This window comes from Pseudomonas tremae, assembly GCF_023278125.1.
In the GTDB taxonomy this organism is placed as follows: Bacteria; Pseudomonadota; Gammaproteobacteria; order Pseudomonadales; family Pseudomonadaceae; genus Aquipseudomonas; species Aquipseudomonas tremae.
Window position 1 is genome coordinate 1405256 of record NZ_CP066270.1, and the last position, 230686, is coordinate 1635941.

At 56.5% G+C, this 230686-nt stretch carries 218 protein-coding genes, 4 tRNA genes, 4 pseudogenes and 1 riboswitch (2 of these 227 cut by a window edge); of the genes and pseudogenes, 134 read left to right on the forward strand and 92 right to left on the reverse strand.

Translation table 11 applies throughout. The features are described from left to right. The 7 genes from I9H09_RS06430 to I9H09_RS06460 form a co-directional block, all read left to right on the forward strand. On the forward strand, nt 1-965 hold the 3' portion of the coding sequence (locus tag I9H09_RS06430; protein WP_024691332.1) for a response regulator. Its footprint begins 40 nt before the window's first position; only the last 965 of its 1005 coding nucleotides appear in the window; its start codon lies off the left edge, out of view; it ends in the stop codon at nt 963-965. Nucleotides 966-1081: 116 nt separating this feature from the next. Next, nucleotides 1082-2177, forward strand: a protein-coding gene (gene prfB / locus I9H09_RS06435; RefSeq protein ID WP_096059895.1) for a peptide chain release factor 2 whose coding sequence is annotated in 2 segments (ribosomal slippage) — nt 1082-1153 and nt 1155-2177 — 1095 coding nt in all. Because the reading frame shifts where the segments join, the coding sequence is not laid out codon by codon here. Between the two features lie 69 nt (nt 2178-2246). Beyond that, the gene (lysS, locus tag I9H09_RS06440; protein WP_005891735.1) at nt 2247-3749 is read left to right on the forward strand and encodes a lysine--tRNA ligase; all 1503 of its coding nucleotides are present in this window, start codon (nt 2247-2249) and stop codon (nt 3747-3749) included. Nucleotides 3750-3870: 121 nt separating this feature from the next. Further along, the gene (locus tag I9H09_RS06445; RefSeq protein ID WP_024671803.1) at nt 3871-4596 is read left to right on the forward strand and encodes a TetR/AcrR family transcriptional regulator; all 726 of its coding nucleotides are present in this window, start codon (nt 3871-3873) and stop codon (nt 4594-4596) included. 140 nt (nt 4597-4736) lie between these two features. Further along, nucleotides 4737-6014 (forward strand): flavohemoglobin expression-modulating QEGLA motif protein, encoded by a 1278-nt coding sequence (locus I9H09_RS06450; protein WP_024671804.1) that lies wholly within the window; start codon nt 4737-4739, stop codon nt 6012-6014. A 117-nt stretch (nt 6015-6131) separates the two neighbouring features. After that, nucleotides 6132-7028: an alpha/beta hydrolase gene (locus I9H09_RS06455; protein WP_005891740.1), complete on the forward strand. Its 897-nt coding sequence runs from the start codon at nt 6132-6134 to the stop codon at nt 7026-7028. Further along, nucleotides 7025-7345 carry a PA3694 family proteiin gene (locus tag I9H09_RS06460; RefSeq protein ID WP_055003370.1) on the forward strand — a complete coding sequence of 107 codons (321 nt, stop codon included), beginning with the start codon at nt 7025-7027 and terminating at the stop codon, nt 7343-7345. The genes I9H09_RS06455 and I9H09_RS06460 overlap by 4 nt, the downstream gene beginning before the upstream one ends. A 66-nt stretch (nt 7346-7411) precedes the next feature. On the opposite strand, the gene lptF is transcribed toward I9H09_RS06460, so the two are convergent. Both lptF and I9H09_RS06470 read right to left on the reverse strand, forming a co-directional pair. Beyond that, a complete protein-coding gene (lptF, locus tag I9H09_RS06465) occupies nt 7412-8194 on the reverse strand; it encodes a lipotoxin F family OmpA-related lipoprotein LptF (RefSeq protein WP_005891742.1) in 783 nt (260 codons plus the stop codon). 58 nt (nt 8195-8252) lie between these two features. Then, nucleotides 8253-8666, reverse strand: a complete 414-nt coding sequence (locus I9H09_RS06470; protein ID WP_005891743.1) for a DUF4398 domain-containing protein — start codon at nt 8664-8666, stop codon at nt 8253-8255. Nucleotides 8667-9047: 381 nt separating this feature from the next. On the opposite strand from I9H09_RS06470, the gene ppc reads away from it, so the two are divergent. The 6 genes from ppc (at nt 9048) to I9H09_RS06500 (ending at nt 15531) form a co-directional block, all read left to right on the forward strand. Next, nucleotides 9048-11684, forward strand: coding sequence for a phosphoenolpyruvate carboxylase (gene ppc, locus I9H09_RS06475; RefSeq protein WP_236502399.1), 2637 nt, complete (start codon nt 9048-9050; stop codon nt 11682-11684). 281 nt (nt 11685-11965) lie between these two features. Next, nucleotides 11966-12613, forward strand: coding sequence for an adenylate kinase (gene adk, locus I9H09_RS06480; RefSeq protein WP_122347814.1), 648 nt, complete (start codon nt 11966-11968; stop codon nt 12611-12613). Nucleotides 12614-12699: 86 nt separating this feature from the next. Further along, nucleotides 12700-13374, forward strand: coding sequence for a tRNA (adenosine(37)-N6)-threonylcarbamoyltransferase complex dimerization subunit type 1 TsaB (gene tsaB, locus I9H09_RS06485; protein WP_005891756.1), 675 nt, complete (start codon nt 12700-12702; stop codon nt 13372-13374). A 240-nt stretch (nt 13375-13614) separates the two neighbouring features. Continuing rightward, entirely contained in the window at nt 13615-13926 is a 312-nt protein-coding gene (locus I9H09_RS06490; protein ID WP_054989663.1) for a hypothetical protein, read from the forward strand. A 2-nt stretch (nt 13927-13928) separates the two neighbouring features. Next, nucleotides 13929-14792 carry a DUF72 domain-containing protein gene (locus tag I9H09_RS06495; RefSeq protein WP_183142505.1) on the forward strand — a complete coding sequence of 288 codons (864 nt, stop codon included), beginning with the start codon at nt 13929-13931 and terminating at the stop codon, nt 14790-14792. Between the two features lie 49 nt (nt 14793-14841). Continuing rightward, nucleotides 14842-15531 (forward strand): extensin-like domain-containing protein, encoded by a 690-nt coding sequence (locus I9H09_RS06500; RefSeq protein ID WP_122312470.1) that lies wholly within the window; start codon nt 14842-14844, stop codon nt 15529-15531. A 59-nt stretch (nt 15532-15590) separates the two neighbouring features. Here I9H09_RS06500 and I9H09_RS06505 read toward each other — a convergent pair whose 3' ends face one another. Then, nucleotides 15591-16214, reverse strand: a complete 624-nt coding sequence (locus I9H09_RS06505; protein WP_053480447.1) for a hypothetical protein — start codon at nt 16212-16214, stop codon at nt 15591-15593. Nucleotides 16215-16310: 96 nt separating this feature from the next. Between I9H09_RS06505 and I9H09_RS06510 the strand changes: the two genes are divergently transcribed. Further along, the gene (locus I9H09_RS06510) at nt 16311-17135 is read left to right on the forward strand and encodes a class I SAM-dependent methyltransferase (RefSeq protein ID WP_054989667.1); all 825 of its coding nucleotides are present in this window, start codon (nt 16311-16313) and stop codon (nt 17133-17135) included. On the opposite strand, the gene I9H09_RS06515 is transcribed toward I9H09_RS06510, so the two are convergent. The 7 genes from I9H09_RS06515 to I9H09_RS06545 form a co-directional block, all read right to left on the reverse strand. Beyond that, nucleotides 17136-17825, reverse strand: coding sequence for a DUF4197 domain-containing protein (locus tag I9H09_RS06515; protein WP_005891771.1), 690 nt, complete (start codon nt 17823-17825; stop codon nt 17136-17138). Nucleotides 17826-18022: 197 nt separating this feature from the next. Then, nucleotides 18023-18373 carry a YbaY family lipoprotein gene (locus I9H09_RS06520; protein ID WP_053480449.1) on the reverse strand — a complete coding sequence of 117 codons (351 nt, stop codon included), beginning with the start codon at nt 18371-18373 and terminating at the stop codon, nt 18023-18025. A 121-nt stretch (nt 18374-18494) separates the two neighbouring features. After that, a complete protein-coding gene (plsB, locus tag I9H09_RS06525; RefSeq protein ID WP_024691324.1) occupies nt 18495-20996 on the reverse strand; it encodes a glycerol-3-phosphate 1-O-acyltransferase PlsB in 2502 nt (833 codons plus the stop codon). A 193-nt stretch (nt 20997-21189) separates the two neighbouring features. Continuing rightward, the gene (locus tag I9H09_RS06530; RefSeq protein WP_053480450.1) at nt 21190-21567 is read right to left on the reverse strand and encodes a hypothetical protein; all 378 of its coding nucleotides are present in this window, start codon (nt 21565-21567) and stop codon (nt 21190-21192) included. 19 nt (nt 21568-21586) lie between these two features. After that, complete coding sequence (locus tag I9H09_RS06535; protein WP_005891782.1) at nt 21587-22396, reverse strand: putative RNA methyltransferase; 810 nt, start codon at nt 22394-22396, stop codon at nt 21587-21589. Then, on the reverse strand, nt 22396-23547 hold the full coding sequence (gene dapE, locus I9H09_RS06540) for a succinyl-diaminopimelate desuccinylase (protein WP_122312468.1): 1152 nt from the start codon (nt 23545-23547) through the stop codon (nt 22396-22398). Before dapE ends, I9H09_RS06535 begins: the two co-directional genes overlap by 1 nt. A gap of 98 nt (nt 23548-23645) precedes the next feature. Further along, nucleotides 23646-26141: a glycosyltransferase family 2 protein gene (locus I9H09_RS06545; protein WP_122347816.1), complete on the reverse strand. Its 2496-nt coding sequence runs from the start codon at nt 26139-26141 to the stop codon at nt 23646-23648. A 231-nt stretch (nt 26142-26372) separates the two neighbouring features. Here I9H09_RS06545 and tcdA point away from each other — a divergent pair, with 231 nt between their 5' ends. Continuing rightward, nucleotides 26373-27203 carry a tRNA cyclic N6-threonylcarbamoyladenosine(37) synthase TcdA gene (gene tcdA / locus I9H09_RS06550; protein ID WP_122312466.1) on the forward strand — a complete coding sequence of 277 codons (831 nt, stop codon included), beginning with the start codon at nt 26373-26375 and terminating at the stop codon, nt 27201-27203. Here tcdA and I9H09_RS06555 read toward each other — a convergent pair. Genes I9H09_RS06555 through I9H09_RS06570 form a run of 4 tightly spaced genes read right to left on the reverse strand, consistent with a single transcriptional unit; the run spans nt 27194 to nt 30293 of the window. Then, the gene (locus I9H09_RS06555; protein WP_122325206.1) at nt 27194-27601 is read right to left on the reverse strand and encodes a SufE family protein; all 408 of its coding nucleotides are present in this window, start codon (nt 27599-27601) and stop codon (nt 27194-27196) included. The genes tcdA and I9H09_RS06555 overlap by 10 nt on opposite strands. After that, nucleotides 27598-28803, reverse strand: coding sequence for an aminotransferase class V-fold PLP-dependent enzyme (locus I9H09_RS06560; RefSeq protein ID WP_024691321.1), 1206 nt, complete (start codon nt 28801-28803; stop codon nt 27598-27600). Before I9H09_RS06560 ends, I9H09_RS06555 begins: the two co-directional genes overlap by 4 nt. Nucleotides 28804-28863: 60 nt before the next feature. Further along, nucleotides 28864-29898 carry a 2,3,4,5-tetrahydropyridine-2,6-dicarboxylate N-succinyltransferase gene (gene dapD / locus I9H09_RS06565; protein WP_005891801.1) on the reverse strand — a complete coding sequence of 345 codons (1035 nt, stop codon included), beginning with the start codon at nt 29896-29898 and terminating at the stop codon, nt 28864-28866. 47 nt (nt 29899-29945) lie between these two features. Then, nucleotides 29946-30293, reverse strand: a complete 348-nt coding sequence (locus I9H09_RS06570; RefSeq protein WP_024691320.1) for an ArsC family reductase — start codon at nt 30291-30293, stop codon at nt 29946-29948. A gap of 232 nt (nt 30294-30525) precedes the next feature. Between I9H09_RS06570 and I9H09_RS06575 the strand changes: the two genes are divergently transcribed. Continuing rightward, nucleotides 30526-30756, forward strand: coding sequence for a hypothetical protein (locus I9H09_RS06575; protein ID WP_005891805.1), 231 nt, complete (start codon nt 30526-30528; stop codon nt 30754-30756). A 100-nt stretch (nt 30757-30856) separates the two neighbouring features. Here the strand turns inward: I9H09_RS06575 and I9H09_RS06580 are convergent, their stop codons facing one another. The 4 genes from I9H09_RS06580 to map form a co-directional block, all read right to left on the reverse strand. Next, complete coding sequence (locus tag I9H09_RS06580) at nt 30857-31699, reverse strand: matrixin family metalloprotease (RefSeq protein ID WP_122325205.1); 843 nt, start codon at nt 31697-31699, stop codon at nt 30857-30859. A 117-nt stretch (nt 31700-31816) separates the two neighbouring features. Next, entirely contained in the window at nt 31817-33010 is a 1194-nt protein-coding gene (dapC, locus tag I9H09_RS06585; protein ID WP_005891809.1) for a succinyldiaminopimelate transaminase, read from the reverse strand. A 51-nt stretch (nt 33011-33061) separates the two neighbouring features. Then, entirely contained in the window at nt 33062-35758 is a 2697-nt protein-coding gene (locus I9H09_RS06590) for a [protein-PII] uridylyltransferase (RefSeq protein WP_005891811.1), read from the reverse strand. A 57-nt stretch (nt 35759-35815) separates the two neighbouring features. Next, the gene (gene map, locus I9H09_RS06595) at nt 35816-36598 is read right to left on the reverse strand and encodes a type I methionyl aminopeptidase (RefSeq protein ID WP_005891813.1); all 783 of its coding nucleotides are present in this window, start codon (nt 36596-36598) and stop codon (nt 35816-35818) included. 313 nt (nt 36599-36911) lie between these two features. Between map and rpsB the strand changes: the two genes are divergently transcribed. The 23 genes from rpsB (at nt 36912) to ispD (ending at nt 63156) form a co-directional block, all read left to right on the forward strand. Continuing rightward, entirely contained in the window at nt 36912-37652 is a 741-nt protein-coding gene (gene rpsB / locus I9H09_RS06600) for a 30S ribosomal protein S2 (protein ID WP_005891816.1), read from the forward strand. 190 nt (nt 37653-37842) lie between these two features. Continuing rightward, nucleotides 37843-38706: a translation elongation factor Ts gene (gene tsf, locus I9H09_RS06605; RefSeq protein ID WP_024671815.1), complete on the forward strand. Its 864-nt coding sequence runs from the start codon at nt 37843-37845 to the stop codon at nt 38704-38706. 206 nt (nt 38707-38912) lie between these two features. Next, nucleotides 38913-39656, forward strand: a complete 744-nt coding sequence (gene pyrH, locus I9H09_RS06610) for a UMP kinase (protein ID WP_002554728.1) — start codon at nt 38913-38915, stop codon at nt 39654-39656. Next, complete coding sequence (frr, locus tag I9H09_RS06615) at nt 39653-40210, forward strand: ribosome recycling factor (RefSeq protein ID WP_005891818.1); 558 nt, start codon at nt 39653-39655, stop codon at nt 40208-40210. Before pyrH ends, frr begins: the two co-directional genes overlap by 4 nt. A 16-nt stretch (nt 40211-40226) precedes the next feature. Next, nucleotides 40227-40982, forward strand: coding sequence for a polyprenyl diphosphate synthase (gene uppS, locus I9H09_RS06620; protein WP_122347817.1), 756 nt, complete (start codon nt 40227-40229; stop codon nt 40980-40982). Further along, the gene (locus tag I9H09_RS06625) at nt 40982-41797 is read left to right on the forward strand and encodes a phosphatidate cytidylyltransferase (protein WP_054989677.1); all 816 of its coding nucleotides are present in this window, start codon (nt 40982-40984) and stop codon (nt 41795-41797) included. The genes uppS and I9H09_RS06625 overlap by 1 nt, the downstream gene beginning before the upstream one ends. Then, nucleotides 41794-42984, forward strand: coding sequence for a 1-deoxy-D-xylulose-5-phosphate reductoisomerase (gene ispC / locus I9H09_RS06630; RefSeq protein WP_122325202.1), 1191 nt, complete (start codon nt 41794-41796; stop codon nt 42982-42984). Before I9H09_RS06625 ends, ispC begins: the two co-directional genes overlap by 4 nt. Before the next feature lie 91 nt (nt 42985-43075). After that, nucleotides 43076-44428, forward strand: a complete 1353-nt coding sequence (gene rseP / locus I9H09_RS06635; RefSeq protein ID WP_122347818.1) for a sigma E protease regulator RseP — start codon at nt 43076-43078, stop codon at nt 44426-44428. A gap of 74 nt (nt 44429-44502) precedes the next feature. Next, nucleotides 44503-46890 carry an outer membrane protein assembly factor BamA gene (bamA, locus tag I9H09_RS06640; RefSeq protein WP_122312457.1) on the forward strand — a complete coding sequence of 796 codons (2388 nt, stop codon included), beginning with the start codon at nt 44503-44505 and terminating at the stop codon, nt 46888-46890. A gap of 45 nt (nt 46891-46935) precedes the next feature. Beyond that, nucleotides 46936-47439 carry an OmpH/Skp family outer membrane protein gene (locus tag I9H09_RS06645; RefSeq protein WP_003314303.1) on the forward strand — a complete coding sequence of 168 codons (504 nt, stop codon included), beginning with the start codon at nt 46936-46938 and terminating at the stop codon, nt 47437-47439. Between the two features lie 2 nt (nt 47440-47441). Beyond that, nucleotides 47442-48497 carry a UDP-3-O-(3-hydroxymyristoyl)glucosamine N-acyltransferase gene (gene lpxD, locus I9H09_RS06650; protein WP_024671820.1) on the forward strand — a complete coding sequence of 352 codons (1056 nt, stop codon included), beginning with the start codon at nt 47442-47444 and terminating at the stop codon, nt 48495-48497. A gap of 109 nt (nt 48498-48606) precedes the next feature. Next, nucleotides 48607-49047: a 3-hydroxyacyl-ACP dehydratase FabZ gene (gene fabZ / locus I9H09_RS06655; RefSeq protein WP_002554719.1), complete on the forward strand. Its 441-nt coding sequence runs from the start codon at nt 48607-48609 to the stop codon at nt 49045-49047. Then, nucleotides 49044-49820, forward strand: a complete 777-nt coding sequence (gene lpxA / locus I9H09_RS06660) for an acyl-ACP--UDP-N-acetylglucosamine O-acyltransferase (RefSeq protein WP_005891833.1) — start codon at nt 49044-49046, stop codon at nt 49818-49820. Before fabZ ends, lpxA begins: the two co-directional genes overlap by 4 nt. A 2-nt stretch (nt 49821-49822) precedes the next feature. Further along, on the forward strand, nt 49823-50965 hold the full coding sequence (lpxB, locus tag I9H09_RS06665) for a lipid-A-disaccharide synthase (RefSeq protein ID WP_122312455.1): 1143 nt from the start codon (nt 49823-49825) through the stop codon (nt 50963-50965). Between the two features lie 11 nt (nt 50966-50976). Then, entirely contained in the window at nt 50977-51630 is a 654-nt protein-coding gene (gene rnhB / locus I9H09_RS06670) for a ribonuclease HII (RefSeq protein WP_122325214.1), read from the forward strand. A 66-nt stretch (nt 51631-51696) separates the two neighbouring features. Further along, the gene (gene dnaE, locus I9H09_RS06675) at nt 51697-55218 is read left to right on the forward strand and encodes a DNA polymerase III subunit alpha (protein WP_024671822.1); all 3522 of its coding nucleotides are present in this window, start codon (nt 51697-51699) and stop codon (nt 55216-55218) included. Nucleotides 55219-55346: 128 nt separating this feature from the next. After that, nucleotides 55347-56294 carry an acetyl-CoA carboxylase carboxyl transferase subunit alpha gene (locus I9H09_RS06680; protein ID WP_024671823.1) on the forward strand — a complete coding sequence of 316 codons (948 nt, stop codon included), beginning with the start codon at nt 55347-55349 and terminating at the stop codon, nt 56292-56294. A 151-nt stretch (nt 56295-56445) separates the two neighbouring features. Further along, nucleotides 56446-57783 (forward strand): tRNA lysidine(34) synthetase TilS, encoded by a 1338-nt coding sequence (tilS, locus tag I9H09_RS06685; RefSeq protein WP_122347819.1) that lies wholly within the window; start codon nt 56446-56448, stop codon nt 57781-57783. Nucleotides 57784-58046: 263 nt separating this feature from the next. Further along, on the forward strand, nt 58047-59678 hold the full coding sequence (gene pyrG, locus I9H09_RS06690) for a CTP synthase (protein ID WP_005891854.1): 1632 nt from the start codon (nt 58047-58049) through the stop codon (nt 59676-59678). 14 nt (nt 59679-59692) lie between these two features. Continuing rightward, nucleotides 59693-60538 (forward strand): 3-deoxy-8-phosphooctulonate synthase, encoded by an 846-nt coding sequence (kdsA, locus tag I9H09_RS06695; RefSeq protein ID WP_003314314.1) that lies wholly within the window; start codon nt 59693-59695, stop codon nt 60536-60538. A gap of 139 nt (nt 60539-60677) precedes the next feature. Beyond that, the gene (gene eno / locus I9H09_RS06700; protein ID WP_005891857.1) at nt 60678-61964 is read left to right on the forward strand and encodes a phosphopyruvate hydratase; all 1287 of its coding nucleotides are present in this window, start codon (nt 60678-60680) and stop codon (nt 61962-61964) included. A 189-nt stretch (nt 61965-62153) separates the two neighbouring features. Further along, the gene (gene ftsB, locus I9H09_RS06705) at nt 62154-62432 is read left to right on the forward strand and encodes a cell division protein FtsB (protein ID WP_005891859.1); all 279 of its coding nucleotides are present in this window, start codon (nt 62154-62156) and stop codon (nt 62430-62432) included. 13 nt (nt 62433-62445) lie between these two features. Further along, nucleotides 62446-63156, forward strand: a complete 711-nt coding sequence (gene ispD / locus I9H09_RS06710) for a 2-C-methyl-D-erythritol 4-phosphate cytidylyltransferase (protein WP_122347820.1) — start codon at nt 62446-62448, stop codon at nt 63154-63156. A 6-nt stretch (nt 63157-63162) separates the two neighbouring features. Here the strand turns inward: ispD and I9H09_RS06715 are convergent, their stop codons facing one another. Continuing rightward, entirely contained in the window at nt 63163-64059 is an 897-nt protein-coding gene (locus I9H09_RS06715) for a LysR substrate-binding domain-containing protein (protein ID WP_005891865.1), read from the reverse strand. A gap of 104 nt (nt 64060-64163) precedes the next feature. Between I9H09_RS06715 and I9H09_RS06720 the strand changes: the two genes are divergently transcribed. From I9H09_RS06720 to rpoS, 8 genes are all read left to right on the forward strand, one after another. After that, nucleotides 64164-65276 carry an S-(hydroxymethyl)glutathione dehydrogenase/class III alcohol dehydrogenase gene (locus I9H09_RS06720; RefSeq protein ID WP_005766009.1) on the forward strand — a complete coding sequence of 371 codons (1113 nt, stop codon included), beginning with the start codon at nt 64164-64166 and terminating at the stop codon, nt 65274-65276. A 69-nt stretch (nt 65277-65345) separates the two neighbouring features. After that, on the forward strand, nt 65346-66191 hold the full coding sequence (fghA, locus tag I9H09_RS06725) for an S-formylglutathione hydrolase (RefSeq protein ID WP_053480462.1): 846 nt from the start codon (nt 65346-65348) through the stop codon (nt 66189-66191). Between the two features lie 52 nt (nt 66192-66243). Further along, nucleotides 66244-66717, forward strand: a complete 474-nt coding sequence (gene ispF, locus I9H09_RS06730) for a 2-C-methyl-D-erythritol 2,4-cyclodiphosphate synthase (protein ID WP_005891875.1) — start codon at nt 66244-66246, stop codon at nt 66715-66717. Beyond that, nucleotides 66714-67772: a tRNA pseudouridine(13) synthase TruD gene (gene truD, locus I9H09_RS06735; RefSeq protein WP_122347821.1), complete on the forward strand. Its 1059-nt coding sequence runs from the start codon at nt 66714-66716 to the stop codon at nt 67770-67772. The genes ispF and truD overlap by 4 nt, the downstream gene beginning before the upstream one ends. After that, nucleotides 67760-68509 carry a 5'/3'-nucleotidase SurE gene (gene surE / locus I9H09_RS06740; protein ID WP_024671828.1) on the forward strand — a complete coding sequence of 250 codons (750 nt, stop codon included), beginning with the start codon at nt 67760-67762 and terminating at the stop codon, nt 68507-68509. The genes truD and surE overlap by 13 nt, the downstream gene beginning before the upstream one ends. A 41-nt stretch (nt 68510-68550) precedes the next feature. Continuing rightward, the gene (locus I9H09_RS06745; protein WP_005891883.1) at nt 68551-69186 is read left to right on the forward strand and encodes a protein-L-isoaspartate(D-aspartate) O-methyltransferase; all 636 of its coding nucleotides are present in this window, start codon (nt 68551-68553) and stop codon (nt 69184-69186) included. Between the two features lie 207 nt (nt 69187-69393). Continuing rightward, on the forward strand, nt 69394-70260 hold the full coding sequence (locus tag I9H09_RS06750) for a peptidoglycan DD-metalloendopeptidase family protein (RefSeq protein ID WP_122347822.1): 867 nt from the start codon (nt 69394-69396) through the stop codon (nt 70258-70260). A 103-nt stretch (nt 70261-70363) separates the two neighbouring features. Then, nucleotides 70364-71371: an RNA polymerase sigma factor RpoS gene (gene rpoS / locus I9H09_RS06755; RefSeq protein WP_005891887.1), complete on the forward strand. Its 1008-nt coding sequence runs from the start codon at nt 70364-70366 to the stop codon at nt 71369-71371. Nucleotides 71372-71921: 550 nt separating this feature from the next. Here the strand turns inward: rpoS and fdxA are convergent. Further along, the gene (gene fdxA / locus I9H09_RS06760; RefSeq protein ID WP_005891889.1) at nt 71922-72245 is read right to left on the reverse strand and encodes a ferredoxin FdxA; all 324 of its coding nucleotides are present in this window, start codon (nt 72243-72245) and stop codon (nt 71922-71924) included. Nucleotides 72246-72491: 246 nt separating this feature from the next. Then, the gene (gene mutS, locus I9H09_RS06765; RefSeq protein WP_236502381.1) at nt 72492-75059 is read right to left on the reverse strand and encodes a DNA mismatch repair protein MutS; all 2568 of its coding nucleotides are present in this window, start codon (nt 75057-75059) and stop codon (nt 72492-72494) included. 60 nt (nt 75060-75119) lie between these two features. Between mutS and I9H09_RS06770 the strand changes: the two genes are divergently transcribed. From I9H09_RS06770 to recX, 4 genes are all read left to right on the forward strand, one after another. Then, complete coding sequence (locus I9H09_RS06770) at nt 75120-75458, forward strand: hypothetical protein (protein WP_005891894.1); 339 nt, start codon at nt 75120-75122, stop codon at nt 75456-75458. Between the two features lie 78 nt (nt 75459-75536). Next, complete coding sequence (locus I9H09_RS06775) at nt 75537-76037, forward strand: CinA family protein (protein WP_024691312.1); 501 nt, start codon at nt 75537-75539, stop codon at nt 76035-76037. Nucleotides 76038-76130: 93 nt separating this feature from the next. Continuing rightward, nucleotides 76131-77195 carry a recombinase RecA gene (recA, locus tag I9H09_RS06780; RefSeq protein ID WP_122347823.1) on the forward strand — a complete coding sequence of 355 codons (1065 nt, stop codon included), beginning with the start codon at nt 76131-76133 and terminating at the stop codon, nt 77193-77195. 5 nt (nt 77196-77200) lie between these two features. After that, on the forward strand, nt 77201-77668 hold the full coding sequence (gene recX / locus I9H09_RS06785; protein WP_024671766.1) for a recombination regulator RecX: 468 nt from the start codon (nt 77201-77203) through the stop codon (nt 77666-77668). Nucleotides 77669-77698: 30 nt separating this feature from the next. Here recX and I9H09_RS06790 read toward each other — a convergent pair whose 3' ends face one another. Beyond that, nucleotides 77699-78793 carry an LOG family protein gene (locus I9H09_RS06790; protein WP_055003381.1) on the reverse strand — a complete coding sequence of 365 codons (1095 nt, stop codon included), beginning with the start codon at nt 78791-78793 and terminating at the stop codon, nt 77699-77701. Nucleotides 78794-78993: 200 nt separating this feature from the next. Further along, nucleotides 78994-79410: a quorum-sensing-regulated virulence factor family protein gene (locus tag I9H09_RS06795; protein WP_024691310.1), complete on the reverse strand. Its 417-nt coding sequence runs from the start codon at nt 79408-79410 to the stop codon at nt 78994-78996. A gap of 230 nt (nt 79411-79640) precedes the next feature. Here I9H09_RS06795 and I9H09_RS06800 point away from each other — a divergent pair, with 230 nt between their 5' ends. From I9H09_RS06800 to I9H09_RS06810, 3 genes are all read left to right on the forward strand, one after another. Continuing rightward, entirely contained in the window at nt 79641-80351 is a 711-nt protein-coding gene (locus I9H09_RS06800; protein ID WP_122347826.1) for a tRNA-uridine aminocarboxypropyltransferase, read from the forward strand. Between the two features lie 216 nt (nt 80352-80567). After that, the gene (erdR, locus tag I9H09_RS06805) at nt 80568-81215 is read left to right on the forward strand and encodes a response regulator transcription factor ErdR (protein WP_024671764.1); all 648 of its coding nucleotides are present in this window, start codon (nt 80568-80570) and stop codon (nt 81213-81215) included. Between the two features lie 84 nt (nt 81216-81299). Then, a complete protein-coding gene (locus I9H09_RS06810; protein WP_005891927.1) occupies nt 81300-81665 on the forward strand; it encodes a diacylglycerol kinase in 366 nt (121 codons plus the stop codon). A 6-nt stretch (nt 81666-81671) separates the two neighbouring features. On the opposite strand, the gene I9H09_RS06815 is transcribed toward I9H09_RS06810, so the two are convergent. Beyond that, entirely contained in the window at nt 81672-82598 is a 927-nt protein-coding gene (locus tag I9H09_RS06815) for a LysR family transcriptional regulator (protein ID WP_122347827.1), read from the reverse strand. A gap of 123 nt (nt 82599-82721) precedes the next feature. On the opposite strand from I9H09_RS06815, the gene fpr reads away from it, so the two are divergent. Continuing rightward, the gene (gene fpr / locus I9H09_RS06820; protein ID WP_002554680.1) at nt 82722-83501 is read left to right on the forward strand and encodes a ferredoxin-NADP reductase; all 780 of its coding nucleotides are present in this window, start codon (nt 82722-82724) and stop codon (nt 83499-83501) included. 49 nt (nt 83502-83550) lie between these two features. On the opposite strand, the gene tsaA is transcribed toward fpr, so the two are convergent. The 5 genes from tsaA to rimO form a co-directional block, all read right to left on the reverse strand. Then, nucleotides 83551-84258 (reverse strand): tRNA (N6-threonylcarbamoyladenosine(37)-N6)-methyltransferase TrmO, encoded by a 708-nt coding sequence (gene tsaA, locus I9H09_RS06825; RefSeq protein ID WP_122312497.1) that lies wholly within the window; start codon nt 84256-84258, stop codon nt 83551-83553. A gap of 13 nt (nt 84259-84271) precedes the next feature. Then, nucleotides 84272-84733 (reverse strand): YehS family protein, encoded by a 462-nt coding sequence (locus tag I9H09_RS06830; protein WP_005891935.1) that lies wholly within the window; start codon nt 84731-84733, stop codon nt 84272-84274. Between the two features lie 75 nt (nt 84734-84808). Further along, nucleotides 84809-85519: an rRNA pseudouridine synthase gene (locus I9H09_RS06835; protein ID WP_005891938.1), complete on the reverse strand. Its 711-nt coding sequence runs from the start codon at nt 85517-85519 to the stop codon at nt 84809-84811. A gap of 93 nt (nt 85520-85612) precedes the next feature. Beyond that, nucleotides 85613-86053, reverse strand: coding sequence for a GNAT family N-acetyltransferase (locus tag I9H09_RS06840; protein ID WP_122347828.1), 441 nt, complete (start codon nt 86051-86053; stop codon nt 85613-85615). A 101-nt stretch (nt 86054-86154) separates the two neighbouring features. Beyond that, nucleotides 86155-87498, reverse strand: a complete 1344-nt coding sequence (gene rimO / locus I9H09_RS06845) for a 30S ribosomal protein S12 methylthiotransferase RimO (RefSeq protein WP_005891943.1) — start codon at nt 87496-87498, stop codon at nt 86155-86157. Nucleotides 87499-87758: 260 nt separating this feature from the next. On the opposite strand from rimO, the gene I9H09_RS06850 reads away from it, so the two are divergent. Further along, entirely contained in the window at nt 87759-89654 is a 1896-nt protein-coding gene (locus tag I9H09_RS06850) for a potassium transporter Kup (RefSeq protein ID WP_024670218.1), read from the forward strand. A gap of 95 nt (nt 89655-89749) precedes the next feature. Here the strand turns inward: I9H09_RS06850 and I9H09_RS06855 are convergent, their stop codons facing one another. From I9H09_RS06855 to I9H09_RS06870, 4 genes are all read right to left on the reverse strand, one after another. Beyond that, nucleotides 89750-91084, reverse strand: coding sequence for a virulence factor family protein (locus tag I9H09_RS06855; protein ID WP_122347829.1), 1335 nt, complete (start codon nt 91082-91084; stop codon nt 89750-89752). After that, the gene (mprF, locus tag I9H09_RS06860; protein WP_122347830.1) at nt 91084-93726 is read right to left on the reverse strand and encodes a bifunctional lysylphosphatidylglycerol flippase/synthetase MprF; all 2643 of its coding nucleotides are present in this window, start codon (nt 93724-93726) and stop codon (nt 91084-91086) included. The genes I9H09_RS06855 and mprF overlap by 1 nt, the downstream gene beginning before the upstream one ends. Before the next feature lie 349 nt (nt 93727-94075). Continuing rightward, a tRNA-Met gene (locus I9H09_RS06865) sits at nt 94076-94152 on the reverse strand. A 205-nt stretch (nt 94153-94357) separates the two neighbouring features. Continuing rightward, nucleotides 94358-94434, reverse strand: a tRNA-Met gene (locus I9H09_RS06870). Between the two features lie 260 nt (nt 94435-94694). On the opposite strand from I9H09_RS06870, the gene dinB reads away from it, so the two are divergent. Then, complete coding sequence (gene dinB, locus I9H09_RS06875) at nt 94695-95756, forward strand: DNA polymerase IV (RefSeq protein ID WP_122324350.1); 1062 nt, start codon at nt 94695-94697, stop codon at nt 95754-95756. 35 nt (nt 95757-95791) lie between these two features. Here the strand turns inward: dinB and I9H09_RS06880 are convergent, their stop codons facing one another. From I9H09_RS06880 to I9H09_RS06890, 3 genes are all read right to left on the reverse strand, one after another. Next, complete coding sequence (locus I9H09_RS06880; RefSeq protein ID WP_005891966.1) at nt 95792-96748, reverse strand: hypothetical protein; 957 nt, start codon at nt 96746-96748, stop codon at nt 95792-95794. Between the two features lie 70 nt (nt 96749-96818). Next, the gene (locus I9H09_RS06885; protein WP_005891967.1) at nt 96819-98534 is read right to left on the reverse strand and encodes a proline--tRNA ligase; all 1716 of its coding nucleotides are present in this window, start codon (nt 98532-98534) and stop codon (nt 96819-96821) included. A 171-nt stretch (nt 98535-98705) separates the two neighbouring features. Continuing rightward, entirely contained in the window at nt 98706-100028 is a 1323-nt protein-coding gene (locus I9H09_RS06890; RefSeq protein WP_005891968.1) for an OprD family porin, read from the reverse strand. Between the two features lie 793 nt (nt 100029-100821). Between I9H09_RS06890 and I9H09_RS06895 the strand changes: the two genes are divergently transcribed. Then, entirely contained in the window at nt 100822-101253 is a 432-nt protein-coding gene (locus tag I9H09_RS06895) for an HIT family protein (RefSeq protein ID WP_024670221.1), read from the forward strand. Further along, the gene (locus I9H09_RS06900; RefSeq protein WP_005891970.1) at nt 101250-101456 is read left to right on the forward strand and encodes a SlyX family protein; all 207 of its coding nucleotides are present in this window, start codon (nt 101250-101252) and stop codon (nt 101454-101456) included. Before I9H09_RS06895 ends, I9H09_RS06900 begins: the two co-directional genes overlap by 4 nt. 87 nt (nt 101457-101543) lie before the next feature. On the opposite strand, the gene I9H09_RS26885 is transcribed toward I9H09_RS06900, so the two are convergent. Further along, nucleotides 101544-102152, reverse strand: coding sequence for a cold-shock protein (locus I9H09_RS26885; RefSeq protein WP_005891971.1), 609 nt, complete (start codon nt 102150-102152; stop codon nt 101544-101546). A 468-nt stretch (nt 102153-102620) separates the two neighbouring features. Here I9H09_RS26885 and I9H09_RS06910 point away from each other — a divergent pair, with 468 nt between their 5' ends. The 19 genes from I9H09_RS06910 to I9H09_RS07000 all read left to right on the forward strand — a co-directional run bounded on the left by I9H09_RS06910 (nt 102621) and on the right by I9H09_RS07000 (nt 116474). Next, a complete protein-coding gene (locus tag I9H09_RS06910; RefSeq protein WP_003314356.1) occupies nt 102621-103094 on the forward strand; it encodes a Dps family protein in 474 nt (157 codons plus the stop codon). 18 nt (nt 103095-103112) lie between these two features. After that, nucleotides 103113-103442 (forward strand): hypothetical protein, encoded by a 330-nt coding sequence (locus I9H09_RS06915; RefSeq protein WP_147461796.1) that lies wholly within the window; start codon nt 103113-103115, stop codon nt 103440-103442. Between the two features lie 2 nt (nt 103443-103444). Further along, nucleotides 103445-103786, forward strand: coding sequence for a ribbon-helix-helix domain-containing protein (locus I9H09_RS06920; RefSeq protein WP_371906434.1), 342 nt, complete (start codon nt 103445-103447; stop codon nt 103784-103786). Nucleotides 103787-104070: 284 nt separating this feature from the next. Further along, complete coding sequence (gene aspS, locus I9H09_RS06925) at nt 104071-105846, forward strand: aspartate--tRNA ligase (protein ID WP_005891981.1); 1776 nt, start codon at nt 104071-104073, stop codon at nt 105844-105846. Nucleotides 105847-105962: 116 nt separating this feature from the next. Continuing rightward, the gene (locus I9H09_RS06930; protein ID WP_005891986.1) at nt 105963-106709 is read left to right on the forward strand and encodes a YebC/PmpR family DNA-binding transcriptional regulator; all 747 of its coding nucleotides are present in this window, start codon (nt 105963-105965) and stop codon (nt 106707-106709) included. Between the two features lie 131 nt (nt 106710-106840). Further along, nucleotides 106841-107365, forward strand: coding sequence for a crossover junction endodeoxyribonuclease RuvC (ruvC, locus tag I9H09_RS06935; protein ID WP_004657902.1), 525 nt, complete (start codon nt 106841-106843; stop codon nt 107363-107365). 83 nt (nt 107366-107448) lie between these two features. Next, on the forward strand, nt 107449-108057 hold the full coding sequence (ruvA, locus tag I9H09_RS06940) for a Holliday junction branch migration protein RuvA (RefSeq protein ID WP_005891987.1): 609 nt from the start codon (nt 107449-107451) through the stop codon (nt 108055-108057). Continuing rightward, nucleotides 108058-109119 (forward strand): Holliday junction branch migration DNA helicase RuvB, encoded by a 1062-nt coding sequence (gene ruvB / locus I9H09_RS06945; RefSeq protein ID WP_005891988.1) that lies wholly within the window; start codon nt 108058-108060, stop codon nt 109117-109119. Between the two features lie 133 nt (nt 109120-109252). Then, entirely contained in the window at nt 109253-109720 is a 468-nt protein-coding gene (gene ybgC / locus I9H09_RS06950; protein ID WP_005891989.1) for a tol-pal system-associated acyl-CoA thioesterase, read from the forward strand. Then, entirely contained in the window at nt 109710-110405 is a 696-nt protein-coding gene (gene tolQ / locus I9H09_RS06955; RefSeq protein ID WP_002554655.1) for a protein TolQ, read from the forward strand. The genes ybgC and tolQ overlap by 11 nt, the downstream gene beginning before the upstream one ends. Before the next feature lie 14 nt (nt 110406-110419). Continuing rightward, nucleotides 110420-110884: a protein TolR gene (gene tolR / locus I9H09_RS06960; protein ID WP_002554654.1), complete on the forward strand. Its 465-nt coding sequence runs from the start codon at nt 110420-110422 to the stop codon at nt 110882-110884. Continuing rightward, entirely contained in the window at nt 110884-111978 is a 1095-nt protein-coding gene (gene tolA / locus I9H09_RS06965) for a cell envelope integrity protein TolA (RefSeq protein ID WP_024670226.1), read from the forward strand. Before tolR ends, tolA begins: the two co-directional genes overlap by 1 nt. 47 nt (nt 111979-112025) lie before the next feature. Further along, nucleotides 112026-113276 carry a Tol-Pal system beta propeller repeat protein TolB gene (gene tolB / locus I9H09_RS06970; protein ID WP_371903820.1) on the forward strand — a complete coding sequence of 417 codons (1251 nt, stop codon included), beginning with the start codon at nt 112026-112028 and terminating at the stop codon, nt 113274-113276. 52 nt (nt 113277-113328) lie between these two features. After that, nucleotides 113329-113832 carry a peptidoglycan-associated lipoprotein Pal gene (gene pal / locus I9H09_RS06975; protein ID WP_005891998.1) on the forward strand — a complete coding sequence of 168 codons (504 nt, stop codon included), beginning with the start codon at nt 113329-113331 and terminating at the stop codon, nt 113830-113832. A gap of 6 nt (nt 113833-113838) precedes the next feature. Further along, nucleotides 113839-114654, forward strand: coding sequence for a tol-pal system protein YbgF (gene ybgF, locus I9H09_RS06980; protein ID WP_054991122.1), 816 nt, complete (start codon nt 113839-113841; stop codon nt 114652-114654). Nucleotides 114655-114825: 171 nt separating this feature from the next. Continuing rightward, a complete protein-coding gene (gene queE / locus I9H09_RS06985) occupies nt 114826-115473 on the forward strand; it encodes a 7-carboxy-7-deazaguanine synthase QueE (protein ID WP_005892003.1) in 648 nt (215 codons plus the stop codon). Nucleotide 115474: 1 nt separating this feature from the next. After that, nucleotides 115475-116164 carry a 7-cyano-7-deazaguanine synthase QueC gene (gene queC, locus I9H09_RS06990; RefSeq protein ID WP_005892007.1) on the forward strand — a complete coding sequence of 230 codons (690 nt, stop codon included), beginning with the start codon at nt 115475-115477 and terminating at the stop codon, nt 116162-116164. 62 nt (nt 116165-116226) lie between these two features. Further along, nucleotides 116227-116302: transfer RNA gene (locus tag I9H09_RS06995), tRNA-Lys, on the forward strand. A 95-nt stretch (nt 116303-116397) separates the two neighbouring features. Further along, a tRNA-Pro gene (locus tag I9H09_RS07000) sits at nt 116398-116474 on the forward strand. Between the two features lie 314 nt (nt 116475-116788). On the opposite strand, the gene I9H09_RS07005 is transcribed toward I9H09_RS07000, so the two are convergent. Both I9H09_RS07005 and mobH read right to left on the reverse strand, forming a co-directional pair. After that, nucleotides 116789-118246: a site-specific integrase gene (locus I9H09_RS07005; protein ID WP_005769281.1), complete on the reverse strand. Its 1458-nt coding sequence runs from the start codon at nt 118244-118246 to the stop codon at nt 116789-116791. Beyond that, nucleotides 118243-120171 carry a MobH family relaxase gene (gene mobH, locus I9H09_RS07010; protein ID WP_236502613.1) on the reverse strand — a complete coding sequence of 643 codons (1929 nt, stop codon included), beginning with the start codon at nt 120169-120171 and terminating at the stop codon, nt 118243-118245. Before mobH ends, I9H09_RS07005 begins: the two co-directional genes overlap by 4 nt. 627 nt (nt 120172-120798) lie before the next feature. On the opposite strand from mobH, the gene I9H09_RS07015 reads away from it, so the two are divergent. From I9H09_RS07015 to I9H09_RS07050, 8 genes and pseudogenes are all read left to right on the forward strand, one after another. Beyond that, nucleotides 120799-121821 carry a zinc-dependent alcohol dehydrogenase gene (locus tag I9H09_RS07015; protein ID WP_005769283.1) on the forward strand — a complete coding sequence of 341 codons (1023 nt, stop codon included), beginning with the start codon at nt 120799-120801 and terminating at the stop codon, nt 121819-121821. A 69-nt stretch (nt 121822-121890) separates the two neighbouring features. Beyond that, a complete protein-coding gene (locus I9H09_RS07020; RefSeq protein WP_005769284.1) occupies nt 121891-122565 on the forward strand; it encodes a dihydrofolate reductase family protein in 675 nt (224 codons plus the stop codon). Continuing rightward, nucleotides 122565-123218: an HAD family hydrolase gene (locus I9H09_RS07025; protein ID WP_122346835.1), complete on the forward strand. Its 654-nt coding sequence runs from the start codon at nt 122565-122567 to the stop codon at nt 123216-123218. Before I9H09_RS07020 ends, I9H09_RS07025 begins: the two co-directional genes overlap by 1 nt. A 1-nt stretch (nt 123219) precedes the next feature. Then, nucleotides 123220-123822: a DUF1349 domain-containing protein gene (locus tag I9H09_RS07030; RefSeq protein WP_122346834.1), complete on the forward strand. Its 603-nt coding sequence runs from the start codon at nt 123220-123222 to the stop codon at nt 123820-123822. A gap of 20 nt (nt 123823-123842) precedes the next feature. Beyond that, complete coding sequence (locus tag I9H09_RS07035; RefSeq protein ID WP_122346833.1) at nt 123843-125036, forward strand: MFS transporter; 1194 nt, start codon at nt 123843-123845, stop codon at nt 125034-125036. 69 nt (nt 125037-125105) lie between these two features. Next, nucleotides 125106-126011: pseudogene (locus I9H09_RS07040) on the forward strand (IS5 family transposase); the annotation flags it as partial. 70 nt (nt 126012-126081) lie between these two features. Beyond that, nucleotides 126082-127244 (forward strand): IS3 family transposase gene (locus I9H09_RS07045; RefSeq protein ID WP_122346372.1). Its coding sequence is split into 2 segments (ribosomal slippage): nt 126082-126337 and nt 126337-127244, totalling 1164 coding nucleotides; the frame shifts between segments, so codons are not numbered across the junction. 77 nt (nt 127245-127321) lie between these two features. Continuing rightward, entirely contained in the window at nt 127322-127738 is a 417-nt protein-coding gene (locus tag I9H09_RS07050; protein WP_122347445.1) for a DUF3742 family protein, read from the forward strand. Between the two features lie 41 nt (nt 127739-127779). Here the strand turns inward: I9H09_RS07050 and I9H09_RS07055 are convergent, their stop codons facing one another. From I9H09_RS07055 to I9H09_RS07085, 7 genes are all read right to left on the reverse strand, one after another. Continuing rightward, nucleotides 127780-129318: a conjugal transfer protein TraG N-terminal domain-containing protein gene (locus I9H09_RS07055; RefSeq protein ID WP_122379422.1), complete on the reverse strand. Its 1539-nt coding sequence runs from the start codon at nt 129316-129318 to the stop codon at nt 127780-127782. Further along, nucleotides 129315-129683: a hypothetical protein gene (locus I9H09_RS07060; protein ID WP_053486314.1), complete on the reverse strand. Its 369-nt coding sequence runs from the start codon at nt 129681-129683 to the stop codon at nt 129315-129317. The genes I9H09_RS07055 and I9H09_RS07060 overlap by 4 nt, the downstream gene beginning before the upstream one ends. Further along, nucleotides 129680-131077 carry an integrating conjugative element protein gene (locus I9H09_RS07065; RefSeq protein WP_053486315.1) on the reverse strand — a complete coding sequence of 466 codons (1398 nt, stop codon included), beginning with the start codon at nt 131075-131077 and terminating at the stop codon, nt 129680-129682. The genes I9H09_RS07060 and I9H09_RS07065 overlap by 4 nt, the downstream gene beginning before the upstream one ends. After that, a complete protein-coding gene (locus I9H09_RS07070) occupies nt 131074-132012 on the reverse strand; it encodes a TIGR03756 family integrating conjugative element protein (protein WP_122347974.1) in 939 nt (312 codons plus the stop codon). Before I9H09_RS07070 ends, I9H09_RS07065 begins: the two co-directional genes overlap by 4 nt. Next, on the reverse strand, nt 132012-132482 hold the full coding sequence (locus I9H09_RS07075; protein WP_053486316.1) for a TIGR03757 family integrating conjugative element protein: 471 nt from the start codon (nt 132480-132482) through the stop codon (nt 132012-132014). Before I9H09_RS07075 ends, I9H09_RS07070 begins: the two co-directional genes overlap by 1 nt. Nucleotides 132483-132990: 508 nt before the next feature. Continuing rightward, nucleotides 132991-133479: a YagU family protein gene (locus tag I9H09_RS07080; protein WP_053486317.1), complete on the reverse strand. Its 489-nt coding sequence runs from the start codon at nt 133477-133479 to the stop codon at nt 132991-132993. 256 nt (nt 133480-133735) lie between these two features. Beyond that, entirely contained in the window at nt 133736-134977 is a 1242-nt protein-coding gene (locus I9H09_RS07085; RefSeq protein ID WP_053481322.1) for a lytic murein transglycosylase, read from the reverse strand. Between the two features lie 1681 nt (nt 134978-136658). On the opposite strand from I9H09_RS07085, the gene I9H09_RS07095 reads away from it, so the two are divergent. The 6 genes from I9H09_RS07095 (at nt 136659) to I9H09_RS07115 (ending at nt 140467) form a co-directional block, all read left to right on the forward strand. Continuing rightward, the gene (locus I9H09_RS07095; RefSeq protein WP_053481320.1) at nt 136659-136883 is read left to right on the forward strand and encodes a carbon storage regulator; all 225 of its coding nucleotides are present in this window, start codon (nt 136659-136661) and stop codon (nt 136881-136883) included. A 35-nt stretch (nt 136884-136918) separates the two neighbouring features. Further along, nucleotides 136919-137335: a TraR/DksA family transcriptional regulator gene (locus I9H09_RS07100; protein WP_122347968.1), complete on the forward strand. Its 417-nt coding sequence runs from the start codon at nt 136919-136921 to the stop codon at nt 137333-137335. Nucleotides 137336-137369: 34 nt separating this feature from the next. Next, nucleotides 137370-137591 (forward strand): hypothetical protein, encoded by a 222-nt coding sequence (locus I9H09_RS07105; protein ID WP_122347969.1) that lies wholly within the window; start codon nt 137370-137372, stop codon nt 137589-137591. Between the two features lie 10 nt (nt 137592-137601). After that, nucleotides 137602-137898 carry a hypothetical protein gene (locus I9H09_RS26950; RefSeq protein ID WP_053481324.1) on the forward strand — a complete coding sequence of 99 codons (297 nt, stop codon included), beginning with the start codon at nt 137602-137604 and terminating at the stop codon, nt 137896-137898. A 130-nt stretch (nt 137899-138028) separates the two neighbouring features. Next, nucleotides 138029-139009, forward strand: a complete 981-nt coding sequence (locus I9H09_RS07110; protein WP_122311787.1) for an IS5 family transposase — start codon at nt 138029-138031, stop codon at nt 139007-139009. A gap of 477 nt (nt 139010-139486) precedes the next feature. Beyond that, nucleotides 139487-140467, forward strand: coding sequence for an IS5 family transposase (locus I9H09_RS07115; protein WP_105223850.1), 981 nt, complete (start codon nt 139487-139489; stop codon nt 140465-140467). A 428-nt stretch (nt 140468-140895) separates the two neighbouring features. On the opposite strand, the gene I9H09_RS27095 is transcribed toward I9H09_RS07115, so the two are convergent. From I9H09_RS27095 to I9H09_RS07125, 3 genes and pseudogenes are all read right to left on the reverse strand, one after another. Beyond that, complete coding sequence (locus I9H09_RS27095) at nt 140896-141759, reverse strand: methyl-accepting chemotaxis protein (RefSeq protein WP_413038122.1); 864 nt, start codon at nt 141757-141759, stop codon at nt 140896-140898. After that, nucleotides 141751-142521, reverse strand: a pseudogene (locus I9H09_RS27100) (MCP four helix bundle domain-containing protein); the annotation flags it as partial. The pseudogene I9H09_RS27100 and the gene I9H09_RS27095, both read right to left, overlap by 9 nt. A gap of 274 nt (nt 142522-142795) precedes the next feature. After that, on the reverse strand, nt 142796-144022 hold the full coding sequence (locus tag I9H09_RS07125) for a hypothetical protein (RefSeq protein WP_122311789.1): 1227 nt from the start codon (nt 144020-144022) through the stop codon (nt 142796-142798). A gap of 572 nt (nt 144023-144594) precedes the next feature. On the opposite strand from I9H09_RS07125, the gene I9H09_RS07130 reads away from it, so the two are divergent. Next, nucleotides 144595-145005: a hypothetical protein gene (locus tag I9H09_RS07130; protein WP_053486499.1), complete on the forward strand. Its 411-nt coding sequence runs from the start codon at nt 144595-144597 to the stop codon at nt 145003-145005. Nucleotides 145006-145088: 83 nt separating this feature from the next. Then, nucleotides 145089-145505 carry a hypothetical protein gene (locus I9H09_RS07135; protein WP_053486498.1) on the forward strand — a complete coding sequence of 139 codons (417 nt, stop codon included), beginning with the start codon at nt 145089-145091 and terminating at the stop codon, nt 145503-145505. 267 nt (nt 145506-145772) lie between these two features. Here the strand turns inward: I9H09_RS07135 and I9H09_RS07140 are convergent, their stop codons facing one another. The 12 genes from I9H09_RS07140 to I9H09_RS07195 form a co-directional block, all read right to left on the reverse strand. Beyond that, nucleotides 145773-146471, reverse strand: a complete 699-nt coding sequence (locus I9H09_RS07140) for a DsbA family protein (RefSeq protein ID WP_236502552.1) — start codon at nt 146469-146471, stop codon at nt 145773-145775. Then, on the reverse strand, nt 146468-146767 hold the full coding sequence (locus I9H09_RS07145; RefSeq protein WP_002552015.1) for a hypothetical protein: 300 nt from the start codon (nt 146765-146767) through the stop codon (nt 146468-146470). The genes I9H09_RS07140 and I9H09_RS07145 overlap by 4 nt, the downstream gene beginning before the upstream one ends. After that, entirely contained in the window at nt 146764-149721 is a 2958-nt protein-coding gene (locus tag I9H09_RS07150; protein ID WP_236502551.1) for a conjugative transfer ATPase, read from the reverse strand. The genes I9H09_RS07145 and I9H09_RS07150 overlap by 4 nt, the downstream gene beginning before the upstream one ends. After that, a complete protein-coding gene (locus I9H09_RS07155) occupies nt 149721-150182 on the reverse strand; it encodes a TIGR03751 family conjugal transfer lipoprotein (protein ID WP_083492159.1) in 462 nt (153 codons plus the stop codon). Before I9H09_RS07155 ends, I9H09_RS07150 begins: the two co-directional genes overlap by 1 nt. Continuing rightward, nucleotides 150160-151656: a TIGR03752 family integrating conjugative element protein gene (locus I9H09_RS07160; RefSeq protein ID WP_054997565.1), complete on the reverse strand. Its 1497-nt coding sequence runs from the start codon at nt 151654-151656 to the stop codon at nt 150160-150162. Before I9H09_RS07160 ends, I9H09_RS07155 begins: the two co-directional genes overlap by 23 nt. Then, a complete protein-coding gene (locus I9H09_RS07165) occupies nt 151646-152569 on the reverse strand; it encodes a TIGR03749 family integrating conjugative element protein (RefSeq protein WP_054997566.1) in 924 nt (307 codons plus the stop codon). The genes I9H09_RS07160 and I9H09_RS07165 overlap by 11 nt, the downstream gene beginning before the upstream one ends. Continuing rightward, nucleotides 152566-153234, reverse strand: a complete 669-nt coding sequence (locus I9H09_RS07170; protein ID WP_054997567.1) for a PFL_4703 family integrating conjugative element protein — start codon at nt 153232-153234, stop codon at nt 152566-152568. Before I9H09_RS07170 ends, I9H09_RS07165 begins: the two co-directional genes overlap by 4 nt. After that, complete coding sequence (locus tag I9H09_RS07175; protein WP_054997568.1) at nt 153231-153623, reverse strand: TIGR03750 family conjugal transfer protein; 393 nt, start codon at nt 153621-153623, stop codon at nt 153231-153233. Before I9H09_RS07175 ends, I9H09_RS07170 begins: the two co-directional genes overlap by 4 nt. 15 nt (nt 153624-153638) lie before the next feature. Continuing rightward, on the reverse strand, nt 153639-154007 hold the full coding sequence (locus tag I9H09_RS07180; protein WP_054997569.1) for a TIGR03745 family integrating conjugative element membrane protein: 369 nt from the start codon (nt 154005-154007) through the stop codon (nt 153639-153641). Nucleotides 154008-154026: 19 nt separating this feature from the next. Beyond that, nucleotides 154027-154266 carry a TIGR03758 family integrating conjugative element protein gene (locus tag I9H09_RS07185; RefSeq protein WP_044423286.1) on the reverse strand — a complete coding sequence of 80 codons (240 nt, stop codon included), beginning with the start codon at nt 154264-154266 and terminating at the stop codon, nt 154027-154029. Next, nucleotides 154263-154628, reverse strand: a complete 366-nt coding sequence (locus I9H09_RS07190) for an integrative conjugative element protein, RAQPRD family (RefSeq protein WP_081035257.1) — start codon at nt 154626-154628, stop codon at nt 154263-154265. The genes I9H09_RS07185 and I9H09_RS07190 overlap by 4 nt, the downstream gene beginning before the upstream one ends. 79 nt (nt 154629-154707) lie before the next feature. Beyond that, nucleotides 154708-155040 carry a DUF4177 domain-containing protein gene (locus I9H09_RS07195; protein ID WP_053486490.1) on the reverse strand — a complete coding sequence of 111 codons (333 nt, stop codon included), beginning with the start codon at nt 155038-155040 and terminating at the stop codon, nt 154708-154710. A 483-nt stretch (nt 155041-155523) separates the two neighbouring features. On the opposite strand from I9H09_RS07195, the gene istA reads away from it, so the two are divergent. The 7 genes and pseudogenes from istA to I9H09_RS07230 all read left to right on the forward strand — a co-directional run. After that, the gene (gene istA / locus I9H09_RS07200; RefSeq protein ID WP_102619021.1) at nt 155524-157023 is read left to right on the forward strand and encodes an IS21 family transposase; all 1500 of its coding nucleotides are present in this window, start codon (nt 155524-155526) and stop codon (nt 157021-157023) included. Beyond that, complete coding sequence (gene istB, locus I9H09_RS07205; RefSeq protein WP_029241171.1) at nt 157016-157819, forward strand: IS21-like element ISPsy20 family helper ATPase IstB; 804 nt, start codon at nt 157016-157018, stop codon at nt 157817-157819. The genes istA and istB overlap by 8 nt, the downstream gene beginning before the upstream one ends. 265 nt (nt 157820-158084) lie before the next feature. Beyond that, the gene (locus tag I9H09_RS07210; protein WP_183142468.1) at nt 158085-159392 is read left to right on the forward strand and encodes an MFS transporter; all 1308 of its coding nucleotides are present in this window, start codon (nt 158085-158087) and stop codon (nt 159390-159392) included. Nucleotides 159393-159897: 505 nt separating this feature from the next. Further along, nucleotides 159898-160997: pseudogene (locus tag I9H09_RS07215) on the forward strand (amidinotransferase). 86 nt (nt 160998-161083) lie between these two features. Then, nucleotides 161084-162337: an ATP-grasp domain-containing protein gene (locus tag I9H09_RS07220; RefSeq protein ID WP_053486488.1), complete on the forward strand. Its 1254-nt coding sequence runs from the start codon at nt 161084-161086 to the stop codon at nt 162335-162337. Nucleotides 162338-162674: 337 nt separating this feature from the next. Next, entirely contained in the window at nt 162675-163316 is a 642-nt protein-coding gene (locus tag I9H09_RS07225) for a hypothetical protein (protein WP_053486487.1), read from the forward strand. 55 nt (nt 163317-163371) lie between these two features. Then, nucleotides 163372-163517 (forward strand): annotated as a pseudogene (locus tag I9H09_RS07230) (IS5/IS1182 family transposase); the annotation flags it as partial. 418 nt (nt 163518-163935) lie between these two features. Here I9H09_RS07230 and I9H09_RS07235 read toward each other — a convergent pair. From I9H09_RS07235 to I9H09_RS07275, 9 genes are all read right to left on the reverse strand, one after another. Continuing rightward, nucleotides 163936-164589, reverse strand: a complete 654-nt coding sequence (locus tag I9H09_RS07235) for a type III effector HopAZ1 (protein ID WP_053486486.1) — start codon at nt 164587-164589, stop codon at nt 163936-163938. A gap of 356 nt (nt 164590-164945) precedes the next feature. After that, nucleotides 164946-165197: a DUF4177 domain-containing protein gene (locus I9H09_RS07240; protein ID WP_122311968.1), complete on the reverse strand. Its 252-nt coding sequence runs from the start codon at nt 165195-165197 to the stop codon at nt 164946-164948. A gap of 9 nt (nt 165198-165206) precedes the next feature. Beyond that, nucleotides 165207-166670 (reverse strand): UvrD-helicase domain-containing protein, encoded by a 1464-nt coding sequence (locus I9H09_RS07245; RefSeq protein ID WP_236502574.1) that lies wholly within the window; start codon nt 166668-166670, stop codon nt 165207-165209. Nucleotides 166671-166679: 9 nt separating this feature from the next. Further along, nucleotides 166680-167429: a TIGR03747 family integrating conjugative element membrane protein gene (locus I9H09_RS07250; protein ID WP_057414221.1), complete on the reverse strand. Its 750-nt coding sequence runs from the start codon at nt 167427-167429 to the stop codon at nt 166680-166682. Nucleotides 167430-167468: 39 nt separating this feature from the next. Further along, on the reverse strand, nt 167469-169628 hold the full coding sequence (gene traD, locus I9H09_RS07255; protein ID WP_024690746.1) for a type IV conjugative transfer system coupling protein TraD: 2160 nt from the start codon (nt 169626-169628) through the stop codon (nt 167469-167471). A gap of 11 nt (nt 169629-169639) precedes the next feature. After that, nucleotides 169640-170146: an integrating conjugative element protein gene (locus I9H09_RS07260; protein ID WP_236502573.1), complete on the reverse strand. Its 507-nt coding sequence runs from the start codon at nt 170144-170146 to the stop codon at nt 169640-169642. Continuing rightward, nucleotides 170143-170700, reverse strand: a complete 558-nt coding sequence (locus I9H09_RS07265) for a lysozyme family protein (protein WP_003425094.1) — start codon at nt 170698-170700, stop codon at nt 170143-170145. The genes I9H09_RS07260 and I9H09_RS07265 overlap by 4 nt, the downstream gene beginning before the upstream one ends. Beyond that, a complete protein-coding gene (locus I9H09_RS07270; RefSeq protein WP_003317507.1) occupies nt 170685-171431 on the reverse strand; it encodes a TIGR03759 family integrating conjugative element protein in 747 nt (248 codons plus the stop codon). The genes I9H09_RS07265 and I9H09_RS07270 overlap by 16 nt, the downstream gene beginning before the upstream one ends. Nucleotides 171432-171439: 8 nt before the next feature. After that, nucleotides 171440-172150 carry a hypothetical protein gene (locus I9H09_RS07275; RefSeq protein ID WP_236502572.1) on the reverse strand — a complete coding sequence of 237 codons (711 nt, stop codon included), beginning with the start codon at nt 172148-172150 and terminating at the stop codon, nt 171440-171442. A gap of 318 nt (nt 172151-172468) precedes the next feature. On the opposite strand from I9H09_RS07275, the gene I9H09_RS07280 reads away from it, so the two are divergent. Continuing rightward, a complete protein-coding gene (locus I9H09_RS07280; RefSeq protein ID WP_236502571.1) occupies nt 172469-173524 on the forward strand; it encodes a DNA cytosine methyltransferase in 1056 nt (351 codons plus the stop codon). On the opposite strand, the gene I9H09_RS07285 is transcribed toward I9H09_RS07280, so the two are convergent. The 3 genes from I9H09_RS07285 to I9H09_RS07295 form a co-directional block, all read right to left on the reverse strand. Further along, a complete protein-coding gene (locus I9H09_RS07285; RefSeq protein WP_413469786.1) occupies nt 173463-173810 on the reverse strand; it encodes a very short patch repair endonuclease in 348 nt (115 codons plus the stop codon). The two genes, I9H09_RS07280 and I9H09_RS07285, sit on opposite strands and share 62 nt — an antisense overlap. Nucleotides 173811-173831: 21 nt before the next feature. Beyond that, nucleotides 173832-174993 (reverse strand): IS3 family transposase gene (locus I9H09_RS07290; RefSeq protein WP_248943741.1). Its coding sequence is split into 2 segments (ribosomal slippage): nt 173832-174735 and nt 174734-174993, totalling 1164 coding nucleotides; the frame shifts between segments, so codons are not numbered across the junction. A 111-nt stretch (nt 174994-175104) separates the two neighbouring features. After that, the gene (locus I9H09_RS07295) at nt 175105-175524 is read right to left on the reverse strand and encodes a very short patch repair endonuclease (RefSeq protein WP_024669936.1); all 420 of its coding nucleotides are present in this window, start codon (nt 175522-175524) and stop codon (nt 175105-175107) included. Nucleotides 175525-175552: 28 nt separating this feature from the next. Here I9H09_RS07295 and I9H09_RS07300 point away from each other — a divergent pair, with 28 nt between their 5' ends. From I9H09_RS07300 to I9H09_RS07325, 6 genes are all read left to right on the forward strand, one after another. Continuing rightward, entirely contained in the window at nt 175553-177151 is a 1599-nt protein-coding gene (locus I9H09_RS07300) for a DNA cytosine methyltransferase (RefSeq protein WP_081002940.1), read from the forward strand. Between the two features lie 193 nt (nt 177152-177344). Next, nucleotides 177345-178247, forward strand: a complete 903-nt coding sequence (locus I9H09_RS07305) for an ATP-binding protein (RefSeq protein WP_248972599.1) — start codon at nt 177345-177347, stop codon at nt 178245-178247. 227 nt (nt 178248-178474) lie between these two features. Continuing rightward, nucleotides 178475-178810 (forward strand): hypothetical protein, encoded by a 336-nt coding sequence (locus tag I9H09_RS07310; protein WP_248972600.1) that lies wholly within the window; start codon nt 178475-178477, stop codon nt 178808-178810. Beyond that, a complete protein-coding gene (locus tag I9H09_RS07315) occupies nt 178807-181533 on the forward strand; it encodes a Z1 domain-containing protein (RefSeq protein WP_236502625.1) in 2727 nt (908 codons plus the stop codon). The genes I9H09_RS07310 and I9H09_RS07315 overlap by 4 nt, the downstream gene beginning before the upstream one ends. After that, nucleotides 181514-182473, forward strand: a complete 960-nt coding sequence (locus tag I9H09_RS07320) for a PD-(D/E)XK motif protein (RefSeq protein ID WP_158491079.1) — start codon at nt 181514-181516, stop codon at nt 182471-182473. Before I9H09_RS07315 ends, I9H09_RS07320 begins: the two co-directional genes overlap by 20 nt. Before the next feature lie 15 nt (nt 182474-182488). Beyond that, on the forward strand, nt 182489-184558 hold the full coding sequence (locus tag I9H09_RS07325; RefSeq protein WP_248972601.1) for an AIPR family protein: 2070 nt from the start codon (nt 182489-182491) through the stop codon (nt 184556-184558). Between the two features lie 165 nt (nt 184559-184723). Here I9H09_RS07325 and I9H09_RS07330 read toward each other — a convergent pair whose 3' ends face one another. Continuing rightward, a complete protein-coding gene (locus I9H09_RS07330; RefSeq protein WP_122346676.1) occupies nt 184724-185971 on the reverse strand; it encodes a ribonucleotide-diphosphate reductase subunit beta in 1248 nt (415 codons plus the stop codon). A 530-nt stretch (nt 185972-186501) separates the two neighbouring features. Here I9H09_RS07330 and I9H09_RS07335 point away from each other — a divergent pair. Further along, entirely contained in the window at nt 186502-186699 is a 198-nt protein-coding gene (locus I9H09_RS07335; RefSeq protein ID WP_147458928.1) for a hypothetical protein, read from the forward strand. A 215-nt stretch (nt 186700-186914) separates the two neighbouring features. Here I9H09_RS07335 and I9H09_RS07340 read toward each other — a convergent pair whose 3' ends face one another. Beyond that, the gene (locus I9H09_RS07340) at nt 186915-189827 is read right to left on the reverse strand and encodes a ribonucleoside-diphosphate reductase subunit alpha (RefSeq protein ID WP_122346715.1); all 2913 of its coding nucleotides are present in this window, start codon (nt 189825-189827) and stop codon (nt 186915-186917) included. A 693-nt stretch (nt 189828-190520) separates the two neighbouring features. Between I9H09_RS07340 and I9H09_RS07345 the strand changes: the two genes are divergently transcribed. From I9H09_RS07345 to fhuF, 3 genes are read left to right on the forward strand one after another with little or no spacing between them, the layout of a single operon-like run. Next, entirely contained in the window at nt 190521-191264 is a 744-nt protein-coding gene (locus I9H09_RS07345) for a response regulator (protein ID WP_122346719.1), read from the forward strand. Nucleotides 191265-191268: 4 nt separating this feature from the next. Next, nucleotides 191269-192879, forward strand: a complete 1611-nt coding sequence (locus I9H09_RS07350) for an ATP-binding protein (RefSeq protein WP_122366710.1) — start codon at nt 191269-191271, stop codon at nt 192877-192879. Beyond that, nucleotides 192837-193583 carry a siderophore-iron reductase FhuF gene (fhuF, locus tag I9H09_RS07355; RefSeq protein ID WP_122366711.1) on the forward strand — a complete coding sequence of 249 codons (747 nt, stop codon included), beginning with the start codon at nt 192837-192839 and terminating at the stop codon, nt 193581-193583. Before I9H09_RS07350 ends, fhuF begins: the two co-directional genes overlap by 43 nt. Here the strand turns inward: fhuF and I9H09_RS07360 are convergent, their stop codons facing one another. Together I9H09_RS07360 and I9H09_RS07365 are read right to left on the reverse strand one after the other, a co-directional pair. Then, nucleotides 193584-194309: a 4'-phosphopantetheinyl transferase family protein gene (locus I9H09_RS07360; RefSeq protein ID WP_202906971.1), complete on the reverse strand. Its 726-nt coding sequence runs from the start codon at nt 194307-194309 to the stop codon at nt 193584-193586. It abuts the gene before it with no gap. Nucleotides 194310-194497: 188 nt separating this feature from the next. Continuing rightward, a complete protein-coding gene (locus I9H09_RS07365; protein WP_122346583.1) occupies nt 194498-195286 on the reverse strand; it encodes a dienelactone hydrolase family protein in 789 nt (262 codons plus the stop codon). Between the two features lie 177 nt (nt 195287-195463). On the opposite strand from I9H09_RS07365, the gene I9H09_RS07370 reads away from it, so the two are divergent. Genes I9H09_RS07370 through I9H09_RS07380 form a run of 3 tightly spaced genes read left to right on the forward strand, consistent with a single transcriptional unit; the run spans nt 195464 to nt 197862 of the window. After that, entirely contained in the window at nt 195464-195814 is a 351-nt protein-coding gene (locus I9H09_RS07370) for a hypothetical protein (RefSeq protein WP_005889640.1), read from the forward strand. A gap of 27 nt (nt 195815-195841) precedes the next feature. After that, nucleotides 195842-196519, forward strand: coding sequence for a response regulator (locus I9H09_RS07375; RefSeq protein WP_005889641.1), 678 nt, complete (start codon nt 195842-195844; stop codon nt 196517-196519). Continuing rightward, nucleotides 196516-197862 (forward strand): ATP-binding protein, encoded by a 1347-nt coding sequence (locus I9H09_RS07380; protein ID WP_005889643.1) that lies wholly within the window; start codon nt 196516-196518, stop codon nt 197860-197862. The genes I9H09_RS07375 and I9H09_RS07380 overlap by 4 nt, the downstream gene beginning before the upstream one ends. A 94-nt stretch (nt 197863-197956) precedes the next feature. Here the strand turns inward: I9H09_RS07380 and I9H09_RS07385 are convergent, their stop codons facing one another. From I9H09_RS07385 to I9H09_RS07395, 3 genes are all read right to left on the reverse strand, one after another. After that, nucleotides 197957-198679, reverse strand: coding sequence for a hypothetical protein (locus I9H09_RS07385; protein WP_122346582.1), 723 nt, complete (start codon nt 198677-198679; stop codon nt 197957-197959). An 11-nt stretch (nt 198680-198690) separates the two neighbouring features. Next, complete coding sequence (locus I9H09_RS07390) at nt 198691-198918, reverse strand: hypothetical protein (RefSeq protein WP_122346581.1); 228 nt, start codon at nt 198916-198918, stop codon at nt 198691-198693. 334 nt (nt 198919-199252) lie between these two features. Beyond that, nucleotides 199253-199693, reverse strand: a complete 441-nt coding sequence (locus I9H09_RS07395; protein ID WP_122346580.1) for a hypothetical protein — start codon at nt 199691-199693, stop codon at nt 199253-199255. Nucleotides 199694-200370: 677 nt separating this feature from the next. On the opposite strand from I9H09_RS07395, the gene I9H09_RS07400 reads away from it, so the two are divergent. Then, a complete protein-coding gene (locus I9H09_RS07400; protein ID WP_236502264.1) occupies nt 200371-201723 on the forward strand; it encodes a dicarboxylate/amino acid:cation symporter in 1353 nt (450 codons plus the stop codon). Between the two features lie 64 nt (nt 201724-201787). Here I9H09_RS07400 and I9H09_RS07405 read toward each other — a convergent pair whose 3' ends face one another. Further along, on the reverse strand, nt 201788-202282 hold the full coding sequence (locus I9H09_RS07405) for a SprT family zinc-dependent metalloprotease (RefSeq protein WP_005889651.1): 495 nt from the start codon (nt 202280-202282) through the stop codon (nt 201788-201790). Nucleotides 202283-202477: 195 nt separating this feature from the next. Here I9H09_RS07405 and ttcA point away from each other — a divergent pair, with 195 nt between their 5' ends. Further along, complete coding sequence (gene ttcA / locus I9H09_RS07410; RefSeq protein WP_122346579.1) at nt 202478-203302, forward strand: tRNA 2-thiocytidine(32) synthetase TtcA; 825 nt, start codon at nt 202478-202480, stop codon at nt 203300-203302. 6 nt (nt 203303-203308) lie between these two features. On the opposite strand, the gene I9H09_RS07415 is transcribed toward ttcA, so the two are convergent. The 3 genes from I9H09_RS07415 to arsC all read right to left on the reverse strand — a co-directional run bounded on the left by I9H09_RS07415 (nt 203309) and on the right by arsC (nt 205037). Further along, entirely contained in the window at nt 203309-203980 is a 672-nt protein-coding gene (locus I9H09_RS07415) for a DNA-3-methyladenine glycosylase I (RefSeq protein WP_005889655.1), read from the reverse strand. Nucleotides 203981-204081: 101 nt separating this feature from the next. After that, nucleotides 204082-204687: an NAD(P)H:quinone oxidoreductase gene (wrbA, locus tag I9H09_RS07420; protein ID WP_005889657.1), complete on the reverse strand. Its 606-nt coding sequence runs from the start codon at nt 204685-204687 to the stop codon at nt 204082-204084. Then, nucleotides 204684-205037 carry an arsenate reductase (glutaredoxin) gene (gene arsC / locus I9H09_RS07425; protein ID WP_005889659.1) on the reverse strand — a complete coding sequence of 118 codons (354 nt, stop codon included), beginning with the start codon at nt 205035-205037 and terminating at the stop codon, nt 204684-204686. Before arsC ends, wrbA begins: the two co-directional genes overlap by 4 nt. A gap of 131 nt (nt 205038-205168) precedes the next feature. On the opposite strand from arsC, the gene I9H09_RS07430 reads away from it, so the two are divergent. Next, nucleotides 205169-205636, forward strand: a complete 468-nt coding sequence (locus tag I9H09_RS07430) for a TlpA disulfide reductase family protein (RefSeq protein WP_122311586.1) — start codon at nt 205169-205171, stop codon at nt 205634-205636. Nucleotides 205637-205875: 239 nt separating this feature from the next. Here I9H09_RS07430 and I9H09_RS07435 read toward each other — a convergent pair whose 3' ends face one another. The 3 genes from I9H09_RS07435 to I9H09_RS07445 form a co-directional block, all read right to left on the reverse strand. Further along, nucleotides 205876-206283, reverse strand: a complete 408-nt coding sequence (locus tag I9H09_RS07435; RefSeq protein ID WP_053480490.1) for an META domain-containing protein — start codon at nt 206281-206283, stop codon at nt 205876-205878. After that, entirely contained in the window at nt 206280-206723 is a 444-nt protein-coding gene (locus tag I9H09_RS07440; protein ID WP_005889662.1) for a hypothetical protein, read from the reverse strand. Before I9H09_RS07440 ends, I9H09_RS07435 begins: the two co-directional genes overlap by 4 nt. Before the next feature lie 148 nt (nt 206724-206871). Next, nucleotides 206872-209625, reverse strand: coding sequence for a response regulator (locus I9H09_RS07445; RefSeq protein ID WP_054988991.1), 2754 nt, complete (start codon nt 209623-209625; stop codon nt 206872-206874). Nucleotides 209626-209899: 274 nt separating this feature from the next. Between I9H09_RS07445 and cysM the strand changes: the two genes are divergently transcribed. The 5 genes from cysM (at nt 209900) to I9H09_RS07470 (ending at nt 215989) form a co-directional block, all read left to right on the forward strand. Further along, nucleotides 209900-210802, forward strand: a complete 903-nt coding sequence (gene cysM, locus I9H09_RS07450; RefSeq protein WP_005889664.1) for a cysteine synthase CysM — start codon at nt 209900-209902, stop codon at nt 210800-210802. Continuing rightward, a complete protein-coding gene (rlmD, locus tag I9H09_RS07455; RefSeq protein WP_122346578.1) occupies nt 210802-212157 on the forward strand; it encodes a 23S rRNA (uracil(1939)-C(5))-methyltransferase RlmD in 1356 nt (451 codons plus the stop codon). Before cysM ends, rlmD begins: the two co-directional genes overlap by 1 nt. A gap of 157 nt (nt 212158-212314) precedes the next feature. Continuing rightward, complete coding sequence (relA, locus tag I9H09_RS07460; protein ID WP_024669909.1) at nt 212315-214558, forward strand: GTP diphosphokinase; 2244 nt, start codon at nt 212315-212317, stop codon at nt 214556-214558. Nucleotides 214559-214585: 27 nt separating this feature from the next. Then, nucleotides 214586-215419 carry a nucleoside triphosphate pyrophosphohydrolase gene (mazG, locus tag I9H09_RS07465; RefSeq protein WP_005889670.1) on the forward strand — a complete coding sequence of 278 codons (834 nt, stop codon included), beginning with the start codon at nt 214586-214588 and terminating at the stop codon, nt 215417-215419. 30 nt (nt 215420-215449) lie between these two features. After that, complete coding sequence (locus I9H09_RS07470) at nt 215450-215989, forward strand: DUF2058 domain-containing protein (protein ID WP_005889672.1); 540 nt, start codon at nt 215450-215452, stop codon at nt 215987-215989. 77 nt (nt 215990-216066) lie between these two features. On the opposite strand, the gene I9H09_RS07475 is transcribed toward I9H09_RS07470, so the two are convergent. The 4 genes from I9H09_RS07475 to purM form a co-directional block, all read right to left on the reverse strand. Next, nucleotides 216067-216246, reverse strand: a complete 180-nt coding sequence (locus tag I9H09_RS07475; protein WP_002554613.1) for a hypothetical protein — start codon at nt 216244-216246, stop codon at nt 216067-216069. 477 nt (nt 216247-216723) lie between these two features. Beyond that, nucleotides 216724-217437 carry a DUF3108 domain-containing protein gene (locus I9H09_RS07480; RefSeq protein ID WP_005889674.1) on the reverse strand — a complete coding sequence of 238 codons (714 nt, stop codon included), beginning with the start codon at nt 217435-217437 and terminating at the stop codon, nt 216724-216726. A gap of 8 nt (nt 217438-217445) precedes the next feature. After that, nucleotides 217446-218096: a phosphoribosylglycinamide formyltransferase gene (gene purN, locus I9H09_RS07485; protein WP_053480494.1), complete on the reverse strand. Its 651-nt coding sequence runs from the start codon at nt 218094-218096 to the stop codon at nt 217446-217448. Next, the gene (gene purM, locus I9H09_RS07490) at nt 218096-219154 is read right to left on the reverse strand and encodes a phosphoribosylformylglycinamidine cyclo-ligase (RefSeq protein WP_005889678.1); all 1059 of its coding nucleotides are present in this window, start codon (nt 219152-219154) and stop codon (nt 218096-218098) included. Before purM ends, purN begins: the two co-directional genes overlap by 1 nt. 341 nt (nt 219155-219495) lie before the next feature. On the opposite strand from purM, the gene I9H09_RS07495 reads away from it, so the two are divergent. From I9H09_RS07495 to I9H09_RS07520, 6 genes are all read left to right on the forward strand, one after another. Continuing rightward, entirely contained in the window at nt 219496-220590 is a 1095-nt protein-coding gene (locus I9H09_RS07495; RefSeq protein WP_122346577.1) for a DUF2066 domain-containing protein, read from the forward strand. A gap of 39 nt (nt 220591-220629) precedes the next feature. Then, nucleotides 220630-221703: an AI-2E family transporter gene (locus I9H09_RS07500; RefSeq protein WP_024646798.1), complete on the forward strand. Its 1074-nt coding sequence runs from the start codon at nt 220630-220632 to the stop codon at nt 221701-221703. A 216-nt stretch (nt 221704-221919) separates the two neighbouring features. Beyond that, the gene (hda, locus tag I9H09_RS07505) at nt 221920-222624 is read left to right on the forward strand and encodes a DnaA regulatory inactivator Hda (RefSeq protein WP_005889683.1); all 705 of its coding nucleotides are present in this window, start codon (nt 221920-221922) and stop codon (nt 222622-222624) included. Beyond that, the gene (locus I9H09_RS07510) at nt 222618-223382 is read left to right on the forward strand and encodes an NAD-dependent deacylase (protein ID WP_053480496.1); all 765 of its coding nucleotides are present in this window, start codon (nt 222618-222620) and stop codon (nt 223380-223382) included. Before hda ends, I9H09_RS07510 begins: the two co-directional genes overlap by 7 nt. A 74-nt stretch (nt 223383-223456) precedes the next feature. Next, the gene (locus tag I9H09_RS07515) at nt 223457-224188 is read left to right on the forward strand and encodes a C40 family peptidase (RefSeq protein WP_024669904.1); all 732 of its coding nucleotides are present in this window, start codon (nt 223457-223459) and stop codon (nt 224186-224188) included. Nucleotides 224189-224273: 85 nt separating this feature from the next. Further along, nucleotides 224274-224819, forward strand: coding sequence for a C40 family peptidase (locus I9H09_RS07520; protein ID WP_005889687.1), 546 nt, complete (start codon nt 224274-224276; stop codon nt 224817-224819). Between the two features lie 186 nt (nt 224820-225005). On the opposite strand, the gene I9H09_RS07525 is transcribed toward I9H09_RS07520, so the two are convergent. Continuing rightward, the gene (locus I9H09_RS07525; protein ID WP_005889689.1) at nt 225006-226334 is read right to left on the reverse strand and encodes a PQQ-dependent sugar dehydrogenase; all 1329 of its coding nucleotides are present in this window, start codon (nt 226332-226334) and stop codon (nt 225006-225008) included. A gap of 130 nt (nt 226335-226464) precedes the next feature. Continuing rightward, a riboswitch (cobalamin riboswitch) is annotated at nt 226465-226678 on the forward strand. 91 nt (nt 226679-226769) lie between these two features. On the opposite strand from I9H09_RS07525, the gene cobO reads away from it, so the two are divergent. The 5 genes in view from cobO to cobD are tightly spaced (at most 38 nt apart) and all read left to right on the forward strand, a layout consistent with a single transcriptional unit that may run on beyond the window. Then, on the forward strand, nt 226770-227381 hold the full coding sequence (gene cobO / locus I9H09_RS07530; RefSeq protein ID WP_236502263.1) for a cob(I)yrinic acid a,c-diamide adenosyltransferase: 612 nt from the start codon (nt 226770-226772) through the stop codon (nt 227379-227381). A 38-nt stretch (nt 227382-227419) separates the two neighbouring features. Further along, nucleotides 227420-228715 carry a cobyrinic acid a,c-diamide synthase CobB gene (locus I9H09_RS07535; RefSeq protein ID WP_005889692.1) on the forward strand — a complete coding sequence of 432 codons (1296 nt, stop codon included), beginning with the start codon at nt 227420-227422 and terminating at the stop codon, nt 228713-228715. After that, the gene (bluB, locus tag I9H09_RS07540; protein WP_005889693.1) at nt 228712-229362 is read left to right on the forward strand and encodes a 5,6-dimethylbenzimidazole synthase; all 651 of its coding nucleotides are present in this window, start codon (nt 228712-228714) and stop codon (nt 229360-229362) included. Before I9H09_RS07535 ends, bluB begins: the two co-directional genes overlap by 4 nt. Next, entirely contained in the window at nt 229359-230267 is a 909-nt protein-coding gene (gene cbiB / locus I9H09_RS07545) for an adenosylcobinamide-phosphate synthase CbiB (RefSeq protein WP_122346586.1), read from the forward strand. The genes bluB and cbiB overlap by 4 nt, the downstream gene beginning before the upstream one ends. Beyond that, a protein-coding gene (gene cobD / locus I9H09_RS07550; protein WP_122346587.1) for a threonine-phosphate decarboxylase CobD crosses the window boundary here: on the forward strand, nt 230260-230686 show its beginning. Its footprint extends 587 nt past the window's final position; only the first 427 of its 1014 coding nucleotides appear in the window; it begins with the start codon at nt 230260-230262; its stop codon lies beyond the right edge, outside the window. The genes cbiB and cobD overlap by 8 nt, the downstream gene beginning before the upstream one ends.

The following is a 230686-nucleotide window of genomic DNA, read 5'->3' on the forward strand; positions in this document are numbered from 1 at the left end:
ACAACAGCGCGATGGTGCTGCTGGTTGATGATCAGGCGATGATCGGCGAAGCGGTCCGGCGCGGGCTGGCCGGTCACGAGTCGATCGATTTTCACTTCTGCGCCGATCCGCATCAGGCGATTGCCCAGGCGGTGCAGATCAAACCAACGGTCATCCTTCAGGACTTGGTGATGCCGGGGCTGGACGGTCTGACGCTGGTGCGTGAATACCGCAGCAACCCGCTTACCCGAGACATCCCGATCATCGTGCTTTCCACCAAGGAAGATCCGCTGATCAAGAGCGCAGCATTCACCGCAGGTGCCAACGATTACCTGGTCAAGTTGCCGGACAACATCGAGCTGGTTGCACGAATTCGCTATCACTCGCGCTCGTACATGACGCTGTTGCAGCGCGACGAAGCCTATCGCGCCTTGCGCGTCAGCCAGCAGCAGTTGCTCGACACCAATCTGGTGTTGCAGCGACTGATGAACTCCGACGGCCTCACCGGGCTGTCGAACCGTCGTCATTTCGACGAGTACCTGGAGCTTGAATGGCGAAGGGCAGTGCGTGACCAGTCGCAGTTGTCGCTGCTGATGATCGATGTCGACTATTTCAAGGCCTACAACGACAACTTCGGCCATCTTGAGGGTGATGAAGCGCTGCGTCAGGTGGCCAAGGCAATTCGCAACAGTTGCAGTCGCCCATCTGATCTGCCAGCGCGCTACGGCGGTGAGGAGTTCTCTATGGTCCTGCCCAACACGTCGCCAGGCGGCGCGCGGCTGCTGGCCGAAAAACTCCGGCAGAGCGTGGCGAGCATGAACATCCCGCATGTCGCCCCGGCGCCCGGTTCCAGTCTTACCGTCAGTATCGGCGTAGCAACCGTGACGCCGCAGCTGGAGATGTCCAGCCGTCAGTTGATTCTGGATGCCGACAAGGGGCTTTACGTGGCGAAGAACAACGGGCGCAATCAGGTTGCGGTGGGCTGACCGCAACAGCCCCGATAAAATAGACACCACAACGACCGTCCGACGGGCTGCATTCGCGGCTCGGCCTGGGGTATACTCGTCGGCTTTGAAAATTTCGCCTGCGAGTGCTGCCTACCATGGAAATCAACCCGATCCTAAACAGCATCAAGGATTTGTCCGAGCGCTCCGAAACCATTCGGGGGTATCTTTGACTACGATCACAAACATGATCGTCTGACCGAAGTCAACCGCGAGCTCGAAGATCCAAACGTCTGGAACAACCCGGCCTACGCCCAAGAGCTGGGGCGCGAGCGCTCTTTGCTGGCGCAGATCGTCGAAACCCTGGACGAAATGTCCTCCGGACTGGTCGATGCCAAAGACCTGCTGCTGATGTCCGCCGAAGAAGAAGACCAAGCCGCCGTCGATGATGTGGCTGCCGAAGTCGAGCGTTTGCGTGCGTCGCTGGAAAAGCTCGAATTCCGCCGCATGTTCAGTGGCGAAATGGACCCCAACAACGCCTATCTGGATATCCAGGCCGGTTCCGGTGGCACCGAAGCCCAGGACTGGGCCAACATCCTCTTGCGCATGTACCTGCGCTGGGCCGACAAACGCGGTTTCGACGCCACCATCATGGAGCTGTCTGCCGGTGAAGTTGCCGGCATCAAGGGCGCGACCGTGCATATCAAGGGCGAATACGCCTTTGGCTGGCTGCGTACGGAAATCGGCGTTCACCGTCTGGTGCGCAAGAGCCCGTTCGACTCCGGCAACCGCCGTCATACCTCGTTCTCGGCCGTGTTCGTGTCGCCGGAAATCGATGACAACATCGAAATCGACATCAACCCGTCGGACCTGCGCATTGACACCTACCGTTCCTCCGGTGCCGGTGGTCAGCACGTAAACACCACCGACTCGGCGGTGCGTATCACCCACGTTCCGACCAACACCGTGGTCAGCTGCCAGAACGAACGCTCCCAGCATGCAAACAAGGACACCGCCATGAAAATGCTGCGGGCCCGTTTGTACGAGCAGGAAGTGCAGAAGCGCAACGCAGCGTCCCAGGCCCTCGAAGACACCAAGTCCGACATTGGCTGGGGTCACCAGATTCGCTCTTATGTTCTGGACGCCTCGCGCATCAAGGACCTGCGGACCAACATCGAACGCAGCGACTGCGACAAGGTGCTTGATGGCGATATCGACGAATACCTGATCGCAAGCCTCAAGCAAGGGCTGTAAACCGTCAGCCGACCCCTCAAGCCCCTCGTCGCAAGGCGAGGGCGAACCCGTAATGGAATATCTAAAGACATGAGCGACCAACAACTCGACCCGCAAGCCCTGCAACAGGAAGAAAACACCCTGATCGCCCTGCGCAAGGAAAAGCTTGCTGCCGGGCGTGCCAAGGGTCAGGCCTTCCCCAACGACTTCCGCCGCGACAGCTACTGCAACGACTTGCAGAAACAGTACGTCGACAAGACCAAGGAAGAACTGGCAGAGGCAGCGATTCCGGTCAAGGTTGCCGGTCGCATCATGCTCAATCGTGGCTCGTTCATGGTGATTCAGGACATGACCGGACGCATCCAGGTCTATGTCAACCGCAAGACCTTGCCCGAAGAAACCCTGGCCGAGGTGAAAACCTGGGACCTGGGCGACATCATCGCTGCGGAAGGCACCCTGGCGCGTTCCGGCAAGGGCGACCTTTACGTCGAGATGACTAGCGTGCGCCTGCTGACCAAGTCGCTGCGCCCGCTGCCCGACAAGCACCACGGCCTGACGGACACCGAGCAGCGCTATCGTCAGCGTTACGTCGACCTGATCGTCAACGAAGATGTGCGTGAGACGTTCCGCGTGCGCTCGCAGGTAATCGCTCATATCCGTAGCTTCCTGATGAAGCGCGACTTCCTCGAAGTCGAAACGCCGATGCTGCAGACCATTCCCGGCGGTGCTGCTGCCAAGCCGTTCGAAACCCATCACAATGCACTCGACCTGGAAATGTTCCTGCGTATCGCGCCAGAGCTGTACCTCAAGCGTCTGGTGGTCGGCGGGTTCGAAAAAGTCTTTGAGATCAACCGCAACTTCCGCAACGAAGGCGTTTCGACCCGGCACAACCCCGAGTTCACCATGCTCGAGTTTTACCAGGCGTACGCTGACTACGAAGACAACATGGACCTCACCGAGGAACTGTTCCGTGAACTGGCGCAACTGGTTCTGGGCAGCACCGATGTGCCCTATGGCGACAAGGTGTTCCACTTCGGCGAGCCTTTCGTGCGCCTGTCGGTGTTCGATTCGATCCTCAAGTACAACCCTGATCTGACTGCGGCCGATCTGCAGGACGTCGACAAAGCGCGTGCCATCGCCAAGAAGGCCGGCGCCAAGGTGCTCGGCTTTGAAGGCCTGGGCAAGCTGCAGGTGATGATTTTCGAAGAGCTGGTCGAGCACAAGCTGGAGCAGCCGCACTTCATTACTCAATACCCGTTCGAAGTATCGCCGCTGGCCCGTCGTAACGACGACAACCCGAGCGTTACCGACCGCTTCGAACTGTTCATCGGCGGTCGTGAAATCGCCAACGCCTATTCCGAGCTTAATGACGCGGAAGATCAGGCCGAACGCTTCCAGGCTCAAGTGGCCGACAAGGATGCGGGTGACGATGAAGCCATGCATTACGACGCCGACTTCGTTCGCGCGCTGGAATACGGCATGCCGCCTACGGCGGGCGAAGGCATCGGTATCGATCGTCTGGTGATGCTGCTTACCGATTCTCCGTCGATTCGGGACGTGATCCTGTTCCCGCACATGCGCCCGCAAGCGTAGTCAGTTGAAAATCAGCCGCCTTTGATGGGCGGCTTTTTTTTAGGTGTTTTTTCAGAATGACTCATTTCAGAATCACTCATTCAGAGCGACTCATTTCAGAGCGACTTAAAAGGAAGCTGTCGTGACGATTGCCAGAGAAGGGGCCGCCGGAGTAGCGAGTGCGGTGGCTAAAAGTGTCAAGTATCAAGGCCGAAAGGCCACTCGCGAAGGCAGCGAGCAACGCAGGCAGGTCATTCTCGATGCCGCCATGCGCATCGTGGTGCGCGACGGCGTACGCGCTGTGCGCCATCGTGCAGTGGCTGCCGAAGCCAATGTGCCGTTGTCGGCCACGACCTATTATTTCAAGGACATCAATGATCTGTTGACCGATGCTTTCGCTCAATACGTTCAGCGCAGTGCCGATTACCTTGCCAGGCTATGGCAAAACACCGAGGTTGTTCTGCGCGAGATGATGGCCCGCAGTTCGGGAAGCCCGAGCGACCGCTTTCGGCTGGCCGACGACATTGCGCGCATGGTGACGGAGCATATCCGGCGCCAATTGCTGACCCGGCGTGACTACCTGATCGCCGAGCAGGCTTTTTATCATGAAGCGCTGATCAATCCGCGCTTGACCCCGCTGGTCATGGCCCATCAGGAAATTCTGCTGCAGGGTAGCTGCCAGTTTTTTCAAGTGATCGGCTCTGTGCACCCTTATCAGGATGCACAGGTGTTGACGGGACTCATACGTCGCATGGAGTATCAAGGCCTGCTTCATGGTCCACAGCGTCAGGCAGATGAAGAAATGCTCTGTATCCTGACGCGCCAGATGCGTCTGGTGCTGGGGACGCCGCAGCCCGTCAAGGCGTGACGATGCTTCTTGCCGGGTTCTCTGGTTCAGAAGCCCGCGCGGCTTGACGATTCTGCCTTTTCGGATATTTTTCTAGAGGTGACGCATGACCCGTGCGCCGCCAAGTAGTAGGGCGAAAGCCCGCCAGCCAAGGAGTCCCGGTGGACGAGTATCAACAGACTATTCGTGCTTTATCGGATCGGATCGTCGTTGCACAGACGCCCATCCGCATTCTGGATGCAGTGAAGTGGGACGAGACGGTTCGTAAGGAGTTTCTGGCTGCCAAGGGCAAGGCATTGCCTGCCGTGGACCGTGCCTATTATGAAAACCGCCCGCTGGGTTTCGATTCGGTTGCCTTGAAGCAAGAGTTTCAGAATATCGAGCGGGACGTCACGCGTCAGTTGGGGCAGTTCAACCCGGTCGGACAGATCATGCGGCGCATGTGCCGCGAGTACCGAATGGTGGTGCGCATGCTTGAAGCGCGTGGCACTCCTGACTTCGGGCTGATCTCGCAGGAACTGTACGGCGCGGCGTCCGATGCGTTCCATGCCGGTGACCCGACTCTCGCCGACCTGGGGTTGATGCTTTCTGATTACCTCAACAACATCGCCGGACGCGGTGACTTGAAAGACGAGCCCAAAATCCTGACGGCCAAAGACGCTGTCTCGCTGCTGCAATCGCGTCTGAACCGGGTGTTCGGCGAGGCCGAGGAAACCATTCGTGTGTTTGAGTCGGACGGTATCGTCGCCGATGCGGCTGCCGGTGCCGACTACATCAAGATCCGCAGTGATGCGATGTTCAACGAACGTGACGTGCGAGCGCTTGAGGTCCACGAAGGGCTGGTTCATGTCGGTACTACGCTGAACGGGCAAAATCAGCCGATCTGCACCTTCCTGTCCAAAGGCCCGCCTTCGTCGACGGTGACTCAGGAAGGGCTGGCGATTCTCATGGAAGTCATTGCCTTTGCCTCTTACCCCAGCCGTCTGCGCAAGCTGACCAACCGCACGCGTGCCATTCATATGGCGGAGCAGGGCGCTGATTTTCTGCAGGTGTTCGAGTTCTATCGCGAGCAGGGTTTCGGCATGTCGGAGAGTTACGGCAACGCCAGCCGGGTATTCCGCGGCTCGGTGCCGAACGGGTTGCCGTTCACCAAGGACCTCTCTTACCTGAAAGGCTTCATCATGGTCTACAACTACATTCAGTTGGCCGTGCGCAAGGGCAAGCTTGAACAGGTGCCGCTGCTGTTTTGTGGCAAGACCACGCTGGAAGACATGCGCAGCCTGCGGCAATTGGTGGACGAAGGCCTGGTTGTCGCCCCCAAATACCTGCCAGAACAATTTCGCGACATGAATGCGCTGTCGGCCTGGATGTGTTTCTCCAACTTCCTCAATCACCTCAGCCTGGACCGCATTGAAGCGGATTACTCGAATATCCTGTAGCCACGCGGTCGGTTTTTCGTCCTCTCGGCCTTTGGCCAGGATCAAAAACAGGCTTGCGCATGATGCGGAGCGTCGGCGCGAGAGCCCTATGGCAATGAGACTTTAAGGAACCTCTTTTTGAAACTGATCGGCATTTTCGCCCTGATCCTGAGTCTCACCGGCTGCAGCTCGATGCTGTTTTATCCCGAGCCGGGTGTGCCGTTCACGCCAGACAAGGCGCGGCTGCGCTATCAGGACGTCAACCTGACCGCTGCCGACGGTACGCGCCTGCACGGCTGGTGGCTGCCGGCCAAAGAAGGGGTGCCGGTCAAGGGCACGGTTCTGCACCTGCACGGCAACGGCGGCAACCTGTCGTGGCACCTGGGCGGAACCTGGTGGTTGCCGGAACAGGGTTATCAGGTGCTGATGCTCGACTACCGCGGTTATGGTCAGTCGCAGGGCAAGCCCAGCCTGCCATCTGTGTATGAGGACGTTCAGGCGGCTTTCGACTGGCTGAACGCCGCGCCGCAGGTACAAGGTAAACCGCTCGTGGTGCTGGGGCAGAGCATCGGCGGCGCGTTGGCAGTGCACTACCTGGCAGAGCATCCGCAGGAACGCTCCAGAGTAAAGGCACTGGTTCTCGACAGCGTGCCGGCCAGCTACCGCAGCGTCGCGCAAAACTCGCTGAGCAAATCCTGGCTGACCTGGCCTTTGAAAACGCCGTTGTCGTGGCTGATTCCGGACGCCGACAGTGCCGTCAACGGCCTGCCGCAACTGGCAGGCACGCCGATATTGATCTTCCATAGCATGGACGACACGCTGGTGCCTCTTGCCAATGGCATCGAGCTGTACAAGGCCGCGCCACCGCCACGGGTGTTCCAGCTGACCCGAGGCGAGCACGTGCAGACGTTTGCCGATCCGCTGTGGCGCCAGGTTATGCTGCGTTACCTTGAAGACCCGGCCCACTTCAACGGCCTGCGTCGTCTGGGCGAAGTGCCCGATTATCCCGCCCCTCCCGGACAGGCTGGGCAATGAATCGGGACCGCAACGTCAATGGCATGATCCTGAGCAGTGTCGGCGCAGTCATCGGTACTGTCGGTTGCTTGTGGTTTTACGGTTACCTGCACTTTGCAAAACCTGAAGACGCCTTGCTGCTCAGTGAATTCACCCTGCTCAAGACCGTGCCCGGCGAGGACTACAAAGTCGCTGCAACGCCCGCCGCAGAAGTCGCGCAATGCGTTGATGGCGTGCTGGTGCTGTTCGATACCTCGCGAAAGGGGTTGTCGGGCGTGCTGGTCGACGACCACAGGCAGGCGGTGCGTTGCATCGGCCAGCAGCCTCCCGGGCAATAAATAACCAGGCATTAAAAAGCCCCGCCTGTATGCGCAGGCGGGGCTTCGGTGCAACAGCTCGATCGCTTATTTCATCGAAGAGCGCGGTGCAACAGGCTGGTTGTCGTTGGAAATGGTCACTTCCACGCGACGGTTCATGGCGCGGCCCGAGTTGCTGGTGTTGTCGGCAACCGGGTATTCCTTGCCATAGCCCATGGTGACGACGCGCGCAGGGTCTACACCCATGCGAACCAGTGCCATGCGGACCGAGTTGGCGCGACGCTCTGACAGCGACTGGTTGTAGGAAGCCGAACCGGTGCTATCGGTGTAGCCTTCGACAATCACTTTACGGTCAGGGTTTTCCTGAAGGAAAGAGGCCAGCTTGCCAATGTCGCCCTGAGCGGTCGGCTTCAGGTCAGCCTTGTTGTAGTCGAACAGCACGTCGCCGAACGTTACCAGCGTACCGCGCTCGGTCTGCTTGGCGTTCAGGCTGTTTTTCAGTGCTGCGATCTGGGCATCACGTGCGTCCAGACGCGCTTTGGCACGGTCGGCAGAAGCGTTCTGCAGAGCGGCTTCAGAAGTGCGCAGGGCAATGGTCTGCTTGGCCAGCTCGACGCGCTGATTGGTCAGGTAAGCCAACTGATCGACTTTCTGAGCATCTTCGCTGTCGCGGAAAGCCTTGTCGGCCTTATCCAGCCACTCGCTGGCGTCTTTGGTCTCGAGCGCAGCAACCTTGGTTGCTTCCGGGTTGGTCTGCAGCGCGGTGAAGTTGCTACGAGCCTGTTCCAGGTTAGGGTTGGGCTTGGTTGCACAGGCTGCCAAAGCAACGCTCATGGCCAGCAGAGCAGGGATCATCAATTGTTTACGCATAATAGGGTCGTCCTTTAATCAGTTACGAATTCATGAAAACAGAAGGAGGGCGGGGCAATCACTGCACCTGGCGCATGCCTTCTTCACGGAGTTCGTTGACGCCCTGACGAGCATCCTGCACGGCCTTGGCAGCTTTGGCGGCCTGAGATTTGCGTTCTGCTACACGAGCGTCCCACTCGGCTTGTTCAGCCAGTTTGCGGGCTTCATCGTACTTGTGGTCCTGCATCGCCAGATCAGCTGCCTTGAGCTTGTCTTGAGCCGACTTCATTTCCACGGCTGCGAACTCGGTACCGCCAGCGCTGACAGCGCTGTTGACGGCTGACTGAGAAACCGCGTACTGCTCTGACGGCGGGTTGCCTGCGCAACCGGCGAGGATGAAGGTGCTACCGATTGCCAGCGCAGCAAGCTTCAGGCCGCGCAGGCCTTTGGATTTGTTTTTGGCAGTAGGGGTGTTCATGGTGATCAACTCCATTGTCTGACTCCGAACGTGGTTATCCATGACAGTTTTCTTATCAAGTCCGGGCATGAGGTTATACAACTGCCTGCTGCCTGACGGGCTTTTCTGTAATGGTTAATGGCTCCGACCCGCGCACTTTTTGAATAGTTCAGATAAATATTTCCTCATCGGCCAGGAAATTTCAATAGCGCCTGGCGTTGGTAGAGTATTCCGTTCGACAGGTAAACGAGGCTGAGCCCGCGTGATCATGGGGATGCAGGGCAGGCTTTTTATTACAAGGATTTGTCGTGGCAAGGGCTTTTGGTGCACTGTTGGCAAAGCGGATTTGAATTCACGTAGCTGTTCTTTTTGAACGGATACGCAACTGAGCCCAAATAAAAACCGGGAGAGGGAACGATGGCCGATATCGATGCACGTCTGCGCGAAGACGTTCACCTGCTGGGTGAGCTGTTGGGCAATACGATTCGTGAGCAACGCGGTGCCGAATTTCTCGACAAGATCGAACGTATTCGCAAGGGCGCCAAGGCTGGCAGGCGCGGCTCTGCAGAAGGGGCCGAACAGCTCAGTTCAAGCGTCGATGGGCTGGAAGATGACGAACTGCTGCCAGTGGCCAGGGCTTTCAACCAGTTTCTCAACCTGGCCAACATCGCCGAGCAGTATCAGCTCATGCACCGGCGTGACGACACTCAGCCTTTGCCGTTCGAGTCGCGGGTGCTGCCCGAGTTGCTTGATCGCCTGAAAACCGAGGGGCATGCGCCTGATGCCCTGGCGCGTCAGTTGAGCACGCTGCAAATCGAACTGGTGCTGACGGCTCATCCCACCGAGGTGGCCCGTCGCACGTTGATTCAGAAATACGACGCGATCGCTGCGCAACTGGCGGCGCTGGACCATCGAGACTTGAGCAGCGCCGAGCGTTCTCAGATCACTTCTCGCCTGCAGCGCCTGATTGCCGAGGCCTGGCACACCGAAGAGATCCGGCGGATTCGCCCCACCCCTGTTGATGAGGCAAAGTGGGGCTTTGCCGTCATCGAACATTCACTCTGGCACGCTATTCCGAATTACCTGCGCAAGGCCGATCACGCGTTGTTCTCGGCCACAGGCACGCACCTGCCACTTGACGCCGCTCCGATCCGCTTTGCGTCTTGGATGGGGGGCGACCGTGATGGCAATCCAAATGTAACTGCGGCCGTCACCCGTGAAGTACTGCTGCTGGCGCGCTGGATGGCGGCTGACCTGTACCTTCGTGACGTCGACAATCTGGCGGCGGAGCTGTCGATGCAACAGGCCAGCGCCGCACTGCGCGCCAGTGTCGGTGACAGTGCCGAGCCGTATCGCGCCGAACTAAAGCGCCTGCGCGAACGCCTGCGTGCCACTCGCAATTGGGCCAATGCGTCATTGACGGCCAGCCAGCCCGCTCCTGAAGCGGTGCTGCACGATAATCAGGACCTGCTGGCCCCGTTGCTGCTGTGCTTCCAGTCCCTGCATGAGTGCGGCATGGGCGTGATCGCCGACGGCCCGCTGCTGGATTGTCTGCGTCGTGCAGTCACCTTCGGCCTGTTTCTGGTGCGTCTGGACGTGCGTCAGGATTCCACCCGGCATTGCGCGGCGATGACTGAAATCACCGATTACCTCGGGCTGGGACGCTATGAAGACTGGGATGAACAGGCCCGGATCGACTTTCTGCTGCGCGAGCTGGATAACCGCAGACCGTTGTTGCCGAGCTACTTCAAGCCTGCGGCGGATACCGCAGAGGTTCTGGCGACCTGCAGAGAGGTGGCAGCGGCTCCGGCGGCGTCGCTGGGCTCCTATGTCATCTCGATGGCCGGTTCGGCTTCAGATGTTCTGGCCGTGCAGTTACTACTCAAGGAGTCTGGCCTGCAGCGCCCAATGCGTGTGGTGCCACTGTTCGAGACCCTTGCCGACCTTGACAACGCCGGGCCGGTAATCGAGACCTTGCTGGGTTTGCCCGGTTACCGCTCGCGTTTGCACGGCCCGCAGGAAGTCATGATCGGGTATTCCGATTCTGCCAAGGATGCTGGCACCACGGCAGCGGCCTGGGCGCAGTACCGGGCGCAGGAAAGGTTGGTCGAAATCTGCCGTGAGCAACAGGTCGAATTACTGCTGTTCCATGGTCGCGGTGGTACGGTTGGGCGGGGCGGCGGCCCGGCGCATGCGGCGATTTTGTCCCAGCCGCCTGGCTCGGTGGCTGGACGCTTCCGCACCACCGAACAGGGCGAAATGATTCGTTTCAAGTTTGGTCTACCGGACATCGCCGAGCAGAACCTGAACCTTTACCTGGCCGCCGTACTGGAAGCCACCTTGTTGCCGCCTCCGCCGCCACAGCCCGCCTGGCGCACGATGATGGACCAGATGGCCAGCGACGGCGTCAGCGCCTATCGCGCCGTGGTGCGCGAGAATCCCGAGTTCGTCGAGTACTTCCGCCAGGCGACACCCGAGCAGGAATTGGGCCGCTTGCCATTGGGCAGTCGCCCGGCCAAGCGTCGTGAAGGAGGTGTTGAAAGCCTGCGCGCGATTCCGTGGATCTTTGCCTGGACCCAGACTCGCTTGATGTTGCCCGCCTGGCTTGGCTGGGAAGCGGCGCTGAGCAAGGCGCTGGCACGCGGGGAGGGTGATGTGCTGGCGCAGATGCGCGAGCAGTGGCCGTTCTTCAGAACCCGTATCGACATGCTGGAAATGGTACTGGCCAAAGCCGACGCGGACATTGCCCGACTCTATGACGAACGTTTGGTCTCCGCCGAGCTGCAACATTTGGGCGCACATTTGCGCGACCTATTGTCGCAGGCCTGCAAAGTGGTGTTGGGCCTGACCGGTCAGGCGCGACTGCTGGCTCATAGCCCTGAAACGCTTGAGTTCATCAGTTTGCGCAACGCCTACCTGGACCCGCTGCATTTGCTTCAGGCCGAGCTTCTTTCCCGGTCGCGTAACCGTGAAGCTAATCTTGACAGCCCTCTGGAACTGGCGCTGCTGGTGTCTGTGGCGGGGATTGCTGCCGGTCTGCGCAACACTGGTTGAAGGCCTCGAGCGGCGCCGTTGCCAGGTCGTTTCGATCCGGCAACGGCAGCGCCTGGGTTTGCAGGCCGGCCCACCGAAAATATTGATGCAGATCACGCTGTACGACTATCAAGGCCCGCAAGCCTGCACGCCTGCGGTTGCTGCGACTTTCGGCGGCTTGTGCGGCCCCGGTCTGCTGTGTATCTTGATCAGCCTTTCGGCCTGTTGGCCTGATTATTTTTTAGATTGGCCCCCGAGGCGAATCCGTTGATTTCACTATAAAAAATTTGAGGAGCATGACGATGCGCGTGATTCTGCTGGGAGCTCCCGGGGCCGGTAAAGGTACTCAGGCAAAATTCATCACTGAAAAATTCGGCATCCCGCAAGTTTCGACAGGCGACATGCTGCGCGCTGCGGTCAAGGCTGGCACCGAATTGGGCCTGAAAGCCAAAAGCGTCATGGACGCGGGCAATCTGGTTTCCGATGACCTGATCATTGGTCTGATCAAGGACCGTCTGGCTGAGCCGGACTGCGCGAATGGCATATTGTTCGACGGCTTCCCTCGCACCATCCCTCAGGCTGAAGCGCTGTTGAAGGCTGGTCTGGAAATCGACCATGTGCTGGAAATCGCCGTTGATGACGAAGAAATCGTCAAGCGCATGTCGGGTCGCCGTGTGCACGAGGGTTCTGGCCGCATCTACCACACGATCTTCAATCCGCCGAAGGTCGAAGGCAAGGATGATCTGACTGGCGAACCGCTGGTACAGCGCAAGGATGACGTAGAAGAAACCGTGCGTCTGCGCCTGAAGGTCTACCATGACCAGACCAAACCGTTGGTCAAGTTCTACAGCGAGCTCGAAGCGAAAAACGGCAAGCCCAAGTGCAGCCATATTCCTGGCGTCGGTTCGGTTGAAGACATCACTGCCAAAGTGCTGGACGCTCTGAGCTAAGCCGCTGCACCTGCTTGATAAATGGCCCGCTTGCGGGCCATTTGTCATTTATACTGCGCCACTTTTTCACCAAGACGGAACCTCCGATGACCACCTTGCTGGCCCTGGACACTGCCACTGAAGCCTGCTCGGTCGCTTTGCTGCATGACGGCAAGGTACTGAGCCATTATGAGGTGATTCCACGCCTGCATGCCCAGCGCCTGTTGCCCATGATTAAAGACCTGCTGGCCGAGGCGGGTATCGCAATGTCGGCGCTGGACGCCATTGCCTTCGGGCGCGGTCCGGGGGCTTTTACCGGGGTTCGCATTGCAATCGGTGTGGTGCAAGGGCTGGCGTTCGCGCTGGAGCGTCCGGTGTTGCCCGTCTCGAACCTGGCTGTTCTGGCGCAACGTGCCTTTCGCGAGCACGGTGCTTCGCACGTCGCGTCGGCCATCGATGCGCGCATGGACGAGGTCTACTGGGGTTGCTACGCCGAGAAGGCCGGTGAGATGCGTCTGATCGGCGAGGAAGCGGTCATGGCGCCCGAGCTGGCAGCACTGCCGGCAGGTTCCGTCGAGCCGTGGTTCGGTTCCGGCACTGGCTGGGGCTACGCCGAACGTATTCCGGTAAGCCCGGCGGGTTACGATGCCAGCATGCTGCCCCACGCACAGGACCTGCTGACCTTGGCCACCTTCGCCTGGCATCGCGGCGAATCCTTGCCGGCAGATGATGCTCAGCCGGTGTACCTGCGTGACAAGGTCGCGACGCCTAAAGCGCGTTGATAGGCGCAGCGTGGAACAACGCACAGACCGCAAAGTGGCGAGCTGATTCGCTGCTCATGAAACTCCGTGTCAGGCCGATATAAATGTCAATAGGCCATCTACCGTTTATCGTCTGTATGCGTCTTAATCGCATATAGCGAAAACAATTTGCCAGATGTGTGGTCTAGTTATCGTTAGGCAATTTGCGAACTACAAGGCAGTAACGCTAAATTGCCACTATCGACGCCGAGTAAATAATCGATGCGCATAGACGGAACATCATCACGTTCATACCCGATCAAGCGAAAGCCGCAGAAAACGCCTGCTACTGTTGAAGGTTCTTTTGAGGAAGTCGTTACAGATGCCGAGTTGCCGCCACCTGCGGCGCAGGCTCGTCGGGAATCGGGCGACTCACCGGTTGGCAGCACGGGCAATGTCCCCGCGCGTCCGCAGGACATCATCTTTCCGCGCTCCATGAGTTCTCGCGTTGCCCATGCGTTGGCCAGCTATCTCACAACTGCCACCTTTGTTGATTGGGACCTTGAAGTATCCGGGCTCGATCTTCACGTCTGATTGTGTCTCGCCTCCCTTACTATCTCGGCTGCCCGTCATGGAGTGAAAACGCCTGGTGCGACTCCCTGTACCCTGAAGATGCGCGTCCCGCCGATTTTCTGAGCCTTTACACTCAGGTATTCAACGTTGTTGAAGGCAACACCACCTTCTATGCCCGTCCCGCCGCCACGACCGTGCAGCGTTGGGCTGAGACGATGCCTGAAGATTTCCGCTTCACCGCCAAATTCCACAAAGACATCAGCCACAGCGGCGACCTTCGCCAGCAAGTCGGTGCTGCCGAGGAATTCATTCGTCTGCTTGCGCCGCTGGGAGGCCGGATTGCGCCATTCTGGCTGCAATTGCCCGCGAGTTTCACCCCGCATAGGCTCGCTGAACTGGTCAGCTTTGTCGATGAGTTGAGCGTGCCTCTGGCGGTGGAAGTGCGCAATATGGCTTTCTTCCTGAAGGGCGATGAGGAGCGCATGCTCAATCGCCTGCTGCTGGACCGCGGCATCGAACGTATCTGCCTCGATTCGCGTGCATTGTTCAGTTGTGTCTCGACTGATCCCGCCGTGCTGCATGCGCAGTCCAAGAAGCCGAAAGTGCCACCGCGTCCTGCAGCACTGACCCTTTTCCCTCAAGTCCGCTTCATCGGCCGTCCGGAACTGGAAGCCAACGACCCGTTTCTGGTTCAGTGGGTAGAGAAAGTCGCGGCATGGATCGAAGAGGGGCGCACGCCCTACGTGTTTCTGCACACCCCCGACAACCTGAGGGCTCCTGAACTGGCCAGACGCTTTCATGAGCAACTGATGGCACGGCTGCCGGGCTTGCCATCTTTGCCTGAGCTGGAGCGCGGTCCGCAAGTGGAGCAGTTGGGCTTGCTCTGAAGCCACCAGGTGTGGGCTTATAGAGCTTTAACCGGTGCGAAGGCTGAACATGCGGGTATCGCTGTTTTTCTTGGTGGTCTTCACCGGCTGTGCGCTTGCGGTCTGGCGTGGCTGGGTCGAAGTGCCAGCGCGCTGGAACCCCTGGGCACCGCTGGACGTGCGAGCAGAGCCGAACATCCTGACCGCTTATAAATTGTCTCGATTGCAGAATGACCCCTCGCTGTGTGACCAGGTGTTGGGTACTTCCGGGCTGCGCTTCAGTCGCCAGGCTGATAGTGGTCCGGACGCCAAATGTCCGCTGGAAAATACCGTGCGTATTCAGGGTGGCGATGTGGCGCTGAGCAGCAGTTTTCTTGCCAGTTGCCCACTGGCTGTTGCCTATGCGCTGTTCGATATTCATACCTTGCAGCCAGCTGCTCAGGCGGTTTTCGGCCAGCGTGTGGTGCGGATCGATCACCTTGGCAGCTTTGCCTGCCGTAACATCTATAACCGCGCCAACAGCAGGCTCAGTCAGCATGCGACGGCCAACGCGCTGGACATCGCGGGCTTTCGCCTGGCAGATGGTCAGCGCATCAATCTTCTAAAGGACTGGGGCGATACCGGTGACAAAGGGCGTTTTCTCAGGCAGGTGCGCGACGGTGCCTGCAGAAATTTCAGCACGGTGCTGGGGCCGGAATACAACGCGGCGCATCGTGATCATTTTCATCTGGATATGGGAAGGTGGTCGGTGTGTCGGTAAGTCAGGGGCAAGCGATACATCACAGGCGCGCTAACAGACGCTTGTCGCTTGTTTGAGGCTTAGGCCGCCATCCGCAGGTTTTGCAGAATCAGTGGGCGCGCCCAACTGTTTTCGTAGTCGAACTGGCGCTGTTGAGCGGCAATGGTTTGCTGGTCAAGCGGCAGGGCAGGCTTGTCGGCCAGGTCCCATTCAAGCTCGGCAATCGGCAAATGCAAAGGTCGCGGCTGCGGGCCGGGGCCTGGCGTGCCTTTGTCATCGTAGGGGTTCAATACGGTTGGGCGTACCCAATTGCTGTCGAATTCCAGGTGGCGCTGCTGTTCGATCATCTCGACGATGCTGAAAGGTTCGGCAGGCGGTGGCAGCAGGTCGAGATCAAATTCGGCGATCGGCAGGAACAGAGGCTCAGGTGGCTTGACCTCGGTGTCAGTGACTGGGCAGGAGCGTTGCTCGACAATTTTGCTCAGGGTTTTCGCACCAGCGACCGGCTCGCCGGTTTCGACATCGACTTCAACCGCGGTCGGGTGTACTGCAACTGTATCGCTGTCACTGACCTGTTCTGCCATCGCCCGGGCAAATGCATCCGACCACAGCTGCGTCACACCACCCAGTGTGCGGCTGTTGCGAACGCTAAAGTCGCCTGAGTGCGACAAATAGCCGATGGATGATTGAACAATGTCTGACATAGCGATCAGTACTGGCCTTGGGTCTGGCAAAATGCCGGATACTTGGTTATCGGCAGATCTTGCCGATCATTAACAATTTTCGAGTGTATGAACGCAATGAGTGAGCAGCAAGCAGGCAGTCGTGTCCGGGTCGAGTCGCAGAGGGTCGACGGGCAGGCTGCCGCCGCCGATTGGGCGCAAAGACTAGGGCTGCCGTTGCAGGACGTTGAGGCGGATTTTGCTTTGCAGGTCACCGATGATGGCCTGCAATTGCAACAGTTGGGCGACGATGCGCCGGGCGCGGTAAGGGTCGATTTTGTCGAGGGTGCTGTTGCTCATCGCCGATTGTTTGGCGGTGGCACCGGGCAGATGATCGCCAAAGCCGTTGGCATTCAGCCAGGCATACGGCCCAGCGTGCTGGATGCCACCGCCGGGCTGGGCAAGGACGCATTCGTCCTGGCGAGCCTTGGCTGCGAGATGAGCCTGATCGAGCGCCAGCCAATTATCGCTGCTCTGCTTGAAGATGGCCTGCTGCGCGGACGCAGCGACCGCGATGTCGGTTCGATCATCGCGCAGATGCGCCTGCTGACCGGCAACGCCATCGAGATCATCCGTGACTGGACAGGCGAGCCGCCGCAGGTCATCTACCTAGACCCCATGTTCCCCCACCGAGAAAAAACCGCGCTGGTGAAAAAGGAGATGCGCCTGTTCCGGCCGCTGGTCGGCGATGACATGGACGCACCGGCATTGCTCGAGGCTGCCCTTGCGCTGGCCACCCATCGCGTGGTGGTCAAACGCCCGCGCAAGGCGCCTTGCATTGACGGTCCCAAGCCGGGTTACGCGCTGGATGGCAAGTCCAGCCGCTACGATGTCTACCCGAAGAAAGCCTTAAAACCCAAAGCAGTGGGAAAACAGCAGGACGCTCAGGGCAGCCCCCAATAACTAAAGTGCCCCGAACACCTTTTTCGCCAGCCCGGTCGCCGCTGCCTGTGGGTTGGCGCGAATGCTTTCTTCCTGTTTGGCAATCATCTCAAACAGGCCGTTGAGGGCCTGCTCGGTCACATAACTTTCGAGATTGGCACTTTTGCTGTCCAGCGCACCAAGAGCGGCGGCCTTGCCGGCAAAGGCATTGTATTTCTGCACCAGGCCTACCTGATCGGTAGATTTCTTGACGATAGGCAGGAATTTGGCACGAATCTGTTCGCGGCTGGTGCTACTGAGGTATTGGGTTGCCGAGTCTTTGCCGCCACTGAGAATGGCCTTGGCATCAGTCACGCTCATCTTTTTCACAGCATCTACCAGCAACGCCTGAGCCTGGGGTACGGCCGCTTCAGCAGCCTGGTTCATGCTGTTTTCCAGCTGATCTACCTGACTGCCCATGCCGAGCATTTTCATCTTTTTCGCGACCTGGCCCAGTTTGCCAGGCAGTTCGATGCGCACGTCCTGATTCTTGCTGAAGCCACCGGGTACGCCCAGTTGCTTGACCGCAACCTGAGCGCCTTGGGTCAGGGCGTCCTTGAGCCCGCCAGTGGCGTCCGACTGCGAAAGGTCGCTCAGCGACAAGGCAAAAACATTGGCAGACATCAGCAGGCCAGCACACAGACCGGCGAACGTAAACGAAAAACGAGGCATAAGGCGTCCTTGTAGAAATGAGTTCTGACCTGCGCCTGATTCAAAGTTGGCGCGTTACGCTGTCAAGCGTATCAGGAAGTCATGAGAAGGCATCCAAAACCTTGGTGTGCAGAATGTCGTTGGAGAAAACAGGCTGGGAGAATCGAAAGCGGCGCGCAGATAGCGCGCCGCTGAAGCGTGATTTGACTGCGGACCGATCAGTCAGAGACCTGAATAACCTTGATTTTCAGGCCGCTCTGGTTCTGGTCTGTCAGTTCAATCGAGTGGACGGTGTCGTTGATCCAGAGCAACTTGCCCTGGTGTTCGATGCGCGCCGACAAGGCATAGCTATGGCCTTGCACAGGATAACGGTTCCCGGCATAGCCCAGTTCGAACGGTAGCGGTGTCTGGTGGTCGATCTGTTTTTCGCACGTGGCGATGACATCTGCCGGGGCGTCAGCCAGGCTGATGTCACTCAGGGTGACGTTCAGGTTGCAGCCGTTCGGCAGCGCAATGCGTGGCAGGTAAAACACTTCGCCCTGAAGCCTTACTAGGGTTTCGCTGGTCATTTCAATTTCCTTATTGAGTGAGCACCCTTCATGGGTGTAACCCCACCTTAGCAGGCAGCAGAGCATACGAACTGCGAACCAACTGCCTGTCTGGAAAACCCTGCCAAGTTGCTGAAATACCCTACGCTGTCCCTGTTTCGCTTCTTACGTTTTGCTCTTCTTCGTTGCTGTGCAGCGCCACTTGCCGGATGGACAGGCGTATTTCAGCAGGCAAGACGCGTTTGGCTGCACCTTCTGCCAGTTCGCCCAGCATGGGGTGATAGCTCAGCTTGCCGGCGCTGTCCTTGCGCAGTACGCCGAGATCGAGCAGGGTCTGGATGAAGTGCCTGAACAGGCTCTTGTCGAAAAACTCAGGTGCATTCAGGCCATGCAGAATCGACAGGCGCTGGGCCATTACCGTGCACAGGTCTTCCAGTTCTTCGGCGCTAAGGGTGTTTTGTCCGCTGTTGAGCAGCAAGGCGATTGCCATGTAGAAACGCTGCAGCGTTTGCGCAATGGCCCGCGACAACAGCGTCAGCAACACGAACTCTCGAGAGCTGGGTTCCGGACGTACATAAACGTCTTTGCGAAAGCGCAGCAGGCCTTGTTCAACAAATGCATTCAGCCACTGGTCGACCACCGCATCCAGCTCGCTCAATGGCCAGCGAATGAATAGCTCCGATTGCAGGTACGGGTACAGCGCACGCGTGTAGCGCAGAATCTGTTCGCGGCTCATGCGCGACGAACTCTGGAAAAAGCTCGCCAGCAGGGAGGGCAGGGCGAAGATATGCAACACGTTGTTGCGGTAGTACGTCATCAAGACCGCATTCTGCTCGTTCAGGTACAGAATCTTGCCCAGCGCGTCTTTTTGCTCGGCAAGCAGGTCCATCCCTTTGACGTGCTCGATCAATGAGCGCCCATCGCCTTCCGGTAACGTGGTGTGCGGCGAATAAGGGACGCTGCGCAGCAGTGTCAGGTACAGGTCGAGCACGCGCTCCATGGCCTGGTCGTCGAGTGCCAGCTTTTGAGTCGATAGCAGCGCAATGGCGACGAGGTTCATCGGGTTTACGGCTGCCGCTTCGTTCAGATGCTGAGCGACGCGTTCGCCCAGTCGGTGAGTCGTTTCGCTCAGCCATTCAGGGCGAAATTCAGGCGTCAGCTCCTGCGCGCGCCAGTCTGGCTGTTCGCTGTCAAGAAATTCGGCCAGCTTGATAGGCTCGCCGAAATTCACCGACACCTGACCAAAGCGCTGCTTCAGCGCGCCGATGACTTTGAAGATGTCGAAAATCGATTCCTTCTTCTTGGTCGCGCCCCTCAGTTCGCCCAGATAGGTACGGCCTTCCAGCACTCGCTCATAACCGATGTACACCGGAATAAAGACAATCGGCATCCGCGAGTTGCGCAAGAAGCTGCGCAGTGTGATGGCGAGCATGCCGGTCTTTGGCTGCAACATGCGTCCGGTGCGCGAACGACCGCCCTCGACGAAGTATTCAACCGGGAAACCCTTGGTAAACAGGGTGTGCAGGTATTCGTTGAAGACCGCGGTGTACAAAGGGTTGCCCTTGAACGTACGTCGCATGAAAAACGCACCGCCACGCCTCAGAAGGCTGCCGACCACCGGCATGTTCAGATTTATGCCGGCAGCGATGTGCGGTGGCGTGAGGCCGTTGCGAAACAGCAGGTAAGACAGCAGCAGATAATCGATGTGGCTGCGATGGCAAGGAACGTAGATCACTTCATGACCGGGTGCGACCTCTTGCACGCCTTCAATGTGACTGACTTTGATGCCGTCATAGATCTTGTTCCAGAACCAGCTGAGCACCACTTCCAGAAAGCGGATCGCGGAATAGGTGTAGTCCGAGGCGATCTCGTTGCCGTAGCTCAGTGCACGTTCCCGGGCTTTCTCCAGCGTGATCTTTTCGCGCTCGGCCTCTTCGATGATGGCCTGCTTGACCAATGGCTCGGCGAGCAGGCCTTTGACCACATTGCGGCGGTGCGAAACGTCCGGGCCAATCACTGCGCTTTTCAGGTTGCGAAAATGCACGCGCAGCAGGCGCTGAGTCATGCGCAGGGTCAGTTCGTAGCCTTTGTTCTGGTCAACCAGCTCGCGCATGTGAATGGGCTCGGAGAACTGCACGCGTGTCTTGCGGCCCAGAATCAGAATGCTGACCAAGCGACGTAAGCGACCAGTCACCGCCCAGCTGTCAGCGAACAGCAGCTTCCAGGCGCTGGACTCTCTGTCCGGGGATTGCCCCCAGAATACGCTGACCGGAATGATCTGCGCATCTTCAGCGGGGTTCTGACTGACCCCCGCAACCAGACGCTCCAGGGTCGGCGGTGCGCCGCGCTTGTCTTGGCGACCGAGCCAGTCGGGCGATGGTGTTAGGTAAAAGAATGCTGCGGGTTCGATCAGGTTGCCAACCGCCACGGACAATACCGGTCTAGGCAGCCCTGCTTTGCGGCATTCGGTATCGATTACCGCCAGATCACTGAGCGACGGAGACTGCAGGGCATAGAAAACCGGCCGGCTGCGATCAAGGTTGAGCGTGAAAGACGATTGGTTGATTGTTTCCGAGCGAACCCAGAGATACAACAATCGGCGCAGAGTGCCGAACACGAGACGACGGAAGGGAGATCGGGTCATACGGCTTCTGCTGAGTCAGGAACGGGCGGCTGCCCGAGATGGGCGCCAGTGTGACGTATCCCGAGACGATCGGCAAAAACCGCTGCACGCCTGTTGTGGCCTCTGCGCTGGAGACGAACGCTTGAAAAGCGCGCTGGATCGAGCAGGCTTGCTTCATCGACGTCGGTCATCCATAGCGTCTAGGGGAAAAGCCTTACGTCGTGCGCCAGGTAATCTCTTCTTCGCCATCGGCACTGACGCGGATCCAGCGGTCGGCAGTTTCGTCGCTTTCTTCTTCGATCCAGGTGCCTGGTGCGCAGCGTACTTCAACGTTCAGCGCTGCGAAGGCCGCGCGGGCGCAAGCGATGTCGTCTTCCCAAGGGGTCTGGTCGCTGTCGAGGTGCAGGCTGTTCCATTTGCCGACGGCCTTTGGCAGCCAGGTCACGGCCACGTCGCCCGCCTTGCATTTCCAGGTCTGGCCGCGTTGCGTCCAGTCACTGCAAGTGCCCAGGGCATTGCTCAGCCATTCGGCGATTGCCTTGTGGTCGACGTCTGCATCTTTCAGGTAAATCTCGATATCGGGTTGGCGCATGGGTGCCTCTGTTGAATGCTTATTGCAGCACGAAATAATCGTAGCGCATGGAAACGGTGACCTTGAAAGGTCCTGGTTGCTCGATGACCGCAGTGCGGCGTTCGGCACTGGCACGCCAGCCGTGAGGTGTCATTGCCAGAAGATCGGCGCGTGACTGGCCGTCGATCAGCTTTAGCGTGTAGCTCAGGGTTTCGCTGTGCTGCAACTGCATGCCCGGCGGTACCAGCGCCAGGTGCTTGTCGTCGGCGTAATCGCGAACCTCGTCGTAGAGTTGCTGGCGCAGTTCCATCAGGTGTTCGCGCGTCGGGCCCACGCGCATCAGTCCGCCTCCGGGTGTCAGCAGACGTTTGGCTTCCTGCCAGTCCAGCGGGCTGAATACACTGGCCAGAAACTGACAGCTTGCATTTGGCAGCGGCACTCTGGCCATGCTGGCGACCATCCAGGTCACGCCAGGGCTGCGTCGGCAGGCGCGCTTGACCGCTTCGCGCGAGATATCCAGTGCAAAGCCGTCGGCATGGGGCAGCGCCTCGGCGATCTGCGCAGTGTAATAGCCTTCACCGCAGCCGATGTCCAGCCAGTGAGCTGGCGAGCGTTCAGCCGCAAGCGCTGCCAGGCGTTCGGCAACCGGGGCGTAGTGCCCAGCGTTGAGAAAGTCGCGCCGTGCTTCGACCATCGCCTGATTGTCGCCCGGGTCACGGCTGTTTTTGTGCTGCACCGGCAGCAGGTTCAGGTAACCCTGACGCGCGCGGTCGAAGCGATGGTTGGCCGGGCATACGACACCGTTGTCGGCTGCGCTTAGCGGTGCAGAACAGATCGGGCAGGTCAGCATCAGGCGAGCAACTTGACCAGTGTCTGGTAGTAGATCTCGGTCAGCACGTCGAGATCGCTGGCCAGGATGCGTTCGTTGACCTGGTGAATGGTCGCGTTGACCGGGCCAAGTTCGACCACTTGAGTGCCCAGGGTCGCGATGAAGCGGCCATCCGAGGTGCCTCCGCTGGTCGAGGCTTTGGTGTCGCGCCCGGTCACGTTCCTGATGCTGGACGACACGGCGTCCAGCAGTGCGCCAGGCTCGGTCAGGAACGGCAAGCCCGACAGCGCCCAGTCGATGTGCCAGTCGAGTTCATGTTCGTCGAGGATCGCAGTGACGCGCTGTTGCAGGCCTTCGACCGTCGACTCGGTCGAGAAGCGGAAGTTGAAGACGGCCACCAGTTCGCCCGGGATTACGTTGGTCGCTCCGGTACCTGCGTTCAGGTTGGAGATCTGGAAGCTGGTCGGCGGAAAGAAATCATTGCCATTGTCCCAATGCTCGGCGGCCAGTTCGGCCAGCGCTGGCGTTGCAAGGTGGATCGGGTTCTTCGCCAGATGCGGATAAGCCACATGGCCCTGCTTGCCGCGTACGATGAGCGTGGCGCCCAGCGAACCGCGCCTGCCGTTCTTGACCACATCGCCCACCAGCGTAGTGCTTGACGGCTCGCCGACTATGCACCAGTCCAGACGCTCCTTGCGTGCGGCCAGACGCTCGACCACGGCCTTGGTACCATGATGGGCCGGACCTTCTTCATCGCTTGTGATCAGAAACGCCACCGAACCCTTGTGGTCCGGATGGTCAGCGACGAAACGCTCGGCCGCGACCAGCATTGCCGCCAGACTGCCTTTCATGTCTGCGGCGCCACGTCCGCAGAGCATGCCATGCTCGTCTATCAGGGCATCGAACGGGTCGTTCTGCCAGTTTTGCACCGGGCCGGTCGGCACCACGTCGGTGTGGCCGGCGAAACACAGTACCGGGCCGTCGCCGGAACCATGAGTGGCCCAGAAATTGTCGACGTCTTCGATGCGCATCGGCTCCAGCTTGAACCCGGCATCGCCCAGGCGCTGCATCATCACCTTCTGGCAATCGGCATCGACCGGTGTAACCGAAGGTCGACGGATCAGGTCGCAGGCAAGTTGTAGGGTGGGCGAAAGGTTGGCTGGGGCCGTCATGTACAGAACTCCGGTAGCAAGACTTTGGGCGCGAAAAGGCGGATATCTTAAAGCAAAACGACGGCCTGAGCCGTCGTTTATCGTGCCCTGTGGATATGTCAGGTTGTGGGGCGGGAAGGGTGGTTTGCGCTGGCCGACAGGATGGCCATGACCACCGCCGCCAGATAAGGAAGTGATTGTGCGAACAGCATTGCCATCCAGAAACCTGAATCCATATTGATGACTGCTCGGTGCATGAGTAAAAGCACAATTGTCGTCCACGAGATAATCACGGTAGACAGTTCTTCTTTTACATCGAGAATGGTTTGCGCGATCAGATGTGCGGACGTGTGTTTGGGTGTTCTGAAGAACGGCATTCCTGATGTGATGCAACCCGCCAGCACGGCCTTGCCTATCGTCGGATAAAGCGCCATGCCAGCCAGTATCGCTGCAAGAGCCTCTCTGATATTTGTGCTGACCAACTGTCGGTAGAGCGCAATTACCTTGAGCGAGCGAAGCGCAAACATCAGTATCAATGGCGTGGAAAATACCCATGGCAGCGGCCCGAAAGTATCTGGCTCCAGAATCATCGCCAGCGACCAGGCGAGCGCGGCGAGCGTTAGCAGATAATTCATGCCTTCTGCCGCCCACGGCATCCATCCCGCGATGAAATGGTAGCGTTGCATCGCACTCAGTGATTCGCAGTTTCCTGCCATCAGGCTCCCGGCATGCCGCTTGACGATCTGGATAGCTCCATATGCCCAGCGGTAGCGTTGTTTTTTGAAATGAATGAACGTGTCCGGAGTCAGCCCTTTCCCATAGCTGGTAGCGGCGTAACCCGTGGAAAAACCGTTTTCCAGCATACGCAGGCCCAGTTCTGCATCTTCACATATGCACCATTGTGCCCACCCCAGCCGGTCCAGTGCTGACCGGCGGATCAGCGTCATGGTGCCGTGCTGGATAATGGCGTCATGGTTGTTGCGGATGACCATGCCGATGTTGAAAAAACCTCGATATTCGGCCTGGCAGCAGCGCTTGAACAGGCTTTCGTTACTGTCGCGGTAATCCTGCGGAGATTGAATGACTGCGATCTCCGGGTTCGTGAAGTGCGGCACCATGTGTTTGAGCCACTGTCGGTGGACGCAGTAATCAGCGTCGACGACTGCCACAATCTCTGCATCTTCAGCTGTATGTTTCAGCAGGTAGTTAAGTGCGCCCGCCTTGAACCCGGAAAGAGGATTGATGTGAAAAAACCGGAACGGCGGGCCGAGGCGCTGACAATAGTGTTCAATGGGCTGCCAGACCGCCGGGTCCTGAGTATTGTTGTCGATGACCAGAACCTCGTAATCCGGGTAATCCAGTGTTCGCAACGAGTCGAGAGTCAGTTTCACCATGTCCGGAGGTTCGTTGTAGCACGCGATATGCAGGGAAACCTTTGGTGTGGGACCCGCATGCCGATGTATCGGAGAGAACGATCGTGGGGCGTCCGGTCCCCAGCATGTTTCCAGGAGTTCGTGCGTTTCGATGCCCAGGTAGGCCAGCAAGCAGGTGGCCCAGATAAAAGCGAGAGGCAGCGCTAGCCAGATGCACAGTGAGTGCGCGTAGCTCATGCCCAGCCATACCAATATCCAATAAGCAAGAATGATTATAGAGACGCCTGCATGCCATGAGCCTGGCTTCAGGTGGCTGATAAGCCTAAGCATTTCCGAGGGCACGTTGACCGGCATTTTTACCGGACCGCTGGTTTGCAGTTTTAATCTGCGCTTGGCATCGAACAGACCCCAATTGGGGCCTGGCAGGCCTTCTTCAGTCTTCCAGTCCTGGTCAAAGGCTTCTATCACGAAGTAGTCATGGCCGTGCTGGTCCAGTAAAGGAATCTGGTTGCGCAGGTATATTGAGTACTCTGCGCCGGACGTTGTCATCCGCCTTTTGGCCGCGGTTTTGCTAGGCCAGCCAATCTCGGAAAGTATCAGGGGCTTATCGGGGAATCTCGCTCTCAGTTCATTCGCGTGTGCCAGAACTATCGCGCTCGCCTCCAGCGCTGAAGCACCTTCCCTGAAAGGCAATATATGAGCTGCAATGAAGTCGACCTGCCTGACGAGTTCCGGCGTCTCGTACCATTGCGTCCATATCTCGGAGGTCGAGACCGGCACGTTGACGGCACGCCGTGCGGTTTGCAAATACTCGATAAGCAGGCCGACGGGAATATCATCGCGAAGCAGGACTTCATTTCCCAGGATCAAGCGTTGCACGCTGGTGTAGCGGTTGGCGAGTTCGATCCCGGCATTCATTTCCTGGATGTTGTGCTCGTTATCTTCTGTTATCCACACACCGAGCGTGACATTCATGCCCAGTTCTTCGGTGAGCTCGGGTATATGACTCAATGTGCCCTCAACCGAATAAATCCTGATGTTTTTTGTGAGGCGCCTTAGCAGCAGCAGGTCATTCTTTATTTGGTCTCTGGTTGGGAAAATCTGTTTGTACGGGCTTTGTCCTGGATGAAAAGGTGCGTATGCCACGCCAGAGATCATTGCAGGCCAGTCGGGCGGATAGTTGAATCTGGTTTTGAACAGGTTTTTTGGCCAGGCTGCTGCCCTTCCTGAATGTTCGTCCATGTTTGAAATACGCTCCATGCGGTGTATCGACGCCGCGACTCCCTGTCGCGTCCATTAACCCTAGCAACGTTGAAGTGTCAGGGTTTTCCGGCGTTTAGAATCTTTTCTTCGTTGTCGTTGCACGCCAGATGTTTTTTGCACAGTCAGTACTGATCGCGTTTCGACAACAAGCCGAGTGTCTTAACTTCCGACTAACCCCTATAATGCGCGCCGGTTTTCGGGGTATTGATCATGAACACAGACGATCCACGTTTCGCAGGCATCGCCCGTTTGTACGGCATTGAGGGGCTGGCACGTCTGCGTGCGGCTCACGTGGCGGTGGTCGGTATCGGCGGCGTGGGCTCGTGGGCGGCGGAAGCGATGGCGCGCAGTGGCGTGGGCGAGATTTCGCTGTTTGACATGGACGATGTCTGTGTCAGCAACAGCAACCGTCAGTTGCATGCGCTGGACAGCACGGTCGGACGGCCGAAGGTCGAGGTAATGGCCGAGCGCATTCGGGGTATCAACCCTGATTGCGTCGTACACGCGGTAACGGATTTCGTGACCCGCGACACCATGGCCGAGTGCATCACTCAGGACATGGACTTTGTGATCGACTGCATCGACAGCGTCAACGCCAAGGCTGCGCTGATCTCCTGGTGCAAACGACGCAAGATTCAGATGGTCACCACCGGCGGGGCGGGTGGGCAGATTGATCCGACCCTGATCCAGATCGCCGACCTGAACCGTACGTTCAATGACCCGCTTGCCTCCAAGGTGCGCTCTACACTGCGTCGCGATTACGGCTTTTCGCGCACCCCAAACCGCCATTACAGCGTGCCTTGTGTGTTTTCCACCGAGCAACTGCGTTATCCGAAGCCGGATGGCAGCATCTGTCTGGAAAAGAAGTTTGTCGGTGATGGCGTCAAGCTGGACTGTGCAGGCGGTTTCGGCGCGGTAATGATGGTCACCGCGACGTTTGGCATGGTTGCCGCAACCCGCGCCGTGGACAAGCTGGTCGCAGGGACGCGACGACCGTCCGAGCGGGTCAAATCGCTAGCTGCAACAGACGTTCAGGCCTGAGTCAGCTCACGCATCTTTTGTAGCACAGCGTTCAAACCATTGCTGCGCGAGGGTGAAAGCTGGCGACTCAACCCCAGTTGGGTGAACCAGTCAGGCAGGTCCACGCTTTCCAGCTCCGAGGCAGACAGCCCGTTGACCCGTGCCAGCAAAAGCGCAACCAGTCCGCGAATCAGCCGTGCGTCGCTGCTGGCCTGAAACTGCCAGCCATAGGCACCGAGTTCGCCAGTCAGCCAGACCTTGCTTTCGCAGCCATGCACCAGATGGTCATCCGACTTTTCATGATCGTCCAGCGGTGGCAGACGATCACCCCACTGCATTAGAAGGCGTGCGCGCTGCTCCCAGCTCTGTGGTTGCGCGAAGGTCTCCAGGGCAATGAGTGCATTGGCCGGAATAGTCATCTGAGCAGCTCCAGAGCCTGATCCAGTGCGCTGAAAAACCGCAGCAAGTCGTCCGAGTCGTTGTACAGCGCAAGCGAAACCCGTATGGCGCCGGGCAGACCGAGTGTCTTGAACAGCGGCATGGCGCAGTGATGTCCCGCGCGTACCGCAATGCCTTGCTCGGTCAGCAGATGGGCAAGGTCGGCATTGTGTACACCGTGTGCCACGAAGCTGACCAGTGCCAGGTCAGGGTCGCCCAATACCTGAATGCCATCACGCTGTTGCAGACCTTCCAGCAAACGCCGATGCAGTCTTGATTCATGATCGGCGACCGCCTGATGGTCGAGGCTTTCCAGATAATCGAGCGTTGCTCCGAGGCCGATCACGCTGGCAATGGGCGGTGTGCCTGCTTCAAAACCCAGCGGTGCCGGACGAAATTTTGCGTGCTGATAGTCGGCAGTCAGCACCATCTCGCCGCCGAACTGCCAGTGCGTCAGGTTCGGCAGGGCATCGTTGCGCCCGTACAGAACACCGAGCCCTTCCGGGCCGTAGAGTTTGTGGCTGGAGAACACGTAGAAGTCGCAGCCCAGCGCCTGCACGTCGTGGCGACCATGCACAACGCCTTGCGAGCCATCCACGACGGTCAGTGCGCCGTGTGCCTTGGCAATCGCAACAAGGCGGGCCAGCGGCTGCCAGGTCCCGAGTACATTGGAAAACTGACTGACTGCCAGCAATCGCGTGCGTGGCCCGATCAGGCTGGCGGCTGCTTCGGAATCGATCACGCCGCGCTCATCAATGGGCAGAATCACCAGTTTCAGGCCCCGACGCTGCGCCAGTTGCTGCCAAGGCAACAAGTTAGCGTGATGCTCAAGCGCGCTGATGGCGATCTCGTCACCCGCCGAGAACTCATGTTCCAGCCCGTAGGCCAGCAGATTGAGTGCAGAGGTTGCGCCGTGGGTAAATATGATTTGCCCGCTGTCACCGGCATTCAGCCAGTGGGCTGCCTTGAGCCGGCTGGCTTCGAAGGCCTGAGTGGCATGTGCGCCGGGCAGATGTTGGGCACGATGCACATTGGCGGCACCGTTGCTGAAGTAGTGGGTCAGGGCATCGATCAGTGCCTGAGGTTTTTGCGTAGTAGCCGCGTTGTCCAGATAGGTCTGGCCTTGGCGTTGCAAGGCGGCGATCGCTGGAAAATCGGCACGCCAGGGGGAGAAGAGGGGCATTGTGGGTCCTGCGTGTGAAGGTGGGTTCAACGTCGGAGGACGTCGAACCCACACACAGCATCAGTTGTGAGCGTGCAGTGCTTCGTTCAGCTCGATGGCCGACTTGTGGGTTTTGCATTCCACTGCGCCAGTCTGCGAGTTGCGACGGAACAGCAAGTCGTTCTGGCCCGCCAGTTCGCGCGCCTTGACGATCTTCACCAGCTCGTTGTTTTCATCAAGCAACGCAACCTTGGTACCAGCGGTCACGTACAGGCCCGACTCCACAGTGTTGCGGTCGCCCAGCGGAATACCGATACCGGCATTGGCGCCGACCAGGCAGCCTTCGCCGACCTTGATGATGATGTTGCCGCCACCGGACAGCGTGCCCATGGTCGAGCAACCGCCACCCAGGTCCGAGCCCTTGCCGACGAATACACCCGCCGAAACACGGCCTTCGATCATGCCGGGACCTTCGGTGCCGCCATTGAAGTTGACGAAGCCTTCGTGCATCACGGTGGTGCCTTCGCCAATGTAGGCGCCCAGACGCACGCGAGCGCTGTCAGCGATACGCACGCCGCTCGGCACGACGTAGTCGGTCATTTTCGGGAACTTGTCGACCGAGAAGACTTCCAGCAGCTCGCCTTTAAGGCGCGCTTCGAGTTGGCGCTCTGCCAGCTCGGCCAGATCGATTGCGCCCTGGCTGGTCCATGCAACGTTTGGCAGCAACGGGAAGATGCCTGCCAGGTTCAGGCCGTGCGGCTTGACCAGACGATGTGACAGCAGGTGCAGCTTGAGGTAGGCCTCGGGGGTTGAGGTCAGTGTTGTGTCTTCGGCCAGCAGGGTCGCAACCAGAGGCTTCTGGCTTTCAGCCAGGCGGGTCAGGAGTGCGGCCTGAGTCGCGTCGACTGGTTTCATGGCTTCGGCCAGCTTGTAGGCCAGGTCGACATTGAAGGTAATCGCCTTGTTGCCGTCGGTGTAACCCAGGACTGGCGCGATTGCAGCCACCAGCGCTGCCGAAGGATTGATCAGGGGCTGGGCGTAGAACACTTCCAGCCATGCCCCTTGACGATTCTGGGTGCCGACGCCGAAGGCCAGGCTGAACAGAGTATTGGACATGTAAATACCTCTTAACTTTATCAAGGGGCTTTCAGTAGCGCTTGGGCTTACTGTAAAGCCGCTGCATACAGGTCAGGTTTGAAGCCGATCAGGGTTTTGTTGCCAAGATCGAGCACCGGGCGCTTGATCATTGAAGGCTGCGCGAGCATCAGTTCGATGGCTTTGGTCTGGTCGAGATCGGCTTTCTGTCCGTCATCGAGTTTGCGAAACGTAGTGCCTGCGCGATTCAGCACCACCTGCCATCCATGTTCATTGCACCACTGCGTCAGGTGCTCACGGTCGATGCCCTGTGTCTTGTAGTCATGAAATTCGTGGCTCACCGCATGCTCGTCGAGCCAGGTGCGGGCCTTCTTCATGGTGTCGCACGCTTTGATGCCATATAGAGTGTAAGTCATTGTTTTAGGTGGGGCGGCTGGTCTTGCTCGATACCCCCACATTTCTCCTCGGCTTGTCAGCCGCGCATTATGCCACGTCATCCCGTCCAATGTTGTGACAGCGTCAGTACGGTTACTGAACGAAAACTAGATAATAAGCCTAACCGTCATTAAGAAAACTTCACCCTGTTGTGCTTGAGTGGCAAGCCCTGCGCGAGCAATTATTACTCTCCACTTGAAGGCTGGGTGCGTTATGTCTGAGCAAGAAAAGAAGCGTCAGGAGGCGCTTGTCCGGCAACGTTATTACCGGGAGCGCCAAAGAGCCGAAGGGTTCAAGCAGAGTACGTTATGGATTCACGGCGAAGCCGAGACAGAGGGGCGATTGGCGGCGCGTGAGGGTAAACCACTGTTGCCCATGCAGTCCCACGACCCGGTAAGTTGGGCCGTCGGGTGGGTCGCGGAAAAATTGCGGACCCGGGAGTAGTTGCCTTGCAGGGTCAGGTCACGCCACCCTTCGCTGCGCGAAGCCGGTGGCGCGACCTATTGGCGGAGCTGGTTATCGGGGGGCTGGTAGCGTATTGCTCTCAGCGCAACATATCGGTATCAGCGCGCGGCGGGTAGACGGCCCCCATCACTTCAATATCATTTTTGCTGAGCGTCTTGCCGGCATTGATGATCTCGAAGTCGCCAAGGGTCACTCCATTGGGAATGTCGTAGTGCATTATCGATTCCCGGTCATACGCCGAGTGATGGAAGTCGGCTGACTCGTACAGTTCGAAAAAATTGCTGGTGATCTCGTCATCAGTCAGCCCGGTCTGAGCCAGCAGCGTGCGCAGCAGGGGTTCGTTCCAGGGGATGTTGGCCTGAGGGTGCTGGTGTTCGTGAACGGCGCCCAAGGCATGTCCGAATTCATGCAGCACAATGCGTGTCAGCTCTGCGCCAGGTTTGAGGTCTGGCGTGTATATATCCTTGATGTTGAACTCCATCGTGGTTTCATCCTGCGCTGCCAGCAGGTTATCGGTGCCGATCGCGCTCCAGTTCAGTTGCTCATTGAAACCGATGCGGATATCGCTCGGCCCGTCCGTCACGAACTCGAATTTCAGATTGATGTGTGGCAGCCATTTGTTTGCGGCTTCGATGACCGGGCCTGTCAGGGTGACTGGCGGGTCGTTTTGAAAAAGAATTTTCAGGGTTCGCCCGCGTGCCCAGTATCGGGTGAACGACACCAGAAGACGTGCCTGATGGTTTGTATTGCCCGTGCTTTGGCCGGATTGTGATGTTTGGGCTGGTGCGGTGGCCGTATTGGACGGGTTCTCGCGGATTGCGGCGTCGTATGAGGCCTGCTTGCTGCCAGTGCTGCGTATGCAGCAGGGCGCTGGCAGTTTTATGTTCTGAGTGGCTGAAACGGGCATGTAATTGGCCTTCATGGTAGATCGCTTCCATAAGGAAGCATGAAAAATGAAGGTTGAAGGTACAGTCGCTAAAAGTGTGACAGGTGGTAACTAATTACCCCGCCGCACATTGCATGCGGCGGGGTGGTTGCTTTACTTGAGCACGAAAGCCCGGATGCGTTCCGCTGCCTCTATGCACTCGGCCAGTGGCGCGACCAGCGCCAGACGCACGCGGCCGGCGCCCGGGTTGACGCCATCGACTTCCCGCGACAGGTACGAGCCGGGAACCGCAGTGACGTGTTGATCAACGAACAGGTCGCGACAGAATGCAGCGTCATCGGCGCCCACGTGTGGCCACAGGTAGAACCCGCCGTCCGGACGCTGCACATCCAGAACCGGAGCCAGAATGTCGAGCACCGCGTCGAACTTCTCGCGGTACAGGTCACGGTTGGCGCGCACGTGATCTTCATCATTCCAGGCCGCGATGCTGGCCAGTTGAGTTTGCACCGGCATTGCGCAGCCGTGATAGGTGCGATACAGCAGGAACGCTTTCAGAATCTCGGCATCGCCCGCGACAAATCCCGAGCGCAGCCCTGGCAGGTTGGAGCGCTTTGACAGGCTGTGGAACACCACGCAGCGCTTGAAATCCTCACGGCCCAGTTCGACACAGGCGCTGAGCAGGCCTGGCGGCGGGGTTTGTTCGTCGAAATACAGCTCGCTGTAGCATTCGTCGGCTGCAATCACGAAATCATGCTCGTCAGCCAGCGCAATGAGTTTTTTCAGGGTTTCAACCGGAATCAACGCCCCTGTCGGGTTACCCGGCGAACACAGAAAGAGAATCTGGCAACGCTTCCAGATGTCCGGGCTGACTGCGTCGAAGTCCGGATTGAAGCCGTTCTCGCTCAGGCACGGTAGATAGTGAGGCTGGGCGCCGGCGAGAAATGCCGCGCCTTCATAGATCTGATAGAACGGATTCGGGCTGACCACCAGGCCGTCATCACTGCGATTGACCACTGTCTGAGTGAATGCAAACAGTGCCTCGCGTGTGCCGTTGACCGGCAGTACATTGCGCGCCGGGTCGATCCAGCCTTGCGGAACGCCAAACCGGCGACTGCACCACCCGGCAATCGCTTCGCGCAGTGCAGGGATGCCCAGGGTGGTCGGATAAACCGCCATCTGGTCGAGGTTGTCGGCCAGTGCCTTGGCAACGAAATCGGGGGAGCGGTGCTTGGGCTCGCCAATAGACAGCGCCACCGGGCGTTTTTCCGGGTTGGGCGTCACGCTTCCGAGCAATGCGCGAAGCTTCTCGAAAGGGTAGGGCTGAAGCAGTTGCATGGCGTTATTCATGAAGCGTGTTCCTCGATGAGCTGCGTTGAGCCAGTGCGTGTGGTCGAGTGTTCATATGCTGATCCGCAGATCGCCGCCGGTGTCCGAGTTGACGCTAAGTTGCTTGACGATCGCTTCCTGCAAACGGCTGCACAATTGCGGGTCGGAAAGCGGTTGATTGTTGGCGTCGGTGATGAAGAAAACGTCTTCCACGCGTTCACCGAGGGTTGCAATCTTGGCGTTCTGCAGGGACAGGTCGAACTCCAGAAAGATCTTGCCGACACGTGCCAGCAGGCCGGGCCGGTCTGGTGCCAGCAGTTCGAGCACCGTCACCGGACGCTGGGCGTCGTTGTGGATGGTGACCTGCGGCGCGAAGGCAAAATGCTTGAGCTGGCGGGGGACGCGGCGCTTGATGATCGTCGGATAGTCATCCGGGTTATGCAGCGCTTCGGTAAGGCCTTCACGAATGTCCTGAATGCGCTCAGGGTTGTTGCCGATCGAGCCGCCCTCATGGTCCAGCACGATGTAGGTGTCGAGTGTGAACTGACTGCTGGACGTGATGATGCGCGCGTCATGGATGTTCAGGTTCAGCTGGTCCATCGCTGCCACGGTCACAGCGAAGAAGTCATGCTGGTCCGGGGCATAGATGAAGATCTGCGTGCCGCCCTCGAACTCGCGCTGGGTCGTTTCCTTGATCAGCACCAGCGGGCCGCCGTCGGCTGGCTGCTGCAGGATTGCATCACTGTGCCAGGCTACATCACCAGCGGTGTGGCGCAGAAAATAGTCGTCGCCCAACGCTGACCAGAGTTGCTCGACGTCATCGGGATCGGTGCCGTTGCGCACGAGGATGTCCAGTGCGGCTATCTGCGTGCGTCGAATCTGCTCTTCCCGATCGACCGGGTTCTCCAGGCCGCGACGCAAGGCACGCTTGGTCTCGGTGTACAGCTGGCGCAACAGACTGGCCCGCCAAGAGTTCCATAGCGTGGGATTAGTTGCGTTGATGTCGGCGACGGTCAGCACATACAGGTAATCGAGATGCACTTCATCGCCCACGAACTGGGCGAAATCGTGGATGACCTGTGGATCGGAGAGGTCCTTGCGCTGTGCCGTGGTGGACATCACCAGATGGTTGCTTACCAGCCAGACGATCAGCCGGTTGTCCCATGCAGGCAAGTGATGGCGCTCGCCGAATGCATGCGCGTCCACCGCACCGAGTTCGGAATGATCGCCACCGCGACCTTTGCCGATGTCGTGATACAGGCCGGCAAGGTAGATAAGTTCCGGCTTCGGCAGGCGCGCCATGATCTTGCTGGCCAGCGGGAATTTCTCGGAAACCTCGGTGTACTGCAGTTTACGCAAGTGCTTGATCAGGTTCAGCGTGTGCGCGTCGACGGTATAGATGTGGAACAGATCATGTTGCATCTGCCCGACGATATGACCGAATTCGGGCAGGTACAGGCCCAGAATGCCGTAGCGGTTCATTCTACGCAGATTGCGATGGATGCCTGTCTCGCACTTGAACAGCTCGATGAACAGGCTGGTGTTGCGAATATCGTTGCGGAAATCGTCGTTGATCAGGTGCCGATGCTCGCGCAGCAGACGAATGGTGTCGGCACGCACGCCTTTTATCTCAGGGTGCTGAGCCATCAGCACGAAAATCTCCATCATGGCGAAGGGTGTGCGCTTGAAGACGTTCGGGTTGGTTGCTTCTATATAGCCGTCGTGCAGCTGGAAGCGCGAATTGATCGGCTGAGGCGTGCCTCCGTCATCGGAAAGGATGACTTCCTCGAAGTGCTGGATGATCAGGTCGCTCAGCTCGGCGATGCTCATAACCACACGGTAGTACTTTTGCATGAAGCGCTCTATAGCGAGCTTGGCGTCATTGTCTTCGTAACCCAGCAGCCCGGCGATGCGCACTTGATAATCGAACAGCAGCCGGTCTTCGGATCGTCCGGCCAGCATGTGCAGGGCATAGCGTACTTTCCAGAGAAACTCCTGGGAGGAGGCCAGCAGGGCATTTTCGCTCCCTAGCAGGAAGCCTTCGCCTGCCAGTGCATGCAGGTTCAGTGTGCCGTACTGACGCCGGGCGACCCAGAGAATGGTCTGGATATCGCGCAGGCCACCCGGGGACCCTTTGACGTTGGGCTCCAGGTTGTATTCGGTGTCGTTGTATTTGTGGTGACGTTTTATCTGCTCGGCATGCTTGGCCAGAAAAAACTCTTTGCTTGGCCACATGTGCCGGGTGCTGGTGACTTCCAGCATGCGCTGGCGCAAGTGCTCGGGGCCGGCGATGGTGCGGCTTTCCATCAGGTTGGTAATCACCGTCAGGTCGGCCAGCCCTTCCTGCGCGCATTCGCGCACCGAACGAACGCTTTGTCCGACCTCCAGGCCGATATCCCACAGCAGCGTCAGAAAACGCTCGATAGGGTCGCGAAAAACTTCGTGATCATCGCTTTCCAGCAAGATCAGCAGGTCAATGTCCGAGTAGGGGTGCAGTTCACCGCGACCGTAGCCGCCCACTGCCAGCAACGAGATGTCGGCATCTTCGCTCCATTCGAACTGATCCCAGGCCTTTTGCAAAATGTTGTCCACAAACCAGGCCCGATCCTCGATCAGTCGGCGAATGTCGCGGCCCGCTTTGAAACGATCGTCAAGAACATCTCTGGCTCTTCGGATGGCCTTCTTGAACGCAGCGATGGGGCTGGCTTTCAAGGCCAGTTCGGCCTGGAACTGGCCACGATCGAACAAGTCCGGATCTACTTGCGGCATTGAGCAGTATTCCTCGTGTCGGGCTGGGCGCGTTGGTGATCAGGCGTTCAACCGGGCTCAGGGAGCCTTTTGTGCAATGGTATCGTCGCTGCGTAAAGTGAAGATTTCGTAACCGTCAGCGGTCACCAGCAGGGTGTGCTCCCATTGTGCCGAAAGCTTGCGGTCCTTGGTGATTGCGGTCCAGCCATCGCCAAGAATCTTGGTTTCAGGTCGGCCCTGGTTGATCATCGGCTCAATGGTGAAAGTCATGCCTTCTTTGAGCTCGATGCCGGTGCCTGCTTCGCCGAAGTGCATGACTTGCGGCTCTTCATGAAACACCTTGCCGATGCCGTGGCCGCAGAACTCACGCACCACCGAGAAGCCGTTTTTTTCGGCGTGTTTCTGAATGACTGCACCGATGTCGCCCAGGCGTGTGCCGGGCTTGACGATTTCGATCGCCTTGTAGAGGCATTCCTGGGTCACTTTCGACAGGCGCTCGGCCCATACCGGAACAGTGCCGACGTGAAACATCCTGCTGGTGTCGCCGTGATAGCCATCCTTGATCACGGTGACGTCGATATTGAGCGAGTCGCCGTCTTTAAGCTTCTTGTCGCTCGGGATGCCATGGCAGACTACCTGATTGATCGAAGTGCAGATCGACTTGGGAAAACCCTTGTAATTGAGCGGGGCTGGGATCGCCTTCTGCTCGTTGACTATATAGTCATGACAGATGCGGTCCAGCTCTTCGGTGGTGACGCCGGGCTTGACGTGCGGCGCGATCATTTCCAGTACATCGGCGGCCAGGCGGCCGGCAATGCGCATCTTTTCGATGTCTTCCGGGGTTTTGAGGGTAATGGTCATGCTGAATCTCTCGACGTGGCTGGCACGTGGTTGGTGCGCAAAGCGGCAATTCTATCAGACCACCCGCGCCGGGTGATCATCGCTTCCTTCTATAGGCAATCGATGCGCGCTTAAAAGTCCGGTAAAACAAGAGGTTGATTGGAGTTCCGTTCTCTTCCCTTTTGTGATATAAAATGCGCCGCTTTCCAAGGTCCGTCCTTGAAGCACAAACCCACACACGTGTCGACACGATGACCTGGGTGCCCTTGGCAGATGCCACTGGTTGGTCATTGGGATACGTGGAGGCCTAACCCGACTTATCAAGGAACTATTTATGTCCCAAGTCAATATGCGCGATATGCTTAAGGCCGGTTGCCACTTCGGTCACCAAAAGCGTTACTGGAACCCGTTAATGGCTAAGTACATTTTCGGCGCGCGCAACAAGATTCACATCATCAACCTTGAAAAAACCCTGCCGATGTTCAACGAAGCACTGACTTTCGTTGAGCGCCTGGCGTCGGGCAAAAACAAGATTCTGTTCGTCGGCACCAAGCGTTCCGCTGGCAAGATCGTTGCTGAAGAAGCAGCACGTTGCGGCTCGCCGTACGTCGATCATCGCTGGTTGGGCGGCATGCTGACCAACTTCAAGACCATCCGTCAGTCGATCAAGCGCCTGCGTGAGCTCGAAATACAGTCCGAAGACGGTACTTTCGCCAAGCTGACCAAGAAAGAAGCTTTGATGCGTACCCGTGATCTGGAAAAACTGGATCGCAGCCTGGGTGGTATCAAGGACATGGGCGGTCTGCCAGACGCACTGTTCGTCATCGACGTTGATCACGAGCGCATCGCGATCACCGAAGCCAACAAGCTGGGCATCCCTGTTATCGGCATAGTCGATACCAACAGCAGCCCTCAAGGCATTGACTACATCATCCCGGGCAACGACGACGCAATCCGCGCCATCCAGCTGTACATGGGTTCGATGGCTGATGCTGTTATCCGTGGTCGCAACAACGTTGCTGGCGGCACCGACGTATTCGTCGAAGAAGCTCCAGCAGCTGCTGTAGAAGGCTGAGTAAAAACGCCTGGCGTTTACTCAGTACGCGAAAAGGGGGCTTAGCCCCCTTTTTGCCACCTGTGAAATGATTTGTCGGTCTGTAGCCATGACCTTGTTGTCATGTGCTGCTGCCACCCTGATTTTTCAAGAATTGCACGCCCGGCGAGCCGGGTGGAATGGTTGAAGACCTATCCAAGAGGATTTTGAAATGGCAGAGATTACTGCAGCGTTGGTCAAAGAACTGCGCGAGCGTACCGGCGAAGGCATGATGGATTGCAAAAAGGCCTTGACCAAGGCTGGCGGCGACATCGAAAAAGCAATCGACGAAATGCGTGCTTCCGGCGCCATCAAGGCCGCCAAGAAAGCAGGCAACGTTGCTGCTGAAGGCGCTATCGCTATCAAGGAAGACGGCAAGGCTGCCGTCATCATCGAAGTCAACTCGCAGACCGACTTCCTCGCTCTGCAGGACGATTTCAAGAGCTTCGTCGCTGCAAGCGTTGAAAAAGCCTTTGCCGACAAGATGACTGATGTCGCTCCGCTGATCGAAGCTCAGGAAGCTGCGCGTCTGGTACTGGTCGGCAAGGTTGGCGAAAACGTCAATATCCGTCGCCTGAAGCGCATCGAAGGTGACGTTGTTGGTGCTTACCTGCACGGCAACAAGATCGGTGTTGTGGTCACTCTGAAGGGCGGCGACGTCGAGCTGGCTAAAGATATCGCCATGCACGTAGCGGCAAGCAACCCTGAGTTCCTGCTGCCTTCGGAAGTGTCTGCCGAAGCGATCGAGCGCGAGAAGAGTGTCTTCCTGCAACTGAACGAGGACAAGATCAAAGGCAAGCCAGCTGAAATCGTCGAAAAGATGGTTGGCGGTCGTATCACCAAGTTCCTGGCAGAAGCCAGCCTGGTTGAACAGGCTTTCGTCAAGAACCCTGAAGTCAAGGTCGGTGAGCTGGCCAAGAAAGCCGGCGCTGAAATCGTGTCTTTCACCTACTACAAAGTAGGCGATGGCATCGAGAAGCCAGTCGACAACTTCGCTGAAGAAGTCGCTGCTCAAGTAGCTGCCAGCAAGCAGTAAGACGGTTTTATAACTGTCGCCCCAAAGAGGCTGCCCGCATACGCGTGCGGCCTCTTTGTCGAAAGGGGGCAGGAAATTTTTCTGGAGATTGTGCCCACAAGGCTGCATTCTCCCGACGCTTTCGAAGCGTCAAGCTAAAGTAAGCGCAGGCTTGAAATAGCTCGCACAGATTTTTTTTCAGAAAAACGCCGCAGGAGAGATTCGCAATGGCTCAGCAGGGCAGTGGTTATCAGGCTCGCTATAAACGCATTCTACTCAAGCTTAGCGGCGAGGCCCTCATGGGCTCGGAAGAGTTCGGCATCGACCCCAAGGTGCTGGACCGCATGGCGCTGGAAGTCGGCCAACTGGTCGGTATCGGCGTCCAGGTTGGTCTGGTTATCGGCGGTGGCAACCTGTTCCGTGGTGCAGCACTGAGTGCTGCAGGCATGGATCGGGTGACTGGCGACCACATGGGAATGCTGGCCACGGTGATGAACGCGCTGGCAATGCGCGATGCGCTGGAGCGCGCTAATATCACCGCCATCGTGATGTCGGCCATTTCCATGCTGGGCGTGACGGATCATTATGATCGTCGCAAGGCCATGCGCCATCTCAGCGCCAAGGAAGTGGTTATTTTCGCTGCGGGTACGGGGAATCCGTTCTTCACAACCGATTCGGCTGCCTGCCTGCGTGCAATTGAAATCGACGCCGATGTGGTGCTCAAGGCGACCAAGGTGGATGGTGTGTACACCGCAGACCCGTTCAAGGACCCGAATGCCGAGAAGTTCGATCATCTGACTTACGATGAAGTGCTGGATCGCAAGCTGGGTGTGATGGATCTGACCGCAATCTGCCTGTGTCGCGATCACAAGATGCCACTGCGCGTCTTCAACATGAACAAGCCGGGTGCCCTTCTGAATATCGTCCATGGCGGCGCTGAAGGAACCCTGATCGAGGAAGCCCAACAATGATCAACGAAATCAAGAAAGACGCCCAAGTGCGCATGCAGAAAAGCCTTGAGTCGCTGGCTCATGCCTTCACCCGCATCCGCACCGGCAAGGCTCATCCAAGCATTCTGGGTGGTGTCATGGTTCCTTATTACGGCGCAGACACGCCGCTGAGCCAGGTTGCCAACGTAACCGTCAAGGACTCGCGCACCCTGCAGGTTGTTGCGTTCGAACGCAATATGCTCGCTGCCGTCGACAAGGCTATCCAGAGCTCCGGTCTGGGCTTCAACCCGACCAACCTCGGTGAACTGCTGCTGATCTCCATGCCGGCCCTGACCGAAGAAACCCGCAAGGGCTTCACCAAACAGGCCCGCGATGCTGCCGAAGACGCGCGTGTGGCCGTGCGTAACATCCGCCGCGATGCGCTGAGCCAGCTGAAGGATCTGGTCAAGGAGAAGGAAATCAGTGAAGACGAAGAGCGTCGTGGTGCTGACGACATCCAGAAGCTGACCGACAAGTTCGTAGCGGAAATCGAAGTTGCGGTGAAGCAGAAAGAAGCTGATCTGATGGCTGTTTAAGGTTTCGGACGCTTTCATGGAAAAGATAAAACCGGCCGGGCCGTCATCGGTGCCGCGTCATGTCGCGATTATCATGGATGGTAATAATCGCTGGGCGAAGAAGCGCCTCCTGCCAGGCGTCGCCGGTCACAAGGCCGGCGTCGACGCTGTTCGGGCTGTTATCGAGGTGTGTGCCGAGGCCAAGGTCGAAGTGCTGACCCTGTTCGCGTTTTCCAGTGAAAACTGGCAGCGTCCGGCTGAAGAAGTCGGTGCGTTGATGGAGCTTTTTTTCACAGCATTGCGCCGTGAAACCAAGCGCCTGAACGAAAACGAAATCAGCCTGCGAATTATTGGTGACCGTTCGCGTTTTCACCCTGAGCTTCAGGCGGCAATGCGCGAGGCAGAGACGCGGACGTCCGGCAACAGCCGCTTCGTCCTGCAGATCGCTGCCAATTACGGTGGGCAGTGGGACATTGCGCAAGCTGCCCAGCGTCTGGCGCGCGAAGTTCAGGTCGGGCACCTGCAGCCGGAGGACATCACGCCCGAACTGTTGCAGACCTGTCTTGCGACCGGCGACCTGCCTCTGCCGGACCTGTGCATTCGCACCGGTGGCGAGCACCGCATCAGTAATTTCCTGCTTTGGCAGCTGGCGTATGCCGAGCTGTATTTCTCCGACCTGTTCTGGCCGGACTTCAAACACGATGCCATGCGCGCTGCGCTGGCTGATTTCGCTTCTCGCCAACGTCGCTTCGGTAGAACCAGCGAACAGGTAGAAGCTGGAGCCCGGGCTTAATGCTGAAACAACGGATTATCACGGCACTCATTCTGTTGCCGATCGCGCTGTGTGGTTTTTTCCTGCTCACCGGCATGTATTTCGCTCTGTTCATCGGAGGCGTTGTCGTGCTGGGCGCCTGGGAATGGGCGCGACTGGCCGGGTTCGCTTCCCAGTCTATGCGCGTGGGCTACGCAGCTCTGGTCGCCATCCTGCTGTTTCTCATGTATCTGCTGCCGGGTCTCGAGCCCTGGGTGCTTGTCGCCGCCGTTATCTGGTGGGGCGTTGCGACCTATCTGGTCCTCACTTACCCTGATTCCAGCAATCACTGGGCGAGCGCGGTCTGCAAGCTTGTGATCGGGCTGCTGGTGCTGCTGCCTGCCTGGCAGGGGCTGGTGTTGATAAAGCAGTGGCCGCTGGGCAACTGGCTGATTCTGTCCGTGATGGTGCTGGTCTGGGCTGCCGACATCGGTGCCTATTTCTCCGGCAAGGCTTTCGGCAAACGCAAGCTGGCGCCCAAGGTAAGCCCGGGCAAGAGCTGGGAAGGTGTATACGGTGGGCTGGTGGTCAGTCTGGGCATTACTGCCGCCGTGGGTATCTCCCGTGACTGGACGGCTGTCCAGTTTGTCGCCGGGCTGCTGGGTGCAGCGGTAATCGTGTTCATTTCCGTGATCGGTGATCTGACTGAAAGCATGTTCAAGCGCCAGTCCGGTATCAAGGACAGCAGCAATCTGCTGCCCGGGCACGGCGGCGTACTGGACCGCATAGACAGCCTGACCGCTGCCATACCCGTTTTTGCCGTCCTGTTATGGGCTGCTGAATGGGGTGTGATGTGAGTGCTCCGCAACAGATCACCGTTCTGGGGGCGACCGGCTCCATAGGGTTGAGCACGCTGGATGTCATTGCACGTCATCCGGCCCTTTATCAGGTGTTTGCGTTAACCGGTTTCAGTCGGCTGGCCGAGCTGCTTGCGTTGTGCATCAAGCACACGCCGCAATACGCAGTGGTGCCGGATCAGGTTGTCGCCCGCAAATTGCAGGATGACCTGGCTGCGGCCGGCCTCGATACCCGGGTGCTGGTCGGCGAAAGTGGCTTGTGTGAAGTAGCTGCGCACCCGCGGGTCGATGCAGTGATGGCTGCCATCGTCGGGGCCGCAGGGTTACGTCCTACGCTGGCTGCGGTGGAGGCGGGCAAGAAGGTGTTGCTCGCCAACAAGGAGGCGCTGGTCATGTCCGGCGCCTTGTTCATGCAGGCTGTTCGCCAGAGCGGCGCTGTGCTGCTGCCTATCGACAGCGAGCACAACGCGATTTTTCAGTGCCTCCCAGTCGACTTTGCTCGCGGTCTGGGTGCTGTCGGTGTTCGACGTATCATGCTCACAGCGTCTGGCGGACCTTTTCGCGAGACCCCGCTTGAGCAGTTGCGAGATGTGACCCCAGCACAGGCTTGTGCCCACCCTGTGTGGTCGATGGGGCGCAAGATTTCCGTCGATTCGGCCACCATGATGAACAAGGGGCTGGAGCTGATCGAGGCTTGCTGGCTGTTCGATGCGCGCCCCGATCAGATCGAGGTTGTGATCCATCCCCAGAGCGTGATTCACTCGCTGGTCGATTACGTTGATGGCTCTGTGCTGGCTCAGTTGGGTAATCCCGACATGCGTACACCCATTGCCAATGCGCTCGCCTGGCCTGCACGTGTAGAATCTGGCGTTGCGCCGCTTGATCTGTTTCGCATCGGGCAGCTGGACTTTCAGGCCCCCGATGAAGGGCGTTTTCCTTGCCTCAGGCTGGCGCGTCAGGCCGCCGAGGCGGGCGGCAGTGCGCCTGCCATGCTCAACGCGGTCAACGAAGTGGCGGTTGCGGCATTTCTTGACGAGCGTATCCGTTACCCGGAAATCGCCGGTATGATCGAGGATGTCCTGAATCAGGAGCCCGTCACGGCGGTCGAAGAGCTCGACGCGGTGTTTGCAGTGGATGCCAAGGCAAGACTGCTGGCGAGCCGATGGCTCGATCGAAGCGGGCAATGAACGCAAGGGTTGATGTGGTGCGTCAAAGGCGGGCCTCGAGGTCTGCGATGATTAACACACCGACCGATCAGTCGGTACCCGGAGAAGCCTGATGAGTGCTTTATATATGATTCTCGGCACCCTTATTGCCTTGGGCGTGCTGGTGACATTTCACGAATTCGGCCACTTCTGGGTGGCTCGGCGCTGTGGCGTCAAGGTACTGCGTTTTTCTGTAGGTTTCGGCACGCCGCTGCTACGCTGGCACGACCGCCAAGGGACCGAGTACGTCGTTGCTGCGATTCCTCTGGGTGGCTACGTAAAGATGCTCGACGAGCGCGAAGGCAATGTTCCGCCCGAGCTGGCCGATCAGTCCTTCAACCGCAAGACGGTAGGGCAGCGCATTGCGATTGTGATCGCCGGCCCGACGGCTAACTTCCTTCTGGCCATCGCCTTTTTCTGGGTTTTGGCGATGATGGGCAGCGAGCAGGTGCGCCCGGTCATTGGCGCAGTCGACTCTGGAAGCATCGCTCAACAGGCCGGCCTGACCGCCGGGCAGGAAATCGTCGCTGTGGATGGTGAGCCAACCTCGGGCTGGGCTGGCGTCAATCTGCAATTGGTCCGCCGCCTGGGTGAGAGCGGCACCATAGCCATGAAAGTCAGGGATCAGGGCTCGACGGTCGATACCTCTCGCGAGCTGGTATTGAATGACTGGCTCAGAGGCGCAGAAGAGCCTGATCCGATCAAGTCGCTGGGTATTCGCCCATGGCGTCCGGCCTTGCTGCCGATCCTGGCAGAAATCGACCCGAAAGGTCCGGCGCAAAGTGCAGGTCTCAAAACCGGCGATCGGCTGATTTCGATGGACGGTCAGCCGCTCAGTGAGTGGCAACAGGTTGTCGACCGGGTGCGTGAGCGCCCCGTGGCGAAAGTATCGCTACTTATAGAGCGTGACGGTGCACAAATTGACGTTCCGGTGACTCTTGCCGCCAAAGGCGAAGGCAAATCGGCCACCGGCTATCTGGGTGCGGGTGTAAAAGCTGTCGATTGGCCACCGGAAATGCTGCGTGAGGTCAGCTACGGTCCTTTCGCCGCCATGGCCGAGGGTGTAAAGCGCACCTGGAGCATGAGTGTGCTGACTCTGGACTCGCTCAAGAAAATGTTGTTCGGCGAGCTCTCGGTAAAAAACTTGAGTGGACCGATAACCATTGCTAAAGTGGCGGGCGCTTCGGCCCAGTCGGGCATCGGAGATTTTCTGAACTTCCTCGCTTATCTGAGTATTAGCCTGGGGGTTCTGAATCTGCTGCCCATTCCCGTTCTGGACGGGGGGCATTTGCTGTTTTATCTGATCGAGTGGGCGCGTGGTCGTCCCCTTTCGGAAAAGGTTCAAGGTTGGGGGGCGCAGATCGGTATCAGTCTGGTAGTGGGCGTAATGTTGCTCGCGCTGGTCAACGATCTGGGCCGACTGTAAAGCGTTGCCGAGTTGCGAATCTGCCGCATTTTGCGGCAGTTTGTTTATTGCCAGTTGGAATAAGAAAGGACTTCATGAAACGTCTGCTGCTAACTGCGGTTCTTTCCGCACTGATGATCGCTGAAGTTCACGCCGAGTCCTTCACCATCTCCGATATCCGTGTCAACGGCCTGCAGCGGGTATCCGCCGGCAGTGTCTTTGGCGCGTTGCCGCTGAACGTAGGCGAGCAGGCGGATGACGGTCGCTTGGTGGAGGCTACCCGTTCGTTGTTCAAAACCGGTTTCTTTCAAGATATCCAGCTGGGTCGCGATGGCAACGTACTCGTCATCAGCGTCGTCGAGCGCCCGTCCGTTGCGAGCATCGAAATTGAAGGTAACAAGGCCATCTCCACCGAAGATTTGATGAAGGGGCTGAAACAGTCCGGTCTGGCCGAAGGTGAGATTTTCCAGCGTGCAACCCTCGAAGGTGTGCGTAACGAGCTGCAACGTCAGTACGTTGCCCAGGGTCGTTACTCCGCCGAGGTTGACGCCGAGGTTGTTCCTCAGCCGCGTAACCGCGTGGGCCTGAAGATCAACATCAATGAAGGTACGGTTGCGTCGATCCAGCACATCAACGTGGTGGGTAACACGGTTTTCTCCGACGAAGACCTGACCGACCTGTTCGAACTCAAGACCAGCAACTGGCTGTCGTTCTTCAAGAACGATGACAAGTACGCTCGTGAAAAACTCTCGGGCGACCTTGAGCGTCTGCGTTCGTACTATCTTGACCGCGGCTATATCAACATGGATATCGCCTCGACCCAGGTTTCGATCACGCCTGACAAGAAGAACGTGTACATCACGGTCAACATCAACGAAGGCGAGAAGTACAGCGTTAAGTCGGTCAAGCTGAGCGGCGACCTGAAGGTGCCAGAAGATCAGGTCAAGTCCCTGCTGCTGGTTCAGCCTGGTCAGGTGTTCTCGCGCAAGGTCATGACCACGACGTCCGAGCTGATAACCCGTCGTCTGGGTAACGAAGGCTACACCTTCGCCAACGTCAACGGCGTGCCGACCCCGAACAACGAAGATCATACAGTCGATATCACCTTTGTGGTCGATCCCGGCAAGCGTGCCTACGTCAACCGCATCAACTACCGCGGCAACACCAAGTCGGAAGACGAAGTGCTGCGTCGCGAAATGCGTCAGATGGAAGGCGGCTGGGCTTCAACCTACCTTATCGACCAGTCCAAGACCCGTCTGGATCGTCTGGGCTTCTTCAAGGAAGTCAACGTCGAGACGCCGCCAGTTCCGGGCACCGACGATCAGGTGGACGTCAACTACGCTGTTGAAGAACAGGCGTCCGGCTCCATCACCGCCAGCGTCGGCTTCGCGCAAAGCGCAGGTCTGATCCTGGGTGGTTCGATCAGCCAGAACAACTTCCTGGGTACGGGCAACAAAGTCAGCATCGGCCTGACCCGCAGTGAATACCAGAGCCGTTACAACTTCAGCTACGTCGATCCGTACTACACGCCGGACGGTGTCAGCCTGGGTTACAACGCCTTTTACCGCACCACCAACTACGACGACCTCGACGTTGATGTTGCAAGCTATGCAGTAGACAGCCTGGGTGCCGGTATCAACCTCGGTTACCCGATTAGCGAGACGTCGCGTCTGACTTACGGCCTGACGGTCCAGCAGGACGAGATCAAGACCGGCAAGTACACCGTTGACGAGATTTTTGATTTCGTTCAGAAGGAAGGCGACAAGTACCTGAACTTCAAGGGTTCGGTCGGCTGGTCCGAGTCGACGCTGAACAAAGGCGTTCTGGCAACCCGTGGTCATTCGCAAAGCCTGGTGTTCGAATCCACCTTGCCGGGCAGTGACCTGTCGTTCTTCAAGCTCGATTATCGTGCGCAGTACTTCCACCCGATCACCGACAATTACACCCTGCGTCTGCACACAGAGCTGGGTTACGGCGACGGTTACGGTTCGACCTCGGGTCTGCCGTTCTACGAGAACTACTATGCAGGCGGCTTCAACTCGGTTCGTGGCTTCAAGGACAGCACGCTCGGTCCGCGTAGCACGCCGAGTCGTGGTGCGCCGGTAACCGGAAATCAAGGTACCCTCGCCGATCCGGATCAGGATCCACTGCCGTTCGGTGGTAATGCCCTGGTTCAGGGTGGCGTAGAAGTCATGTTCCCGCTGCCGTTCGTCAAGGATCAGCGCTCGCTGCGTACCTCTGTGTTCTGGGACGTCGGCAACGTGTTCAATACCAAGTGCGATTCCAGCAAGACATCTGCAAGCGGCAAGAAAGTCGAGTGCAACGACATCGACCTGTCCGGTATGGCCAGCTCTGTGGGTATCGGTGTTACCTGGATCACAGCTCTCGGTCCTCTGAGCTTCGCCCTGGCGATGCCGATCAAGAAGCCGGACGACGAAGCCGAAACTCAGGTTTTCCAATTCTCCCTGGGTCAGACTTTCTAAGCGTCTGATCTTTGATAACGCAACGAATTTTGTAGGAGTTGTATTGTGCGTAAGTTGACTCAATTGGTAATGCTGGCCACCGTATTGGTCGCCAGCCCTGCATTTGCTGACATGAAGATCGCGGTACTGAACTATCAGATGGCCCTGCTGGAATCTGACGCTGCCAAGCGTTACGCCGTAGACGCCGAGAAGAAGTTCGGCCCGCAACTGACCAAGCTGAAAAGCCTGGAAAGCAGCGCCAAAGGTATTCAGGATCGTCTGGTCAGCGGTGGCGACAAGATGGCTCAGCCTGAGCGTGAGCGTCTGGAGCTTGAGTTCAAGCAAAAGGCCCGTGATTTCCAGTTCCAGTCCAAAGAGCTGAACGAAGCTAAAGCTGTTGCTGACCGTGAAATGCTCAAGCAGTTGAAGCCTAAGCTGGATCAGGCAGTTGAAGAAGTGATCAAGAAAGGCGGCTTCGACCTGGTGTTCGAGCGCGGTGCCGTGATTGACGTCAAGCCTCAGTATGACGTGACTCGCCAAGTCATCGAGCGCATGAACCAGCTGAAGTAACCATGAGCATAACCATCAAGCTCGGCCAGTTGGCCGAGTTCCTTGGTGCCACGTTACGTGGCGACAAGGATATCGAAATCACCGGGCTGGCCACTTTGCAAGAGGCCGGCCCTGGTCAAGTCAGTTTCCTGGCAAATCCCAAGTATCGTAAATTGCTGGTCGATACCCAAGCTTCTGCCGTGCTGCTCAAGCCTGCAGACGCCGACGGTTACACCGGTAATGCGCTGGTGGTTCCTGATACTTACCTGGCCTACGCGCGCATTTCGCATTTTTTCGATCCCAAGCCTAAAAGTAGCGCAGGCGTTCACCCGACGGCTGTGATTGCCGCAGATGCACTGATTGATCCTGCTGCCAGTATTGGCGCTTTTGCTGTGATCGAGAGCGGTGTGCGTATTGCAGCAGGTGTAAGCATCGGTGCTCACTGCTTCATCGGCGCTCGCTGCGAGATCGGTGAGGGCGGCTGGCTGGCCCCGCGGGTAACGCTTTATCACGATGTGCGCATTGGCAAGCGCGTCGTCATTCAGTCGGGTGCCGTGCTGGGTGGCGAAGGCTTTGGCTTTGCCAAGGACAAAGGTATCTACCACAAGGTTGCACAGATCGGTGGCGTCACCCTCGGTGATGACGTCGAGGTTGGCGTCAATACGGCAATCGATCGGGGTGCGCTGGCTGATACGCGAATTGGCAATGGCGTCAAACTGGATAACCAGATTCAGATTGCCCACAACGTACAGGTCGGCGACCACACGGCAATGGCTGCGTGTGTCGGTATCTCTGGAAGCACCAAAATCGGCAAGCATTGCATGCTGGCTGGCGGTGTCGGCCTGGTAGGACATATAGATATTTGCGATGGCGTTTACATCACGGGTATGACCATGGTCACGCATTCCATCACCGAGCCGGGTTCTTACTCGTCGGGTACGGCAATGCAGCCAGCCGCCGAGTGGCGCAAGAGCGCAGCACGTTTGCGCAAGATCGATGACATGGCGCGACGTCTGCAAAAGCTTGAAAAGGCCTTGGAGACGGTGACCTGCGCCGATAATCGCTCATCTGATGGCTGATACCTTTTTAATATCAAGCGTGCACAGTCGATAAACTGCCTCCTTGATGTAGAGGGGTGCTGCGCAGTCGCGACGCACTCCTAATCTTTACTACAGGCTTCCCCTCGAAATGATGGACATCAAAGAAATTCGCGAATACCTGCCTCATCGTTACCCGTTCCTGCTGGTGGATCGTGTGACCGAGCTGGATATCGAGAACAAGAACATTCGTGCCTACAAGAATGTCAGTGTCAACGAGCCTTTTTTCAACGGTCATTTCCCCGAGCATCCAATCATGCCGGGCGTTTTGATCATCGAAGCGATGGCACAGGCTGCCGGCATCCTCGCATTCAAGATGCTCGACTCCAAGCCTTCTGACGGCACGCTCTATTATTTCGTGGGTTCGGACAAGTTGCGTTTCCGTCAGCCGGTTTTGCCGGGCGACCAACTGGTGCTCGAGGCGAAGTTCCTGAGCAGCAAACGCCAGATCTGGAAGTTTGAATGCAAGGCCACGGTTGACGGCAAGGCGGTATGCTCTGCCGAAATCATCTGTGCGGAACGTAAACTATGAGTTTGATTGACTCTCGCGCAATCATCGATCCGACGGCCGTACTGGCCGACAACGTTGAGGTCGGCCCTTGGTCGATCATCGGAGCCGGTGTGGAAATTGGCGAGGGTACAGTCGTCGGTCCTCATGTTGTCCTCAAGGGGCCAACGAAGATCGGCAAGCACAACCGCATCTACCAGTTTTCATCGGTGGGTGAGGACACGCCCGATCTGAAGTACAAGGGCGAGGAAACACGCCTGGTCATCGGCGATCACAATGTGATTCGCGAAGGTGTGACCATCCACCGCGGTACCGTTCAGGACCGTGCTGAAACCACACTGGGTGACCACAATCTGATCATGGCCTATGCGCACATCGGTCATGACAGCGTAATCGGCAACCACGTTATCCTGGTCAACAACACGGCGCTGGCAGGCCATGTTCATGTCGACGACTGGGCGATTCTTTCCGGCTTCACGCTCGTGCACCAGTTTTGCCACATCGGCGCGCACAGCTTTTCCGGTATGGGCACGGCCATCGGCAAGGACGTTCCGGCGTTCGTGACGGTTTTCGGCAACCCGGCCGAAGCGCGCAGCATGAACTTCGAGGGTATGCGTCGTCGCGGTTTCTCCGAAGAAGCCATACATGCGTTGCGCAGGGCCTACAAGACGGTTTACCGCCAGGGGCTGACGATCGGTCAGGCACTGGACGAACTGGCCGCGCCCGCAGCCCAGTTTCCCGAAGTGGCTGTGTTTCTGCAGTCGATCCAGACGTCGACTCGCGGCATCATTCGCTAACCATGACCAGCCCATTATGTGTCGCACTGGTCGCTGGCGAAGCTTCCGGCGATATCCTCGGATCAGGCCTGATGCGCGCTCTTAAGCTGCGCCATCCCGATATCCGGTTCATCGGTGTGGGCGGTCCGCTGATGGAAGCCGAAGGCATGCAGTCTTATTTCCCGATGGAACGCCTGTCGGTCATGGGGCTTGTAGAAGTGCTGGGCCGGCTGCGCGAGCTGCTGGCCCGCCGCAAGCTGCTGATCCAGACGCTCATCGATGAAAAACCGGATGTCTTTATCGGCATCGACGCTCCCGATTTCACTCTCAATATCGAGCTTCAGCTACGCCGCGCGGGTATCAAGACGGTGCATTACGTCAGCCCTTCGGTCTGGGCCTGGCGTCAAAAACGTGTGCTGAAGATTCGTGAAGGCTGCGATCTGATGCTCACTTTGCTGCCCTTCGAAGCCCGCTTTTACGAAGAGAAGGGTGTGCCGGTCCGGTTTGTCGGTCATCCGTTGGCCGACACTATTCCTCTCGAGTCCGATCGCGTTGCTGCTCGCGTCCAGGCGGGTTTGCCCGCCGAAGGCCCGGTTGTCGCATTGATGCCTGGCAGTCGGGGCGGCGAAGTGGGTCGTCTGGGTGGCCTGTTCTTCGATGCTGCCGAGCGGCTGCTGGCCAGCAAGCCCGGTTTACGGTTCGTGCTGCCGTGTGCCAGTCCACAGCGACGTGCCCAGGTTGAAGAGCTGTTGCGGGGCCGGGACTTGCCCGTCACATTGCTCGACGGGCAGTCGCATGTTGCCTTGGCTGCCTGCAACGCGGTACTTATCGCCTCCGGTACTGCGACGCTTGAGGCCCTGTTGTACAAGCGGCCGATGGTCGTCGCCTATCGAATGGCGCCCCTGACATTCTGGATCCTCAAGCGTCTGGTCAAAAGCCCTTACGTGTCGTTGCCGAATCTGCTGGCCCAGCGCTTGCTGGTGCCGGAGCTGCTTCAGGATGACGCAACGCCAGAGGCGTTGGCCGATACGCTGTTGCCGCTGATCGAAGACGGTCACGCGCAGACTGAAGGTTTTGATGCCATTCACCGGACCTTGCGCCGCGATGCCTCCAACCAGGCTGCCGATGCAGTATTGAGTCTGCTCGGCCAGTCACCTTCATTGTGAGTTCGCCAATCATGCAAACAGGTCTGGATTTCATCCTCGTCGAGGATCTGGTCGCGGGCGTTGACGAAGTCGGCCGCGGGCCGCTGTGTGGTGCAGTGGTCACGGCTGCAGTTATTCTCGACCCTGCCAGACCCATTCTGGGGCTCAATGACTCGAAGAAGCTGACCGAAGCCCGGCGTGAAAAACTATTTGTCGAGATTCAGGAAAAAGCCCTGTGCTGGTTTATCGCCCGGGCTGAAGTCGAAGAAATCGATCAGCTGAACATTTTGCACGCCACGATGCTGGCCATGAAGCGCGCCGTCGAAGGGTTGAGCGTCACTCCAAAACTGGCGCTGATCGACGGCAATCGCTGTCCGCAGTTGTCTGTGCCCTCGGCGCCGGTGGTGAAGGGTGACTCCAAAGTCCCCGCCATCGCAGCCGCTTCGATTCTTGCCAAGGTCAGCCGGGATCGGGAAATGGCGGCACTTGAACTTGTCTATCCGGGTTATGGCATCGGCGGGCACAAGGGTTATCCTACTGCGGTGCATCTTGAGGCATTGGCCCGGCTCGGGCCGACGCCCATCCACCGACGTTCGTTCGGTCCGGTGCGTGCGGCCCATGAAGCGCGCGCGGCCATACTGCTCGGTGGCCCGCTTACGGTGCCGGTCGGTCTGTTACAGGACTGACGTTTCCTCCGTAGACCGCTACAATCCTGCCCTTCGTTTTTTGTATTTTCGCGTTATAGGATCACCATGCCGGCTTCTTTTGTTCATCTACGCCTGCACACCGAGTATTCGCTGGTCGACGGTCTGGTCCGGGTCAAACCGTTGATCAAGGCGCTGACCGGCATGAACATGCCTGCCGTGGCAGTGACTGATCAGAACAACATGTGTTCGCTGGTCAAATTCTACAAGGCCGCCCAAGGCTCCGGGATCAAGCCGATCTGTGGTGTCGACCTGTGGCTGGCGGGCAGGGATGAGGACGCTGCGCTCAGTCGTATCAGCCTGCTGGCAATGAATGCTCAAGGCTACCGCAACCTGACCGAACTGATCTCACGCGGCTTCATCGAGGGCCAGCGCAACGGTCAGATCGTCATCCAGCGCCAGTGGGTCGCGCAGGCCAGCGAAGGCGTTATTGCGCTTTCCGCGGCCAAGGAAGGCGAAATCGGCATGGCATTGCTGGGCGGCAACCCAGGCGAGGCAGACGAGCTGCTGCGCGAATGGCTGGAAGTATTTCCTGATCGCTTCTATATAGAGGTGCAACGCACCAACCGCACCAACGACGAAGAACATTTGCACGCCGCAGTGGCGCTGGCCGAGCGCCACGGTGCGCCGCTGGTCGCGACCAACGATGTGCGCTTTATCAAACAGACCGATTTTGAGGCTCACGAGACTCGCGTGTGCATCGGCGAAGGCCGGGCGCTGGACGACCCGCGTCGCTCTCACAATTACAGCGATCAGCAGTACCTGAAAAGTCCGGAAGAAATGGCCGAGCTGTTCAGTGATTTGCCTGAGGCGCTGGAAAATACCGTCGAGATTGCCAAGCGCTGCAACATCGACGTCAAGCTGGGCACCCACTTCTTGCCCAACTTCCCGATTCCCGATGGCATGACCATCGACGAGTACTTCCGCAAAGTCTCGTTCGACGGTCTTGAAGAGCGTCTTGCTGTCCTGTTGCCCAAGGACACCACCGAAGATTACGAAGCCAGGCGCCAGGTGTATGTCGACCGGCTGAATTTCGAGCTGGACATCATCATCCAGATGGGCTTCCCCGGTTACTTCCTCATCGTTATGGACTTCATCCAGTGGGCCAAGAGCAACGGCGTACCGGTAGGTCCGGGTCGGGGTTCGGGTGCCGGCTCGCTGGTCGCCTATGTACAGAAGATCACCGATCTCGATCCGCTGGAATATGACCTGCTGTTCGAACGCTTCCTGAACCCGGAGCGGGTTTCCATGCCCGACTTCGACGTCGACTTCTGCATGGACGGTCGTGATCGGGTTATTGAATATGTGGCCGAGAAATACGGCCGCAATGCAGTCAGTCAGATCATCACCTTCGGTTCCATGGCGGCCAAGGCGGTGGTGCGTGACGTTGCGCGGGTACAGGGCAAGTCTTACGGGTTGGCTGATCGACTGTCGAAGATGATCCCGTTCGAAGTCGGCATGACCCTAGAAAAGGCTTACGAGCAGGAAGAAATCCTCCGCGATTTCCTCAAGGTAGACGAGGAAGCCGCTGAAATATGGGAAATGGCCCTCAAGCTTGAAGGCATCGTGCGTAACGTGGGCAAGCACGCTGGTGGTGTGGTTATCGCCCCCACCAAGCTGACGGACTTCTCGCCGATCTATTGCGACGAAGCCGGCGACGGTCTGGTGACCCAGTTCGACAAGGACGATGTCGAGGCCGCAGGGCTGGTGAAGTTCGACTTCCTCGGTTTGCGAACCCTGACGATCATCGACTGGGCGCTGAAGACCATCAACCGCGACCGCGCCAAGGTCAACGAAGCGCCTCTGGACATCGCGTTCATTCCGCTCGATGACATGCCGACTTACCAGTTGCTGCAACGGGCTGAAACCACGGCGGTCTTCCAGCTCGAGTCGCGCGGCATGAAGGAGCTGATCAAAAAGCTCAAGCCCGACTGCCTGGAAGACTTGATCGCACTGGTGGCGTTATTCCGTCCCGGCCCTTTGCAGTCGGGCATGGTAGACGACTTCATCAACCGCAAGCACGGCCGTGCAGAGCTGTCTTATCCGCACGTCGATTACCAGTATGAGGGCCTCAAGCCCGTGCTGGCACCTACTTACGGCATCATTCTGTATCAGGAACAGGTGATGCAGATCGCACAGGTCATGGCCGGTTACACCCTCGGCGGTGCGGACATGCTGCGGCGAGCGATGGGCAAGAAAAAGCCCGAGGAAATGGCCAAGCAGCGGGGCGGTTTCATTGATGGCTGCAAGACCAACAATATCGACGCGGATCTGGCCGGTAACATTTTCGACCTGGTTGAGAAATTCGCGGGCTACGGCTTCAACAAATCCCACTCGGCGGCCTATGGGCTGGTGTCGTATCAGACTGCCTGGCTGAAGACTCACTACCCTGCGCCGTTCATGGCGGCGGTTTTATCGGCGGATATGCACAACACCGACAAGGTCGTGACCTTGATCGAAGAAGTGCGCACCATGAAACTGCGCCTTGACGCGCCGGACGTGAACACCTCCGAATTCAAGTTCACTGTAAGCGACGACGGCCGCATTCTGTATGGCCTCGGCGCTATCAAGGGCGTGGGCGAGGGCCCGGTCGAGGCCATTACCGATGCGCGCCAGAACGGGCCGTTCAAGGATCTGTTCGATTTCTGCGCGCGCGTTGACCTCAAACGGGTCAACAAGAGAACGCTCGACGGCCTGATTCGCAGTGGTGCGCTGGATCGCCTCGGCCCGTACTTCGAATTGGAACCCAAGGCGTATCAAGCCAATATCGACCGTAACCGTTCGGTGTTGCTGGCAGCGCTGGAAGAGGCCATTCAGGCTGCCGAGCAGACCGCCCGCAGCCGCGACAGTGGCCACTCGGACCTGTTTGGCGGCCTGTTTGTCGAGGCGGATGCCGACGTATACGCCAACCATCGCAAGACCCGCGAGTCGAGCCTCAAGGATCGTCTGCGGGGTGAAAAGGAAACCCTGGGGCTGTACCTGACCGGGCATCCCATCGACGAATATGAAGGCGAGATTCGCCGCTTCGCCCGTCAGCGGATCATTGACCTGAAACCGGCCAGAGACACCCAGACGGTCGCGGGTCTGATCATTGCCTTGCGCGTGATGAAGAACAAGAAGGGCGACAAGATGGGGTTCATCACCCTGGATGACCGCTCGGCACGCATCGAAGCGTCGCTGTTTGCCGAAGCGTTTCATTCGGCCCAGTCACTGTTGCAGACCGATGCTATTGTTGTGGTCGAAGGAGAAGTGAGCAACGATGATTTCTCTGGAGGGCTGCGACTGCGCGCCAAACGTGTGATGAGTATCGAGGATGCACGTACCAACCTGGCCGAAAGCCTTCGCGTGACGGTACACGCCGACGCGCTCAAGGGTGAACGGCTGCGCTGGTTCGGTGATCTTTGCAAGCGCCATCGAGGTGCCTGCCCGATCACTGTGGATTACACCGGGAAGGACGCCAAAGCACTGCTGCAATTGGGAGAAGCGTGGCGTATTGATCCTGCGGACAGCTTGATTCAAGCTCTGCGTGACCAGTTCGGGCGTGAGAACGTCTTTCTCCAGTATCGTTGAACGTCGCAGGCTCGACTTGCGCTCAACCCTGAATTTTAATTTCGACCTGACCGCGCCTGTTCCGAACAGGAAGGGCGCAGACGGATCAACCGGCCGGCCTCTTGGCCGTCGACCCAAGACGGATGCCTATGAACCCGAATTTCCTTGATTTCGAACAGCCTATCGCTGACTTGCAGGCCAAAATCGAAGAACTGCGCTTGGTGGGTAACGACAACTCGCTGAACATCGGCGACGAGATCTCCCGGCTGCAAGACAAGAGCAAGACGCTTACTGAAAGCATCTTCGGTAACCTCACCAGCTGGCAGATTGCGCGCATGGCGCGTCATCCGCGTCGTCCCTACACGCTGGACTACATCGAAAACATCTTTACCGAGTTCGATGAGCTGCATGGCGACCGTCACTTCTCCGATGACGCTGCGATCGTCGGCGGCATTGCCCGTCTGGACAATCAGCCGGTGATGGTCATCGGCCACCAGAAAGGTCGTGAAGTGCGCGAGAAAGTGCGCCGCAATTTCGGCATGCCGCGCCCTGAAGGCTACCGCAAGGCCTGCCGTCTGATGGAGATGGCAGAGCGCTTCAAAATGCCGATTCTGACCTTCATCGACACGCCGGGCGCCTACCCTGGTATCGACGCCGAAGAGCGCAATCAGAGCGAGGCTATTGCCTGGAACCTGCGCGTGATGGCCCGTCTTAAAACCCCGATCATCGCCACCGTCATCGGCGAGGGTGGTTCCGGCGGTGCGCTGGCCATTGGTGTGTGCGATCAGTTGAACATGCTCCAGTACTCGACCTACGCGGTCATTTCGCCTGAAGGCTGTGCTTCGATTCTGTGGAAGACCGCCGAGAAGGCGCCGGACGCTGCCGAAGCAATGGGCATCACCGCAGATCGCCTGAAGGGTCTGGGTATTGTCGATAAGGTCATTCCTGAGCCACTGGGTGGCGCGCACCGCGATCCGGTGGCAGCAGCAGGCCTGATCCGTGAAGAATTGAGCAGCCAGCTGGCAATGCTCAAGGCGTTCGATAATGACGCGCTGCTGGCTCGCCGTTATGACCGATTGATGAGCTACGGCCTGTAAGCTGCATCGCGTCGATTGTTCCCACGCCTTGCGGGCTTCTGCCCAAAAGGCGTGGGAGCGAACCGCGCGACGCTTTGTTTGTTCGCGAAAGGGCAGGTTTGAGCACTGAAACAGTCAGTGTGCGAATCAGCCAAACCGGTGAAAAACACCAATGACCACCCCCTTGTGCAGCGGTCATGACCTTTCTGCCAGGCTTCTTCAAGCCTTGGCTCCATGGCGCAATGCGCCTGTCTGGCACGTCGGCTTTTCCGGCGGCCTTGATTCCACCGTGCTGCTGCATCTTCTGGCTGAACTCGCCAGATCCGAAAACCTGCCTGCTTTACACGCGATCCATGTCCATCATGGCCTGCAAGCCGCAGCCGATGCCTGGCCGGAGCATTGTCGTCAGGTTTGTCAGGCGATGGGTGTGCCGTTCGAACAGGTCAGCGTAAAGGTCGAGCCCGGTGCCAGCGTCGAGCAGGCTGCCCGGCAGGCGCGCTATAAGGCGTTTACCGAACAGCTCGGTGCTGGAGACGTGCTGCTGGCCGCTCAGCATCGCGATGACCAGGCCGAGACGTTGTTATTTCGTCTGATACGCGGTGCCGGCGTTCGCGGTCTGGCCGCCATGCCTGATCAGCGTGCCCTGGGGCGTGGGCATCTGGTGAGGCCGCTATTGGCAGTGTCGCGAATCGAACTGGAAGCCTATGCGCATCAGCATGGCCTGAACTGGATTGAAGACCCCAGCAATAACGATCAGCAATTCTCGCGCAATTTTCTGCGCGGTCAGGTCCTGCCCTTGCTGACGTCCAGGTGGCCTCAGGCATCCGCCAGTCTGGCGCGCACTGCAGAGCATCTCGGCGAAGCTCAGCAACTGCTTGACGAGCTTGCACTGCTGGATCTGGCCAATGCACAGGCCACAACAGCCTTTGCCTGGCTGGATTTGCCTGTACTCGGTCTGAAACCGCTCGCCGGGTTGTCTGCAGCGCGACAGCGCAACGCACTGCGTCATTGGCTGGCTCCGCTGACCCGGCTGCCCGATACTGATCATTGGGCTGGCTGGGTTGCATTGCGCGATGCTGCCCAGGATGCGCGTCCGCTCTGGCGGCTGGCCGATGGAGAGCTGCATCGGACGCAGGATTGCCTCTGGTGGCTGCCCGCAGCCTGGTCGCTGACCTGTGACAGCGTCATGAGCTGGCTCGATCCGGCTGACGCGCTGCACCTGCCTGGCAATGGTCGGGTGATGCTGGAAGGAGAGCCGCCCTCGGGAGCACTGGAAATACGCTGCAGGCGGGGCGGTGAGGCCATGCAACTCAGCGGGCGTGGCAGCCGCGATCTCAAGCGGTTGCTCAATGAGCAAGGTGTACCGACGTTCCTGCGCGGCAGATTGCCGCTGCTGTATCGCGACAATACCCTGCTGGCGGTCGCCAACCTGCCTGGACTGGACGGTTCGCCCAATGAACGCTGGCGTTTGCGCTGGATTGCACCGACCCGCGACCAAAGTTTGAGCTGAAAGGCCCTTTCAGGTAGACTACGCTCCCTTCTTGATACAGCTTCTGTTGGTTCTTTTGAAACAACGCAAGTTGCCGGTTACCAACCAGTATTTACTGGGTAATTCTTAAAATGTAGCGCACGATACGCTGGCTTTTGCCGGTCGGTTTCAACGCAGCAGTTTCGGGAGTACGCCATGAATTTTGTCGGTAATCGGGGGCTTAGGCCTTCCTTCGCTTTCCCCGGCGGCTCTGACCGCTTTAACGCAGACTTCTAGGGTTTTTCATGACGCGCTACATCTTCGTCACGGGCGGTGTTGTTTCTTCATTGGGGAAAGGCATCGCCTCGGCTTCACTGGCGGCCATCCTGGAGGCGCGGGGACTCAAGGTCACCATGCTGAAACTGGATCCCTACATCAACGTCGACCCAGGCACCATGAGCCCGTTTCAGCACGGTGAGGTGTTCGTCACCCACGATGGCGCTGAAACCGACCTCGACCTCGGTCACTATGAGCGGTTCATCCGCACCACGATGACCCAGAACAACAACTTCACCACTGGCCGTGTGTACGAACACGTCCTGCGCAAAGAGCGCCGTGGTGATTATCTGGGCGCGACCATTCAGGTCATCCCGCACATCACCGACGAGATCAAGCGCCGCATCATCAAGGGCGCCGGTGATGCCGACGTGGCACTGGTCGAAATCGGCGGTACGGTAGGTGACATCGAGTCGCAACCGTTCCTTGAAGCCATCCGTCAATTGCGTTTCGAAGTCGGCGCGCGCCGCGCGATGCTGATGCACCTGACACTGGTGCCTTACATTGCCACCGCTGGCGAGACCAAGACCAAGCCGACGCAACACTCGGTTAAGGAACTGCGCTCCATCGGTCTGCAGCCTGATGTACTGGTTTGCCGCTCCGATCACCCGATCGATATTTCCTCGCGTCGCAAGATCGCTCAGTTCACCAACGTCGAAGAGCGCGCGGTCATTGCTCTCGAAGACGCGGATACCATCTACAAGATCCCGGGTATTCTGCACTCGCAGGGCCTGGATGATTTCGTGGTCGAGCGCTTTGGTCTGCAATGCGGCGGTGCCGACCTGTCCGAATGGGACAAGGTGGTCGACGCCAAGCTCAACCCCGAACACGAAGTCACCATCGCGATGGTTGGCAAGTACATGGAACTGCTCGACGCCTACAAGTCGTTGATCGAAGCCATGAGCCACGCGGGCATCACCAACCGCACCAAGGTGAACTTGCGTTACATCGATTCCGAAGACATCGAGAACCAGGGCACAGGCCTTCTGGAAGGTGTGGACGCCATTCTGGTCCCGGGCGGCTTCGGTCTGCGCGGTGTTGAAGGCAAGATCACCGCCGTTCAGTTCGCTCGTGAAAACAAGGTTCCGTACCTGGGGATCTGCCTCGGCATGCAAGTGGCGGTCATCGAGTTTGCCCGTAACGTGCTGGGCTGGAAAGACGCCAACTCCACCGAATTCGACCGAACCAGCGCGCATGCCGTGGTCGGTCTGATCACCGAGTGGGAAGACGCCACCGGCGCAGTCGAGACACGCACCGAAAGCTCCGACCTGGGCGGCACCATGCGTCTGGGCGCGCAAGAGTGCCAGCTTGAAACGGGTTCTCTGGTTCACGACTGCTACAGCAAGGACGTGATTGTCGAGCGCCATCGTCATCGCTACGAAGTGAACAACAATCTGCTGCCTCAGTTGATCGAGGCCGGCCTGAAGATTTCCGGTCGCTCCGGTGACGGTGCGCTGGTTGAAGTGGTAGAAGCACCGGATCACCCGTGGTTCGTCGCCTGCCAGTTCCACCCAGAGTTCACTTCCACGCCGCGTGACGGACACCCGCTGTTCAGTGGTTTCGTCAAGGCCGCGCTGGCACAACATCAGAAAAACTCCTGACAGGGACTGCAGACATGGCTCAGAAAATCATCCGCGTAGGTTCGATCGAGATCGCCAACGACAAGCCGATGGTGCTGTTCGGCGGCATGAACGTACTCGAGTCCCGGGATATGGCCATGCAGGTCTGTGAAGAGTACGTAAAGGTGACCGAAAAGCTCGGCATCCCTTACGTGTTCAAGGCCAGCTTCGACAAGGCCAACCGCTCCTCGGTGAATTCCTACCGCGGGCCTGGCCTTGAAGAAGGCATGCGAATTTTCGAAGAGATCAAGCGTACCTTCAACGTCCCGCTGATCACTGATGTCCACGAGCCTCACCAGGCAGCTGTGGTTGCAGAAGTCTGCGACATCATCCAGCTGCCGGCCTTTCTGTCGCGTCAAACCGATCTGGTCGTCGCGATGGCCAAAACCGGCGCCGTCATCAACATCAAGAAAGCCCAGTTTCTCGCGCCTCAGGAAATGAAACACATCCTGACCAAATGCGAGGAAGCGGGTAATGATCAGTTGATTCTCTGCGAGCGCGGTTCCAGTTTCGGCTACAACAATCTGGTAGTGGATATGCTCGGCTTCGGCATCATGAAGCAGTTCGAGTACCCGATACTGTTCGACGTGACCCATGCGCTGCAGATGCCGGGTGGTCGTTCCGACTCTGCCGGCGGCCGCCGCGCTCAAGTACTCGATCTGGCCAAGGCCGGCATCAGCCAGAATCTTGCCGGTCTGTTTCTTGAAGCCCATCCAGACCCGGACAATGCCAAATGCGACGGGCCGTGCGCCTTGCGTCTGGACAAGCTGGAACCTTTCCTGGCCCAGCTCAAGTCACTGGATGAACTTGTCAAAAGTTTTCCGATCGTAGAGACCGCTTGAACAGGGTTCTCCGGTAAAGTGCCGTTCCCCGTCATTCGTGACGGGGTTGTTGCATTCAGACCTGCCTTTTTCTGCGTCTGATTGCGAGCACCGTTTTCCCAGCTGCGTCGTTTTCGTCAATCTTGGAGTGTTTACAACAATGGCAAAAATCGTCGACATCAAAGGTCGTGAAGTTCTCGACTCACGTGGCAACCCCACCGTAGAAGCAGATGTGCTCCTCGATAACGGCATCATCGGCAGCGCATGTGCGCCGTCCGGTGCGTCAACCGGCTCGCGCGAAGCGCTGGAGCTGCGTGATGGCGACAAGAGCCGTTACATGGGCAAGGGCGTGCTGAAGGCTGTTGCCAACATCAATGGTCCGATCCGCGATCTTTTGCTGGGCAAAGACCCGGTTGATCAAAAGGCTCTGGACCACGCGATGATCGCGCTCGATGCCACCGAGAACAAGGCAAGCCTGGGGGCGAACGCAATCCTCGCCGTTTCTCTGGCTGCGGCCAAGGCTGCTGCGCAGGATCAGGATCTGCCGCTTTACGCGCACATCGCCAACCTCAATGGCACACCGGGCGTGTACTCCATGCCGGTGCCGATGATGAACATCATCAACGGTGGCGAGCATGCCGATAACAATATCGACATCCAGGAATTCATGATCCAGCCTGTCGGCGCCAAATCCTTCGCTGAAGGCCTGCGTTGGGGCACCGAGATTTTCCATCACCTCAAAGCTGTGCTCAAGGCACGTGGCTTGAACACTGCTGTCGGTGACGAAGGTGGTTTTGCACCTAACCTGGCGTCCAACGCCGAAGCCCTGAGCGCAATCGCAGAGGCAGTCGCCAACGCAGGCTACACGCTGGGCACTGACGTGACCCTGGCGCTGGACTGCGCAGCAAGCGAGTTTTACAAGGATGGCAAGTACAAGCTCAGCGAAGAAGGCGAGTACGACTCTGCCGGTTTCGCCGAATACCTTGCCGAACTGACGCGCAACCATCCGATCATCTCTATCGAAGACGGTCTGGACGAGTCGGATTGGGATGGCTGGAAAGTCCTCACCGACAAGATCGGCGAGAAGATCCAGCTGGTAGGCGACGACCTGTTTGTGACCAACACCAAGATTTTGAAGGAGGGCATCGACAAGAAGATCGCCAACTCCATTCTGATCAAGTTCAACCAGATCGGCACCCTGACCGAAACGCTGGAGGCCATCCAGATGGCCAAAGCCGCCGGTTACACCGCGATTATCTCTCACCGCTCTGGTGAAACCGAAGATTCGACCATTGCCGACCTGGCGGTGGGCACCTCGGCTGGCCAGATCAAAACCGGTTCGCTGTGCCGCTCCGATCGCGTCTCCAAGTACAACCAGTTGCTGCGCATCGAGGAGCAATTGGGCGCCAAAGCTGTGTATCGTGGTCGTGCCGAGTTTCGCGGCTGAGCCATAGATGGTAAAAAGACGCAGAGCGCTGCCAGGAATCGAGTCTTGTGACTATTCTTTGCAGCTGTGATGCTGACGCTCCGCGGTAATCTGGAGTGATTGAGCCTGGCTTATGTCAGGCTCAATGCCCTCAGTCATTTGTTCTTCACGCTGGCTCTGCTGTTTTTTTACTGGGTACCTGATATTTCAATGCGCAGTCCTAACTGGTTGTTCCTCGTCCTGCTCTTGTTGCTGGGTGGCTTGCAATACCGTCTTTGGGTCGGTAACGGCAGCCTTGCGCAAGTGGCCAGCCTGACTCAGCAGATTGCCGACCAGCACGCTGAGAATGAGGTGCTGCTCGAGCGCAATCGCGTACTCGATGCAGAAGTCATGGAGCTGAAAAAAGGCCTGGAGACCGTTGAGGAGCGCGCCCGGCATGAACTGGGCATGGTCAAGGACGGCGAAACCCTTTACCAGCTCGCGCAATAATCAAGTTGGTGCAATGACAGATTTCCTTCCTGCCTTCTGGGCAGTGATACCTGCGGCGGGCATCGGAGCCCGCATGGCAGCCGATCGTCCCAAGCAGTACTTGCAATTGGGCGGCCTTACCATTCTCGAACACAGCCTGCTCTGCTTTCTGAATCACCCCCGACTGAAGGGGCTGGTGATCAGTCTGGCCGTGGACGACCCTTACTGGGGCGAGCTGCCCTGTGCGCATGATTCGCAAATCCAGCGGGTAAATGGCGGTAACGAGCGTTCGGGTTCGGTGCTTAATGCGCTGTTGCACCTGCATGCTCAGGGCGCGAGTGACAATGATTGGGTTCTGGTGCACGACGCTGCAAGGCCGAACCTTGCGCGCAGTGACCTGGATAATCTGCTGGGCGAATTGGCGAATGACCCTGTGGGCGGCCTGTTGGCTGTGCCGGCCCGCGACACCCTCAAACGCGCCGACAGCAGCGGCCGCGTACTCGAAACCGTGGACCGTAGCCTGATCTGGCAAGCCTTCACGCCGCAGATGTTTCGTCTCGGTGCCTTGCATCGCGCGCTTGCCGACAGTCTTGTGTCGAATGTCAGCATTACCGATGAAGCCTCTGCCATAGAGTGGGCGGGGCAGTCACCTCGTCTGATCGAAGGGCGTTCCGATAACATCAAGGTCACTCGCCCCGAAGACCTTGAATGGCTGAGGCAGCGCCGCAGCGAGTTCGGACGCTAGCGCCTGCTACTGGCGATACTCGTCCCGCATCGCCAGTCCCTCCTTGAGGTAGTCCACCAGCTTGCGCACCTTGGGCGACAGGTGCCGTTGCTGTGGATACAGTGCCCAGACCGCTGTGTTGGGCGGTTGATGAGTGTCCAGCAGCGATACCAGCGTGCCATCCTTCAAATGCCTTTGCACGTAGTAGTCCGGCAGCTGGCAAAGACCAATCCCGTGCAACGCGGCGTCCAGCACCGCCTGGCCACTGTTGCAACGCCAGTTTCCCTGAACCCGCTGAGAAAACTCTCGGCCGTTCTGTTGCAGTTGCCAGGTATCGCTGCCGCCAATCAGGCAGTTATGACGGCCAAGTTCCGACAGGCTGTGAGGCCTTCCGTAACGTTCGATGTAGGAGGGCGACGCGCACACGTACATTTTGCGTGGTGCAATGCGGGTCGCGACCATGCGCGAGTCCTGCAGTCGACCCAGTCGAATCGCCAGGTCCATGCCTTCATGCACCAAATCCAGCGTCTCGTTACTCAATTCGATGTCGACGCGCAACTGCGGGTAGAGATCCATAAAGCGGGTGACCAGCGGCGTGATGAAACGCTCGCCATATGCCACTGCACAGGTCATGCGTAACAACCCCTTGGGCTCGCTGGCCAGATCGCCTACCGCGCGCAGTGCTTCCTCGCGCCCGTCCTGCAGACGTTGGCAGTGATGCAGAAATGTCTGCCCGGCCTCGGTCAACGCGACCTTGCGCGTGCTGCGGTACAGCAGGCGAGTCTGCAGGCGTTCTTCAAGGCGCACGATCTGTCGACTGACATGTGACGAAGAAACGCCGAGCCGCAGGGCCGCAGCGGTGAACTGGCCACATTCAGCGACGGCAACGAACTCATCCAGACCTTCCCAGCGATTGGTGTACATCGATTATCCCTGTACAGCATTAATGTTTTGCTTTTAGCCGTATTACTCATCAAATGGCACTGTACTACACTGCAAACCTTGTTTTTACTCGTCGGAGAAAATTGATGATCAAGTCACGCGCTGCTGTCGCCTTTGAAGCCAAAAAGCCACTGGAGATCGTTGAAGTCGATGTCGCCATGCCCAAGGCCGGAGAAGTGCTACTCAAAGTGGTGGCGTCCGGCGTCTGCCATACCGATGCCTATACGCTGTCCGGCGCTGACCCTGAAGGTATATTCCCATCGATTCTCGGCCACGAAGGCGGTGCTATTGTCGAAGCAATCGGCGAAGGCGTGACCTCGGTGGCGGTCGGCGATCATGTCATTCCGCTGTATACCCCGGAGTGCCGTCAGTGCAAATTCTGCCGTTCGGGCAAGACCAACCTGTGTCAGGCAATTCGCTCGACTCAGGGCAAAGGCCTGATGCCGGATGGCACCACGCGCTTTTCCTACAAGGGCGAGCCGATTTTCCACTACATGGGCACCTCGACGTTCTCTGAATACACCGTGCTGCCGGAAATCTCGGTGGCCAAGATAGACAAGAAAGCTCCGCTGGAAAAAGTCTGCTTGCTGGGTTGCGGTGTTACCACCGGTATCGGCGCAGTGCTCAACACGGCCAAGGTAAAGCCGGGCGACACCGTCGCGGTCTTCGGTCTGGGCGGCATTGGCCTGTCGGCGGTGATCGGTGCGGTCAAGGCCAAGGCGGCGCGAATCATCGCCATCGATATCAACCCGGCCAAGTTCGAGATCGCCAAGCAGTTGGGTGCAACCGATTGCGTCAATCCGAAGGATTTCGATCGTCCTATCCAGGAAGTCATCGTCGACATGACGGATGGCGGTGTGGATTTCTCCTTTGAGTGCATCGGTAATGTGCAACTCATGCGTTCAGCGCTGGAATCCTGCCACAAGGGCTGGGGCGAGTCGGTGATCATCGGTGTTGCCGGTGCCGGTCAGGAAATCTCTACCCGTCCGTTCCAACTGGTGACCGGGCGCGTCTGGCGCGGTTCGGCGTTTGGCGGCGTGCGTGGCCGTACCGAACTGCCGAGCTACGTCGACATGGCGCAGACCGGCGAAATCCCGCTGGATACGTTCATCACCCACACCATGGGCCTCGAAGATATCAACAAGGCGTTCGATTTGATGCACGAAGGCAAAAGCATTCGTACCGTCATTCATTTCTGAGTAACAACGCCAGTCTGTCAGCTTCAAGCGCCCGCTTGAAGCTGACAGCTGTTTACTGGGGGACCCCTTATGCCTTTGGAAAATATTTCCTGTCAGAAAAGCTTTGGTGGCTGGCACAAGCGTTACAAGCACCACTCGCAAGTGCTGGGCTGCGATATGGTCTTTGCTGTCTACCTGCCGCCTCAGGCAGAGCAGGGCGGCAAGCTGCCGGTTCTGTACTGGCTGTCCGGTCTGACCTGCACTGACGAAAACTTTATGCAGAAGGCTGCTGCTCATCGGCTTGCCGCCGAGTTGGGCATTATTATCGTGGCGCCCGACACCAGCCCGCGCGGTGCTGATGTGCCGGACGACCCCGACGGTGCCTGGGATTTCGGACACGGCGCCGGTTTTTATCTGAACGCCACTGAGCAGCCCTACGCGCGGCATTATCAGATGCATGATTACGTGGTCAAGGAACTGCCTGCGCTGATTGAGGCGCATTTTCCGGCGTCTCAGGCACGCAGCATCAGCGGCCACTCGATGGGCGGTCACGGTGCGCTGGTGTGCGCCTTGCGCAACCCGGGGCGCTACAAATCCGTGTCGGCATTTTCACCCATAGGCAACCCGATCGATTGCCCTTGGGGGCAAAAAGCCTTCTCCCGCTATCTGGGCGAGGATCGGTCCCGCTGGCGCGAGTGGGATGCCAGCGTCTTGATGGCCGAGGCTGCGGAAAAACTGCCGACCCTGGTTGATCAGGGCGATCGTGATGATTTTCTGGTCAATCAGCTCAAGCCCGAAGCCTTGCTTCAGGCTGCCAAAACTGCTCATTACCCGCTGACACTGCGGATGCAGCCCGGTTACGACCACAGCTATTTCTTCATCGCCAGCTTCATCGAAGACCATCTAAGGCATCACGCCGAAGCCTTGAACAGCTAACGTGCGCCAAAGCAGGTAGAATCACGCCCTGTCTTTTTTCAGGGCGTTTTTTATGCGTATTGGTCATGGCTATGATGTGCACCGTTTTGCCGAAGGCGATTTTATTACCTTGGGCGGCGTGCGGATTGCACACGGTTTCGGCCTGCTGGCCCACTCCGATGGCGATGTCCTGCTGCACGCCTTGAGCGACGCACTTCTGGGTGCTGCGGCCCTGGGCGATATCGGTAAACACTTTCCCGATACCGACCCGCAGTTCAAGGGCGCTGACAGTCGGGTCCTGCTTCGGCATGTACTCAAGCAGATTCACGGCAAGGGCTGGAAGGTCGGTAACGTCGACGCCACCATTGTCGCTCAGGCGCCAAAAATGGCGCCTCATATCGAGGCCATGCGTGCGTTGATCGCCGAGGACCTGCAGGTGGACCCGGACCAGGTGAACGTGAAAGCCACGACTACGGAAAAACTCGGTTTTACCGGGCGTGAAGAAGGTATTGCCGTGCATGCCGTCGCGTTGTTGCTGCCAGCATGACCGAACTGGAACTGCTGGGGCCAAGGGCCTACGGTGATGCGTTGGGCAGTGCTGTCCTCAAGGCTACAGCTGAAGATTTTCAGGTGGACGAAGTACTGGACATCCCCCTGTCGGGCGATGGCGAGCATTTGTGGTTGTGGGTCGAGAAGCGCGGCCTGAATACCGAGGAGGCTGCCCGCCGACTGGCACGGGCAGCGGGCGTTCCGTTGCGCACAGTCAGCTACGCCGGTTTGAAGGATCGCCAGGCGCTGACTCGTCAATGGTTCAGCATTCAACTGCCCGGCAAGGCAGACCCTGATCTGTCCGCGGCCCAGAACGAGACCCTGCAGATTCTCAAGACCGGCCGGCATCGGCGCAAGCTGCAGCGCGGCGCTCACGCAGCCAACGGCTTCACACTCAGGCTGACCCGTCTGGATGCCGACAAGGACGCATTGAATCAGCGTCTCGAGACCATCGTCCGAAAGGGCATACCCAATTATTTCGGTGCTCAGCGTTTCGGTTATCAGGGCGGTAACCTGGGTGAAGCCCGTGATTATGCCAGCCGTCAGGCGCTGCCTGAGCAGCGTGCAGTGCGCTCGCGTCTGTTGTCCACGGCGCGTAGCTACCTGTTCAATCGGGTGCTTGCGGCCCGTGTGGCCGATGGCAGCTGGCAGCAAGCTCAGGTAGGCGATCTGCTGGCGTTCACAGACAGCCGGAGCTTTTTTCCGGCCGGGCCTGACGAGTGCAGCGACCCGCGGCTGGCGATTCTCGATCTGCATCCCACGGGCCCGCAGTGGGGTAAAGGCCCTTCGCCAGCTGGCGGCGTCACCGCAGAGCTGGAAAACACCATCGCCAGCGACGAATCCGCACTGCGCGACTGGCTGATCAGGGCCGGCATGGAGCACGAACGTCGCATCCTGCGACTGCCCATCGGGCGGCTGACGTGGCATTATCCCGAGTCTGACATTCTGCAACTGGAATTCGTCCTTCCGCCCGGATGCTTCGCCACTGTTTTGGTGCGTGAACTCGTGGATCTGGTGCCGGTTGGGCAGACGGACAGCTCATGCGTATTCTGATATCAAATGATGACGGGGTGACTGCACCTGGTCTTGCAGCGCTTTATGCCGCGCTGGCCGATTACACCGAGTGTGTGGTGATCGCGCCTGACCAGGATAAAAGCGGTGCCAGCAGTTCACTGACACTTGATCGGCCCTTGCACCCGCAAACACTGGCCAACGGTTTCATCAGTCTCAACGGCACGCCGACCGATTGCGTGCATCTTGGGATTCATGGGCTATTGGAACGTGAACCGGACATGGTGGTTTCGGGTATCAATCTGGGCGCCAATCTGGGCGACGACGTGCTGTACTCCGGCACGGTGGCAGCAGCCCTGGAGGGACGCTTTTTGCAGCGTCCTTCGTTCGCCTTTTCGTTTCTGTCACGTCAGCCGGATAATCTGGCGACGGCGGCGCATTATGCGCGTTTGCTGGTCGAGGCCCATGAGCAGCTCGACCTGCCTCCCCGTACGGTACTGAACGTGAATATTCCAAACCTGCCGCTGGAGCATATCCGTGGCATTCAACTGACCCGATTAGGGCACCGGACCCGAGCCGCAGCACCGGTGAAGGTCGTCGACCCGCGGGGGCGTGCCGGTTACTGGATCGCAGCGGCTGGCGATGTGGAGGATGGCGGCGCCGGGACCGATTTTCACGCGGTCATGCAGGGCTATGTCTCAATCACACCGTTGCAGCTGGACCGGACGTATCAGGACGGTTTCAGCAGCCTGAACCACTGGCTGGAGGGTCTGCGTTGATGTCGCGCGATCAGGATGATCTATTGCGTCGCGGGATCGGGATGACCTCGCAGCGAACCCGCGAACGGCTTATTCAGCGTCTTTGCGAAGAAGGTATCTCCAACGCGCGCGTGCTGGACGTGATCCGCAAGACGCCCAGGCACTTGTTCGTCGACGAGGCGCTGGCGCATCGTGCCTACGAAGACACGGCGTTGCCCATTGGTCATAACCAGACGATTTCCCAGCCTTACATGGTTGCGCGAATGAGCGAGCTGCTTCTGGCGGCTGGCCCGCTGGACAAGGTCATGGAGATCGGCACCGGCTCCGGTTATCAGACAGCGGTACTGGCGCAGCTGGTGGAGCGCGTATTTTCGGTCGAGCGCATCAAGGTGCTTCAAGACCGCGCCAAGGAACGTCTGGTCGAACTGAACGTGCGCAACGTGGTTTTTCGCTGGGGTGACGGCTGGGAGGGCTGGCCGGCTCTGGCACCCTACAACGGGATCATCGTGACGGCGGTAGCCACCGACGTGCCACAGGCGCTGCTGGATCAGTTGGCGCCAGGTGGGCGGCTGGTAATACCTGTAGGTTCTGGCGAGGTTCAGCAACTGATGCTGATCATCCGCGAGGAAAACGGTTTTTCACGGCATGTATTGGGTGCTGTGCGCTTCGTTCCGCTGCTTAACGGGCCGATCGCCTGAAGATTGTCTGTGGCGGCGAGTGAATTCTGGCGCCAGTCATCGGTCTACACCGCGCGGCCTGTAATGTTAGATTGCCTGATGGCGTCATCTCATGCAGCTTATTGATACATAACAACGTTTTTCAGTAGTTAATCACTGGCTGCCCGCCGCTAATGCGGCACAACAGGCATCTTTTTTGAATCCAGTCACCAGTAAAGGGAGTGGCGGGTGAGTCTCACAGTCATTCAGCAGCTCAGGTCTTCAAAAAGTTATCAGCGTCTGGTGATTGGCATTGCTCTCAGTGTCCTCTTGGTCGGCTGCTCGAGTTCGCCCTCGGGCGGCGTTCGCGTCGTGGATCGCAACGGCAATGCCGTTGCGCAACGCCCGACGGTGACCACTGGCCAATACGTGGTCAGGCGCGGTGATACGCTTTTTTCTATTGCATTTCGTTACGGCTGGGACTGGAAAGCGCTGGCGGCCCGTAATCAGATTCCGGAGCCGTTTACAATCAAGCCAGGTCAGACGATTCGCTTTGACGGCCGTTCCTCTTCAACGCAGGGTGTAGCGTCGACTTCCGAATCGGGACGTCCGGCGACCACTTCATCAACCACTACCAGCAGCTCCGGCTCGGTCAAAACCACGGTCATGTCGAAGCCGGTTGCGGTTGTACCGGTGGTGATACCTCCTTCGGCGACTACCGCCACAGGCCCGGCCGGCCGGTCTCCGTCGGGTTGGATCTGGCCTTCTAGTGGCATTTTGATAGGAAAATTTTCCTCAAACGGCAGTTTGAATAAAGGAATTGATATCGCTGGTGATTTGGGACAGCCTGTTTTGGCAGCGTCTGATGGGTCAGTTGTTTACGCCGGAAGTGGATTACGGGGCTACGGCGAATTGATCATCATCAAACACAGCGATACCTACGTCAGTGCCTACGGTCATAACCGCAGGCTTTTGGTACGGGAAGGGCAACAGGTCAAGGCAGGGCAGACGATTGCCGAAATGGGGTCAACAGGAACTGACCGGGTGAAGTTGCATTTTGAGATTCGCCGCCAAGGTAAACCTGTAGACCCGCTGGGATTCTTGCCACGTCGTTGATAGTTGCCAGCCTGTTCCTGGCGTAATAGGAACAGGCTCAAGTGTTGCCATGGAACCAGGCGGCGCTGGAGCTTGAGGTCGAACTCACCAAAGGACTAAAGCAATGGCTCTTGGCAACGAAGCGCCGGAGTTTGACATCGATGATGAAGTGCTCCTTATGGAAGCCGGCATTGTCCTGAAGGAAGCGTCAGACGAGAAGCAGCCACCCGCTGCCTCGGGGCGTACCAAGGTCAAGCAATCATCATCGCTCAAACAACATAAATACATTGATTACACACGGGCGCTCGACGCAACCCAGTTGTACCTCAATGAAATCGGTTTCTCCCCTCTGCTGTCCCCGGAAGAAGAAGTCTATTTTGCGCGCCTGTCGCAAAAGGGAGATCCGGCCGGGCGCAAACGCATGATTGAAAGCAATCTGCGGCTGGTGGTCAAGATTGCCAGGCGTTACGTCAATCGTGGCCTGTCACTTCTCGACCTGATCGAGGAGGGCAATCTGGGGTTGATCCGGGCTGTCGAGAAATTCGACCCTGAACGCGGCTTTCGCTTTTCCACCTATGCCACTTGGTGGATTCGTCAGACCATCGAACGGGCAATCATGAATCAGACCCGGACCATCCGGTTGCCGATTCATGTGGTCAAGGAACTCAATGTCTATCTGCGTGCAGCCAGAGAGCTGACTCAGAAACTGGACCACGAACCGACCCCTGAAGAAATCGCCAACCTGCTGGAAAAGCCAGTGGGTGAGGTCAAGCGCATGCTGGGCCTGAATGAGCGTGTATCTTCCGTGGATGTGTCGTTGGGGCCTGATTCCGACAAGACTCTGCTGGACACTCTGACTGACGATCGTCCCACCGATCCGTGTGAGCTTCTGCAGGACGATGATCTGTCGCAGAGCATCGATCAGTGGCTGTCCGAACTCACCGAGAAGCAGCGTGAAGTGGTTATCCGTCGCTTTGGCCTGAGGGGGCATGAGAGCAGCACACTTGAAGATGTAGGGCTTGAGATCGGTCTGACACGCGAGCGTGTAAGGCAGATCCAGGTTGAAGGACTCAAGCGCCTGCGAGAGATCCTTGAAAAGAACGGTTTGTCCAGCGAATCGCTCTTCCAGTAGCGCCCCTCCCGCAGTGTCACCCCAAGGCCGATATAACACTTGATGTGTGTATCGGCCTTTTCATATGTCTTTCGTCATCTAAATTTGAGCGTGTGATTTCTCTGCGCGTTTCCAGGCGGAGGGTGTCGCCGGTTTCATCAGGTAAGTAACGCCGGATTCTTGTAATCCATCGCGTACATCTGTTGTAAGTCATCAAGGCTTTGTGGGTGAGAATTACTGCCAAACGGCGTGTAGGCTGGCTCCAGGTGGCTGATTTCAAAGTCTTTATTTTCTGAGTGGTCAGGCTCGCAGAAATATTCTGGAGCGTTTGAGGTGTTGCTCTTCGAGGTTAAATCTCTAATATCGAAGCTGTGCCAACGGATCGGCACAGGCTATCAAGGATGACGGCCAAGGACATCGCAGGACGCGATTCATCAGGATGATGACAAGGGAATACAGGGATTAGGGAGAAAATGTGGGCGGGTCATACCGCCCCTTTTTTTTTGCCTGTCAAACAGCAAGTTCGACTCAAAAAAAAGGCCCTTTGAAGGGCCTTTTGTCTGTCTGGAATCTAGCGCTCCAGGTGTTCGATCTTGCCTGGTTTGCCATCCCACTCTGCGGCGTCCGGCATACCGTCTTTCTTTTCGGTGATGTTGGGCCACACCTCGGCAAGTTCGGCGTTGAGCTCGATGAAGTTTTCCATGCCGGCCGGGATCTCGTCTTCGGAGAAAATGGCTACAGCAGGGCACTCTGGTTCACAGAGTGCACAGTCGATGCATTCGTCCGGGTGAATCACCAGGAAGTTCGGGCCTTCGTAAAAGCAGTCCACCGGACAGACTTCTACGCAGTCGGTGTACTTGCACTTGATGCAGTTGTCGGTGACGACGAAGGTCATTTCTAATTTTCTCCTCAGGCGGCTGCAGCAGAGCCCTTCCAGACAGGGTTGCCAGGTTCGGGAGGTTTCCCGGCCCTATGAAAACACGTGCTTTTGGTGGGTGACCTTGAGGCAGTCGGACTGCGTCGCCTGCCACCTACCCTTGGTTCGCTGCGTTTTCACGCGGCTCGAAAAACAGCTCGGCCAGGCTAAAAGCCGAGAGCATCCCAAACCGCGCGGGATTCTAACAGTATGTAATGCTTCGCGTCACAGTCGAGTTTGCAATGTATAGAGCAAATCCAGCGCCTGTCGCGGGGTCAGGTCATCGACCTTGATCTTCGACAGTTCATCCAGTATCGGGTGCGGCAGGCTTGCGAACATATCGCTCTGCTGCGGGATCGCGGGTTTGCCGGGTTTCGCCCTTGGCTGGTCATGCGGCAGGCTGGTGGTTTCCAGGCGCTGCAAGTGCTCTTTGGCACGTGTGATGACTTTCCCCGGAACGCCCGCAAGCTGCGCAACCGCCAGGCCATAGCTCTGGCTGGCTGGCCCCGGCAGCACACGGTGCAGGAAGACGATTCGCTCGTTATGCTCGGTGGCATTGAGGTGCACGTTGTTCACCAGCGGCTCGCTTTCCGGCAGAACCGTCAGCTCGAAATAGTGCGTTGCGAACAGCGTGTAGGCACGCAGTTGCGCAAGGCATTCGGCAGCAGCCCACGCCAGCGACAGGCCGTCGAAGGTGCTGGTGCCGCGTCCCACCTCATCCATCAGCACCAGGCTCTTGTCCGTGGCGTTGTGCAGGATGTTTGCTGTCTCGCTCATTTCGACCATGAACGTCGAGCGGCCGCCAGCCAGATCGTCACTGGACCCGATACGGGTAAAGATCCGGTCCACCAGTGACAGCTCGCAACTGGCTGCGGGCACGAAGCTGCCGATGTGGGCCAGCAGCACAATCAGTGCTGTCTGACGCATGTAGGTCGATTTACCACCCATGTTCGGGCCGGTGATGACCAGCATGCGGGTGCTGTCGTCCAGTGCCAGGTCATTGGCGACGAATGGCGTGCTCAGTACCTGCTCCACCACCGGGTGACGGCCCTGTTCGATGCGCATGCAGGGTTCAGTGACGAATCGCGGGCAGTTGAGGTCCAGGTTCAGAGCGCGCTCTGCAAGGTTGCTTAGCACGTCCAGCTCGGCCAGCGCCCCTGCAGTGTCCTGAAGCGGCGCAAGGTGGCCGATCAGGTCCTCGAGCAGCGCTTCGTACAACATTTTCTCGCGTGCCAGCGCCCGGCTTTTTGCCGACAGCGCCTTGTCTTCGAACTCCTTGAGTTCCGGCGTAATGAAGCGCTCGGCGCCCTTGAGGGTCTGGCGACGTATATAGTCAGGCGGCGCCTGTTCGGCCTGCTTGCTCGGCAACTCGATGAAGTAGCCGTGTACGCGGTTGTAACCCACTTTCAGATTGGCCAGGCCGGTACGGGCTTTTTCCCGAGCCTCCAGATCAATCAGAAACTGCCCGGCGTTTTCACTCAGCGATTGCAGGTCATCCAGTTCGGCGTCGTACCCGGTCTTCAAAACGCCACCGTCACGAATCACCGCGGGAGGGTTATCGATGATTGCGCGTTGCAGCAGGTCAGCCAATTCCGGATAGGTGCTGGCCGTCTGCGCCAGTTGTTGCAGATGCGGCGTGTCCAGGTCCGCCATCGCCTTTTGCAGCTCTGGCAGGGCGCTCAAGGCATCACGCAGCCGCGCAAGATCGCGGGGCCGGGCGTTGCGCAGACCGATACGGGCCAGAATCCGCTCGATGTCGCCAATTTCCTTGAGCTGCGGTTGCAGGTGCTCGAAGCGGTAGCGATCCAGAAAGCAGGCAATCGATGTCTGGCGCGCCTGAAGAGTCGGCAGGTCGCGCAACGGGCGGTTCAGCCAGCGGGTCAGCAGTCGCGTGCCCATCGCTGTCTGGCAACGGTCCATGACCGATTGCAGGGTATTGTCGCGGCCACCAGACAGGTTGATGTCCAGTTCCAGATTGCGGCGTGTGGCGGCATCGAGGATCACGGTATCGTCAAGACGCTCGTGACGCAGGCTGCGCAAATGCGGCAGGGCAGTACGCTGGGTCTCCTTGGCATAGCCGAGCAGGCACCCCGCAGCGCCAATGGCCAGGGTCAGGTTTTCGCATCCAAAACCTTTGAGGTCCTGTGTCGAAAACTGCTGACACAGACTTTTATGAGCCGAGTCGCGCTCGAAATCCCACGGGGCACGACGGCGGGCGCCTCGGCGTTTCTCCGCCGGCAGACCTTGCGGCCAGTCGTCCGGGATCAGCAATTCTACGGGATTGATACGCTCCAGCTCGGCAAGCAGGTTTTCCCAGCCCTTGATCTCCAGCACGCTGAAGTTGCCGCTGGTGATGTCCAGCACGGCAAGGCCGAACAGGCGCTCATCGCCGAGCACGGCTGCGATCAGGTTGTCCCTGCGCTCATCCAGCAACGCCTCGTCGCTGATGGTCCCCGGTGTGATGATCCGCACTACCTGACGATCCACCGGGCCTTTGCTGGTCGCCGGGTCGCCGATCTGCTCGCAGATGACCACCGACTCGCCCAGCTTCACCAGTTTGGCCAGGTAGCCCTCGGCGGCATGGTAGGGAATCCCGCACATGGGAATGCTCTGGCCTGCCGACTGGCCGCGTGCGGTCAGGGTGATATCCAGCAGTTTGGCGGCTTTTTTCGCGTCTTCGTAGAAGATCTCGTAAAAATCGCCCATGCGATAGAACATCAACTGATCCAGGTGCTGGTTTTTGAGTTTCCAGTACTGCTGCATCATCGGAGTGTGTGAGGAGAGGTCGGAAATTGCTTTATTCATCAGTGGCTTAGGCAAGTTCTTGAAAAGGGGGTTGGGCAACCTTGAGGCATGACGAGCGATCCCTCTTTGAATCAAGGGCGTCTGCCGGGTATTTGCGATGGTCGCAAGGTTATCACGCACGATCAGGTGGTGCAGTTCTGGCGTGACGGCTGTTCATTGATGACCAGACGTTTCCCGGCGGCCCTGAACGTCGATTTGCCGTATAGACTTTCAGCGTCGGCATTCGATAGTCGAATGCTCCTTGATAAAAAAGGATTTTATATGAAAAAGAAGAGGGCCAGAGACTCTGTCAACGGGCAATTCATTCCTTTGGAAGAAGCCAAAAAAAGACCGAGAGAAACCACGGTTGAAACGGTCAAAAAACCGGAGCGCAGGAAAACTGACTGATCAATCGGCCATTGCAGGGTTGCTGCACTGCTCTGGTGAGCATTTGCTGCAGGTCTTGTGCATGAACAGGAGAACGTCGTGGATCAGATAACCGGGCTTGCCGATACCTTGGGCAAGCTTCTAGACGCAATGAGCGCTCAAGTGACCACCGCCGAATCCTGCACGGGAGGCGGTATTGCGGAGGCAATTACGCGCATCGCCGGCAGCTCCGCATGGTTCGAGGCAGGCTATGTGACTTACTCGAACGCTCAGAAGACCCGACAATTGGGTGTCCCGGAGGCATTGTTCGCTCAGGTGGGGGCGGTCAGCCAGCCGGTCGTCGAAGCCATGGTGCGAGGTGCGCAGCGTGAAAGTGGCGCTCGATACGCCGTGGCGGTCAGTGGCGTGGCGGGGCCGGGCGGCGGGTCGGTCGACAAGCCAGTCGGTACGGTATGGCTCTGCTGGGGCGATGGTGAGGCGCTTGTTGCGCAATGTCACCGGTTCGATGGCGACCGCGATCAGGTACGTCGGCAGACGGTCGAAGCCGCGCTACACGGGCTGATACAGCTTGCACATGGAGAAATGCCAAAACAGGGGTAGGCGCGCGCTCATCGCTGTGGAATAATACTGTCTACTTATACAGGTGTTGTGGCCATCAAGGCCCTAATTGAATTTGATTACGTGAGGACTTCAATGGACGACAACAAGAAGAAAGCCTTGGCTGCGGCCTTGGGTCAGATCGAGCGTCAGTTCGGTAAAGGTGCCGTGATGCGCATGGGCGACCATGACCGCCAAGCGATTCCGGCCATCTCCACTGGTTCTCTGGGTCTGGATATCGCACTCGGTATCGGCGGATTGCCAAAAGGCCGGATCGTCGAGATCTACGGTCCGGAATCTTCCGGTAAAACCACGCTGACGCTGTCGGTCATCGCGCAAGCCCAGAAAATGGGTGCTACCTGTGCGTTCGTCGATGCCGAACACGCTCTGGACCCTGAATACGCAGGCAAGCTGGGCGTCAATGTCGACGACCTGCTGGTTTCGCAGCCGGACACCGGCGAGCAGGCGCTGGAAATCACCGACATGCTGGTGCGTTCCAACGCCATTGACGTAATTGTCGTCGACTCCGTGGCTGCGCTGGTGCCCAAGGCCGAGATCGAAGGCGAGATGGGTGACATGCACGTAGGTCTGCAGGCGCGTCTGATGTCGCAGGCTCTTCGCAAAATCACCGGCAACATCAAGAATGCTAACTGCCTGGTGATCTTCATCAACCAGATCCGCATGAAGATCGGCGTGATGTTTGGTAGCCCGGAAACCACCACCGGTGGTAACGCTCTGAAATTTTACGCTTCGGTACGTCTGGACATCCGCCGCACAGGTGCGGTGAAAGAAGGCGACGAGGTTGTGGGCAGTGAGACCCGCGTCAAAGTAGTTAAAAACAAGGTTGCACCGCCTTTCCGTCAGGCCGAGTTCCAGATTCTCTACGGCAAGGGTATCTACCTGAACGGTGAGATCGTTGACTTGGCTGTCCTGCACGGTTTTGTCGAGAAGTCCGGTGCCTGGTACAGCTACCAAGGCAGCAAGATCGGCCAGGGTAAAGCCAACTCGGCCAAGTTCCTGGCAGATAACCCGGAAATCTGCAAAGCGCTTGAGAAGCAGATTCGCGATAAGCTGCTCACCCCAGGCGTAGATACCAAGGCAGTCGGTTCCCGTGAAGCGGTAGTTGCCGATGACGTGGCCGAAGCAAACGCCGATATCTGATACCCATGGCCGCTGTGCTTGACACGCCTGTCGCCATACGGCGCACTGCAATGGACCTGCTCGCGCGACGCGAGCACGGTCGAGTCGAGCTGACGCGCAAATTGCGTCAGCGCGGCGCTCCTCCAGAGCTTATCGAAGCCGCCCTCGACCGGCTGGTTGAAGAAGGTCTGCTCTCTGAATCTCGTTACCTTGAAAGCTTTGTCTCTTACCGGGCGCGCTCGGGCTATGGCCCTGTTCGTATTCGAGAAGAGCTGAATCAGCGTGGTTTGCAACGCGCGGATATCGAGCAGGCGCTCAAGGAATGCGGGGTGGACTGGCAAGAAAAGCTTCAGGATGTCTGGCAGCGCAAATTTGCCGGTGCATTACCCGTTGATGCTCGAGAACGCGCCAGGCAAGGGAGGTTTTTGAGTTATCGAGGATACCCACTGGACATGATCGGCCGCTTGCTAAGCGGCCGTGGTGGTGATGATTGATCAATCAGAGCGTCGTGTGTGGCGCCTGATTTACGCAGTCCTGCCTGTCGCTGAAGCATCAGCCCAGTTTTCCTGCAAGTTGATGTAGTCCACCAATTCCCGAAGCCTGCCTTGGTTGCGCCCTGTAAAGGTAAATGCAAGCCGCGTCAGATGGCTGAATTGCGCTTCATCATGCTCCTCGCCCTGATAACTGTGCTGATGGAAGTTTTCATTGATGCACAGGTCGACGAAAGCCTCCTGCATATGTTCCAACGCTTGCTCACTGAGTGCGTGATGCATACGGATTACGAACTTGTTCTTCAGCCAGCGGCTGGAGTGGAAGTTGCTGTAAAACTGGTTGATCTCTTCCACTGCTTCGTCGGGGCTGTAGACCAGTCGCATCAACTTCATGTCGGCTGGCAGGATGTAGTGGTTGTCCTGTAGCTGATTCTTGATGAAATCCAGCGCACCTTGCCAGAAGCTGCCGCCTGGAGTGTCCAGCAGCACGACCGGCACCAGCGGACTTTTACCAGTCTGTATCAGTGTCAGTACTTCCAGTGCCTCATCCAGCGTTCCAAACCCGCCTGGGCACAGCACCAGTGCATCAGCTTCCTTGACGAAAAACAGCTTGCGGGTGAAGAAAAAGTGGAAAGGCAGCAAGTTGTCGGTGCCATCGACGGTCGGGTTTGCGTGTTGCTCGAAAGGCAGGGTGATGTTGAAACCCAGGCTGTGTTTCAGGCCCGCACCTGCGTGAGCGGCCGCCATGATGCCGCCCCCTGCGCCGGTGATGACCATCATGTCCGATTGTGCGAGTTTCTCGCCCAGATCTCGGGCCTGTGCATATAGCGGGTGCTCTATGGGCGTACGAGCGGAGCCGAAGACTGTGACCTTACGACGCCCCTTGAAGCGCTCCAGCACACGAAAGGCTTTATCCAGTTCACGCAGGGTCTGCAGGGTTATCTTGACGTCCCAGCGATTGCGGTCGTCTTGAGCCATGCGCAACACGGTAAGCATCATGTCGCGATACAGCGGCAGATTTCGCGTGCCGGGTGCCACTTCATTGATATGCGCTTCGATCTTGGCGGTCAGGTCGAGACCGTTGCTTTGAAAATGTCGGGATAGAAGATCATCAGGTACATACGGCATTCGGGATTTTTCCTCCTGCAGAGTCAATGGCCCCTCAGGGCGTGTTGAATCGATGATGTCCCGGTTTTCGGAGAAAGGCTACCCATTCCCTGTTTGAGTCAGAGCGGATTAGTTGCAGGATGTCTTGGCGTTGTCGAACTGGCGCGCCTGATGTGTCAGGCGCGCGTGGCAGAAGTGAGGTTATCGCGTGAAAGGACTGTTTACTGCTTGGGCTTGGCTGCGCAGTCCGAGGCCTGGAAAGTCTGGGTCGCAACCGGGCGATTGGTTTTGTACTCGGTGAACTGATACTTGAGTACAGCGCCTTTGGTCATCAACTGACGAAAGCCGTTGTTGTGGCATACGCTGTTGCCCAGCTGGTTACGCATCACGTCCGGGTTGGCACGCATCTGACTTGCCTGGCCTTCGCGGACACTCAAGTGGTTGATCAACTGATTGCCAGTGACGGTATAGCCCTGATCCAGAATATCCTCGTTGATCGCTCTCGGCGTGCCGACACTGCTTTCCTTAGCGACTTTTTCCAGCATTTTGCTGAGTTCGAACTCCTGTTTCGACGCCGCTTGAGCGCACAGCGGAGCAACGAGCAAAAGCGTAAGGGTAGGTGCGATAAGGCGCAGCATTTAACTCTCCTGATTAAGTGGCTGGCTGTTGGACCAGCGACTTCAAAGTGCGTTCCGGTCAGCCCGCCAAGCGAGCGGCGGAGCCGTGGCGCAGCAGTATAGAGCAGGACTAATCCAGCGGCCTAGGCCGAAAGCGGGTTCAAGCGCTGTCGCTCTGATAAACTGCGCGCACTTTATCCCTGCCGAGTCTCTGTGGTGTCGATGTATTCCCCCCGCTGGCGTGCCCAGCGATGAGCCATGCCGTTTCGCGTCTGCGTGACGAGCGTCTGGCACGCAGCACCAAACCGTTTATTGCCCGTGGATCGCGTGCGCCGCGTTGTCCGGCCTGCCGGGTCATTTCCAGCTATTGCCTGTGCGAATGGCGGCCAACGGTGGCCGCCCGATCGGGCATGTGTTTGCTGATGTATGACACCGAGCCTATGAAACCGACCAACACTGGCTGGCTGATTGCCGATGTCATCGAAGACACCTATGCCTTCGGCTGGTCGCGTGTCGAGATTGATGAGCAGTTGCAGGCCTTGCTGGATGACCCGCAATGGCAGCCGTATATCGTCTTTCCCGGCGAGTTCGTCGCCAGCGAGCGTGTGGTCACGCAGGTCTGGCCTGAGAAGGGCAAGCGCCCGCTGTTCATTTTGCTGGATGCCACCTGGACCGAAGCACGCAAGATGTTTCGCAAAAGCCCTTATCTTGAAAGGTTTCCGGTGCTGAGCCTCGTGCCCGAGCAAATCTCGCGTTATCGCCTGCGTCGGTCAAGACGTGACGATCACTTCTGCACCGCGGAAGTGGCGGCTCTGTGCCTGGAACTGGCCGAGGACGTGAGCGCCAGTGGCGTGCTTGACGCTTATCTGGATGTATTCAGTGCGCACTATTTAGGCGCCAAGTTTCAACGTCCGATAGATCCGGATGACGCCGCTCACACTCATTTGAAGCCCTTCATTTGAAGGGTGTCATGCTGCGCTGCAGTATCAGGTGGCACGTGTTGGGCCGATTGCCATCTTTGTGCGCAGTCGACGGCGCTTCGCGCTTGACCGTCATGGTGTTGCTGGGCATGCTTGGCGCCGCCTGGAAGCCGATTCATCGGGTCTGCCGCGGCACTTGCCGCCAGCCTTTGAGCGGCCGATTTTGTCGGCCACTCACTATAAAAACAGGATCATTACATGACCTACGACATCCTGATCGCTGATGATCATCCCCTGTTTCGCAGTGCGCTGCGTCAGGCGCTGACCATTGGCCTGGGGCCTGAGGCACGGCTGGTCGAGGCAGAGAGCATTGCACAGCTTGAATCTCGTCTGGACGAGAAGGGCGACTGGGATCTGGTTCTGCTGGACCTGAACATGCCGGGCGCCTATGGGTTCTCCGGGCTGGTCCTGCTACGTGGCCAGTACCCGCAAATACCTGTGGTGATGGTCTCTGCTCAGGAAGAGGCGTCGATTGTGGTGCGCTCCAGAGAGTTTGGGGCCAGCGGGTTTATCCCCAAATCCAGTTCGCTGGAAGTTATCCAGCAGGCAGTCCGGACCGTACTGGATGGCGAAGTCTGGTGGCCGCCGCAGGTCAATGAAGTCATCAGTGTCTCGGATGAAGCAAAAGCGGCGAGCGCAGGGCTTGCCAGCCTGACGCCTCAGCAGTTCCGCGTGCTGACCATGGTGTGCGAAGGCTTGCTGAACAAGCAGATCGCCTCCGAGCTGAGCGTGTCCGAGGCGACTATCAAAGCCCATGTCACGGCGATTTTTCGCAAGCTTGGCGTGCGTACGCGCACTCAGGCGGCATTGCTGTTGCAGCAGCTTGAATCCATCTCTTCCAGCTGAAGGTAGGCCATGTAGCTCGTATTCACGCTTTTTTGACCTTTATTGCCTTAGTTTTCCTCATCTTTTTTTGCACGGCAGCCCTCTATGTCGCCCTTCAAAGGCCAAACCGGCCTTAAACGTATTCTCAATGCTGCAGGTTATTCCATCGATGGCATGACCGCTGCCTTCAAAGGCGAAGCCGCTTTTCGTCAGTTGGTGCTGCTGAATGTGGTTCTGGTCCCGCTGTCGTTTTTTCTGCACGTCAGCAAGGGCGAGCACGCCTTGCTGGTTGCTGTGTGCCTGTTGGCGTTGATCGTGGAGCTGCTCAATTCTGCTGTCGAGGCGGCCATCGACCGTATTTCGCTGGACCTGCATCCGTTGTCGAAGAATGCCAAGGACATGGGCAGTGCCGCCCAATTCATCGCCCTGAGCATGATTGCGCTGGTTTGGGGCATCGTTTTGCTGGGCTGAGTCTGCTCAGTAGAGGCTTGGCAACACGATCTCGTCGCTGCGCTGCACGCCGGCAGTGAACGCGCGGCACAGTTCGAGAAATTCACGCATGGCGGAAGTCTGATACTTCTGCTTGTGCCAGATGAAATAAAACTGGCGTGACAGGTCCAGCTCCGGTGTGGCCAGCTCCACCAGATTGCCGCGACGAAATGCATCCCGCAGCGCAAGCCTGGAAATACAACCAATGCCCAGCCCTGACTCGACCGCCCGTTTGATCGCTTCGGTGTGTTCCAGTTCGAGCCGGACATTCAGGCTGTTGCGATGATGGCGCAGGGCCTGATCGAACGTCAGTCGTGTGCCTGAGCCCTGTTCGCGGAGAATCCAGGCTTCATGGGTGAGCTCTTCAAGCGTTACATGCGCACGCTTTGCCAGCGGGTGCTGAGGCGCGCAGAACACGACCAGTTCGTCTTCGACCCAGGATTGCACCTCGATGTCCGGATGGCTGCAATCTCCTTCGATCAGCCCCAGGTCGATCTCGTAATGGGCAACCTGTTGCACGATGTGCGCGGTGTTCTGGACGTGCAGCTTGACCTGACTTTCCGGATGGCGCTGCATATAACCGCCGATCAGCAGGGTTGCCAGATAATTGCCGATGGTCAGGGTGGCACCGACTGCCAGCGAGCCGAAACCTGATTTGCCATTGAGCAGGTCCTCGATTTCCTTGGCCTGGTCCAGCAGCGCAACCGCCTGCGGCAGCAGCTGTCTGCCCGTGGCATTGAGGCTGAGCCGCTTGCCGGCGCGGTCAAACAGCTGGCAGCTGGACTGGCGCTCCAGTTCGGTGATGGATGTGCTGGCAGCCGACTGTGAAAGCGAAAGCAGCACAGCTGCCTTGGATACGCTTTCCTGCCAGGCCACGGCGACGAAAACCTGAAGCTGACGTAGAGTAAATCGCATATCTATATAACCGATAACCTATATCTTGATAATCCATTTAACAGATATTCTGTCTGCCACTAGAATGTCGCGCAATAGCGCAGTGCTTCTGCGCGCACTATTTTTTCAGGAGTCCTCACGTACATGAGCAACATGAACCACGAGCGTGTCCTCAGCGTCCACCATTGGAACGACACCCTCTTCAGTTTCAAGTGCACCCGCGACCCTGGCTTGCGTTTCGAGAACGGTCAATTCGTCATGATCGGTCTGCAGCAGCCCAATGGTCGTCCGCTCATGCGTGCCTACTCCATTGCCAGCCCCAACTGGGAAGAGCATCTGGAATTCTTCAGCATCAAGGTGCCGGACGGCCCGCTTACCTCCCAGTTGCAGCACCTGAAGGAAGGCGATGAAATCATCATCAGCAAAAAGCCTACGGGCACGCTGGTGCTGGATGACCTGAAGCCGGGCAAGCACCTTTACCTGTTGAGCACGGGCACCGGTCTGGCACCGTTCATGAGCGTCATTCAGGATCCTGAGACCTATGAGCGTTTCGAGAAGGTCATCCTCTGCCACGGCGTGCGCTACGTGAACGAGGTCGCCTATCGCGAGTTCATCACCGAGCATCTGCCGCAGAACGAATTCTTTGGCGAAGCGCTGCGCGACAAGCTGATCTACTACCCGACGGTCACCCGCGAGCCGTTCGAGAACGAAGGCCGTCTTACTGACCTGATGCGCAGTGGCAAGCTGTTCAGCGATATCGGTCTGCCACCGATCAACCCTCAGGACGACCGCGCGATGTTGTGCGGCAGCCCGAGCATGCTCGACGAAACCAGCGAAGTGCTGAACAGCTTCGGTCTGACCGTTTCTCCGCGTATGCGTGAGCCTGGTGACTATCTGATCGAGCGTGCATTCGTCGAGAAGTAGACCGCTCTCACAAGACCCGCCTTGTCCTTGATCGGATCAGGCGGGTTTTTTATTGCGTGGGAAATGTTGCCGGCACTACTTCAATGACGCAGATGACGCCGGTCTGCGGGTAATGCCAGCGTACGTCCAGGTCCCAGAACTGCGCGCCATAGCGGCGCTCTGGCGTGGGTAGCTGGTAAGCCGGTCGCGGGTCTTGAGCCAGGCATTGTTCGATCAGCTCGACTAAGGGCTCGTTGAGGCGTAGAGCGTGTGTTCGAGCTTGCATCAGCGCGGCGTCCTGCCACTGCACCGGGATCAAGGCTGGCGCGGCACTGGCCATGTGGTTGGTTGCGTCGGCGATGACATCGGCATAGGGCACATAAGGCTTGATGTCCAGTACTGGCGTACCATCCAGCAGGTCGATGCCCGACAACCAGAGCCGGCCGGGTTCGACCTTGTCCAGCTTGACTACCGATTGCCCTATACCGTTAGGGCGATGCGTGGCGCGTGTCGCAAATACGCCCATCGACTGATTGCCCCCGAGACGGGGCGGGCGCACTTTCAGGCGTGGCTTGTCTTCCAGTGCCAGGTGGAATAGAAACAGCAACCAGACATGGCTGACCTGTTCCAGCCCCTGAACAGCCTCGCCCTGATCGAAAGGTGCGACCAGTTCCAGCACGCCTCGCGCTGCCGGCGCCAGCTGTGGCTGGCGCGGGATGGCGAACTTCTCCTTGAAGCAGGAGCGCACGAAGCCCACAGGGGAGACGTTGTAGCTCATGGTGTCAGCCGCTTCAGCCGCGGACACGCAGGGTCAGACCCTTGAGGAAGTTGCGCAGCAGTTGATCGCCGCACGCGCGGTAGTTGGTGTGGCCGACCTTGCGGAACAGCGCGCTCAGCTCAGGTTTGGACACTGGAAACTCTGCGGACTTGAGGATTGCATGCATGTCGTCTTCTTTCAGTTCGAAGGCTACGCGCAGTTTTTTCAGGACAATATTGTTGGTGATCGGCAGATCGATCGGCTGTGCAGGGCGGCTTTCGTCCTTGCCACGCTTGAAGTAGACCAGCCCGTCCAGGAAGTGCGCCATGATTTCATCGCTGCAATCCAGATAGCCTTCTTCTTCCTCTTTCTTCATGAAAGCGATGACGTCGCTTTTCGACACTTCAAAACCGGTAAGGCCGATGATCTCGACAATTTTGCTGTCGCTGATATCGAGCATGTAGCGCACGCTGCGCAGTACGTCGTTGTTCATCATGGGGCGTGTTTCCTGGTAAGTCGGCGGCGCATGACAGTGATCACGCGCGCTGTAATAGGGGGATGTCGAAAGGAATTAAAACTTTTCCTTGGTCGTCATGTAACGCCACTGGCCTTCGGGCAGCTTGCCCATAGACACGCCGCCGATGCGGATGCGGCGAATGGCAACGATTTTCAGGCCAACGGCTTCGCACAGTTGCGCGATGATGCCGGGCTGCGGGTTTTTCATGGCAAAGCGCAGACGGTTCTCGTTCTGCCAGCTGGCCTTTACGGCCGGCAGCTCCTTGCCCTTGTAGGTCAGGCCGTGGTTCAGGCGATTGAGGCCGTGGGCAACCATCTCGCCCGAGATTTCCACCACGTATTCCTGTTCGATCTTGCTACGGTCATCGGTGAGTTTGCGCAGGATTTTCCAGTCCTGACTGAACACCATCAGGCCGCTGGCATTGGCTTGCAGACTCGAAATGGCTTCCAGGCGCATGAAGTGGCCTTTGAGCGGGCGCTTGCTGTAGCTGTGCTCTTCGGAAAGCGTGCCTGGCGTGATCATCTGCAAGGCGCTTTCGGCGCTTGCCGAGGCGGGCTTGTGCAGGATGATCGTTACCGGTTCCGGAGAGTCGGCCTTCGCGTCCGGGCTCAGTTCGATTTTCTGCGTGCTGACCTTGAAGTGTGGCTCTTCGATAACCACGCCATCCACAGTGACCCAGCCCCCTTCTATGAACAGTTCGGCCTCCCGGCGGGAGCAACCGACCAGCTCGATAAGGCGTTTGGAAAGGCGAATGGGGTCTGTCATGACAAAAAAGCCGTTTGATAAGTAGAAAGGCGCCATTGTAACCGCCAAAGGCCGGTTAATCGCGGCAACATTGCATTTGCCTGGCAATCCACATCAATTGCGTCTGTTCAGGCGCATCCTGAGCATGGGGTACGGCTGGCCTAGGCCATCGACTTCCGAGCGGCTGACGACCCCGAATCCCTGTTTGCAATAGAAGCCGAACGCCTTGGGATTCTGCTCGTTCACGTCCAGCTCAGTGATGCCGAAATGGTTGACGGCATGTTGCAGCAGTTGCGTGCCAATACCCTGATTGCGGTATTCGGGGGCAATGAAAAGCATGTCCAGCCGCCCCCGGTTCACGCCCGCGAAGCCGGTGATGGCCTGCTTGTCGTTACGCATACAGAACAGCGTCACGCTGTCCAGGTACTGAGTGAGCAAGCCCTTGAGCCGGACGACATACGCGTCCGGCATGAAGTCGTGGGTGGCGCGCACCGAGCGCTCCCACACCTCTATCATTTCCGGATAATCCTTCACATCAGGTGCACATAGCTGCATCACGCCATCCTCCGCTCGGCCTGTCGTCCATAGACAACACCAACAGACAAAAAAGCCCTGCCATTTTAAGGGCAGGGCTTTTGATGGCGCTTTGACCGGTGTCAGAGCATTTCGGCCCACAGGTCGTATTCGTCGGCGTCGGTAACGCGGCACATGATCTTGTCGCCAGGCTGGACGTTGCTGCCGTCTTCCAGGCCGATGAACACGTTGCCGTCGATTTCCGGGGCATCGAAGAAGCAACGGCCGACGGCACCACGATCATCGACCTCGTCAATCAGCACTTCGATTTCCTTGCCGATCTTCATTTGCAGGCGAGCGGCGCTGATTGCCTGTTGATGGGCCATGAAACGATCCCAGCGATCCTGCTTGATGTCATCCGGCACGATGGCCGCATCCAGCAGATTGGCAGGAGCACCTTCGACCGGTGAATACTGGAAGCAACCGACGCGGTCCAGTTGGGCTTCGGTCAGCCAGTCAAGCAGGTACTGGAAGTCCTCTTCGGTTTCACCGGGGAAGCCGACGATGAAGGTCGAGCGGATGATCAGATCGGGACACTGTTCGCGCCAGTTCTTGATGCGCGCCAGGGTCTTGTCTTCAAAGGCCGGACGCTTCATGAGCTTGAGGATTTTCGGGCTGGCATGCTGGAACGGGATGTCCAGGTACGGCAGGATCTTGCCTGCCGCCATCAGCGGAATCAGCTCATCGACGTGCGGGTACGGGTAGACGTAATGCAGGCGAACCCAGACGCCCATCGAACCCAGCGCCTGACACAGCTCGGTCATGCGCGTTTTGATCGGCTGACCGTCCCAGAAACCGGTGCGGTATTTGACATCGACGCCATACGCGCTGGTGTCCTGAGAGATCACCAGCAGCTCCTTCACGCCGGATTTGACCAGACGCTTGGCTTCGTCCAGCACATCGCCCACCGGACGGCTGACCAGCTTGCCGCGCATCGACGGGATGATGCAGAAGCTGCAGCTGTGGTTACAGCCTTCGGAGATCTTCAGGTAAGCGTAATGGCGCGGGGTCAGTTTGACGCCTTGTGGTGGCACCAGATCGATAAGAGGGTTGTGATCCTGGCGCGGCGGCACGACGTCGTGCACGGCATTGACCACTTGCTCGTATTGCTGCGGGCCGGTGACCGACAGCACACTCGGGTGCACGCTGCGAATGACACTCGCATCGACGCCCATGCAGCCGGTGACGATGACCTTGCCGTTTTCCTTGATGGCTTCGCCGATCACTTCCAGCGACTCGGCCTTGGCCGTGTCGATGAAGCCGCAGGTATTGACCACGACCACGTCGGCGTCCTCGTAGGTCGCAACGACTTCGTAACCTTCCATGCGCAGTTGAGTCAGGATGCGTTCCGAATCAACGAGCGCCTTGGGGCAACCCAGAGAAACGAATCCAACCTTGGGGGCGGACGGCGTGGTAACGGTGGACATGGCAAACCTCGGCGTGAAGGGCGCCCGAACGCAAAGCGCGGGCACCGACTGGGCGCTTGGGGCGCCTCTGATCAAAAAGTGCGCAATTCTAGCGGTGGGCGGGCGGGATGACCAGCGTTAGAAAGAGAATTAAGACGAGTGCTGCGTTATGCTTCGCGCCATCGTGGCCAGACGTGTCAATGTCTGGCTGAATCTTAATTGTTACGTGTTGTGATGTTCTCAGTCTGTTGAACCTCATGTCTGGTTATCTGGAGTAGTGGATGAGTCAAGCAAACAGTCATGCGGAGGCCGGAGGCACGGCAAAACCGATCGGGTTGTTGATCGCCGCTGTCGGCGTGGTTTACGGGGATATCGGCACCAGTCCGCTGTACACGCTGAAAGAGGTGTTTCAGGGGGGCTACGGTGTGGAAGTCAGCCACGACGCGATTCTCGGCGTGCTGTCGCTGATTTTCTGGTCGCTTATCTGGGTGGTGTCCTTCAAGTACATGGCGTTTGTCCTGCGTGCCGATAACCAGGGCGAGGGCGGCATCATGGCGCTGATGGCCTTGGCGCGGCGGGCTTCGGCCAAGCACCCCAGGCTGCAGATGATGATGGTGGTATTCGGATTGTTCGGTGCGGCACTGTTCTACGGTGACAGCATGATCACCCCGGCAGTCTCGGTCCTTTCGGCGATGGAAGGTCTGGAGCTGGCCTTCGATGGCCTGGATCACTGGATCGTGCCGATGGCGCTGGTTGTGCTGGTGGGGCTGTTCCTCATTCAGCGGCACGGCACAGCGCGCATCGGCGTACTGTTCGGGCCGGTGATGGTCGTCTGGTTTCTGGTGCTGGGCGCGTTGGGTGTCTACGGCATTATGCAGTCGCCGGAGGTGCTGAAAGCGGTTAACCCGGCGTGGGGCCTGAATTTCTTCATCATTCATCCGGGGATCGGCGTCGCCATTCTGGGCGCTGTGGTTCTGGCGCTGACCGGGGCCGAGGCACTGTACGCCGACATGGGTCACTTTGGCCGCAAGCCAATCTCGCGTGCCTGGTTCATCCTCGTGCTGCCCGCGCTGTTGCTCAACTATTTCGGTCAGGGCGCGCTGGTGCTGGATAACCCGGAAGCAGTGCGCAACCCCTTCTACCTGCTGGCGCCGGGCTGGGCGCTGCTGCCGCTGATCGGTCTGTCGACAATGGCCACCATCATTGCTTCTCAGGCAGTGATTTCCGGCGCTTTCTCGATGACGTTGCAGGCAATTCAACTGGGTTATATCCCCAGAATGCATATCCAGCACACCTCAAGTGACGCGCAGGGCCAGATTTACATCGGTGCCGTGAACTGGGCGCTGATGGCGGGCGTGATCATGCTGGTGATCGGTTTCGAGTCTTCCGGCGCGCTGGCTTCTGCGTATGGTGTGGCGGTCACAGGGACCATGCTCTGCACCACGATTCTGGTGTCGACGGTCATGCTGATGCTCTGGAAATGGCCGCCTTTGCTGGCTGTTCCGCTGTTGATCTGCCTGCTGCTGGTGGACGGTCTGTTCTTCGCCGCCAACGTGCCGAAGATATTTCAGGGCGGTGCCTTTCCGGTGCTCGCCGGTGCAGTGCTGTTTATCCTCATGACCACCTGGAAGCGTGGCAAGCAATTGCTCGCCGAGCGTATCGACGAAGGCGGGCTGCCCTTGCCGATCTTCATCGGCAGCATTCGTGTCCAGCCGCCGCATCGTGTGCAGGGCACTGCGGTGTTCCTCACCGCACGTTCGGACGCTGTCCCTCACGCGTTGCTGCACAACATGCTGCATAACCAGGTGTTGCATGAGCAGGTCGTGCTGTTGACGGTGGTGTATGAAGACTCGCCTCGTGTGCCTGCCGCCGAGCGCTTCGAAGTGGAGTCGTATGGCGAAGGCTTTTATCGGGTGATCCTGCACTTCGGCTTTATCGACGAGCCGGATGTGCCTGCTGCGTTGGCGCTGTGTCATCTGGCCGAGCTGGACTTCAGCCCGATGCGTACCACTTATTTCCTCAGTCGCGAAACGGTCATCCCTTCAAAAATGGATGGCATGGCTCGCTGGCGTGAGGCGCTGTTCGCTTTCATGCTCAAGAACGCAAACGGCAACCTGCGCTTCTTCAAGCTGCCGTTCAATCGTGTGATCGAGCTGGGTACACAGGTCGAGATGTAACCTGCCGCTGTAAAGTCAGTCAGCATGGACAAAAAAATCCCGGCAACCTCACGGTGCCGGGATTTTTTATGCCTGCAGACTTCGATAAATGAAGCTTACTGGGCGGTAGCCTTGCCCTGACGCTTGTTGATGGCGTCGATCAGGCGCTTGGCCAGTGCCGGATAGTCTTCGTCGAAGTGATGACCGCCAGGCAACTGAACCGCTTCGCCGACGGCGGTGGTGTCGGTGCAGCCGCTGTCTTTCTTCTCTTCGATGCCGTAGACACAGAACACCTTGGCGGCAGGCAGTTTGGCCATTTCCTGTCCGGTGGTGGCCTCCTTGCCTGCGTTTCCGAGCCAGCCGTCGACGTGAATCTCGAAGCTGCCGGTGCGTGCAAAAGCGAGCAGAATGATTGCATCGACACGATTCTGGTCATCCGTAGCCAGGCGGTTGTAGATCGCAGGCATCACGTCCGCGCCAAACGAGTAGCCAGCCAGGATGAAGCGCTTGGTGCCCCATTTCTGCCTGTAGTGGTTCATCAGGTCGGTCAGGTCGGTAGCGGTCTGCTCTGGCGTCTTGTGTTCCCAGTAGTAGCGCAATACATCGATGCCCACTACTGGATAGCCCATCTTGGCCATGTCGCCGGCAACGACCTTGTCCAGGTCGCGCCAGCCGCCGTCACCTGACATGAACAGCGTCACGGTATCGGAAGGCTGGCTGGCCGGGACTTCAACCACCGGGATACCCAGGCCGCCGCTGTCGTTTTCACCGAGCAGCAAGTGACGCAGTTCGGTATTGAGGACCTGCGGCAGCGGAATGTCGTAATCGCTGATGCTGGTGTCGGCGTTGGTCTGGTCGCGTACGAAAGCGGCGCTCGGATCATCCGGTGCATCGTTCCAGGCCGCCAGCCAGTGGCCGTGCGGGGCTTTTTGCGGCAATGACACGTCACAGATCTGCGGTGCTGTCTCACCCTCTTCAAGCACCGGAGGCGGGTTCGAACCATGCTCGAGGGCAAAGCCTACAGAGATGGCCTGTGCCTTGTCGTCCGTCTGTTCGGCCAGCCAGCGCCATGCCAGCGTTGCGCCAGGGCCTATCCCGCCAACTACCTTCGCAGGACCGTCGAGCTTCTGCAGGGCAGCTTGAAAGGTCTTCTGTTGCAAGACACAGTCATCCTTTGGCAATACCACCTGAATGATGCGTGCCGAAGCATCCTTGCTGATCGCCAGCAACTGCTTGTCGGTGAGCATGTCTTCAGCGGTGACCGCCAGGGCGATGCGCGTCTTGATGCTGGTGGCCGGCGTCACACTGGTCAGCGGCGCGCCGCCTTCCAGGTCCAGATGTTCCAGCGAAGCGGGTGGAGCGGGGCGGGTCCAGATCCATACCCCCGAAGCTACGATAAAAAGAACAATTGCCAGTGCTGCGAGCAAAAGGCGCCAGGAGCGTCGAATCATCAGCGTTTCACCAATCCAGTCAGACCGCCCGCAATCAGGGCGGCGGTGTCAGCCAGTGCCACGAGCGGATCAAGTCCGGCAGGCACGGCCATATAACGAGGTTCCCAATCGGGCTGGAACTTGTCCTTGAAGCGACGCAGCCCCTGGAAGTTGTACAGCTGTTCGCCGCGGCGGAAGATCATCGAGCCAAGACGCTGAGTGATCGGCGCGCCGCGTCGCGGTTGCAGGCCGGACAAAGGCACCATCCCCAGGCTGAAGCGCGCATAACCCTGGGCTTTGTAGTGCAGAATCAGACCGACCATCATGAACTCCATGGTCAGTTTCGGTGCGTCCGGGTGAGAACGCATCAGGTCCAGGCTGGCCAGCTCCAGGCTGGTGGTTTCCAGCAGGTTGGAGAAGGCCACTGGCTTGCCCTGAAAGTGGATGATGGCGATGCGGAAGTATTTGAGGTACTCCGGGCTGAAGCGACCGAGCGAAAAGCCTTTTTCGCGGACGTTCTTGCCGGTCAGCCAGGCATCGGAAATCACTTTCAGCTCGTCGATAGGCGCCTGACCCGGCTCATAGATCTCCAGCGAAAGCCCATCGCGGCCACCCCGATTCCAGGTGTAGCGCAGGTCTTTCATTTCCTTGCCTTTGGCGTCGATGTCGAAACGTCGCAGGTCCACACGTGCTTCTTCACCCAGCTTGATCGCTGTCAGGCCGATGTCCATGTAGAACGGCAGGTTTTCTGCGCGAACCTGATAAAACACCGGACGAGCATGATGCACGTCGCACAGGTCGCGGAACTGCCAGATCAACTCCGCGCGTTGCTGGGTCGGTCCGATCGGGTCGTAGAGCGCCACCAGACTGCGCCCGCGATGCGAGTACATCAGAAACGCATTGCCAGCAGGGTGAAACAGGATGGCCTTGTCGCCGGTCAGCACCAGGCCGCCGTCTGGCTGGCTGGATGCCTTGAGAATCTCGGCGGCTTTGTCCAGGTCAGCCGCATCCGGCAGCTTGATAACAGGTCGCGCAGTGCGCAGCAGCCAGGTCAGCGAAACCACCACCAGCAGCACTGCACTTCCGAGTGCCGAGCGCAGGCCGCGCGGGGCGTCTGCGTCCAGGGTAAATTGCCACCACAGCTGATGGCTGTAAGGCACATCCTGGTAGGCGAACAGCAGCAGCCATATCGATGCGCCGACCACACAAACACTGGCGATCAGATAAAGCGGCGAGAACGGCAGCTCCAGCAGACGACTGGGACGATAGAACGAGCGGCGGAAGGTCAGCAGCAGGCCTGCGGTCAGCAGGAGCATGCTGGCCTCTTCCCAGTCGAAGCCTTTAAGCATCGACAACACGGCGCCCACCAAGAGCAGAATGACGGTCAGCATCCAGGCTGCGGACAACCGACGACGCAAGCCTTGAGCGAGCAACAGGCACAAGACACCGACCAGGCTGGCGCCGAAGTGCGACGCGTCGATCAGCCGGTGCGGAATCATGAAGCCTACGTTTTCAAGCCGGGTATCGATCTCAGGGGTGGCACCAGAGAAGAGCAGCACCACCCCCGACAAGAAAACCAGTAGTGCCAGAATTGGCGCAGCCAACCCCGAGGCAACGCGCATAGCTTGCCTTGTCGGCAGCAGGCGCTGGGCTTCAGTGAACAGCAAGGTCAGGCAGGCCAGCAGAAGCGGCAGCACCACATAGATGAGGCGGTACAGCAGCAATGCAGCGGCCAGCGGTGCGGCACCCAATTCGTTGGCGAAGGCCGCCAGCAAAATGGCTTCGAACACGCCCACGCCACCGGGCACGTGGCTGAGCACACCGGCAGCGAGTGCCAGCAGGTAGATCAGGATGAACGCGCCGAGCGGTGGCGCGTGGGGCAGCAACAGGTAAAGCACCATCGCTGCTGCGGCGACGTCCAGCGCGGTGATAACCAGCTGGATTAGCGTCAGCTTCAGGTCTGGAAGGCGCAGTGTGCGCCGACCCAGGCGGACCAGAATGTTGTGCGGGATATCCTGCTCCGGCAGGCGGCGGCGGTAGACGAACAGCGCCAGCAGCAGGCTGCCAGCCAGAACCGCGGTCGCGATGACGGCGAGAACATCGACCGGCAACTTGAGGGCAAGTGAGGCACCGGAAAGATTGCTCAGCGTCGCCAGTGCGGCCAGCGGTGGCAATGCGCAGCCCAGCGAGAGGCTGGCAAACACCGTCATGCGCGCGATCTCGATGGCACCCACGCCGTAGCGCGAGTACAGCCGATAGCGAACCGAGCCACCCGACAGCATCGACAGACCCACCGCATTGCCGATGGCAAACGATGTAAAGCCGCCGAGAATCAGGGTTTTGACCGGCAGGTCGACGTTGGCGTAGCGGCTGGCTGACAGTTCATAGCCCATCAGAATGATGTAACCCACCACCGCGGCTGCCAGTGCCCCGCCCAAGGCGGGCAATGTAACCGCGAACAGTGAGTCGTGCAGCGCATACCAGTCCATTTCGACCAGCATGTGGCGGCAGGCAATCAGGGCCAGGCCGAACAACAGCAGCATCACCGCCAGCCCTATAGGCTGTCGGTATTTGCTTAGCAGCTCCCGCCAATGCAGGCGCGGTGGGGTGCTTGGTTGTTCTGCATCAACAGCTTTATTGGAATCGGACGTGTTGTCGCGCATCAATCACTCCTTGGATCGTGCGCGACAGGATGGAGGTATACAGCCAAGTTACCAATCCCTACGCAAAAAATATTTCAGGATGTTAGCGCGTCAACGCCTAACGAGCGAATAGCGAATCGAGCTGGTTGAAGCTGTTCAGCTACGGTTCAGTCGTGATCAGCCTAGTAATAAGCCTATCGGCAGCGCATGCAAAAACTGTCGTCAATGAAAGCATTACGTTACAGATGTGATGATAGGGTTTCAAAGGGTCTGGTAAATAGTCTTTTTTGTCAGACAGTTAGCCGTGGCCTGGAATGTTTTTCCGCGGAAACAAAAAAGGCCACTCTTTCGAGTAGCCTTTCTTGATGTTTGGTTGCGGGAGCCGGATTTGAACCGACGACCTTCGGGTTATGAGCCCGACGAGCTACCAGACTGCTCCATCCCGCGTCTGTGTGGCGGCATTCTACAGCCGAACGCTGAAGTGTCAACCCTTAATCCACAAAGCAGGCAAATGAGTAGCATATTGTGCGCTTTGTCGTGCAATGCCCTTGGTGGTGCTCAGATATCACAGATCTGTAGACCAAGGTTTGGGAGGGTGTTTTTCAAGCGGAAACAAAAAAGGCCACTCTTTCGAGTAGCCTTTCTTGATGTTTGGTTGCGGGAGCCGGATTTGAACCGACGACCTTCGGGTTATGAGCCCGACGAGCTACCAGACTGCTCCATCCCGCGTCTGTGTGCCGGCATTCTACAGAGAGATGGCGGGGTGTCAATGGCTAGTTTTAAAAAAATTCTTTTTCTTCAATCGGTTAGCGAGGCAGCGTGACTCACCGACCTGGCTTTGACGCCCGTATGACGGGGGGACCGGGTCATTTGAGTGGCGTAGCAGGGCGGTAAAGGCAATTTTTCGGATGGCCTTTGCATGATTGAGTGTCACTTATTGATACGGGTGAGATACTGCGCAGCCATTGATTCCAAAGTCGCATCAGGTCATGACGCAACGCAAGATCATCCACATCGACTGTGACTGCTTCTATGCAGCCATTGAAATGCGTGACGAGCCCGATCTCGCAGGCAAGCCGCTGGCAGTGGGCGGCTCGGCTGAGCGGCGCGGGGTGATCGCAACCTGCAATTACGAGGCGCGTGCTTATGGCGTGCGCTCCGCGATGTCATCTCGTCATGCGCTTACGCTGTGTCCGGACCTGACCATCGTCAAACCGCGCATGGAGGCTTATAAAGAAGCATCACGAGAAATTCATACCATATTTCGGGACTACACCGACCTTATAGAGCCCTTGTCTCTCGACGAGGCCTTTCTGGACGTGTCCGACGCCGGCCACTTTTCCGGTAGCGCCACGCGCATCGCCCAGGATATTCGGCGTCGGGTCTCGAAGCAGTTGCATATCACTGTGTCGGCGGGCGTCGCGCCCAACAAGTTTCTGGCCAAGATTGCCAGCGACTGGAAAAAGCCCAACGGCCTGTTCGTGATCACACCGGACCAGGTTGAGGACTTCGTCGCGTCGTTACCTGTGACCAAGCTTCATGGCGTAGGAAAAGTAACGGCAGACAAGCTGGGTCGGTTAGGTATTCTTGATTGCGCAGACTTGCGAAGCCGCAGCAAGCTTGTGTTGGTTCGCGACTTCGGCAGTTTTGGTGAGCGTCTCTGGAGTCTGGCGCATGGAATAGATGACCGGCCTGTGCAGAACGACAGCCGGCGTCAATCGGTCAGTGTCGAAAATACGTATGACACGGACCTGCCCGACCTGGCCGCTTGTCTCGAAAAGCTGCCAGCCCTGCTGGAGACACTGGGTACCAGAATGGAGAGGCTGGAGGGGCAGTACCGTCCTGGCAAACCATTCGTCAAAGTGAAGTTTCACGATTTCACCCAGACGACGCTTGAGCAGTCCGGCGCCGGGAGGGATCTGGGCAGTTACGAGCAGTTGCTGTCGCAGGCGTTTGCGCGGGGTGGCAGGCCGGTTCGGCTGCTGGGGATTGGCGTGCGCTTGCACGACTTGCGTGCCGCGCATGAGCAGCTGGAATTGTTTTCGCGATAACGGATGGCTGCGGTGTGGGCCCGCAGCCTTACGCGCTATTGGCTCTGCGCAGGTACTGCGACCAGGCGGCCGGCGTCTCTGGCGAGTGATTTGAGAAACTCGGTCTGCAGTTGCGGGTCGTTGCGTGTCAGTTCGATCAGGCTTTGCTCCAGCTCGCTGGCTTCTTCCTCCAGGCCCATATCAGAAAGACGTTTGACACGATGCACCCATTGGCTGACTTCGTCATCCTCAAGGTCGTCATAGATCAGGGCGTGCGCTTCCAGTAATTTACCGCGCAGCGAGTGACTGATCGGCAAGCTTTCACTGGCGTGAGCGCTGTCCTGGTCGTCTTCGACATTTATGTAGAGACGCGTGATACGGCTCAGGTCCTGTTCTGCAAACGGGCTGTCCAGCAGGTTAATGCGCAGGATGCCATTACGGTCGGTACTCAGCTCATGGGTTTCTGTCCCGGCCTTGACGATGACCGGGCGTTCATTCCACGGTAATGTGGAGTTCTCGATCCGCTTGTCCTTCTGTACTTCGTCGATGCTCGCAAGGTTCTGTTGAGCGCGGCCGTGAGAAGGGGCGTTCATGAACGGGTTAAGTCCTGCCACACCATAGTGAATCCAGTCCTTGGTCATGCTTTCGGGCAAATTGCCCAGCGCAAACACGTTGACCACATTCGCACCGACGCCAGCCACCACTGCAACCGCGCCCAGTGGGATCTCGTAAATCTCCCGCCACGGCTGATAAGGCGTGTAACGGTCATAGTGCCGGGTCACCTCGTAATCGGTGACCTCGAAAGACTTGTGCTCGTGAATCCGCACGCGACGTTGCGGCAACTCCAGTGTCTTGGGTTCGCCAATATCGACTTGCAGCGTATGTTCGAGCAGTTTTCGCTCGACGCGCTCCTCGTGTTCACTGCGTTGTGACAGTTGGTTGGCACAGCCGCCGACAAGAAAAGAGGCGCACAGAACGGCGCTGCCGAGGCTTGAGGTGCTTCGTTTGAACATGGGATCTCTGATGCGGATTGGGCGTGTGATGAGCGACGCACCTGCATATAAGGCAGGTGCGTCTTATGGCTCAGCGCTTCACTCGGCCCTGGATGAACGACAGCACATCCGCGACCGCAATGGCTTGCGGTTGCGACTCGGTACGGCTCTTGTATTCCAGATTGCCTTCGGCAAGCCCGCGGTCACTGACCACGACACGGTGCGGAATACCGATCAGCTCCATGTCTGCGAACTTGATGCCAGGGCTGGTTTTCTTGTCGCGGTCATCGAGCAGCACTTCAAAGCCGGCAGCGGTCAGCTCTGCATAAAGCTTGTCGGTCGCCTCGCGGACGGCGTCGGTCTCATAGCGCAGCGGGATCAGTGCGATCTGGAATGGCGCCAGGGTATCGTTCCAGATAATCCCGTTCTCGTCGCTGTTCTGCTCGATGGCGGCAGCAACAACGCGTGAAACGCCGATGCCGTAGCAACCCATGGCCAGATTGACCGGTTTGCCGTTCTCACCCAGCACCTGGCACTTCATGGCCTCGCTGTATTTGGTGCCCAGCTGGAAGATATGGCCCACTTCGATGCCGCGCTTGATTTCCAGCGTGCCTTTGCCGTCCGGGCTAGGGTCGCCTGCAACCACGTTGCGCAGGTCGGCGACAGTGGGAACGGGCAGATCGCGTTCCCAATTGACGCCGAAATAGTGCTTGTCATCTATGTTTGCGCCGACGCTGAAATCGCTCATCATCTCGACGGAGCGGTCGATGATGCATGGCAATGGCAGGTTCAGCGGGCCGAGCGAGCCGGCGCCAGCGCCGATGGCATCCCGAAGTTCTGCTTCGGATGCCATCACCAGCGGGTTGGCAACCTGTTCCAGCTGGCTCGCCTTGATTTCGTTGAGCTCGTGATCGCCGCGAATGATCAGTGCGATCAACTTGCCTTCTTCGGCTGCATGCACAACCAGCGTCTTGACCGTCTTTTCGATGGGCAGACCAAAGCCTTCGACCAGATGCGCGATGGTCTTGGTATTTGGCGTATCGATCAGGCGCAGCTCTTCAGTGGCGGCAGGGCGAGTCTTCTCGGAAGGGACTGCCTCGGCCTTTTCTATATTGGCTGCGTAGTCGGAGCCATTGCTGAACACAATATCGTCTTCGCCGGATTCGGCCAGTACGTGAAACTCGTGCGAGCCTGCACCACCAATCGAGCCGTTGTCGGCTTCGACCGGACGGAATTTCAGGCCCAGGCGGCTGAAGATATTGCTGTACGCAAGGTGCATTCGATCGTAAGTGACTTGCAGCGATGCGTTGTCGGCGTGGAACGAGTACGCGTCCTTCATGACGAACTCGCGTCCACGCATCAGGCCGAAGCGCGGGCGGATCTCGTCACGGAATTTGGTCTGGATCTGGTACATGTTGATCGGCAGCTGTTTATAGCTGTTGAGCTCGTTGCGTGCGAGGTCGGTAATGACTTCTTCGTGGGTCGGGCCCAGGCAGAATTCACGGTTGTGGCGATCGACCAGGCGCATCAGTTCCGGGCCGTACTGTTCCCAGCGGCCGGATTCCTGCCAAAGCTCCGCAGGCTGAATGCCGGGCATCAGAATTTCGAGAGCGCCAGCGGCGTCCATTTCTTCGCGAACAATGGCCTCGACCTTGCGCAATACGCGCAGGCCCATCGGTAGCCAGGTGTAGAGGCCGGATGCCAGCTTGCGGATCATGCCGGCACGCAGCATCAGCTGATGACTGACCACGACCGCATCGGAAGGGGTTTCTTTCTGTGTGGCGAGCAAAAATTGACTGGTGCGCATGGTTGGCCGTTGTCGGTTGCTGAGACTGGAAATGACCTGGCATTGTACGGCGGTGTTCCGGTGACGTACAGGGCAGGGCGGGCTTGCAGGTGGCCGGAGGGCGCTTTCCCGGCTCAATGAAAAAGCCCGGCATGAGCCGGGCTTCTTTTGTTAACGAGTGCTGAACTGCGATTACAGGATCGAGATCGGGTAATCGACGATCAGGCGGAACTCGTTGACGTCGCCTTCGCCTTGGTCGGCGTTGGCGCGGTGCCATGCCTGACGAGCACGGAAGGACAAGTCCTTGGCCGGGCCGGTCTGGACGACATATTTGGCTTCAAGGTTGGTCTCGTGGTGTTCGCCATCAGCACCGTACAGGCCAGCATAAGCGCTGCCAGCAGGTGTTTTGGTGCCGTCGATGTCGGTACCTTTGATGTAGCGGGTCATGAAGCTCAGGCCGGGCACGCCGTACGGAGTCATGTTCAGGTCGTAGCGAGCCTGCCAGGATTTTTCACCCGGACCGTTGAAGTCGGAGTACTGAATCGAGTTGTTCAGGAAGATCGAATCGCCACCGCGGTTGTTGTCGCCGATACCGATGTAGTCGAACGGCGTGTCACCGTTGATCTTCTGGAACGCCAGGGTCACGGTGTGCGCAGCAAGGAACGAGTAGGCTGCGGAGCCGGAGAACGCGGTGTTGCTGATAGAGCCAGCTTTTGCGCTGCCTTCGTCAACGGTGCGATAGATGTTAGCGTCGAACGCCAGTGACTGATCGCCACCCAGTGGCAGCGCGTAGTTCACGTTACCGTAGTATTGATCCCAGATATCTTCGAGTTTGGCTGCGTAGAACGCCACGCCAAGGCTATCGGTGATGGCGTATTTGCCGCCGGCAAAGTCTGCGCTTTTGGCTTCAACGCCAGCATAGTTTGCAAAGATACCGCCGCCGTGACTGGTGTCATCCTGGCTGGTGCCTGAGTAGAAGTGACCCGCTTCAACATCCAGGCCCTTAAGCTCGCTGCTCTGGAGGCTGATACCACTTGCCGTCTGAGGCAGCAGGCGCGAGCCGCCGACTCCAAACACAGGGCTGGTGGGCTGCATGTCGCCCACTTTCAGCTCAGTCTTCGAAACGCGGAATTTAACAGCGCCACCGGCCTTGCTCTGTGTGTCTTCGTTGTTGCCGGCAGAGTCGGTAATCAGGTTACCCGAACCCGAATATTTGTCCGGGCCCCAGAGTTTCACACCAGCGTAAGCAAAAGCTTCTACGCCGACACCGATGGTGCCTTGGGTGTAACCGGTGCTGAAGTTGGCCCAGATACCTTGGGTCCAGTCACGATCGTCAGCAGCGCCGGCTTTCTTGTCGCGGTTGTAATAGTAATTGCGCAGCTTCAGGTCAAGCGTGCTGCCTTCAACGAAACCCTTGGCCTCAGCCTGATCGCTGACGAAAGGTGCCGCTGTTGCCAGTTGGGCGCTGGCAGCCGTGACGGCCAGTGCGATTGCGCTCCACTTCATCACTCTCATCGTGATTGCTCCTTTGGTTTTTAGAAGATTTTGTGCCGTCCCACCTGCTTTTTTATCTGGGCGGCTCTTTCTATTTTTGGTCGGCGGAATCTACATCACGCTGACTTTTGTAGCGATAGATACAGCTCTATCCTTTCAGAATCTTTACGGCGATGGGCGTACCGGGCCGTTTTCCCTTGACCGTGTCACCTCTGTTTTCCGCCAGAGGCACCGTGATCATATGGGTGATAAAGCAACAAGCGTGCACAAATCATTCGAAAATGAAAAAATTTTGTGAAAAATCAGAATTGGCATCGGGTTGGCATTTTAACTCTATGTTTTAAAAGGAAATATACATTTCATGAGAATTCATGATCTTCACCTCTTCTTGGGATGGCCAGCGCTTTATCCTCCTCAAGCGTTACCCGTGGCCGCATCGTGTGGGTAAAAAACGAAGGCCCGGTGTTGGTACGGCAACAACAGTGTGTGTTTTTGGTGCACTCATTGTTACGTGTGCCTGAACCTGGGGCGCTCTCTGGAGGGCTCTATGGTGGGGGCTGGACTGTTTCATTTTCATGTACCTCAGGCCGAGAGTCGCTGCATCATTATCTCGTCAAGCTCTCCAGGGGTTCTTATCACGCACTGCTGCGGCTTCAAATCGGTGCGGTAATGCTACTTAAGGTTGCACGTTGGTGCGTCGTGCTATCTGCAGGTGAAGCATTGCCCTATCGCGCGTATCCTTCCCACTATCAAACGCCAGCTTTATCCATCCGGGCTGGCCTGACATCCACCTGGCAATCAGGAGCTTCCTATCGTGTTCGTTCTGGACCCTCGTCTTCAGCAAGATACCTTGCCCATTGGTGACTTTCCCCTGTGTCGGTTGCTGCTGTCCAACGATGCACATTATCCCTGGTTCATTCTGGTGCCGCGTCGGGCCGATATCAGCGAGGTTTTTCAGCTGGAGCCTGCTGATCAATTGCAGTTGTGGCAGGAGACAAACGCGCTGGCAAAGATGCTGAAAGATGTTTTCGATGCGGATAAAATCAACGTTGCCGCTTTGGGCAATGTGGTCAGTCAGCTTCATATGCACGTCATAGTGCGCAAGCGTGACGATGTCGCCTGGCCCGCGCCCGTCTGGGGCAAGCATGCTGCCGTTGCCTACAGCGACGAGCAGTTTGCAGCGATCTGTCGGCGACTCAAGCCGGCGTTGACGAATGATTTCAGATTTGAGGGGGAGCAATCATGAGTCTCGAAGATCGAGTCATGGAGCTGGAAAGCCGGATGGCCTTTCAGGATGACACCATTCAGGCACTCAATGATGTCTTGATAAAGCAGCAGCGTGAGCTTGAGCACCTGCAACAGCAGATGGCAGCCATGCTCAAGCGTCAGGAAGAAATGGGCAGTCAGTTCGATACCTTCGAGGAAGATGCGCCGCCACCTCACTACTGATCGGGCTGTGCCCATAAAAAAACCGCGACTCCCTTCGGGATGTCGCGGTTTTTTATTGCCTGAAACTAAAGGTATGGCCTGAAGTAATCAGCGGCGGGGCAGGGCTGCAATCACGTCTTCGGCCTGCAGGCCTTTGTCGCGATTCATGACTGAGAACTCGACACGTTGACCTTCGACCAGGACGCGATGACCCTCGCCGCGGATGGCGCGAAAATGGACGAAGATATCATCGCCGGAGTCCCGGGAAATAAAGCCGAAGCCTTTGGAGGTGTTGAACCACTTCACAGTGCCTGTATCGCGATTGCTCATGTCGTGGTTTTGAGGTGCGGGCGAAGGCGAGTACGACCTGTAGAAGCTGACACCCAGATGCAGAACCACAGCCAGCACGGCGATTGCCAGGCTCACCATGATTGCAGGTTGCCCGGCAATGGTCAGGAGCGGAACAAGCAGGGTGAGTGTCTGTACGACGACTGCGATGACAAGCAGTGCGCTGACCAGATTTTGCAGGTTATGACGTGGGCCTCGATTCCAGTAAGGGATTACCGGTGCAAGTATCAGGTTAAGCAGACCGAAGAAAGCCAGGTAAAGCGCGTCGGGCTGTTGCAGGTAGGGAGACATGGCCTCGCTACGCAGGCTGGGGATGAAAGAAAGCAACAGGGCAGCTGCTCCCGTTACCAGGTGGACAATTTTCAACATTTTAAAAAGCTCACATGCAAGAAGGATTACAAGAAATAGCTGGTAACGCCCGGTACGCTTCTGAACAAGATGAGGCGTGATGCACGAACGGTGGGCCAGCCTATGCGCCGATGCTGAAGGGCTACTCATTGGCGACACGCCGTGTATTTAACAGCAAAGCCCGATCCTACTCAAATCAGCAATTGATTATGGCCACCGTGCCTGACATGGGTCACTTGCAAGTCTCGGCACAATGTCTCTGAAGGTGCCCAAGCAGAGCGTTCTGGCTGGCTTCCCCCCGAGCCTCCGAAACAGACACGAATTTTTCGCCATGCCCGTTGCCTCATCAACAAGGGTGCTCCCCGGAACACTATCTGCTCCGCGCAACGTTCCCGCCGCATCGCCGCAACGGAAGGCTGCATCGGTCGGGTTCTCTTGATAGAGTAGCGGGCAGTACGGCTTTCAATCCTCACTAAAAGGGCATGAAACATGGCAATTGATATTGGTATCAGTGAAGAAGATCGCAAATCGATCGTGGACGGCCTGTCGCACCTGCTGTCCGATACCTACGTGCTTTACCTCAAGACTCACAACTTTCATTGGAATGTCAGCGGGCCTATGTTTCGCACGCTGCACCTGATGTTTGAAGAGCAATACAACGAACTTGCACTGGCGGTCGATTCTATCGCCGAGCGTATTCGTGCGTTGGGCTTTCCTGCACCGGGTACGTATTCCACGTATGCCCGTCTGTCTTCCATCAAAGAAGAAGAGGGCGTTCCAAGCGCTGAAGATATGATCAAAAGTCTGGTTCAGGGTCAAGAGGCCGTTGTCCGAACTGCTCGTAGTATCTTTCCTCTTCTGGACAAGGTCAGCGATGAACCGACAGCCGATCTGTTGACACAACGCATGCAGGTGCATGAAAAGACGGCCTGGATGCTGCGCTCGATGCTCGAGTCGAAGTAACGGTACTGGCGGGCGACTTTGAAGGTCGCCCGCCCGCTTTACGTCTGCGGCGGCGAGGCTCGCCCATCTGTTACCGCATGCGCACCGGCGACCGGCAGTACGAAGCGTCAACCGGGCATGATGGTCATCCGCGGTGTATCACCCACTGTTTTATTTCCTGTTGTTAACTCGCTCTATCGCCCTTCAAGTGTTAACGATATTCCGCTGATTTCTGTGGCCATGTCCTACAGTGACAGGCTGCGGAGCCTGCTGGTTATAGCTGCTCGAATAATGTTTTATACATCGGGTATTTATGTGTTTTTGAATATTTCTTCCGGTGTTTTGAATTTATTGATTCGAGGGTGGTAATGATGACCAGTGGGATTGATCAAGAGGTTAAAGTTTTACATCGGGAGGTGGACATACGTCACGATCCCTTTGTTCAGGATTTCAATATGACGCTGGCACAGCCTCATTCGAAGTCGGTCAGGCTTAATGGGCTGGCAACGTGTTTGCGTCTGGAAAACGTGTACTGGAATATTCTGTCGGGCATCGCCAGTTCCAATGAATGCTCCGTCAATGCGGTGCTGTCGTACATCGACAGGGAAGTGCACTTGCGCTATGGCGGCGTCAAGAATTTCAGCGGTTTGATTCGCGTTGTCTGCGTTGCCCATGTTTTAAAGGCTGACTGTCTGGAAAATTCCCACGCCTAGCTCGACCCTCTCCTCATTCTGCGGGCTCGCCACGGCGCGCCTGCCTTCTCTGCTGCGGATGCACTGCCCGGCTGCACGGAACGACCGCGAACTTATCCGGGCCTCACAGGTTCGTTCGGCTGCACGGTGTCAATTAACTCTATATAATCCCCCGTCTTGCCAGCGGGCGTACTTTGCGTGGGCCTGGGCTGGTTTGAGCCTTGTGCCGGTGCCTTGCACCACTGAGCGCAAGCCAGGAGCGAAAGCGCCACCGAATTCGAATTACGAGAAGTGAAAACACCATCATGATGCGCAGCCATTATTGCGGCCAACTGAACGAAAGTCTGGAAGGCCAGGAAATTACCCTTTGCGGATGGGTCCACCGTCGTCGTGACCACGGGGGCGTTATCTTTCTCGATATCCGCGACCGTGAGGGCATGGCTCAGGTAGTGTTCGACCCTGATCGTGCAGACTCCTTCGCCGCCGCTGACCGTGTGCGCAGCGAGTACGTCGTCAAGGTCGTGGGCAAGGTTCGTGCTCGTCCGGCCGGTGCCGTGAACGCGAACATGGCGTCCGGTGCCATCGAGGTTCTGGGTTACGAACTCGAAGTGCTGAACGAATCCGAAACTCCGCCATTCCCGCTGAATGAATACTCTGACGTTGGCGAAGAGACGCGCCTGCGTTATCGCTTCATCGACCTGCGCCGTCCGGAAATGGCCGAGAAGCTGCGTTTGCGTTCGCGCATTACCACCAGCATTCGCCGTTACCTGGACGAGAACGGTTTCCTCGACGTCGAGACGCCGATCCTGACCCGCGCCACCCCGGAAGGCGCTCGCGACTATCTGGTCCCGAGCCGCACACACCCGGGCAGCTTCTTTGCGCTGCCGCAGTCGCCTCAGCTGTTCAAGCAGCTGTTGATGGTGGCCGGCTTCGACCGCTACTACCAGATCGCCAAGTGCTTCCGTGACGAAGACCTGCGTGCCGACCGTCAGCCTGAATTCACTCAGATCGACATCGAGACCAGCTTCCTCAACGAAGAAGACATCATCGGTCTGACCGAGAAGATGGTTCGTCAGTTGTTCAAAGAAGTTCTGGACCTTGAGTTCGGTGACTTCCCGCACATGACTTTCGAAGAAGCCATGCGCCGCTATGGCTCCGACAAGCCTGACCTGCGCAACCCGCTGGAACTGGTAGACGTTGCCGACCAGCTCACTGGCGTGGAATTCAAGGTGTTCAGCGGTCCGGCCAACGACCCGAAGGGGCGTGTTGCCGCACTGCGTGTACCGGGTGCTGCCAGCATGGCGCGCAGCCAGATCGACGACTACACCAAGTTCGTCAGCATCTACGGCGCCAAAGGTCTGGCTTACATCAAGGTCAACGAGCGCGCGAAAGGGCCGGAAGGCTTGCAGTCGCCTATCGTGAAGTTCATTCCTGAAGAAAACCTGAATGTCATCCTTGACCGCGTCGGCGCCGTCGATGGCGACATCGTGTTCTTCGGTGCGGACAAGTTCAAGGTTGTCAGCGAGGCGCTGGGCGCTCTGCGGATCAAGATCGGTAACGACCTCAAGCTGCACACCTGCGAGTGGGCGCCGATGTGGGTCGTCGACTTCCCGATGTTCGAAGAGAACGACGACGGCAGCTTTACCGCGTTGCACCATCCCTTCACGGCACCCAAGTGCACGCCTGAAGAGCTGGAAGCCAACCCGGCGACAGCCTTGTCCCGTGCCTATGACATGGTACTCAACGGCACCGAGCTGGGTGGTGGTTCGATCCGTATCCATCGCAAGGAAATGCAGCAGGCAGTTTTCCGACTGCTGGGCATCGCCGAAGACGAGCAGCAAGAGAAGTTCGGCTTTCTGCTGGATGCGCTGAAGTACGGTGCGCCACCGCACGGCGGCCTGGCGTTTGGTCTTGACCGTCTGGTCATGCTGATGACCGGTGCGCAGTCTATCCGTGAAGTGATTGCGTTCCCGAAAACCCAGAGTGCTGCCGATGTCATGACTCAGGCACCTGGCGTTGTCGATGCCAAGGCACTGCGCGAGTTGCATATTCGTCTGCGCGAGCAGCCAAAGGCCGAGTGATGCCGGACAGGGCGCATCGACGATGCGCCCTGTATCACCCTTATCGAGTGAAGCTTTTTGCCAGATGGCTCATGGGCGAAAGGTGAAGGTGTTTCAAAAAGAATCTGGAGCGAGAAATGGCAGGTCATTCCAAGTGGGCCAACATCAAGCACCGCAAAGAGCGTCAGGACGCCAAAAAAGGCAAGATTTTCACCAAGTGGATCCGTGAGCTGACCGTTGCTGCGCGTCAGGGTGGCGGTGATCCTGGCTCCAACCCGCGCTTGCGTCTGGCGCTGGACAAGGCCCTTGGCGCCAACATGACTCGCGACACCATTGATCGTGCGGTGGCGCGGGGCGTGGGTGCATCCGACGGGGATGATGTAGAAGAGCTGGGTTATGAGGGCTATGGTCCGGGCGGCGTGGCGATCATGGTCGAAACCATGACTGACAACCGCAATCGGACCGCTGCCGCGGTGCGTCATGCGTTCACCAAATGCGGTGGCAATCTCGGCACCGACGGCTCTGTTGCCTACCTGTTTGATCGCAAGGGGCAAATCTCCTTTGCTGCCGGTGTTGATGAAGACGCGCTGATTGAAGCGGCTATGGAGGCTGACGCCGACGATGTCGTGACCAATGAAGACGGCTCGATCGATGTTTTTACCTCGTTCTCCGGGTTTTATGCGGTGCGCAACGCGCTGGAAGCATCAGGCTTCAAGGCCGATGATGCGGAAATCGTCATGCTGCCTACTACCAGCGCAGTGCTTGATCTGGAAACCGCCGAAAAGGTGCTCAAGCTGATCGATATGCTTGAGGACCTGGATGACGTGCAGAATGTCTATTCGAACGCGGAAATTCCTGACGAAGTCATGGAGCAACTGGGCTGATCGTCGACTGGTAGCACCGTGTCAGAAGCCGGGGGAACGAAGCTGTGAGCATCACGCAGCTATCGGCCTCCGGCTTCTGCCTTTATGCTGCGCACATTGCTTTTGCGTCACCTTCTAAAGCTGCAGGCGTTATGACTCTTATTCTAGGTATCGATCCCGGTTCGCGAATTACCGGCTATGGCGTGGTGCGTGATACCGGGCGCGGCTGTGTTTATGTGGCCTCCGGGTGTATTCGCACCGGCAGCGGCGAACTGCACGAGCGTTTGCAGATCGTCTATCGCGGTGTGCGTGAAGTCATCAAGACTTACGGGCCTGTAACTATGGGCATCGAAAAGGTCTTCATGGCGCGCAACGCCGATTCGGCGCTCAAGTTGGGGCAGGCCAGAGGTGCGGCCATCGTGGCGGGTGCCGAAGAGGCGCTGGAAATCGCCGAATACACGGCCACTCAGGTCAAGCAGGCCGTTGCAGGCACCGGTGGCGCTAATAAGGAGCAGGTGATGATGATGGTCATGCATTTGCTCAAGCTGACTCAGAAACCGCAGATCGATGCGTCCGACGCCCTGGCGATTGCGTTGTGTCACGCGCACACGCGCTCCAGTCTGATTCCGCATGGGTTGAGTACTGCGCGTAGTCGCGGCGGTCGACTGCGTCTCTGATAGCATCGCCCGCACGCTTTTTTATGACGGATTGTGTTCAATTTCTTCGCGCAAGCGACACGCAACACGAAAGGATCTGAAACGTGATTGGACGTTTACGCGGCTCTATCGCCGAGAAGCAGCCTCCGCATCTGGTGCTGGATGTCAATGGTGTCGGTTACGAGCTGGAAGTGCCGATGACCACCCTTTATAGGCTGCCGCATGTCGGCGAAACCGTCACGCTGTATACCCATCTGGTGGTGCGCGAAGACGCGCATTTGCTGTACGGGTTTTACGAAAAGCGCGAGCGCGAGCTGTTCCGTGAGCTCATTCGCCTCAATGGAGTAGGGCCAAAGCTGGCCTTGGCCTTGATGTCGGGTCTGGAGGTCGATGAGCTGGTGCGTTGTGTTCAGGCTCAGGATACCTCGGCCTTGACGCGCATTCCTGGCGTGGGCAAAAAGACCGCCGAGCGTCTGCTGGTCGAGCTCAAGGACCGTTTCAAGGCCTGGGAGGCATTGCCAGGCACCTTCGCACTGGTTTCCAATGGCCCTAATCAGGCCGAGCCCGTGGCGTCGGCCGAATCCGATGCTGTCAGCGCGCTGATTTCATTGGGTTACAAGCCTCAGGAGGCAAGCAAGGCTGTCTCCGCCATCAAGGAAAAAGACTTGAGCAGTGCAGATCTGATTCGCCGCGCGTTGAAGGGGATGGGTTAAGTGATAGACGCCGACCGCCTGATTACCGCCGCTGGTGGCCGTGATCGCGATGAACAGATGGATCGTGCGATTCGTCCGCTGAGTCTCGCCGATTACATCGGCCAGCCTACCGTTCGCGAGCAGATGGAGTTGTTCATCCAGGCTGCCCGAGGCCGCAGCGAAGCGCTGGATCACACGCTGATCTTCGGCCCGCCCGGTCTGGGCAAGACCACACTGGCCAATATCATTGCCCAGGAAATGGGCGTGTCGATCAAGAGTACTTCCGGCCCGGTGCTGGAGCGGCCAGGGGATCTGGCTGCGATCTTGACCAACCTTGAGCCCAATGACGTGCTGTTCATCGATGAAATCCATCGGCTGTCACCGATTGTCGAGGAAGTGCTGTACCCGGCAATGGAAGACTTTCAGCTCGATATCATGATCGGTGAGGGACCTGCGGCGCGTTCGATCAAGCTTGATCTGCCACCCTTCACGCTGGTGGGCGCGACCACGCGTGCGGGCATGCTGACCAACCCTCTGCGTGACCGTTTCGGTATTGTGCAGCGCCTCGAGTTTTACAATATTGCTGATCTTTCGACGATCGTGTCGCGTTCGGCCGGCATTCTGGGGCTGGTCATCGAGCCGCAGGGGGCGTTCGAGATAGCCAGGCGCGCGCGAGGAACACCACGGATCGCCAACCGCCTGCTGCGTCGGGTGCGGGACTTCGCCGAAGTGCGTGGCAACGGGCAGATTACCCGTCAGACAGCTGACAAGGCGCTGAACCTGCTGGATGTCGACGAACACGGTTTCGATCATCAGGACCGGCGTCTGCTGCTGACCATGATCGAGAAGTTTGACGGTGGTCCGGTAGGTGTCGACAGCCTGGCGGCGGCCATCAGTGAAGAACGTCACACAATTGAAGACGTGTTGGAGCCCTATTTGATCCAGCAAGGCTATATCATGCGCACACCTCGCGGGCGCGTGGTCACTCGTCATGCGTACCTGCATTTCGGGCTGAATATCCCCTCGCGAATGGGGGAGATGCCGGCAGCGGGTGATTTTGTCGATGACCCGGCGGATTTATAGTAATGCTTTGCAATTTATTCAGGGTTCCTGTGGTCACATTGCCAGTCTTGCGGCCGATACTGGTAATAAGCTGCAAAACGTTGAAAAACAGTTGCCTGAGCCGATTGGCAACCTGAGGAGTAAGCACTAGAGTATGCGCGCGCAAAACGGGGTTCAGTCGTTCGCACATCGCTGTCGCGTTTATTACGAGGACACCGATGCTGGCGGCATCGTCTACTACGTCAATTATCTGAAATTCATGGAGCGGGCTCGTACCGAGCGGCTACGGGATCTGGGCTTTGCCCAGTCCGAACTGGCGCAGGAAAACCTTTTATTTGTCGTGCACTCCAGTGAGGCGCGTTATCACAAGCCGGCGCGGCTGGATGACGAGCTGCTTGTCAGTGCAGAAGTAACCGAATTGAACCGTGTCAGCCTGCGTTTTACACAGCAGATCAGGCGGGCGTCAGATGCAACACTGCTCTGCGAGGGGCAGTTCCTGGTGGCGTGTGTACGCGCCGATAGTTTTAAACCCCGGGCCATTCCCGAAGCTCTGCGAGCGGCCTTTGCCGACCAGGGCGGCGCGGGCATACATTCAGAGCAGGAGATAAAGCGTGGAAGCTAACGTCGTCGACCATTCCTCCATGTGGAGTTTGGTCAGCAATGCCAGCATTGTTGTTCAGTTGGTAATGCTGATTCTGGTGGCCGCTTCGGTCACCTCGTGGATCGTGATTTTTCAGCGCAGCAATATGCTGCGTGCAGGTCGGCGCGCACTGGACAGCTTTGAAGAGCGCTTCTGGTCGGGCATCGACCTGTCCAAGCTGTACCGTCAGGCAGGCAGCAACCCCGATCCGGACTCGGGCGTCGAGCAAATCTTTCGTGCCGGTTTCAAGGAATTCTCCCGTCTGCGTCAGCAGTCCGGCGTCGATCCTGATGCAGTCATGGAAGGTGTGGCACGCGCCATGCGCGTAGCGATCTCCCGTGAGGAAGAAAAGCTCGAAGCAGGACTGCCTTACTTGGCGACCGTCGGTTCTACCAGTCCGTACGTCGGTCTGTTCGGTACCGTGTGGGGGATCATGAACTCCTTCCGCGGTCTGGCGACTGCCCAGCAGGCAACACTGGCCACCGTGGCACCGGGTATTGCCGAAGCACTGATTGCAACGGCCATCGGCCTGTTCGCAGCCATCCCGGCTGTTATTGCCTACAACCGTTTCGCCGCGCGCAGTGAGACCTTGATCAGCCGTTATTACACGTTTGCTGACGAGTTCCAGGCCATCCTGCACCGTAAAGTGCACACCAGCGAAGAGTGAGCAGGTAATTCCCCATGGCTTTAATCGCTCGAGATCGTCGCAGAAAACGCAAGCCGGTCGCCGAAATGAACGTAGTGCCCTACATCGACGTGATGTTGGTGCTGCTCGTGATTTTCATGGTGACGGCTCCCATGATCAACCAGGGCGTGAAGGTCGATTTGCCCAAGGTCTCCAGCGAGGCTTTGCCGCAAGACAACAACAATCAGGTCCTGACCATTTCGATCAAGGCTGACAAGACCTATTACTGGAACCTTGGCAGCGAAGTCGATACCGACAAGCAGATGGACAAGGCAATGACCCTGCCGCAACTGACCGCCGCCGTGACCAAGATCGTCGCGGCCGGTCGCGACGCAGGCAAGCAGACGCAGGTTTTCATTCGTGGTGACAAGACCGTCGATTACGGCTCGGTCATGGGCACGATGGGCGGGCTGCAGAAGGCTGGGGTCGGGAATGTTGGCTTGATTACCGAGGCACCCTGATGCAGCCGATTCGAGAGCCGTCCGCCTCGGAAAGCTACTTCTGGCCCAGTGTCTGGGCCGTGGCATTGCATATTCTGATTTTCGGCATGCTGTTCGTCAGCTTTGCCATGACTCCGGATCTGCCCGAAGCCAAGCCTATCGTTCAGGCAACGCTCTATCAGCTCAAGTCCAAGAGCCAGGCCACTACCCAGACCAACCAGAAGATTGCCGGTGAGGCGAAGAAAACCGCTGCGCGACAAACTGAAGTCGAACAGCTGGAGCAGAAAAAGATCGAGCAGCTCAAACAGGAAGCTGTAAAAGCTGCGGAACAAAAGAAAGAAGAATCGGCTCAAAAAGCCGAAGAGCAGAAAGCAGCCGACGAAGCCAAGAAGGCCGAGCAGAAAGCAGAGGAGGCCAAAAAGGCTGACGATGCCAAGAAAGCCGACGAAGCCAAGAAGGTCGCTGACGCCAAAAAGGCTGAAGACAAGCAATTGGCTGACATAGCCAAGAAAAAGGCTGAAGACGAGGCGAAGAAAAAAGCCGAAGAAGACGCCAAGAAAGCTGCAGCCGAAGAAGCCAAAAAACAGGCTGCCGATGAGGCCAAGAAAAAGGCCGCAGAGGACGCCAAGAAGAAATCTGCCGAGGATGCCAAGAAAAAGGCTGCCGAAGACGCCAAGAAAAAAGCCGCTGCCGACTCTGCCAAGAAGGCTCAGGAAGCTGCTCGGAAATCTGCCGAAGACAAGAAGGCGCAGGCACTGGCCGATTTGCTGTCCGACAAACCGGAACGGCAACAGGCTCTGGCTGACGAGCGTGGCGATGAAACGGCAGGCAGTTTCGATGACCTGATCCGTGTTCGAGCGTCGGAAGGCTGGAGTCGTCCTCCTTCTGCACGTAACAACATGTCAGTAACGTTGCAGATAGGGATGTTGCCGGACGGTACGATTGCTTCGGTATCGATTGCAAAGTCCAGTGGTGACGGACCGTTCGACAGCTCTGCAGTTGCAGCGGTGAAGAACATTGGACGTTTGACAGAAATGCAGGGTCTGAAGCCGGCTGACTTCGCTCCCTATCGTTCATTCAAGATGACATTCACACCTGGAGATCTAGCCTTGTGATCAACCTTTTTCGAGGACTGCTGGTCGTTCTCTGTTTCGCGTCCGGAATAGTGGCGGCAGAAGAAAAGAACATTCTGGTTACCAGTGGCAGTGACCGCGCGGCACCAATTGCGGTCGTGCCATTCGGTTGGCAGGGCGGGAGCGTGTTACCGGAAGACATGGCGGAGATCGTGAGCAACGACCTGCGCAACTCCGGCTATTACGCGCCAATTCCGAAGCAGAACATGATCAGCTTGCCGACCCAAGGCAGCGAAGTCATTTTCCGTGACTGGAAAGCGCTGGGTGCCCAATACGTTATGGTGGGCAATATCACGCCAGCCGGCGGACGTCTGCAGATTCAGTACGCACTGTTCAACGTGGCTACCGAGCAGCAGGTACTGACCGGTAACGTTTCCGGTACCAACGATCAACTGCGAGACATGGCTCACTACATCGCCGACCAGTCGTTCGAGAAACTCACCGGTATCAAGGGTGCGTTCTCTACCCGCATGTTGTACGTGACGGCCGAACGCTTCTCGGAAAACAACACGCGTTACACTCTGCAGCGTTCGGATTACGACGGTGCTCGAGCGGTAACCCTGTTGCAATCCCGCGAGCCTATTCTGTCGCCGCGTTTTGCGCCTGATGGCAAGCGTATCGCTTACGTGTCGTTCGAACAGAAGCGTCCGCGCATCTTCGTTCAGCATATCGATACGGGTCGTCGCGAGCAGATCACCAACTTCGAAGGCCTGAACGGTGCTCCTGCGTGGTCCCCGGATGGCAACAAGCTGGCATTCGTTCTGTCCAAGGACGGTAACCCGGAAATCTATGTAATCAACCTGGCTTCGCGTCAATTGAGTCGTGTCACCAACGACGGTGCAATTGATACCGAACCTTTCTTCGGAAAGGACGGGTCTACGCTATACTTCACGTCGGACCGTGGCGGCAAGCCACAGATATACAAGACGAACATCAATGGCGGTGGTGCCGAACGGGTAACGTTCGTGGGTAACTACAATGCCAATCCGAAATTATCAGCCGATGAAAAGACGCTGGTGATGATTCACAGGCAGGACGGCTTCACTAATTTCAAGGTAGCAGTGCAGGATTTGGCCCGCGGTAGCGTAAAAATCCTCACAGATAGCAACCTTGATGAGTCGCCTACTGTTGCGCCCAACGGCACCATGGTAATCTACGCCACCCGCCAGCAGGGCCGGGGAGTCTTGATGCTCGTGTCCATTAACGGACGCGTAAGGCTCCCGCTTCCTACCGCTCAAGGCGAAGTCAGAGAACCTTCCTGGTCCCCTTACCTGAACTGACGCGGCGCTACACGTTTTGCTTAACACACTGGGGTTCATTAGGAGTTTCAAGATGGAAATGCTGAAGTTTGGTAAATTTGCTGCGCTGGCTCTGGCCATGGCTGTAGCTGTAGGTTGCTCGTCCAAGGGCGGCGACAACGCCGGCGCTGGCGGTGCTGCTGTTGATCCTAACGCTGGTTACGGCGCTAACTCTGGTGCCGTTGACGGCTCCCTGAGCGAAGAAGCTGCTCTGCGCGCAATCACCACCTTCTACTTCGAATACGACAGTTCGGACCTGAAGCCAGAAGCCATGCGCGCTCTGGATGTTCACGCCAAAGACCTGAAAGCTAACGGCGCTCGCGTTGTTCTGGAAGGCAACACCGACGAACGTGGTACTCGTGAGTACAACATGGCACTGGGCGAGCGTCGTGCGAAAGCCGTTCAACGCTACCTGGTTCTGCAAGGTGTTTCCCCAGCTCAGCTGGAACTGGTTTCCTACGGCGAAGAGCGTCCAGTTGCTACCGGCAACGACGAGCAGTCGTGGGCTCAGAACCGTCGCGTCGAACTGCGTAAGTAATTTGACATGCGAACGTGCCGACGTGCTCTAACCGTTTTGGCTCTCACTCTTCCGCTTTCAGCGATGGGTGCGGCACCTGTGGTCGATAATAATTCTGGCTCTGGCAGCAGCAGTTATCCGCCAGCGGGTTATGGCACGTCCGGCGCCTACGCCGGGGGAGGGGTTACGGCCCCTGCCTCGGCGCAAGGTCAGCTGTTCATGCAGCTGCAGCAAATGCAGGATGAAATCGCGCGCTTACGCGGTGTTGTAGAGGTCCAGCAAAACGATATCCAGCGCATGAAGCAGGAAGCTCTGGAGCGTTATCAGGAACTCGATCAACGTATAGCCAGTGGCACTGCCGCTCCGGCTACCAATAATTCTCAACCTTCTGGTGGCGCTATCGACGCCAGTGGGACGCCTTCGGCTTCAGCAGCCCAGGCTCCGGCAGCAGGCACGGAGCCTCCTGACCCGGCGAAGGAAAAGCTCTATTACGAAGCTGCCTTCGATTTGATCAAGGCGAAGGATTTCGATAAGGCCAGTCAGGCTTTTACCGCTTTCCTGCGCAAATACCCGAACAGTTCTTACGCGGGCAATGCCCAGTACTGGCTGGGCGAGGTAAACCTGGCCAAGGGTGACCTTCAAGGTGCCGGTCAGGCGTTTGCAAAAGTCAGCCAGCAGTACCCGAAGCATGCCAAGGTGCCTGATTCGCTGTACAAACTGGCAGATGTTGAACGTCGCCTAGGTCATACCGACAAGGTAAAAGGCATTCTGCAGCAGGTTGTAGCCCAGTATCCGGGTACATCGGCTGCCCAGTTGGCGCAACGTGATCTTCAGCGTTTGTGACCTCCTGACCCGCTGATCAAGAAAGCCGCGCCAGTCGCGGCTTTTTTCGTTAGAATCTCGCCCCCGAAATTCCGGTACACCTTACGCTTTTCCGGATTCTGCAATGGCAGGGTCCTTTGAAGTGCCTGACGGAGGCGGACGGCCTGTTTAGCTGTTACGCCCGTGGCTGATATGCAAGACACATTACGCATCACCGAAATCTTTCACTCGTTGCAGGGTGAAACCCGTACGGCTGGCCTGCCTACCGTATTTGTCCGCCTGACCGGTTGCCCTCTGCGCTGCCAGTATTGCGACAGTGCCTACGCGTTCAGTGGCGGCACTATTCAGACGCTGGACGACATCGTCGGACAAGTTGCGTCCTATCGCCCTCGTTACGTCTGCGTGACCGGCGGCGAGCCGCTTGCCCAACCCAACGCGATCCCGCTACTCAAGCGCCTCTGTGATGCGGGCTATGAAGTGTCGCTGGAGACCAGTGGCGCTCTGGACATCTCTGCAGTGGACCCTCGGGTGAGTCGCGTTGTCGATCTCAAGACCCCAGGGTCAAAAGAGGTCTCGCGTAACCGCTACGAGAACATGGAGCTGCTGACGCCGAACGATCAGGTCAAATTCGTCATCTGCTCACGCGAGGATTACGACTGGGCTGTTTCCAAGCTCATCCAGTACGGCCTTGAGCGTCGTGCAGGTGAAGTTCTGTTCTCTGCCAGTCATCACGAGCTTAAAGGCCGTGACCTGGCCGACTGGATCGTTGCTGATAACCTGCCGGTACGCCTGCAGATGCAGTTACACAAAATTCTTTGGGATGACGAGCCGGGGCGCTGAGATGAATGAATTGACCAATACCGGTAAAAGAGCCGTGATCCTGCTGTCGGGTGGCCTGGATTCGGCAACCGTTGTGGCGATGGCGCTGGCTGAGGGCTACGCCTGTTACACCATGAGCTTCGACTACGGCCAGCGCCATCGCGCCGAGCTGGACGCAGCTGCACGTGTCGCCCGCGATCTGGGCGCCGTCGAGCACAAGGTCATTGGCCTGAACCTCAACGGTATTGGCGGCTCGGCATTGACCGACAGCTCCATTGCCGTACCTGAGTCACCCTCAGAAGGCATTCCGGTCACCTACGTGCCTGCGCGCAATACCGTATTTCTCTCGCTGGCGCTGGGTTGGGCTGAAGTGCTGGGCGCACGGGACATATTCATTGGTGTGAACGCAGTGGATTACTCCGGCTACCCGGATTGCCGTCCCGAGTTCGTCGAGTCCTTCGAGCGCATGGCGAACCTGGCGACCAAGGCCGGTGTGGAAGGGCAGGGCTTCACAATCAGGGCTCCGCTGCAGAACCTGAGCAAGTCGGATATCGTCAAGGCAGGTAGCGCTCTGGGCGTCGATTACTCGCTGACGGTTTCCTGCTATCAGGCCGACGATCAAGGTCGGGCGTGCGGTAAATGCGACAGCTGTCGCCTGCGCGCAGAAGGCTTTTCTGCTGCCGGCATGACCGACCCGACGCGTTATTTTTAAATTTTTCAAAATAGGTGTTGAATTACTGATAAAAATCAGTAATATACGCGCCACACAACAGAGGGTCGTTAGCTCAGTTGGTAGAGCAGTTGGCTTTTAACCAATTGGTCGTAGGTTCGAATCCCACACGACCCACCATTTTTGGTTCCAAGGTTCACCTTGGAGCCGAATCTTAAAGATCTGATGCCACTCGTATCAGGTCGCAGGCAGCTGGTTGAGGTGCCTTGATTTACCGGGGTATAGCGCAGTCCGGTAGCGCGCCTGCTTTGGGAGCAGGATGTCAGGAGTTCGAATCCCCTTACCCCGACCAAACACTGTTGTGTGCTTCAAATCTTCAATTACGGTGTGTCGTCTGCTTATTGAGGGCGAGCATTGCATGTGAAACGATTTATCCAGGCAAGCAGCCGTCTGTCGCGAAACATAACTCCGACACGCGGTGATGTCAAATTGCAGCGCTCTGTTCTAGGCGAAAGCTTGTGAACAGGGCGTTTTTTTTGCGTGTGCGAATAAGCGTTCATCGCTATCTACCCTCGTACCGTCTTCCTGACGCAGGCTCTCGGCACAGACAATAGGCGGGTATGACCATTACTGATGGCAGTTAGCAATTGTCTTAGCCCCCATACTTTAGCCGGTGCGGTTGTTCCAGACGCTTGCGTCAAAGCCTGACGGCAGTGGGTTGCCCATTTGCTCGTTCGGGCCTGAGGATAATCGGCTATCGGTGGTTGTAGGACATACGACTATTCTGCCGCTAGCGGCTTCTCTTACCCACTGAGAAAATTCGTCAAGCCGCCGTGCGAGATATTCCGGGCTGAACAGGTCCTGAGGCAGAGCCTGCCTCATTGGTGTGTCAGTGGAATCGTCAAGAAGATCTGCTTGCCCAACGGGTACTGGGTCAGTTCCATATTTTTCCGGTTGGTTTGACTCATTGTTTTTGACCTGATCACTTGGGCGGTGTATCTCATCAGCTTTCAATTGTGAGTGGAAATTTGCTGCTGGGGCAGGGATCCTTGTGTTTTGGGAGGAGCTACCTCTGGCAGGGATGCTTGTAGCTGAGCTCCGAGCCAGATCTTTAACGGGTGCTGCTTTCTTGCTTGTGCGCGCATTCGCTCGGTTAGCAGCATCTGACTTGGCTAAGTAGTTAATTTTTGCTGGTCTTTTGCCGCGCTCATTCATGACCTCACGCATCACATCGTAATCTGGCTCGATATATTCCATAGTGGTCGCGATATTGGAGTGGTTGAGCAGGTTTTTTGTAATGTGAATATTGCGCTCCGGTTGTCGCATCATTTCACTGGCGATGGTATGTCTGAAGCGATGAGGGGTCATTCGAACGCCCGTCATAGCGGTGAGCTTTTTGTACATGGCTTCCACCTGGTCAGAGTTCATCTGTGACCGACTGTAATGGCCGGAAAACCTGTTAACATTGAAAATCTGATCCGTGGGTGCGAAGCCGACTTTGTGCGCGATTTCCATGAGCAATTTCAGATGAGGCATCAGTCCGTCTGGAATGGGGATCATGAATTCTCTATGGGTTTTTTCTGTCTCTCCCCTGACTCTGATCAGGCGTTGTCCCAAATCTATATCGGCATACCTCAAGCAGATCAGTGCATTGAGCCTGATGCCCGTGTAGTAGAACATTTCAAATACTGCGAGCCAGAACCATGCGGGGGTGATCTCTGTTCTGTTCCCGGTTGCACGCTCCTCCTGGACCAAAATGTTTAGCCAGTTTCTTGCGCGCACAATGGCGTCTGTGTTGATGGTTTTCTTCGGACGTTTTGTTGGAATCACGCGCGTTTCTTTCAGAGGATTCACCTTGAGTTCGACGAGACCGTGTTCCATTGCATACCGGTATACCGTTCGCAGGTGACTGGAGTACGTATTCCAGCTCCGCTTGGAAACTCTCTCCAGTTCGGATCTGCGCCAGTCGAGCATGTCCCGGTGCGTCGTCTCGCTTGCCAGACGGTTACCGAAGAATCTGACATAGGACTTTGTGGCAGCCCAGTAGATCTTGACGGTGTCGGGTCTCAGGTCATGAGTGAGGATGTATTCCTGGGTCAGTTCAGGCAGTGTCATCGTGTTCATTCAGATGCTTCCTTATCTGCCAAGTCCGCCAAACTGACCACAGGGTTATCGTAGGGCACTTCACTGAAGACGTCGGTGGGCTCTAGGAGCAGATAGCCCCGCAGTTGCTTGCTTTTGCGCGGTCCTTTGACCAAGCATGTCCAGATGTTCAGGCCTGCGGGCGTCTTCCGATGTTTTTTCAGCTTCTCAAAAGATCGCTGGACCAATTGCCAGGCTTCGAGAGCGCGCTCTTTCGCCTCGTGCTCAATCGCCGGATGCTCAAGCGCGTAACGTTTGAAGATATCCGGACTGACCAGAAACGCCGTGCTGTCCACGGTATGTACACGCGCTTTGGCGTCATTGATAATGATCCGGTGAGAGATCACACCGCCCTTCAGCCAGGTGAGGAAGTTGGTGCCATGATTCGGGGCCGAGTTATTCGAGTTCTTGGCAGTGTCTGTTGCTGGAGTTGTCTCAAAAACGGGGATGTCAGACTCAGCCTGCTTGGGCTGACTAAGCCGTGCAGGTGGTTTGGTTGGAAGAGAAAAGGGGATCTGGTCGTCGTCAGTGCTCTCCGGGCTACTTTGCACTGGTGCAGTTGGAGCAGCAGGTACTGGATCGGGAAATAGATCGAGCAGCTCATCCAGCGCATCAAAATCTTTTACTGGTGCCGGTGCTTGTTTCTGCGAGGATTGCTGCGCCTTCTGATTGACCGCGGCAGGTATCTTCTTATTGTTACCTGTCGATAGTGGTTCGGCGGCTCCCACAAGCGCTTGCTCGACTTCTTCCACCGGTCCTGCGGCTTCCACCGTAAGGGTGCCGGTATACGCCTCTGGTCTTTCGGTAGCGTTCGGCCAGATCAATGCCGGCGCGATTTTCAGTAGCGTGAGCGTGTTCTTCCAGCCTCGACCATTGTCGATGTTGGCCTTCCAAATGGCTTTTCCCTCTCCATTAGGCTGAATGATTGCCTGATCCTGGAGCAGATTGAACATGGGGGCATTGGACGTCGGAATGTGCTCAATGCCCTGTGACAGCAGATGAGCCCTGAGCTGGTCTACCGCAGGCTTGCTGACAAGCCACAAGCCGTCCTGCGTCAGCCAGCCGTCTGAAGGACCATCGGGCTGGTTCAGCTTGAATTTCTCAGAGATGAGCATCCTCAAGCCTTCGGCCAGCTGCCGCTGAATGGATTGTTTAGGCGCTGACATTGCCCGACCCGGATTGCCGCCGAGTTCTTGCGCCACCGATGCCTGATCCGCCTGTGAGACAATTTCTCCCAGGATGTCGGCATGCTCATATTGCCCTGCGAACGCGAACACCAGTTGGGTCCAGAGCTCGGGAAACCCGCTGAGCCAGTCCAGTGCCTTCGCCGGAATGACATTCGCGTAGATCAGCGACGAAGCAGCTCCATGCAACCGGTAGTCCCGACCTTTCACGTACTTGAATCGGTATGGCTGATCCAGTGGCCCATGCCATGGATGCCAGGTCGTGCCGTCTGCCAGTTCCACCTTGACGTCTACAGCAATCTTGCCCAGGTCATGGACGAGCGCACCATAAGCCGATGCTGCAGACCACGCTTCGGACTGGGCAGCCTGTGACTCGGGCGGAGCTCCGATTGGCAGCAGATACATTTGCCGAATCTTCAGTGCGTAGGCGACGATTTCAAGACCGTGATCCAGCATGCCACCATGATAGGCATGGTGATGATTCTCCGAGGCAGGGAGATGCTGCACCAAGGCTGCGTAGCTCTTGAATGCCTGCACGTATAGCGTATCGAACTGCGTGCGGGGCAGGGACGTTCGCTGCCATATGTTTTCAATGAGCTGACGCCGTCGGGGAGTAGACAGTAACGCGTCGGCAGACTCGGGTTTGGTAAACCCTGCAGCATTGGAGGGCGTGGTTGGAGATGTTTTTCTTCGCTGAAAGAAACTAAGCATTGAGGTACCCATGATGAAGTCATGGTGGGCCTTTTGCTCTATAGGGCTCAGCGTGACAAGTCGAAACCCATATCCATCCTGGAAAGGTTAAGTACATCAGCCGCCACCTGAATGGTTGGGATCCAAACAGTGTCAGCGAACCGATGTTGCCATGCTTGCCGAAGAAAATGTAGTCTCCAAGTGCTTGTTTAGGATGGTTTTTTGTAAATTTCAATTCGTGCAAAGCTGCCTTTCTGGCCCTTTCGGCATCCATTTCCGGCGGGCTCGCCGGCCTTTTCGGGTAAGGCACTTACCCTTATTCCCCGTTCCATTCAAACCCTTCGCCTTGCCATTTGCTTCAGACCATTTCGGCTCTTTGGGGCTTTGATTGCCTCAGCCTTCTTCATTGCGCCTGTGAGGAGAGGGGCTGAAAATCAACCCGTTTGTACGGGGAACTGGGCAGCAGGGAGGCGAGGCGCGAAAAATTTGGAACCAAAACTGGAAAAACATCCACTCAACGTGCGCGAATTTTGTCGCTTTGGGACAGGGATAGTTGGGCAGACACCAACATTGCTTAAGGCTAAGCGTTGCTGCAGGTTTGGCAGCACAAGCGCTTTATGGCTAATGTTTTCCTGGTAGAAATGGAGTGATTATCAACTTATGAAAGCATTGGGCTTAATGGATAACCAGAGGCTTGAACTTGTGGATTGCAAGGATCCTGTCATGCTTGCTCCTGACGGCGTAGAAATCGATATCGTGCTATCAGGTATATGCGGAACTGATCTGGCGGTATTGTCGGGCCGTGAAGGTGGAGAGGTGGGCATTATACGCGGGCACGAAGCAGTTGGCATTATTATCGATGTAGGTAAGGATGTAGTACACCTACAAAAAGGGATGCGGGTGGTGGTTGATCCCAACGAATACTGTGGCGTTTGCGAACCTTGCCGTCTTGCTAAAACGCACCTATGCAATGGGGGGGTGAACGCTGGGTTGGATATCGCAGGTGTCAACAAACATGGAACTTTTGCCGAGCGCTTCGTTACTCGTGAGCGTTTTGTGTATCAATTGCCAGACGATATGAGCTGGGCAGCTGGTGTGTTGGTTGAGCCTGTTGCCTGCATTCTGAATAATATAGACCAGGCGTTCATTCGAGCGGGAGAGCGTGTGTTGATCCTAGGGTCTGGCCCTATGAGTCTGATTGCGCAGATCGTTCTGCGCTCAATGGGAGTTGACACGCTCGCCACTGATCGAAACACACATCGCATACAGTTCGGCCGCTCACAAAGTCTTGATGTTATACATGCCGATGATCTTGAGTTGCAGATGCAGCACCAAGAAAAGTTTGATGTTGTTATCGATACTGTCGGTAATCAGATCGATACAGCTTCACGCTACATCGGTCGCGGAGGGAGAATTGTACTTTTTGGATTTGATAGTGACTATCACTACATGCTGCCTGTAAAGTACTTCCTGGTTAACGCTATCAGTATTATTTCTGCTGGAGAATACAATCAGCACTTTCCTAGAGCAATTCGTCTTGTGCAAAAACTTCCTGAGCTAGGGCGGCTGGTAACGCATCGCTACGTACTAGAAAATCACTCGGAGGTTTTCGATGCACTTCTGAACGATGCTTCCGCCCCCAATATAAAAAGCGTATTCACACCAAATCTCGCTTATCTTTAATACCCAATTTCCTCTGTATGATACGAACGGAATAAAGGAATAAAGGAATAAAGGAATAAAGGAGTCAATATGAAAGTTACTGTATTCAGTCAGATATCAATTGATGGCAAGTTGACGATGGGCAAAGGCGCATCCAGCAAGCCGTTGTTTCAGAACTTTGATGATGATGACATGCGTTTTATCCATAAGTTCCGCGGCGAAGTCGACGCAATCATGGTAGGGCGCAATACAATTGTTACTGACGATCCACAATTGACCAATCGCTATGAGTCGGGTCGTAACCCAATACGTATCATTCCCACCACCTCCTTAGATCTGCCTACTTCCGCCAGTATTTTCAAATCACCAGAGAAAACTATTATCGCAACTAGCGAACAGGCTCGTGATCATGAAATGGTCAAACATATCCGTGCTTGTGGAAAGGAGGTGCTCTTTGCCGGTGCAAAGCATGTCGACTTTACACGACTTTTCCCTATGCTGGAGGCGCGCGGAATAAACCACATAATGGTTGAGGGCGGTGGCCACCTGAACTGGCAGGTATTCAATCTCGATCTGGTAGATGAAATTATACTCATGCAGGTGCCTATCATCATAGGTGGTGCGGCAACTGCAACGCTTGCTGACGGGGTGGGGTATCGGGATATCAACATGGCCAATTCGTTTACGCTGCATGCTTTAGAAGCACGCCCCCATTACAATCTCATGCACTTCAAGCGCGAATCGAACAATCGGAGCCCATACTGATGCAGGCGATAGGGGCTGTTATTTTTGATATGGATGGAGTTCTGGTTGACAGTGAGCCCCTTTATATGGAGCAGGAAAAGAGTTCCTGTTTGCGCTACGGCGTGACCCTTAATGAAAAAGATCTGTCACGTTTTTTGGGAACTACACAGCACTACATGTGGAGCACGATTAAAAATGAGTACGCGCTCACTGAATCCATCGACCACCTGATGGCACAGCATCAACAGCAATTAATGCGCTCAATCAGTTTTGAATCGTTTCAATCCATGCCTGGCGTGGAGGCGCTTCTCAACTTACTGGAGCATACCGGAGTGCCCTGTGCCGTAGCCTCTTCGTCTCCACGTAATTTGGTCGAGCTTATATTGAAGAAAACGAAATTGCGTCGATTTTTCAAAGAGGTTATTTGTGGTACTGATGTTAAAGAGAGTAAACCGAATCCGGAGATTTTTCTTACGGCGGCCAAGGGACTTGGAGTGTCACCTCGTGCATGTCTGGTTATTGAAGACTCCCATCACGGTGTTACCGCTGCGAAGGCCGCTCATATGTTTTGTATAGGTTTGCGTCATTCCAGCTCATTGCAGCAGGATCTGAGCGCTGCTGATCTGATCGCCAATAATCATTATGACATCAAGCAATGGTTTGCAGAAAAATAGTATGAAAAAACTCAATTTTTCCGAGCTGAACTGGATTAACACTCCTGAGAATTTCTCGATTACCGAAAATGAACTCGTCATCCATACGTCACCTGATACTGACTTTTGGCGGGGTACCTATTATGGTCTTGAATACAATAATGCTCCGGGTATTGTGATGCGCAGCGAGGAACGTTTCTGGACGCTGAAATCTAAGGTCGCGTTTGAATCCAATATGTTTTTTGATCAGTGTGGAATGTTGATCTATATAGATGATAATAACTGGATGAAAAGCGGGATCGAATATCAGAGTAATGGCTATCAGCAGCTTTTTTCGGTGGTCACGAATAACGGGTTTTCGGATTGGGCAATGACCAATCTTGATCGTGTTACGCAGACTATGTACTACCGACTTAGTCGCCGGGGCAACGATTTTCTGCTCGAGCATTCCGCTGACGGAAAAATCTTTAATATGATGCGGATGTTTCATATGTTTCAAGCACATACCACGGTTCAATTCGGGTTCTTTGCGAGTAGCCCGGGTGACTCGTCATTTGCCGCACACTTTTCGGAAATAGAGTGGACAGAGTGTCTGTGGGATGCGCATACCTCCTCCCGTTTCTAATTCAAAGAGTCGTGTGAGTAATGAAAAATCTATTCAGCCAAAACAGTTGCGCACTTTATGCGTGCTACGCCGCCATGGCATGTCTGGCCATGGCGCTTAACTTCCTACCGGTATATCTGACTTCATTCAGTGATACGTTCGGTGGAGCATCAGGGCTTACAGCTGAGCAACTTGGCAGAATTCCCGCTGTCATGTTTCTCAGTTTCATCGTTGCAATTCTGGTTACGGGGCCTTTGGCGGACCGTGGCAGCGCCATGGCTTTCATTCTCATCGGTCTGCTGATCACCATGGCCGGTTTGGGAGTAGTCGCCTGCTCTCCTTCCTACTCCTTTCTGTTGTTCGCCGTTGCGGTTATGGGTTTTGGCGCGGGTGTACTGGACATGATCCTGAGCCCCATCGTGGCGGCCCTGCAGCCAGATCGGCGTAGCGCAGCCATAAACTGGTTGCATGCTTTTTTCTGCGTAGGTGCTGTGGGGGCAGTGCTGATCGCCAGTGTCGCGCTGAGGTGGGGTATTTCGTGGCGCATTGTTTCACTCGTCATGATGGCTGCGCCTTTATTTACTTTTTTGCTGTTTCTGCGGTTGACCTTGCCCCCCTTAATAGATGAAGACACGCAACGTGACTCGATGCCGGCGCTTATCCGGCAACCCTTTTTTATCGTTTGTCTGATCGCCATCTTTTTAGGTGGAGCAACCGAAACAGGGCTTTCACAATGGCTGCCTACCTACGTCGAACAAGGATTAGGGTACTCGAAAGAAGCTGGTGGCTTTACGCTGGCTGGATTTTCCGTCGGTATGGCACTCGGCCGAATGGTCGCTGCGGTCTTGCAAGAGCACATCCCACCAGTTCCTCTGATGCTGGGGTGTTGCGCGGTTACTGCTGTTCTTTTCATACTAATCAGTTTTCCGCCTAGCCCTGTAATTGCAATAGCTGCTGCTATTGCCGCAGGATTTTCGGGAAGTTGCCTTTGGCCAACGATGCTAGCTGTTTCTGCTGATGCCTACCCCCAGGGAGGGGCGACAATGTTCTCTGTATTGACAGCGATCGGCAACGCGGGGTGTAGTATTGTCCCTTGGTTGGTGGGTGTCATCATAAATTATTCAGACATTCACATTGGATTGTTGGCGGTCATGGCTTGCCCGGTAGGGATGATGGTGTTGCTCGTATGGATGGCTCGTTGGTCACGTGGAAAGGCTGTGATTCCTCCTCCTTGACCAAGGTAATCTCCGAACAAGTCCCCAAATGTGATGAAATACGCCCTGACCACCTGATCCGAGCTGCTCATGAGCCAGATGAGCTTTTCCGATTTCGAATATGCTGGCAAGCGCAAGCAGACACGCCGCGAACGCTTCCTCGCCGAGATGGATCAGGTCGTGCCCTGGACAGGTCTGCTGGGCCTTATCGAGCCGTTCTACCCCAAGGCTGGCGGTGGCAGAAAACCTTATCCTCTGGAAACCATGCTGCGCATTCATCTGCTGCAAAACTGGTTCTCCCTGAGCGACCCGGCCATGGAAGAAGCGCTCTACGAAACCACGCCCATGCGCCAGTTTGCACGCCTGACTTTAAGCGCCCCGATACCTGAAGACACCACGATCATGAACTTCCAGCACCTGCTGGAAAAGCATCAACTGGCCCCAGCGATCCTCGCGGTCATCAACGGTTATCTGCAAGAGAAAGGCCTGTCCCTGCGCCAGGGCACCATCGTCGATGCCACCATCATTCATGCCCCCAGCTCGACCAAGAACGAGGAAGGAAAACGTGATCCCGAGATGCATCAGACCAAGAAAGGTAACCAATATTTCTTTGGCATGAAGGCGCATATCGGCGCCGACGCCGAGTCGGGACTGGTTCATCATGTTCATGGCACTGCGGCCAATGTGGCCGATGTCACGCAGGTCGCCGAGCTGTTGCGCGGCGAAGAAAACGCGGTGTATGCAGACGCTGGATACATAAGTGTCGAGAAGCGTGAAGAGCATGAAAATCGTGAGGTCATCTGGCAAATCGCGGCGCGGCGCAGCACGTATTCCAGGTTCAATAAACGCAGCGTTCTCTACAAGGCCAAGCGCAAGATCGAGTACTGCAAAGCTCAGACACGGGCCAAGGTCGAGCATCCATTTCGTGTAATCAAGCGGCATGTATCAGTTGTCCAGTTGTCCGTTGTGAGCTTGATTTCAAAGGGAGTTGAGTTGAATATTGTAGTGGTCTAATGATTCCGGACACTCATTTAGGCGAGAATATCGCCAGATATAGAGGTGTCTGATGACCAAGCAACGCCGTACCTTCTCCGCTGAATTCAAACGTGAGGCCGCAGGCCTCGTGCTCGATCAAGGTTATAGCCATGTCGAAGCTTCTCGCTCGCTTGGAGTGGTCGAGTCTGCGCTGCGTCGCTGGGTTAGCCAGCTCCAGCAGGAGCGCAATGGCGTGACGCCTCAGAGCAAAGCCCTGACGCCCGAGCAGCAGAAAATTCAGGAGCTGGAAGCGCGCATCGCTCGTCTTGAGCGGGAGAAATCCATTTTAAAAAAGGCTACCGCGCTCTTGATGTCGGAAGAACACGAGCGCTTGCGCTGATCGATCAGCTAGGTGCCCATGAGCCGATCGAATTGCTGTGCGAGATGTTCGAGACACCTCGCTCGTGCTACTACGACCATTGCCAGCGGCGTCGGGCTCCAGACACCGAGCGGGTTCGTTTACTCAGTCGAGTCAATGAGCTGTTCGGGCAAAGTCGAAGCGCTGCTGGCAGCCGCAGTATCGTTTCGGTATTGCAGGAAGATGGCGAGCAAATTGGCCGGTTCAAGGTACGTGGCCTGATGCGGGAACTGGGATTAATCAGCAAGCAACCTGGCTCTCATGCTTATAAAAAAGCAACAGTGGAGAGGCCTGACATTCCGAACATTTTGAATCGGCAGTTCGATGTACCCGCGCCCAATCAGGTTTGGTGTGGCGACATCACCTACATCTGGGCGCAAGGAAAATGGCATTACCTGGCGGTGGTTATGGATCTTTATGCGCGTCGGGTGGTGGGCTGGGCGTTTTCAAACAAACCGGACACGGACTTGGTCATCAAGGCGCTGGACATGGCTTATGAGCAACGCGGCAAGCCTCAGGGCCTGCTGTTTCACTCAGATCAGGGCTCCCAATATGGGAGCCGACAGTTTCGCCAGCGGCTTTGGCGATACCGCATGCGCCAGAGCATGAGTCGCCGAGGTAATTGCTACGACAACTCGCCGATGGAGCGTGTATTCCGCAGCTTGAAAACCGAGTGGATACCCGCCGTGGGCTACATGACGGCCCAAGAGGCACAGCGGGATATCAGTCATTATCTGATGCATCGCTACAACTGGGTTCGGCCACACCAGTTCAATAATGGACTGGCACCCGCTCAGTACGAGAAAAAACTTAACGTCGTGTCCGGGATCAGTTGACCACTACAATATACCAAGCTTAGGTCTATAGATTGATATCAATACTGCATGCTTCAGCCGACCAGACTAGGTGACACATGAGCACAGACGCCAATACGGATTTACGCGGAGCAGCGCGTTTTGGTCACATGCTCGGTCATGGTCTGCGTCGAATACTTAATGTTGAGCGCGCGTTCTGGTCGCTTTTCGACCGCACCGGTGTGCCCAGAGTGATCGTCACTCCAGTCAAGTGGTGTGCCCGTGCGGCGGTGATCGGTACTGGCGCATTTTTCGTGGCTTGGGGATTGTTGTATGTTTTGGCGGTTGTTTGCTTTATTGCAATTGCAATCGGTTTCGTCACAAACCCTGATATTGAACGCTCTTTGCGTGGTTCTCAGCTTGTTCATTTTGATGGGGATGGATTTGGTGATGAAGAAGATCTTACCTCCAGCAAGGTCAAACGCAATGGCGTAGATGGCTTCGGTAACTATATTGGTGGTGTTCGTGTTGATTAGAGTGCCGAATCCGTAAAGCGCAGCACCCTAATCAGCTGATGCTAAGGTTTTTTTTCCATTGCTGCTTTAATTTGATTAGCACCTTTCGATGATGCTTGCCTCGCACTATCAACACCGTCGGTCAGTCCGCTCATAAGTGAGCCAAGCTTCATTCCGGTCCAGCCGAGCGCAACGACCCAGAAACTTGGCAGGACGATGAACATTGCCCCTATCACGAAGTCCAGCAGCAGGTCTCCCTGTGCATTGCTGGCTCCAAACACTGGGTCGAAGTTGGAATGAGGTACGTCACTGCCGATCCCGTTGCCGTACAAGGCGTCCAGTATCGTGCTGTCCACCCAGCGGGCCAGTTGGAACCAGAAGTCGACAAAAATCAGTGCAAACTCGGCGAATGTGATCGTCATCACGACCTTCAGATCAAACATTCCGAATACCAGGACAAATGGAATGCAGATGATCAAAGCCATCTTCAAAAAGGCCATTACCATGGGGGCTGCCTGACGGACGCTGTCCATGGCGGGGTACATCGCCAACGATCCTGCTGCCTGACCGACGGTTGCAGTCAGGCGGGTGAAGTCATTCATCACTGAACCACCTACTTGGCCGCCGTAGTCGGTATACACCTGTCCCTGGGTCAGTTTCTGCTTCCTCGGAGAAACCAGATCGCGAATGACCGAGTCACTCACCTCTGTCTGGGTCATGAACTTTGCCCACTGTGCAAGCTTGCTCAGCAGATCTGGACTGACCTGTTCCAGCAGCCTGGCTCGTAGGCCAATGCTGCTATCCGACCACCACTGCGTGCAGGTAGGGAAGCCACCGCCACCTGTGGTTTGGGGCAGGCCTGCATCGCGAGTTGTGTCATAAGGCCATTTGGTTCGAGGCGTGTGTGACCTGAACCCTGAAAAGCCATCGTTGTAGTAGCCCGGTGTTTGCAGGAAGAACCGTGAGCCGATCCAGTTTACGTCGTTGAGTTGATCCTTACTCAGGGTAGGCTGGGTCATGAACAGTTTTGCACGCGCCCGTGCATAGCAGTCGTTCGTGAAGTCAGCGACCTCCTGTGCCAGTAGTGGGTCGTTGATACGCGCTCTATTCACATCCATTCGAACTTGTTGCAGGTCTACACCACAAGGGATCGCCGCGATGGAGGCTGCGGTTGCGGCTTTTGACATCGCATGCACGAATAGCCACCACACAGGAACAACGGCGCTTTTTCCATTCAACGTACTGAATGAGGTGTTCCAGCCCGTATCGGCAGGGTTGGGTACCGAATACTGACACTGCTCCGAGCGGCTTCGATCAAACTGCAGCGTGTCGATGCTGACCGTCACCAAAGGCATACAGCAGACAATGATGACCAGAATCGCGGTGTAGAAGCGGTTCTCCACTCGAGCCAGCGAGAGTACGCCTTTGTTACCTTCGTCGGCACCCTCAGCACGTGCTTTGAGCCATTCGCTGATGATGATGGCGGCAAACGGCGCGGCCACCAAGCCGCTGTCCTCAATCATGTTCCAGACGCCGCTGTTGATGATCCAGCCCACCAGCGTGAGGTAATACTCCAGATAATCATTGGTGTGTAACATCATAGCGTACTGACTCCCTCGAGTAGGCCGGCACGCCGTAGCTCCATCAATGCAATCAACAGCAGGGCGATCAACTCGCATCGCATTAGACCTGCGGGAATATCGGACGATGCCTGGTGAACCAGGTGCTTCCTAACTCTGAACCATGTTAACGCTAGCGCCGTATAGGCCATTAACCTCCAGGCCAGCATCGCTCCGTAATGTGCCTTCTGCCATTCACTGAAACGCTCCAGATCACCGAACGCTATGTTGACGAAAGTCAAAAACACCACGACCAGCAGCACCGTCAGTAATGTCAGTGATAGAAAAGCCAAAATCGCTTTCGCTGTTTTTTTAAGTCGTCCAGGCTTTAAAATGGTGGATATCATGGTGCGTTTCCTTTCGCAGGATTTTGCAACTGGTCAAGACGATCAGGCGTCGGGTCGCCTTGGAAGATGCCTTTTGAACCGTCTCTCCTGATTTGAGCCCGTTGGAGAATGGCTGTCGGAGAGTTGCTGGCCAGATTGCGCCGCATGTCCAGCTCGGTCTTCAGGTTGTCAATTTCCTGTTGCAGGTTGTTGTTCTGCTGACTGACCGCCTGCTGGGCCACATCATTGGCGGCGATGTTCGGTTCCTTGCTCCCGGTAAACAGGGTGCGTTGAAGCAGCAACGCTTTGCCCAGCACATCCGATAAAGCGAGCTCTGAAGCAAGGCGTTTGGCCAATATGTCTTGATCGTGTTCGGAACGAAGGGCCTCGACCACGCCGCGCGTCACAGGCAAAGAGCTACTACTGGCTTGCGACAGGTTCTCCTGCGTGAGGGACTTGTTGCCTGAAATAAGCTCCTGCAGTGCCTTAAGTTTTGAGTCGTAGGACTCTTGAATGAGGGGCGTGAGTCCAACGCCGGCAGTGGAGGTGGTTTTGGTGCAACCCTCACACGTGCGCTGTTGCTGCTCTCCCAGAACACGGTTGGCGAATGTGGTTGCATCCTGCGGCGAAGGCCAGGTAGAGCACACCATGCCGTTGTTGCAGCTCGATGGGCTGATAGACGCTGTATCAGCGGCATTACGTCCGTTCAGTAGGTTGTATCCTGCCCGAGTGACATCGCCTACGACCTTGATCGGTTGCTGGCCCGATCCACCGGCCTTGCTCCCACCCACCCAGGTGATACCGTCATTCCCACCTTGCTTTTCGACCTGAGCAACGGCCGAGACCGCGTCTGTGTTTCCGGTTTTCACCGCCTGACTCATGGCCTGGCCTTCGGCGATCTTGTCCCAGCCCATCTGCCCTCCCGCGACATCGAGCATCTTATCCGCTATGGCGCGGCACGTGCCTTTGGATCGGTCGAAATCAAGACGGCCTTGCAGGATGCCGTTGGTAAGCAGGTTGTAAAGCGCCGGATTGGCGCGCTGGATAATCAGCCCTGGCAATGAAGCCACCGCGCTGGTGGCGTTGGAGATCATCGAGCCCATGATCGTCTGAAAGCCGGAAGTGGCACCGTTCAACTGATTCTCCAGTGTATTGTTCAGGCTCATGTTTCCGCAGACCAGGTTGCTGTTCCAGCCACCGCCAATGCTGATGCTGTCCATGTTCCCGGCGCTTCCCATGGTCACGGCATTGCCGCCACCGACGCTGTACAAGACATCGTCACCGATGACGCTACCGGACGAGCTGGCACTGATCCCTGGCGTCTCGGCAAGGGCGCTGTGTACCGTCAGGGCGCTCATGATTGCGATAGTCAACATGGCGGCGCAGCGCATGATTGAAGTCCTCTTGATCATCATTGAAAGTCCGTACTGCCAAGAAAAGTTTGTCCTTGCCGCTTGCAGCAGGAATAGGGTCGCCATAGCGCCCAGGCATAACCGCCATCGGTCGCCTGCACACGGGGCTGCGAGTTCGGGAATACCGCACAGCTTTGACTGAGGGTCGGCGTGAGCTCTTGCCACTTACCGGTGTTGGCGTCGGTCTCGATCAATTCCCCAGCAGGCCAGTAGCCTGACTGAGGTTTTGCCAGAAGGGGTTGATAGACGTGGACCTGGCCGCTGCGAGTGACCACGTCACCTGCACGCTGCGCCATCACGGCCGCTGCCTTGTAATCGTCGGCTTGATGGATAAAGCCGCTGCGGGGGTAGACGCTTCCCCACATGTCCCCAGAGGTGAGACCACCCACCTCTCGCCGACCGGGAATCAGGGCTTCGGGATAGGCTGATTCTGGAACACCATAACGCCAGGCGATGGTGTCCAGCGTGCTCAGCAGGTAAGGCATGTAGGGGGTCGCAGCACCCTGACAGGCATAGCCCGAAGCGCTGGCAAACTTACTGAATGTTGCTCCCCCGGGGTGGCCTATGACGTCAGCGTTTTTGAATTTAGCCAGGCTATCTTCGTTATTGTGATTGGTGGTCCCGTCGCCGCCAGCTTGGGCAAATGAAGTTGGCGAGCTCACCGAAGAGACCTCGATCCAAGGGTTGTCACCGGTATTTGAATAGCTTGATACCACCGCGTCTGGAACGAAGTGACGAACCTTGGTCGACGTCTTCACCTTGCATCCAAACGGGGTGCAAAGCAGCCAGTAGCAGATTCCGACCACCTTGTATTCTAGGCAGTCAGGTGACAGGGTTGAGGCGGCGAGGGTGGCCGATGTCACGGTGCCCGCAGCGGCTGGCCCGGTCGAAATCGACAGGGCCAAGGCCGTCCATGCCGAAGGCTTGCGCAGGTTGATCAAGGTATATCTCCCTGGCCAGCTTCATCTTGATGGTGGGCAGCAGCACGCCACTGGGCAATGCGCTGTTCCGCCGCCAGAACATTGGTTTCGCCATACACAACAAACGTGCGGTCGACCACCACTGCTGGGACCTTCGTGACCCCAATGCTCCAGGCGTCGACAAGGTTCTGTTGAGCCAACGCCAGGTCTCTTTGCAAACGCAGCGCATCGTTGCTCTTGAGGCGCTGCTGCATGATGGCGATGGCTTGTTGCTGATTCGCCGGCAGTCCTTCAGAGAGCTTGGCCTCAAGCCTTTCGGATTCGTCCAGGAGGATCAGCCGGACACGTGCCGGTGCCTGAACTGGGTGGTTCCTGTCAGTAACGATCCACGTCTCCGCGTTCGCGAAGGGGACCTGTATGGCCGCAATCAAGATCAGAAAGGCCATGCGGATGTTGTAGCTGAAACGATAGGGTCTGGAGGGTGGCATTAGGCAGTACCTGCAGGTGGTGTCAGGTACAGAAAACGCGATTAATGAACTGTCGTCAGTAGGAAACCGTTATCGGGACGGATGGGGTTTGATGGCGCCTGTCTGGGCCGTGCGCCTGCCATTGAGCAGCAGGCGCGGTAGCATTTTCTTATAACGCCGCATAAACACTGGTGGTAGGCTTTCCCGGACGCCTGCTGCTGACTCTCTTTGGAACGACAGCGAATTTCCGCCAATCCTGATAGAGAGTTCCACTACAGCCAAGATCCGTCGTGCAACATACCTTCGACCTGGTCAATTCAAAAACCTCATAAGAGTGGCTTCGATGACAGGCCGCATGCCGGAGCGGACGTGCTGCTGCTTTGGCTCACTCACACAGCTGGCCTGCGCGTCACAGAGCTGGCCCAGCTTGAAACGTCGCCTTTACCGCCAAGCGGGTAGACGCAATCAATCCCGGTCGAAAAACGCGATGGTCGCAGGTCGAGGCCATTTCGATTGCAGGCCGTTACAGCTAACCTGGGCCGGGCGACCAACGTTGCTGCAGATCGCGACGTATGACTTCGATCACCCATATCCATAGCAAGTGTCCAAAGGTTTCAGATGCCCATTCCGCTGGAGGAAGCTCCCAGAGCGGAGGAGCCCAGTGAAACATCGGTAAAAGTACCCCGTGAAAAGCCAGGGTGACAAGCATGCCAAAGCCAACACCTTGCCATACGGCAACACGCGGATACCTAAGCGCAGTCATGCAATAGAAGATGGCGAAAAAAATGGAAAAGCTTTGGTGAATCAAGGCACTGCCATAATTCACCATGTGCTCGGAGTACACGTAGGTAAGCTGATTAGCGTTGATACCGAGCGACTCAAGCATCTCTAAAGGCGGGATTGGACGATCTGGTGTGCGAGGCGGAAATGGGATTTCCGTCCCCCACTTGACAAAGCTAGAAACGTTACCTCCAATTAGGCCGGCCGCTGCCGCGACATAATATTCACGAGTTTTCAAGTCAACATCCTTTCCTTCGATAGACCAAGCTTGAGAGATCCAGATCCACGCCCAGAGCGTTTCCTCAAAATAGAAGTACCAGACGGCTATTCGTATATCTATGATTTTAATAGGTAAATTATAAATATCGAAGCGATTTTATTCTGAGACTGCACACGATCATACAAATTTTTCCGCTTTCTTTATGGGGGGTGTAACCCGGATTAACCCCCCCCCCCAGAAAATATAGCGAGCTAAACCTATGAAGTGAGTACACCTATCGGCGCAGGCGCTCCAGTAGTACAGTGCTGGCGTAACCGTCGGGTGGCAAATGCTGATCTTTCTGGTAAGCCCGGATGGCCGCCCGGGTCATCGCCCCTATCACACCGTCAGCAGCACCCAGGGAGTAGCCCTTAGCAGTCAGCAGTTTCTGCAAATCGGTTACCTGCGCAATGCTGCCCAAGGGAGGATTATCAGTCGGCCACGGGTGAGACACGCCGGTCCCGCCAGCATAGCTGTCGGCTAGTAGCCCGATCGTTAGCGCATAGGCAGTGGAGTTGTTATAGCGCAGGATGCTACGGAAATTACTTAGGACCATAAATGCTGGCCCGCGATAACCAGCAGGCAGTAGGACCGATGCTTGCTCCTGTGCGAGCTCGCCCGGAATCGTGTGCGTCGTTCCCATCACCCCGAGCCGTTGCCATTCGGCAACGGGCTTCTTGATCGAAATGTCAGCCTGAGCGTAATCGAAATTCTCGGGCAACTGCACCTCCTGTCCCCAAGAGACGCGCGAGTTCCAAGCGCTGCGTTGTAAATAAGAGGCAGTGGAGGCCAGCGCATCGGCACGGGAACTCCAAACGTCGCGCCGATTGTCGTGGTTGAAATCAACTGCATAGTCAAGATAGGTCGTCGGGATGAATTGCGTCTGCCCCATCGCGCCAGCCCACGAGCCAATCAATTGCGCGCGAGCAATGTCTTTGTTTTGCAGGATATGAAGGGCGGCCATCAACTGTGTAGCCCCGTAATCCATCCGCCGGCCCTTGTAAGCAAGCGTGGCCAAGGAACGAATCACATCGCGACTACCAATATCCTTCCCGTAGCCGCTCTCAATACACCAGATGGCCGCGATAATCTTCGCATTCACACCGTAGTGACGCTCTACCTCGTTCAGAACTGGCTCTTTTTGCAGAAGCTCCTGCCCTTGCTGGGTATTCTTCGGAGTCAGACGCTCAGACAAATAATCCCAGATAGCCGTCGTGAACTCTGGTTGCGCCATGTCCAACTGGTGCACAGTCGGGTCAAGCGTGATGTTTTGGAAGGCAAGATCAAGTGTGGCTGTGTCAATGCCCTTAGTACTTGCATTGCTGCGGAAAGTAGCCAGCCATTGCTGAAAATCCGCCTCTGAAGTGCTCTCGTTCGACACGCCGGGAGTCATGTCTGTGGCGAAGCAAGCTGGCGCGGCTGATGCACATGCAAGCATAATGACTACCAGCGATGTAGTTATAACCCTGGAACGCATAGCTTTTACTCTCCTGTAAAGATTCCAATACGGTGCTTGTGCAGTGAAAGTGGCCTATGTGGTGCTTCTAACTTGGGGAGGTGTCGAGGTATTCTGCGCCAGTCTTATCAATGAAGAAGTGTGGGCATTCCTTATTTTCATAATCTACATATCCTATGTGCTGGGCCATTTGTTCATGTTGCGGGGCTATGCGTGGTCATCACTAAGCGTGAGGTTCCATCGGAAATTTCTATCAGCAATGCAAGTCCTGCACTATCACGGTATGTCGACAACGCGGAGCCCGCAGCATTCGGGGACAAACCTTACGGTCAGCACTTCCTGTAGGAAACAGGCCCTCTTACTCCTCTGTCTCCACTGCTTGGTAGTCACTCCGTCATGTCTGCCGGCTGAGCCGGTGACGGAGCATCTGTTTTTTCTAGCCGCCGTCTCAATCTCGATGTGTAGGATTTTGAATTCCTACACACGAACCTTTGCCGTCTTATCCTCCTTGCCGTTTGGTAAGTTCAAATCCCTGCGCATAAACAACGTTGAACGTGTCTACCACATGCATTATTTCTTCGTCAGGCAGGCTGGCGGGAACTGTCAGTACCGGTTCGCCACCCGCACCTCGCACTGTAGCAGTATGTGGACTCGACTCCCGATCAATCCGAATATCATTGGGGGTTACGAGGTATAGAAATTTAGTCATGTGCTTCTTCCATGATTGCTGATAGAGTTTGAAAATCGAACGGTGACGCTGCGGAAAAGATGATTTCTATACAAATTCCGCACCGAATATCCAGAAGCGTTTAAGCATAAGTCTGTTTGTTTCAGTTTTCGCGAACTGTTATCTCTGGCGTTTCCGAACGCACGTGCTGTGGGTGGGGCCCGTATTCCTGTTTGCAGCAAGATCTCGGCCAAGGCGTTCCTCTTGTGTAATAAAGTAGCGATGGTTGTGATGCTCCGGTGGCGCCATGTTTTCATGTCTGAACTGGGAAAGTCGTAACAAAGTGAGGAAGCACCGCAGTAAAATTTTGCGTTTCTTGGAGTATCCTGTAGGCATCCAGATTGCCGTTCCAATTATTAGCCCTTTTAATTGATCTTCTCCTTAAATAAAAAGTGTTAGTGATCCGCTAAGATTAAGTCATTGCATTCCATTGAGGATCACAAAGCGCTGTAACTGGATTACGGTCTTCTGTAAACCCACCATCTACAAATCGTCTCTTTTTCGCAATTTTTCCGTAACACAGGCCTTGGTTAGCGTAGCCAGCGATTTGGTTCCATCAGCAATAGGTCCAGAGGGTCTTTATTGATCTGGATCAAAAAAACATGAAATTTGAGGCTCGAGGGTACCAATGACATTGCTTATCAGCGATAACGACCGAACGTAAAGTCGCACTGTTGCTGCATCGTGTTTTGCTGCGTGCTTTAATCGGAATGCTACATCCACCGCTGTTGAGGGCGATGACCCGTTCATGCATTTTGGTATTAGGTTTACGCCCAGCGTATCGACCGGCACCCTTTGCCAGGTCGGTGCCTTGGTACAGCTGCCATGATTTTGTTCGTCAGTTGGGCGAGGTCTATCGTCTGACTTGAACATCCTGGCAGCTGTGGTGGCTGTCCTTTGGTTGCTCGATACAGCGTTGGTTTATGCCAGAGGCAGAGCGCTGATCCAGTTTTCTAGGTTAAAGAGGAAAATCGTATGCTCCTTCTGACTCGCCGCGAAGGTGAAAATATTATGATTGGCGATGGAATTCAGATCCAAGTCCTAAGCGTTTCAGAGGATACTGGGGATGTACGTATCCAGATTGAAGCCCCGGATGTCGTCGAGGCCCAGAGCAGAACCGTTGGGAACGAAGTGACCGATCACAAGCCTGGCCCTGTTATTACTCATAAGCGGCAATGGCGTTCGTTGGTCACTCAGTAGGAAGTTTGGATGACCAACCAGATCAGGAGCACAAGATGGCATTGATGAGTGTCGAGCAACTGCTGAATCAAGCAGAGGACAAGTACATGAGCGTAGACCAGCTGGTCTTTTTCAAAGATAGGTTGGAGGTCAAAGCCGCAGAGCTTCGTGATCGCTTGCTCAGCTGTCAGGCCAGTTGCGAAATCGAGCGTCACCCGGACGAAGCCGACTTCGCTTCCGATGAGGAAAACAGAGCGGTGGCAGCAAGCATGATAGAAAGGGACAGACAGACGTTGAGTCATGTGCTTAAGGCCCTGGAAATTCTCGCTCTGGGCGACTACGGTTTTTGTCAGGAAACTGGCGAGGCCATAGGCATAAAACGCCTTCTACTGGTCCCCGAGTCGTTGTACTCGGTCGAATCGATGCGGGCGCTGGAGGCCAAGGGAATGCACCAACGCCAAGTGGCCCAGTAAAGTCGCCGCAGCTAAGTGATCCAGGAGAATTGCGATGACTGCAAAAAGTGCCGAGCGCTATGTGGCTATCTCAGAGCTTGCCGACCATTTGGAGCGCGATCTGATGCCTTGTCCAGCAGGACGTACCGCACTGATGACGTGGATAGAAAAAAAGCTTGCTCAAATAGCGCTCAATCCTGTACCCACAGCAGCTGATGCAACGTGGTTGATCGAAAGTGCTTATATCCAATGGGCCGCTGCGCAGCCAAAGTGCTAAGGGACATTCTATAAACGCAATTCCTACCCCTGTCATGGGGTTCATAGCGTTTACCGTGCCGCTTAAGGCCAAAGGCGATGGGTATGACTATCCCATCCTGGTTCGGATTGAATTCGAGCGACAGTCAGATGATTCAGTCCAATCGATTTCCCGGGGAGGGCACACAGGAACACTGATCATAAATGCTAGAAGGGTGAACATCTCATGTAACGAATGGGACAACCGCCCGTATGACCCCCTTGATAGCCTCGTCCTGACCCGGTGGGCTTTTTCAAAAGCGGGCTGGGTGCTTCGTGACGATGAGTAGGTCAGTGCCTATATGCCTTAACCGACTATTGCTCCCCAACCCCTATGGAAACTCCGAATAAGCTCGCCCACCCGACCGCTTACCTGTGCTGAAATAGGCGGATCCTGTTCAGCTATCCATGGCAGCCCATATGAGCCAGATGAGTTTTTCCGACTTCGAGTACGCCGGCAAACGCAAGTATACGCGTCGAGAACGGTTTCTGGCCGAGATGGATCAGGTCGTGCCATGGGCTGGCCTGGTTGCGTTGATCGAACCGCACTACCCAAAGGCGGGCATGGGCCGCAAACCTTATCTGTTGGAAACCATGCTGCGCATCCACCTGTTACAAAACTGGTTCTCATTGAGCGATCCGGCCATGGAAGAGGCCTTGTATGAGATGACGTCGATGCGCCAGTTCGCACGGCTCACCCTAAGCGCCTTGATCCCTGAAGACACCACGATCCTGAATTTCCGCCACCGGTTGGAGAAGCATCAGTTGGCGGCGGGCATCCTCCAGGTCATCAACGGTTACCTCCAGGACAAAGGCCTGTCACTGCGCCAAGGCACGATTGTCGATGCCACGATCATCCATGCCCCCAGTTCGACGAAGAACAGGGAGGGCAAGCGCGATCCGGAGATGCACCAGAAGAAGAAGGGCAACCAGTACTACTTCGGGATGAAGGCGCATCTCGGCGCTGACGTCGAGTCGGGCCTGATGCACCACGTGCACGGCACCGCTGCCAATGTGGCGGACGTGACCCAAGTGGCCGAGTTGCTGCACGGCGAGGAAAACGCGGTGTACGCCGATGCCGGATATACCGGCGTCGAGAAGCGTGATGAGCATGTTGATCGGTCGGTGATCTGGCAGATTGCGGCGCGGCGCAGCACGTATTCGACGCTGAGCAAACGCAGCCTGATTTACCGCGGCAAGCGACGCATCAAGCGGGCCAAGGCGCAGACGCGAGCCAGGGTCGAGCATCCGTTTCGGGTGGTCAAGCGTCAGTTTGGCTATGTGAAGACGCGGTTTCGTGGGCTGATGAAAAACACAGCTCAACTGACCACGTTGTTTGCGCTGTCGAACCTGTGGATGGTGCGAAAGAGGCTGATGGGTTTGGGTGAGGTGCGCCCGTAACGCGGCAAACCGGGCTGAAAAGCCCCGTTTAAACCAATGAAAAGGCGGCAAAGCGTGTCAAAAATGACGTGTCGGGGCGTTTCACGCCCTCTGACCGAAAGCAGCTGGCTTGCTCGGAGCTTCCCTATGTTGAAACCGAACACGCATCCAGTGGCCGTTCGATGGAAAGCGCTGTGCAGACAATCCTGCGTTGTTGGGCAACATGGTTTGCAGAGTTGTTCAATGTAGGTTCAGCGGTTGACACCGGCAGATTTCAAAGCGGAATACCGTCGCCGGGGCTGGGTCAGTAGAAAAACACCTCTTTTGCATCGAAAAGGCACTGGGAACGTCGTATGAAATTAGCATTGGCTCAATTAATTGCGGTTTTGGTTTCAATATGTCTTGGGGAGGCAGGGCAGCGCACAGCAGATCTAGGGAATCTCCGAACAAGTCTTCAAATGTGCTGAAATACGCCTGACCACCTGATCCGAGCCGCCCATGAGCCAGATGAGCTTTTCCGATTTCGAATATGCCGGTAAGCGCAAGCAGACACGCCGCGAACGCTTCCTCGCCGAGATGGATCAGGTCGTGCCCTGGACAGGTCTACTGGGCCTGATCGAGCCGTTCTACCCCAAGGCCGGCGGAGGCAGAAAACCTTATCCTCTGGAAACCATGCTGCGCATTCATCTGTTGCAGAACTGGTTCTCCCTGAGCGACCCGGCCATGGAAGAAGCGCTCTACGAAATCACGCCCATGCGCCAGTTTGCACGCCTGACCTTGAGCGCCCCGATACCTGAAGACACCACGATCATGAACTTCCGGCACCTGCTGGAAAAGCATCAACTGGCCCCTGCGATCCTCGCGGTCATCAACGGTTATCTGCAAGAGAAAGGCCTGTCCCTGCGCCAGGGCACCATCGTCGATGCCACCATCATTCATGCCCCTTGCTCGACCAAGAACGAGGAAGGAAAGCGTGATCCCGAGATGCATCAGACGAAGAAAGGTAACCAATACTTCTTCGGGATGAAGGCGCATATCGGCGCCGATGCGGAGTCGGGCCTGGTTCATCATGTTCATGGCACTGCGGCCAATGTGGCCGATGTCACGCAGGTCGCCGAACTGCTCCACGGCGAAGAAAACGCGGTGTATGCAGACGCGGGATACACCGGTGTCGAGAAGCGTGAAGAGCATGAAAATCGTGAGGTCATCTGGCAAATCGCTGCGCGGCGCAGCACGTATTCCAGGCTCAATAAACGCAGCGTGCTCTACAAGGCCAAGCGCAAGATCGAGTACTGCAAAGCTCAGACACGGGCCAAGGTCGAGCATCCGTTTCGCGTAATCAAGCGTCAGTTTGGCTACGTGAAAGTGCGCTTTCGTGGGCTGATGAAAAACACAGCTCAGCTGACCACGCTGTTCGCCCTGTCGAATCTGTGGATGGCTCGAAAACAGCTGATGGGTATGGGTGAGTTGCGCGTTTAACACGGAAAACCGGGCGGAAACGCCCTCAACGCGCGCTGCATCAGGCCATTTTCAGCAAATAGCGCTGGGTGCCGGGCAAATTGCGACTCGCCGCCGCTGCGCAGCAAGTTGATCGGAGCATCCCTAGCGTACACCGAGGCCGGTATGCTTGCTCTCCTTTTGGGAATTGTTCTTATGATGTCAGTCTTTGGACTCGAGATATTTGAGTGGCTACGTGAAAAGTGACTGATCTGATAAATAGGATTGCCTATCACGCGAGATGAAGTCTGCATGGACTATTGAACACGATACCTACCACTATCGGTTACGAATAGAGACGCGGTGCCTATTCGCTGAGGAGCAGAGTTGCGCGTTTTCAAGATAATGTCATTGCTACAGCATCTGCTCAATGGATACGCCACAGCCGTCCCAGGCCAAGACGACCTATGTCAAACCTTGAAGCGCGCCACCAGACGATTCAGATCAATAGCCAGGCTGGCCATCTCACTGCAGGCGCTGGCGGTCTGACTTGCGCCTGCCGCGCTCTGGACTGACAGTTCGCGGATGCTGGTCAGGTTCTGATCGGCCTCGCGGGCCACTTGCGCCTGTTCTTCAGAGGCGGTGGCGATCAGAAGGTTGCGCTCGTTGATCTGGGTGATAGCCTCAGCGATCTGCTTGAGCGACAAGTCTGCGTTCTGTGCCACCGAGATTGAGCTACTGGCCATCTGGGCGCTGACGTTCATGGCACCCACCGCTTGGGTCGAGTCGGCCTGAATCGCGCTGATCATCTGTTCGATTTCCTGGGTCGACTGCTGGGTGCGGTGAGCCAGAGCCCGCACCTCATCAGCAACCACCGCAAAGCCACGGCCTTGCTCGCCAGCGCGGGCAGCTTCAATGGCCGCGTTCAGTGCCAGCAGATTGGTTTGTTCGGCAATCGCGCGAATCACCTCCACTACCTTGCTTATGTCTTGGGCCCTGCCAGATAATGCCTTGACCTGATCTCCGGTACTTGCCACGTTGCCAGCCAGACTTTCGATGGCTTTGAGGGTCTGCGCCACGTTTTCGATACCCGAGCGAGTGAACTCCATGGACTCGCGAGAAGATTGTGCTGCGGCTTCGGCATTACGTGCTACCTCGTCCACCGCTGCGCTCATTTCGGTCACCGCGGTCGCAGCCTGGTTGACCTCATCGTTCTGCCGAACCAGCCCGCGACTACCGTCTTCGGTCACCGCAGTCATTTCTTCAGAGGCCGACGCCAGTTGGGTCGCGGAGTCGGCAATGCTGGCGATGGTTTCCCGCAGGTTGCTCTGCATCTTCGCCAGGGCGGCCAGCAGGCGGCCCGCTTCATCGCTGCCACTGACTTCGACCTCCCGGGACAGGTCGCTGCCAGCAATCCGCTCGGCCACTACCAAGGCATCGCTAATGGGCGAGGTGATGCTGCGGGTCAGCACCGTAGCCAGCACTACGGTGAGTATCAGGGTTAACACCAGCAGGCCGATCACCAACGATACACCGTTGCTGTAGAAAGAGGCGGCATCCAGGCCTGCACGCTTGGCACCCTCATCGTTAAAGTCCGCGAGCTTGCTCATCTTGTCCTGCAGGGCGTTGGCCATCGGGCTTATACGGGTATTGATCAGGTTAATGGCTGCAGCGTTGTCACCACTTCGCAGGAACGACTCCAACTCTTCCAGCAGGTTGAAATACTGCTGCACATCCGTGGCAACGGGCTGATAAAGTTCACGCTCTGCCGGCCCGGTAACCAAGGGTTCGTAATGGCTGATGGTGTTCAGCAGTGTGCTGCGTAAGCCGCTCAACGAGGCGATGCGGGTTTGGCGCTGTTGTTCGTCGGTGGTCACGGTGATACGGATGCTTTCAAGACGAAGGCGCAAGATACCTGTCTGCATCTTGCCGATCTCACGGATGCTCGTCATCCAATTAGTTTCGACATCCTGCTCCGATTCTCGAAGCTTTCCCATTTGCATCAGAGCGACAATGCCCAGAGCAAAAACCACCAGAACAATGAGCGAGAAGAAGATGGCAGCCCTTGGAGCAAGGTTCATAGATCTTACGTTCATTTTTTATTTCTCTTAGTAAGCTGGGTAAGTCGTTGCTGTCATTACAGGCAATCGACCAAAATGCCTGGAACTGCATTCCATCCGACAACTGGGTTAGCGCGATCTCCGGCAACACATCGTCAATACCCCCCCCCTTCGTCATTCAGCAGTAGCATTTTCTTTGAACACGCCGTAGCGCGGGCCAGTAAGATATCAGGAGGCCCGCCGCCTACTCTCTCAGGATCGCCCGCGTTTGGTCCGAGATTCCCATGACCATACCCGTCCGCCGCAGTATCTACACCAACGGGACTCGCTTACCCATGTACTGAAGTCCATCCGAAGTTCCCACTACCTTCAGTGCGTTTTTGTAGCCGAAAAACTCCCCGGGACCTTCGCCCATAGGGATAGAATCGAGACCGTTTACCACTGCGGTATGATCACCGAAGCCGAGAAGCCTAGGCGAATAGGGTGTGGTTCCGTCGGACACGTAAAGCATGGGCGAGCGCTGGTCTCGACTCTGTCGCCAAGAGAAGTATGAGCGGACAACGCTTGCAAGCACCTCGCTGGCGGGGTCATTTCTTGAGAAGATAACGACATATGGACGCCACCGGCTTTCGCGCTCGCTAGACACGCCGAGCCCGAAATTGCGACTATCCAATACCTTAATCAGCTCAAGTATGATGTCCTTTGATTCCTTATCAAGTTCTGGCGGACAAACACCGATTGAAGAGGTTCGCCACGCAGCATCTTTGCTTATCCAAAGTGGCCATGACTTTCCGAAAACGAGTTGGAATGCCGCCTCTTTCACTGAATAAAACGGGATAGTCTCAAAATCTTTTGAGTTATACACTTGGCAGCGCGATTTCGCGTTTTCGTAAGCGCTAATTTCCAGTCCTGCTTCCCACCCGCTCTGCTGCAGCGTTGCCTGTAGATCTTTCGGCAGTACATCTGTGATCGCTTTGGCCCACCACCTGGCATCGGTGCTAAGCGACACTGGCAGATTCCGGTCGCGCAAGTCTAACGAACGAAACCCTTCAAGCACCTCCTCAACCCCAAGCTTCTGAATTCCAGCGAAGATGAATGTGTCCTGAATTGAGGGAGCCTCTGTCTCGACCAGGATTAGACCTGGCATTTTTTTGAGGCTCATTTGCTCGAAAAAAAGAACCAAAGCCGGAAGTATCGAGTGTATCTGCTTGCCTGTGAACACAACGGGACCGTTCTCCGTATATTCAAGGTTTAACTTATACAGCGCATCTAACACATCCTGATGGGTATCGCTACGGCCATGAATCGTCCAGAAAGGGGCTTCTTTATTCATGCCAAGGCGGTGAGTTAGGTTTTCGAAATCAGCGAGCGAGCGGAATCCACGCGCAACGGCCACTGCATGTTGGCAAACGTTGAGCGGATACTCTGTTCCAAATACAAGTTGGGAGTGCTTTTGAAGACGTTTGGCGTCACGCTTTAACGCCGATACATTACGAGTGACAGACGCAGTAAGACCGCGAATCAAAGAAATCGCCATATTTAACCCCTTGATGCCCACTACGGGCATCTTACGGTGGTAAAAGTCAGCTCGCAGTGAAAAAAGTTTCAACTAGGCAGAGCCGTGTGGACAGCAGTGCGCCCCTCTCGGGTTTAGATGCGCCGCACTAGCGCAATACGAAGGTAGCTCACTTATTTGGACGAATGCAAGACTTGAGCGTCTGTAAAGGCACTTCGTTGATGTGCCCACACACCTCCCACTCCAGAAGCGTGCGCTCGGAATCGCTTCCAAGCAACGTATCCGTCTGCCGCTGCGTGGCGGCAGACAAGGATTACTTCAGTGACGCGCTACGACGCCATTGCAATCGCTTTAGCACGCGCTCTGTATGCCAGTCGTATCATGCGTCCTAAGCTGCGGTCTGGCATACTGCGGTTGTTCGAATTGCCCAAATACCGACGGCGCACTGCCATCGAACGCTTGTTGAGTTGATCCAAGGAAAAAAGTCGACGCTGTATACGTTTTTACAAGCTTCAAGGTCCTGTCACGCTGGCCTATATCGATTGATGCTTTGTATAATGCAGGCTCGTTATAGTAGATGAAAGAGGAACGTTATGTCGTTTGGGAAGCTTGAGCTGCTGGGCATCGCCGCGTTCGTCATGGCGGGCTGTACCGAAACAGGTCCGAACATAACGATACCTGCTGGCTCGCACATAGCAATGAAGCTTAATTACATTGGGGATAGCCTGATTGGTGAATTACTGCCAGTTGGTAATCTCAAGAATGAGCCTACAGATTTTGGAAAAGAACTGGTGGAAAGTCATTGCTCTATGGGGATTACCACGGAATGGAATGATAACCTCGATCGGCATGTAGGCACGTCAGCGGCCTTGGTTTGCGACGGCGTAGAACATCTAGAGCTAGAAGGGGAGCTCGTTGATGCCCAGGGTGCCATAGGCCAGAGGGACTTGACGCTTGGAGACCAGATAAATTTTCTGGTGAAGAAGACCGTCACGATCAAATAATCAGGACGTCGTACCTCGCTGAAGAGACACGTCTTAGAAAAGCGGTTAATGTTAAACGAGTAGATACGGAAAGGGGATGATCTATGACTCGTGACGAGGAAAAAGTAGTTGGTGGCACCATCGTCGTAACCACGCTTGCGGCGTTAATCACTTATGGACTTTTGAAGTTTGTGCCAGGTAGCGAGAAGCTTTCGTGGTCAGCGAATTTCTTCTTTGTGTTCGGGGTGGCTTTCGCTTTCGTGATTCTAGGCGGGGGCCTGTGGTGTGAACTGCAGATGGACAACGTTGGCGTCACAATGAGGGGGATGATACCGTTGGCGGTAGCATCTGCTTGGGGAGGCCTGTGGCCGGCAATGGCTGAGTGGGGAGCAATCGGGCCGTCTTACATCGGTGGGGAACAACAAGTAGCTTGGTGGGCAGCCGAGTTGACTCGATATATCGGGCTCTTCTTCATCATTGTTGGCGGCTATATCTGGATGTACTGCCGCAGGTTCGATTGAGTTGAGTCAAAATTACGGGCGCAGACCTCTTGCTTGAGAATTGCATCGGGTAATGTAATACGGATTCCCGGACCATGCTGCGACAGCCCCAGCGAGGTTAGATCATGTCGTTTGGCTGGGTGACATTTAAAAATGACGCGTCTCACCCACTCTGGAAATTACGCACATGATTTCCTATGTGCAGCCATGTGCCGATCTGAGCTATGCCCTAACCTAATTGTCCACACGTCTGTAATCGAAAAGCATAGGATCACGGAGTGCTTGGATTCACTGATTGCTGCTGTTCGAATCCGTGCTGGCCATCCAGTCGATTGCGGAAAGCAGCACGTTACCGTCAGGTGCTCCCTGCAGCTTGATCTTGCGGCCAGAGTGCTTGTCCTTGATGACCAACGTCGGTGTGGCGGTGATGCCGTCCTGGCTGGCCTTGTGAGCCTGGCTAACAACGGTCTGTCGGACAGCCGGGTCGCTCGACGCGCAGTTATCAATATAGTGCTGTCGATCCTCAAGCCCCGGGATCTGCGGATTGCCAGCAGTTCCAGCACCGTTCGACCGAGTACGTTGATAAATGAGCTCGACGGCGAGCCAGAACACGTCATTGCCTCGCTCGATCCCTGCGCACTCAGCCCAGCGAGCTTCATAGCTGGCTGCAGGCTCATGCATCGGCAGGGGCAAATGGTGCCACTGAAGATTCACGTCTGGATGCTGATCAACCCATGCTTTGAGCTGTGGGAAGTAATCCTTGCAGTACGGGCATTCCAGATCTGCATATTCGACAATGGTGAAACGGGCACCACGGCTGCCGTAAATCCATCCGCCACTTGGCCTCTGTTGACTCTCTGCTGACGCCTGGGTGCCACCTGTGACTCCAAGCGTGTTCCGCCTCAGTTCTGTCAGCAGAAAAGCCAGGATTGCCAAGGCGACCGCACCGATGCCGTACAGCATCTGGCGATGTGTGGGGCGCTTCATGCGGAGGCCTCTTTATCGAGAAATTGTTTGGCCAGCAACTCCTGATCCAGCAACGTCAGAAGAGCCTTCTGCGCGCTTTCAGGCTGTGGGTGATGCTCAAGCCACTGGTCCAGCGCTTTGTGCAGTTGGGACTGGATCTCTCGACGATCAACCGCCACATGTTTCACGACTTCCAAGTGCTCAATCAGTACCGGTGCGCAGATTTTCAAGGCCAGCAGAGCATCTTCCTGCGGGTTTTTGAGTAGTTGAGTCAGGCTGTCGATCAGATTTTGAGTCAGGGCATCCATGGCTCTCATGCCAGGTTCTCCAAGGGCGAAGACGGGAATGTAATGGTTGTCGGTTCAATCCCGCGAATGCGGTCGAGGTCGTGTGCGATCGCCATTGCGGCTCCCAGCTCGTCTACCCCTAACGACTGCATTAGATCGTACCGCTGTTTTTTTTCTTCCGGCTCAGTCATGGCCAATGCCAGGAGCAGGCTTGGGGGCACGGCTCGAAACAAAACCTCCATCGATTTGGAAAGCACAACCCCTTCAGTATACTTTCCGCTTTCTTTACGGGCTGACAGCATCAGTGACTTTTGCGCGGGCGTCAGCTTACGGAACGTGGTGATTTTCTCCACTTCATCCGGTGGCATGTTCAGGCAGATCCACCACTCGATCATGTTAAGCATCGGTGCTGCTGCTGACGGAAGGTCGTCGATGTTCTGAGTGGCAAGCCAGAACCAGGCACCGAGTTTTCGCCACATCTTGGTGATCTTGATGACGTAGGGCGAGAGAAGGGGGTTTTTCGTAATGATGTGACCCTCGTCAGTGAAGTTGACGATCGGACGCCCCTTGAATTGGTCCCGTTCTGCAATGTTGTTCACGGTGTTGATCAGCGAGATGTAGGCGACCGACAGTTGGGCGTTATACCCCTCGCGGGCGTAGGTGGCCAAGTCCAGGATTGTGATGTCGGCCTCAGGCCAAGGCGTACCCTCCCGGTTGAACATCTCACCGTCAGCCCCCATGCAGAACATGTCCATGGCTTCAGCCATCTCAAACATGCGTTCTCGGCGCTTTTCCGGAAGGGTGGTGTCCTTGCCAGCGTCACTCAGCGCATCACGCACATCCTCCGTCTTGACTGCTCGTTCAGCGTCAAAGCATGTTCTGGCTGCCGTCAGAATGCAGTGCCTAATGGCGCTGCGGTCTGCGCGAGTGAGTCGAGCCTCTTCTCTCTCTTCGCCGCCGGTGATCATGAGCCTGGCCACGATCTCCATTTCGCCCAAGACATCACGCTCCTCGTCGCCCTGTTCAGGCATTGTTTGCAGATGCTCATCGGATCCTTCAATGTCATCGGCATCCAGGATCGTGACTTTGTCAGGTGTTGACACCAGGCGAATGGCATCAGTGAAGGGGGCCAGACTCACGCCCGACCCTGGCGCCAACTTGAGCCGGTTGACCGTCAGCCCAAGCTTTTGGGCAAAATCTCCCAGTAGGCCGAAACTATTACCGGCTTCAATGATGAACAGGCGCGGCCTGTAAATGGCGATTAACTGCATCAGCAAATTGTTGGCCGTGGCTGACTTACCTGAACCTGTCGGACCAAACAGGAGCAGATGGGCATTCATCTGCCGATCAAGCTTGTTGAATGGGTCGAACGTCAGCGGTGCACCGCCCCTGTTGAACAGGGTTATGCCGGGGTTGCCCGTGCCGCTGGCACGACCCCATACCGGCGAAAGGTTCGCGACATGCTGGGCGAGCATCATCTGCGTGTACCAGTCCAAAGCATGTTTCTTGTTCACATCAAAACTGGCGGGCAGCCATCGCAGGTAACTGCTGAGAGGGGCGACTTCATCACGAGGATAGACAGGTTCCATACCGACGCTAAGCATGGCATTGGCAAGCTCCATGCTCCGACTTTCCAGTTGTTGCTCATCCTTGCCGGTCAAGTAAAAAACCACGTTGCCACGGTACAGCTTGTGTTTTCGACCGATCAGTTTCCGGGCTTCGTCGACTGCTTCACGGGTCAGGGCGGAGGCTTGATTGTCGCCGACTGATTTACGTGCCAGTTTTTCCAGGTGGGCCTCCAGAACATCCTGGGGAGTGATCACCAGCGTGATGTTGAGTACCGTGTCTTCGGGCAACTTGTCGAACAAGGCATGCAGCGCGTCCCCGCCTTTACGGTTTTCACCCGTCAGGTGCCCGGTCTTAGGTGCGTCGCGCAAGCGATCGAGGACGATGACGCGGTGAGGGCGCGAGTCGAAGTACCAGAGACCTTTCTTGGCATCCGATTGCGGTTCGCTGTAAAACAGGCACTGAGAGAAATCATCGCCGCTGGCCAGCGGCAGCGTGCCCTCTTCTGGTGGTTCGACCTTGCGGTTATTGACGATTTCGAAGAAACGATCGATATCCTGGCGCTTTGATCCCAAGTGTTCGGGATGCGGGTTGAACCAGTGCAACAGCCAGTGACGAATGTCATGGCGATCCATGCGCCGGGTTTTGATGCCGGCGTTGGCCAGTCCTCCCGTCAGGCGCTCGCAAATGTTTTTCAAGTACATCGACGGCGTCTGGCCACGAACCAGTCCATCTCCGGTGCAGCGCCGGTAGACGACCATGCGAACCCTGCGTTGCTGGCCGCGCCAGGGCAGTTGAGACACTTTGGTGTCTTCAAATAAACCACCCGGCTTGGAGATTGCCTCTAGGTGATGTTTGAATTGCTGCAGGTACATTTCTGTAAACGCCGTACCCTGAGCGCGAGGCTGGACGTAATCATGCAACGTCTCCAGATAATCTTCCCAACTGGTTTCATCCTTGGCGTAGAACTGCACCACCCAAGGCGATTCATCCAGTTCGTCAAAACTGTCCTGCAGCGCATTTTCAAGAGCATCGCGCGCTTTGCGTAACCACTCAGGATCCCGACCTTCGGTGCCGATGGGGGTGAGCTCATAGAATGCTGCCAGTGACTTGCCGTCCTCAAGCAGCATCGCTTGTTCCTGAGGGAGGTACTCCGTCCAGGGCAGCATGTCGACGAATGACGGGTTGACGGCATACAGGGCTGCGATATCGTCGACCGTCGCAGGTTTGCGCTTGGGATCTAGCCATGCGCCAGGCTCTGGTATTCCCTCAGCCGCCAGGCGAGCCAGATAACGCTCTCTGGCCTGCGCGAAGATGGCCTCTTCTCTTAGCTGATCGGCGATCGTCTCGACTGGAGTATCAACCACAGTGTCAGTGCCTCGATCCCGACGCTTTGTCAAACGCTTCAAAAGTCCCATCAATAATCCTCCACCCGCTCACCGGGCATCGCGTATTGCACGCGTTGATACAGCGGAAAAACAGTCGTATACCCCGGTACTGGTGCGGGATCTGAGCCCGCCAGGTGAGGGAATACGTACATGACCAGGTCCGGATTGGGCAGGCGCTTGAACTGACTGTAGATCTCGTTTTGAGCCGTGCGTGTGTACGCGGCGCTGTCCTGCAGTGGCTGAGTGGTCCGCACATCGATCGGGCGGCGCAGCTCTGCGCGAGCATCGAGCAGTTGCCGACCAGTGGCGCTGCCGCCCGAGCCCGTGGTGCCCTGGTTCCAGACATCCATCATGGTGCTGTCGCCATGCGGCAGCATTTCCTCCTTGCTGGTCTGGCATCCTGCGAGTGTGAGCAAGGCGACAATGAGTGACAGGCCGAGCCGTCCGCTACGGGGCGGCCTTGAAAGATCAATCCAGGTTGGCATTGGCATGGCTCGCTCCTGAGGCGTACTTGACCTTGCGGCCTTTGAGTTCGTAGTCAATTTCCAGCTCTTGATCGATGTGCAGTGAGACCTGCGCACCAGGTAAGACGTAGATGGCCGCAAACGCCTGGCCATACAGTTTGTTGACCCAGCTGGACACGTCCATGACGCCTTGAGTCAGGATTTTGCCCATCGCCTCGTTACCAGACAAACCGGTGCTACCAAGCGTGCCAGATGCGTTCGAGACGTAAGAGGAGGTGCTGCCCTCGGTCTTGATCAACGAGGCTGCTCCAGCACCTGCTGCGGTAATCAGGGCTTGTGAGCCGATGTACTGCTGCGCATTGCTACGCCGCTCGCCGGCGATGCACGGAATGCCGTAGGGATCACTGATCCAGCCCAGACCACCCTGGATGGGCTGTTGGTCTCCAGAGTTGTTCTGATTGTTCTGGTTATTATTCTGCTGATTACCGCCCTGGACTGGGGCGGGTAACGTACGGACAGTCCCATCGTTGAACACGAAGGTCAGACTCTTGATCTGCCCCCGCACGCATGAGAGGGTCCAGTCGCCGGACGCTGTACCGCTGGCCACGGCACCGGCCACGTCAGGGAGATCAATGCCATTGGCAGTGAGGTTGTCCGGACCGATCAACACCTTGAACGGGTAGGGGTCATTAACCGTCCCATCCACGGGAACCCGGCCAATCAACGCTGACATGGCCACTGATCCCATCAGCGTCGAGTTCTGAGGCAGGGTGTAAGCACGACGTACCTTCTTACGCTCCTGTTGCTGGCCACCCATGTCATCGCGGACAGACTGAGCGCCTGTCGTCAGGGCTTTCTGGCCTCGGTCTACGGACTCGCCGAAGGCCGTAGGAAAACTGTAGCCGCTCGGAGAGATGCTCGTGCCAGCAGTGATCGGTTTACCGTTGCTGTCCAGGGCCGTCGCGTCCTGCGGATCGATCCAGACGATGTCTGAACCGCTTGAGTCGGACTTGAACTGTTGGCCATCTCCCTGCTGAACGCCCAGGCCAATCGGTAGATCCGGGTTCGTAGCGCCGTTTTGTCCCATCCGGGTCAGTTCATCCATCTGTTTGCGCAAGCCATCCAGCACGCTCTGCTGTTGTTGCTGACTGTCGAGCTTGAACTGCTCCTGGGCATTCTTCAGACGCTGCTCTACCGTCTGATCGATGTTCGCCAATCGTTGTTTGAGCGCCTCGTTGTCCTGCTTGACGGCTGAGTTCTGCGCCATCACATCGGTGATCTGCTGCTTGAGTTCGCGCCCTTCAGCCACGACCGTGCGTAGCGTGTCGCTCGGCGTGTCGCCTTCCACACCCAGAGCCTTGGCCTGTTCCGCTGTGAGTGCTGGGGCCGGTGCGTTGTCAGCCTGCTGTTCGGGTCCACCTCTCATCATCTTGATGCCGATGAATACCGTGAGCAGGAGAAGCGGAACCACCAGGTACTTGAGCAGCGGGTTACTCTTCATGCTTGGCTCCCCGGGTTGCACGCGGATCTGCTGGGGCGGCGGAGAACACGGTCGCTTGTGTCAGCCCGTGTCCCCGCGTGACCAGGTACAAGGTCGTAGTGTCACTGGCATCACCAAGAGGTCCGAGATACGGGTGCTGAAATGCTGCGGTCGCGAACTCACCCATCAGTTCCCGAGGGTCGAGCGTGACGCGCTGCGCCGTCTGGTTTTGCAGTTTGACAGCAGTTACCCAGAAGTCGTCCAGACGCCATGCTCCCAGAGGGGAGGCGGTGACCGGTAAGGTGGGAAGCAGGGTGGTCAGATCCAGGCGGCGATCAATCTTCACCTGGGCAATGCCGCCCACAGGCTCGACGGTGCGAAGCGGCGCATACAGCACTTGCGCCGCATAGCGTGTCAGAACCACTGGGACAGGCGTTTCCCGCTTGACCACGTCCTCTGGTTCATCATCCTCAACCTTCGAGCGACTGGTTTCCTCTGGGCATGCGGTAGAGGGCTTGCCTGAGCGTGCTGTAGCAGCCCCGGCGTAGCGTGCGGATGATGTTTCACCTTCCACAATCTTCACCGGCTCCAGCGCCGGTTGATCCGTAGGTGCTTCTGTAGCAGCGATGTCCACCAGAATGATCTCACCGGTCTTGGCGTTCTGCAGCTGAAGTCGAGTGGGCTCTATCGCTTCCTTGGCAAACAGGTAGATCGCGCCGCCCGTACTCTGCACCCGCAGCTTGTCTGTCAAAGACCTCGGAAGCCCGACTCGGACATTCTGATCGACGAAGACGATGCGTTCCTGATTGATGCGCAGTGGAATGGCCAGTGGCAAACGCTCCCAGCGGAGAATCTCCATCGCCGAGGCGACTTGGGCGTTGCCAGCCAAGACCATCAGTAATGTCGAGCATGTGAGTACACGCAAAACACTCATTTGAAGACTCCTCTCGACGGGGTTGCTGGAGCTTCAACATTGCCCTCGATGCGTTGTGGTGCGCCGCTGTAGCAATCCCAGGCCAAACCGAAGGGATTGGTTTCAGGGTCGACGTCCATGCGTACAACGTGAAGCGGGTATCGTGCGAGGGCACGCTTGACCAGCTGACCGCCGTAATACTCGTCGGCTGAGATGTCGAGCGTCACCGTCCAGTCGTCGATGGAGTTGGTCACCGTCCGCAGTTCAGGCGAGTCGCCAAAGCCTCGGCCGGGAATCTCGTAGACACCGCGGACACGCTTGCGCAGCTCACCACTGGACTTGCGCAGATCAAAATCGCTCTGCAGGTATTGCTTGCAGGCCGGTGTGATGTAGGCGTCCAGGCGCGTGATGTTCGTCTGATAATCCTGTTCACCGTCGACCGGCCAGCGGTTCATTTGCTGAAAGATGTACAGGCCAAAGGCGTACACCGACTGAGGAGGGATGTCCCACCAAAGGCGTGTGCTGCCGGAACGCAGGTCGGGCGGAACGTGAATGGTCATGTTCTGCGGTGCTCGATACCAGCCGATACCCAGCCCCAAGGCCAGGAGCGCCAGCAGGACGATGGCCATCCTCAAACTGGTGATGTGTGCTCGCTGCGAGTCGGCCAGCTTTAAATAACGGCTCATTGTTGCGCCCTCCGACGGCACGTCCAGTTGCCCGATCGGATGACCAGATTGGCGTTGTTCAATGACACGGGGCCGAATGTGGCGAGCCGCAGCTGCAACGTGCGGTAGAACCAGGTTTCGGGTCGGCCGCGTTTGAGGCGTCGCAAGACCCGAGCTGCGATGAGCAGCCCCAATGTTCCTCCGATGAGTGCGCAGACCACGGGCATGGATGGAGTGATCACGAAGGCCAACGGCAGCCCCATCACAAAGCCTGCCCCGCTACACCCAAATACGGTGACCCACATCTCGTCCGCCGTAAGACCGCCAATCACCACGGGCTGGTTGTTCAAGCGACTGGGCAGAAAACGCAGGGTGCCGTCTTCATGCTGATCGTGCTGAAGCTCAGTCATGGAAGCCTCTATGACTTAAAGGATGTTAGACGCGGTGGTGACCAGGTAGATCGTGACGCCAATCAAGCAGACGCCGACGACAGCGGTGCTGCCTAGATCGGCCCATTTGGCCTTGCCCATGTGGATTTCGTGATAGACGCCCAGGGCATGTCGGCCCACCAGAATGATGCCGAACGCGCACAGGCATAAGCCGAGCAGCGTGAAACCATCGAAGGCATAGTTTTGGAACGTCTGCAGGAAGCTGGTTCCTGTGCCGCGCGTGGGGGCTTGGGCACCCGGTAGCGCTGCAGAACTACTACCGGGGGTGGCAGCCATCAGCAGGACCGGATAAGGCCGATGTTTCAAAAAGGTACGTGCCTGGGTGAACAATGAAAGCAGCGTCATCTTTATCTCCTGTGAAAAATCAACTCAACAACATGAAAGTCATGATCATGAACAGCACCGCCCAGCGAGCAGCAGCAACGGCCGCCGCCGGGGCTGCCAGGTTTCGGGTAGCCCAGCCACGATAAATGCTTGAAAACACCCAGACGCCCCACAGCAGGAGGATCCCCACTGCAATTCCGGTCCACAGCGTGTTGCTGCTGGCAGGCGTAAAGCCCGCCGCCGCCTGGAAGGCGCTGATCTGGGTGGAGGACATCGTCATGGCGTGTGATCACCGCTGACGTTGTAGTGGCCGGAAATTTCTACGGGGTCACGAGGCTGTGCGCGGGAGGGCGACAGGTAGTCCTGCAAACCTTGGCGGATGCGCGCGATGTCGCTGACCAATCTGGGATAGTCCAGGTGATAGCGTTGAGCCGGGTCTTGTGGAAGATCGACACTGCGCTGCGCGACGGCCTCGAGCGCGTTGAGCTGGCGAATCATCACTTCCACATTGGCTTGTTCAGAAGCCGTGCCGGCTGCTCCAGCATGCGCGGAAAACAGCAGGGGTGTGCACAGCATGACTGCGGTCAAGCAGATCTGCACACGTGAAGACGTTGATCTGAGCGCGGGGGGATTGAAGTTCACGTCGCGGGCCTTGGAAGCTGTAGGAATCTATGTCCACAGCATGACCAAGGGCTCGGTTTGAATCAGTACGAAACCCTTTTTAGGTCTGAGAGGGTTTATCCAAACGGGTCGGAGTGACAATGCTGCGTTTAAAGAAGAACAGGAACCCGGTACTGATTGCATACCCAACCGCCCACGCCTGGGCGTTTTGATTACCAAATCGCTCGTGGCCACGATTGATCTGCTGAACGCTGACCAGCTCCCATCCTTCTCTGCCGTGGCGATTCAATGTCGCCAGAGTTTCAGGGTTGCTCAAATATCTGTGGATGTCCGGTTCGGTAGTGTCGTCCGTCGACTTGAACATCAGCACGCCGCTGGTCAAGGTTTTGTAGGGAAGGGGGACGAAGGCCTGGGTGTATTCAAAGAGTGTCATAGGATACCAACTGCAAGGTGGGGTGATCGGACAGATCATCATCGAAAAGCTCGGCGATTGGTGTCCGGGAATTTTGCCCAATCAGGAAGTCTTTTTCAGAATTCCCCTTGAGTGGTGTTTAAGACGGATTCGGGTCCACGCAGTTAACGCAATCCTCGCCCAGTATCGCGTCGGCAGGTAGGGCGAGCTGAGGGCGAAGCAACTGTCGTATCCTACTGAATCCACTTTGCTCATCAGAAAGCTTCAGTCGCGCGCGATGAGTACCAAACGCCATCATTATTGACGGGCATAGCGCTTTTGCATATGGCTCATTCAGGCGCTAACAACTCCACCATGGCCTTTATTTTTCGAGATATGGGGGAATAACGTGTTGCCGCTGACCGAAAACTGACCCAGTAGAGGCTCTTCTGCCGACTGAAAACTGACCCAGGTGTTCAACTGCTTCTGCTCACTTTTCGAGCAGGAGAACACAGGGTGATCAGCATGGAAATGTTGGGAAAAATCCGGCGGATGTACTTCCGCGACAAGCTCTCGCTGCATCAGATAGCCAAGCGTACCGGGCTGTCGAGAAACACCATCCGAAAATGGGTCAGAGCGCCCGAAGCCATTCAGCCAGCGTACCAACGGTGCGCAACCTTCAATAAGCTCAGCCCTTTTCACGAGACCCTGGAGCAGGCGCTCAAGGCCGATTCGTTCCGGCCAAAACACAACCGCAGGAGCGCCAAAGCACTTTTTGAGCAGATCAAAGCCGAGGGTTATGACGGCGGTTACAGCCAGCTCACGGCGTTTGTGCGCTCTTGGCGAGGCGAGCAAGGCAAGTCTTTACGCGCTTTTGTACCGCTGACGTTTGCGCTCGGTGAGGCCTTTCAATTTGACTGGAGCGAAGAAGGCCTGCTGATCGGTGGTCTTTTTCGACGTATCCAGGTCTCCCACATGAAGCTGTGTGCCAGCCGCGCATTCTGGTTGGTTGCGTACCCCAGCCAAGGCCACGAGATGCTGTTTGATGCCCACACCCGTTCGTTTGGAGCGTTGGGTGGTGTGCCGCGTCGCGGCATCTACGACAACATGAAAACGGCTGTCGACAAGGTCAACAAAGGCAAAGGGCGCACGGTCAACGCCCGGTTTTCCGTGATGTGCGCGCACTATCTGTTCGATCCGGACTTCTGCAACGTGGCCTCTGGCTGGGAAAAAGGCATCGTCGAAAAGAACGTTCAGGACAGCCGGAGGCGAATCTGGCTCGATGCTCAAAACTGCATGTTTCACACCTTCGAGGAACTGAATGTCTGGCTCGGCCAACGTTGCCGGTCGCTCTGGAGCGAACTGGTGCATCCGCAGTACAACGGGCTGACGGTGGCCGAGGTCTTAGAGCTGGAGCAGGTCGAAATGATGCCAATGCCGACGGCATTTGATGGCTACGTCGAGCGTACCGTGCGGGTCTCCAGCACCTGTCTGATCAGCGTGGCGCGAAATCGCTATTCAGTGCCATGTGAGCGAGTCGGCCAGTGGGTCAGCAGCCGTTTGTACCCTTCGCGGATCGTGGTCATTGCCGACGAAACGGTGATCGCCAGTCACGAGCGCCTCTTTGATCGAGATCAGGTCAGTTTTGACTGGCAGCACTACATCCCACTCATCGAACGCAAGCCTGGTGCATTGCGCAACGGTGCGCCATTTGCTGATCTGCCAAAACCGTTACGGCTTCTCAAACGAGGACTGAGGCGTCACACCAACGGTGATCGAATCATGATGCAGGTACTGGCTGCTGTGCCAATTGCGGGGCTCGAACCTGTGCTGGTGGCGGTGGAGCTGGTACTTGAATCGGGAAGTCTGAGCGCCGATCACATCCTCAATGTCCTTGCCCGCCTGACCTCCACCGCACTACCTCCCAGTGTAGAAACCAGCCTGCAACTCAAGGTCGCGCCTGTTGCCAATACAGCACGCTACGACCGGCTCCGTGCGACCGATGAGGAGAATCGCAATGCGTGACCTAATGACTGAACTCAAAGAACTTCGCCTGCACGGCATGGCCAGTGCTTGGGAAGAACTGGTCTCTCAAGGAACAGCGTCGACGGCTTCATCGAAATGGCTGTTGGAACATCTGCTTCAGCAGGAACATGCGGATCGCGCGGTGCGCTCGGTGAATCATCAGATGAACATGGCAAAACTCCCCATGCACCGTGACTTAGCTGGCTTTGACTTCAGCGCTTCCAGCGCTGATGCCCGGCTGGTCAGCGATCTATCCAGCTTAGCGTTCACTGAAACGGCGCAGAATGTCGTGTTCATCGGCGGCCCTGGAACCGGGAAAACACACCTGGCCAGTGCCTTGGCTGTATCCGGAATCACGGCCCACAACAAACGCGTGCGCTTCTTTTCCACGGTGGATCTGGTGAATCTGCTGGAGCGTGAGAAGTACGATGGCAAGGCAGGGCGAATCGCCCAGGGACTGCTTCGCACAGACCTGGTGATACTGGATGAGCTGGGATATTTGCCCTTTAGCCAAAGCGGCGGTGCCCTGTTATTTCACCTGCTGTCCAAACTGTACGAACACACCAGCGTGGTCATCACCACCAACCTCAGCTTCTCGGAATGGTCGAGTGTGTTTGGCGACGCCAAGATGACCACCGCGTTGTTGGATCGGCTGACACATCACTGCCACATCGTCGAAACGGGCAACGAGTCCTACCGCCTACAACACAGCACCTTGGCCGCCCAGACAAAGATCAAGTCACGGGAACGAAAGCGCAAGGACGGAGATGATGTCGAGGACGATGAGCCATTTTGATCCGCACCATAAATACCCTGCTGCATGCCTACATGCGGTGGGGGTTGATGCGTCTTGAATCGGCCCACTGCTGCTAAGCTTATCCACAATTGCTGGGACAGAAATCAGCAATCCGTCCTGGGTCAATTTTCAATCGGCAGGGTGGGTCAGTTTTCAATCAGCGCCAACATGAATAACGGAACCCATCAGCACAAGCGCACCACGAACGTAACACTTAAAGTGCCCAGATCACCGCTCCCTTTATTGCGCATTAAGAAATTACCCGATGGAAACGTTTTTTATGGCTTTATCGAACCGTCCGGAAATCATCGATACCGCTGATGGCCATTCCCTTTCCAACTCAGACAACAGCGATCTTGGGAGCAATTGGCAGGTGCGTTTCTGGATGATTTTCTCCGGTCAAACTCTTTCCCTGATCGGCTCCGGGCTGACCCAGTTCGTTCTCCTTTGGTGGATTACAGACACAACGGGTAGTCTGACAGCGCTGGCAACCGCTGGGGTCGTAGCGCTCTTGCCACAGGCGCTGATCAGCCCTCTGGGAGGCATATTTGCTGACCGCTACAGTCGCCGCGTGTTGATGATTGCCACCGATATGATCAGCGCGCTGTGCATGTCGATATTGATCGTACTGTTTCTTACCGAGCGTGTTGAACTGTGGCACATTTACTGGATGATGTTCGTACGCAGCGCGATGCAGGCGTTCCAGACGCCGGCCGCATCGGCTAGTGTTGCTATGCTTGTGCCACGCAGTTTTTTACCCCGTGCAGCGGGTCTGAGTCAGGCCATGCAGGGGATAATCTTGGTAGCTGCCGCACCGCTAGGCGCGCTCGCTATCAGCATGTTCCCGCTTGGATGGGCACTGTCCATCGATGTGGTGACAGCACTATTGGGCTGCTTGCCGTTGTTGCGCTACCGTATTCCCCAGGCATCCAATAGCAACCGCACGGGCCTATCAACTCTAAGGAGTGAGTTTCGCGATGGCTTGCATTTGATCTGGAGTCACCCTGGCTTGCGCCGCCTCTATGCGTTGATGGGGGCCGTGGTACTTGTGATTATGCCTTCGTTCACATTGGTGCCATTGTTGGTCAAAGAGCACTTCGGCGGTGGTGCGCCGCACGTTGCGTTTATTGATGCGATGGCAGGCGCTGGCATGTTGGTAGGGGGCGTAGTTGTGGCGCTATTTGCGCCTCGCCAGCCAGTCACATGGATCCTCTGGGGCTTCGCTACCTCATGTTTCGCGCTAGCATTAACAGGTCTGATGCCGGCCGACCGCTTCAACATCGCCGCAGTGTGTTGGATGGTTAGTGGCATGTCCTTCATTCTAGGCGATGCCCCAATGACTGCATTGCTGCAAAGCAGCATCCCCAATCACCTGCAAGGGCGTGGTCTTTCGTTGCTGAATATGGTCATGGGGCTAGCCGCTCCACTAGGTTTGGCACTGACAACTCCACTAGGTGAGCTTATCGGCGTGCGATGGCTGTTTGTCGTTACCGGCGTGTTAGGCGGACTGATTTGCCTGATGGGATTTTTTTCAACCGCCGTGCGCCGTCTTGAAGACGGCACGCACTATTGATGCCCACTCACAATTAACGTTCATGGCATGGAACCGATAACGACTTCAAGCGCCAGTTTGGGTATACGAAAGTGCGGTTTCGCGGGCGCTCTAAAAAAACACCGGATAACAGGCCGCGCTCTTTACCCTGTCGAATCTTGGTGGGGCGAAAGCGCCTGTCGGGGATAGGAAAGTTGTACCTAAGTGTGGAAAACGTCTTGGGACGGTGCTAATCGACAAAAACTCAATGAATTAAACGCGGGAAAAGTTTGATGGTCTGATAGGGCGGGGGTGAACCTCAGGCTAAAAGGTGATCAAAAGTTGATGCCTGCTTCAGACCTTCCTCAAGGCGTTTAATGAAACAACCTGGAGGTGCCATGGTGTAATCATCTACCTGCTGACGCTATGAATGCCTGAATAACGTGAATCTCAGGATGCAGCGCTTGGTTGTGAAGGTTACACGTTCAAATGCGCCCCTTTAGTCAATATAGCAGCGTTTAAAATTGATAGAAAAACAAGGTCAACCATGTCATATCAAATAGCAGAACCCGCTTACTTCACAACGACCCAAAGCCCAGTAGAGGTTTATACAGAATGGGACCCGTTGGAGGAGGTTATCGTCGGAATCATGGATGATATTCGTGTCCCGGATTGGGACATCGGCTTAAAAGCAATTATCCCGAAAGAGTCCAGTGATTTTTTTATGACGCGCTCCGGGCGACGCTTCCCAGAGGAGTTGCTTGTTAAAGCCAGGCAAGAAGTCAACACCTTGGCGCGAATATTGGAAACTGAAGGCGTTCGCGTAAAAAGGCCCAATGAGTCAAATCACCACCAGCCCATCATGACGCCGCACTTTACAACGGGCGGAACCTTTTACTCCGCCATGCCCAGAGATTGTCTTTTCGCGATCGGCAAAAAAATCATTGAAGTACCCATGGCTTGGCGAAGCCGTTACTTCGAGACCTTCGCGTTCCGCGACCTGTTGAACGACTATTTCAGTCAGGGCGCCGAGTGGATCGCGGCCCCCAAGCCCATGCTTAAGGACGATGTCTGGCAACCGAATTATGATTTCGAACAAGAACTTCCGTTTCGTTCTATTATCACGGAGGTGGAGCCGCTGTTTGACGCCGCCGATTTTATGAAGATGGGCCGGGATGTTATCGGGCAGCGCAGCCATGTGACGAACAATAAAGGCATTGAATGGTTGCGTAGAACCTTGGGTCCGGACTACCACGTGCACATCTATGAGTTTGAAGAGCCGGGCCCCATGCACATTGATACAACGATATTGCCGTTAGCACCGGGCCGCGTACTCATCAATAAAGATTGGGTGCCACAGATTCCTGATATTTTCAAGGACTGGGAAATTCTCAATCCGCCCCCTCTAACCTCCCGGATGACCATCCTTTGTTCATTACGTCGAAGTGGATTCACACGAATGTCCTGATGCTTGACGAGCGTACTGTCGTGGTCGAGAAAGATGAAGAGGCGCTCATTTCCGCTTTCCGCAAATGGGGCTTTGAAACCATTCTTTGCCCTTTCAAGCACTTCCAGTCCTTCGGCGGTTCGTTCCATTGTGCCACATTGGATGTTAAGCGACGGGGAGGACTGCACCGTTATATTTGAGGGCCTTGCCTAAGCGTGTTCAGGGCCTCAAAGCCCTGCAACTGACAAAAACATTTTCAATCTGACACAGACGATAGGAACTCGACATGCGCCCTACAAAAAAAATACTGGTGGTTTCTTCCGAGCTGGATGCCGCGAAAACGGTACGTGACGTCAAAACCATGTACCCGTCTGCCACGTGGGATTTTATCTTCCTGTTGGAGGATTTTCTGGGAGTGGCCAACGATGAGCTGAAGTGCCCTGAACACTTTATCGTACGCGATTTCGCCGACACAACCGGGGTGATGGCGGTGCTGGAAGTGATTGCCCAGCAACACGTTATCTCTCAGGTTGTCCCCAGCGATGAATTTTCTGTTTACATTGCTGCAGTGGCCAATGATCACTGGGATCTTCCCGGTATCACCCGTGAAAAAGCCAAATCTTTTCGTGACAAAAAAGCAATGAAGGAAATCGCTCAACACGCCGGTATCAGGACTGCGCGGGAAATTACCTTGTCCGACATAGAGGGCGGGCAAGTTGAATTTCCTGTGGTCGTTAAACCACGCTCTCTGGCAGGTTCAATGGGCGTCAAAATCATCACTGAAGCAAAACAACTGACAGAAATGGATGTCGACTGGGGAGCGGCCTACCGAGATATGGATGAGCGGCAGTACATGATTGAACAGTACAATCCTAATACCATTTATCATATTGACTGCATTGTCCTTAAGGGCCACCTATCTTTTATTTCAGTCGGTCAGTACTTGGGTAAGCCTATTGACTTCTTGCAAGAAAAGCCCGTCGGAGTATTGTCTGTACCTGATCAGGCTGTCGAAGATACGTGGCGACCTTTTGCTGAATCCGTGATTAACGCTTTTGAAGCCCCTGAGGGGGTTTATCACATTGAAGCCTTTGCCGATGCCGGTTTCGGCTTAGAGTTATTGGAGATTGCTTATCGTCCTGGCGGAGCAGCGATTGTAGAAATGATTGAGATGGTGCATGGGCTGAATTTGAAATGCATTCACTTAGCGGCGCAACTGGGGCTTGTCGATTATGTCGATTGGCAACGTCAGGAAGAGGCGTTTGGTTATATGACTTTTCCAAAAAAGCATCTTTCTACTGAAGAGCTTTACGTCACTCAGATTTCGTTGCCTCCCCTCGAAAGCATGCCGACCTTGAGAACCCACGCAGTGCCGACTCTAGGTGACATCGCATCAGGTGAATTCTACTGTTACAAGGATTCGTTGGGATCCTTCGTATTTTGTGGAGACCGTGACCTTGTCTCACGGGATGTTCACTACCTGAGAGAGCATTACTCAGTACAGGTCGCCGCAAAAAAGAGCCCTCCGTTTGATGAGTGATATTCCTCTTTGCACAATCAATGACAACCACATTTAAAAGAGCTGTCAGGTTATGGAAAAAAATAAGCCAAACACTATTCTGATCGTCTCCTTCACGTGCGCGATACAATAGCAAATCTTACGCCTTTTTGAGATCAGGGAACTGACAAGCAAGTACGAGCCACTTAGATGGCAAGCAAGTCCTGAACACTCTGGCGCATGACATTCGACGTGATAGATACACTTTCGGATCCCATACTTGGAAATCGAGGAAAATAACATGCTAAATAGAATTTAATCATCCTCCCCGACCAGCTATGTCAGTTCGAGTAGCTCATCGACAGGCGTCAATCCAAGCATAAATGTCAGGCCCCCACGAGGTGGGCCAGTTGATTCGTTAGTAGGTGCGGCTAGCGATAATAAGCTTGTTTACATTGGTGATGAGCACGGTGAGGTTTTTATACCTAAACTTATTGCCGAGTCCGCTAAAAAACTTAAGAATGCAGGCGTCGACCACTTAGCTGTAGAGTTTGTAAAACACTCCGACGGGGCGGCGTTCAGAGAAGCATTGAGCTATGGAAAAAGCGCTGTCAAAAGCTTTTTGGAAGCATCATGGGGCCAGCACGGAGATGCGTGGTTAGATAAGGTTTCTGAAGCGCTGTGCTGCGCTCATGGTGCAGGTATCCATGTCTCTGTAGTTGATAGAAAAATGGTTGTGGAGCAGCCTAAAACCGCAATGCAGAAAATCCTGTATATGAAAAAAAGGCTAGCTTTAAATGCGGCGTGGGATGCTACTGCCGCAAGAGAAGCCTCTGCTGTTTGCGCGAATAAAAGTATGGTGTGGGGCGGTGCTGGCCATTTTAGCAACAGCAAGACTGACGGACTAAAAGACATGCGGCCAGGTCTGGTAATCTCGTTCGATCTTACCGGAAGTGGCTTCAGCAGAATCAACGATGCTGATGAGCATAGCCATATCGTGATCTCTGGAGAGAATAACTAAGGAAACTCTGAAGAAGACTTCCAAATTTGGCAGATTTCAACCGCTGAGACGCCTGCTGAAGCAGATGACCTTCGCAGACGCCGAGTACGCTGGCAAACGCAAGCAACCCGTAAAGAGCGTTTCCTGATCGAGATGGCTCAGGTCGTGCCCTGGAAGGGATTGATCAATTTGATCGAGCCTCATTACCCTAAGGGTGTTGGCGCTGATTGAAAACTGACCCATCCTGCCGATTGAAAATTTGACCCAGGACGGATTGCTGATTTCTGTCCCAGCAATTGTGGATAAGCTTAGTAGCAGTATGCCGATTCAAGAAGCATCAAGCCCCACCGCATGTATGCATGAAGCGGGGTATTTTGGTGCGCATCAAAATGGCTCATCGTCCTCGATATCATCTCCGTCCTTGCGCTTCCGTTCCTGTGACTTGATCTTTGTCTGCGCGGCCAGCCAGCAGTTCACGCACTCGGTTAACTTCATTGCACTCCGTACTCCGAGGCATCGGGCCAGTTGGGAGCCAGCGACTGTGCGGACTGCGTGCCTCCGCAATAAATGACCTGAGTGGTAATTTGGTAAAAACACCGAACGTGTCATTGTTCGGCGGCTAATCCTGCGCTGTTCTGCCTTATTCCCATCGTGCCATGAAAATGGATCTACCGCTCTGGTGCGGGGATCGATGCACCAGCTTAGGAATGTTTTCTTCAGTGATGCCTTTGCCAGCAAAGAAATAGAAGCGGTCTTGCTTGGCTTCCTTGGTTCTCTGTTTAACGGCCTCGGCATCCAGAGGGATCATTTTTCCAAAATACCCAGGTTCAAATATTCTTTCTGATTCCGCTCGCTTGACGAACTCGGTGCCGCGGCCTTCAACTGTTGCGATGCAAATGACTTTTTTCGGCCGTTGGTCCTGATGCCATTGATCTGCACCCTGATTTTTGGCCCTCCGCAATTGAAATTCGTGAGGTATCAGTTGTTGCGGTCTCCCGGTAAGCGTGGTGGCAATGTCTTTTGCCACATCCGTTGTGGAACGTTCGTATTCGGTCGCCTTTAGGTCAACGACTTTTCCGAAGCGCTCGTCTCGCCAAGCGGGGTTGCTGAGACTGCTTTGCTGATGCAAATAGCTTCTCGTAGTTTCCGATATGGGAACAGTGAAGTATCCTTTCTCTTTAAGCTTTTCCGTCTTTTCCTGAATTTGTCTCTGGTCAAGTTTCAACTCATCAAAAGGCTGGGGCTGGGTGTGATACGCCGATGTGCCAGCTCCGCCACGGATGCCATAGGTCACGAATATTTCCTCTGAACGATGGTAATTTTAACCATGGAGCGGCCTTTTGAAGTCGTCATTAAACGACGTCAGCTCCTACTCCACCGTGCCGTCATTATGTGGTGCTAAGTGCGAAAAAGGTTCCTGAACGAGGCCGGATTTCGCAAACAGGAGCCGGGTTGTTTGATGCCTTTCTTGCCAAAATTGCCTTTCTCATTAGTAGACAACGCGCACGGCAGCGGTAGTCCCCCCAGAGCCGCATTAATAAATATTACAGATATTTGACGAGGGTCGCCCCAAGACCTATGAGCTTAAGTGCACTTTATGTTCCGTTGCTCCCCAAACCCCAAGAAGAACAAAAATCCGGTGCTGATCGCTTAACCAAACGCACAGCGCTGTGCATTTTGGTTGCCAATTTGTTCATGGCCACGATTGATCTGCTGAACGCTCACCAGCTCCCATCCTTCTCTGCCGTGGCGATTCAATACGGCCAGCATTTCAGGGTTTTTCAAATATCCGTGCATGTCCGGTTCGGTAGTGTCGTCCGTCGACTTGAACATCAGCACGCCGCTGGTAACGGTTTTGTAGGGGAGTGGGACGAAGGTCTGGGTGTATTCAAAAGTGGTCATGGGTCAGCCTCACGCAGTGGCCGCGATTACGGATCGGTTGTCTTTGAAGCGCTGCATGATGTCGATCACCAGCGAGTTGACGGCCAGAATCTTCATGGCTCGTGTGACAGCGACGTATAGAAGGTTCAGCTCATCGTCGCGTTTGCCGGCGTCGATGTCAGGGGAAAGCGGATCCGCAGAAAAGTCGTCATAAAGCCCAACGAAGTCCCACTCCAGACCTTTGGCTCTGTGCGCAGTGGTAAGGGTCACGGTTGCATTGAGCTCCGACGTGACAGATGCAGCACGCAGCTGCTCGATTCGTTGGGGCAGATCCGCATAGTTTTCTATGATTTTGATCGAGCGCAGCATCTCAGGATCCTGCGTGGCCTTCGCGATCACGACATACTGATCGTAATCGGCATAGTCGGTCAGCAATTTGCGCTGCTGGACCTGGTCATTCATATGCCGGCTGAAATAGAACAGGTCCTCCAGATCGCGCAAGGAATAGCTGTCGATCCCTCCGATCCACTGCATGCGGTGGTTTTGGTTGACCAGGCGCAGCGCGTTCTCGATCACACCGCTCACAGTACGGTGCAGGTAGGTGCGGTGAGGGAGGTCGTCCGGTAAGGCTCGTTTCACCAACGTCGGCTGTCCCAGGCCTTGCAGGGGGATCTTTTCACCCTTGAAGGAAAGTATGACGTTGGCCACGTAGGCAACAGCCGGTCCAAATCTGAAGCTCTGGGTCAGGAAGTGTTTCTCGGCATCCTTCATCGCCGGGCTGTTTAAAGCATCCACAGCGCCTCTGAACCGATACAGCTGCTGATGCCGATCACCTACAGTGACTTGAGTTATTGTTTGGATCTGGACCAGGTTCGCGATGACCGGGTTCACGTCCTGCCCTTCGTCGAGCAAAATCGCACCGAAACGCTGGCTCAGATCTGGCTGGCTCATCTGGTACAGCTTCAGATAGCCATCGTGCGTCATGGGGACTGAGCGATCGTTGATATCGACCATCTTCTCCCAAACGTCTCTGGTCAGGTTGAGCGCTTTACTCATGTACTGCTGCTGGACCGAGGTCAGTCTGCGGTTGCTCTGGAATCGCACAAAGTGGTCTTCCAGCAGCTCCAGATCTTTGCTGGCCATGAAAGCATTGAGGGTCGAAACGATGTCTTTGGCCAGCTCCCAATCTTGGGTATTGATCGTCCTCGCGATGTCGGTCAAACGCAGATTGCCAGCCTGCTTGTGTTTGTACTGGCTGCCATAGACAGCGTAGGCAAGGCCGTGAGCTGTTTTGCAGGTCACGTTGCGGGGAAAACGATTCTTTGCCGCGATCTCAACGGCTTTGTTGTAGCAGAGGTACAGCATTTTGACCGACGAATTATGCGCGGCGTAACCGACGAGTGTCGTTGTCTTCCCGGTACCGGCAAACGCCTGGACCAGTAGCTTCTTCGCGAAGGAGTGAATAGCTGGCAGTTGTTCTTCTGTCCATTGCATGGAGGGCACCTAAAGGTATTTTTTGAAGCTGGACGCCGTAATGCTGACCGCCAGGCCGAGCAGTGCTGCGCATGGCAGGAGCACCAACAATGGGCTCACGCTGAATGGCAGAGCCAGGTAGAGGCTCCAGGGGATGATCACCAGCGGCACCATCGTTGCTCGAGCTTTGTGATACAGGTAGCTGGACTCGCGGCCGGCACCGAACCGCCGCAAGTCTCTGCGTACCAGTCCGTCCACAAAACCAACAAACGCCGTCATCACAAATAACGGGATTGCGAGGGTCAGGATCACCAGGCGCACGCAAAACACCAGTGTCGTGTAGAGCGCCGCAAGGCCGTAATCCTGAAACTTGCTGACTCCCACGCCGAGCATGTAGCGCATGTCGAAACCGCGTGATCGTTGTCCTGTCGCAGCATAATCAGAGGTGTGTTGAACCCAGTCCTGAAGCCCAGCCTTCACCACCAGCCAGTCATACGTGGTTTGAACCAGCCATGTCGCTGTTCGGCCAGGCTCTTGAACAACCACACTCTGCAGGAACCCCTTAGAGAGCCAGCTGAGTTCATGATCGAGCATTGCACGAGCATGCTGCCAACCGGCCTCCGGCCAGAAAAAGTACATGCAGATCCATTCGACGATAATGGCTCCCCCCAGAGAGAGGAACATTACTGCCGCGAATCGGAAGGGCAGGGTGAAGAGAGAACCTATGAACGACTGTTCGTGGTCTTGTTGCTGTTTCGCGCGATCGGCAACGTCAGCCATATCAGATGCCCCCTTGCCGATCGCTCAACCCGCCGAGAGTCATGCCGCATCCTCAGGTGCAACAGCGATTTTTTTGAAATCGTCGAGCAGATCTGCAGGCAGCGACTCGTTGAGCGTCTGATAACCAGGCGCTGACCACCAGCCAGTGTCGTCGACCTTGCCCACCTGATACGTCTGACGCATGTTTTCCGCCAAGGCCTGTAGATCTGCCGGCATCACCTCATCAGGATCATGTCCAGGCAAAGGCATTCTGATTTTCCACAGATTGCCGCCTTCCATGAGCGCAAAGCATTGGCCCTTGGGCAGGCCGACGACATGCGCTGGCTCAATCATTGGCACGCTGACCTGCTGCACCTGGTCATGACTTGAGGATGTGAACGCGGTATTGCCCGTTGCACTGTCATTCGCCGAGCTGGCCGGGGTGGATGTGAAAACCTGAACCTTGGGCAACTGGTTTGTCAGCAGCTCAGCGGTGGACGTTTCGCGGACGCGCAGCATGAACACGTTGTTGAAGTTACCGATCACCTGGCCAGCCTTGGCCTTGTTGCCGATCTTCGCTTCGATATCGCTCATTGTCTGGGTGTAGGCAGTCACCTGCATGCCGGCACCGCCACCCTTGTTGATCATCGGAATGAATTCCTCACCCATCAGCTCGTTGAACTCATCGGCGTGGAGGTTGATAGGGACTTTGGTGCCAGGCACGCCGCCCGGTAGTCCGTCGTCGACGCCGAACTTGTAGATATGGCCTGCGACCGAGACCAGGTCGGAGAACATCGAGTTGCCGACGGCAGCGGCGACCTCCGTGTCTGACAAGGCGTCCAGGCCGATATAGACCACGGCCTTTTTGCGGACCACCTGCATCCAGTCGAAGATCGGTCGAGGATCGTTCACGTCCTGATAGTCAGGCGAGATTAGTTCCGCCATGCGGCCTGTGGTCAGCTTCTCAAGCAGCGGCAGCAGCGAAGCGACGATCTTGTCGAAATAAGTCTTGTCGTAACGGACCGCACTGCGCAGTCCATCCATCACCGGATCTGCCACCCGTGTCTGAGACAGGTATTGATCGATGGCCACCACGCGGAACGGCCGGCCCTTCATGTTGAACGGTACGTTCTTTTCGTTGAGCTTGCCCTCAATGGCGACGATCGCCTCCCAGGCCTTTGGATCGGATTCATCAAAGTATTTAGAGGCATACTCCTGGAAGATCCCTTCGATGTTGATCACGTGCTGCTGGATCTGCAGATAGTCAGGTCGACGGCCCAATGCGACAAGGGCCCTTGCGATGATGTTCACGAATCGCCAGGCGAATTCACGGAATGCTGCCGAGTTACCTTCGCCTGAGAGCTGGCCCGCGATCCGGGTGGCCACCTCCGAAATCCGCCCAAAACGCCCGACGGCGTTGTAGCGTGCCGAGTGATCGGGCCAGCCCAGGTGGAACACATAAAATTCGTTCAGGCGTCCGGCGCGTTTGGCTTCGAGATACATGCGCTTGAGCAAATCTGCATCGCCCTTCGGATCGAAGACGATGACGACCTCGTGCTGACCGTGCTTTTTCCGCCGGATGTCCTGAGTGATAAACAATTCAGCGAGGCGCGTTTTTCCGACACGCGTTGTGCCCAGAACAATTGAATGGCCTACTCGCTCACCCAAAGGGAGAGAGACGTTCTCCTCGTATGGCTCGATCCCGTGCAGCCTTGGCAAGCCGCCTACGGGTGGCAGAGGTCGCACAGGATTGATGGGCACGTCCCATGATGTTGCTCTGGCCAGAAGCCGGACAGGGTATGGAGCGAACTCAGCTCTCTCCTCAAAGCGACGCGCTGCGCGGAACAGTGAGGTGGCCTCAACGTAGCTGGCGTACTTCGGCAGGTAAGTGTCCATCAGCCGCTGGGTATGGCGCTGCTGCCAACGGAAGCCAAGACCGATGAAGAGACGTTGATTGCTCACCGGCACTTCTTTACTGGTCATCGTGTAATGAGGCAGTCGACGGATGTTTCGACGATAGCGCAGCACCTGCAAAGCTTGTTTCAGACGCACTAAGCCCAAAGCGAGAAAGCCCGCGGAGGTCACGATGCCGAACAGCGGAGTAAGCGCAAACGCCCAGGGAGCGAACACGCACAGGAATGCACCTGCAGCGCACACATATACGGTGTAGAGCTCAACGGCGGGCCTGAGCAGTGATTCGATGGCGTAATCGTGAGCCATAACCCGACCTCCTATTGCTCGATGGCGGTTGGGGTGATCAACACCGGATAGTGATTCAGACCGAGACGTTGAGAAAGCTCGTCACCAGATGCGGGGGACACGAGCGCGTCGGGCAACCAACTCCTGACTACGGCAAGTCGTTCTTGTGTGGCCACGTTGACCACCAGTCCTACGGCCTGCATCTGCTTGAGCACCGCACCGCGCTCTTGTAGCCATCCGCGTGATGTTTCATCGTCCCCGATCAGGAACAAAGGCTGCAGGCCTGGCGCGTTGATGATTCGGCCCTCAACTGTCCCTGGAGTCATTCGAGTGGTGAGTACCGGTAATCCCTGGGCTGGTACAGGATCCAGTTGTGAGCTCAGGTCATTTTGGACAGAAGAGGAGGGTTCGGGATTCAGAGATCGGTAGTAAGGCAACGCTGAGCCACCACCTTTGTCTTCAACCACGGTGAGCTCTGCAGCTTGGCAGATCATAAATGGCAGGCAGAGCGCTGCGCCGAGGATCACTGATCGGGTCATGGATTGGTCACCAGCATTTGAATGCCGGTTACCCGGCTGAGATGTTTGGCAAAGGCCTTGCGGTAATTGGCGGCTGGAGCGCCGCCGGCAGGCCGGTGATAGCGCCCGGCTACGGTGATCCAGTCACCGCCGAGCGCTCGCTGTTCAGCCAGGATCTGCGCGGTCACATCCAGGTTCTTGTAGGGGTTGAGCGAATCGCACGGATTACTGGAATGGAAACGGTGGCCGTTCCAGCCCATGTTCACCTGTCCCAGACCCACGTCTACACGCTTAGGGCCTGCCTGGACCAGGGCTATGAGCAGGGCAGTGCATGCATCCGCGCGAGTTGCAAAACGGTAACCCGCGCCGGCGACATTCAGTGTCCAAGGCCACGGCACAAGCTGACCACGCAACTTCGCCCCGCTTTCCTGCAGTGCCACTGAATAGAGCACTTCCGACGGAATACTCGCGGCTTGGGCAGCCAGCTGATAAGCCGGCGGCGGAAGCTCGGCTGCATGGCTTGTCAACGCGAAGCACAGCAGGGCAAGGCCTGCCCACGTCACTGACGCAGCCATTGCCCGTTCACCTCTCGCACAACGGCCGGTAACTCGCCACCCAAGCTCAGGCCAAGCCAACGTCCACCGTCATGGTTGAGGGTGATTTGTCGGGTTCTGACATTCGCAGGGTCGATCCCCGAGACAATCGCCCAGTTGCGAATTCGCTCGTCGTCGTTCTGGCTACCCACCATGTACACGTCAAACGGCTGCTTCTGAGCTTGAAGGGCCTTCACTCGTATCGAGCATTCCGGGCAGTCGTCCTTAACAAACACTGCCAATCGGCCGTTGCCCTGGTTAGCTGGGCTCGCGGCCGTCCCTTGGGGCGCAGAGCTGGCGATGGGCATCAGGTTCGGGTAGACGCGTTTGAAGGCATCGTCATAGGCGCGTTGATACGCTAATTCTTTTGCCGTGCGCTGCGCCTCGGCTTTGACCTGGAGCTCTGCATACCGCCGGCGCTCTTCATCATTGCGGGCTTCGATACCCAATGCTGTCAGCGGATCCAGCCCGGGGGAATACACACCTCGTGAACTCTGCATCAGCGTTTGATAGCGCTGCCATTCCTGAGGACTGAGGTTCCAGTCTCGTGCCAGGATCTCGTCGCTCGATTGCGACTGACTGTCCAGCAAGGCGCTCTGTTGCTCTCTACTGGTGGACTGTGCAGAGCTGTTTGTTGCAGCATTGGCCATACCAGCCGCTGTGATCAGGATGACTCCCGTCAGTGTGAACATTCGCAGGTTGTAAACGGTCATGTGAACCTCTAAGGGCGCAGGGGCAGAATGCGGGTTGAGCCGTTGATGCTGAACAGGGCGCGCGAGTCATCCAGGCTGTTGAGCTGCCAGTTGCTCCCCGCGACCATGTCGCCCGGGCGTATCAGGTTCAGTTGACTCAGCTGAGTGCTGCCAGGCGGGGCAACTGACAAGAAACGTTCGCCTCCGCGATACTCCACACCCACGACCGAAAACGGTGGAGGAGCCTCCTGGACTTTGGTTTGTGCTGTTGGTTTGCGGGAGGGGGGGGGAGTCTTTGGCTTGGCTGCCGTGATTTGAACAGATGCTGGTTTAGCCGCACGCAGGTCTTGGAGTTTCACCTGCAGCTCCTCGATCCGAGCCCCCATGACCACAACTTCTTCCATTGTGGCACCCTGCTGGGCAGCGTCCTTCGCCGCCTCCTGCACCTGCTTCAGGAGGGCTTGAACGGCATCGATGCGGTTGGACAAAGCCTGCTGGCCGGCTCTGAAATCATCGATGGTCACGGACTTCAACTGGCTGGCGGCATCGAGCCGGTCATCCACGCCATTGATGCGTTGGGTGATGGCGTTGACGGTTTCCAGGTTTGCAGCTGATTCAAAACCTGTTTTCAGGTGGAGAATCTGCCACTGCTGGTAGACCAGCATGCCGATCAGGACGATCAGGGCCAGGATTTGCAGTACGGTGGCGCGGGAAAGAGAAGGGCGCAGTGGCAGCTTCATGGAGGACCTCACTCAAGATGTGAGGCACGTTCTCAGAAGCCGCCGTTGCAAGCATCAGAAAACCATTATCTCGTTTGAAGGGGTTTCACGTACGACTACGATGTTCTATTGCGCGGGTGCACAGCAGGAACACAAATAAATTGAAAGCTCACCTCAGAGCACGAAAACCGTTGCACAGAAGCCAGACACGACGTGAGGCTCCTCACCAAATGCCTAGAGCTCCATCCTGATATCCCTGTTTTTGTGATTTTCTGGGCCGTGACCTCGATCACGGCTCCAAAAGGATATAGACTGGGCGGATTAGGAGAAATATTGACCATGCATCAAATTGACGCAGTTGACCTTTTCTGTGGTGCCGGCGGGCTCACTGCCGGATTGTTGAAAACCGGAATCAATGTCCGAGCTGGCTACGACATTGATCACAATTGCGAATACGCGTATCGGAAAAATAACGGGGCAGAATTCATCACTGAAAGCGTTGAGCTGACCAAAATTGAAGACATTGCAGCCTGGTACCGTCCTAAGCGCATAAAGCTGTTAGCTGGGTGCGCACCTTGCCAACCCTTTTCGACCTACAATCAAGGGCGAGATACCAGCACTGATCGAAAGTGGCCACTCCTATATTCATTCGAGAAGCTCATCAAAGGAGTAAATCCCGAGCTGGTCACAATGGAGAATGTGCCAGATGTGACGAAGCACAAGGTCTATCACGATTTTGTGAAGAGCCTAGAAGATGCTAATTATCATATCTGGTCAGGGACTATTCACTGCGTTGACTATGGGCTACCTCAGCAACGCAAACGTCATGTGTTGCTAGCTTCAAAGCTAGGCCCTATAACCATGATTCCGAAGACTCATCCTGAGCCTGTATCAGTAGCTCAGGCGATTGGTCATTTGCCTAAGTTGGCCGCTGGTGAAACTGATCCAGATGATCCTCTCCACAGAGCTGCTACTCTGAGCCCCGTTAATCTTCAGCGGATCATGCTATCTAAACCAGGCGGAACCTGGAAGGATTGGCCAGAGTATTTGAGGGCTGATTGCCACCGTAAGCCGAGTGGTAAAACCTACGCGAGCGTGTATGGGCGGATGCGGGGAGATAAGCCTGGGCCGACAATGACAACACTCTGTTACGGGTTCGGAAATGGCCGGTTTGGTCATTACGACAGCGAGCAGAACCGAGCAATTTCTCTGAGGGAGGCTGCGACACTCCAGGCATTTCCTGAGGATTATCAGTTCATGCCCTCTGATGAAATCACTTTCAAAGCCGTAGGCCGAATGATTGGAAATGCGGTGCCTGTTCGGTTGGGTGAGATTATTGGCCTGAGTATTCAACGGCACTTGGACGAGCTGAATCAAGAAAAAACTCCCTGCTGAGCCGTGTTTGTAACGCCATCATATCCTTGGTTTCACATTCCCAAACGATAAGAACACGCCATCCCATTTCATGGAGCTGAGTGGCTTTCCGTACGTCTCTTTCTACGTTGGCGGCGAATTTAGGCAACCAAAACTCTTGACGAGTTTTGGGAGTTGAGGCGTATCGGCAGCCTGGGTGCCTATGCCAAAAGCATCCATGAACGAAAACCACAGTCGCGTGTTTTCGCATGCTGATATCGGGGGTGCCAGGTAATCCCTTCACATGTAAACGAAATCGAATACCCATTTTGTGGAGCAGGTGTAGTGGTCAACTGATCCCGGACACGACGTTAAGTTTTTTCTCGTACTGAGCGGGTGCCAGTCCATTATTGAACTGGTGTGGCCGAACCCAGTTGTAGCGATGCATCAGATAATGACTGATATCCCGCTGTGCCTCTTGGGCCGTCATGTAGCCCACGGCGGGTATCCACTCGGTTTTCAAGCTGCGGAATACACGCTCCATCGGCGAGTTGTCGTAGCAATTACCTCGGCGACTCATGCTCTGGCGCATGCGGTATCGCCAAAGCCGCTGGCGAAACTGTCGGCTCCCATATTGGGAGCCCTGATCTGAGTGAAACAGCAGGCCCTGAGGCTTGCCGCGTTGCTCATAAGCCATGTCCAGCGCCTTGATGACCAAGTCCGTGTCCGGTTTGTTTGAAAACGCCCAGCCCACCACCCGACGCGCATAAAGATCCATAACCACCGCCAGGTAATGCCATTTTCCTTGCGCCCAGATGTAGGTGATGTCGCCACACCAAACCTGATTGGGCGCGGGTACATCGAACTGCCGATTCAAAATGTTCGGAATGTCAGGCCTCTCCACTGTTGCTTTTTTATAAGCATGAGAGCCAGGTTGCTTGCTGATTAATCCCAGTTCCCGCATCAGGCCACGTACCTTGAACCGGCCAATTTGCTCGCCATCTTCCTGCAATACCGAAACGATACTGCGGCTGCCAGCAGCGCTTCGACTTTGCCCGAACAGCTCATTGACTCGACTGAGTAAACGAACCCGCTCGGTGTCTGGAGCCCGACGCCGCTGGCAATGGTCGTAGTAGCACGAGCGAGGTGTCTCGAACATCTCGCACAGCAATTCGATCGGCTCATGGGCACCTAGCTGATCGATCAGCGCAAGCGCTCGTGTTCTTCCGACATCAAGAGCGCGGTAGCCTTTTTAAAATGGATTTCTCCCGCTCAAGACGAGCGATGCGCGCTTCCAGCTCCTGAATTTTCTGCTGCTCGGGCGTCAGGGCTTTGCTCTGAGGCGTCACGCCATTGCGCTCCTGCTGGAGCTGGCTAACCCAGCGACGCAGCGCAGACTCGACCACTCCAAGCGAGCGAGAAGCTTCGACATGGCTATAACCTTGATCGAGCACGAGGCCTGCGGCCTCACGTTTGAATTCAGCGGAGAAGGTACGGCGTTGCTTGGTCATCAGACACCTCTATATCTGGCGATATTCTCGCCTAAATGAGTGTCCGGAATCATTAGACCACTACAATACTCACATCAAATGCTAACGTGAGTGATGCTTAGGTTTGCGAAATCACTCGTCTAGAGTCTTCTTTAGATCCTGAAGATAGGCGCTTGTATCTAGCTCTGGCGCCTTAAGCTGACACTCCCATATTATTATCGTCCTCCAGCCTAGCTGCCTGAGAGCTAAGATTGACCTAGCATCTCTAGCAACGTTCTTGGAAAATTTTTCTGTCCAGAATTCGGGTCTTGTCTTAGGCATCGTTGCGTACCGACATCCCGGGTGCCGATGCCAAAAACATCCATGTACAAATATACAGGTCTTTAGTTTCGGCAGTACAATGTCGGGATTTCCAGGTAGGTCCTTCCGATGGAGCCGGAACCGAAAACCATGAGCATGAAGAAATTTTCTCACCAACAGTTCGGGACGAGTGTTCTTCCCCCTGATACCAGACATCATTCTCGATCGCGTTGCACTGTCCACGATGTCCATTACGCTCACCCCTTGGCAGACTTGACAAATGAAAAAAGTTGAACCTTTGCAGGTTGTGGACCTTTTTGCTGGTCCTGGCGGCCTTGGCGAAGGCTTTTCTTCCTTAAATAATGGAAGAAGCTTTGAGGTATTAGTCTCCGCAGAGATGGATCCGTTCGCAAGAAATACGCTTAGACTGAGGGCTTTTTACCGCGCTTTGAAAAAACAAAATCCGGATGCTTTAAAAGACTATTATAGATTTTGTGAAACAAACAGCGCTGTCCAACCATGGACGGGAGATAGTTACGAGCAGTGGAAGTATGCTGACGGCGAAGCGCGTCAAATAAAATTGGGCAGCATTGACGGAAATGCAGAACTTGATGCAATACTCGAGGAAAAGTTAGATACTAGCAAGCCATGGGTTTTAATTGGTGGGCCTCCATGCCAAGCTTATTCTCTTGTGGGGCGTGCACGAAATAAAGGAAACTCTGAATATAAAGCTGAGGACGATAGTCGCCATTTTTTATATAGAGAATATTTGAGAATAATTCAAAGTAAAAAACCTGCCGTATTTGTGATGGAGAATGTAAAAGGTATTCTCTCGTCAAAAATAGCAGGAGAACAAATATTTCCTCAGATACTGAAAGATTTGTCAGACCCTGACTCTGCTTTAGGTATTAAAACTGATAGCGGCTCTAAATATAAGATTTTTTCATTAGCTTCCGATGATGTATATGAGTCGGGGATGAATACTGATGATATTAATCTAAGCAGTTTTATTGTTCGTTCAGAAAATTATGGAATTCCCCAGAGCCGACATCGAGTAATATTGGTTGGTGTTTCTGACGACTATGTAAGTGGGCTGGACAACCTTAAGCTATTACCAGCTAAAGGTGCCACTGTAAGTGAGATGATTGGTACTTTACCACCACTTCGTAGTATCTTATCTAGAGGGAAAGATACTGCCGATGTTTGGTGCGGTGACATTTTAACGCATCTAGATGGCCTATATAAAGATTTAACTGCATCGGGAAAGCGTGATCTCTCACTTGAAATAGAGTTGAAAATTGTAAGGGAGGCATTTTCAGGTGGGCGACTTAATAAAGGTGGTTTACGGGTAAAGAAAGATAAATTTTGGGATGGTAGTATAAAAGATAGTGGTTTAAATGAGTGGTATCTGGATTCTCAGTTGGGAGTTTGGTTAAATCATGAAGCCCGTGGGCATATGAGCGCAGATTTAAAGCGTTATGTATATGCCGCAACATATGCTCAGGCGCATAACATATCGCCAAAAGGTCATCATCAATTCGATTTGCCGGGTTTAGCACCTTTGCACAAAAATTGGGAGACTGGAAAGTTTAGTGACCGCTTTAGGGTTCAGGTGAAAAACCAAACCTCATCCACAATCACCAGTCATATTTCCAAAGACGGCCACTATTTTATTCATTATGATCCTAATCAATGCCGGAGCCTGACAGTTAGAGAGGCTGCCCGTCTTCAAACCTTCCCAGACAATTACTTTTTTCTGGGCAACCGTACTCAGCAGTACCACCAAGTCGGTAACGCCGTACCCCCTCTTCTAGCAAGAAAAATTGCCACCGTAATTGAGCGCATTATCGCTCAGAAAAGCACTGCCGCGGGTAGATAAGCTTTAAGGACGAATATGAGCTTGCGCTCCCTCTTATTTTATGAGATGAATGCTGGCGAAAGGGTGGCTCTTGACATCAGGTGCAAAACGCCTTTGGTTTGTGGGGCGAGGCACGCGGATAATGTACATGAGGACATGGAATGTTGAATAAAAGCGGTTCTACTAACAGTGCATTGTATTTGGTGTACGGGTTATGAGAGAGATTGATAACCCGCCTAATGCAGCATCACTTCTCGAATCCATGCGGTCTATTGGCTATACATTGGAATCTGCTTTAGCAGATCTGATAGATAACAGTATTTCAGCGCAAGCTAAAACTATAAATATTGAATTTAGGCCATATGACGATCCTTATGTAGCCCTGATCGACGATGGCATTGGAATGTCTTCCGACGTCCTTCACAATGCCATGAGACATGGAAGCGCGAGCCCTATCTATGAGCGAAAGTCTGATGACATGGGGCGGTACGGGCTGGGTCTTAAGACTTCATCCCTGTCTCAATGCAGGCGTCTGACTGTAGTTTCAAAGTATGAAGGGTGCGTGAGTGCATTTTGTTGGGATCTAGACGTTGTAATCGATAAGGGTACTTGGATAATGCTGGCCCTTGACCCCGCGGATTATGAAGTTCTTCCGCATTACAATGATCTAAGAAAAAAAGATTCTGGTACAGTCGTACTTTGGCAAAAGCTAGATAATTTGGTTGTAGGAGAAAAATCTGTTGAGTCTGCCTTAGGCGAAAAAATGCTATATGTGCGAGACCATCTCTCTTTGGTGTTTCACAGGTTTATTTCAAGCTATCAAACGAAACAGCGTCTGAGCGTTTTTTTGAATGGCGCGCCCTTACAGGCGATAGATCCTTTCTGGGCCGATCATAAAGCAACTCAGATATTGGATGAAGATAACTTTACAGTTTCGGGTCAAAGGGTTTCGGTAAAGCCTTATATATTACCGCACGTTAATAAAATGTCTTCTTCGGAAGTGCTTCATGCTGGGGGAGCTGAAGGAATAAAAGCGCAGCAGGGCTTTTATATTTACCGTAATAAAAGACTTATTATCTGGGGTACCTGGTTTCGACTGGCGAAAAAGATGAGCTGAGTAAGCTGGCTCGGGTCAGAGTCGATATCCCAAATTCATTAGATTATCTGTGGACTCTGGATATAAAAAAATCCGCCGCGCATCCTCCTGAAGCGGTAAGGATTAATCTGAAGAGAACAGTAGAAAGAATCAGAGAGGCCAGTGGTAGAACAATTAAATTTAAGGGCAGGAAGGTTGAAGGCTCAAAGACGTCTCCCGTCTGGCATGAGGTTATTGCTAGAAGAGGAGTGCGTTACGATATAAATCGTGAGTATCCAATGATTGTTGAATATAGGAAGGGTTTGGAAAAATCTAATGTTCCATTATTTGATTTGTTGTTGAGTGTGATTGAAAATTCGTTTCCAGCGGAAGCTTTGTATTCACAAATGGCAGGAGATATTCGCTCTGGATTTAACGATGACGAATCGATGGAGCGATTGAGAGAGCTAGTTGGAAATCTTTTTTCCCAACTTCCTAAAAATTCGGATGCACGTTTTAGGTTGTTGTCGACGTTGCATTTGCTTGAGCCATTCAGTTTACATCCAGGTTTAACTAAAGATATTATAAAGGAATATGAAATATGAGCAGTGATGCCAGATATCAGTTGTCACCTAATGGTCGCAGATTAGAGTTGGGTGTTATTACCGCATTAACAGTTGATGGTATTCCCACTGAGCTTGAGATTCTTGAGCTTGCGACCTGCTTGAGAGCGATACCGATATACGCAGTTTCAGATTCCGAATTCGAAAATGTTATAAAAAGATTACATGTTGCTTTGACTCTGGATATGGGCTTAGGCAGCTATGTGTATGATGAGCATAACCCTTGGCTACGTGCGCGAAAGGCTGACATTGATCCTTTCTATTGGGAGCGTTACCAAACTGATCTGCTCAAGCAGGGGTGGGGGCCAAAAGTTGTCAGCTCTTTAGATAAGGTTACTGATGAAATACTGGACTTATTAGGTAACCCCAAAGAATCTGTTGGTTGGCCTCGTCGGGGTCTTGTAATGGGCGATGTTCAGTCCGGTAAAACTTCAAACTATACTGGACTGATTTGTAAGGCTGCGGATGCCGGGTACAAGCTGGTTATTTTGCTTACTGGAACTTTGGAAAGTCTAAGGAGACAGACTCAAGAACGGCTTGACTCAGGTTTTGTGGGCTTGGACAGTTCTGGTGTTGTAAATAATCGAAAGCGTCATCGTAAAGAAATTGGTGTTGGGCTTATCGATGCTGCTAGGTCCGCAGGCGTTTTTACGTCTACAGTCGGGGATTTCAAGGCCGCTACTGTAAATCAATTAGGTTTTAAGCTTAAAGACTATAAAGAGCCTGTTCTTCTTGTGGTTAAAAAAAATAGGAGAATATTGGAAAATCTTGCTGACTGGCTAGTCACTTTTAATGCTAGTGGATCTGGCAGTATAGATTTGCCACTTTTGCTTATAGATGATGAGGCCGATAACGCATCTATTAATACTAACCCTAAAAAAGCTACTGCAATTAACTCGGGTATTAGGGGGTTGCTTAAAGTTTTTCCGCGCTCCAGTTACGTAGGCTTTACTGCAACTCCTTTTGCTAATGTCTTCATAAATCCAGATACTACAACCGAAATGGAAGGCGATGATCTCTTTCCACGAGACTTCATATATGCATTAGATGCTCCATCCAACTATGTTGGCGCACATCTGATATTTGGTGAGGATGCAGATTTGAAGTGTGTTGAGCCTATTTACGATGCGGAAGATTATTTTCCAAAGGGGATGTCTTCTGATAGCATCGTCGATGCAGTCCCTGACAGTATGCTTGAGGCGGTATCGTGTTTTTTTATAATAAACACGATTATGGACCTTCGTTCTGTAACGTCTAAGCATAGATCAATGTTAGTAAATGTTAGTCACTTTACATTTGTTCAGAACCAAATTAGAGATATTTTGGATCATGAAGTTAGATTGATGCAGTCTGACATAAGAAACTATGCTTCGCTTTCGACAACAGAAGCATTACGAAATAACTCTATTCGAAAGTTATACGCTTGTTACAATAAGTTCTACAGCACTCTAAGTATACCTTGGGCTAAAATTCAAGCCGGATTGGCTGCAGCTAATTTGCCTATACAGGTTGTAGCAGTCAATCAGAAAAGTGGTCCTGCAAGCTTGGATTACTCATCTTATAAAGAGGATGGACTAAGGGTGGTTGCGGTAGGTGGGAATAGTCTTGCTAGGGGGTTGACTCTTGAAGGACTTTGTATCAGTTACTTCTTCCGTGGTACGCAGATGTATGATGCTCTGCTCCAGATGGGTAGATGGTTCGGGTATAGAACAGGCTACGAAGACCTATTTAAGATATGGATGTCCGATGAAACCTTCGATTTTTACTCTCATATATCTCAAGCTACTGATGAGCTGAGAGGAGAGGTCAGACGCATGCAGGTTTCTCGACTTAAACCAATAGATTTTGGACTGAAAGTCAGATCCCATCCTGAGTCGCTACTGATCACTGCAAAAAACAAGATGCGGTACACTGATGAAATCGTACAGACAATATCTATTTCTCAAGAGAGTTTAGAGTCGCCTAGGCTGCTAAAAGACCCTGCAATTATTATTGGCAATTATAAAGCTGCGCAAAGTTTTGTCCTAGAAGTTATGGGTAGTAATGTACAGGAAGAGAAAAAGTTTCCGATTTGGTACGGGGTTTCAAAAGCGCTTATAGTTAAATTTTTGAGAGCGTTTGTAAATCATCCTTTAAGCGTAAAATTGCAAACCTCGAGTTTAGCTGATTTTATTGAAAAGTCTGAAGATGATAAGCTTAAAAAATGGGATGTCGCAATCCCTAGTGGAGAAGCTGATAGTTATAATTTTGTCCCTGGACTCAGTGTAAAGCCAAGGCGGCGCAATATAACTGAAGATGAATCTATCCGTGCTTTGTTAATTAATGGTAGTAAATTACGAGTCGGTTCTGCTGCTGATGAAAAAATAGGATTAACTTCGTCAGAGATTAAAAGTGTAGAGGCTTTGTTTCGTTCGGACTCCAAGAATAAATCAAAGACTGTTCCAGGCAGTAAGTATACTGCGGTTCGCCAAAGACCGTTATTGCTTCTCCATCTTATACAGTCAAAAGACACCGATAATAGCGCCGCATCTTTTACTCCTCAAGGATGCGACGCACTGGTAGCGATCGGTCTCAGTTTCCCCGAACTAGATATTGCAAGTCATCGAATTGCTTATAGGATCAATCTTATTGAGCTGAGAAATATACTTTCAGGTGATACCTCTAGCATTGAGTCGGATGATGAGGATGACCAAGACGATGAATAACTCAGTGTTTATTTGGAGTTCAACTTCGTCGGATTCTTCGGGGGGATTAGGCACCGGCTTCAGTAGAATAGATGCTTCACACTTACTGAGCTTCTATCTTGGTTTCGACAAGGATGGTAGACACACTCTACTTCTTATCTGCACTAATCGGCCGGATTTTCAGAGCGACTTAAAGCTGGTGCGAGTAAAGTGTGTGGCACGCGATGACGGTCGCTGGTCCTTGTTGTTGATACTTGAAGAGATTGCTCTACTTGAAATATTTTCTTTGTTATGTAGCGATTTAATAGAGTCATCACGTGATATTTCGGATGCAGAGGAAGCGTTAGCGTTTGTCTTTCAGAGATTAGCTAGTTGGCGGTTGCTTTTCGAAAGAGGCAATTTAGGTCTTTTGTCGGAGTCGGAAGTCAGAGGTTTATGCGGCGAACTATTACATTTATACAATTTAAATGAAAACTATGGCTGTAGTTTGTCTGTATCGAGTTGGGTTGGGCCTTACTTGGCTGATCAGGACTTTCAGATGGACACTATCGCATGGGAAGTAAAAACTGTGCGGCCAAGTGTTTCTGATATATTGATTTCGTCGGAGCGACAACTCGACTCATCAGTACGAGAAGTAGTGCTGGTTGTTTATGAAATAGCTAACTGTTCCGCTATCTCTGTGGGTACCTTTACATTGAATTCTTTAGTCAAAAAGCTTAGGGCATCAATCAACGCCTCCTATGATTCCAGAGTTGTATTTGATAAAGCACTATTCAGAGCAGGATATATAGAGCGTTCAGAGTATGATGAAATAAACCTTGTTGTAAGAGGGGTTTCTAGTTATAGCGTAGGTCTAGGATTTCCTTGTATCACTAAGACGATGCTGCCAAATGGCATTAGTGAAACAAAGTATAAGCTGGATATGTCGCTGTGCGAGACTTTCAAAGTATCTGACGCCTGAGTTGGAGGGTAGATAATGGAGTTGGAAGGATTTCATCGAGAGTTTATCGAAACAGTTAGGGCCAGAGCTGAGTCAACGAAAGATTTTATTCGTGCAGTGTTTGTTGAAGAGTGCGGTGATCGCCTTATAGATGCTGAAGAGTTTTTTTCTTTCGAGAGTTGCCGTTTTGAAGGTGTAGGCGCCAAAAAGAAAAGGCTACGTGTAGATGGCTACTATTACGATGATGCTGATAGTTCTCTGACGTTAATGGTGGCCGAGTTTTTTAATGATGACGAAATGGGAACGTTCATTGCTCAAGACGTAAAACGTGCTTTTGAGCAACTTCGCTCCTATTTAGAGGAGGCTCTTAGTGGAGCTTTAACTGACGGATCAGTTGATGAGAGTAATCCTGGATACGGTCTGGCTTGTGACTTGATGGATTGGCATTCAAAGATTACAAAATATAAATTTTATTTTGTTACTGATAGGGTTTCAAAAAGTAGACAAAAGGATTGGTTTGAAGAGGAAGTTAAAGATGTTCCTGTGGAGCTGCATATCTGGGACATAGCTCGTTTTCATTCTGCATATGTGTCCGCTACTGGACGCGATGAGCTTTTTGTAGATTTTTGTACCGCCGATAGCCTTGGCCTGCCATTTTTAGCCGCAGTCCAATCCGGCGACGAGTATGATGCTTATCTGTGTATGATATCTGGAGATTCTTTGGCGGATATATATGATAAGTACGGAAGTAGATTGTTGGAAGGTAATGTTCGGACTTTTCTAAGCACCAAAGGTAAAGTGAATTCTGCTATACAAAATACTATACGTCATCGTCCGGAAATGTTTTTTGCTTTCAATAATGGAATAGCAGCTACTGCTGAAAACGTCGTAATCCAAGAGACCCCAGCGGGATTGCGTATAACAAATGTTACTAATCTACAGATTGTTAATGGTGGGCAAACTACCGCTTCGCTAGCCTATGCAAAGCGTGGATCTCCAGGAAAGAAGGATTTTGCTGATCTTTCTCAAGTAATGGTCCAAATGAAGTTGTCAATTCTCTCTCCCGAGCGGGTTGGTATGCTCACGCCGGAAATCGCTAGATATGCTAACAGTCAGAATAAGGTAAGTGACGCTGACTTTTTTTCAAATCACCCCTATCACATTCGACTGGAGGAGTTTTCTCGCCGTATTTTTACTTCCCCTATCGGTGGGGCTCAGCATGGCACGCACTGGTTCTATGAACGTGCACGTGGACAGTATGCGAATGAGCAAGCTAAGCTTACGGCTGCCCAAAAAAATCAGTTTCTTATTCAAAATCCCAAATCGCAGTTATTTAATAAAACTGACGTGGCCAAATATGAAAATAGTTGGCGAGAAATGCCTCATAAAGTAAGTATGGGAGCTCAAAAGAACTTCATGCTTTTTGCAGATATTATTTCTAAGCTCTGGGCTAATGATGGAAAGATCTACAATGAAGATTATTTTCGCTCGCTTGTTGCGCTAGCTATAATTTTTAAAAGGTTAGAAGCACTTGTAAGCCAGCAACCTTGGTATCAAGGAGGGTACAGAGCTAACATTGTGACCTACACAGTTGCCAAACTACATAATATGATATCCGAACAAGCGTTAGGGAAACAGTTGGATCTTCGTGCTATTTGGGATCTGCAATGTGTTCCAGATTGGCTTGTCAGTCAGCTCGTAGTAGTTGCTAAAGGTGTCTTTGAAGTTTTAACTGATTCTGAACGACCTAAAGATAACGTGACTGAGTGGGCTAAAACGCAAGCCTGTTGGGAGCAGGTGAAACTGCTTAATATACCTTTTAAAAACGACTTCTATGAAAGGCTCGTCGATGTGAGCTCGGTGGTTGATGAAGGTAAGAAGTCCAGAAAAACTCAAAAAGCCGATGATGGAATTGAAATTCAGATTCAGGTCACTAGTGTGCCTGGTGCGGAGTGGAATCGCATGCTTAATTGGGGGGGAAAGCATAACCATTTAACGCCTAAACAACACAGTCTTTTAATGATAGCTTCTCAGATACCTAAAAAGTTACCCACTGAGAAGCAATGTATCGAGATATGGAAAATTCGTGGATGCGATGATCAATGAAGGATTTATTGCTATGTGAGTTTTTGTCGCGGTAAAGATTATAAGATGTTTTGACCTAAGGCTTTATTTGAGTCCTTTAAGTTCTTGTTATTATTCTGATTTATATAGAAAAAAAAGGCCAAGAAACATTCACTTCTTGGCCTTTCTAATTCAAATCTTAGCCCATCAATCCCAGCTCAACGCCCCACCCGTCTGATACTCAATAACCCGAGTCTCAAAGAAATTCTTCTCTTTCTTCAAGTCCATAATCTCGCTCATCCAAGGAAACGGATTCGTCGTCCCTGGGTACTCTTCCTTCAAGCCAATCTGGCTCAGACGACGGTTAGCGATGAATTTCAGGTAATCCTCCATCATCGCCGCATTCATCCCCAGCACGCCGCGGGGCATGGTGTCGCGGGCGTATTCGATTTCCAGCTGGGTGCCTTGCAGGATCATCTGCGTGGCTTCTTCTTTCATTTCGGCATCCCACAGGTGCGGGTTTTCGATTTTGATCTGGTTGATCACGTCGATGCCGAAGTTCAGGTGCATGGACTCGTCGCGCAGGATGTACTGGAACTGCTCGGCGACGCCGGTCATCTTGTTGCGGCGGCCCATGGAGAGGATCTGGGTGAAGCCGCAATAGAAGAAGATGCCTTCCAGTACGCAGTAGTAGGCGATCAGGTTGCGCAGCAGTTCTTTGTCGGTGTCGACGGTGCCGGTTTCGAACTTCGGATCGGAGATCGAACGGGTGTATTTCAGGCCCCAGGCTGCTTTTTTAGCGACCGACGGGATCTCGTGGTACATGTTGAAGATCTCGCCTTCATCCATGGCCAGCGATTCGATGCAGTACTGATAGGCGTGGGTGTGGATCGCTTCTTCGAAGGCCTGGCGCAGGATGTACTGGCGGCACTCCGGGTTGGTGATCAGGCGGTACACGGCCAGTACCAGGTTGTTGGCAACCAGTGAGTCAGCGGTGGAGAAGAAGCCCAGGTTACGCATGACGATGCGGCGCTCGTCGTCGGTCAGGCCTTCCGGGTCTTTCCAGAGGGCGATGTCGGCGGTCATGTTGACTTCTTGCGGCATCCAGTGGTTTGCGCAACCGTCCAGGTACTTCTGCCAGGCCCAGTCGTACTTGAAAGGCACGAGCTGGTTGAGGTCGGCGCGGCAGTTGATCATCATTTTTTCGTCAACGGCGACGCGGGCGCTGGCGCCTTCGAGTTCGGCGAGGCCTTCAGCTACGTCCAGTGCGTCCAGCGCTTTCTTGGCGCGAATCAGGGCAGCGGAGTCGGCGGAGGTCACGGCGCGGGCCTCTTGAGCCGCGAGACCGCCGGCGCTGTCGAGGCGGTCCATGTTGGCTTCGTTGGCGTGACCGGCGTTGGTCGCTTTGGCGACTACTTCGCCGTCTTCTTTGTCGAATTCGTCCCAGCTCAGCATGGTGATGAAACTCCTGCTTAGGGGTCGCCTTGGCGCCCGTGATTAGATTTCAAGATGTGGTGCGCCGACGTCACGTGGGAGACGAAGGCACTGGAATATGGGAATTACCTGATTACTGATGTTGCGATTGACCGGCTATTGGGTGGTCGGTCGTTCGCTCGATTTGCTGCCGTGGCAACGCCCGACAGGCGAGCAAAGCGGATGGTCTGGATTGCTTTGAGGTGAGCCAGCTTTGCGTGTGCAAATGGTCATTTGAGTACCCTGAAGCGAGCGCGGGATTATACAGATTTTGCCCGGCACTTGGTTATCCATGAGTAATTTTCGGCGAGAGGTTCACGCTTTTTCTTACCCGTTTCAGCATGGGATCAGGTGGGGCTAAAACACTGGGGGAAATTCAGTTGAATCCCTTATCTAGTGTTTTTTACATTTAGAAACGCAGGATATAGTGTCGATTACATTTCGGCAACCGGATCGTTTGTCGCACCTTAGTGCGGTTTTTTTGACTTTTTTTGGCTTCATCGTTTTCGGTAATGCGTTCACGCTACGGCAACCGGGCGCTTGCGAGTGGATGGCATTTTGAAGGGGGCGATTTGCAGTCTGTTGTCGCTGAATTTCACGCTGTTGAAAAAAATCTGATTCGACGAGCGGTGCAGGTTTTCGGGGCAGATTTAGGCAATGAAGCCGCCTCTGCGTGCGTCGGCTGTTTCATCGCGCTTGGTATTAACTGATTGCGCAGCTGAATTCGGATCTCGGCTAGCGAGCGGATCAGCTCAACAGGGGTGTTATGGCGAAGATGTGACGCAGAGCGTCACGAAAGGCATTCCCCACGTGGAGCGTTGGAACGATCATTACGGTTGTCTGAACAGCGTTTTCCTTCACACAGCAAAAAGCCCCTTTACAGGGGCTTTTTGCATATTGCCGTCAGGTGCTTGAACGCTAGACCTTACTGGCAAGCCTCACAATCCGGCTCGTCAATTGCGCAAGCTTTTGGCACTGGGGCTGGGCCGGCGGGTGCTGCTTCGGTTGGGCGCGGGGCGGTGATCGCCGAGTCGTCCGGGCCGTGGCCGCCGCTCGATACTGCGTTGAGCTTGCCGGTGTTGACGGTGGATTTCTCGGTGCTGGTCGCGGCCAGGGCACGGAGGTAGTAAGTGGTTTTCAGACCACGGTACCAGGCCATGCGGTAGGTCACGTCCAGCTTCTTGCCAGAGGCGCCAGCGATGTACAGGTTCAGCGACTGAGCCTGGTCGATCCACTTCTGACGACGGCTTGCTGCGTCGACGATCCACTTGGTGTCCACTTCGAAGGCAGTCGCGTAGAGCTCTTTGAGTTCCTGCGGGATGCGCTCGATCTGTTGTACCGAACCGTCGTAGTACTTCAGGTCGTTGATCATGACCGAGTCCCACAGGTCGCGGGCCTTGAGGTCGCGAACCAGGTAGGGGTTGATCACGGTGAATTCGCCCGACAGGTTCGATTTCACATAGAGGTTCTGGTAGGTCGGTTCGATCGACTGCGACACGCCGGTGATGTTGGCGATGGTGGCGGTCGGTGCGATGGCCATGATGTTCGAGTTACGGATACCTTTCTGTACGCGGGCACGAACCGGTGCCCAGTCGAGGGTTTCCTTCAGGTCGACGCTGATGTACTTCTCGCCACGCTGCTCGATCAGGATCTGTTGCGAATCCAGCGGCAGGATGCCTTTGGACCACAGCGAACCCTGGAACGTCTCGTAGGCACCGCGCTCGTCGGCCAGGTCGCAGGACGCCTGAATGGCGTAGTAGCTGACCGCTTCCATCGAGCTGTCGGCGAACTGCACGGCAGCATCGGAACCGTACGGAATGTGTTGCAGGTACAGCGCGTCCTGGAAGCCCATGATGCCCAGGCCGACCGGACGGTGGCGCAGGTTGGAGTTCTTGGCCTGCGGCACGGAGTAGTAGTTGATGTCGATAACGTTATCGAGCATGCGCACGGCTACATCGACGGTGCGCTTGAGCTTGTCGGTGTCCAGCTTGCCGTTGACGATGTGGTTCGGCAGGTTGATCGAGCCCAGGTTGCAGACCGCGATCTCGTCCTTGTTGGTGTTCAGGGTTATCTCGGTGCACAGGTTCGAGCTGTGAACCACGCCCACGTGCTGCTGCGGGCTGCGCAGGTTGCACGGGTCTTTGAAGGTCAGCCAAGGGTGGCCGGTTTCGAACAGCATCGAAAGCATCTTGCGCCAAAGATCCTTGGCCTGGATGGTCTTGAACAGTTTGACCTTGCCTGGGTATTCGGTCAGCGCTTCGTAGTACTCGTAACGCTCCTGGAAGGCCTTGCCGGTCAGGTCGTGCAGGTCCGGTACTTCGGAAGGCGAGAACAGGGTCCACGGGCCGTCATCGAAGACGCGCTTCATGAACAGGTCAGGGATCCAGTTGGCGGTGTTCATGTCGTGGGTACGACGACGGTCATCGCCGGTATTCTTGCGCAGCTCGATGAACTCTTCGATGTCCATGTGCCAGGTTTCCAGGTAGGCACAGACAGCGCCCTTGCGCTTGCCGCCCTGGTTGACCGCAACAGCGGTGTCGTTGACCACTTTCAGGAACGGCACGACGCCTTGCGATTTGCCGTTGGTGCCCTTGATGTACGAGCCCAGCGCACGAACCGGCGTCCAGTCGTTGCCCAGGCCGCCTGCGAATTTGGACAGCATGGCGTTGTCGTGGATCGCGTGGTAGATGCCCGACAGGTCATCCGGCACGGTGGTCAGGTAGCAGCTGGACAGCTGTGGACGCAGGGTACCGGCGTTGAACAGCGTCGGGGTCGAAGACATGTAGTCGAACGACGACAGCAGGTTGTAGAACTCGATGGCGCGGTCTTCACGGGCTTTCTCTTCGATCGCCAGGCCCATGGCCACACGCATGAAGAAGATCTGTGGCAGTTCGAAACGCACGCCATCCTTGTGGATGAAGTAACGGTCGTACAGGGTTTGCAGGCCCAGGTAGGTGAACTGCTGGTCGCGCTCGTGGTTGATCGCCTTGCCGAGCTTTTCGAGGTCGAATTCAGCCAGCACAGGGTTGAGCAGTTCGAACTTGATTCCGGTAGCAACGTAGGCAGGCAGCGCCTTGGCGTACAGGTCGGCCATTTCGTGGTGGGTGGCGCTGTCCGCGACGCCGAGGAAACCCAGGCCTTCGGCGCGCAGGGTGTCCATCAGCAGGCGGGCGGTGACGAACGAGTAGTTCGGTTCGCGCTCGACCAGGGTACGGGCGGTCATGACCAGTGCGGTGTTGACGTCTTTCAGCGCAACGCCGTCATACAGGTTTTTCAGGGTTTCGGTCTGGATCAGGTTGGCGTCGACTTCAGCCAGGCCTTCGCACGCTTCGGTGACGATGGTGTTCAGGCGACCCATGTCCAGCGGCGCAAAGCTGCCGTCGGCGAGGGTGATGCGGATGGAAGGGTGAGCCTGGACTTGCTCGTCGGGGGCGCGAACGGCACGCTCCTTGGCGCGCGAATCACGATAGATGACGTAGTCGCGAGCCACTTTCTGCTCGCCGGCGCGCATCAGTGCCAGTTCGACTTGATCCTGGATTTCTTCGATGTGGATGGTGCCGCCCGAAGGCATGCGACGCTTGAACGTAGCGCTGACCTGTTCGGTCAGGCGGGCAACGGTGTCATGGATGCGCGACGAGGCGGCAGCATTGCCGCCTTCAACTGCAAGAAACGCCTTGGTGATGGCAACGGTGATCTTGTCATCCGTGTAAGGGACGACAGTGCCGTTACGCTTGATCACGCGCAGTTGACCGGGAGCAGTGGCCGACAGGTCCTGTGGGGCCTGGCTTGCCTGCGGAGCGCCGGTCGGCGAGTTCTCGCGAGTTGTGTCTGTTTGCATGTGTGACTCCACGTTCCTTTAAGTTTGTTCGGGCATTGCTGCCCACCGTTTCGTTCCGAGCAGTAAGTCGCAAAGGGCGACTCAAGGGCTCCAAAACGAAGGCGGAAGCGGAATCTGTGACCGCTACCAGGTTTTGAAGCCAAAAAGGACCGGGCCAGGCCCGATCCTTTGAAAATCTGATGAAGAATGCGTGTTCGATGTTGCAAACCGTGTACAGCGTGGCTTTGCTCCCCGCGCGAACGAACGCGTAACGAAAACGACTTTGATTTCAACCCCGCAAACGCAAGAAAAGTGCTTGAGTTTCTCGATTGAGTTGTGCTGGGTTTTTTGCAGGAAACCCTACATGTAGGGTGTCCCTCGCCGTCGGGCTACAAGATAATGCGTTTTGGACATGAATTGCAACGCACGGCCTGTGGATAAAGTGTGTGTAGTTTGTGTATGAAACGCTGGTCATGCGTGTAGGCCGCAGAACTACTGGATCGTGACCGTTTGTCACCGAATTTGTAGGCACTGGCCGCGCATTGAAGATTTTTTGAGGGCGCGAACCCTATCACAAAAAAACCTCTGAAAAGGGCCATCTGGCATGTCGTGTGCTAAGCGGTGTGATATTGCAGACGCTTGCTACACTCGCCTGCGACCGAGCGCCGCAGCCGTGCCTTGGAACACCACCCGCTTCAAAAACAACAAGGGGAGATTCTTTTGCAGCCACACACATGGCACGTCCTGATCGTCGAAGATGACCAGCGACTCGCCGAGCTGACCTGTGATTATTTGCAGAACAACGGCCTGCGCGTGAGCATAGAAGGCAATGGCGCGCTGGCAGCGGCGCGGATTATTGCCGAGCAGCCTGATCTGGTGATCCTCGACCTGATGCTGCCGGGCGAAGACGGTTTCAGCATCTGCCGCAGCGTGCGTGACCGTTATGACGCGCCGATCCTGATGCTCACTGCGCGCACCGATGACACTGACCATGTTCAGGGGCTGGACACCGGTGCCGACGATTTTGTCTGCAAACCGGTCCACCCCCGCGTGCTGCTGGCGCGCATTCATGCCTTGCTGCGTCGCAGTGAAGCGCCGCAAGTGCCGGCCGCCGAGCTTCGCCGTCTGGTGTTCGGGCCGCTGGTGGTGGACAACGCGTTGCGCGAGGCCTGGCTGCGCGAACAGAGCATCGAGCTGACCGGTGCCGAATTCGATCTGTTGTGGCTGCTGGTAGCCAATGCCGGGCGCACGCTGTCCCGCGAAGAAATCTTCACGGCGCTGCGGGGCGTGGGTTATGACGGGCAGGATCGCTCCATCGACGTGCGTATTTCGCGTATCCGCCCGAAAATCGGCGACGATCCCATCCATCCGCGTCTGATCAAGACCGTGCGCAGCAAGGGCTACCTGTTTGTGCCCGAAGCGGCGCAGGACATGAGCGGCCACGTGTTCAGCGGCTGACCTGATGAACTCGATCTTTCTGCGCATCTATGGCGGGGTGCTGGGCGTATTGGTGCTGGTTGCGCTGCTGGGCGTGCTGGCGCTGCATGTGCTCAATCAGGCGCGCGGCGAGCAATACCGCGAGCGTCTGGCCCACGGCACCTTTACGATAATGGCCGACAATCTGGTGTCGCTCGACGATATCGAGCGCCGCCGCGCCCTGGCGGTCTGGGAGCGTTTGCTGGGCATACCCCTGAGCCTGCAAAGCCCCGAACAGGCGCAACTGGACAGCGGCGCGCGAGCAAGGCTGGCACGTGGGCAGGTGGTGGTCGAGCAAATCGGCCCGCATGCCGCCAGGGTCTACCGCCAGTTGAGCGACAAGGAGCCGCTGCTGTTGACCGGCGAAGTGCAGCAGATCACCGAGCAACTGGCGCGAGCAACTATCTACCTGTTGATCGACGAGCTGGTGCGTTTTCCGGTCGACGAGCAGCCAGCGCGTCTGCAGGCCCTGCGCATCGACAAGGGGTTCGGTTTTGATCTGCAGTTGCTGGCACTGGATCAAGCGGACCTGGATGACGATCAGCGCCGCCGCATCTATGAAGGCGACACGGTGATGGCGCTGGGCAAGGGTGGCGACTCGATCCGCGTGCTGGCCGGGATTGTCGACACCAACTGGGTGCTGGAGATCGGCCCGCTGTACCAGATGAACCCTTATCCGCTGCACTGGCTACTGCTGATTGCGCTGTTGGGGCTGTGCTTTATCGGTCTGGTTGTGTACTTGCTGGTGCGGCGTCTGGAGCGACGGGTGCTGGAGCTGGAAGCGGCTGCCACGTTAATCGCGCAAGGCAGCCTGCAAACCCGCGTGCCCACCGAGGGTTCCGATTCGGTAGGGCGGCTGGCGGCAGCGTTCAACAGCATGGCCGAGCACCTGCAACGCTCGCTGATGATTCAGCGCGAACTGGTGCGCGCGGTGTCTCACGAACTGCGCACGCCAGTGGCGCGCCTGCGTTTTGGGCTGGAGATGGTCAGCGACGCCATCACGTCCGAGGCGCGGCTCAAGTACATGCGCGGTATGGATAGCGATATTCAGGACCTCGACAAGCTGGTCGATGAAATGCTCACTTACGCGCGCCTGGAGCAGGGCGCGCCGACCCTGAATTTCCAGCGTATCGATCTGGACGCGCTGATCGATCAGGTGATCGCCGAGCTGGCGCCTTTGCGCGCCGATGTAAGGGTTTCGCGGGGCGAAGGCCTCAGGCCGGGGGAGGGCGAAGCTGCCTGGGTCGAGGCCGAGCCGCGCTATCTGCATCGGGCGGTACAGAACCTGGTGAGCAACGCAATGCGCCACGCCGAGAACGAGGTGCGGATCAGTTATTGGCTGGATTCGCAGCAGTGTCGTATCGACGTGGATGATGATGGCCCTGGCGTTCCGGAAGAGGCGTGGGAGCAGATTTTCACGCCATTCATGCGCATCGATGACAGCCGCACACGTGCTTCGGGCGGGCATGGGTTGGGCCTGTCGATTGTGCGACGGATCATCAACTGGCACGAAGGCCGTGCACGGGTTGGCCGCAGCGTCAGCCTGGGCGGGGCGTGCTTCAGTCTTTCTTGGCCACGCACGCAGGTGCCGCAGTGAATTCGCAGTTGTATGCCGGAGGGTTGGCGCCGTTTGGGCGTACATTGCTGGCGGCGAGTGATTTACGCCCGGTGGTAGCGTTGCCTGATCTGCTGCAGCCTGAGCGGCTCGATCAACTGCTGCTAAGTGTTTACGGGCCGCAATTGATGCCCAGTCAGTTGCCGGTGCTGGTCTCGCAGTGGGCCAAGTTCTACTTCATGCAGATTATTCCGCCAGTGCTGGTTGCCAGTCTGGTGCATGCCTGGCATTGGCCGTTGGTGCTTGGGCAAGTCGGGTTGGCGCTGGACGAGCGTGGCGTGCCTTGTGGTGTCAGGCTGCTTGAGCAGGGCGAGGTTTGGCGGGATATTCCAGCCGATCCGTTTCAGCGTTTTGCCGGTTTGCTTGACGATAATCTGCAGCCCTTTATTGCCGCGCTAAGTGCGTATGGCGAACTGCCTGGCGCAGTATTGTGGAGCAGCGCCGGGGATTACCTGGAAGGGTGCCTTGTGCAACTGGCTGGCTGCAGCGATGTGTCGCTGGCAGCGGGTATGGCGTTGTTGACCGAGCGACGAAGGCCAGACGGCCGGGCCAATCCGTTGTATCAGGCGGTGCGTTATGTGGCGCAGGCGGAAGGTGCTGAACCGCGTCGGCAGCGGCGCGTGTGTTGTTTGAGTCATCGGGTCGAGTGGGTCGGGCGCTGCGAGCATTGTCCGCTGCCCGAGTGATCAACCCTGAACGGCGATCAGGCTCAACAGATGATCGCCCAGCACACTGAACTGACCGTCCAGCTCCTTGCCTGCGTGCCATTCGCTGGACAGGTCTGTCAGCAAGCGCAGGCGGGCGTTGCCGTCGGCGGACCACTCCAGCAGTTGTGCATCTTCGAAATAGAAGCGCTTTTGCACGATAGGGTAAAGCGCCTTGAACAGCGCTTCCTTGATCGAGAACGTCAGGGTGACGCGCAACGCCACTTGATCCTGCGCGCCTGCTGCCATGTCGGCCAACTCGGCGGCAGTCAGAATCTCCCCGGCCAGACGCGAAGCGCGGTCGTGGCTCAGCAAGTTTTCCGTGTCGAGCCCCAGCCCGCGCCATTGCTGCTTGTGCGCCACCACGGCAGCGGCCCAGCCGGTGCTGTGGGTGATCGAGCCGCAGACATCAGCGGGCCAGATCGGCGCACGGTCTTCACCCAGCGTAGGAATGTGTTCACGTCCATCCAACTGGCGCAGTGCTTCACGCGCGCAAAGACGACCTGCCAGAAATTCGGCCTGACGCTTGGCGACCGAGCGCTGAATGCTCGCCGGTTGCTGCACCGCACAACGCTGAAAGTCGCCCTCAGCCAGCTTGAACGGATCAAAACGCCCACTGACCAGCACCATGCCTGGCAGGGAATGGGGCAGCGGCCAGTGCTGAACGAGTTCGGGGCAGCAGGCGGGGAGAATGGGGGGCTGAGTCATGGGCGGCATTTTGCCGGGTGATTGGGTTGGAGGGAAGGGTGCAGGCTGTCACTAATCTCAACTATCGTGGCGACGCAGAGCGTCGTGAAAGGCATTCCCACGCTGGAGCGTGCGGAACGATAATCCCAACTATCTTGCCGATGCTCTGCGTCTTCGTGGCGACGCAGAGCGTGAGCGTCGGTCAGTGATCAGCCAAATATCTTCTTGAAAAACTTCTGCATGTCCGCCCATGAGCTCTGGTCGGCGGCTTTGTCGTAGCCGATGTCCGGGCCACCATGTTCGCCGTGGCTCAGGCGGTCGGCGTCGGGGTTGGTGAAGCCGTGTTTGGCGCCGTCGATGCTGACGAATGTGTAGTCAGCCTTGGCGTCGTCCATTTCCTTTTTGAAGGCGGCGACGTTCTCCGGTGTGACCATGCTGTCCTTGGCGCCATGCTCGACCAGCATCGGCACCTTGATGCCCGGTTTGGCCGGGGTGTTGGTCACCAGCGCGCCGTGGAAGCTGACCACGCCCAACAACGGTTCGCCGCGACGCGCTGCGTCCAGGACGATCTTGCCGCCGAAGCAGTAACCGATGGCTGCAATCTTTTTCGGGTCGGTCTGTGGCTGTTTCTTCAATTGCTCAAGCCCGGCGTCGAAGCGCTTGTCGGACGCATCGCTGTCTTTCAATGCTGCCTGCATGAAGCCCATTGCGTCTTTCGGGTGCTCGGTGTTCTTGCCTTCGCCATACATGTCGATGGCCATTGCGCTATAACCCAGTGCCGCCAGATCGCGGGCGCGACGCTTGGCGTAGTCGTTCAAACCCCACCATTCATGAACCACCAAAATCCCGGGGCGCGGGCCTTTGATGGCGTCGTCGTAGGCGTAATAGCCCACCAGTCTGGTGCCGTCAGCACTTTTGTAATCGACCTGTTCGGTTTTGATCGCGGCTTGGGCGAGCCCGGTCAGGCCCATCATGATCATTGCAATCCACAAACGCATGTGCAGCTCCTTCTACGGGGGTGTACAGGATGAAAGGCCAACAATAGCCGATTCTGCGACAGGTGGCGCGCAGGACTGTTCAGCACCGGTTCATGCAGTGTTCAGTCGGGGTTCAGCCCGGCACGCTTACTGTTGAGCCCTACCTTGACAGCGTGCCCGAGCGCAAAAGGAGTCGATATGTTGAATCTCAACAAGTTTTTCCTGGCATTGGCTTTTCTGGGAGGCAGCGCGGCGGCGCAGGCTGGCGACAGCAAACTTGAAGTGGCCCGCATCGAGTTCGCGAAGACCAGCGAAAGGCTCGACGACACGCACAGCTGGGGGCACGCGCTCGGGGAGCAGGGGCAAACCAATGCATCGGCGGGGACGCTATATTCCCTGCCGGTTTACGGAAGTCTGACAGGGACCCACAATGGCCTGCCTGTCAGCCGCGAAATCCTGCTGGGCAGCTATGATGTGACACAGCATGTGCCCGTCAGCGCCCACCTGTTGAGTACTGATGCGACGATGTCGTTTCATTCTTTGTCTTGAGGCTGCGATTGTGCCTGGGAGAGCTGCATGAAGTTGTTGGTAGTTGAGGATGAAGCGCTGCTGCGCCACCACTTGCGCACCCGTCTGACCGAAGCGGGGCATGTGGTGGAGGCAGTGGCCAACGCCGAAGAAGCGTTGTATCAGGTCGCGCAATTCAATCACGATCTGGCGGTGATCGACCTGGGGCTGCCGGGCATCGGCGGGCTGGACCTGATTCGTCAGCTGCGCACCTTGGGCAAGGCGTTTCCGATCCTGATCCTGACCGCACGCGGCAACTGGCAGGACAAGGTCGAAGGACTGGCTGCCGGCGCTGACGACTATGTGGTCAAACCTTTCCAGTTCGAAGAGCTGGAAGCCCGGCTCAATGCCCTGCTGCGGCGTTCCAGTGGCTTTATTCAATCGACCATCACGGCTGGCCCGTTGCTGCTGGACCTTAACCGCAAGCACGCTGCACTGGCCGAACAGCCACTGGCGTTGACCGCGTACGAATACCGCATTCTCGAGTACCTGATGCTCCATCACCAGCAGGTGGTGCCCAAGGAACGTCTGATGGAGCAGCTCTATCCTGACGACGACGAGCGCGATCCGAATGTGATCGAAGTGCTGGTCGGCCGCTTGCGCCGCAAGCTGGACGGCAGCGTGGCCTTCAAACCGATCGAAACCGTGCGTGGCATGGGCTACCTGTTCAATGAGCGCTGTACGTGATTCGTTCGCTTCGCCTGCGTCTCATGCTGGGTGCCGCCACGCTGGCGGTGATCTTCATGTTGCTGATGCTGCCTGCTTTGCAGGGCGCATTCAGTCTGGCGTTACGCGGGGCGATCGAGCAGCGGCTGGCTTCCGACGTCACCACCATGATTTCTGCCGCGCGGGTCGAAGACGGCCATCTGATGATGCCTTCGGTGCTGCCGGGCGAACAATTCAATCTGCCTGGCAGTCGTTTGCTGGGCTACATCTATAACCGCCAAGGGCAGATGGTCTGGCGTTCGCTGTCCACTGAAGGCGAAGACATCGACTATCGCCCGCAATATGACGGGCAAGGTAGCGAGTTCACCAAGATCAAGGAAATCAATGGCGACGAGTACTTCGTCTACGACGTCGAGATTCGTCTGCTTGGCGGCCGTAACGCTGCATTCAGCATCGTCGCGGTGCAGCCGTTGCGCGGTTATCAGGAAACCATCGACGGCTTGCGGCGCAAGCTCTATCTGGGCTTCGGCGCTGCATTGGCAGTCTTGCTCGGGTTGTTGTGGATGGGCCTGACCTGGGGGCTGCGTGCCTTGCGTGGCTTGAGTCAGGAACTGGATCAGGTGGAGTCGGGCGTGCGCGACAGCCTCAGCGAAGAGCATCCCAGCGAATTGCTGCGCCTGACCGACTCGCTCAACCGCCTGCTGCGCAGCGAACGTGAACAGCGCATACGCTACCGCGACTCACTGGACGACCTGGCACACAGCCTGAAAACACCGTTGGCGGTATTGCAGGGCGTCAGCGAGAACATCGCCAAGCGTCCCGAGGACGTCGAGCAGGCACGCGTGCTGCAATCGCAGATCGAGCGCATGAGCCAGCAGATCGGCTATCAACTACAGCGCGCCAGCCTGCGCAAGAGCGGTCTGGTACGCCATCACGTGATGCTGCGGCCGGTGGTCGAAAGCCTGTGCAACACGCTTGATAAGGTCTACCGCGACAAGCGGGTCAAGGCCACGCTCGATCTGCCGCAGGATTGCCAGGTCCACATGGAGGAGGGCGCGCTGCTGGAAATGCTCGGTAACCTGTTGGAAAACGCCTACCGGCTGTGTCTTGGTGAAGTGCGCGTCAGCTTCACACGCTCAGCGGACGGCGATGAGCTGTGTGTCGAAGATGACGGCCCCGGTGTCCCGCAAAGCCAGCGTGCGCGCATCCTTGAGCGGGGCGAACGACTGGACCGGCAGAATCCCGGACAGGGCATAGGGCTGGCTGTGGTCAAGGACATTATCGAAAGCTACGGCGCGCAGCTAACCCTGGGAGATTCAGCGCTGGGTGGCGCGGCGTTCAGGATTCATTTTCTGGCGCAGTGAGCGAAGGGCGTAAAGCAATGCGCGAGCCCCCGTAAGTGTCTGTGACGGGCCCGCGTTGTTAAATTAATCTTGATAGCCCATCAGTTGCTACCTGTCAAATGCCTGGTTTGCTGCGATGAGATGTCAGCCAGTTAAACAGTCGGCTGAGCCACCACTTGCTACGCGCTTCACGAATCTCTTCAATATTGGCGAACGTGTAAGGCCCCGTTTTTTTCTCTTTCGCCACAAGCGCCACTAGGCCGCGTATGGGGAATCGATAATGAAACACAAGATACAGTGTCAGTGCTGTCGAAGTGAAACCGACCAAAAGGCCAGTGCTCGCGGCCCCGAAGGTTTTGAGGATAATGCAGGAAATGAGTGTGGCTACCCCAGCAATTAGCCCATGTTGTACGCTGTAGTGATTGAGCACTGTCATTACTTTGCCATCTTGAGTCTTGAAAGGCAGCGACTCGTGATTAAAACGGCTCTTAATGATTATCAGGATCTCGATCAGGACAAGCAGAAAAGGGAGTCCGCCCCAGAGCGCTGCCGCTACAGAATCTAGATGAAGCTCTTTTTTGGACGCGGTATAAACACTTCCCACGCTAATGATCGTAAACGTCAGTATTATTCCGGCATAAAATTGCGTGGCAAAAGCAGAAAATCGCTCATTCACATAAATCAGGAACAGCGTGCGCCCCAGAAATATAAAAAATGAACCCGTTGCGAGCCAGAGAAGAAGGGGGGAGCTGGATGACAGTACGAATATAAAAAAGTACAGTAGCAATGTATTGGCATAGAGCACTTTCCTGATAGAGTTGGGTTGTGTATCTACCATGAGGCTCTCCACTATTTTAAACGTTCTGCAATGGATTTATCCCAGCCGGACTCTCCCATAAAGTACTGTGCGGCCATTCCAGCGGTTATTCCTGCAGCAATAATGATGACGAGCGGTGCGCTTGTCCCTATCACTACTGTGGCTATAAAGCCATCGCCAAACGCGACGAGGTTCGTGGATTGTGCGTCGGCAGACTTATCTAAAAACTCTCCCATCGAGTTGGAGCTTTTAGCATCCATATAAGCCAGCGGTCCTACAGCCAAAGCGAGTCCTATTATGTTGCCACCGATAAGTTTTGGGACCCCTCTAGCGCCCTTTGAGTGTAACCTCGCAGAAGAGTTTAACGCTTTCGCGGTGCCTGTAGTGGGTATATGTACCGCTCGGCCAGCATTGGCGCCAAATATTCTATATTTAATGGCTTCTGCTGTAAGTGGTACCTCCAGGTGCAGCTTGCCGTTAATTCTGATAATCTTAAGTCTACCTTTAAATTGTTATTAACAGTACTAAAGTTTTCGGAGTCTTTGGTTTTTGCCCATTTGTTCAGGGTTTTTTGCAGTCCAGGGGGAAGATCTACTAAGTCCGAAACTTTTTTGTCTTTAATGTCGCAGAAATTACGCCGCCCACCCCGGCAACTGTACCGGGAAGATTGCTTGTAGAAAATAACAGAGGTCCGACTACAGGGATACTTATAGCTTCTTTTTTAAGGTTCGCTAACGCTTCGGCTGAGACCTCCGATGCGTTCTTCATGTTTGCACTGAGATCGTTCAAAAAAAGGACGGACGACTTCAGTTCTGTTTCGTTCAAACCCGACTCTGGATCCTTGAGTTCACTAATAAGGATCATGGCAGCGCTGAAATCATCAATAGCGTAATAGCCGCCAAACGTCATTAGCGCTGGCGTTCGTGGAGCTGGTCGCTCGCTAGGAAAGGTCATTTGCCCTTGGCCTAGCAAGCCTGCTTGACGAGTAGGGCCGCGGTTCATGGCTGCAGTGCGCGGTAAAAGCCTCTCATCCATGGCTATCACTCCTTTGCTTTGAGATTCATTCATCAGGTGTTTGACGTCGCTCGCATCAGCAACGCTTTCAAAGTTCGTGGCCTTGATGTCAATACGCTTTCAGTACGTGTATCAAGCTTGGCTCAGATGCAGATCGCAATCATAAATCAGTAATGATGTATACAAAATGCTCTGCAAGGGTGCCCGATTTTTTTGAAACAATGAAGAGATCCGATTAAAGATTTTTGGGCTGATACCTCTATCAATCCACGATTCGAGCTGACATCAGGTTTTGCTGAAACGGTCTGCTTATGGGATCGGTGTCATTCAGGCGCTCTTGCAGCTCCTAATATTCCAGGCAGTCGTGCGCATCTGCTCGCTGAGCAAGAGCGAGCTGCACGCTCATTCTGTGTTACTCAAAGGCGGATATCCGCCACTAACGCCCCTACGTTTCCTCTATGCGGCGGAAAACCGCCACATCTCCTTTCGCTCCCCGACTACTGTTACCCTTTTAAGCCTTGCCAGGCGGGGGTCTTGATATCACTTTGATTCTATGGCACGCCTATTGCTACCCAGAGGGTAGATGCCTGCTTTGCGCAGCTCGACAAAACAAATCCCTCCAGTGCAGGAGGGTTAGCGCTTTATAGGCCCGCGTGCATCAGGTAAAGATGCCGACGGCGCCCTTGAGGAAAACTGCAATGACGACTCGTCAGCCCATCTACAAGTCCCTCTATTTTCAGGTAATCGTAGCGATTGTCATCGGTATCCTGATCGGTCACTTCTACCCGGACACCGGCAAGGCTTTAAAGCCGCTGGGTGACGGGTTCATCAAACTGATCAAGATGGTTATTGCTCCGATCATCTTCTGTACCGTTGTCAGCGGCATCGCCGGCATGCAAAGCATGAAGTCGGTTAGCAAGACCGGCGGTTATGCGCTGCTGTATTTCGAGGTTGTTTCGACCATCGCCCTGCTGATCGGCCTGATTGTGGTCAACGTGGTTCAGCCGGGTGCCGGCATGAACATCGACGTCAGCACGCTCGACGCCTCGAAGATCGCGGCTTACGTGACTGCGGGTCAGGACCAGAGCATCGTCGGCTTCATCCTCAACGTCATTCCCAACACCATCGTCGGCGCATTTGCCAATGGCGATATCCTGCAAGTCCTAATGTTCTCGGTGATCTTCGGCTTCGCCCTGCATCGCCTGGGTTCGTACGGCAAGCCGGTTCTGGACTTCATCGATCGCTTTGCCCACGTGATGTTCAACATCATCAACATGATCATGAAGCTGGCCCCGCTGGGTGCGTTCGGTGCAATGGCTTTCACCATCGGTGCCTACGGCGTTAGCTCGCTGGTGCAGTTGGGTCAGTTGATGATCTGCTTCTACATCACCTGCGTGCTGTTCGTCGTGTTTGTACTGGGCGCAATCGCCCGCGCTCACGGCTTCAGCATCTTCAAGCTGATTCGCTATATCCGTGAAGAGCTGCTGATCGTGCTGGGTACTTCCTCGTCGGAATCTGCCCTGCCACGCATGCTGATCAAGATGGAGCGTCTGGGTGCCAAGAAATCCGTTGTAGGTCTGGTTATCCCGACTGGCTACTCGTTCAACCTGGACGGTACGTCGATCTACCTGACTATGGCTGCTGTGTTCATCGCCCAGGCGACCAACACGCACATGGACATCACTCATCAGATCACCCTGCTGCTGGTTCTGCTGCTGTCCTCTAAAGGTGCTGCCGGCGTAACCGGTAGTGGTTTCATCGTACTGGCCGCGACCCTGTCGGCTGTCGGTCACCTGCCGGTTGCCGGTCTGGCGCTGATTCTGGGCATCGACCGCTTCATGTCCGAAGCCCGCGCCTTGACCAACCTGGTCGGTAACGCTGTAGCCACCGTCGTGGTTGCCAAGTGGGTCGGCGAGCTGGACACCGACAAGCTGCAATCGGAACTGGCTTCCGGTGGCAGTGCCATCCTGGAAACCCGCCCGGAAGACGACCTCGGCGTTGCCGAAGGCGCGACTCCTGCCCATGCAGTGAACACTACCAAGACCGTCTGATAGTTTCAGGCCATAAAAAACCCATCTTCGGATGGGTTTTTTTATGCCTGTGAGTTGTCGAGCGTTATTCCGTGCGGGTTTCGCCGCTGAATACCAACGGCTCGCGGCAGCGACGGCACAGGTAGCGCCGGCCCTTGCGGATCATGCTGTGGCGCTGCGCCGAGAACGGGAAGTCGCTGTCCGGGCATGGGCAACGGTAGATGTAACGGATGACGCTGCGGCGCTTGACGGCGTAGGTATGGCAGCGGTTGGGCGGCAGTTCATAGACGCCGCGCATGATCAGTTGCCACTCTTCACCGTGCGGCTGAATGCTGCCGCCGAACAATTGATGGGCGATCAGATGCGCGACTTCGTGCGGCACAGTCTGGCGCAGAAAGTCCTCGGCATTTTCCTTGTAAAGCTGTGGATTGAAGCGCAGCAGGTTTTCATGCAAATGCGCGACGCCAGCCTTTTGGCCGCGTAGCTGAAAACTGACCACCGGGCGTTTGAAGGTTCGCTTGAAAAACGCTTCGGCCTGCTGATAGCAGGTCTCGACGCGGGCATTGAGTTGTTCGGGCATGCTTTGGGGTTCTCCAGTGCGTCAAGTATGCCGCAATGTGGCTACGCTCTGAAAATGCCGACTGCCCGGTGGTCATTTCTGATCCGGCTCCGTTGCCAGCCTGAACCGCAGCAGCGCAGCCTGTTTAACGATGCATCGGTTATGCGTAAAATGCCTGCCTTTTCTCACGTCACCGTTAGCGGATACCTCTCATCAATGGGCACCCTTTCAGTCAATCAGAACAAACTGCAGAAACGCCTGCGTCGGCTGGCCGGCGAGGCGGTTGCCGACTTCAACATGATCGAAGAGGGTGACAAGGTCATGGTCTGCCTGTCGGGTGGCAAGGACAGCTACACCATGCTCGACATCTTGATGCACCTGCAGAAAGTGGCACCGATCAGGTTCGAAATTGTTGCGGTCAACATGGACCAGAAGCAGCCCGGCTTCCCCGAGCATGTATTGCCTGCCTACCTGAAGGAACTGGGTGTCGAGTACCACATCGTCGAAAAGGACACGTATTCGGTGGTCAAGGAACTGATTCCGGAAGGCAAGACCACTTGCTCGCTGTGTTCGCGGCTGCGGCGCGGCACGCTGTACACCTTCGCGGACGAGATCGGTGCTACCAAGATGGCGCTGGGGCATCATCGCGACGATATCGTCGAGACGTTTTTCCTCAACATGTTTTTCAATGGATCGCTCAAGGCCATGCCGCCAAAGCTGCGTGCCGATGACGGTCGTAACGTGGTGATTCGTCCGTTGGCGTACTGCCATGAAAAGGACATTCAGGCCTATTCCGACCTCAAGCAGTTTCCCATCATCCCGTGCAACCTTTGCGGTTCGCAGGAAAACCTGCAGCGTCAGGTGGTCAAGGACATGTTGCTGGACTGGGAGCGCAAGACGCCGGGGCGTACCGAAAGCATCTTCCGCGCCTTGCAGAACGTACAGCCGTCGCAACTGGCCGACCGCAATCTGTTCGACTTCAGCAGCCTGCGCATTGACGAGACTGCTGCATCGCGGTTCATCAATGTGGTCAATATCTGATTTTGGTCAGTGGTTGACGGTGAAGGACAACATCGCTGAAAGCTGGCACATCGGCCTGCCGCTTTCGGCGTGCCACTGGTTGAACACGTCCTGCACGATGGCCTGATCGCGTTTGCTGGTCGGCACGCGGTCGACAATATCCTGAGCGTTCAAGGCGGCGACCACGTCCCAGGTCGGGATGAAGGTGTCTTTGCCAACCATGCGCAGGAAGCGCGGCGACGACAGGCCGCCCATCTGATTGCCGTGTTTGGCGAGGTACTGCCAAAGGCCGGTGATGTTATCGACCGGCCACTCGGCAATGAATTTTCCGAAACTGTCATGCTCTTGTTCGATGTCCAGAATAAGTTGCGCATTGCGCGGCACGCTCTTGAGCTTGCCCAGGTGGCGAATGATGCGCGCATCCTGCATCAGCCGCTCCAGATGGTCGGCCCCCATAAGCACGACTTTTTCAGGGTCGAAGCGGAAAAACACTTCCTCGAACGCCGGCCATTTGGAGTCCACCAGGCTGTGTTTCAGGCCCGCACGAAACACGCGCAAGGCCATGGTCGACAGGTAGCGGTCGGCACTGATGGCGCGCAATTGTTTCGGGGTCTTGGGGGTGGGCAGGTGGGCTTCCAGTGCTTTGGCGGAACCGAATCGATTCAGGCAATACTCGTTCAGCCATTTGTAGTCGTGCATCGGTTCTCCAAAGAATTAAACAGGCAGTTCAAGGGCTCAGACCGGCCCTTGCGCTGCAAGTTTGCGATTTAACTAAGCGCGTCAGACGACCCTGTGCCGATTCAGCTGCGCGGCGTGTCGAGTTGCAATGCCGTTTTCGCCAGGCGCTGACCGAGTGCGCGACACAGGTCGGTTTCGTGACGATCCAGCGGGCGCTTGCCATCGGCTCCGGCGTGATGGCTGGCGCCATAGGGCGTGCCGCCACCGGTGGTTTCCACAAGCGCCGATTCGCTATATGGCAGGCCCATGATCAGCATGCCGTGGTGCAGCAGCGGCAGCAGCATGGACATCAGCGTGGTTTCCTGGCCGCCGTGCAGGCTGGCTGTTGAAGTGAACACGCCAGCTGGCTTGCCAACCAGAGCGCCGGTCAGCCAAAGGTTGCTGGTGCCGTCCAGAAAGTACTTCAACGGCGCGGCCATGTTACCGAAGCGGGTCGGACTGCCCAGCGCCAGGCCGGAGCAGTTTTTCAGGTCGTCGAGTGTTGCGTAGAGTGCGCCGTTTTCCGGGATCTCGGGGGCAGTTGCTTCGCAGTCGGTGGAAACAGCGGGGACGGTGCGCAGCCGTGCTTCCATGCCACCCAGCTCGATGCCGCGGGCAATCTGCCGGGCCATTTCGCTGGTGGAACCGTTGCGGCTGTAATACAGAACCAGAATATAAGGTGTGCTCATGGCAGCAGCTCCAGAATGTTCTCGGGTGGACGGCCAATTACAGCCTTGTCGCCGGCGACCAGAATCGGTCGTTCAATCAGTTTGGGATGGGCGGCCATGGCGGCAATCAGTTGCTCGTCGCTCAAGCCCGGGTCGGCCAGATTGAGTTGCTTGTAATCATCTTCACCGGAGCGCAGCAGTTGCCGGGCACCGATGCCCAGCTTGCCGAGCAGCTCGCGCAAGGTGGCGGCGTCGGGCGGGGTTTCAAGATACAGAACGACGTCCGGGGTCAGGCCGCGAGCCTGAAGCAGTTCCAGCGCGCCGCGGGATTTGCTGCAGCGCGGGTTGTGATACAGCGTCAGATCGGTCATTTGCAGGTCGCATCTTGTATGGGGTGGGGCGTATTCTACCCAGTGATGACGCTGTTCGACATATCGAATGGTCAATAGTCGTGGCTTGGGTATAAGTCATTGCAGGTTGAACAGGGCGAGGAAAGAAGCAGATGGCAAGGCGATTAATAGCAGCGGTGATACTTTTCGGTAGCTTGCTGCTCAGCGGTTGTGGCGTGGACCTGGGCACTGACCAGAACGGTCAGAAGGTTGCCAGCGAGCAGATCAAGGGGCATTGGCTGGTAGTGAACTATTGGGCCGAATGGTGTGGTCCGTGTCGGACCGAGGTTCCGCAATTCAATGCATTGTCCGAGCAGCTCAAGGACAAGAAGGTGACAGTGCTGGGCGTCAACTTCGATAACCTGCAGGGCGACGAGCTTAAAAACGCCGCGAACGCGCTGGGTATCAAGTTCACCGTACTGGCCCAGGACCCTGCCGAGCAATACAACCTGCCGCCTTCCGAAGCGCTGCCGGTGACCTACATAATCGACGACAAGGGCAAGATGCGCGAGCAACTGCTGGGTGAGCAGTCGGCCGCGACAGTGATGCAGAAGCTCAATGCGCTGCGCGGGGAGGGCTGATCAGGTGCGCTCTCTTTGGCTGAACCCCTCATTTACTGCGCTCAGGGGTGAAGATGCAGATTGCAATGCTCTGTGTACAAACTGACTACGTGGTGCAGCGCAGGCATGTGACGCAGAGCGTCACGAACGGCGTGCCCACGCGGAGCTCGGGTACGATGGTCATCTAACTGACATTACAGAACCGCTGTGTGACGCAGAGCGTCACGATAGTTATCTGCATGGCATGAGTACGACAAGCGTCAGCTATCTTCCAGCCAGAAGCGCAGCGGTTTGCCTTGAGCGGGCCACAGGCGCAGTTGCTCAATGGGCGAGATGTCCCAGCGTTGCACGCTGCTGATGGCTTTGATGAACCGTTGTTCCTGCTCCATCAAGGCCGGGGCGCACATCTTGCGGGTCTTGCCCACTGCGCCGAAGCTGATGGTGTGGTCGTTCAGGGTGTAAGGCGCGAACCAGTGGTTGCAGCCAGCATTGCCATAGGCGCGGCCATCGGCACCGAGGGTCATGGTCAGACGGCTGTTATCGATCAGCGGACGTTCGCCGATCCATTCCATCACGTAGCTTTGATCCTGACGAATCGGCAGCGGGTCCGCGGTGCAACCGGCCAGCAGTGCGCCACCGATCAGGCTCCAGAGTGCAAACTGTTTCATGCCGCTTTCTCCTGCTCCTGGCACTTCTTGCAGACGTGCTTCTCACCCTCGGTTTTCCAGCCCAGTTCTGCGATGCGCGCGTTGGCAGCGGGTTTCTGTGCCTTGACGCCCAGCTTGCTCTCGACCATGAACTCGAAGTTCAGCTCGGCATTGCAGCGGTCGCAGTGAACCTGCCACTGGTGAATCGCCAACTCATCAAATACCGGGCCTTTGGCCACTGCAATCCACTGACCGGGCGGGTTGATCAAGTGCCGGACCTTCTCGACGGTCAGACGCATGTGCAGGCTTTTGCTGCCCTTGATGGTCACCAGCAATTGGTCGTTGTCATGGATCGAGCCGCCGTTGCCGGTCACCTGATACCGGCCGGGGGCTAATGTGCGGCATTCAGTCAGGGTGTGCTGCGGATTGAGCATGCTGTAGCGAAAATCGTGTTCGGCCATGGGTCCTCCAAAATTTCGCGCATCCTATCACGCTCCGCATCCTCGACATTGGATGCAGAACGTACGGGACGGCATTCCCTCGCTGGGGCGTGAGGAAGGCCAGATATACAGTCCTGGCTTATCGTCCCTGAGGATGAAAGGGCGGGCATTACGCCATCACCCGCGCCTCGGCCTCAAGCCGGATGATGGCTTTTTCCAGGTTATCCAGCGCATCTTCACTGCCTGAAGCGCCCTGCTTTAGAAGGGTTTCAGCGCGCTGGCAAGCGGTGCGCAGTTGCGGCACGCCACAGTAACGCGTTGCGCCGTGCAGGCGGTGCACGCGTTCGATCAGGCCTTGCACGTCCTGGCTGGCGCGGGCCATACGAATGGCTTCGCGGTCGGCATCCAGCGAGGCCAGTAGCATGGCCAGCATGTCGGCCGCGAGATCTGCCTTGCCTGCCGCCAGACGTAAACCTTCTTCATGATCGAGCACCAGCGGCCCTACATGCACCTCAGACGCTTCATTCTGGCGTTCAGGCGCAGGGTTGCGCAGCGCCAGCCCTGTCCACTTGAGTACCACCTGGGCCAGTTGCCGCTCACTGATCGGTTTGGTCAGGTAGTCATCCATTCCGCTTTGCAGCAGCGAGCGTTTTTCATTGGCCATCGCATGAGCGGTGAGGGCCACAATCGGCAGAGAGCTTTGACTGCGTTCAGCTTCCCAGATGCGAATTGCTTCAGTCGCCTGACGCCCGTCCATGCCTGGCATCTGCACATCCATCAACACCAGGTCGAACGCTTCCATCTGCACCGCATTGACCGCTGCGTAGCCGCCCTCGACAGCGACAACCTCGGCGCCCATGTCTTCGAGCAATGTTTGCACCAGCAGCAGGTTAGCCGGGTTGTCATCCACGCACAGCACGCGCGGTGCACGGCTCGACAGCGGCGGCCCGATGCCTGCGCGAACTGCGCGCGGGGCGACCAGTTCGGACAGGGCTTTTTGCAGCTTGCGGGTACAGGCGGGCTTGGCCTGCAGCTGGGTATAGACATCGTGAACAGCCAGCTGGAACAGCGCATGCTCGGTGGTCGGGCACAGCACCATGACTTTGCAGTTGAGGTTTTCCAGGTCCCAGATGTGCTGGCGCAGTCGCTCCGGGGAGATTTCCAGCGCAGTCACGCCAAGCACCGCGAGGTCAATCGCCATCGGCGTCTCATGGGCCGCCGTCACCCCGTTGAGCAGGTTTTCGAGGTTGTTGAAGACGATGGTCTGCAAGCCGCAGTCTTCGAGCTGATGCTCCAGCGCCTGGCGTGCAAGGTCGTGATGTTCAAGCACTGCGGCGCGCAGCCCTCCCAAAGGAATATTGAGCGATTCCTCCTTGTCTTCCCGGGCCTTGGGCAGTTTCAGGCTGATCCAGAATTCCGAGCCTTCGCCCGGAGTGCTGTCGACACCGATTTCTCCGCCCATCTGTTCTATCAGACGCTTGGATATCACCAGCCCCAGACCCGTGCCACCGGGCTGGCGGGACAGCGAGTTGTCTGCCTGACTGAAGGCCTGGAACAGCGCCCGCACGTCCTGACTGGACAGACCGATGCCGGTGTCCTGCACGCTGATGCGCAGTTGTGCGTGTTCTTCGGTCTCGTCTTCCAGCATGGCGCGGGCGACGATAGTGCCTTCGCGGGTGAATTTGATCGCGTTGCTGACCAGATTGGTCAGAATCTGCCGCAGGCGCAACGGGTCGCCGGACAGCGCCAGCGGTGTGTCGCGGTAGACCAGGCTGACCAGCTCCAGCTGTTTGGCGTGGGCCGCCGGGGCGAGGATGGTCAGGGTGTCCTGTAACAGGTCACGCAGGTTGAACGGGATATTGTCGAGCACCAGTTTGCCGGCCTCGATCTTCGAGAAGTCGAGGATCTCGTTGATGATGCTCAGCAGGTTGTCGGCGGACTTCTCGATGGTCGCCAGGTAATCGAACTGGCGCGGGGTCAGCTCGCTTTTCTGCAGCAGGTGGGTGAAGCCCAGAATGCCATTGAGCGGCGTACGGATCTCGTGGCTCATGTTGGCCAGAAATTCGGACTTGATCCGGCTGGCTTCAAGCGCTTCCTTGCGTGCAAGGTCCAGTTCGATGTTCTGGATCTCGATGGTTTCCAGGTTTTGCCTGACATCTTCAGTGGCCTGATCGATGCTGAGCTGCAGTTCTTCCTGCGCGTTCTGCAACGTGGCCGCCATGCGATTGATGCCTGACGCCAGTTCGTCCAGCTCGCGACTGCCCAGTGGCGGCAGGCGGGTTTCGAGGTTGCCGTCCTTGAGCTGCGACACCGCCTGCTTGATCTGACTCAGCGGGCCGTTGATGGTCCGGCTCATGCGTACGGCCAGCGTCGCGGTGAAGGCCAGCCCGGTCAGAATCAGCAACAGGCTGGCGAACAGGCTTCGATAGCCGCGCAGCAGAGTGCCGTTGTGAGATATCTCCAGCTCTACCCAGCCCAGCAGCGTGTCGGCTTCGGCGGGGATGATCGGGCTGGTCAGGTGCCGTTGATGGCCGAACACCGGCAACAGGTAGCGCGTTGCGTCGTTGCCGGTGGAGCTGAGCAGTTGCGAGCTATTGCCGATCGGCACGGGGCTGATCATCGTCGGGCCGGCGTGCGCCAAGGGCGTGCGGTCGACGTCGAGGAATGAAACGGCGCGCACGTCGGTCTGCTCGAGCGTCTGCGACGCGATGCGGCTCAACAGCACTTTATCCTTGCGGCCTAACGCGTTGGCCGAGAGGGGCGCCAGATCCTGGGCGACCATTTCACCGCGTTGCAGCAGCTGGCTTTGCAGCTCATTCAGCTGCATCCAGGTGAAATAGCTGCCGAGCATCGCGGCCATCAGGCTGGCAGGCAGAATGGTCAGAAGCAGCACACGGCCTTTTATACCCAGCTTGGTCAGCACGCTTTTTCTCCAGCAACAGGTATCAATCCGTCGATATCAGGCATCGGCTGCCTGTCTGTATCGGCACAAGGGGTCGAGTTTAGCCATTTAAAGGAGGAGTGGGCAGCTTCGTCGGCCTGACAAGGTGTTATTTCTCGCAAAAACCACGGCATGCGGAGTTCTCAGAAATGAGGCGTTATGCCTTTTGGGAATAACTACCGCACTTTGCGTGATATGGGCTTTGAGCGTTTGCCGTTATGATAGGCGCCCCCGCAGACTGGACCGCGAATACGCCATGACCCTGCAGTATCCAACCATTGCCGATTGCGTCGGCAACACTCCGCTCGTGCGTATGCAACGCATGGCCGGTCATACCAGCAATACCATCCTGTTGAAACTGGAAGGTAATAACCCTGCGGGTTCGGTAAAAGACCGCCCGGCACTGTCGATGATCACCCGTGCCGAGCTGCGCGGCCAGATCCATCCGGGGGACACGCTGATCGAAGCCACTTCCGGTAATACAGGAATCGCCCTGGCCATGGCCGCTGCGATCAAGGGCTATCGCATGGTCCTGATCATGCCGGACAATTCCAGTGCCGAGCGCAAGGCCGCGATGACCGCTTATGGCGCCGAGCTGATTCTGGTCAGCAAGGAAGACGGCATGGAAGGCGCTCGTGATCTGGCGGACCGCATGCAGGCTGAAGGTCGCGGCAAAGTGCTCGATCAGTTCGCCAATGGCGACAACCCTGAGGCGCATTACACGTCCACCGGTCCGGAAATCTGGCGGCAGACCGCTGGTACCGTCACGCATTTTGTCAGCTCGATGGGCACCACTGGCACCATCATGGGCACCTCGCGCTACCTCAAGGAACAGAATCCCGATGTGCAGATCGTCGGTTTGCAACCGATGGAAGGTGCATCCATCCCCGGCATTCGTCGCTGGCCGACCGAATACCTGCCAAAAATCTATCAGTCGGACCGTGTCGATCGCATCATCGATATGGGGCAGGTAGAGGCCGAAGAAGCCATGCGCCGGCTGGCGCGCGAAGAGGGGATCTTCTGCGGGGTGTCCTCCGGTGGTTCGGTGGCGGGGGCGCTGCGTATCGCCCGCGAAGTCGAAAACGCCACGATCGTGGCAATCATCTGTGACCGAGGCGACCGCTACCTGTCGACCGGTATCTACGACACGCCCAACTGATGGCCAAGCATGAAAGAGGCCTGCGCTTCCAGCCCACCGGCGGCGTCAAGAGCGTGCAGGTGCCTGCCGGTAAAAAGCAGCGTCTGACCATCGAGCGCCTGTCTGATGACGGGCGCGGCATAGCGTTTGTGGATGGCAGGACCTGGTTCGTTGCGGGCAGCCTGGCAGGCGAAGAGGTTGAGGCGCGGGTGCTCAATGCTCGCGGCAAGATTGTCGAAGCGCGCACCGAGCGCGTGTTTGTTGCCAGCGACCTGCGTCGCGCCCCCGCCTGTGATTATTTCGGGCGTTGCGGCGGGTGCAGCGTCCAGCATGTGCCCCATGACGAACAACTTGCCCTGAAACAGCGCATGCTCGCCGAGCAACTGCTGCGCGTGGCCAATATTGCCCCGGATGAATGGGCAGCGCCTTTGAGCGGGTCTGAACTGGCCTATCGCCGAAGGGCGCGGGTCGCGGTTCGCTGGGACGCCAAGGCGAAACGTCTGGACGTAGGTTTTCGCGCGGCGGCCAGCCAGGACATCGTCAGCATCGATGAATGTCCGGTGCTGGTACAGGCCTTGCAACCGATCATGCGTCAGTTGCCATCCATGCTGAAGAGTTTCAGCATGCCTCAGGTGCTGGGGCATGTCGAGCTGTTCAGTGGTTCTTCGACTGCCTTGCTGTTGCGTCACACTGCGCCTTTGGCGGACGTTGATCTTTCAGCGTTGCAGGCGTTCTGTTCAGCGCAGGGTGCGCAGCTGTGGTTGCACGGCGACGGGGAACCGCAACCGGCCAGCCCCGGCGACACGCTGGGCTACCGGCTGGAACCGTGGAACCTGCAGCTGGCTTGGCGTCCGGGGGATTTCATTCAGGTCAATGCGGCGGTCAATACCGCAATGATCGAGCAAGCCCTGCAGTGGTTGGCCCCTGCGGCTGATGAGCGTGTCATGGATCTGTTCTGCGGCCTGGGCAACTTCGCTTTGCCGCTGGCCGGTCTGGCGAAAGAAGTGGTGGCGGTCGAAGGCGTAGCGACTATGGTCGAACGTGCAGCTGTCAACGCAATGAGTAATGATCTGCACAATGTGCAGTTTTTTCAGGCGGATCTTTCCCAGCCGCTGACACACGCCGACTGGGCGGCGGAGGGGTTTTCTGCGGTACTCTTGGACCCACCGCGTGACGGGGCGTTTGAAGTGGTACGCCAGATCAGCAAGACGGGTGCCCGGCGACTGCTTTATGTTTCATGCAACCCGGCAACTTTGGCTCGTGACACGGTCGAACTGATCCGTCAGGGCTACCGATTAAAACGTGCCGGAATCCTCGATATGTTTCCACAGACGGCGCATGTCGAGGCGATGGCTTTATTTGAAATGAGACAGTGAGCAGCCTTCATTGGATAGAGTCCAGCTGCCGACAGGGAATCTCATTTAATCCGACTGGCCCGCGAATGCCGGTTCTTGCTTGCCCGGCAAGTGGCATTCGCTCAGAAGGCTGGCGACTGATGGCGTTATTCATCGCGCCTTAGGGAAGGTAAGCAACATGGTACAGGTGAGAGCGAACCAGCCGATAAACACAGACGGCAGTATCAATCTCGACGCATGGCTCGATCATATTGTCAGCGTCGACCTGGTCCTGGACCGGGAAGTCATGAAACAGGCCTGTGAATTTGCCCGGCAAGCCGAGCAGAACGACAAGGTCCACAAGAATCACTGGGCAGAAGGCACCTCCAGTTTCCAGACCGGTCTGGAAATCGCGGAGATCCTCGCTGACCTCAAGCTGGATCAGGATTCGCTGGTCGCTGCGGTCATATACCGTGGCGTGCGCGAAGGGGTCATTCCGTTGCCGGAAGTCGAGCAGCGCTTTGGCTCCACCGTTGCCAAACTGATCGACGGCGTGCTGCGCATGGCCGCGATCAGCGCCAGCCTTAGCCCCCGGCAGTCGCTGGTGCTGGGCAGTCAGGCGCAGGTCGAAAACCTGCGCAAGATGCTCGTCGCGATGGTCGACGACGTGCGCGTCGCGTTGATCAAACTGGCCGAGCGCACCTGTGCGATTCGGGCGGTGAAGAACGCCGACGACGAAAAGCGCAACCGGGTGGCCCGCGAGGTCTTCGATATCTACGCGCCGCTGGCGCATCGTCTGGGCATCGGTCACATCAAGTGGGAGCTGGAAGACCTGTCTTTCCGCTACCTCGAGCCCGACCAGTACAAGCAGATCGCCAAGCTGCTGCACGAGCGCCGGCTGGACCGCGAGCGCTTCATCAGCGAAGTCATGTCCGAGCTCGACAACGAGCTGCAAGCGACCGGCGTGACGGCCGACATCAGCGGTCGGGCGAAACACATCTATTCCATCTGGCGCAAAATGCAGCGCAAGGGCCTGGCGTTCAGCCAGATCTACGACGTGCGTGCCTTGCGCGTGCTGGTCCCGGAAATGCGCGACTGCTACACCGCGCTGGGGATTGTGCATACGCTGTGGCGGCATATTCCGAAGGAGTTCGACGATTACATCGCCAACCCCAAGGAAAATGGCTATCGCTCGCTGCACACCGCGGTCATCGGTCCGGAAGGCAAGGTGCTGGAGGTGCAGATCCGCACCCACGCCATGCACGAAGAAGCCGAGCTGGGCGTCTGCGCGCACTGGCGCTACAAGGGCACCGACGTCAAATCCGGGTCCAATCACTACGAAGAGAAGATTTCCTGGCTGCGTCAGGTGCTCGAGTGGCATGAAGAGCTGGGTGATATCGGTGGCCTGGCAGACCAGCTGCGGGTCGATATCGAACCGGACCGGGTCTATGTCTTCACGCCTGACGGGCACGCCATCGACCTGCCCAAGGGGGCGACGCCGCTGGACTTCGCCTATCGGGTTCACACCGAGATCGGCCATAACTGTCGGGGCGCGAAGATCAACGGGCGGATCGTGCCGCTCAACTACAGCCTGCAGACCGGTGAGCAGGTCGAGATCATTACCAGCAAACACGGCACACCGAGCCGCGACTGGCTGAACTCCAACCTGGGCTACATCACCACCTCCAGGGCACGGGCCAAGATCGTTCACTGGTTCAAGCTGCAGGCTCGTGATCAGAACGTCGCTGCTGGCAGGACCCTTATCGAGCGCGAGCTGGCGCGGCTGGCGCTGCCGCAGGTCGACTTCGACAAGCTGGCGGACAAGGCCAATCACAAGACTGCCGATGACATGTTCGCGGCCTTGGGCGCAGGCGATCTGCGTCTGGCACAGCTGGTCAATCTGGCTCAGCAGCAGGTCGAGCCGGACCGCATAAACGAACAACTGGAACTGATCACGCGCAAGGCCACGGGCTACAAGCCTGGCAAGCGCGGCGATATTCAGATTCAAGGCGTCGGCAACCTGATGACGCAGATGGCGGGCTGCTGTCAGCCGCTGCCAGGCGACGCGATTGTCGGTTACATCACTCAGGGCCGCGGCGTCAGCATCCACCGCCAGGATTGCGCTTCGGTGCTGCAACTGGGCGGCCGCGAACCCGAGCGGATCATCCAGGTCAGCTGGGGGCCGGTACCGGTGCTTACCTACCCGGTGGACATTATCATCCGCGCTTACGACCGCTCCGGGCTGCTGCGCGATGTCACTCAGGTGCTGCTCAACGAGCGCATCAATGTGCTGGCGGTCAACACCCGCTCGAACAAGGAAGACAACACTGCGCTCATGTCCCTGACCATCGAAATTCCGGGGCTGGACGCGCTGGGGCGGCTGTTGGGGCGGATTTCCCAGTTGCCGAACATCATTGAAACACGCAGAAACAGGACGCCATAAGCGTCGGCTGCGCCCACAGGGAGCCCCATGTATACAGTTCAAGATCTGCTTCATCTCATGACTCGGCTGCGTGATCCGCAGTTCGGCTGCCCGTGGGACTTGAAGCAGACGTACGCCAGCATCGTGCCGCACACGCTGGAAGAAGCCTATGAAGTGGCCGACGCCATCGAACAGGGTGATCTTGCTCATTTGCAGGGCGAGTTGGGCGACCTGTTGTTTCAGGTGGTCTTTTACGCGCAACTGGCCAAGGAAGAAGGGCGCTTCGAGTTCGAGGGTGTGGTGGACGGCATTACCCGTAAATTGCTACGTCGTCATCCACATGTGTTTCCAACTGGCGAGCTGTATGCGCCGCCAGAAACGCCGCGCCTGAGCGACGAACAGGTAAACCGGCGCTGGGATGAGATCAAGGCCGAGGAGCGTGCCGAGAAATCCGGCGTGCCCGAGCAGCTGTCGTTGCTCGATGACGTGCCTGGGGCCTTGCCGGCGCTGAGTCGGGCGGCCAAACTGCAGAAGCGTGCCGCACAGGTCGGCTTCGACTGGCCTGCAGCCTTGCCGGTGGTCGACAAGGTGCGCGAAGAACTCGATGAAATTCTTGAAGCCATGGTCGACAATGACGCCGAGGGCATCGCTGAAGAAGTCGGCGATTTGCTGTTCAGTGTCGTCAATCTGGCCCGGCATCTGAAAGTTGATCCCGAAACTGCGTTACGCTCGGCCAATAACAAGTTCGACAGACGCTTTCGATTCATTGAACAGGCATTGCGTCACCTCCAGCGTCCTATCGAAGAGTGCTCGCTCGAAGACATGGATGCGTTGTGGGGCGAAGCCAAACGTCAGGAAAAGAGCACGCCCGGCTGCGGCTGAGCGTGCGGTAACGGCATAAGTGAGTAGACAATGAGCCTTTCCCTTCGCGACCAGTTGCTCAAGGCAGGTCTGGTCAACCAAAAGCAGGCCAAGCAGGCCGGCAAAGAAAAGCAGAAAGAGCAGCGGCTGGTACACAAGGGGCAGGCTCAGGCCGACGACTCGCAAAAACGTGCGGCTCAGGAAGCCCAGGCTGAAAAAACCAAACGTGATCAGGAGCTCAATCGCCAGCAGCAGGAGAAGGTCGAGCAGAAGGCCCGTGCGGCTCAGGTCAAACAACTGATCGAGGTTTCACGCATTCCGAAGCTGATCACCGAGGATTACTACAACTTCGTCGACGACAAGAAGGTCAAGCGGATCTCGGTCAACGCCTTGGTACGCAACAAGCTCAGCAGCGGTTCGCTGGCGATCGTTCACCACGGTGGCGGTTACGAGATCATTCCGCGTGAGGCAGCTCTGAAGATCCAGGAGCGCGACCCGCGCCGCATCGTATTGCTCAATACGCCTACTGAAGCGCCGGATGCTGATGATCCGTATGCGGCGTATCAGGTGCCTGACGATCTGATGTGGTAACCCGCTGACTTTGTGAGCGTAAAAATGGCAAAACCCGCATTCAGCGGGTTTTGTCGTTTCTTGTTCTGAGAAAGTGCTTAGTGATTACCCTGGCTTTCCAGTGCTTCCAGCTCTTCCTTGTAGCGAAGGGCATCGGACTCTACGTGGAACATTCCGACCAGTTGGTCCTGTTGATGCACGTCCCAGATCTGGATGCCGTCGGCAACGGCTTCGTGGGAGAGATGGGCGTCGTCGCGTTCAGTCACTCTGACAGTCATAGTAATAAGCTCCTGACGTTGATGGCCTTGATGGTCAGGCCTCTGGATACTGCGGCCATGTGTCGCAGGACTCTTTTATAGAAGTTGTTAGCTGCCTAAGTAAATAGCCTGTTCAGGTTCCCCAGTGATCAGAAAGTGATCGCTGCCCTGCAGCCCTTGCATGACGAGGCTTACGGCGGATTGGTGGGAAAATGAAGGATGTTTCATGTGCTTCGAGCGCGGTGTTGGCTTGGCCGAATACGCGTGGATACGCCGTCCTAGACGCTTTACTTGCTGAGCGACATGGCGCGCAGGTGTGACGCGGAGCGTCACGACAGGCATTCCCATGCTGGAGCGTGAACGATGATCCCGACTATCGTGCCCATGCTCCGCGTGGGCATGCCGTTCTGGACGCTCTGCGTCCGGTCTTGAGTGGACAGCAGCCAATAAAAAGCCCCGCTGAAAAACGGGGCTCTGTGGTGCGGGCGGTCAGGGCGATCAGCTGCCTTTGACGGCCTTGCCGTTGACGGTGCCATCGAGCAGTACGATGTTGTATTCCTTGCCGTCGGTTTCAACCTGTTGCAGGCGAACCAGCAGGTAGTCCCAGTCCTTGGCGAACCACAGCACGGTGGTGCGCTTGCTTTGTGTCGGGTCACGCACGCGTTCTACCTTGATCGCGTCGACCTGGCCGGTTTTGGTGGTGACCTTTTCCGAGCCCAGTACGCGGAAGTCATAAGTGTCCACTTCGTCACCATCGACGACCTGGTAGCTCATGCTCTTCTTGCCCTCGGCGATGTCATGTTGCAACGCCAGCTGATACGTGGACTTGTCGAGAATGCCACGATTGAGCGGCAGCTTGATCGCTTCACCGCGGTCAGTGCCGGTGACGAACTTGGTGTTCCAGTCGAAGGCCAGATCGACCTTCTTGGATTTGCCCAGGCCACTGCGCTCGAAACTGTAGGTCTGTGGCAGCAGGGTGTCCTTGTCGACCTTCAGGGTACTGACTTCAGTCAGGCTGGCGATCATCATAGAAGCCTTGAAGCTCAGGGTCCAAGTGCCATTGGCACCGGCTTCCAGGCTGCGTTCGGCAGTGCCGCTCATCGGCAGCTGCTTCCAGTCGGCGGTGTAGCTGGCAGAGAAGGGTTGAAGGTCTGCGGCCTGTACGGCAGGCAATGCGAGCAGGGCGAAAGCGAAGAGCAGAGCGCGACGCATAATATCTCCTAATGTCGAATCAGATGGCCGCTGGCCGGGAGTAACTGGTTATCCAGTAATGCGCCTTGTTCACCAAGGGTCAATCGGCCTTCGGCAAACCAGCGAATAGCCAGTGGGTAAATACAGTGCTCTTGAGCATGAACCCGTTGCGCGAGCGCCACTGGCGTGTCGTCCGAATGTACCGAAATAACTGCCTGTACGACCAGCGGGCCGCCATCGAGTTCCTCAGTGACAAAATGCACGCTGCAGCCATGCTCGGCGTCGCCGGCCTCCAGCACGCGCTTGTGCGTGTGCAGACCTTTGTAACGCGGCAACAGGGAAGGGTGGATATTGAGCAGACGCCCCTGATAGTGACGAACGAAGCCCGCACTGAGTATGCGCATGAAACCGGCCAATATCACCAGATGTGGCTGGAAAGTGTCGATCAGTTGCATCAGCGCCGCGTCGAAGGCCTCGCGACCTTCGTAGGCGGTGTGGTCCAGAACGCAGGCTTCGATGCCCGCGTCTCTGGCCCGCTGCAGCCCGAATGCGTCGGCACGGTTGGAAATCACCGCGCGAATGCGGACCGGGCTGGCCTCATCCTTGAAACTGTCGATCATCGCTTGCAGGTTGCCGCCGGTGCCGGAAAGAAGCACCACGACATCACAGATGGCCGGCATCAATGCGCCTTGAGGTTTTTCAGCTCGACCTGTGCTGCGCCGTCGGCCGCAGTGGCGATCTGGCCGATCACCCAAGGCTGCTCGCCGGCTTCACGCAGAACGTTCAGAGCAGTTTCAACGTGCTCCTGAGCGACGCAGATGACCATGCCCACGCCGCAGTTCAGTACGCGGTGCATTTCGTTCTCGTCGACGTTGCCTTGCTGCTGCAACCAGTCGAACACAGCCGGGCGCTGCCAGCTCGCCACATCGACCACCGCCTGAGCGCCTTCCGGCAGTACGCGGGGGATGTTGTCGAGCAGGCCGCCACCGGTGATGTGTGCCATGGCCTTGACCGCGCCGGTTTCCTTGATCAGCTTGAGCAACGGCTTGACATAGATGCGGGTTGGCGCCATCAGCAGTTCGGTCAGCGGCTTGCCGTCGAGCTGGATGTTTTCGATGTCGGCACCGGCGACTTCGATGATCTTGCGGATCAGCGAGTAGCCGTTTGAGTGCGGACCGGACGAGGGCAATGCGAGGAGGGCGTCACCGGCGGCGACTTTCGAGCCATCGATGATTTCGGCCTTTTCCACGACGCCGACGCAGAAACCTGCCAGGTCGTAGTCTTCGCCTTCGTACATGCCAGGCATTTCAGCGGTCTCGCCGCCCACCAGCGAGCAGCCTGCCAGTTCACAGCCCGCGCCGATGCCGGTCACGACCTGGGTGGCGGTTTCGACATTGAGCTTGCCGGTGGCGTAGTAATCGAGGAAGAACAGCGGCTCGGCGCCACACACCACAAGGTCATTGACGCACATGGCGACCAGGTCGATGCCGATGCTGTCATGCTTGTTCAGGTTCAGGGCAAGGCGCAGCTTGGTGCCCACGCCGTCGGTGCCGGAAACCAGAACCGGCTGCTTGTAGCCCGCCGGGATTTCGCAGAGAGCGCCGAAACCTCCCAGGCCGCCCATGACTTCCGGACGCTTGGTACGCTTGGCGACGCTTTTGATGCGTTCGACCAATGCTTCACCGGCGTCGATGTCTACACCGGCGTCTTTATAGCTCAGGGAAGGTTGCTTGCTCATAGAAAATCCAGGCCTTTAGGGGGGATTCGGAGGTATCGACCGCTGCGTTGGGACCCGTTCAGCACCGCGCTGTGATGCGATGTTAAGGTTGGGCCTCGGCGATTGCCGGTCTGCGAAGGCGCGCGATTTTATCAGGCTTGCTCCCCAGGGGCCATCCTTGCGCCGACAACAGGGGCCGTGTTGCACTAAATAAACCTGTTCTGGCCGGTACGATCAGTGCGAGTGCAGGCGTTTAAGGTGTACTTTAGGCCGAATTTGAATGACCGGTGGCTCACTGCTGTCCCAAGCTGTGTACCTCCTGAAGCTGCTTCTTTTTACTTTTTTCCGTTCGGGAACTGTCCATGCGTTTTTCCAGAATCCTTCTTGTTGGCTGTCTGTCCCTGATCAGCCTTCCCAGCCTTGCCGAAACGGTAAGCAATCTTTATCAGGTGCGTGAAGCAGTCAATGGTCAGTCGCCAGACGAGCGCAGCCGTGCCACTCAGGCCGCCGTCGATACATTGGTACTGCGCCTGACCGGAGACGCCAAGGCCGTGCAGGGCTCTGCCATCGCTGCACTGCGCAAAGACCCACAGCAAATCATCAGCCAATACGGCTATGAAGCCGGGCCGCCGGAAACCCTGCTGGTGGATTTCGATCCGGCAACCACCGAGCGCGCCTTGCGTGACGCCGGGCTGTCGATCTGGGACAGCAACCGCCCGTCGATTCTCGGCTGGTGGCTGAATGACTCGGTCGAGGGCGCCAATCTGGTCGGCGACGGCCAGGCTGCTGCCGAGCCATTGCGCCGAGCTGCGCAACACCGTGGTCTGCCCTTGCGTCTGCCGCTGGCTGACCTGAGCGAGCAAGGCATCGGCGACGCCAAAACCCTTGAGGCGACTGACCCGGCACCGCTCAAGGAAGCGTCCGAACGCTATGGCGCCGATGCGATTCTTGCGGTGCATGCCAAGGAAGAGGGCGGGCAGTGGCAGGGTAAGTGGCGCTTGTGGCTGGGTGATCAGCGCGAACAGGGCACGGCCTCCGGCGCAACCTCTGAAGCTTTGGCCGATGCGGTGCTGTTGTCCGTGAGCGAGCGTCTGGCCCCGCGTTTCGTCGCCAAGCCCGGCGCGTCTACCGGCATGCTGATGCAGGTTCAGGGCATGACCCTGGAGCGTTATGCACAACTGCTTCAGTTACTCGAACCCTTCGGCGTGCGTCTGAGTTCTGTAGAGGGTGATCGGGTGGTGTTTGAAGTCAGTGGCAGCGCCGATCAGCTACGCTCGCAGATGTCACTGGCCAAGCTGCAGGAAGTGCCGGCCAGTGAGGTCGCTGCTGCGCCTGCGGACGCTACGACACCTGCCGCTCCTGCCGCACCAGCTGCTGGCGCAGCTTCAGTACCGGCTCCTGCACAGGCGCCGATGATTGTTCCGGCCTCCGCGCCACAACTGTACTTCCGCTGGTAACCCGGCAAGAACGCTTTTCCATTGGCTTGAGGGATGTTGATGACTGATACGCGGCGTTGGTTCTGGATCGGCGGGCTGGCTTTGCTGGTCGCATTCGTGGTGCTGCTGCACACGATCCTCACTCCTTTTCTGGTGGCGTTGCTGCTGGCCTACATGGGCGATCCGCTGGTAGACCGTCTGGAGCGCGCGGGGCTGTCCAGAACCTTGAGCGTGGTGGTCGTATTCGGCCTCTTCACTCTGGTGCTGATGACCTTGCTGCTGGTGCTTGTGCCGATGCTGGCCAAGCAGCTGTTTCGTCTGTACGAACTGGCACCGCAGATTCTCGACTGGTTGCAGCACTCGGCCATGCCGTGGGTACAGGCCAAATTCGGGCTTGCAGACGGTTTCTGGAAATTCGACAAGATCAAGGCTGCCATCTCCGAGCACATGGGGCAGGCCGGGGACATCGTCTCCATTGTCCTGTCTCAGGCCACCGCGTCCAGCCTCGCCCTGATCGGCTGGCTGACCAATCTGGTGCTGATCCCGGTGGTCTGCTTCTACCTGCTGCGTGACTGGGACATCATGACCGGCAAGATCCGCGGTCTGCTGCCGCGTCAGCGTGAAGGTCAGATCGTCAAGCTCGCGGGCGAGTGCCATGAAGTGCTGGGTGCCTTCATTCGCGGCCAGTTGCTGGTCATGGTCGGGTTGGGGGTTATCTATGCGGCCGGGCTGATGCTGGTTGGCCTGGAGCTGGGGCTGTTGATCGGTGTCATTGCAGGTCTGGCAGCCATCGTGCCTTACATGGGCTTTGTGATCGGTATCGGCGCGGCGCTGATTGCCGGGTTGTTCCAGTTCGGCGGCGACCTGTACCCGATGATGGGCATCGTCGCGGTGTTCATGATAGGTCAGGCCCTTGAGGGCATGGTCCTGACGCCGTTGTTGGTGGGGGATCGTATCGGCCTGCACCCGGTCGCGGTGATTTTCGCGATTCTGGCTGGTGGTGAACTGTTCGGCTTCACCGGCATTCTGCTGGCCTTGCCGGTTGCGGCAGTGATCATGGTGCTGGTGCGCCACATGCACGACGTTTATAAAGACTCGGAAATCTACGCAGGCGCGGAAGACCCGGAGCTTTGACCCTTAAGCCGGCCTCTTCGCCCTGTTGCGAAGAGGCCGGCCAAAATGGCGCATGCTGTGCGCCAAACTCCCTTGCTGGCCCCTCGCTTTACTCACCCTGACGCAAACCTTTGATTTTGCTTGGAGTCTGTCGCATTGTGCGACCCGCCTCACGGGTATAAACTTCGAACACTTTACACAGAGGCCCTTGACGGTTTGCATGAGCCGTTAGTCAGCATGAAACCGATTCAGCTGCCCCTGAGTGTGCGTCTGCGTGATGACGCCACTTTCGTCAATTACTATCCAGGCGCCAATGCCGCTGCACTCGGCTATGTCGAGCGGCTGTGCGAAGCCGATGCCGGCTGGACGGAAAGCCTCATCTATCTATGGGGCAAGGACGGGGTAGGGCGCACGCACCTGCTGCAGGCTGCGTGCCTGCGTTTCGAGCAGATGGGCGAGCCTGCGGTGTACCTGCCGATGGCCGAAGTCATAGATGAAGGCATCGAACTGTTCGACCACCTGGAGCAGTACGAGCTGGTCTGTCTCGATGATCTGCAAGCGGTGGTCGGCAAGCCGGACTGGGAAGAAGCCCTGTTCCACCTGTTCAATCGGCTGCGCGACAGTGGTCGACGGTTGCTGATTGCAGCGTCCAAATCGCCCCGCGAATTACCGGTTAAACTCCCTGATCTGAAGTCCCGCCTGACCATGGCGCTGGTGTTCCAGATGCGCGGGCTGTCCGACGAAGACAAACTGCGTGCGCTGCAACTACGCGCCTCACGACGTGGCTTGCACCTGACCGACGATGTCGGCCACTTCATTCTGACCCGCGGCACACGCAGCATGAGCGCGCTGTTTGAATTGCTCGAGCGTCTTGATCAGGCTTCGCTTCAGGAAAAACGCAAGCTGACCATTCCCTTCCTTAAAGAGACGCTTGGGTGGTAGATCAGACGCTGGTGATGCAGACCGCCGCAGCGTTGCGTCATGCAAAACGGATTCTGGTGATTACCGGGGCTGGCCTGTCGGCAGATTCGGGGCTGCCGACCTATCGTGGCGTAGGCGGGCTGTACAACGGCAAGACAGATGACGGGCTACTGATCGAAGTCGCCCTGTCGGGGCCGATGCTGCGTCGCGATCCCGAGTTGTGCTGGAAATACATCGCGGAGCTGGGCAAAGCTTGCCTCGGTGGCGAGCCTAACGTTGCCCACTATGCCATCGCCCAGTTGCAGCGCATCAAGCCTGAATGCTGGGTGCTGACCCAGAACGTCGATGGCTATCATCGCGCAGCAGGCAGCCCGCCCGAGCGGCTGATCGAAATTCACGGCCAGCTTTCACCACTGTTCTGTCAGTCATGTGGCGCGCAGGATTCGCAACTGAGTGAGTACTTGCTGCGTCCTTTGCCACCTCTATGCAGCATCTGTAGTGGCATTCTGCGACCGCCCGTCGTTCTTTTTCAGGAAATGCTCCCGGAAAGAGCACTGGAAACACTGCATGAACAGCTGGCTATAGGCTATGACGCAGTGCTGAGTATCGGCACCACGGCCAGCTTCCCCTACATCCATGAACCGGTCATTCGCACCCGTGTTTCCGGGGGATTTACCGCAGAAATCAATCCGCAGCCCACGGATCACAGCGCTCATATGGACGTCTTTCTGCAGTGCCGGGCGGCACATGTCATGGCGGAACTCATAAGTCACATCTAGTTCGATTGAATTTGCAAATCGCTTTCATTGCGGGCATAGTCTCGGCTTCTTAACAGTCAGCCACGGTTGTGCCCATGCAAGTTGTTCGCTTCGCACCCCTCGTGCCCCTCGCACTTGTCACTTTTTTGTTCGGTTGCTCGGCCAATATGCCGGTTGCACAGCAAGAACAGGTTCAGCCCGCTCCGCACTACCAGAACACGGTAACGGCACAGTCAGCAGCCCGTCGCGCTGATGCTGCTGAATTGCAGGACGAGATGGCCACAGAAGACGAACTGGCTCAGTTCGCAGACAACAAATCCTACAAACTGCCGGTTTTGGCCGACAGTATTCTTGAACGCGGCAAGTCTCTGATCGGTACGCGCTACCAGTTCGGCGGCACCTCGACCCGTTCCGGTTTCGACTGCAGTGGTTTCATCGGTTATCTGTTTCGCGAAGAGGCTGGCATGAGCCTGCCGCGCTCCACCCGCGAAATGATCAACGTCGATGCGCCGCTGGTCTCGCGCGGTAATCTCAAGCCTGGCGATCTGTTGTTCTTCAGCACTCGCGGCCGTGGCCGTGTCAGCCATGCAGCGATCTACGCCGGTAATCAGCAATTCATTCATTCCAGCAGCCGCCGCAGTGGCGGGGTGCGCATCGACAGCCTTGATGACGCCTACTGGAGCAAGACCTTCATCGAGGCCAAACGACCTCTGGCGATGGCCCCCGGCGCAGTGGCGGTAAAATCTTCTCCGGTTGCAACGCAGACAACAGCGATGACATCGACTACAGTCAAGACCGCGCCAAAGCGGCGTAACGTGAACAAATAAAATCCGCTGACAAGACCTTCGGGTCTGTCTGCGTTTTTGAGCTACTCGGCAGCGTAAGCCGCATCCGGATCAGGTTGTTGTGTGTATGTCGATTGCTTTGCGCCTGATGGTCATTTCCGTTGCTGCGATGTTGGGCGCCTGTGCCAGCACGCCGCCTCCGCCCAAAGCGCCCCGGATCGTTCAGCGTCCGGTGGTTACGGCTCCGCCCCAGATCCTCTCTCCTGCTGCCGAAGACGTGCTGTTTCGTGCCTTGGGGCTCGTCGGCACGCCTTATCGTTGGGGCGGCAACACGCCTGATTCCGGTTTTGATTGCAGCGGTCTTATAGGCTATGTCTATCGTGATGCGGCAGGTATTTCTCTACCACGCTCCACGCGCGAGATGATCGTGATGGGCGCACCGAATATTCGTCGCGAACAGCTGCAGTCGGGCGATCTGGTGTTCTTCGCCACATCGGGTGGCTCGCAGGTGTCCCACGCCGGCATCTACGTTGGCGAAGGTCGATTCGTGCATGCACCGGCCACTGGTGGCACGGTCAAGCTCGACAGCCTGGACAAGCCTTACTGGCAGCGCGCTTACCTCAACGCCAAGCGCGTTATTCAACCCGCCAGCCTGGCGCAGAATCGGCCTTAGACATGAACCGCTGATCAGCGGTTCTTTTCCAACTTGGGATCGCACTCAGAGCGCCCTGCAACGCGTATCCACGCTGGAGCTTGGGTAAGACAGGCTTCCCGCGAGTGCCTATCGTTCCTTACGCCCCAGCGTGGGAGTGCTGTTAGTGACGCTCTGCGTACACCCCCTGCACCCCCTGCACCCGCGTTACTGAGCGGCCTTGGCTGAAGTCACGCGCCAGATCTTGTTGCCAACATCATCAGCCACCAGCAAGCCGCCGCGCTGGTCGTTGACCACGCCGACCGGTCGGCCCATCGCTTTTTCATCTTTGTTCAGGAAGCCGGTCAGTACATCCACCGGTGCGCCGTTGGGCTTGCCGCCGCTGAAGGGCACGAAGACCACTTTGTAGCCGCTGTGCGGTTTACGGTTCCATGAGCCATGCTGGCCAATGAACAGGCCTTCGTTGAAAGGCGCCGCCAGCGTCTTGCCGTCGGCAAATACCAGGCCCAGCGAGGCCGTGTGCGGGCCGACTGCATAGTCAGGCGCAATGGCCTTGGCGACCAATTCCGGGTTCTGCGGCTTGACGCGCTCGTCTACATGCTGGCCGTAGTAGCTGTAAGGCCAGCCATAGAAAGCGCCATCCTGCACTGACGTCACGTAGTCAGGCACCAGATCGCTGCCGATCTCGTCTCGCTCATTGACGGCAGTCCACAGCTTTCCAGTCTTTGGTTCCCAGTCCATGCCGTTCGGGTTGCGCAAGCCCGACGCGAAGATCCTGTGGTTGCCGGTGGCGGCGTCCACTTCCCAGATCGCTGCGCGACCTTCTTCCTTATCCAGGCCGTTCTCGCCCACGTTGCTGTTGGAGCCGACCGTCACGTACAGCTTGCTGCCGTCCTTGCTGGCGATGACGTTCTTGGTCCAGTGGTGATTGAGCGTACCACCCGGCAAATCGACCACTTTGGTCGGCTGCGCGCTGATGGAGGTCTGACCTGTCTGGTAGGGGAAGCTGATCAGGCGGTCGGTGTCGGCTACATAGAGTTTGTTGCCCACCAGGGTCATGCCGAACGGGGAGTTGAGGTCCTTCAGGAATACCGTGCGGGTTTCAGCAACGCCGTCCTTGTCCATGTCGCGCAACAGGGTAATGCGATTGGCGCTCGGCACGCCCGCACCTGCACGGCCCATTACTTTTTCCATGACCCAGCCACGAATCCCCTTGGAATCATCCGGCTTGGCGGGCGAATTGGTTTCCGCCACCAGCACGTCACCGTTGGGCAGCACATACAGCCAGCGCGGGTGATCCAGATGTTCAGCAAAGGCCGCCACCTGAGTGCCTGGCGCAGCAACCGGCTTGGCGCCGTTTTCCCAGCCGATCGCAGGGGCGATGTTGACGGTCGGTATCAGCGTCTTGTTCGGCTCCGGCAGCTTCGGCGACGGGCCTGTGCCGTCTGACACCTGCAGGGTCGACGACTCGCCGCAAGCAGCTAGGCCGCCAGCGACCAGAAGCAGTACGGCGTAGTGGGGTCTGAGTTTGAACATGGGAAATCTCCATAAAAAGACGTTGTCCTGTCACTGGTAGAGGCGCATTGAGCCGTACAGGTTCAATCAGGTACCGGAACAGCCTCCAATGGCAGCAGTGCAGATTGACGCTCCCGGCCCAACACTCTACCCTTCGCGGCTTGTTTCAGGTGCTTTGCAGTCAGCGACTGGCAGAGTGAAACAGGGAAGCCGGTGTGGATCTCCTGATCCGATCCCGGCGCTGCCCCCGCAACGGTAAATGAGTCAAGGCTGTGCCTGACGCCACTGTGTTTTTACATGGGAAGGCGCGCAGCCGGGGTGACCCGCTCATGAGCCCGGAGACCGGCCTGAATCACTCAATGGCATCACGGAGGGTGATGTTCTGTGCAGGGCGTTGCCGTGCTGTCCAGTGCTGTCCTTCCGTCTGCTTTCGCCTGCCCCGAGCGGAGAGCCGAGATGAACGAATCCCCCGAACGCGACGAACGCCACCTGGCGCGCATGCAGCGCAAGAAAGCCGTGATGGACGAGCGCATTGCCAGCTCCCCCAACGAGTGCGGGCTGCTTCTGGTATTGACCGGCAATGGCAAAGGCAAGAGCAGTTCTGCCTTCGGCATGCTCGCTCGGGCCATGGGGCACGACATGCAGTGCGGTGTGGTGCAGTTCATCAAGGGCCGCAACAGCACCGGCGAAGAAATGTTCTTCCGGCGCTTCCCCGAGCAGGTGCGTTATCACGTGATGGGCGAAGGGTTCACCTGGGAAACTCAGGACCGCCAGCGCGACATCGCTGCCGCTGAGGCCGCGTGGGCCGTCTCGCAGGAAATGCTCCGCGACCCGGGCATCGGCCTGGTGGTGCTCGACGAACTGAACATCGCCCTCAAGCATGGCTATCTTGACCTTGAGCAGGTGCTTACCGACCTGCAGGCGCGTCCTCCTATGCAGCATTTGCTGGTCACCGGCCGTGGCGCCAAACCCGAGTTGATCGACCTGGCCGATACGGTCTCCGAGATCAGCGTGGTCAAGCATGCGTTTCAGTCCGGTATTCGTGCGCAAAAAGGTATCGAGCTGTGAGCCATTCACTATGAGAACGCTGCCATGAGAGCACTGCAATGAGAGCTCCGCGCGATTGCCCGGCGGTATTGATCGCCGCGCCAGCCTCCGGGCAAGGCAAAACCACCGTCACCGCCGCGCTGGCCCGCTTGCATCGCAATCAGGGCCGCAAGGTCCGGGTGTTCAAGTGCGGGCCGGACTTTCTCGACCCCATGATCCTTGAGCGTGCCAGTGGCGCGCCGGTCTATCAACTGGACATGTGGATGGTCGGTGCCGATGAAAGCCGCCGCCTGTTGTGGGAAGCCGCTGATGAAGCTGATCTGATTCTTATCGAGGGCGTCATGGGTCTGTTCGATGGCACGCCCTCGAGTGCCGACCTGGCGCGACACTTCGGCGTGCCGGTGCTGGGAGTGATCGACGGCACTGCAATGGCCCAGACCTTCGGCGCCCTGGCGCTGGGGCTGGCGCGCTATCAGCCGGACTTGCCGTTTGCCGGCGTGCTGGCCAACCGCGTCGGCACGGTGCGTCATGCGCAGTTGCTGGAAAACAGCCTGACCGAAGGTTTGCGCTGGTATGGCGCGTTGTCACGCGAAGTGGGTTTTGAATTGCCCAGTCGCCACCTTGGGCTGGTGCAGGCCAGCGAGCTCAATGACCTGGACCTGCGTCTGGACATGGCCGCTGCGGCCTTGGCCAGCACGTGCGAAGTGGCCTTGCCTCCGGCGGTGACATTTACCGCGGCCGACCCGGTTCAGGTCGAGCCGTTGCTGAGCGGCGTGCGCATCGCCGTGGCGCGAGACGAAGCGTTTGCCTTTATTTATGGCGCCAGCCTGGACCTGTTGCGCAACATGGGTGCCGAGCTGAGCTTCTTCTCGCCCATCCATGACAGCGAAATTCCAGACGCCGACAGCCTTTACCTGCCGGGCGGTTACCCTGAACTGCACCACGTCGCGCTGGCCGCCAACCTCACGATGCAGGCTTCGATCAGGGCGCACCATATTGCCGGCAAGCCGATCCTGGCCGAGTGCGGCGGCATGCTCTACCTGCTCGATGCTCTGACCGACGTAGAGGGCGTGCGCGCCGACCTGGTCGGTTTGCTGGCCGGTGAGGCGGTCATGCAGAAGCGTCTGGCGGCGCTGGCGCTGCAAGCGGTCGAGCTGCCTGAGGGCACGCTGCACGGTCATACCTATCACCACTCGCTGACCAGCACCGAGCTGCAGCCAATTGCCCGTGGCGTCAGCCCCAATGGTGGGCGGGGCGCAGAGGCGGTGTATCGCCTCGGACGCCTGACCGCGTCCTACGTGCATTTCTATTTTCCTTCCTGCCCACCGGCAATTGCGGCGCTGTTCAAGCCATGACCGAGCAGGCATTCAGCGAGCAAGAGCGGGCTGCGGTGTATCGCGCCATCGCCGAGCGCCGCGACATGCGGCATTTCATCGGTGGCGAAGTCGCGCCCGCGTTGCTGGCGCGTTTGCTCGAAGCCGCGCATCAAGCACCCAGTGTCGGGCTCATGCAGCCTTGGCGCTTCATTCGTATCAGTGACCCACTGTTGCGCGGCAAGATGCAGGCGCAGGTGGAAGAAGAGCGTATTCGTACCGCCGAAGCACTGGGCGAGCGCACCGACGAGTTCATGAAACTCAAGGTAGAAGGCATCAACGATTGCGCGGAAGTGCTGGTCGCTGCACTGATGGAAGGCCGTGAGCAGCACATCTTCGGTCGCCGTACCTTGCCGGAAATGGACATGGCCTCATTGTCCTGCGCCATTCAGAACCTGTGGCTGGCTTCGCGTGCCGAAGGGCTGGGCATGGGCTGGGTGTCGCTGTTCGACCCTGAAGCGCTGGCCGGATTGCTGGGCATGCCCGACGGTGCCAAGCCGCTGGCGATCATCTGTCTGGGGCCGGTGAAAGAATTTTATCCTGCGCCGATGCTGGTCATGGAAGGCTGGGCGCAGGCGCGTCCGCTGAAAGAGCTGTTGTATGAGAACCAGTGGGGAGTGAGTCAATGAGTGTGGCGCTGTTGAGCGTCGCCGGCGTGGCACTGGACGCGTTGCTCGGTGAGCCGAAACGTTTCCACCCGCTGGTGGCGTTCGGAAACTTTGCCAGCCGGGTCGAACAACGTTTCAACAGCGGTGGCCGCGGCTGGCGCAGTCATGGCGTGACGGCCTGGGTGATCACCGTGGTGCCGTTGACGCTGGTGGCCACGCTGCTGAGCTGGCTGCCTTACATTGGCTGGCTGTTTGACATCCTGGCGCTGTATTGCGCGCTGGGCATGCGCAGCCTGGGCGAGCACGTTCAGCCGGTGGCGCAAGCGCTGCGCAGCGATGATCTGGTCGAGGCCCGACAGCGGGTCGGTTACCTGGTCAGTCGGCAGACGACTGAACTCGACGCTACCGAAGTCGCTCGCGCCGCCACAGAGTCGGTGCTGGAGAACGGCAGCGACGCTGTGTTCGCTGCCTTGTTCTGGTTTGTCCTGGCCGGTGCGCCTGGCGTTGTGCTGTATCGGCTGAGCAATACGCTGGATGCCATGTGGGGTTATCGCAACGAGCGTTTCGAGCGTTTCGGCTGGGCTGCGGCGAAAATCGACGATGTGCTCAACTACTGTCCTGCACGCCTCGTGGCACTGACTTACGCCTTATTGGGCAAGACCCGCCTGGCGCTACGCTGCTGGCGCACTCAGGGGCCAACCTGGGACAGCCCGAACGCTGGCCCGGTGATGGCAGCTGGCGCGGGCGCACTGGGCGTCGAACTGGGCGGCGCGGCTACCTATCACGGCGAGCTGCATCAGCGTCCGGCATTGGGCGAAGGTGTTCCGGCCGATGCAGACTCGATCGATCGCGGCTGGCAACTGGTGCAGCGCGGCGTGTGGTTGTGGCTGCTGGTCATCTGTGTGGTAGCTGAATTATATGCTTGAACATGGCGGTCGATTGCGCGCTGCGGCGCAGCATTATGGTATCCGGCAGGCCGAATGGCTGGACCTGTCCACCGGCATTGCGCCCTGGCCGTGGACGATTCCCGATATCCCAGCGCGTGCCTGGGCGCGGCTGCCCGAGGCCGATGATGGTCTGGAAGCTGCGGCCTGTGCGTATTATGGCGTTCCTCAATTGCTCCCGGTGGCCGGTTCCCAAGCCGCGATCCAGGCGTTGCCAAGGGTGCGCCGTGGCGGTCGGGTCGGCGTCCTTTCTCCTTGTTATGCCGAGCATGCACATGCCTGGCGCAAGAGCGGTTACGTGGTTCGCGAGGTGAGCGAGCATGAGGTCGATTATTTTCTCGACAGCCTTGACGTGCTGGTGGTGGTCAACCCCAACAACCCGACTGGCCTGCATTTAAGCA

Coding starts and splice junctions, on each gene's coding strand:
- I9H09_RS06560 (WP_024691321.1), bottom strand. CDS start 28,803: ATGCCCCTCTTCTCCCCCTGGCGTGCCGATTTTCCAGCGATCGCCGCC.
- I9H09_RS07125 (WP_122311789.1), bottom strand. CDS start 144,022: ATGGCGATTTCTTTGATTCGCGGTCTTACTGCGTCTGTCACTCGTAAT.
- I9H09_RS26885 (WP_005891971.1), bottom strand. CDS start 102,152: ATGTTGAAAATTGTCCACCTGGTAACGGGAGCAGCTGCCCTGTTGCTT.
- I9H09_RS27095 (WP_413038122.1), bottom strand. CDS start 141,759: ATGCAGAGCAACCTGCGGGAAACCATCGCCAGCATTGCCGACTCCGCG.
- fabZ (WP_002554719.1), top strand. CDS start 48,607: ATGATGGACATCAAAGAAATTCGCGAATACCTGCCTCATCGTTACCCG.
- fdxA (WP_005891889.1), bottom strand. CDS start 72,245: ATGACCTTCGTCGTCACCGACAACTGCATCAAGTGCAAGTACACCGAC.
- I9H09_RS07440 (WP_005889662.1), bottom strand. CDS start 206,723: ATGGCCGAACACGATTTTCGCTACAGCATGCTCAATCCGCAGCACACC.
- adk (WP_122347814.1), top strand. CDS start 11,966: ATGCGCGTGATTCTGCTGGGAGCTCCCGGGGCCGGTAAAGGTACTCAG.
- tolA (WP_024670226.1), top strand. CDS start 110,884: ATGCAGCCGATTCGAGAGCCGTCCGCCTCGGAAAGCTACTTCTGGCCC.
- I9H09_RS06930 (WP_005891986.1), top strand. CDS start 105,963: ATGGCAGGTCATTCCAAGTGGGCCAACATCAAGCACCGCAAAGAGCGT.
- I9H09_RS06460 (WP_055003370.1), top strand. CDS start 7,025: ATGAATCGGGACCGCAACGTCAATGGCATGATCCTGAGCAGTGTCGGC.
- erdR (WP_024671764.1), top strand. CDS start 80,568: ATGACCTACGACATCCTGATCGCTGATGATCATCCCCTGTTTCGCAGT.
- dnaE (WP_024671822.1), top strand. CDS start 51,697: ATGCCGGCTTCTTTTGTTCATCTACGCCTGCACACCGAGTATTCGCTG.
- tsf (WP_024671815.1), top strand. CDS start 37,843: ATGGCAGAGATTACTGCAGCGTTGGTCAAAGAACTGCGCGAGCGTACC.
- rimO (WP_005891943.1), bottom strand. CDS start 87,498: ATGTCCACCGTTACCACGCCGTCCGCCCCCAAGGTTGGATTCGTTTCT.
- lptF (WP_005891742.1), bottom strand. CDS start 8,194: ATGCGTAAACAATTGATGATCCCTGCTCTGCTGGCCATGAGCGTTGCT.
- lpxB (WP_122312455.1), top strand. CDS start 49,823: ATGACCAGCCCATTATGTGTCGCACTGGTCGCTGGCGAAGCTTCCGGC.
- I9H09_RS07470 (WP_005889672.1), top strand. CDS start 215,450: ATGAGCCTTTCCCTTCGCGACCAGTTGCTCAAGGCAGGTCTGGTCAAC.
- I9H09_RS07220 (WP_053486488.1), top strand. CDS start 161,084: ATGCGCCCTACAAAAAAAATACTGGTGGTTTCTTCCGAGCTGGATGCC.
- I9H09_RS07055 (WP_122379422.1), bottom strand. CDS start 129,318: ATGATGTTACACACCAATGATTATCTGGAGTATTACCTCACGCTGGTG.
- I9H09_RS07350 (WP_122366710.1), top strand. CDS start 191,269: ATGAACTCGATCTTTCTGCGCATCTATGGCGGGGTGCTGGGCGTATTG.
- I9H09_RS07515 (WP_024669904.1), top strand. CDS start 223,457: ATGCAAGTTGTTCGCTTCGCACCCCTCGTGCCCCTCGCACTTGTCACT.
- lpxD (WP_024671820.1), top strand. CDS start 47,442: ATGAGCATAACCATCAAGCTCGGCCAGTTGGCCGAGTTCCTTGGTGCC.
- pal (WP_005891998.1), top strand. CDS start 113,329: ATGGAAATGCTGAAGTTTGGTAAATTTGCTGCGCTGGCTCTGGCCATG.
- mprF (WP_122347830.1), bottom strand. CDS start 93,726: ATGCGCGACAACACGTCCGATTCCAATAAAGCTGTTGATGCAGAACAA.
- ybgC (WP_005891989.1), top strand. CDS start 109,253: ATGCGCGCGCAAAACGGGGTTCAGTCGTTCGCACATCGCTGTCGCGTT.
- I9H09_RS07050 (WP_122347445.1), top strand. CDS start 127,322: ATGAGCACAGACGCCAATACGGATTTACGCGGAGCAGCGCGTTTTGGT.
- I9H09_RS07390 (WP_122346581.1), bottom strand. CDS start 198,918: ATGGATGCTAAAAGCTCCAACTCGATGGGAGAGTTTTTAGATAAGTCT.
- I9H09_RS07210 (WP_183142468.1), top strand. CDS start 158,085: ATGGAAACGTTTTTTATGGCTTTATCGAACCGTCCGGAAATCATCGAT.
- I9H09_RS07160 (WP_054997565.1), bottom strand. CDS start 151,656: ATGAAGAGTAACCCGCTGCTCAAGTACCTGGTGGTTCCGCTTCTCCTG.
- I9H09_RS06855 (WP_122347829.1), bottom strand. CDS start 91,084: ATGATTCGACGCTCCTGGCGCCTTTTGCTCGCAGCACTGGCAATTGTT.
- purN (WP_053480494.1), bottom strand. CDS start 218,096: ATGCCGGCCATCTGTGATGTCGTGGTGCTTCTTTCCGGCACCGGCGGC.
- I9H09_RS07270 (WP_003317507.1), bottom strand. CDS start 171,431: ATGACCGTTTACAACCTGCGAATGTTCACACTGACGGGAGTCATCCTG.
- ruvC (WP_004657902.1), top strand. CDS start 106,841: ATGACTCTTATTCTAGGTATCGATCCCGGTTCGCGAATTACCGGCTAT.
- bluB (WP_005889693.1), top strand. CDS start 228,712: ATGACCGAGCAGGCATTCAGCGAGCAAGAGCGGGCTGCGGTGTATCGC.
- I9H09_RS07130 (WP_053486499.1), top strand. CDS start 144,595: ATGTCGTTTGGGAAGCTTGAGCTGCTGGGCATCGCCGCGTTCGTCATG.
- I9H09_RS06590 (WP_005891811.1), bottom strand. CDS start 35,758: ATGCCGCAAGTAGATCCGGACTTGTTCGATCGTGGCCAGTTCCAGGCC.
- I9H09_RS07025 (WP_122346835.1), top strand. CDS start 122,565: ATGCAGGCGATAGGGGCTGTTATTTTTGATATGGATGGAGTTCTGGTT.
- I9H09_RS06900 (WP_005891970.1), top strand. CDS start 101,250: ATGAGTCTCGAAGATCGAGTCATGGAGCTGGAAAGCCGGATGGCCTTT.
- I9H09_RS07275 (WP_236502572.1), bottom strand. CDS start 172,150: ATGAAGCTGCCACTGCGCCCTTCTCTTTCCCGCGCCACCGTACTGCAA.
- pyrG (WP_005891854.1), top strand. CDS start 58,047: ATGACGCGCTACATCTTCGTCACGGGCGGTGTTGTTTCTTCATTGGGG.
- I9H09_RS06745 (WP_005891883.1), top strand. CDS start 68,551: ATGACCTCGCAGCGAACCCGCGAACGGCTTATTCAGCGTCTTTGCGAA.
- I9H09_RS07175 (WP_054997568.1), bottom strand. CDS start 153,623: ATGACTGAGCTTCAGCACGATCAGCATGAAGACGGCACCCTGCGTTTT.
- relA (WP_024669909.1), top strand. CDS start 212,315: ATGGTACAGGTGAGAGCGAACCAGCCGATAAACACAGACGGCAGTATC.
- istA (WP_102619021.1), top strand. CDS start 155,524: ATGGAAATGTTGGGAAAAATCCGGCGGATGTACTTCCGCGACAAGCTC.
- I9H09_RS07430 (WP_122311586.1), top strand. CDS start 205,169: ATGGCAAGGCGATTAATAGCAGCGGTGATACTTTTCGGTAGCTTGCTG.
- pyrH (WP_002554728.1), top strand. CDS start 38,913: ATGGCTCAGCAGGGCAGTGGTTATCAGGCTCGCTATAAACGCATTCTA.
- tsaB (WP_005891756.1), top strand. CDS start 12,700: ATGACCACCTTGCTGGCCCTGGACACTGCCACTGAAGCCTGCTCGGTC.
- I9H09_RS07340 (WP_122346715.1), bottom strand. CDS start 189,827: ATGCAAACAGACACAACTCGCGAGAACTCGCCGACCGGCGCTCCGCAG.
- ppc (WP_236502399.1), top strand. CDS start 9,048: ATGGCCGATATCGATGCACGTCTGCGCGAAGACGTTCACCTGCTGGGT.
- I9H09_RS07155 (WP_083492159.1), bottom strand. CDS start 150,182: ATGCCAATGCCAACCTGGATTGATCTTTCAAGGCCGCCCCGTAGCGGA.
- I9H09_RS06625 (WP_054989677.1), top strand. CDS start 40,982: ATGCTGAAACAACGGATTATCACGGCACTCATTCTGTTGCCGATCGCG.
- cobO (WP_236502263.1), top strand. CDS start 226,770: ATGAACGAATCCCCCGAACGCGACGAACGCCACCTGGCGCGCATGCAG.
- I9H09_RS06830 (WP_005891935.1), bottom strand. CDS start 84,733: ATGATGAACAACGACGTACTGCGCAGCGTGCGCTACATGCTCGATATC.
- I9H09_RS07280 (WP_236502571.1), top strand. CDS start 172,469: ATGCATCAAATTGACGCAGTTGACCTTTTCTGTGGTGCCGGCGGGCTC.
- cysM (WP_005889664.1), top strand. CDS start 209,900: ATGACCCTGCAGTATCCAACCATTGCCGATTGCGTCGGCAACACTCCG.
- ispF (WP_005891875.1), top strand. CDS start 66,244: ATGCGTATTGGTCATGGCTATGATGTGCACCGTTTTGCCGAAGGCGAT.
- uppS (WP_122347817.1), top strand. CDS start 40,227: ATGGAAAAGATAAAACCGGCCGGGCCGTCATCGGTGCCGCGTCATGTC.
- tsaA (WP_122312497.1), bottom strand. CDS start 84,258: ATGAGCTACAACGTCTCCCCTGTGGGCTTCGTGCGCTCCTGCTTCAAG.
- I9H09_RS06720 (WP_005766009.1), top strand. CDS start 64,164: ATGATCAAGTCACGCGCTGCTGTCGCCTTTGAAGCCAAAAAGCCACTG.
- map (WP_005891813.1), bottom strand. CDS start 36,598: ATGACCATTACCCTCAAAACCCCGGAAGACATCGAAAAGATGCGCATT.
- I9H09_RS07315 (WP_236502625.1), top strand. CDS start 178,807: ATGAGCAGTGATGCCAGATATCAGTTGTCACCTAATGGTCGCAGATTA.
- dapC (WP_005891809.1), bottom strand. CDS start 33,010: ATGAATAACGCCATGCAACTGCTTCAGCCCTACCCTTTCGAGAAGCTT.
- recA (WP_122347823.1), top strand. CDS start 76,131: ATGGACGACAACAAGAAGAAAGCCTTGGCTGCGGCCTTGGGTCAGATC.
- lpxA (WP_005891833.1), top strand. CDS start 49,044: ATGAGTTTGATTGACTCTCGCGCAATCATCGATCCGACGGCCGTACTG.
- I9H09_RS07475 (WP_002554613.1), bottom strand. CDS start 216,246: ATGACTGTCAGAGTGACTGAACGCGACGACGCCCATCTCTCCCACGAA.
- I9H09_RS07030 (WP_122346834.1), top strand. CDS start 123,220: ATGAAAAAACTCAATTTTTCCGAGCTGAACTGGATTAACACTCCTGAG.
- I9H09_RS07535 (WP_005889692.1), top strand. CDS start 227,420: ATGAGAGCTCCGCGCGATTGCCCGGCGGTATTGATCGCCGCGCCAGCC.
- I9H09_RS07365 (WP_122346583.1), bottom strand. CDS start 195,286: ATGCGTTTGTGGATTGCAATGATCATGATGGGCCTGACCGGGCTCGCC.
- I9H09_RS06795 (WP_024691310.1), bottom strand. CDS start 79,410: ATGCTGCGCCTTATCGCACCTACCCTTACGCTTTTGCTCGTTGCTCCG.
- I9H09_RS06570 (WP_024691320.1), bottom strand. CDS start 30,293: ATGACTTACACTCTATATGGCATCAAAGCGTGCGACACCATGAAGAAG.
- I9H09_RS07115 (WP_105223850.1), top strand. CDS start 139,487: ATGAGCCAGATGAGCTTTTCCGATTTCGAATATGCCGGTAAGCGCAAG.
- I9H09_RS07305 (WP_248972599.1), top strand. CDS start 177,345: ATGAGAGAGATTGATAACCCGCCTAATGCAGCATCACTTCTCGAATCC.
- I9H09_RS07495 (WP_122346577.1), top strand. CDS start 219,496: ATGCGTTTTTCCAGAATCCTTCTTGTTGGCTGTCTGTCCCTGATCAGC.
- I9H09_RS07180 (WP_054997569.1), bottom strand. CDS start 154,007: ATGACGCTGCTTTCATTGTTCACCCAGGCACGTACCTTTTTGAAACAT.
- I9H09_RS07370 (WP_005889640.1), top strand. CDS start 195,464: ATGTTGAATCTCAACAAGTTTTTCCTGGCATTGGCTTTTCTGGGAGGC.
- I9H09_RS07295 (WP_024669936.1), bottom strand. CDS start 175,524: ATGGACATCGTGGACAGTGCAACGCGATCGAGAATGATGTCTGGTATC.
- traD (WP_024690746.1), bottom strand. CDS start 169,628: ATGGCTCACGATTACGCCATCGAATCACTGCTCAGGCCCGCCGTTGAG.
- eno (WP_005891857.1), top strand. CDS start 60,678: ATGGCAAAAATCGTCGACATCAAAGGTCGTGAAGTTCTCGACTCACGT.
- I9H09_RS07415 (WP_005889655.1), bottom strand. CDS start 203,980: ATGCACGACTACAAATGGCTGAACGAGTATTGCCTGAATCGATTCGGT.
- I9H09_RS06800 (WP_122347826.1), top strand. CDS start 79,641: ATGAGCCATGCCGTTTCGCGTCTGCGTGACGAGCGTCTGGCACGCAGC.
- ybgF (WP_054991122.1), top strand. CDS start 113,839: ATGCGAACGTGCCGACGTGCTCTAACCGTTTTGGCTCTCACTCTTCCG.
- tcdA (WP_122312466.1), top strand. CDS start 26,373: ATGAACACAGACGATCCACGTTTCGCAGGCATCGCCCGTTTGTACGGC.
- I9H09_RS07035 (WP_122346833.1), top strand. CDS start 123,843: ATGAAAAATCTATTCAGCCAAAACAGTTGCGCACTTTATGCGTGCTAC.
- I9H09_RS07135 (WP_053486498.1), top strand. CDS start 145,089: ATGACTCGTGACGAGGAAAAAGTAGTTGGTGGCACCATCGTCGTAACC.
- I9H09_RS07240 (WP_122311968.1), bottom strand. CDS start 165,197: ATGACCACTTTTGAATACACCCAGACCTTCGTCCCACTCCCCTACAAA.
- I9H09_RS07395 (WP_122346580.1), bottom strand. CDS start 199,693: ATGGATGAGAGGCTTTTACCGCGCACTGCAGCCATGAACCGCGGCCCT.
- I9H09_RS06770 (WP_005891894.1), top strand. CDS start 75,120: ATGACGAGCGATCCCTCTTTGAATCAAGGGCGTCTGCCGGGTATTTGC.
- I9H09_RS07075 (WP_053486316.1), bottom strand. CDS start 132,482: ATGCCACCCTCCAGACCCTATCGTTTCAGCTACAACATCCGCATGGCC.
- dapE (WP_122312468.1), bottom strand. CDS start 23,547: ATGACGGCCCCAGCCAACCTTTCGCCCACCCTACAACTTGCCTGCGAC.
- dapD (WP_005891801.1), bottom strand. CDS start 29,898: ATGTCCAATACTCTGTTCAGCCTGGCCTTCGGCGTCGGCACCCAGAAT.
- ftsB (WP_005891859.1), top strand. CDS start 62,154: ATGCGCAGTCCTAACTGGTTGTTCCTCGTCCTGCTCTTGTTGCTGGGT.
- mobH (WP_236502613.1), bottom strand. CDS start 120,171: ATGGGTACCTCAATGCTTAGTTTCTTTCAGCGAAGAAAAACATCTCCA.
- I9H09_RS07165 (WP_054997566.1), bottom strand. CDS start 152,569: ATGAGTGTTTTGCGTGTACTCACATGCTCGACATTACTGATGGTCTTG.
- ispD (WP_122347820.1), top strand. CDS start 62,446: ATGACAGATTTCCTTCCTGCCTTCTGGGCAGTGATACCTGCGGCGGGC.
- frr (WP_005891818.1), top strand. CDS start 39,653: ATGATCAACGAAATCAAGAAAGACGCCCAAGTGCGCATGCAGAAAAGC.
- I9H09_RS06920 (WP_371906434.1), top strand. CDS start 103,445: ATGACCAGTGGGATTGATCAAGAGGTTAAAGTTTTACATCGGGAGGTG.
- truD (WP_122347821.1), top strand. CDS start 66,714: ATGACCGAACTGGAACTGCTGGGGCCAAGGGCCTACGGTGATGCGTTG.
- I9H09_RS06910 (WP_003314356.1), top strand. CDS start 102,621: ATGGCAATTGATATTGGTATCAGTGAAGAAGATCGCAAATCGATCGTG.
- I9H09_RS07285 (WP_413469786.1), bottom strand. CDS start 173,810: ATGGGTATTCGATTTCGTTTACATGTGAAGGGATTACCTGGCACCCCC.
- tolR (WP_002554654.1), top strand. CDS start 110,420: ATGGCTTTAATCGCTCGAGATCGTCGCAGAAAACGCAAGCCGGTCGCC.
- rpsB (WP_005891816.1), top strand. CDS start 36,912: ATGTCCCAAGTCAATATGCGCGATATGCTTAAGGCCGGTTGCCACTTC.
- I9H09_RS06575 (WP_005891805.1), top strand. CDS start 30,526: ATGTCTGAGCAAGAAAAGAAGCGTCAGGAGGCGCTTGTCCGGCAACGT.
- I9H09_RS07020 (WP_005769284.1), top strand. CDS start 121,891: ATGAAAGTTACTGTATTCAGTCAGATATCAATTGATGGCAAGTTGACG.
- hda (WP_005889683.1), top strand. CDS start 221,920: ATGAAACCGATTCAGCTGCCCCTGAGTGTGCGTCTGCGTGATGACGCC.
- I9H09_RS07060 (WP_053486314.1), bottom strand. CDS start 129,683: ATGATATCCACCATTTTAAAGCCTGGACGACTTAAAAAAACAGCGAAA.
- fghA (WP_053480462.1), top strand. CDS start 65,346: ATGCCTTTGGAAAATATTTCCTGTCAGAAAAGCTTTGGTGGCTGGCAC.
- I9H09_RS07100 (WP_122347968.1), top strand. CDS start 136,919: ATGGCATTGATGAGTGTCGAGCAACTGCTGAATCAAGCAGAGGACAAG.
- I9H09_RS07065 (WP_053486315.1), bottom strand. CDS start 131,077: ATGATGATCAAGAGGACTTCAATCATGCGCTGCGCCGCCATGTTGACT.
- recX (WP_024671766.1), top strand. CDS start 77,201: ATGGCCGCTGTGCTTGACACGCCTGTCGCCATACGGCGCACTGCAATG.
- I9H09_RS06510 (WP_054989667.1), top strand. CDS start 16,311: ATGAGTGAGCAGCAAGCAGGCAGTCGTGTCCGGGTCGAGTCGCAGAGG.
- surE (WP_024671828.1), top strand. CDS start 67,760: ATGCGTATTCTGATATCAAATGATGACGGGGTGACTGCACCTGGTCTT.
- I9H09_RS07195 (WP_053486490.1), bottom strand. CDS start 155,040: ATGACACTCTTTGAATACACCCAGGCCTTCGTCCCCCTTCCCTACAAA.
- kdsA (WP_003314314.1), top strand. CDS start 59,693: ATGGCTCAGAAAATCATCCGCGTAGGTTCGATCGAGATCGCCAACGAC.
- I9H09_RS06545 (WP_122347816.1), bottom strand. CDS start 26,141: ATGGACGAACATTCAGGAAGGGCAGCAGCCTGGCCAAAAAACCTGTTC.
- queC (WP_005892007.1), top strand. CDS start 115,475: ATGAATGAATTGACCAATACCGGTAAAAGAGCCGTGATCCTGCTGTCG.
- wrbA (WP_005889657.1), bottom strand. CDS start 204,687: ATGAGCACACCTTATATTCTGGTTCTGTATTACAGCCGCAACGGTTCC.
- I9H09_RS06890 (WP_005891968.1), bottom strand. CDS start 100,028: ATGAGAGTGATGAAGTGGAGCGCAATCGCACTGGCCGTCACGGCTGCC.
- I9H09_RS07245 (WP_236502574.1), bottom strand. CDS start 166,670: ATGCAATGGACAGAAGAACAACTGCCAGCTATTCACTCCTTCGCGAAG.
- I9H09_RS07385 (WP_122346582.1), bottom strand. CDS start 198,679: ATGGTAGATACACAACCCAACTCTATCAGGAAAGTGCTCTATGCCAAT.
- I9H09_RS06790 (WP_055003381.1), bottom strand. CDS start 78,793: ATGCCGTATGTACCTGATGATCTTCTATCCCGACATTTTCAAAGCAAC.
- I9H09_RS07320 (WP_158491079.1), top strand. CDS start 181,514: ATGACCAAGACGATGAATAACTCAGTGTTTATTTGGAGTTCAACTTCG.
- I9H09_RS07140 (WP_236502552.1), bottom strand. CDS start 146,471: ATGAAGCGCCCCACACATCGCCAGATGCTGTACGGCATCGGTGCGGTC.
- I9H09_RS06490 (WP_054989663.1), top strand. CDS start 13,615: ATGCGCATAGACGGAACATCATCACGTTCATACCCGATCAAGCGAAAG.
- I9H09_RS06580 (WP_122325205.1), bottom strand. CDS start 31,699: ATGAAGGCCAATTACATGCCCGTTTCAGCCACTCAGAACATAAAACTG.
- rlmD (WP_122346578.1), top strand. CDS start 210,802: ATGGCCAAGCATGAAAGAGGCCTGCGCTTCCAGCCCACCGGCGGCGTC.
- I9H09_RS06680 (WP_024671823.1), top strand. CDS start 55,347: ATGAACCCGAATTTCCTTGATTTCGAACAGCCTATCGCTGACTTGCAG.
- I9H09_RS06520 (WP_053480449.1), bottom strand. CDS start 18,373: ATGACCAGCGAAACCCTAGTAAGGCTTCAGGGCGAAGTGTTTTACCTG.
- rseP (WP_122347818.1), top strand. CDS start 43,076: ATGAGTGCTTTATATATGATTCTCGGCACCCTTATTGCCTTGGGCGTG.
- arsC (WP_005889659.1), bottom strand. CDS start 205,037: ATGACCGATCTGACGCTGTATCACAACCCGCGCTGCAGCAAATCCCGC.
- dinB (WP_122324350.1), top strand. CDS start 94,695: ATGACGCAACGCAAGATCATCCACATCGACTGTGACTGCTTCTATGCA.
- ttcA (WP_122346579.1), top strand. CDS start 202,478: ATGGGCACCCTTTCAGTCAATCAGAACAAACTGCAGAAACGCCTGCGT.
- I9H09_RS06885 (WP_005891967.1), bottom strand. CDS start 98,534: ATGCGCACCAGTCAATTTTTGCTCGCCACACAGAAAGAAACCCCTTCC.
- I9H09_RS07360 (WP_202906971.1), bottom strand. CDS start 194,309: ATGACTCAGCCCCCCATTCTCCCCGCCTGCTGCCCCGAACTCGTTCAG.
- I9H09_RS06555 (WP_122325206.1), bottom strand. CDS start 27,601: ATGACTATTCCGGCCAATGCACTCATTGCCCTGGAGACCTTCGCGCAA.
- I9H09_RS07405 (WP_005889651.1), bottom strand. CDS start 202,282: ATGCCCGAACAACTCAATGCCCGCGTCGAGACCTGCTATCAGCAGGCC.
- I9H09_RS06470 (WP_005891743.1), bottom strand. CDS start 8,666: ATGGAGTTGATCACCATGAACACCCCTACTGCCAAAAACAAATCCAAA.
- purM (WP_005889678.1), bottom strand. CDS start 219,154: ATGAGCAAGCAACCTTCCCTGAGCTATAAAGACGCCGGTGTAGACATC.
- rpoS (WP_005891887.1), top strand. CDS start 70,364: ATGGCTCTTGGCAACGAAGCGCCGGAGTTTGACATCGATGATGAAGTG.
- I9H09_RS07095 (WP_053481320.1), top strand. CDS start 136,659: ATGCTCCTTCTGACTCGCCGCGAAGGTGAAAATATTATGATTGGCGAT.
- I9H09_RS07520 (WP_005889687.1), top strand. CDS start 224,274: ATGTCGATTGCTTTGCGCCTGATGGTCATTTCCGTTGCTGCGATGTTG.
- I9H09_RS06500 (WP_122312470.1), top strand. CDS start 14,842: ATGCGGGTATCGCTGTTTTTCTTGGTGGTCTTCACCGGCTGTGCGCTT.
- lysS (WP_005891735.1), top strand. CDS start 2,247: ATGAGCGACCAACAACTCGACCCGCAAGCCCTGCAACAGGAAGAAAAC.
- aspS (WP_005891981.1), top strand. CDS start 104,071: ATGATGCGCAGCCATTATTGCGGCCAACTGAACGAAAGTCTGGAAGGC.
- I9H09_RS06505 (WP_053480447.1), bottom strand. CDS start 16,214: ATGTCAGACATTGTTCAATCATCCATCGGCTATTTGTCGCACTCAGGC.
- I9H09_RS06840 (WP_122347828.1), bottom strand. CDS start 86,053: ATGCAGCTATGTGCACCTGATGTGAAGGATTATCCGGAAATGATAGAG.
- I9H09_RS07185 (WP_044423286.1), bottom strand. CDS start 154,266: ATGACGATGTCCTCCACCCAGATCAGCGCCTTCCAGGCGGCGGCGGGC.
- I9H09_RS06515 (WP_005891771.1), bottom strand. CDS start 17,825: ATGCCTCGTTTTTCGTTTACGTTCGCCGGTCTGTGTGCTGGCCTGCTG.
- tilS (WP_122347819.1), top strand. CDS start 56,446: ATGACCACCCCCTTGTGCAGCGGTCATGACCTTTCTGCCAGGCTTCTT.
- rnhB (WP_122325214.1), top strand. CDS start 50,977: ATGCAAACAGGTCTGGATTTCATCCTCGTCGAGGATCTGGTCGCGGGC.
- plsB (WP_024691324.1), bottom strand. CDS start 20,996: ATGACCCGATCTCCCTTCCGTCGTCTCGTGTTCGGCACTCTGCGCCGA.
- istB (WP_029241171.1), top strand. CDS start 157,016: ATGCGTGACCTAATGACTGAACTCAAAGAACTTCGCCTGCACGGCATG.
- I9H09_RS07105 (WP_122347969.1), top strand. CDS start 137,370: ATGACTGCAAAAAGTGCCGAGCGCTATGTGGCTATCTCAGAGCTTGCC.
- I9H09_RS07480 (WP_005889674.1), bottom strand. CDS start 217,437: ATGCGTCGCGCTCTGCTCTTCGCTTTCGCCCTGCTCGCATTGCCTGCC.
- I9H09_RS06815 (WP_122347827.1), bottom strand. CDS start 82,598: ATGCGATTTACTCTACGTCAGCTTCAGGTTTTCGTCGCCGTGGCCTGG.
- bamA (WP_122312457.1), top strand. CDS start 44,503: ATGAAACGTCTGCTGCTAACTGCGGTTCTTTCCGCACTGATGATCGCT.
- I9H09_RS07330 (WP_122346676.1), bottom strand. CDS start 185,971: ATGCTGAGCTGGGACGAATTCGACAAAGAAGACGGCGAAGTAGTCGCC.
- I9H09_RS07015 (WP_005769283.1), top strand. CDS start 120,799: ATGAAAGCATTGGGCTTAATGGATAACCAGAGGCTTGAACTTGTGGAT.
- I9H09_RS06715 (WP_005891865.1), bottom strand. CDS start 64,059: ATGTACACCAATCGCTGGGAAGGTCTGGATGAGTTCGTTGCCGTCGCT.
- I9H09_RS07260 (WP_236502573.1), bottom strand. CDS start 170,146: ATGACCCGATCAGTGATCCTCGGCGCAGCGCTCTGCCTGCCATTTATG.
- I9H09_RS06835 (WP_005891938.1), bottom strand. CDS start 85,519: ATGACAGACCCCATTCGCCTTTCCAAACGCCTTATCGAGCTGGTCGGT.
- I9H09_RS07525 (WP_005889689.1), bottom strand. CDS start 226,334: ATGTTCAAACTCAGACCCCACTACGCCGTACTGCTTCTGGTCGCTGGC.
- cbiB (WP_122346586.1), top strand. CDS start 229,359: ATGAGTGTGGCGCTGTTGAGCGTCGCCGGCGTGGCACTGGACGCGTTG.
- I9H09_RS07500 (WP_024646798.1), top strand. CDS start 220,630: ATGACTGATACGCGGCGTTGGTTCTGGATCGGCGGGCTGGCTTTGCTG.
- I9H09_RS07335 (WP_147458928.1), top strand. CDS start 186,502: ATGCGTTCACGCTACGGCAACCGGGCGCTTGCGAGTGGATGGCATTTT.
- I9H09_RS07170 (WP_054997567.1), bottom strand. CDS start 153,234: ATGAGCCGTTATTTAAAGCTGGCCGACTCGCAGCGAGCACACATCACC.
- I9H09_RS06535 (WP_005891782.1), bottom strand. CDS start 22,396: ATGCTGACCTGCCCGATCTGTTCTGCACCGCTAAGCGCAGCCGACAAC.
- I9H09_RS07145 (WP_002552015.1), bottom strand. CDS start 146,767: ATGAGAGCCATGGATGCCCTGACTCAAAATCTGATCGACAGCCTGACT.
- I9H09_RS06850 (WP_024670218.1), top strand. CDS start 87,759: ATGAGTCAAGCAAACAGTCATGCGGAGGCCGGAGGCACGGCAAAACCG.
- mazG (WP_005889670.1), top strand. CDS start 214,586: ATGTATACAGTTCAAGATCTGCTTCATCTCATGACTCGGCTGCGTGAT.
- I9H09_RS07265 (WP_003425094.1), bottom strand. CDS start 170,700: ATGGCTGCGTCAGTGACGTGGGCAGGCCTTGCCCTGCTGTGCTTCGCG.
- fpr (WP_002554680.1), top strand. CDS start 82,722: ATGAGCAACATGAACCACGAGCGTGTCCTCAGCGTCCACCATTGGAAC.
- I9H09_RS07005 (WP_005769281.1), bottom strand. CDS start 118,246: ATGAACACGATGACACTGCCTGAACTGACCCAGGAATACATCCTCACT.
- I9H09_RS07325 (WP_248972601.1), top strand. CDS start 182,489: ATGGAGTTGGAAGGATTTCATCGAGAGTTTATCGAAACAGTTAGGGCC.
- I9H09_RS07435 (WP_053480490.1), bottom strand. CDS start 206,283: ATGAAACAGTTTGCACTCTGGAGCCTGATCGGTGGCGCACTGCTGGCC.
- I9H09_RS07375 (WP_005889641.1), top strand. CDS start 195,842: ATGAAGTTGTTGGTAGTTGAGGATGAAGCGCTGCTGCGCCACCACTTG.
- I9H09_RS06530 (WP_053480450.1), bottom strand. CDS start 21,567: ATGCGCCAACCCGATATCGAGATTTACCTGAAAGATGCAGACGTCGAC.
- queE (WP_005892003.1), top strand. CDS start 114,826: ATGCAAGACACATTACGCATCACCGAAATCTTTCACTCGTTGCAGGGT.
- I9H09_RS07250 (WP_057414221.1), bottom strand. CDS start 167,429: ATGGCTGACGTTGCCGATCGCGCGAAACAGCAACAAGACCACGAACAG.
- I9H09_RS06810 (WP_005891927.1), top strand. CDS start 81,300: ATGTCGCCCTTCAAAGGCCAAACCGGCCTTAAACGTATTCTCAATGCT.
- I9H09_RS07400 (WP_236502264.1), top strand. CDS start 200,371: ATGACGACTCGTCAGCCCATCTACAAGTCCCTCTATTTTCAGGTAATC.
- I9H09_RS07150 (WP_236502551.1), bottom strand. CDS start 149,721: ATGGGACTTTTGAAGCGTTTGACAAAGCGTCGGGATCGAGGCACTGAC.
- I9H09_RS06880 (WP_005891966.1), bottom strand. CDS start 96,748: ATGTTCAAACGAAGCACCTCAAGCCTCGGCAGCGCCGTTCTGTGCGCC.
- I9H09_RS07110 (WP_122311787.1), top strand. CDS start 138,029: ATGAGCCAGATGAGTTTTTCCGACTTCGAGTACGCCGGCAAACGCAAG.
- I9H09_RS07085 (WP_053481322.1), bottom strand. CDS start 134,977: ATGCGTTCCAGGGTTATAACTACATCGCTGGTAGTCATTATGCTTGCA.
- I9H09_RS07300 (WP_081002940.1), top strand. CDS start 175,553: ATGAAAAAAGTTGAACCTTTGCAGGTTGTGGACCTTTTTGCTGGTCCT.